At 67.3% G+C, this 174250-nt stretch carries 146 protein-coding genes, 2 tRNA genes and 5 pseudogenes; 79 read left to right on the top strand and 74 right to left on the bottom strand.

The window, feature by feature from the left end:
• The first annotated feature begins 188 nt into the window (after positions 1-188).
• On the top strand, positions 189-590 hold the full coding sequence (rplS, locus tag MFF40_RS12180; protein ID WP_147857177.1) for a 50S ribosomal protein L19: 402 nt from the start codon (positions 189-191) through the stop codon (positions 588-590).
• 88 nt (positions 591-678) lie between these two features.
• On the opposite strand, the gene MFF40_RS12175 is transcribed toward rplS, so the two are convergent.
• Together MFF40_RS12175 and MFF40_RS12170 are read right to left on the bottom strand one after the other, a co-directional pair.
• A complete protein-coding gene (locus MFF40_RS12175; protein ID WP_238260592.1) occupies positions 679-2250 on the bottom strand; it encodes a methyl-accepting chemotaxis protein in 1572 nt (523 codons plus the stop codon).
• A 709-nt stretch (positions 2251-2959) separates the two neighbouring features.
• A complete protein-coding gene (locus MFF40_RS12170; protein WP_147857200.1) occupies positions 2960-4159 on the bottom strand; it encodes a lytic murein transglycosylase in 1200 nt (399 codons plus the stop codon).
• A gap of 396 nt (positions 4160-4555) precedes the next feature.
• On the opposite strand from MFF40_RS12170, the gene MFF40_RS12165 reads away from it, so the two are divergent.
• Entirely contained in the window at positions 4556-6238 is a 1683-nt protein-coding gene (locus MFF40_RS12165; RefSeq protein ID WP_283206101.1) for a methyl-accepting chemotaxis protein, read from the top strand.
• Positions 6239-6262: 24 nt separating this feature from the next.
• Here MFF40_RS12165 and leuD read toward each other — a convergent pair whose 3' ends face one another.
• Positions 6263-6865: a 3-isopropylmalate dehydratase small subunit gene (gene leuD, locus MFF40_RS12160; RefSeq protein ID WP_147857829.1), complete on the bottom strand. Its 603-nt coding sequence runs from the start codon at positions 6863-6865 to the stop codon at positions 6263-6265.
• A 69-nt stretch (positions 6866-6934) separates the two neighbouring features.
• Positions 6935-7669: a HisA/HisF-related TIM barrel protein gene (locus MFF40_RS12155; RefSeq protein WP_147897249.1), complete on the bottom strand. Its 735-nt coding sequence runs from the start codon at positions 7667-7669 to the stop codon at positions 6935-6937.
• A 6-nt stretch (positions 7670-7675) separates the two neighbouring features.
• Here MFF40_RS12155 and MFF40_RS12150 point away from each other — a divergent pair, with 6 nt between their 5' ends.
• From MFF40_RS12150 to MFF40_RS12140, 3 genes are read left to right on the top strand one after another with little or no spacing between them, the layout of a single operon-like run.
• Positions 7676-8719, top strand: a complete 1044-nt coding sequence (locus MFF40_RS12150) for a hydantoinase/oxoprolinase family protein (protein WP_147897248.1) — start codon at positions 7676-7678, stop codon at positions 8717-8719.
• A complete protein-coding gene (locus tag MFF40_RS12145) occupies positions 8716-8916 on the top strand; it encodes a hypothetical protein (protein WP_147854309.1) in 201 nt (66 codons plus the stop codon). The genes MFF40_RS12150 and MFF40_RS12145 overlap by 4 nt, the downstream gene beginning before the upstream one ends.
• Positions 8917-8938: 22 nt before the next feature.
• Positions 8939-9745 carry a hypothetical protein gene (locus MFF40_RS12140; protein ID WP_147854310.1) on the top strand — a complete coding sequence of 269 codons (807 nt, stop codon included), beginning with the start codon at positions 8939-8941 and terminating at the stop codon, positions 9743-9745.
• Between the two features lie 16 nt (positions 9746-9761).
• On the opposite strand, the gene MFF40_RS12135 is transcribed toward MFF40_RS12140, so the two are convergent.
• Positions 9762-11384, bottom strand: a complete 1623-nt coding sequence (locus tag MFF40_RS12135) for an FAD-dependent oxidoreductase (RefSeq protein WP_147854311.1) — start codon at positions 11382-11384, stop codon at positions 9762-9764.
• 311 nt (positions 11385-11695) lie between these two features.
• Positions 11696-12859: an adenosyl-hopene transferase HpnH gene (gene hpnH, locus MFF40_RS12130; protein ID WP_147854312.1), complete on the bottom strand. Its 1164-nt coding sequence runs from the start codon at positions 12857-12859 to the stop codon at positions 11696-11698.
• A 629-nt stretch (positions 12860-13488) separates the two neighbouring features.
• Between hpnH and MFF40_RS12125 the strand changes: the two genes are divergently transcribed.
• Positions 13489-16155, top strand: a complete 2667-nt coding sequence (locus MFF40_RS12125) for an MMPL family transporter (protein ID WP_147854318.1) — start codon at positions 13489-13491, stop codon at positions 16153-16155.
• 15 nt (positions 16156-16170) lie between these two features.
• Here the strand turns inward: MFF40_RS12125 and MFF40_RS12120 are convergent, their stop codons facing one another.
• The 6 genes from MFF40_RS12120 to MFF40_RS12095 all read right to left on the bottom strand — a co-directional run bounded on the left by MFF40_RS12120 (position 16171) and on the right by MFF40_RS12095 (position 22626).
• Positions 16171-17046 carry a bifunctional helix-turn-helix transcriptional regulator/GNAT family N-acetyltransferase gene (locus MFF40_RS12120; protein ID WP_147854313.1) on the bottom strand — a complete coding sequence of 292 codons (876 nt, stop codon included), beginning with the start codon at positions 17044-17046 and terminating at the stop codon, positions 16171-16173.
• Between the two features lie 62 nt (positions 17047-17108).
• Positions 17109-17951 (bottom strand): hopanoid biosynthesis-associated protein HpnK, encoded by an 843-nt coding sequence (hpnK, locus tag MFF40_RS12115; RefSeq protein WP_147854314.1) that lies wholly within the window; start codon positions 17949-17951, stop codon positions 17109-17111.
• A 120-nt stretch (positions 17952-18071) separates the two neighbouring features.
• A complete protein-coding gene (gene hpnJ, locus MFF40_RS12110; RefSeq protein ID WP_147854315.1) occupies positions 18072-19505 on the bottom strand; it encodes a hopanoid biosynthesis associated radical SAM protein HpnJ in 1434 nt (477 codons plus the stop codon).
• 56 nt (positions 19506-19561) lie between these two features.
• A complete protein-coding gene (gene hpnI, locus MFF40_RS12105) occupies positions 19562-20770 on the bottom strand; it encodes a bacteriohopanetetrol glucosamine biosynthesis glycosyltransferase HpnI (RefSeq protein WP_147897247.1) in 1209 nt (402 codons plus the stop codon).
• A gap of 102 nt (positions 20771-20872) precedes the next feature.
• Positions 20873-21499 (bottom strand): MlaC/ttg2D family ABC transporter substrate-binding protein, encoded by a 627-nt coding sequence (locus MFF40_RS12100; RefSeq protein WP_147854317.1) that lies wholly within the window; start codon positions 21497-21499, stop codon positions 20873-20875.
• The gene (locus tag MFF40_RS12095; RefSeq protein ID WP_147897246.1) at positions 21490-22626 is read right to left on the bottom strand and encodes a flippase-like domain-containing protein; all 1137 of its coding nucleotides are present in this window, start codon (positions 22624-22626) and stop codon (positions 21490-21492) included. Before MFF40_RS12095 ends, MFF40_RS12100 begins: the two co-directional genes overlap by 10 nt.
• Before the next feature lie 210 nt (positions 22627-22836).
• On the opposite strand from MFF40_RS12095, the gene MFF40_RS12090 reads away from it, so the two are divergent.
• Positions 22837-24012, top strand: coding sequence for an amidinotransferase (locus MFF40_RS12090; protein WP_147855762.1), 1176 nt, complete (start codon positions 22837-22839; stop codon positions 24010-24012).
• A gap of 262 nt (positions 24013-24274) precedes the next feature.
• Here the strand turns inward: MFF40_RS12090 and MFF40_RS12085 are convergent, their stop codons facing one another.
• Positions 24275-25288, bottom strand: coding sequence for an alpha/beta fold hydrolase (locus MFF40_RS12085; protein WP_147855763.1), 1014 nt, complete (start codon positions 25286-25288; stop codon positions 24275-24277).
• A gap of 189 nt (positions 25289-25477) precedes the next feature.
• On the opposite strand from MFF40_RS12085, the gene MFF40_RS12080 reads away from it, so the two are divergent.
• Both MFF40_RS12080 and kdsA read left to right on the top strand, forming a co-directional pair.
• Entirely contained in the window at positions 25478-25963 is a 486-nt protein-coding gene (locus MFF40_RS12080) for a hypothetical protein (RefSeq protein ID WP_147855764.1), read from the top strand.
• A 10-nt stretch (positions 25964-25973) separates the two neighbouring features.
• The gene (gene kdsA / locus MFF40_RS12075) at positions 25974-26828 is read left to right on the top strand and encodes a 3-deoxy-8-phosphooctulonate synthase (protein ID WP_147855765.1); all 855 of its coding nucleotides are present in this window, start codon (positions 25974-25976) and stop codon (positions 26826-26828) included.
• Between the two features lie 6 nt (positions 26829-26834).
• Here the strand turns inward: kdsA and MFF40_RS12070 are convergent, their stop codons facing one another.
• A complete protein-coding gene (locus MFF40_RS12070) occupies positions 26835-27503 on the bottom strand; it encodes a class I SAM-dependent methyltransferase (protein WP_147855766.1) in 669 nt (222 codons plus the stop codon).
• Between the two features lie 536 nt (positions 27504-28039).
• Here MFF40_RS12070 and MFF40_RS12065 point away from each other — a divergent pair.
• Entirely contained in the window at positions 28040-28366 is a 327-nt protein-coding gene (locus tag MFF40_RS12065; protein WP_147897244.1) for a hypothetical protein, read from the top strand.
• Between the two features lie 64 nt (positions 28367-28430).
• Here the strand turns inward: MFF40_RS12065 and queF are convergent, their stop codons facing one another.
• Entirely contained in the window at positions 28431-28883 is a 453-nt protein-coding gene (gene queF / locus MFF40_RS12060) for a preQ(1) synthase (RefSeq protein WP_147897243.1), read from the bottom strand.
• Between the two features lie 125 nt (positions 28884-29008).
• Between queF and MFF40_RS12055 the strand changes: the two genes are divergently transcribed.
• Positions 29009-29215, top strand: a complete 207-nt coding sequence (locus tag MFF40_RS12055; protein WP_147855424.1) for a hypothetical protein — start codon at positions 29009-29011, stop codon at positions 29213-29215.
• A 166-nt stretch (positions 29216-29381) separates the two neighbouring features.
• On the top strand, positions 29382-30671 hold the full coding sequence (gene eno / locus MFF40_RS12050) for a phosphopyruvate hydratase (protein WP_238260588.1): 1290 nt from the start codon (positions 29382-29384) through the stop codon (positions 30669-30671).
• 130 nt (positions 30672-30801) lie between these two features.
• On the opposite strand, the gene MFF40_RS12045 is transcribed toward eno, so the two are convergent.
• Positions 30802-31983: an adenylate/guanylate cyclase domain-containing protein gene (locus MFF40_RS12045; protein ID WP_147855426.1), complete on the bottom strand. Its 1182-nt coding sequence runs from the start codon at positions 31981-31983 to the stop codon at positions 30802-30804.
• Between the two features lie 102 nt (positions 31984-32085).
• Between MFF40_RS12045 and MFF40_RS12040 the strand changes: the two genes are divergently transcribed.
• The 7 genes from MFF40_RS12040 (at position 32086) to lpdA (ending at position 39031) form a co-directional block, all read left to right on the top strand.
• The gene (locus MFF40_RS12040; RefSeq protein WP_147855427.1) at positions 32086-32397 is read left to right on the top strand and encodes an FtsB family cell division protein; all 312 of its coding nucleotides are present in this window, start codon (positions 32086-32088) and stop codon (positions 32395-32397) included.
• A gap of 196 nt (positions 32398-32593) precedes the next feature.
• The gene (gene pdhA, locus MFF40_RS12035; protein WP_187277766.1) at positions 32594-33682 is read left to right on the top strand and encodes a pyruvate dehydrogenase (acetyl-transferring) E1 component subunit alpha; all 1089 of its coding nucleotides are present in this window, start codon (positions 32594-32596) and stop codon (positions 33680-33682) included.
• Positions 33683-33736: 54 nt separating this feature from the next.
• Positions 33737-35182, top strand: a complete 1446-nt coding sequence (locus MFF40_RS12030; protein ID WP_147855428.1) for a pyruvate dehydrogenase complex E1 component subunit beta — start codon at positions 33737-33739, stop codon at positions 35180-35182.
• A 70-nt stretch (positions 35183-35252) separates the two neighbouring features.
• Positions 35253-35540: a DUF5076 domain-containing protein gene (locus tag MFF40_RS12025; RefSeq protein WP_147855429.1), complete on the top strand. Its 288-nt coding sequence runs from the start codon at positions 35253-35255 to the stop codon at positions 35538-35540.
• An 18-nt stretch (positions 35541-35558) separates the two neighbouring features.
• The gene (locus MFF40_RS12020) at positions 35559-36152 is read left to right on the top strand and encodes a Uma2 family endonuclease (RefSeq protein ID WP_147855430.1); all 594 of its coding nucleotides are present in this window, start codon (positions 35559-35561) and stop codon (positions 36150-36152) included.
• A gap of 4 nt (positions 36153-36156) precedes the next feature.
• Positions 36157-37578 (top strand): pyruvate dehydrogenase complex dihydrolipoamide acetyltransferase, encoded by a 1422-nt coding sequence (locus MFF40_RS12015; protein ID WP_238260586.1) that lies wholly within the window; start codon positions 36157-36159, stop codon positions 37576-37578.
• A 13-nt stretch (positions 37579-37591) separates the two neighbouring features.
• The gene (lpdA, locus tag MFF40_RS12010; RefSeq protein ID WP_147855711.1) at positions 37592-39031 is read left to right on the top strand and encodes a dihydrolipoyl dehydrogenase; all 1440 of its coding nucleotides are present in this window, start codon (positions 37592-37594) and stop codon (positions 39029-39031) included.
• 448 nt (positions 39032-39479) lie between these two features.
• On the opposite strand, the gene MFF40_RS12005 is transcribed toward lpdA, so the two are convergent.
• Positions 39480-39695 carry a hypothetical protein gene (locus tag MFF40_RS12005; RefSeq protein WP_147855710.1) on the bottom strand — a complete coding sequence of 72 codons (216 nt, stop codon included), beginning with the start codon at positions 39693-39695 and terminating at the stop codon, positions 39480-39482.
• 254 nt (positions 39696-39949) lie between these two features.
• The gene (locus MFF40_RS12000) at positions 39950-40174 is read right to left on the bottom strand and encodes a hypothetical protein (protein ID WP_147855709.1); all 225 of its coding nucleotides are present in this window, start codon (positions 40172-40174) and stop codon (positions 39950-39952) included.
• A gap of 312 nt (positions 40175-40486) precedes the next feature.
• Between MFF40_RS12000 and MFF40_RS11995 the strand changes: the two genes are divergently transcribed.
• Positions 40487-41485, top strand: coding sequence for a threo-3-hydroxy-L-aspartate ammonia-lyase (locus MFF40_RS11995; RefSeq protein WP_147855708.1), 999 nt, complete (start codon positions 40487-40489; stop codon positions 41483-41485).
• Positions 41486-41607: 122 nt separating this feature from the next.
• The gene (locus tag MFF40_RS11990; protein WP_147855707.1) at positions 41608-41985 is read left to right on the top strand and encodes a HesB/IscA family protein; all 378 of its coding nucleotides are present in this window, start codon (positions 41608-41610) and stop codon (positions 41983-41985) included.
• A gap of 71 nt (positions 41986-42056) precedes the next feature.
• Here the strand turns inward: MFF40_RS11990 and MFF40_RS11985 are convergent, their stop codons facing one another.
• The 3 genes from MFF40_RS11985 to MFF40_RS11975 form a co-directional block, all read right to left on the bottom strand.
• The gene (locus MFF40_RS11985; RefSeq protein WP_147897237.1) at positions 42057-43118 is read right to left on the bottom strand and encodes a GGDEF domain-containing protein; all 1062 of its coding nucleotides are present in this window, start codon (positions 43116-43118) and stop codon (positions 42057-42059) included.
• 93 nt (positions 43119-43211) lie between these two features.
• On the bottom strand, positions 43212-44858 hold the full coding sequence (locus MFF40_RS11980; RefSeq protein WP_147897236.1) for a DEAD/DEAH box helicase: 1647 nt from the start codon (positions 44856-44858) through the stop codon (positions 43212-43214).
• 185 nt (positions 44859-45043) lie between these two features.
• Positions 45044-45397: a hypothetical protein gene (locus MFF40_RS11975; RefSeq protein WP_147897235.1), complete on the bottom strand. Its 354-nt coding sequence runs from the start codon at positions 45395-45397 to the stop codon at positions 45044-45046.
• 417 nt (positions 45398-45814) lie between these two features.
• Here MFF40_RS11975 and MFF40_RS11970 point away from each other — a divergent pair, with 417 nt between their 5' ends.
• Together MFF40_RS11970 and MFF40_RS11965 are read left to right on the top strand one after the other, a co-directional pair.
• Positions 45815-46681 carry an outer membrane protein gene (locus tag MFF40_RS11970; RefSeq protein ID WP_147897234.1) on the top strand — a complete coding sequence of 289 codons (867 nt, stop codon included), beginning with the start codon at positions 45815-45817 and terminating at the stop codon, positions 46679-46681.
• A 175-nt stretch (positions 46682-46856) separates the two neighbouring features.
• Positions 46857-47348: a PRC-barrel domain-containing protein gene (locus MFF40_RS11965; RefSeq protein WP_238260583.1), complete on the top strand. Its 492-nt coding sequence runs from the start codon at positions 46857-46859 to the stop codon at positions 47346-47348.
• A gap of 174 nt (positions 47349-47522) precedes the next feature.
• On the opposite strand, the gene parE is transcribed toward MFF40_RS11965, so the two are convergent.
• On the bottom strand, positions 47523-49583 hold the full coding sequence (gene parE / locus MFF40_RS11960) for a DNA topoisomerase IV subunit B (protein WP_238260581.1): 2061 nt from the start codon (positions 49581-49583) through the stop codon (positions 47523-47525).
• A 342-nt stretch (positions 49584-49925) separates the two neighbouring features.
• On the opposite strand from parE, the gene MFF40_RS11955 reads away from it, so the two are divergent.
• Positions 49926-50117, top strand: a complete 192-nt coding sequence (locus tag MFF40_RS11955; RefSeq protein ID WP_147897231.1) for a hypothetical protein — start codon at positions 49926-49928, stop codon at positions 50115-50117.
• 46 nt (positions 50118-50163) lie between these two features.
• Here MFF40_RS11955 and topA read toward each other — a convergent pair whose 3' ends face one another.
• From topA to MFF40_RS11940, 3 genes are all read right to left on the bottom strand, one after another.
• A complete protein-coding gene (gene topA, locus MFF40_RS11950) occupies positions 50164-52851 on the bottom strand; it encodes a type I DNA topoisomerase (protein WP_238260579.1) in 2688 nt (895 codons plus the stop codon).
• Positions 52852-53206: 355 nt separating this feature from the next.
• Positions 53207-54172: a molybdopterin-dependent oxidoreductase gene (locus tag MFF40_RS11945; RefSeq protein WP_238260575.1), complete on the bottom strand. Its 966-nt coding sequence runs from the start codon at positions 54170-54172 to the stop codon at positions 53207-53209.
• The gene (locus tag MFF40_RS11940; protein WP_238260600.1) at positions 54169-55032 is read right to left on the bottom strand and encodes a cytochrome b/b6 domain-containing protein; all 864 of its coding nucleotides are present in this window, start codon (positions 55030-55032) and stop codon (positions 54169-54171) included. Before MFF40_RS11940 ends, MFF40_RS11945 begins: the two co-directional genes overlap by 4 nt.
• A gap of 193 nt (positions 55033-55225) precedes the next feature.
• Between MFF40_RS11940 and MFF40_RS11935 the strand changes: the two genes are divergently transcribed.
• The 3 genes from MFF40_RS11935 (at position 55226) to coaA (ending at position 57739) form a co-directional block, all read left to right on the top strand.
• Positions 55226-56173, top strand: coding sequence for an aspartate carbamoyltransferase catalytic subunit (locus tag MFF40_RS11935; RefSeq protein ID WP_147897228.1), 948 nt, complete (start codon positions 55226-55228; stop codon positions 56171-56173).
• A gap of 256 nt (positions 56174-56429) precedes the next feature.
• Complete coding sequence (locus MFF40_RS11930; protein WP_147897227.1) at positions 56430-56753, top strand: phosphoribosyl-ATP diphosphatase; 324 nt, start codon at positions 56430-56432, stop codon at positions 56751-56753.
• On the top strand, positions 56750-57739 hold the full coding sequence (gene coaA, locus MFF40_RS11925) for a type I pantothenate kinase (RefSeq protein ID WP_147854351.1): 990 nt from the start codon (positions 56750-56752) through the stop codon (positions 57737-57739). Before MFF40_RS11930 ends, coaA begins: the two co-directional genes overlap by 4 nt.
• Positions 57740-57784: 45 nt before the next feature.
• Here coaA and thpR read toward each other — a convergent pair whose 3' ends face one another.
• Both thpR and MFF40_RS11915 read right to left on the bottom strand, forming a co-directional pair.
• Positions 57785-58324 carry an RNA 2',3'-cyclic phosphodiesterase gene (thpR, locus tag MFF40_RS11920; protein WP_147854352.1) on the bottom strand — a complete coding sequence of 180 codons (540 nt, stop codon included), beginning with the start codon at positions 58322-58324 and terminating at the stop codon, positions 57785-57787.
• Positions 58324-58923 carry an arylesterase gene (locus tag MFF40_RS11915; protein WP_147854353.1) on the bottom strand — a complete coding sequence of 200 codons (600 nt, stop codon included), beginning with the start codon at positions 58921-58923 and terminating at the stop codon, positions 58324-58326. The genes thpR and MFF40_RS11915 overlap by 1 nt, the downstream gene beginning before the upstream one ends.
• Before the next feature lie 189 nt (positions 58924-59112).
• On the opposite strand from MFF40_RS11915, the gene MFF40_RS11910 reads away from it, so the two are divergent.
• From MFF40_RS11910 to MFF40_RS11895, 4 genes are all read left to right on the top strand, one after another.
• Positions 59113-59814: an ABC transporter ATP-binding protein gene (locus MFF40_RS11910; protein WP_378996180.1), complete on the top strand. Its 702-nt coding sequence runs from the start codon at positions 59113-59115 to the stop codon at positions 59812-59814.
• Complete coding sequence (locus MFF40_RS11905; protein WP_238260571.1) at positions 59814-62393, top strand: ABC transporter permease; 2580 nt, start codon at positions 59814-59816, stop codon at positions 62391-62393. Before MFF40_RS11910 ends, MFF40_RS11905 begins: the two co-directional genes overlap by 1 nt.
• Positions 62394-62774: 381 nt before the next feature.
• A complete protein-coding gene (locus tag MFF40_RS11900; RefSeq protein ID WP_058191972.1) occupies positions 62775-63545 on the top strand; it encodes a Bax inhibitor-1/YccA family protein in 771 nt (256 codons plus the stop codon).
• 98 nt (positions 63546-63643) lie between these two features.
• The gene (locus MFF40_RS11895; RefSeq protein WP_147897036.1) at positions 63644-64540 is read left to right on the top strand and encodes a dihydrodipicolinate synthase family protein; all 897 of its coding nucleotides are present in this window, start codon (positions 63644-63646) and stop codon (positions 64538-64540) included.
• Positions 64541-64557: 17 nt separating this feature from the next.
• Here the strand turns inward: MFF40_RS11895 and MFF40_RS11890 are convergent, their stop codons facing one another.
• A complete protein-coding gene (locus MFF40_RS11890) occupies positions 64558-64932 on the bottom strand; it encodes a DUF2794 domain-containing protein (protein WP_147857607.1) in 375 nt (124 codons plus the stop codon).
• 493 nt (positions 64933-65425) lie between these two features.
• Between MFF40_RS11890 and bluB the strand changes: the two genes are divergently transcribed.
• Complete coding sequence (bluB, locus tag MFF40_RS11885) at positions 65426-66064, top strand: 5,6-dimethylbenzimidazole synthase (RefSeq protein WP_147897035.1); 639 nt, start codon at positions 65426-65428, stop codon at positions 66062-66064.
• A gap of 150 nt (positions 66065-66214) precedes the next feature.
• The gene (locus MFF40_RS11880; RefSeq protein ID WP_147856877.1) at positions 66215-66724 is read left to right on the top strand and encodes a L,D-transpeptidase; all 510 of its coding nucleotides are present in this window, start codon (positions 66215-66217) and stop codon (positions 66722-66724) included.
• A gap of 20 nt (positions 66725-66744) precedes the next feature.
• On the opposite strand, the gene MFF40_RS11875 is transcribed toward MFF40_RS11880, so the two are convergent.
• The 3 genes from MFF40_RS11875 to MFF40_RS11865 form a co-directional block, all read right to left on the bottom strand.
• Positions 66745-67158 (bottom strand): HEPN domain-containing protein, encoded by a 414-nt coding sequence (locus MFF40_RS11875; protein ID WP_238260569.1) that lies wholly within the window; start codon positions 67156-67158, stop codon positions 66745-66747.
• A complete protein-coding gene (locus MFF40_RS11870; RefSeq protein WP_147856881.1) occupies positions 67155-67511 on the bottom strand; it encodes a nucleotidyltransferase domain-containing protein in 357 nt (118 codons plus the stop codon). Before MFF40_RS11870 ends, MFF40_RS11875 begins: the two co-directional genes overlap by 4 nt.
• 101 nt (positions 67512-67612) lie before the next feature.
• Positions 67613-67921, bottom strand: a complete 309-nt coding sequence (locus MFF40_RS11865; RefSeq protein WP_147856879.1) for a cupin domain-containing protein — start codon at positions 67919-67921, stop codon at positions 67613-67615.
• Between the two features lie 219 nt (positions 67922-68140).
• Between MFF40_RS11865 and MFF40_RS11860 the strand changes: the two genes are divergently transcribed.
• Positions 68141-69151, top strand: coding sequence for a 2-keto-3-deoxygluconate permease (locus MFF40_RS11860; RefSeq protein WP_238260567.1), 1011 nt, complete (start codon positions 68141-68143; stop codon positions 69149-69151).
• A 14-nt stretch (positions 69152-69165) separates the two neighbouring features.
• Here MFF40_RS11860 and MFF40_RS11855 read toward each other — a convergent pair whose 3' ends face one another.
• Positions 69166-69390, bottom strand: a complete 225-nt coding sequence (locus MFF40_RS11855) for a DUF1674 domain-containing protein (RefSeq protein ID WP_147897031.1) — start codon at positions 69388-69390, stop codon at positions 69166-69168.
• A gap of 57 nt (positions 69391-69447) precedes the next feature.
• On the opposite strand from MFF40_RS11855, the gene MFF40_RS11850 reads away from it, so the two are divergent.
• From MFF40_RS11850 to MFF40_RS11830, 5 genes are all read left to right on the top strand, one after another.
• A complete protein-coding gene (locus MFF40_RS11850; protein WP_238260566.1) occupies positions 69448-70821 on the top strand; it encodes an RsmB/NOP family class I SAM-dependent RNA methyltransferase in 1374 nt (457 codons plus the stop codon).
• A 593-nt stretch (positions 70822-71414) separates the two neighbouring features.
• Positions 71415-72797 carry a dicarboxylate/amino acid:cation symporter gene (locus tag MFF40_RS11845; protein ID WP_147857033.1) on the top strand — a complete coding sequence of 461 codons (1383 nt, stop codon included), beginning with the start codon at positions 71415-71417 and terminating at the stop codon, positions 72795-72797.
• Entirely contained in the window at positions 72797-73729 is a 933-nt protein-coding gene (locus MFF40_RS11840) for an ROK family protein (protein WP_147897030.1), read from the top strand. Before MFF40_RS11845 ends, MFF40_RS11840 begins: the two co-directional genes overlap by 1 nt.
• A gap of 337 nt (positions 73730-74066) precedes the next feature.
• Complete coding sequence (locus MFF40_RS11835) at positions 74067-75812, top strand: enoyl-CoA hydratase-related protein (protein WP_238260565.1); 1746 nt, start codon at positions 74067-74069, stop codon at positions 75810-75812.
• Positions 75813-76049: 237 nt separating this feature from the next.
• Positions 76050-76946, top strand: a complete 897-nt coding sequence (locus MFF40_RS11830) for a bestrophin family protein (RefSeq protein ID WP_147897028.1) — start codon at positions 76050-76052, stop codon at positions 76944-76946.
• An 8-nt stretch (positions 76947-76954) separates the two neighbouring features.
• Here the strand turns inward: MFF40_RS11830 and MFF40_RS11825 are convergent, their stop codons facing one another.
• Positions 76955-77536, bottom strand: a complete 582-nt coding sequence (locus tag MFF40_RS11825; RefSeq protein WP_147897027.1) for a histidine phosphatase family protein — start codon at positions 77534-77536, stop codon at positions 76955-76957.
• Positions 77537-77659: 123 nt separating this feature from the next.
• On the opposite strand from MFF40_RS11825, the gene MFF40_RS11820 reads away from it, so the two are divergent.
• The 4 genes from MFF40_RS11820 (at position 77660) to metH (ending at position 83899) form a co-directional block, all read left to right on the top strand.
• A complete protein-coding gene (locus tag MFF40_RS11820) occupies positions 77660-78685 on the top strand; it encodes an ArsR/SmtB family transcription factor (RefSeq protein WP_147897026.1) in 1026 nt (341 codons plus the stop codon).
• Between the two features lie 75 nt (positions 78686-78760).
• Positions 78761-79681 (top strand): methylenetetrahydrofolate reductase [NAD(P)H], encoded by a 921-nt coding sequence (gene metF, locus MFF40_RS11815; RefSeq protein WP_238260564.1) that lies wholly within the window; start codon positions 78761-78763, stop codon positions 79679-79681.
• 39 nt (positions 79682-79720) lie between these two features.
• Complete coding sequence (locus MFF40_RS11810; protein ID WP_147897025.1) at positions 79721-79972, top strand: hypothetical protein; 252 nt, start codon at positions 79721-79723, stop codon at positions 79970-79972.
• 174 nt (positions 79973-80146) lie between these two features.
• Positions 80147-83899 (top strand): methionine synthase, encoded by a 3753-nt coding sequence (gene metH / locus MFF40_RS11805; protein WP_238260563.1) that lies wholly within the window; start codon positions 80147-80149, stop codon positions 83897-83899.
• Positions 83900-84137: 238 nt separating this feature from the next.
• Here the strand turns inward: metH and MFF40_RS11800 are convergent, their stop codons facing one another.
• The 3 genes from MFF40_RS11800 to MFF40_RS11790 all read right to left on the bottom strand — a co-directional run bounded on the left by MFF40_RS11800 (position 84138) and on the right by MFF40_RS11790 (position 87998).
• Positions 84138-85142 carry an SMP-30/gluconolactonase/LRE family protein gene (locus tag MFF40_RS11800; protein ID WP_238260562.1) on the bottom strand — a complete coding sequence of 335 codons (1005 nt, stop codon included), beginning with the start codon at positions 85140-85142 and terminating at the stop codon, positions 84138-84140.
• Positions 85143-85242: 100 nt separating this feature from the next.
• The gene (gene araD, locus MFF40_RS11795; protein WP_238260561.1) at positions 85243-86973 is read right to left on the bottom strand and encodes an L-arabinonate dehydratase; all 1731 of its coding nucleotides are present in this window, start codon (positions 86971-86973) and stop codon (positions 85243-85245) included.
• A gap of 305 nt (positions 86974-87278) precedes the next feature.
• The gene (locus tag MFF40_RS11790) at positions 87279-87998 is read right to left on the bottom strand and encodes a ribonuclease activity regulator RraA (protein WP_147856414.1); all 720 of its coding nucleotides are present in this window, start codon (positions 87996-87998) and stop codon (positions 87279-87281) included.
• Between the two features lie 182 nt (positions 87999-88180).
• Between MFF40_RS11790 and MFF40_RS11785 the strand changes: the two genes are divergently transcribed.
• The 4 genes from MFF40_RS11785 (at position 88181) to MFF40_RS11770 (ending at position 92536) form a co-directional block, all read left to right on the top strand.
• The gene (locus MFF40_RS11785; protein WP_238260560.1) at positions 88181-88873 is read left to right on the top strand and encodes a GntR family transcriptional regulator; all 693 of its coding nucleotides are present in this window, start codon (positions 88181-88183) and stop codon (positions 88871-88873) included.
• A gap of 148 nt (positions 88874-89021) precedes the next feature.
• On the top strand, positions 89022-90692 hold the full coding sequence (locus MFF40_RS11780; protein ID WP_238260559.1) for a thiamine pyrophosphate-binding protein: 1671 nt from the start codon (positions 89022-89024) through the stop codon (positions 90690-90692).
• 61 nt (positions 90693-90753) lie between these two features.
• A complete protein-coding gene (locus MFF40_RS11775; protein WP_238260558.1) occupies positions 90754-92331 on the top strand; it encodes an aldehyde dehydrogenase (NADP(+)) in 1578 nt (525 codons plus the stop codon).
• Between the two features lie 130 nt (positions 92332-92461).
• Positions 92462-92536 (top strand) — tRNA-Gln (locus MFF40_RS11770).
• Positions 92537-92710: 174 nt separating this feature from the next.
• Here MFF40_RS11770 and MFF40_RS11765 read toward each other — a convergent pair.
• Positions 92711-95014, bottom strand: coding sequence for a TonB-dependent receptor family protein (locus MFF40_RS11765; RefSeq protein ID WP_238260557.1), 2304 nt, complete (start codon positions 95012-95014; stop codon positions 92711-92713).
• 519 nt (positions 95015-95533) lie between these two features.
• On the opposite strand from MFF40_RS11765, the gene MFF40_RS11760 reads away from it, so the two are divergent.
• The 7 genes from MFF40_RS11760 to MFF40_RS11730 all read left to right on the top strand — a co-directional run bounded on the left by MFF40_RS11760 (position 95534) and on the right by MFF40_RS11730 (position 104904).
• Positions 95534-96664 (top strand): helix-turn-helix domain-containing protein, encoded by a 1131-nt coding sequence (locus MFF40_RS11760; RefSeq protein ID WP_238260556.1) that lies wholly within the window; start codon positions 95534-95536, stop codon positions 96662-96664.
• Entirely contained in the window at positions 96664-97980 is a 1317-nt protein-coding gene (locus MFF40_RS11755) for an MFS transporter (RefSeq protein ID WP_147897016.1), read from the top strand. Before MFF40_RS11760 ends, MFF40_RS11755 begins: the two co-directional genes overlap by 1 nt.
• 1125 nt (positions 97981-99105) lie before the next feature.
• On the top strand, positions 99106-99816 hold the full coding sequence (locus tag MFF40_RS11750; protein WP_147897015.1) for a sugar transferase: 711 nt from the start codon (positions 99106-99108) through the stop codon (positions 99814-99816).
• A 28-nt stretch (positions 99817-99844) separates the two neighbouring features.
• Positions 99845-100051, top strand: coding sequence for a hypothetical protein (locus MFF40_RS11745; RefSeq protein ID WP_147854466.1), 207 nt, complete (start codon positions 99845-99847; stop codon positions 100049-100051).
• A 468-nt stretch (positions 100052-100519) separates the two neighbouring features.
• Complete coding sequence (locus MFF40_RS11740; RefSeq protein WP_147897014.1) at positions 100520-103393, top strand: response regulator; 2874 nt, start codon at positions 100520-100522, stop codon at positions 103391-103393.
• 70 nt (positions 103394-103463) lie between these two features.
• Positions 103464-103823: a response regulator gene (locus MFF40_RS11735; RefSeq protein ID WP_147854468.1), complete on the top strand. Its 360-nt coding sequence runs from the start codon at positions 103464-103466 to the stop codon at positions 103821-103823.
• A gap of 46 nt (positions 103824-103869) precedes the next feature.
• Positions 103870-104904, top strand: a complete 1035-nt coding sequence (locus MFF40_RS11730) for an adenylate/guanylate cyclase domain-containing protein (RefSeq protein ID WP_147897013.1) — start codon at positions 103870-103872, stop codon at positions 104902-104904.
• A gap of 100 nt (positions 104905-105004) precedes the next feature.
• Here the strand turns inward: MFF40_RS11730 and MFF40_RS11725 are convergent, their stop codons facing one another.
• The 5 genes from MFF40_RS11725 to MFF40_RS11705 all read right to left on the bottom strand — a co-directional run bounded on the left by MFF40_RS11725 (position 105005) and on the right by MFF40_RS11705 (position 114425).
• Positions 105005-108178, bottom strand: coding sequence for an efflux RND transporter permease subunit (locus MFF40_RS11725; protein WP_147897012.1), 3174 nt, complete (start codon positions 108176-108178; stop codon positions 105005-105007).
• 85 nt (positions 108179-108263) lie between these two features.
• Positions 108264-109442 (bottom strand): efflux RND transporter periplasmic adaptor subunit, encoded by a 1179-nt coding sequence (locus MFF40_RS11720; protein ID WP_147897011.1) that lies wholly within the window; start codon positions 109440-109442, stop codon positions 108264-108266.
• Between the two features lie 58 nt (positions 109443-109500).
• On the bottom strand, positions 109501-109815 hold the full coding sequence (locus tag MFF40_RS11715; protein WP_147897038.1) for a hypothetical protein: 315 nt from the start codon (positions 109813-109815) through the stop codon (positions 109501-109503).
• A gap of 993 nt (positions 109816-110808) precedes the next feature.
• On the bottom strand, positions 110809-113262 hold the full coding sequence (locus tag MFF40_RS11710) for a glycoside hydrolase family 16 protein (protein WP_238260555.1): 2454 nt from the start codon (positions 113260-113262) through the stop codon (positions 110809-110811).
• Positions 113263-114188: 926 nt separating this feature from the next.
• The gene (locus MFF40_RS11705) at positions 114189-114425 is read right to left on the bottom strand and encodes a hypothetical protein (protein ID WP_147897010.1); all 237 of its coding nucleotides are present in this window, start codon (positions 114423-114425) and stop codon (positions 114189-114191) included.
• A gap of 236 nt (positions 114426-114661) precedes the next feature.
• Here MFF40_RS11705 and MFF40_RS11700 point away from each other — a divergent pair, with 236 nt between their 5' ends.
• The 3 genes from MFF40_RS11700 (at position 114662) to MFF40_RS11690 (ending at position 116652) form a co-directional block, all read left to right on the top strand.
• A complete protein-coding gene (locus MFF40_RS11700; protein WP_147897009.1) occupies positions 114662-115303 on the top strand; it encodes a DUF47 domain-containing protein in 642 nt (213 codons plus the stop codon).
• A gap of 9 nt (positions 115304-115312) precedes the next feature.
• Positions 115313-116302 (top strand): inorganic phosphate transporter, encoded by a 990-nt coding sequence (locus tag MFF40_RS11695; protein ID WP_147854706.1) that lies wholly within the window; start codon positions 115313-115315, stop codon positions 116300-116302.
• Positions 116303-116454: 152 nt separating this feature from the next.
• Positions 116455-116652 (top strand): hypothetical protein, encoded by a 198-nt coding sequence (locus MFF40_RS11690; RefSeq protein WP_238260554.1) that lies wholly within the window; start codon positions 116455-116457, stop codon positions 116650-116652.
• A 6-nt stretch (positions 116653-116658) separates the two neighbouring features.
• On the opposite strand, the gene MFF40_RS11685 is transcribed toward MFF40_RS11690, so the two are convergent.
• Entirely contained in the window at positions 116659-116799 is a 141-nt protein-coding gene (locus MFF40_RS11685; protein WP_238260553.1) for a hypothetical protein, read from the bottom strand.
• A gap of 150 nt (positions 116800-116949) precedes the next feature.
• Positions 116950-117333, bottom strand: a complete 384-nt coding sequence (locus MFF40_RS11680) for an energy transducer TonB family protein (protein WP_238260552.1) — start codon at positions 117331-117333, stop codon at positions 116950-116952.
• Between the two features lie 385 nt (positions 117334-117718).
• On the opposite strand from MFF40_RS11680, the gene MFF40_RS11675 reads away from it, so the two are divergent.
• A complete protein-coding gene (locus tag MFF40_RS11675; RefSeq protein ID WP_147854703.1) occupies positions 117719-117964 on the top strand; it encodes a hypothetical protein in 246 nt (81 codons plus the stop codon).
• A 136-nt stretch (positions 117965-118100) separates the two neighbouring features.
• Here MFF40_RS11675 and MFF40_RS11670 read toward each other — a convergent pair whose 3' ends face one another.
• Positions 118101-118358: a hypothetical protein gene (locus MFF40_RS11670; RefSeq protein WP_238260551.1), complete on the bottom strand. Its 258-nt coding sequence runs from the start codon at positions 118356-118358 to the stop codon at positions 118101-118103.
• Between MFF40_RS11670 and MFF40_RS11665 the strand changes: the two genes are divergently transcribed.
• From MFF40_RS11665 to MFF40_RS11660, 3 genes and pseudogenes are all read left to right on the top strand, one after another.
• Positions 118357-118626: a hypothetical protein gene (locus tag MFF40_RS11665; RefSeq protein ID WP_238260550.1), complete on the top strand. Its 270-nt coding sequence runs from the start codon at positions 118357-118359 to the stop codon at positions 118624-118626. The two genes, MFF40_RS11670 and MFF40_RS11665, sit on opposite strands and share 2 nt — an antisense overlap.
• Before the next feature lie 129 nt (positions 118627-118755).
• Positions 118756-119049: pseudogene (locus MFF40_RS28965) on the top strand (Arm DNA-binding domain-containing protein); the annotation flags it as partial.
• 33 nt (positions 119050-119082) lie between these two features.
• On the top strand, positions 119083-119997 hold the full coding sequence (locus MFF40_RS11660; protein ID WP_238260549.1) for a tyrosine-type recombinase/integrase: 915 nt from the start codon (positions 119083-119085) through the stop codon (positions 119995-119997).
• Here MFF40_RS11660 and MFF40_RS11655 read toward each other — a convergent pair.
• Positions 119905-120123: a helix-turn-helix transcriptional regulator gene (locus tag MFF40_RS11655; protein WP_238260548.1), complete on the bottom strand. Its 219-nt coding sequence runs from the start codon at positions 120121-120123 to the stop codon at positions 119905-119907. The genes MFF40_RS11660 and MFF40_RS11655 overlap by 93 nt on opposite strands.
• Positions 120124-120211: 88 nt before the next feature.
• Positions 120212-120994 (bottom strand): Crp/Fnr family transcriptional regulator, encoded by a 783-nt coding sequence (locus MFF40_RS11650; RefSeq protein WP_238260547.1) that lies wholly within the window; start codon positions 120992-120994, stop codon positions 120212-120214.
• 315 nt (positions 120995-121309) lie between these two features.
• Here MFF40_RS11650 and MFF40_RS11645 point away from each other — a divergent pair, with 315 nt between their 5' ends.
• Together MFF40_RS11645 and MFF40_RS11640 are read left to right on the top strand one after the other, a co-directional pair.
• The gene (locus tag MFF40_RS11645; RefSeq protein WP_238260546.1) at positions 121310-121960 is read left to right on the top strand and encodes an Arm DNA-binding domain-containing protein; all 651 of its coding nucleotides are present in this window, start codon (positions 121310-121312) and stop codon (positions 121958-121960) included.
• Between the two features lie 959 nt (positions 121961-122919).
• Positions 122920-125298: a bifunctional DNA primase/polymerase gene (locus MFF40_RS11640; RefSeq protein WP_238260545.1), complete on the top strand. Its 2379-nt coding sequence runs from the start codon at positions 122920-122922 to the stop codon at positions 125296-125298.
• 960 nt (positions 125299-126258) lie between these two features.
• Here the strand turns inward: MFF40_RS11640 and MFF40_RS11635 are convergent.
• Together MFF40_RS11635 and MFF40_RS11630 are read right to left on the bottom strand one after the other, a co-directional pair.
• On the bottom strand, positions 126259-126783 hold the full coding sequence (locus tag MFF40_RS11635; protein ID WP_238260544.1) for a hypothetical protein: 525 nt from the start codon (positions 126781-126783) through the stop codon (positions 126259-126261).
• 404 nt (positions 126784-127187) lie between these two features.
• Positions 127188-127469: pseudogene (locus tag MFF40_RS11630) on the bottom strand (integrase core domain-containing protein); the annotation flags it as partial.
• Positions 127470-127581: 112 nt separating this feature from the next.
• On the opposite strand from MFF40_RS11630, the pseudogene istA reads away from it, so the two are divergent.
• From istA to MFF40_RS11615, 3 genes and pseudogenes are all read left to right on the top strand, one after another.
• Positions 127582-129079 (top strand): annotated as a pseudogene (gene istA / locus MFF40_RS11625) (IS21 family transposase).
• Positions 129076-129945 (top strand): IS21-like element helper ATPase IstB, encoded by an 870-nt coding sequence (gene istB, locus MFF40_RS11620; RefSeq protein ID WP_238260543.1) that lies wholly within the window; start codon positions 129076-129078, stop codon positions 129943-129945. The pseudogene istA and the gene istB overlap by 4 nt, the downstream one beginning before the upstream one ends.
• A gap of 909 nt (positions 129946-130854) precedes the next feature.
• A complete protein-coding gene (locus tag MFF40_RS11615) occupies positions 130855-131208 on the top strand; it encodes a hypothetical protein (RefSeq protein ID WP_238260542.1) in 354 nt (117 codons plus the stop codon).
• A 231-nt stretch (positions 131209-131439) separates the two neighbouring features.
• Here MFF40_RS11615 and MFF40_RS11610 read toward each other — a convergent pair whose 3' ends face one another.
• Complete coding sequence (locus MFF40_RS11610) at positions 131440-131715, bottom strand: hypothetical protein (protein WP_238260541.1); 276 nt, start codon at positions 131713-131715, stop codon at positions 131440-131442.
• Positions 131716-132210: 495 nt separating this feature from the next.
• Between MFF40_RS11610 and MFF40_RS11605 the strand changes: the two genes are divergently transcribed.
• Both MFF40_RS11605 and MFF40_RS11600 read left to right on the top strand, forming a co-directional pair.
• Positions 132211-133809 (top strand): porin, encoded by a 1599-nt coding sequence (locus tag MFF40_RS11605; protein ID WP_238260539.1) that lies wholly within the window; start codon positions 132211-132213, stop codon positions 133807-133809.
• 675 nt (positions 133810-134484) lie between these two features.
• Entirely contained in the window at positions 134485-134781 is a 297-nt protein-coding gene (locus tag MFF40_RS11600) for a hypothetical protein (RefSeq protein ID WP_058193917.1), read from the top strand.
• Positions 134782-134864: 83 nt separating this feature from the next.
• On the opposite strand, the gene MFF40_RS11595 is transcribed toward MFF40_RS11600, so the two are convergent.
• The 5 genes from MFF40_RS11595 to MFF40_RS11570 form a co-directional block, all read right to left on the bottom strand.
• The gene (locus MFF40_RS11595) at positions 134865-136250 is read right to left on the bottom strand and encodes a sensor histidine kinase (protein ID WP_238260537.1); all 1386 of its coding nucleotides are present in this window, start codon (positions 136248-136250) and stop codon (positions 134865-134867) included.
• Positions 136237-136917 (bottom strand): response regulator transcription factor, encoded by a 681-nt coding sequence (locus tag MFF40_RS11590; protein WP_058193915.1) that lies wholly within the window; start codon positions 136915-136917, stop codon positions 136237-136239. The genes MFF40_RS11595 and MFF40_RS11590 overlap by 14 nt, the downstream gene beginning before the upstream one ends.
• Positions 136918-137093: 176 nt before the next feature.
• Positions 137094-138482: an efflux RND transporter periplasmic adaptor subunit gene (locus tag MFF40_RS11585; RefSeq protein WP_238260534.1), complete on the bottom strand. Its 1389-nt coding sequence runs from the start codon at positions 138480-138482 to the stop codon at positions 137094-137096.
• Positions 138482-141751, bottom strand: a complete 3270-nt coding sequence (locus MFF40_RS11580; protein ID WP_238260598.1) for an efflux RND transporter permease subunit — start codon at positions 141749-141751, stop codon at positions 138482-138484. Before MFF40_RS11580 ends, MFF40_RS11585 begins: the two co-directional genes overlap by 1 nt.
• Before the next feature lie 1283 nt (positions 141752-143034).
• Positions 143035-143955: a LysR family transcriptional regulator gene (locus MFF40_RS11570; protein ID WP_238260532.1), complete on the bottom strand. Its 921-nt coding sequence runs from the start codon at positions 143953-143955 to the stop codon at positions 143035-143037.
• Positions 143956-144057: 102 nt separating this feature from the next.
• Between MFF40_RS11570 and MFF40_RS11565 the strand changes: the two genes are divergently transcribed.
• Positions 144058-144504 (top strand): cupin domain-containing protein, encoded by a 447-nt coding sequence (locus MFF40_RS11565; RefSeq protein WP_238260530.1) that lies wholly within the window; start codon positions 144058-144060, stop codon positions 144502-144504.
• Between the two features lie 127 nt (positions 144505-144631).
• Here MFF40_RS11565 and MFF40_RS11560 read toward each other — a convergent pair whose 3' ends face one another.
• Together MFF40_RS11560 and MFF40_RS11555 are read right to left on the bottom strand one after the other, a co-directional pair.
• A complete protein-coding gene (locus MFF40_RS11560) occupies positions 144632-145300 on the bottom strand; it encodes a hypothetical protein (RefSeq protein WP_238260528.1) in 669 nt (222 codons plus the stop codon).
• A 636-nt stretch (positions 145301-145936) separates the two neighbouring features.
• Complete coding sequence (locus MFF40_RS11555) at positions 145937-146611, bottom strand: Crp/Fnr family transcriptional regulator (RefSeq protein ID WP_238260526.1); 675 nt, start codon at positions 146609-146611, stop codon at positions 145937-145939.
• A gap of 185 nt (positions 146612-146796) precedes the next feature.
• Here MFF40_RS11555 and MFF40_RS11550 point away from each other — a divergent pair, with 185 nt between their 5' ends.
• The 5 genes from MFF40_RS11550 to MFF40_RS11530 all read left to right on the top strand — a co-directional run bounded on the left by MFF40_RS11550 (position 146797) and on the right by MFF40_RS11530 (position 150304).
• Positions 146797-147597, top strand: a complete 801-nt coding sequence (locus MFF40_RS11550; protein ID WP_238260524.1) for a pentapeptide repeat-containing protein — start codon at positions 146797-146799, stop codon at positions 147595-147597.
• 45 nt (positions 147598-147642) lie between these two features.
• The gene (locus MFF40_RS11545; RefSeq protein ID WP_238260522.1) at positions 147643-148032 is read left to right on the top strand and encodes a thioredoxin family protein; all 390 of its coding nucleotides are present in this window, start codon (positions 147643-147645) and stop codon (positions 148030-148032) included.
• A 6-nt stretch (positions 148033-148038) separates the two neighbouring features.
• On the top strand, positions 148039-148758 hold the full coding sequence (locus MFF40_RS11540; RefSeq protein WP_238260520.1) for a cytochrome c biogenesis CcdA family protein: 720 nt from the start codon (positions 148039-148041) through the stop codon (positions 148756-148758).
• 123 nt (positions 148759-148881) lie between these two features.
• Positions 148882-149778 (top strand): MBL fold metallo-hydrolase, encoded by an 897-nt coding sequence (locus MFF40_RS11535; RefSeq protein WP_238260518.1) that lies wholly within the window; start codon positions 148882-148884, stop codon positions 149776-149778.
• A 67-nt stretch (positions 149779-149845) separates the two neighbouring features.
• On the top strand, positions 149846-150304 hold the full coding sequence (locus MFF40_RS11530) for a DsrE family protein (protein WP_238260516.1): 459 nt from the start codon (positions 149846-149848) through the stop codon (positions 150302-150304).
• A gap of 94 nt (positions 150305-150398) precedes the next feature.
• Here MFF40_RS11530 and MFF40_RS11525 read toward each other — a convergent pair.
• Positions 150399-151284, bottom strand: a pseudogene (locus MFF40_RS11525) (IS5 family transposase).
• Positions 151285-151437: 153 nt separating this feature from the next.
• A complete protein-coding gene (locus MFF40_RS11520) occupies positions 151438-151677 on the bottom strand; it encodes a hypothetical protein (protein WP_238260514.1) in 240 nt (79 codons plus the stop codon).
• 821 nt (positions 151678-152498) lie between these two features.
• Between MFF40_RS11520 and MFF40_RS11515 the strand changes: the two genes are divergently transcribed.
• A complete protein-coding gene (locus tag MFF40_RS11515) occupies positions 152499-152768 on the top strand; it encodes a hypothetical protein (protein ID WP_238260512.1) in 270 nt (89 codons plus the stop codon).
• Positions 152769-152828: 60 nt separating this feature from the next.
• A complete protein-coding gene (locus MFF40_RS11510; protein WP_238260510.1) occupies positions 152829-153290 on the top strand; it encodes a Ros/MucR family transcriptional regulator in 462 nt (153 codons plus the stop codon).
• A 449-nt stretch (positions 153291-153739) separates the two neighbouring features.
• Here MFF40_RS11510 and MFF40_RS11505 read toward each other — a convergent pair.
• The 13 genes and pseudogenes from MFF40_RS11505 to MFF40_RS11445 all read right to left on the bottom strand — a co-directional run.
• A pseudogene (locus MFF40_RS11505) lies at positions 153740-154539 on the bottom strand (ABC transporter substrate-binding protein); the annotation flags it as partial.
• Between the two features lie 260 nt (positions 154540-154799).
• Positions 154800-156707, bottom strand: a complete 1908-nt coding sequence (locus MFF40_RS11500; RefSeq protein ID WP_238260508.1) for a hypothetical protein — start codon at positions 156705-156707, stop codon at positions 154800-154802.
• Positions 156708-156728: 21 nt separating this feature from the next.
• Positions 156729-158660, bottom strand: a complete 1932-nt coding sequence (locus tag MFF40_RS11495) for a hypothetical protein (RefSeq protein ID WP_238260506.1) — start codon at positions 158658-158660, stop codon at positions 156729-156731.
• Positions 158657-159268: a hypothetical protein gene (locus tag MFF40_RS11490; RefSeq protein ID WP_238260504.1), complete on the bottom strand. Its 612-nt coding sequence runs from the start codon at positions 159266-159268 to the stop codon at positions 158657-158659. Before MFF40_RS11490 ends, MFF40_RS11495 begins: the two co-directional genes overlap by 4 nt.
• 286 nt (positions 159269-159554) lie before the next feature.
• Positions 159555-159629: transfer RNA gene (locus MFF40_RS11485), tRNA-Thr, on the bottom strand.
• Positions 159630-159714: 85 nt separating this feature from the next.
• Positions 159715-160170: an NUDIX hydrolase gene (locus MFF40_RS11480; RefSeq protein WP_147852963.1), complete on the bottom strand. Its 456-nt coding sequence runs from the start codon at positions 160168-160170 to the stop codon at positions 159715-159717.
• 240 nt (positions 160171-160410) lie between these two features.
• Complete coding sequence (locus MFF40_RS11475) at positions 160411-161907, bottom strand: heme biosynthesis protein HemY (protein ID WP_238260502.1); 1497 nt, start codon at positions 161905-161907, stop codon at positions 160411-160413.
• A gap of 124 nt (positions 161908-162031) precedes the next feature.
• Positions 162032-164332, bottom strand: a complete 2301-nt coding sequence (locus MFF40_RS11470; protein WP_238260500.1) for a COG4223 family protein — start codon at positions 164330-164332, stop codon at positions 162032-162034.
• Entirely contained in the window at positions 164295-165014 is a 720-nt protein-coding gene (locus tag MFF40_RS11465; RefSeq protein WP_238260498.1) for a uroporphyrinogen-III synthase, read from the bottom strand. The genes MFF40_RS11470 and MFF40_RS11465 overlap by 38 nt, the downstream gene beginning before the upstream one ends.
• A gap of 3 nt (positions 165015-165017) precedes the next feature.
• Positions 165018-165893 (bottom strand): aldose 1-epimerase family protein, encoded by an 876-nt coding sequence (locus MFF40_RS11460; protein WP_147857761.1) that lies wholly within the window; start codon positions 165891-165893, stop codon positions 165018-165020.
• A 73-nt stretch (positions 165894-165966) separates the two neighbouring features.
• Positions 165967-167718, bottom strand: coding sequence for an ABC transporter ATP-binding protein (locus MFF40_RS11455; protein WP_238260496.1), 1752 nt, complete (start codon positions 167716-167718; stop codon positions 165967-165969).
• A 389-nt stretch (positions 167719-168107) separates the two neighbouring features.
• Positions 168108-168407 carry a hypothetical protein gene (locus MFF40_RS11450; RefSeq protein ID WP_238260594.1) on the bottom strand — a complete coding sequence of 100 codons (300 nt, stop codon included), beginning with the start codon at positions 168405-168407 and terminating at the stop codon, positions 168108-168110.
• A gap of 130 nt (positions 168408-168537) precedes the next feature.
• The gene (locus MFF40_RS11445; RefSeq protein ID WP_238260493.1) at positions 168538-169239 is read right to left on the bottom strand and encodes a DNA-binding protein; all 702 of its coding nucleotides are present in this window, start codon (positions 169237-169239) and stop codon (positions 168538-168540) included.
• Between the two features lie 325 nt (positions 169240-169564).
• Here MFF40_RS11445 and MFF40_RS11440 point away from each other — a divergent pair, with 325 nt between their 5' ends.
• Both MFF40_RS11440 and MFF40_RS11435 read left to right on the top strand, forming a co-directional pair.
• Positions 169565-170230: a response regulator gene (locus MFF40_RS11440; protein WP_147907004.1), complete on the top strand. Its 666-nt coding sequence runs from the start codon at positions 169565-169567 to the stop codon at positions 170228-170230.
• On the top strand, positions 170230-171567 hold the full coding sequence (locus MFF40_RS11435) for a sensor histidine kinase (RefSeq protein ID WP_238260491.1): 1338 nt from the start codon (positions 170230-170232) through the stop codon (positions 171565-171567). The genes MFF40_RS11440 and MFF40_RS11435 overlap by 1 nt, the downstream gene beginning before the upstream one ends.
• A 299-nt stretch (positions 171568-171866) precedes the next feature.
• Here MFF40_RS11435 and MFF40_RS11430 read toward each other — a convergent pair whose 3' ends face one another.
• Together MFF40_RS11430 and MFF40_RS11425 are read right to left on the bottom strand one after the other, a co-directional pair.
• Positions 171867-172859, bottom strand: coding sequence for a zinc-dependent alcohol dehydrogenase family protein (locus MFF40_RS11430; RefSeq protein ID WP_147856829.1), 993 nt, complete (start codon positions 172857-172859; stop codon positions 171867-171869).
• 36 nt (positions 172860-172895) lie between these two features.
• The gene (locus tag MFF40_RS11425) at positions 172896-173642 is read right to left on the bottom strand and encodes an NADPH-dependent F420 reductase (protein WP_147856828.1); all 747 of its coding nucleotides are present in this window, start codon (positions 173640-173642) and stop codon (positions 172896-172898) included.
• A gap of 105 nt (positions 173643-173747) precedes the next feature.
• Here MFF40_RS11425 and MFF40_RS11420 point away from each other — a divergent pair, with 105 nt between their 5' ends.
• Positions 173748-174134, top strand: coding sequence for a winged helix-turn-helix transcriptional regulator (locus MFF40_RS11420; protein WP_147856827.1), 387 nt, complete (start codon positions 173748-173750; stop codon positions 174132-174134).
• The last annotated feature ends 116 nt before the right edge of the window (positions 174135-174250 follow it).

Raw genomic sequence — 174250 nt, 5'->3', positions numbered from 1 at the left:
TGTGAATCACGCAAAAGGCAACACCGAAATCCATTCCTTTCAAGCGATCGCCCTGCGGCGACCGGCATCGGCAATCGACAAGCCGGCGGCGATCCTGTAGTGGGCAGCCCAACTCACAACAGGATCGCCGAAATCCTGGTGCCGGACGCCCATGAGGGGCGGCACGGCGCAACGGCTGGAGCTATGCCATGAACATCATCGAGCAGCTGGAGCGCGAGGAAGTCGCGCGCCTCGCGAAGACCATTCCCGATTTCGAGCCGGGCGATACGCTCATCGTCAACGTCCGCGTCAAGGAAGGCGAGCGCACCCGCGTCCAGGCCTACGAGGGCGTCTGCATCGGCCGCCAGGGCGGCGGCCTCAACGAGAGCTTCACGGTTCGCAAGATTTCCTACGGCGAGGGCGTCGAGCGCGTCTTCCCGGTGCATTCGCCGATGATCGATTCGATCAAGGTCGTCCGCCGGGGCAAGGTGCGCCGGGCCAAGCTGTACTACCTGCGCGACCGCCGCGGGAAGTCGGCCCGCATCGTCGAGCGCACCGATCGCTACAAGTCCAAGGATGCCCCGAAGGCGGCCCCCGCCGCCGCCGAGTAAGGTCATCGGACGCCCCGGCTCGCAGCCGGGGACCCCGAGGTTTTCAACCGGTCCGGCTCAGCCGGGCCGGTTTTTTCATGCCCGCGGCTCAGGCGGCCCGGACCCGATCGAGGAAGTGGGTGATCTCCGCGGAGAGCAGCCCGGACTTCTGCGACAGTTCGGCGGCGGCGCCGAGCACCTGCTCGGCCGCGGTGCCGGATTCCTGGGCGGCGGTCGAAACCTCAGCGATGTTGCCGGTCACCGTGCTGGTGCCGTCCGCCGCCTGCGCCACGCTGCGCACGATCTCGCCGGTCGTCGCCTCCTGCTCCTCGATCGCGGCCGCGACGCTGGTGGCCAGCGTGTTGACCTCGGTGACCGTACGGCCGATCTCCTGGATCGCCTCCACGGCTTGCCGGGTCGAGACCTGCACGGCGCCGACCCGGGTCGCGATCTCCGCCGTCGCCTGCGCGGTCTGGTTGGCGAGTTCCTTCACCTCGCTCGCCACCACGGCAAAGCCCCGGCCAGCCTCGCCGGCGCGGGCCGCCTCGATCGTGGCGTTGAGCGCGAGCAGGTTCGTCTGGCTGGCGATCGCCGCGATCATGCTGGCCACGGCGCCGATCTTCTCGGCGCCCTCGGCGAGGTCGCGCACGATCGCGTCGGTGCGCTGGGCCTCCGTGGCCGCCTGGCCGATCATGGCCGACGAGCGCGCCATCTGGCCGGAGATCTCCCGGATGGTCGTCGACATCTCCTCGGTCGCCGCGGCCACGGTCTGCACGCTGGCGGAGGTCTCCTGCGCCGCCTCGGCGACCTGGGCCGAGCGCGCGCTCGTCTGCGTCGCGCTCTGCGCCATCGTGGCGGCGTTGGCCTGCATCGCCGTGGCGGCGGAGGTCAGGCCCCGCATCAGGGTCCCGGCGCTGCCCTCGAACTGTCGGGTCAGGGCATCCAGCGCCTGGGCGCGCTCGATCTTGGCCTCGGCGTCCCGGGCGGCCGCGACGTCCATCTCGCCCTTGGCGACCAGGGCCTGGCGGAACACCTCGACGGTGGCGGACATCCGGCCGATCTCGTCGCGCCGCTCGGTATCGGAGACCGGGCTCGTGATGTCGCCCTCCGCCAGGGCCTGCATCCTCCGGTGCAGGCGGCCGAGCGGCCGGGTGATGCTGCGCCCGATCAGCAGGGAGCCGAGCACCGATACGCCGACGATGCCCAGGAGCAGGACCAGCACCGTGATCGCCAGCGACCGGAACGACGCCGCGATGTCGTCGGTATAGGCGCCGGTGACGATGAAGATGTCCCAGGGCGCGAAGCGGGTCGCCACGGACACCTTCGGGAAGACGCCCTCCCGTCCGGGCCGGAGGTATTCGTATTCAAGCATCGCCGGGTCGGAGGATGTCAGGCGAGCGATGAAGGCGCGAATGATCGGTATGCCGTTGACCGTGAGATCCAGCTGGTTCTTGCCGACATCCTTCCGGTTCGGCACGGCGACGGCAACGCCGTCCATCGTGTAGATCGAGATGTAGTTGGTTCCGCCGCTGTAGCGCATCGCCATGGTCGATTCGGCCAGCTCGGACAGGGCCGCCTGCTTGGTCAGCGTCCCGGCCTTCACCCGCTCGTCGAGAGCCTGGGCGTGCGACTGGATCAGCTCGACCATGGCGCGCAGCGACTGGACGCGCTCGTCCAGCATTTCGCGATGGAATAGCTTGAGGCCCAGGCCACCGATCGTAGCAATAATCAGACACGTCAGTATCGTTAGAAGCGAAAGCTTACGTGACAGCGTCAAATTTGCCAGCGAAATGCTCATATCAATGGTTATCCTATATGTTTAAGGATCAATATGCTCACCGCAGCGCATAACTCAAGATTAGATATCCAAAAAATTTCCCCATTTAGTAAAATAATTTCTATATTGATCGCTGCCATGTAGATAAGAACTGTTGATCCTTATTTTTGATCCAGCCATCATTCTGCCGAACGCGGAACGTGCCGAGTATTTGTATTAGAGATTACGACAGTTCGGATACAGTGCAGCCGATCTCTCTCATCGGCGCATGGCAGATCCGCAATGAGGCATCCGGGCGCGCGGATCGGGCCGGCGGGATGCGCCGGGCCCGGCGCGGACAGGCCGAGCGGAGGCCGAACACCCGGGCGCAGGACAAGGGGCGGGCCCCTTCGCCCGGGCGGGCTACGACGCTGACATGTCGTTGCCGAATGGACGCGACGGCCGGACCCAAGTGCGTCTCCCTCCCCCTCTGCGGGGGAAGGGGGCCTCGCGTCAGCGAGGGTCGAGAGGGGGGCAGGGCGTCAGTCCCGCCCCGGAATCGCGAGCCGGAATGGACGGTTCGGGACGCACCGCGTCGTCCGTCGCGCGTGACGGCCGGACGACTCACACCCTCTCAGCTTCCGCGCAGGGCTTCCAGCACCTTGCCGCCGGGGCGGCCCGTCGGGGTCATGCCGAGCTTGCGCTCGACGTCCTTGATCGCGTCGCGGGTCTTCTGGCCGACCTTGCCGTCCGGCTCGCCGACATCGTAGCCACGGGCGGCGAGGCGAGTCTGGAGGTCGCGCCGCTCGGCCCGGGACAGGGGTGGGTCGTCGGTCGGCCAGGCCGCCTGGACGCCGGCCTTGCCGCGCAGCCGGTCCGACAGGACCGCGATGGCGAGACCGTACGATTCGGCCGCGTTGTAGGAGTAGATCGCGTCGAAGTTCCGGGTGACCAGGAAGGCCGGTCCGTCGATGCCGGCGGGTGCGATGATGCCGGCCGCGCCCTCGCCCGAGAGCGGGCGCCCGTCCACCCGGGTCACGCCGAGGGAGGCCCAATGGGCGATCGGCTTCTTGTTCTTGCGCCCGGCGGCGCCGACGCTGAAGCTGCGGGGCAGCTTGACCTCGTAGCCCCAGACCTGGCCGTTCTGCCACTTGGCCACGTGCAGGAAGTTCGCCGTGGAGCCGACCGCGTCGGCCACCGAATCGACCACGTCCCGCCGGCCGTCGCCGTCACCGTCCACCGCGAGCCGTTGATAGGTGGTCGGCATGAACTGGGTCTGGCCGAAGGCGCCGGCCCAGGAGCCGGTGAGCCGCTCCGGCGCGATGTCGCCGCGCTCGATGATCCGCAGGGTAGCGATCAACTCGCCGCGGAAGAAGTCCCGGCGGCGGTTGTTCGAGCAGGCGAGCGTCGCCAGCGACTGCACCAGCGGCATCTTGCCGAGGTTCTTGCCGAAATTGGACTCGACGCCCCAGACCGCCGCGATGGTGTAGCGGTCGACCCCGTAGCGCGACTCGGCCTGGGCCAGGGCGGACGCGTTCTGGCGCATGGCCGCGCGTCCGTCCTCGACCCGCTCGTCGTCCACGAGCGCCGCCATGTAGTCCCAGATCGGCGTCTTGAACTCGGGCTGCGCCTGCGAGAGCTCGATCACCTTGTCGTCGAAGCTGATGCCGCGGGTGGCCGCCTGGAAAGCCTGGGCCGACACCCCGGCTGCCGCCGCCTGACCCTGGATGCCGGCGAGACACGAATCGAAGTCGGCGCGCGCCGGCAACGCGGCGAGACCCGCGAGGAGCCCGACCCCGAGCGCGACGCCCGATCCGAGGGAGTGAATCCGCATCCTGGCGTTCCCGTTCGACGTCCGTTGCATGAACGCCGAATCAGGCAACACCAGGGTTAAGGAGCGGTTAGGCCGCACCGAATCCACCGGCCTGGCTGACTGACCGGACGCCGCCGCGCGGCACCCGGAGTCCATGCGGTGAAACTCAGTCGTCCGGTCGCAGCCTCGCGACGGAATGAGATTTGACGGCAGATTTAGTTTGCGAATGATCGATACATTGATTGTTGTAAATTTCTCCCACCGAATACTTTTCCAATCTTTCAATAAAGTAAAATATCGACCATTGTGCAATCAGCGATCCGCTGGGATTGCGTTGATTCTTGACGGCAACTTATTAATCCACGACTGTCTATATGAAAGAGAATCAATTTCGGACACCGGGAGGAAATCTGGACCATGCGCCTTGCAGATCTATCGATTGCGAAGAAAGTCGTTGGCGCATTCGCGATATTGATCGTCATCGCTCTTGGAGGTGGGATTATCAACCACCGAAAACTATCCTTCATCCAATCCTCGATCGGATGGTCGGAGCATACTTACGACGTCCTGAACGTGAACGCGTCGCTGATCACCACGATGGTCGATCGGGAGACCGGCCTGCGGGGCTATCTGGTGACCGCCGACCCGGCGTTCCTCGCGCCGTATCGCAGCGGCACGCAGGCCTTCGACGCGAATCTACAGCGGCTTCGGACGCTGACATCGGACAATCCGGCGCAGCAGGCCCGCATCGCCGAGGTCGAGACCCTGGCGAAGCGCTGGCAGTCCGACATCGCCGAGCCGGAGATCGCCCTGATGGGTCAGCCGAGTACCCAGGCGGAGGCCCGCGCACGCGTGGGGGGCGGTGCCGGCCGGGCGCTCATGGACGCCATTCGCGCCAAGGGTGGGGAGATCGAGGCGACCGAGCGCACCCTGCTGACGGCCCAGCAGGCCGACGAGGCCGACGCCTTCTCGACATCCTATGCGGCGACGCTGCTGTCCCTCGTCGCCCTCCTGGCGACCGCCATCGCGGGCGCTCTCCTGCTGACCCGGCTCATCGCTATCCCGACGCGCGCGATGACGCGGGTGATGGGGGAGCTGGCCCGGGACAATCTCGACGTCACCGTCCCCAGCGGCGACCGGCGCGACGAGATCGGCCGCATGGCGGCGGCGGTCGAGGTGTTCAAGGGCGCGCTGATCGCCAAGCGGGCCGGCGACGCCGCGACCGCCCGGGAAGCCGACGCCAAGGCCCGCCGCGCCGCCCATCTCGACGCCGTGGTGACGCGGTTCGAGACCGAGGTGTCCGGCCTTACCCAGGCCATGGCCGGGGCCGCCACCGAACTCGAGGCGACGGCGCAGTCGATGACCGGCATCGCCGAGGAGACCGACGCGCAGGCGCAGACGGTGGCGGGCGCCGCCGAGCAGGCCTCCTCGAACGTGCAAACGGTGGCTGCCGCCACCGAGGAGCTGTCGATCTCGATTCGGGAGATCAACAGCCAGGTCACCCGGGCGGCCCAGGCGGCGAGCGCGGCCTCCGACGAGGCGATCCAGACCGACGGGGCCGTGCAGGTGCTCGCCGAGAGCGCGGAGAAGATCGGCAGCGTCATCGCGCTGATCTCGCAGATCGCCGGGCAGACCAACCTGCTGGCGCTCAACGCCACCATCGAGGCGGCCCGGGCCGGCGATGCCGGCCGTGGCTTCGCGGTGGTCGCCAGCGAGGTCAAGGAGTTGGCCGGCCAGACCACCCGGGCCACCGAGGAGATCGGCGCGCAGATCGGCGCAATCCAGACGGCGACCGGCCACGCCGTCTCGGCGATCCGGTCGATCGCCCGCATCGTCGGCGAGATCGCCACCAGCTCCACCGCGATCGCGGCCGCGATCGAGGAGCAGGGGGCGGCCACCCAAGAAATCGCCCGCAACGTGCAGCAGGCCGCCTCCGGCACCGAGCAGGTCACCGGGAACATCGTCGACGTCAAGCGCGCCGCCGGCGAGACCGGCTCCGCGGCGACCCAGGTGCTGGGCGCCGCACGCGGCCTCTCCCAGAACTCGAACGCCCTCAACCGCGCGGTCGCGACGTTCCTGGCGGATGTGAAGGCGGCCTAAAAAGAGGTTTAAGCGAAAGCCCGCTCAGGCCCATTCCCGAGCAGCGAGCTTCTGCTCGTAGGCGTCGATCGCGCCGGCGCGCTGCAGGGTCAGGCCGATCTCGTCGAGGCCGTTGAGCAGGCTGTGCTTGAGGCCGCCGTCGATGTCGAAATGCAGGGTGCCGCCGTCCGGCCCCTTGATGGTCTGGGCGTCGAGATCGACCGACAGGGTCGCGTTCGAGCCGCGCTCGGCGTCCTCGAACAGCTTCTCCAGGTCGTCCGGAGAGACCGTGATCGCCAGGATGCCGTTCTTCGCGCAGTTGTTGAAGAAGATGTCGGCAAAGCTCGTGGAGATCACGCAGCGGATGCCGAAATCACTGAGCGCCCAGGGCGCGTGCTCCCGGGACGAGCCGCAGCCGAAATTGTCGCCGCACACCAGGATCTTGGCGTTCCGGTAGGCAGGCTTGTTGAGTACGAAATCCGGGTTCTCCGAGCCGTCGTCCTTGTAGCGCATCTCGGCGAACAGGCCCTTGCCCAGGCCGGTGCGCTTGATGGTCTTCAGGTATTGCTTCGGGATGATCCGGTCGGTGTCGACGTTGATGATCCGCATGGGCGCCGCGACGCCCTCCAGCGTGGTGAATTTTTCCATCGTCTGCAGGCTCTTGGTGAAGGCACGGTCTGGCGCCGGTTTAGCAGCCTCGGCGGCGGGCCGGAAGCGTCAGGCCAGATCCCCGGCCTCGGCGCCCCGCAGGGCGCCGTCGTGGAGCGCCGAGGCCACCAGCGCCCCGGCGATCCCGGCTTCACGCAGCGCCCGCAGGTCGTCCGGCCCGCGCACCCCGCCGGCGGCGTAGACCCGGCGGCCCGGGGCCCGCACGGCCCGGAGCGCGTCGAGGTCCGGCCCGGCCCCGGCGCCGACCCGGGCCAGGGTCATGGCGATCACGTCCGGCGGCCAGAGCGCGGGATCGTCGTGGAGCGCGGCCGGGCCGAGGCGCTCGGATCCGCGCGTGTCGAGGGACAGCACGGCGCGTTCGCCGAGATCAGTGACGAGCCCGGCATCCCGCTGGCTCTCGCTGCCGATCACGGGCCGCCCGAGGCCTGCGGCGAGGAACGCCGCGACACCCGCCGATTCGGAGAAGCCCGCATCGACCCACAGGCCGAGTCCCGGGCAGGCCCGGGCGATCGCCTCCAGAGCCCGGAGGTCCGGCCCGGTCCCGTCGATGATCGCATCGAGATCGGCGACGTAGAGACTGCGCGCGGGCCACGCATCGAGAAGCCCACGCGCGATCGCATCGGGCGCGGAGCCCTTTGCCAAGGGCGTCTCGATCGGGGCATAGGAGGAGCGCTCGCCGCGGCGCGCCCGCACCACGCGGCCGCCGCGCAGGTCGAGCACCGGGATCACCGCGAAGCCGGGGCGCCCGAGTCCGTCATCCGTCGAGGCGCGCGTCGCGGTCATATGCCCATGCCAGTCTCAAAGCAGATCGGGTGGGACCTCGGTGGGGTCCACGTCAAGGCCGCGCTGGTCGAGCACGGCCGGGTCGTGGCGGCGGCCCAGGTCCCGTGCCCGCTCTGGCAGGGCGTCGCGGCCCTGGACGGGTCCCTGGCGGCCTTGCCCGACTGGGCGCGCGACGAGGCCCGGCACGCCGTCACCATGACGGGCGAGCTGACCGACTGCTTCGCGGGCCGCCGGGAAGGCGTGGCGGCGCTCTCGGGCTGGGCCGAGCGGCACCTCGCCGGCCCGGTGCGAATCTATGCCGGCCGCTCAGGCCTCGTCGCCCCGGAGGCGGCGGAAGAGGTTTTCGCGGACGTCGCCTCGGCCAATTGGCACGCCACGGCGGCGCTCGCCGGGCAGCATGCGCCGGACGCGCTCCTGATCGATGTCGGCTCGACCACAGCCGACCTGATCCCGATCGCCGCCGGCCGCCCGGCCGCCACCGGCTACAGCGACGCCGAGCGCCTGGAGACCGGGGAACTCGTCTATACCGGGATCGTCCGCACTCCGGTGATCGCGCTCACCGACCACGCTCCCTTCGGCGGTCGCCGCACCCGGCTGATGACCGAGACGTTCGCCCACATGGCCGACGTGTACCGGATCCTGGGGCTGCTGCCCGAGGGGGTCGACCAGCAGGCCAGCGGCGACCGCAAGGGCAAGTCCGTCGCCGAGAGCGAGACCCGGCTCGCCCGGATCGTCGGCCGGGATCGCGAAGAGGGCACCCCCGAGGCCTGGGCGCTGCTGGCAGGTCACTTCGCCGAGGTGCAACTGCGGCTGCTGCACGACGCCGCCGCCGCCCTGCTGAGCCGGGCCGACCTCGCCCCGGGAGCGCCCCTCATCGCGTGCGGCGCCGGCGCCTTCCTCGGCCCGCGCCTCGCCGCGCGGCTCGGGCGGCCGGCCATCCCGCTGGTGAGCCTGCTGCGCGGCCGGATCGCCGGAGAGCCCGACTGGATCTCGACCTGCGGGCCGGCGGTCGCCGTCGGCCTCATCGCCTCGGAGGACGCATTCGCATGAGCGCCATCAAGATCCTGGCCCGGGTTCTGACCAGCCGGGTCGGGCCGCATATCGAGCTGGCCGTGGAGACCGAGACCGGTGAGGTCCTGAAGGTGCTCGCCACCGAGGACCAGATCGACCGTCTGGTGGACGAGTTGGAGGACATGCTGAACTCGCCCGCTGAGCCGGAGGATGGCGAGCCGCCGGAGGCGGCCTAAGGGTCGGCGGGCCGAGACCGGCATGAGCCTGATCGCCGCCAAGATAGCCATCACCCCGGCCCTGATGTGGGCCGTGTCGGCGGCGGCCCGCCAGTGGGGCAGCCTGGTCGGCGGCCTGCTGTCGGGCATGCCGCTCACCTCGGCGCCGATCTCGATCTATCTCGCGCTCGAGCAGGGGGAGACCTTCGCGGCCGATGCCGCCGTCGGCTCGGCGGAAGGGCTGGGGGCGGTCACGCTCTGCTATCTCGCCTACGTGGTCTGCGCCCCGAGGATGGGCCCGGTCGCGGCCCTCTGCGCCGCCCTGTCGGCCTTCGTCCTCGGCGGCCTCGTGCTGCACGGGCTGATCCGGCCCGGGCTATGGCTCGCGGCGGCGATCGACCTGCCGGCCATGGCCCTGGTCGTGGCACTCTGCCCGCCGCCGGCCGGACCCGCGTCTGCCGAGGAGCGCCCGATCCCGCCGCGGTGGGATATGCCGGCGCGCCTCGCGGCCGCGACCGCGCTGGTCCTGCTGGTCTCCAACCTCGCGCCGTATCTCGGCTCCGGCCTAAGCGGCCTGCTGGCGCCGATCCCGATCATCTCCTGGCCGCTGATCGCCTTCGCCCGGTTCCAGGACGGCGTCCGCGCCGCCCTCGACGTGGTGCGCGGCAGCGCCCAGGGCGCGTTCGGCGTGCTGGCCTTCTATGGGTGCGTGCACCTGTTACTCGGGCAGACCGGGCTGGTCACGGCCTACGCGGTCTCGATCGCGGTCTCGGCGGCCTGCGTGCTGCCGTGGCTGTTCGTGGAGCGCCGCGGACGCGCCAAGCGTTCCGCCGCGGCCCGGCCGGCATGATCGTGACGGGTCGGCCTCACCCGCGTTCCTGGACGTAGTCCCAGACCTTCGAGATGACGACCGATCCCTCGCCGACCGACGATGCGACGCGCTTCACGGACGCGGCGCGCACGTCGCCGACCGCGAAGATGCCCGGTTGCGACGTGGCATAGGGTGAGCCGGCGCCGACGGCTTCCCCGGTCAGGACGAAGCCGTTGCGATCGAGTTCGACGAGGCCGGACAACCAGCCGGTATTGGGGGCCGCCCCCACCATGACGAACACCGCGCAGGTCGGGATCGTCCGGACCGTCCCGTCGGCGATGGTGCGGATCGACACCGCGTCGAGGGCGTCCTCCCCATGCAGCGCATTGAGCTCGGCGCCGTACTCGATGGTGATCGCCGGATCCGCCTCCAGCCGGCTCGACAGGTAGCGCGACATCGAGGTCGCCAGCGACGGGCCGCGGACCAGAAGCCGGACGTGCCGGGCGGATCGGCTGAGGAACATCGCCGCCTGCCCGGCGGAATTGCCGCCGCCGACGATGACGGTCTCGGTGTTCTTGCAATAGCGGGCCTCGATTTCGGTGGCCGCATAATAGACGCCCGCCCCCTCAAACGCCTCCAGGCGATCGATCGGCAGGCGCCGATACTGGACGCCGGTCGCCACGACCACGGCCTGGCCCCGCACCCGCTGGCCGTTGTCGAAGGTCGCGCAGTACGCGCCGTCTTCGAGGCGCTCCAGCTTCGCCACCCGCCGGGGCATCGCGAACCGCGTGCCGAACTTCATCGCCTGGACCTCGCCGCGCCAGACCAGGTCGGCCCCGGAGATCCCGGTCGGAAACCCCATGTAGTTCTCGATCCGGCTCGACGTGCCGGCCTGCCCGCCGATCGCGACGTCTTCGACCACCAGGGCGCGCAGCCCCTCGGCGCCCGCATAGACGCCCGCCGCCACGCCGGCCGGACCGCCGCCGACGATCAGCACGTCGAAAGCCTCGTCGTCGATCAGGTTGTAGTTGAGGCCGAACAGCTGCGCGACCTTGTCGGGCGTCGGGTCCGCGACGACGTTGTTCCGGCCGAAGATCACGGCCGGCCGGTCGGCGGGAACCGAACAGGTCGTGGCGACCGCCGAGGCCTCCGGACTGCCGAGCGCGTAGGACCGGTAAGGCAGGCGGTTGCGACTGGCGAACTCCGCGATCCGCCGGACGGCCCGGTCGTCGTCCTCGCCGATCAGGACGAGCGTGCCGTCACGCGAATCGAGCTGCCGCCGCCGCCGTGCCGCCAGGACCGTGATGACGATGTCAGACATCTCGGGGATTTCGGCCATCAAACGGAGCATCGCCGCCCGCGGCACCTCGATCACATCCGTGTCCATGACCGTCCGCATCGGCATCGACCAACTGCCGCCGTTGAGGAAGGAGATCTCGCCCATGAACTGCGTCGGCCCCAGGGTCGAGGGCAGGTGGCGCTCGTCCGTGAACGGATTCACCACCTCGATCTCGCCGTCCTCGACATAGATGAAGCGGTCCGCCGGCTCGCCGGCACGAACCAGGACAGTCCCGGCCGGGTAGTGCTGCGGGACTCCCACGGCTCTGATCGCGGCGACATGCGAGGCCGCGAGGGGGACGCGCTGCATCACGCGCAGATCCGGGCCGATCGTTTCCATGGCCTGCCCCCTTCGCACCTCTGCCGCCGCGACGCCCGGTCGGCCACGGTGGACGAGGACCCGTTCCAGGGATGGGCTCGTCTGCGCGACCTCTGCGGGCGATTATCTACCCGAGGTGCAACGAAGGATTGTCCAAGGTCAAGCTTGGCCGGCCTGATCCATCCGATCCGAGGGTCTTCGCCTAGGCGCGCGACGGGCTCGGCCCGCCTCGTCATGCCCAGTCACGGCGTACCGGTGACCGCAGCCTCGAAAACGGGAAAACCCGCGGCCGTGGGGCCGCGGGTCTTCTACGACACTCGGATACCGGTGGATCAGGCGGCCGTGCGCTTGCGGGCTTCCTGCTTGGTATCGACGCCGGCCGCTTTGATCTCGGACAGCTTCTGGGCGACGTTGCGCGAGAACACGAACTCGGCCGGGCGCTGGTTCTCCAGGCTGACCTCGGGGGCCATCGCACCGTCGGTCTTGATGCCGCGGATCGCGTGAACGAGCGGCTTCCAGGGCTTGCGGACCGAATCGACCACCGAGGAGGCCTCGTAGCCCGAGTGGACCATGCAGTCGGCGCACTTCTCGTAGTTGCCGGTGCCGTAGGAATCCCAGTCGGTCTCTTCCATCAACTCCTTGAAGGTCGCCGCGTAGCCCTCACCGAGCAGGTAGCAGGGCTTCTGCCAGCCGAACACGGTGCGGGTCGGGTTGCCCCAAGGCGTGCAATGGTAGGTCTGGTTGCCGGCCAGGAAGTCGAGGAACAGGCCCGACTGCTGGAAGGTCCACTTCTCGCGGCCCTTCTCCTTGCCGTGACGGAAAACGCCGCGGAACAGCTCCTTGGTCGCCTTCCGGTTCAGGAAGTGCTTCTGGTCGGGGGCGCGCTCATAGGCGTAGCCGGGGGAGACGGTGATGCCGTCGATGCCCATCCGGGTCACGCTGTCGAAGAAGTCGGCGATCTTCTCGGGCGAGGAATTGTTGAAGAAGGTGCAGTTGATGGTGACCCGGAAGCCCATCTCCTTGGCCTTGGCGATGGCCGCGACCGCCTTGTCGTAGACGCCGCGCTGGCACACCGACTGGTCGTGCATCGACTGGTCGCCGTCCAGGTGGATCGACCAGGTGAAGTACGGGCTGGGCTTGTAGTCCTTGATCTTCTTCTCGAGCAGAAGCGCGTTCGTGCAGACGATCGCGAACTTCTTCTGATCGATGATGCCCTGGACGATCTGCGGCAGATCCTTGTGCAGCAGCGGCTCGCCGCCGGCGATCACAACCACGGGTGCACCGCACTCGCGGACCGACTCGAGCGCATCGGCGACCGGGAGACGCTTGTTGAGGATCTCGTCCGGGTAATCGATCTTGCCGCAGCCGGCGCATGCGAGATTGCAGCGGAACAGAGGTTCCATCATCATCACAAGCGGGTAGCGCTTGCGGCCCGTGAGGTGCTGCTTGAGGATGTAGCCGCCGATCTTCGCGACGTACCGGAGGGGGATACCCAAGATTGCGGCTCCTTGACTGCGTCGGCCCCGGGGCGATCGGGGTGCTTACCGCGAAAAAAACACGAATTCCAGCGCTCTAGCTTGGAACTAATCTGAAATGATCCCGTTTCGGCGGGGCCATGACGACTTATTCTGTTCCTGACGCAACCGCGCCACATGGGCGGCGCGCGGCAGGGGTGGCGGTTCGGATCGCCTGACGGTTGAGGACAGCACGTGCATTGCGTCCGCAATGCGACCGAAATCCCAAGATTTTGGTCCCGATCCCACGATTGCAGTGCGGTAACGCACATCCGCCTAGGCGATGACCGAGCCCCGGCCTTCGCGTTGCAATCTGGGATCGCCCTCTTTACTGAGCCCTGTGGCCGCGATGCAAGGGGTGGCCCGTATCGAGCGCCTGCGCACGGGCCCGCATCGGACCGGTTCGACTTGCGCGCGCTCGCCGCGCGACCAGATTGGGCGGTGCGGCGTTCCCCGGAGCCGAAGGCCGCTCGCTCGGACCTGTGGGCCGGCCTTCCCGCGGTCCGGCGAGCCCGTTGGGTCTTCGAAGAAGGTCGGGCCGATCCGGCCGGGACGTTTGGGATGAGCCGGTCGCGCATGGGGCGCGTCCGGGGCGAACAGGCAGGGTGCTCGTGATCGAAGGTCTCGTCGCGTTCTCGGTGCGGTATCGGTGGATCGTGATCGCCCTGATGGCGTTCGTCACGGTCGCGAGCGCCGGGGTCGCGGCGCATCTGTTCCGCATCAACACTGATGTCGAGCGGCTGATCGATCCCAAGGAGCCCTGGCGCCAGGACGAGATCAACTTCGAGAAGGCGTTCCCTCAGCGCGGCAACACCCTGGTGGCGGTGATCAACGGCGAGACGCCCGAGGAGACCGAGGAGGCGGCCGCCAACCTGGCCAAGGCGCTGACCGCCCACAAGAACCTGATCGAGACCGTCTACCGGCCCGATGGCGGCCCGTTCTTCGACAAGAACGGCCTGCTGCTGATGCCCCAGGCCCAGCTCGACAAGACGCTGGAGGAGCTGACCCAGCAGCAGGGCCTGCTCGGCCCGCTCGCGGCCGACCCGTCCCTGCGCGGCGTGATGCGGGTGCTGTCCCTAGGCGCGCGGGGCGTGAAGACCGGCGACGCCAAGCTCGAAGACCTCGACAAGCCCATGGGGCAGATCGATTCCACCCTGAAGCAGGTGCTGGACGGCAAGCCCGCCCGGATGTCCTGGCAGGAGCTGCTAGCCAACGGCGAGAGCAGCGTCACGGACAAGATGAAGTTCGTGATGATCCAGCCGGTGCTGGACTTCAACGCCCTGGAGCCCGGCTACCAGGCGACCAAGCTGATCCGCAACGTCGCGCAGGACCTCAAGATCAACGCCCAGCATGGCCTGCGTATGCGGCTCACCGGTACGGTGGCGGTGGCGGACGAGGAGTTCGCGACGCTCTCGGAGGACGCGGCCCTCAACAACAGCATCATCGTCGGCGCGATCGTGCTGTTCCTGTGGCTGGCCCTCCGCTCCGGCAAGCTCGTCGGCGCCGTGCTGATCACGACCTTCGCGGGCCTCATCGTCACCGCCGCCCTGGGCCTGGTCATGGTCCAGGAACTGAACCCGATCTCGGTGGCGTTCGCGGCCCTGTTCGTCGGGCTCGGCATCGATTTCGGCATCCAGTTTTCGGTGCGCTACCGGGCCGACCGCTACGAGCAGCCGACGCTCCAGAGCGCGATCCGGGCCGCCGCCCGCGGGGTCGGCTGGTCGCTGACGCTGGCCGCCGTATCGCTGGTGGCGGGCTTCTTCGCGTTCCTGCCCACCGCCTTCCGGGGCGTCTCGGAGCTGGGCCTGATCGCCGGCGTCGGCATGGTCGTGGCCTTCCTGTTCTCCCTGACCCTGCTGCCGGCGCTGATCGCGGTGTTCAAGCCCAAGGGCGAGAAGGCCGCGGTGCAGACCGAATGGCTGGTCGGCGTCGATCCGTGGATCATCCGCAAGCGCAAGCCGATCCTGATCGCGGTGGGCCTCGTGACCCTGGCCGGGGCGCCGCTGCTCTGGCACCTGCCGTTCGATTCGAACCCGATGCACTTGCGCAGCACAAAGACCGAGTCGATCGCCACCTATCTCGACCTGATCAAGAACCCCGAGACCAGCCCGAACCTCATCGACGTACTCGCCCCCAGCGTGGAGGCGGTTCCGGCCCTGACGAAGACGCTGGCGGCGCTGCCGGTGACCGCCTCGATCAACAGCATCGACACCTTCGTTCCGCGGGACCAGGACAAGAAGCTCGCATCCATCGCCGACACGGCGCAGCTGCTGGATCCGGTGCTCAATCCTGGTCGAAAGCCGCCGCCGCCGACCGATGCCGAGAACGTCAAGGCGCTCAAGGATGCCGCCACCGCGTTGAACGGCGTGGCGGGCGACGGAAAGGGCGGGGCCGCGGGTGTGCAGACCGCCAAGCAGCTCGCCGGCACCCTCGACAAGCTCGCGGCCGGGCCGGTGCAGATGCGCGAGGCGGCCTCGGTCGCCCTCACGAAGGACCTCGTCCCGCTGCTCCAGCGCCTGCGCGACCTGCTCCATCCGGAGAAGATCACGCTCGACAACCTGCCGCCCCAGCTCAAGGCCGACTGGGTCGCCGCGGACGGGCGCGCCCGCATCGAGGTGCATCCCAAGGGCGATTCGAACGACGACGAGGTGCTGCGCACCTTCTCGGACGAGGTGCTGAAGGTCGCCCCCCACGCCACCGGCGCGCCCGTGGCGACGACGCGGTCGACCTACACGATCCTGGGCGCCTTCGTTCAGGCGGCCATCACGGCGTTCGTGCTGATCTTCGTCATCCTGTCGGTGGCCCTGCGCAAGCCATGGGACGTGGCGATGACCCTGGGCCCGCTGGTGATCGCGACCCTGTGGACCCTGATGGCCCTGCGCATCATCGGCATGCCGCTGAACTTCGCCAACATCATCGCCCTGCCGCTGATGCTTGCGGTCGGCGTCGCGTTCCACATCTACTACGTGATCGCGTGGCGGGCGGGGGTGACCGACATGCTGGCCTCAAGCCTGACGCGGGCGATCTTCTTCTCGGCGCTGACCACCGGCAGCGCCTTCGGGTCCCTGGTGCTGTCGAGCCATCCGGGCACGGCCAGCATGGGCAAGCTGCTGGCGTTGTCGCTGTTCTTCACGCTGATCGCGGCGTTCTTCGTGGTGCCGGCGACCCTGGGCGAGCCGCCCACGCAGGGCGACGACGACCGCCCGGAGGGCGAGAAGGCCGCCGCGGCCGCGCTGCGCAAGAGCATCGCCGCGAAGGATCCGGTGCCGGCGAAGTAAGCCGGCCCGGGTCCCTCAAAGAACCTTCTCGAAGAAGCGGTCGGGGTAGGGGTCGTCGTTGAAGCGTTCGATCTCGACCCAGCCCGTCTTGCGGTAGAGCGCCAGGGCCTCCGGCAGGGCGCTGTTGGTGTCGAGGCGCAGCACCGCGACCGACAGCGCGCGGGCCCTGTCCTCGACAGCCTGCATCATCCGTCCGGCCAAGCCGAGGCCCCGGGCGACGGGGTCGATCCAAAGTCGCTTGACCTCGGCGACAGGGCCGCCGCTCCCCTTCAGGGCGACGCAGCCGACCGGCAGGCCGTCGGCCATCGCGAGCAGGAACGCGCCGCGCGGCCGAACCATCGCGGCCGCCTCCGGGTCGCGCGACAGGGTGACGTCGAACCCGGTCCGCAATCGGGACGCGAGTTCGGCGTAGTACGCCTCCAGGCACGTACGGGCGGCCTCGCCCCGGGGATCGACCTCCGCGATCGCGATCCGGTCGCGTGCGAGCATCAAGGCGACGAGATCCATCGCGCGCAGAAGCTCTTCCGCCCGGGGCGCACCCGCCAGCAACGCCGAGGCACGGGCGTCGGACAGGCCCTCGTAGGCCGCGAATTCCCGCCGCCCGGCCTCGGTCAGGCGTGCGACCCGTCGGCGGGCGTCATCCGGATGGGGCTCGGTGGCGACAAGACCCTCCTCTTCCAGGCTCCGCAGCAGGCGGCTCATCAGACCTGAATCGAGGTCGAGATAGGCGCGGATCTCGGCGACATCGGTCCGGCCTGCGCCGATCGCGTTGACCACGCGGGCCGCCCCGAGGGGCCGGCCCCGCCCGAGGAACGAGCTGTCGAGGGCGCCGACCTCCGCGGTGACGGCACGGGCAAAGCGGCGGAAGCGGGCGATGGAGTCGGACATCATGATACCTGACTTTAGTCAGGCATCATGATGGGTCAATCAGGGCGATTGGTCAGGTCCAGCAGCTATGCGGCGAAATCCGAAAACCCGCCCCTGAGTGCCCCTGACGCATCGGCGGCCGCCCGGGAGGCGGGGGCGATCAGCGCGTCGCGCTCGGCGGCGTAGAAGTAGCCCGGCGCCTCGCCGGCAAAGCCGCCTTCCGTGGCCGGATGCGTGTAGAGTTCGGTGAGGCCGTCCGGGAGGTGGGCCAGGAGTGCGGCGACCCGGGCCGGAATCATCGCACCGGACCATGCCAGGCCGAGGGTCCGGTCGGGGATCAGCAGGCCGGCTTGGCGCGCGCGCACCGCGAGCAGGGCCGCCCAAGGGGCGATGTCGAGGGCCGGCCGGGGCCGGGCGCTGGCCTCGGCCCAGCGGAGCAACGCGCGGGGCTCCCGGGGAACACGGATCGCCCGCATGCCGTAGCCGCGGCCGATGCGCAGCACCGCGCCTGCAATCAGCGGGTGGACGTGGAAGTGCTTGTGGGCGTTGACGTGGTCGAGGGGCAGGCCGGTCGCCCGATAGGCTTCGAACTGCGCCTCGATCTCGGCAGCGAGCTGGCGCCGGGCGGCGGGCTTCCGGGCAAGGTCGAGGCCGACGCGGGCCATGTCGGCGCGCATCAGGCCGGTCGAATCGGTGAGGTCGGGGAGTTGCGCCGCCGGCAGGGTCGGCCAAGCTTCCACCAGGACAAGGTGGAGGCCGACCCGCAAGGACGGCATCCGCTTGGCCCGGGCCACGGCATCGGCGGCGGCCGGCGCCGAGACCATCAGGCTCGCCGCGGTGAGGATCCCCCCGCGGTGAGCCTGCTCGACGGCCTCGTTGACTTCGAGGCTCAGCCCGAAATCGTCGGCCGTAACGACAAGACGCTTCACGACGACCTCGTAAGGGGTGTCGAGAGGGCGAGCCCTCTCGCGGGTCCAGGGCGGAGCCCTGGGGAGGGTGCGGGGCGCTGCCCCGCCCCCGCCGGGGCCGCAGGCCCCGGACCCCGGTTCTTAAGCCGCCTTGGCGGTGCCCTGACGCTCCTTGAGGAAGCGGTAGAACTCCACGCCTTCGCGCAGGCGGCGCTTCATCATGTCGGGGGAGCGCACCATCTCGCTGACGATGGAGGCGATCTTCGGGGCGCGGAAGTAGAACTTCCGGTAGAACTCTTCCACCGCCGCGAAGATTTCGGAATGCGACAGGTGCGGGTAGTGCAGCGGAGCGATCTGCACGCCGTTCTCGTCGACCAGTTCGGCGTTCTCGATATCGAGCCAGCCGTTCTCCACCGCCTGCTTGTACAGGAACGTGCCCGGATACGGCGCGGCCAGCGACGCCTGGATCGTGTGCGGGTTGATCCGCTTGGCGAAGGCGATCGTCTCCTGGATCGTCTCCTTGGTCTCGCCCGGCAGGCCGACGATGAAGGTGCCGTGGATGGCGATGCCGAGGTCGTGGCAATCCTTGGTGAACCGCTCGGCCACCTCGACGCGCATGCCCTTCTTGATGTTGTTCAGGATCTGCTGGTTGCCGGACTCGTAGCCGACCAACAGCAGGCGCAGGCCGTTCTCCTTGAGCACCTTCAGGGTCTCGCGCGGCACGTTCGCCTTGGCGTTGCACGACCAGGTCACGCCGAGCTTGCCCAGCTCGCGGGCGATCTCTTCCGCACGCGGGAGGTTATCGGTGAAGGTGTCGTCGTCGAAGAAGAACTCCTTGGTCTGCGGGAACTCCTTCAGGCAGTACTTGATCTCCTCGATCACGTGGGCGACCGAGCGGGTGCGGTAGGTGTGCCCGCCGACCGTCTGCGGCCACAGGCAGAAGGTGCAGCGGCTCTTGCAGCCCCGGCCGGAATAGAACGAGATGTAGGGGTGCTTCAGGTAGCCGATGAAGTACTTCTCCATCTGCAGGTCGCGCTTGTAGACGCTGGTGACGAACGGCAGTTGGTCCATGTCCGTCATGATCTCGCGGTCCTCGTTATGGACCACGACGCCGCTCTCGTCGCGATAGGACAGGCCCTTGATCTCGGACATCGGCGTGCCGTCGGCGACTTCCTTGACGGTGAAGTCGAACTCGTTGCGGGCGCAGAAATCGATGCAGGGCGCCTGGGCCATGGCGCCGGCGGCGTCCACCGCCACCTTGGCGCCGATCAGGCCGGCCTTGAGCTTCGGGTTGGCAGCCTTGAGCGCCTCGACGGTCTTCACGTCCGACTTGAACGACGGCACCGAGGTGTGAAGCACCACGAGGTCGAAATCGTTGGCCTGGGCCACGATCTCGGCGAGCTTGATGTTGTGCGGGGGCGCGTCGATCAGCTTCGAGTTCGGCACCAGGGCGGCCGGCTGGGCCAGCCAGGTCGGGTACCAGAACGACTTGATCTCGCGCTTGGCTTGATAACGGGAGCCGGCACCGCCGTCGAAACCGTCGAAGGTGGGGGCCTGGAGGAAGAGCGTGCGCATGGGGTTCAAGGCCTCAGGGCGTTGCCGGGGGAGGGGTGAGGAAGCGGGAGCCGGGTTCAACGTGTAGGAGCGCCGGCGTCACGGCCGAGGTCGGCGTCCGGGATCAGGGTACCGTCCGCAACCACGTGATAATCATGACCTTTCCATGTCACCGCCCCCGACACGAAGGCCCAGGAGAAGTTCAGGAACGAGAGGATGTCGCGGATCGGCAACAGTCCGTAGGGGTGCGGGGCGAGGCCGAAGGCCCGCTCGAGCTGCCGGCACAGGACGATCCGGCCGGCGAGCGCCAGGCCCGCCACCACCAGCGCGCCGGTTCCGGCGCTGGGCAGCAGCGCGCCCACCAGGGCCAGCGGGAAGGCATGGGTGACGATCGAGCCGGCATAGCCGGCCGGGTCGACGTTGCGGATGGTGCGATTCCAGCGCAGTTCGTGCCGCCACAGGCCCGAGAGGTCCGTGTCGACGCTGGTATGGCCGATGGTGAAGCTCGGGATCACCACCCGGCCGCCGAGGCCGCGCAGGGCCGCGCCGATGGCGTAGTCGTCGGCCAGGTCGTTGCGGAATCGGCGGAAGCCACCGACCGCGTCGAGGTTCGCCCGGGTGAACGCGATGGTGGAGCCGAAGCACGGCTTGGCGAGCCCGAGACTGAGGCCCATCACCACGTTGGGCAGGAACTGCACGTCGATCGCCAGCGCCGAGAGCTGGTCGTAGAGGCCCCGGAAGGCGGGGACGCCGTGGTACAGGCAGGTGACGCCCGAGACGCCGTCCTGCGACAGCTCGGCGACGAGACGCTCCAGGTAATCCGGCCGGACCACCATGTCGCTGTCGGCCAGCACGATCACGTCGTGGGCGATCCGCTCGGCCATGTTGATCAGGTTCGAGACCTTACGGTTCGAGCCGTGCTGGCGGCCGTCTATCACAAGGTCGATGCGGGCGGCCGGGTAGGCCTGCTTCAGCTGCTCGACCACGCCGATGGCCGGGTCGGCCGCCTTCTGGACGCCGAACACCACCTGGACCGGGCCGGCGTAATCCTGGCGCAGCACGGTCTCGAGATTCTCGTACAGGTTGGGCTCGAGGCCGCAGAGCGGCTTCAGCACCGTCACGGACGGGCGGGGCGCATCCGGCCCCAGTCCCGGCACGGGACGCGCGGCGAACCGGCCGGCGTAGTAGGCGGCCGCCAGCGCATAGAGGCAGCCCGCAGCCGCCAGCAGTAGGCAGAACAGCGAGAGCCACGACAATGCGTTGAGCGCCAGCGAGGTGAGATCCATCCGGTCGGGTCCGTGCGGTCGTCCGGCCGCCTCAGGCGGCGTTCGCCGCGTGCGACCCGTTCGGGACGGCACGCATAGCGGCTGTATGTACGACGTCGGCAGTCACGGTGTCGGTTTTGCGGCGAGCATGCCGTCGGCGCGCTGCCGGAGGAACTTCACCGCCCCGTCGGCACCGCCGGACTTCAGCGGGGCGGACAGTGCGTTGCGCTGGGCGGCGATCTCGCTGACGTCGCCGTTGAGCAGCACGTCCTGGATCCGGTTGTCGGCGTTGACCACGAAGTCGACCGCGGAATCGTCGCCGTCGGCCGCGGTGACCCGGGTGGGCACCACGCGCTGGCTGCCGCGTTCCTCGACCTTCGGGGTCACGTCGAACTTGCCGCCGGCCGCCCGGGCCAGGCGGTTGGCGTAGGTCACGGTCAGGCTCCGCTTGAACGCGTCGGTGACCGCCGCCTGCTGCTCCGGGGTGAAGCCCGACCATTTCGAGCCGACCGCGATGCGGGTCATGGCCGGGAAGTCGAACGCCTTCTCCAAGGCCGGCCCCACGGCCGCGACCCGGGCGGGCAGGGGACTCGGGCCGTCCTTCAGGGCGTCGGTGAACGCGGCGTAGAGGTCGCGCACGGTCTGCACCGCGGGATCGTCCGCGGCCCGGGCCGAGACCGGGGCCAGCAGGGGCGCGAAGAGGGGGGCAGCCAGCAGGGCAGCGGCCGCGAGCCGACGGGTCAGGCGCACTTCTTCAACTCCTCGCCGTCGCCGATCCGCGAACCCATGCGGGGCGGGGCGTAGCTGTAGAACGGGCCGAGCGTGGCCGGTTGCGGCACCAGCTTGGCGGTGCGGCCGACGCCGACGCCCGGCTCGGCGGCGGACTCGGCGGCGGATTCGGCAGCGACCTCGGCGGCGGTCTCGGCCGCGAGCTTGGCCTCGATCCGGTGCCACAGCAGCAGGCCCGGCACGCCGACGCCGAGATCGGCGAAGCGCTTGACCAGCGACAGGGCCAGGGCCGCCTCGGCCGGAATGTTGAACAGGCCGCAGAGCGCGATCAGGCCGCCCTCCTGGGCGCCGAGCGCGCCCGGCACCGCGAAGGCCGCACCGCGGACCGCCTGGGCCAGGCTCTCGATCACCAGCGCCTGGGCGAAGTCGACCGGGTAGCCCATGAAATGCAGGCAGATGTAGACTTCGAGGGTCCCGATGACCCAGCCCACGAGGTGGATCGCCAGCGCCGCGACGAAGCGGCCATGGTTGCCGTACATCCGGCGCAGGCTGTCGTAGAGCTGGTCGATGGCACCGAACGCGCGCCATTCACGGCCGGAGGCGAAGCGGGTCATCAGGCCCTGGATGATCCGGTGCCCGGCACGCCGCTGGATGAGGTAGAAGGCGCCCAGCGCCGGCACAGCGACGGCCAGGCCACCCGCCACTGTCCGGGCGATCGGCCCGTCGCCCGCGATCAGGACCAGCAGGCCGAGGCCGATCACCGTGAACAGGAGCTGGGTCAGCGCCTGCGTCATCAGGTCCACGAACATGCTGGCACCGGCCATGGCGCCGGGGACGCCGCGCTTGGACATCAGCCGCGCGCCGACGAAGTCGCCGCCCACCGTCGCCACCGGCAGCAGCGTGTTAATTCCCTCACGCACGAACCGCAGCGCCACGCAGTCGCCGAGCCGGGCCACGCTCGCGGGGAACACGACGTGCCAGCCGAGCCCCGCCCAGGCGACGGCCGCCAGGCGGGCCACCACCACCAGGGCGGCACCCCAGCCGGCACTCATGACGGCGGCCGACACGTCCTCCAGGCCGGAGGACATGAACAGGCCGACGACCGTGCAGAGACCGGCGATCGAGGCCAAGGTCGTCAGGCGCTTCATAATGGTCTTTCAAGCTCGCAAATGGCTTGATGCGGGAAATCGGTCACGGTCGCGGCAGAAATAGGTCCGGGCGGCCAAGAACGTTTCTGCCACGTTGCAGCACGGATTACCGGTGTCTATCACCCGTTTGACACACCGGGGGCCAAAGCGGTGGCCGGGCCGAGGAGCCCGCGCAGAAGACCGCGGCACGTCGCAGAAGGGGCACACGTCATGGAGCGCGAATCACCGATCACGGCCGTAGAGGCCGTGAGCGACGACACGCATGCCGGCGGCCTCCGGGGCGGAATGGAGCCCGGCGTCCCGGCGCCTCACTCCCCGGTCATGGCCTGGAACGAGTGGGACCCGCTGGAGGAGGTGATCGTCGGATCCCTCGACGGCGCCACCATCCCGACCCATCACCTCACGGTGATCTTCAACCTGCCGCGGGCGGCCCAGCCGTTCTACCGCTTCGCCAGCGGCTGGAAATACCCCAAGTTCATGAAGAAGCTGGCGCAGCAGGAGCTCGACAACTTCATCAAGATCCTCGCCGGAGAGGGCGTCAAGATCCGCCGCCCGGACGCTGTGGACTTCTCCCGCAAATTCAAGGCGCCGCGCTGGACCTCCCGGGGCTTCTGCGTCGCCTGCCCGCGCGACCCGTACCTGGTCATCGGCGACGAGATCATCGAGAGCCCGATGTGCTGGCGCTCGCGCTACTTCGAGGGCGACGCCTACCGGTCGCTGTTCAAGGAGTATTTCCGCGCCGGCGCCCGTTGGACCTCGGCCCCGCGCCCGCAGCTGACCGACGACCTCTACAACTACGATTACCGGGTGCCGAACCTGAAGGCCGGCGAGCCCATGCAATTCACGGTCAACGAGTTCGAGCCGGTCTTCGACGCCGCCGACTTCGTCCGCTGCGGCCGCGACCTGTTCGTGACCCGCTCGAACGTCACCAACCTGATGGGCATCGAGTGGCTGCGCCGCCATCTCGGCCCGGGCTTCCGCATCCACGAGATCGAGAGCCGCTGCCCGCAGCCGATGCACATCGACTCGTCGTTCATGCCGCTCGCACCCGGCAAGGTGCTGGTGAACCCGGACTACATCGACGTCGAGAAGCTGCCGGCCGTGCTCAAGAAGTGGGACGTGCTGATCGCCCCGCGCCCCGACCCGGTCGAGGGCTTCATGAGCAAGATCTCGATGTGCTCGCCCTGGACCTCGATCAACGTCCTGGCGATCACCGAGAAGAAGATCGTCGTGGACCAGAGCCAGCCGACCCTGATCAAGGCGCTCAAGGATTGGGGCTTCGACCCGATCCCGGCGCCGTTCCTCAGCTATGGCCCGTTCGGCGGCTCGTTCCACTGCGCCACCCTCGACGTCCGCCGCCGCGGCGTGCTGAAGTCGTACTTTTAGGCTTCTAGGACCTGCGTGACGGCGCCCAAGTCCGCCCGCAGAGTTATACCACCTCGTCATTCCGGGGCGCCGCAGGCGAGCCCGGAATCCAGATCCGCCGATGGCACAAGATCTTGATCCGTCGGCGTTTATGGATCCCGGGCTCCGCTTCGCAGCCCCGGGATGACAAGGTGGGTGCTCAAGCGACGGTGCAACACTGAAAGTCTCGCAAGAACAACACGACCCGAATTGTTCGCGCGGCTTTACGGTGTCGCCCGCGCAGTCACGGCGCCGAGATCCCCGCGATCAATGCCGTGTTGAACCCCTCGGGATCCGACATCTGCGGCGCGTGGCCCAGCACCGGAAATTCCACGAGCTTGGCCCCCGGGATCGCCTTGGCGGCCGCCTTGCCCAGCTCCGGGTAGTTCCCGAGCGAAGCCCGCAGCTCCGGCGGGGCGAGGTCCTTGCCGATCGCCGTGTTGTCCTTCTGGCCGATCATCAACAAGGTCGGCACCGCGATCTGCGGCAGGCGGTAGACCACCGGCTGGGTCAGGATCATGTCGTAGAGGAGCGCCGAGTCCCAGGCGACCGCCTCCTTGCCCGGGCCGGCGTTCAGCCCAGCCAGCATCGTCACCCAGGGCTCGTAGCGCGGCTCCCACTGGCCGGCGTAGTAGGTCGCGGTCTCGTACGCGCGGATCGACGCCGCCGAGACCTTCAGTTCGCGCTGGTACCATTGCTCCACCGAGACCGGGGGGACGCCCTTGGCGCTCCAATCCTCCAGCCCGATCGGGTTGACCAGCACCAGCTGCGCCACGTCCTTCGGGTAGAGCAGGGCGTAATGCGCGGCCAGCATGCCGCCGGTGGAATGGCCGACCAGGATCGGTCGCGCGACCCCGAGCTTGTCGAGGAGGGCGTGGGTGTTCTCGGCGAGCTGTCGGAAGGTGAACTGGTAGGCGGCCGGCTTGCTCGACTTGCAGAACCCGATCTGGTCCGGGGCGATCACCCGGTAGCCGGCCTCGGTCAGAGCCCGGATCTGGCTCTCCCAAGTCGCCGCGCAGAAGTTCTTGCCGTGGAGCAGCACCGCGGTGCGCCCGTTCGGCGTCGCGGGCCGCACGTCGAGATAGGCCATCTGCACGGGCTGGCGCTGCGACGTGAGGGTGAAGCGCTCGACCGGGAAGGGGTACTCGAACCCTTCGAGTTCGGGCCCGTAGGCCGGCTCGGCCGCAGCAGCGCTCGGAAGCGGGAGGGCCGGGATAGCCACGACCAGGAGGGTGAGGGCGAGGACGGATCTGAGCATGGGCTGCCGGAAGCTTGAGCGGCGAGGGGCGTTGCGCCGTCCGCTCAGATCGGGCGGGCAGGACGCCCTGTCTACAGGATACCCTGTCCGACTGGCGGGGACGCGCATCTTCGCCGCCGCGCCGACCCGCGCTATCTGTCTCGCGTCCCGCCGGTCCGTGGCCCGGAGCCCCACAAGGAATTTCCGACGATGCGCTTCCCCGCCGTGGCCGTCCTCATCGGCGCCCTGGTCCTCGCCGCGGTGCCGGCCCGGGCCGCGGATGCCTGCGACGCGCTCGCCGCCAAGGTGATCCGGATCACGGGCGCCTCGCTCGCCGGCCGGGAGGGACCCTACGCGGTGTTCCGGGCCCAGGATGCCGAGCGGATGAGCCTCGATTGCCGGGCGCCGGCCCGGATCACGATCGCCTCCCGCGAGCGGGAGCCCGCAATCGCGTACTTCGTCCTGGTCGGGCTGGCCGCCCGGGCGCTCACCGGCGCGGAGCCGCAGGCGGTCGAGGTGCTGGCGCTCAACCTGCACCAGGACAGCCTGCTGGCCGACGCGCCGCGACGGGGGGGCACCGGCCAGGCGCTGATGCTGTGCGAGACCGGCCCCCGGACGGATGGGCTCCGGGACGACCTCACGGTCTGCCGGGTCGCACCCCGGGCCGGGGTTTCGCGAATCCGCCGCGCGGGGTAGAGCGCAGCCCATGTCGACACACGCAACACCCGGTCCCGTCGTCCAGGTCGGCGCGGCGCGCTTCGGAAACCACCTGCCGCTGACCCTGATCGCCGGCCCCTGCCAGCTCGAAGGGCGCAATCACGCCCTGGAAATCGCCGCAGCGCTCAAGGAGATGGCCGCGGACCTAGGGATCGGCCTCGTGTTCAAGACCTCGTTCGACAAGGCCAACCGGACCTCCGGGAGCGCCGCGCGGGGCATCGGCCTCGAAGGCGCCCTGCCGGTCTTCGCCGAGATCCGCGAATCCTTGAGCCTGCCGGTTCTGACCGACGTGCACGCCGCCGAGCATTGCGCGCCGGCCGCCGAGGCGGTGGACGTGCTCCAGATCCCGGCCTTCCTGTGTCGCCAGACCGACCTCCTCTTGGCGGCCGCCGCCACCGGCCGGGCGGTCAACATCAAGAAGGGGCAGTTCCTGGCCCCCTGGGACATGAAGCACGTCGCCGCCAAGGTGACGGAGGCCGGCAACCCCAACGTCATCGTCACCGAGCGCGGCGCCTCGTTCGGCTACAACACCCTCGTCTCGGATATGCGCAGCCTGCCGATCATGGCGCAGGTGACCCACGGCGCGCCAGTGGTGTTCGACGCCACCCATTCGGTGCAGCAGCCGGGCGGGCAGGGCGCCAGCTCCGGTGGCCAGCGCGAATTCGTCGCCGTGCTGGCCCGGGCCGCCGTGGCGGTCGGCGTCGCGGGGGTGTTCATCGAGACCCACCCGGATCCGGACCGGGCCCCCTCGGACGGCCCCAACATGGTCGCCCTGCGCGACCTGCCGGCTTTGCTCGAAGAGCTGATCGCCTTCGATCGGCTGGCCAAGCGCCGCTACGCCTGATCCCGGTCAGGCCGGCTGGAGCACGTGGATGCGCAGGGGCTGGACCAGGGAGTAGCGCCCGTCGGCCTCGCGCTCGGCCGCGCCCCGGAACGCCGCCTCCACGATCGGCCGCCGGGCTCGGATCGTTGCCTCCCGGGCGGGATCGACCGCGCTGACCCGCGCCAGGAAACCGTCCAGGTCGGCGAAGCTCTCGCGCCGTGCCAGGGTCACGTCCTGACGGCACAGGAAGGCACCACCCGACAGGGCCACCGCGATGGCCTCCTGCGCGGCGGCGCGGACCGCCGTCTCGTCCTCGATCGGCCGCAGGGCGTCGAAGAAGCTGCCCTCGGCCAGGGGCTCCACCACCACCAGGGTCCCGCCCGGCACCACGATCCGGGCCGCCTCGCGCAGGGCGGCGGCGGGGTCGGGCACGTGGTGCAGGGCGTTGAACATCACGGCGCCGTCGAAATGCGCGTCAGGGAACGGCAGGGCCTCGGCCGAGGCGGCCTCGAACCGCGCGGCCGGCACGGCCTCCCGGGCCTTGCCCAGGGCCGCCTCGCCCGGGTCGACGCCCGTCACCGAGGCGCCGTCCTCCGTGAGCCGTTTCGCCAGGGTCCCGGGCCCACACCCGATGTCGAGGATGCGCTTGCCGGCGAGCGGCGCGAAGGTATCGCGGATCAGCGTGAGGGCATCCATGGGGTCGGCTCTCCGGAACCGCGCCGGTCGCGGCGCAAGCGTAGGTAAGCAGTTTCCACCTGGAACGGGATGCACGAGCCGGCGTCATACCGGCTGAGATTGCGTTGGACTGGTCTTTCCCGTCCGCGCCGTCATTTTGAGACGAGGGCGCGCAGCGGAGACCTCTAGGGAGCCCTCCGGCCAGCCATGCGATCGCTGAGGGCTCGCTCGGTCACGCCTCAGGACGAGGGTGAGATCGGGATCTCCGTCCGCCTGAGCCGGCGTAAGACGGGAACCGGGCGGTCGGACAGCGCCGCCCCCACCCTCGGCGCAACAGCCGCAGGTTTAGACCCACTGCGATGCGGAAAGTATTCACAAGACCAGCGGCGGGCGTTTGCGAATGCCCGGGCGACCGGCAGTGATTCTATCGTATGGGTCGGAGATGAACCGTCGTTCAGGCGATCATGGTTATCAAAATCCGCATACGAAAACTCGGAACCGTTCGTTGTGCAGCCACGTTAGTGGGCATGTTCGATCACGGATCGAGAAGGAACGTCATGCGCAAGATCGGTATCATCGCCACCGCCGCCGCCCTGGCCCTCGGCAGCGTCGCCGCCACGACCGGCGCCGAGGCCCGTCCGTACGGTTTCCACGGCGGATACGGGCATGGCTATGGTCACGGCTACGGTTACCGCGGCGGACGTCGCGGCATCGGAACCGGCGCCGCCATCGGCCTCGGCATTGCCGGCCTGGCCGCCGGCGCCGTCGCTGCCGGCGCAGCCAACAACTACTACAACCGCGGCGGCTACGGGCCGGCCTACGGCGCTCCGGCTTACGGCTACGGCGCCCCGGCCTACGGCGGCTATTACGGCGCCCCCTATTAAGGGCGACGATCCCAACGGATCTGAAGGGCGACCGGCGCGAGCCGGTCGCCTTTTTCATGCCGGATCAGCGGCCGCGATAGGGGGCGACCCCGGTCTCGGGCAGCCAGATCGTCTTCGGCGGCTCGCCGGTCTGCCAGAACACGTCGATCGGGATGCCGCCGCGCGGATACCAGTACCCGCCGATCCGCAGGTAGCGCGGCTCCAGCAGATCGCGCAGGCGCTTGCCGATCGCCACGGTGCAATCCTCGTGGAACGCCCCATGATTGCGGAACGCGCCGAGATAAAGCTTGAGCGACTTCGATTCCACGAGCCAGTCGCCAGGCACGTAGTCGATCACCAGGATGGCGAAATCCGGCTGGCCGGTGACCGGGCAGATCGAGGTGAACTCGGGCGCGGTGAACCGGGCTACGTAATCGGTGTCGGCATGCGGGTTCGGCACCCGGTCGAGGCGGGCATCCGCGGGGGAGGACGGCAGCGGGGTGGGCTGGCCGAGCTGCAGGGTCTCAGGCGTGGTCATGGCGTCTTTATAAGCCCGCGTGCGGTCCGGCGCACCCATGCGCGCCGCGACCAATTCTTTACCGGTTTCCGTCACGATCCGCGGAGCGGGTGGCCGTCGACGCTGTCCGAAGCCGGTACGATACGATGCGTCTCATTGCCTTCGGGTTGATTGCGATGGTCGCGGCTGCAGCCGCTCCCGCCCGCGCTAGGGAAGACGACGCGGTCCAGCGCATGCTCGATGCCATGACCAGCTACGACCTCTGTGCCCGCAACGATGTCCAGTTACGTAGGCTGAACCGATCCCTGGCCGCGACCCCGGTCCGGCACCCGGCCCCGCTGCGCGTGCGGTAGGCCCGCACGTCAGCGTTGCGATTCATCGCTGTCACGACACGTGCACAGGCGCCACCTAACCGGATGCTTGCCGCCGGACGCGGCTTGACGGATAAGCCGCCGCGATGCGCCGCACCCCGGATCGGGGCCGCCGCTGCCGACAAGCGGCCCCGCGAGAGGACCTGTAATGACCGCGATCACCAATATCAGCGCCCGCGAGATCCTCGACAGCCGCGGCAACCCCACGGTCGAGGTCGACGTCCTTCTGGAGGACGGCTCGTTCGGCCGCGCCGCCGTCCCGTCGGGGGCGTCCACGGGCGCCCACGAGGCGGTCGAGCTGCGCGACGGCGATCAGAGCCGCTTCCTGGGCAAGGGCGTGCTGAAGGCGGTCGAGGCCGCGCAGACCGAGATCCTCGACGCGATCGGCGGCATGGAGGCCGAGGATCAGGTCGCCGTCGACGAGGCGATGATCGAGCTCGACGGCACCCCCAACAAGGCGCGCCTCGGGGCGAACGCGATTCTGGGCGTGTCGCTCGCGGTCGCCAAGGCGGCGGCCGAGGCCTCGGGCCTGCCACTCTACCGTTACGTCGGCGGCGTGCAGGGGCGGGTCCTGCCGGTGCCGATGATGAACATCATCAACGGCGGGGCGCACGCCGACAACCCGATCGACTTCCAGGAATTCATGATCCTGCCGGTGGGCGCGGAGTCGCTCGCCGACGCCGTGCGCATGGGCTCCGAGGTGTTCCACACCCTCAAGGGCAAGCTGAAGAAGGCCGGCCACAACACCAATGTCGGCGACGAGGGCGGCTTCGCCCCGAACCTGCCGTCGGCTGAGGCCGCCATCGACTTCGTGATGGACGCGATCACGGCCGCCGGCTTCAAGCCCGGCACCGAGATCGCCCTGGGCCTCGACTGCGCCGCCACCGAGTTCTTCAAGGACGGCGCCTACGCCTACGAGGGCGAGGGCACGAACCGCTCGATCGAGGCTCAGGTCGATTACTTGGCCCAGCTGGTTGCCAACTACCCGATCCTCTCGATCGAGGACGGCATGTCCGAGGACGACTGGGCCGGCTGGAAGCTCCTGACCGAGAAGATCGGCGATCGCTGCCAGCTCGTGGGCGACGACCTGTTCGTGACCAATGTCGAGCGCCTGTCCCGCGGCATCGCCGAGGGCACGGCCAACTCGATCCTGATCAAGGTCAACCAGATCGGTACGCTGACCGAGACCCTGGCGGCCGTCGATATGGCCCAGCGCGCCGGCTACACCGCGGTGATGTCCCACCGCTCCGGCGAGACCGAGGATTCGACCATCGCGGACCTCGCGGTCGCCACCAATTGCGGGCAGATCAAGACCGGCTCGCTGGCCCGCTCCGACAGACTGGCGAAGTACAACCAGCTGATCCGTATCGAGGAGGGCCTCGGTCCGCAGGCGCTCTACGCCGGCGCTTCGGCGATCAAGCATCTGGCGCGGGGCTGAATTCGCATACGTCTTCCCTCCCGGCTTGCGGGGAGGGAAGACGGGGGCCGTCTTTCAAATTGCACCGTCATTGCGAGCGCAGCGAAGCAATGACCGGGAACGGCGCTCCACGTCCTTCGGCCGACGAACTTCAGTCACCCGGCAGCGTCCAGACCTTCTGCGGCCGCGCCAGCCCCCGCAGCTCGATGGTTCCCACCGTTTTCAGAGGCCGGGCGCACCGTTCCGCGAAGGAATCCGAAACCAGCAGCGTGTGGCCGAGGGCCTCGCACTGGCTCTCGATACGGCTCGCCTCGTTCACCGCCCGCCCGATCACCGTGAAGTCGAGGCGGCGCTCGGTGCCGACATTGCCGTAGACCACCGTCCCGAAATGCACGACGCAGTCGGCAGTCAGCTCCGGTAGCCCCGCGGCCCGGCGGTGATCGTTGAGCGCGGCGTTGGCCGCGAGTCCGTCCGCGGCGGCGTCGAGGGCGCTGTTGCAGACGGGGCAGGGCAGGATGCCGGCATCGGCCACCGGGAAGATCGCCAGGAAGCCGTCGCCGAGGAATTTGAGGATCTCGCCGCCGTGCCGGGCCACGGGATCGCCCAGCGCGTCGAAATGCTCGTTGAGCCAGGTGACCATGTCGTAGGGGTCGGCCCGGTCGGACAGGGCCGTGAAGCCGCGCAGGTCCGTCAGTAGGATCGCGGCCGGGACGGCCCGGCCCTGGCCGCGCTGGATCTGCCCGTCGAGGACCCGCTCCGCGGTGGAGCGCCCGAGATAGGTCGCCGTGACCTCGCGTAGGGTATGTCCGAGGCCGAGCTTGGCCACCGCCAGCGCGAAGGTCGGCATCACCGCCGCGACCGCCGCGAGGTCGGCCTGCGTGAAGCCGTCGCGGGCCTGGGTGCAGAACGAGATCGCGACGCCGCGCAACGCCGTGCCGGGCGCGAAGCCGACGATCTGGACCGCGTACTCGGTGCCGCCCTCGGCGCGCAGGCCGTGCAGGATCGGGTAATCCGTTTCCGGACCGGGGCTGTCGAGGCGCCAGCGTCCGAAGGTCTGGCCCCGCTCCAGCATCGCGAAGATCGGGCTGCGGAGCCAGTCGGCCTCCTGTTCGGCGCCGTGCGGGTTCGGCACGAAGGTCAGGCCCTGGCCGAGGAGCCAGTTCAGGCTGACGCCCCGCACGGTCGGGTCGATGGCCGGCGACATGACGCTGACCCGCCAGAGCGGGACGCCGGCCGCGCACAGGGCCTCGCAGACCCGCGCCAGCATCGTGTCGTGGTCGTCGGTCGCGGTCGCGTGCTCCGCGATCCAGCGCGTCAGCTCCGTCATGTCCATCGGTGCGCCGGGGCTCCCTCTGTCCGGCCCGGATCATACCCGACGGGTACGAACCGGCAGCACCGAAAAACTCCGTTAACCTTTCCGCGCGAGGCTGGCGCCATGGTCGTCCGTCGCCGCGTCAGAATGGTCGTGTTGCCCCTGGGTCTCTGGACCCTGTCGGCGCTCGTCGTCGGTTTCTTCGTGTGGCAGGCCGAGAGCGGCAACCGCGGCCTCGAGGCCAAGAAGGTGCTGAAGATCCGCGCCTACGGCCTCACCCGGGAGCTCGCCGCCGTGCGGGCGGAGCGGGCGACCTGGGAGCACCGGGTGACCCTGCTCAAGAGCGACCAGATCGACCGCGACCTCCTGGAAGAGCGGGCCCGGATCGTGCTGGGCCGCGTCCACGCCAACGACGTGGTCGTCATCACGCCCTGACATCACGCTCCGGCCCTACGCGCCGCCACTTAAGGTCGGCCTCTTCCATGCACGAAAGCCGGCGGCTGCCGTTCGGGACGATGCTTTAGATCGCCTCTGACAAGAGGGGCGACCTGTCAGAGCGTCCACCCTCGCTTTCCAAACGGTGCTGTCCTACACCCCGTTCCAGTCGCGTGGAATCACGGGGAGAGCGCCGATGGACGCCGCCAAGGAGCCTGCGAAGGACGCTTCGTCCTCGCAACCGCAGGTCGGAAGCTCAGAGGCCGGAAGCGCTCAGGTTATCGAGGCGCACAAGCCCGCGCCCAACATGCCGCAATTCACCCGCGAGGAAGACCTTCACGCCTATCACGAGATGCTGCTGATCCGGCGTTTCGAGGAGAAGGCCGGCCAGCTCTACGGCATGGGCCTGATCGGCGGGTTCTGCCACCTCTATATCGGCCAGGAAGCCGTGGTGATCGGCATGCAGATGGCCTCGGTCGACGGCGACCAGGTCATCACCGGCTACCGCGACCACGGCCACATGCTGGCCTGCGGCATGGACCCCAAGGGTGTCATGGCCGAGCTGACCGGCCGCCGGGGCGGCTACAGCCGCGGCAAGGGCGGCTCCATGCACATGTTCAGCCGCGAGAAGCAGTTCTTCGGCGGCCACGGCATCGTGGGCGCCCAGGTCTCGCTGGGCACTGGCCTCGCCTTCGCGGATCATTACCGGGAGAACGGCAAGGTCAGCCTCACCTATATGGGCGATGGCGCGGCCAACCAGGGCCAGGTCTACGAGAGCTTCAACATGGCGGCGCTGTGGAAGCTGCCCGTGGTCTACGTGATCGAGAACAACCGCTACGCCATGGGCACCTCGGTGGCCCGGGCCTCGGCGCAGACCGACTTCTCCAAGCGCGGCCTCTCCTTCGGCATCCCGGGCGAGCAGGTCGACGGCATGGACGTGCGCACGGTGCGCGAGGCGGCGGCGCGGGCGGTCGAGCACGCCCGCACGGGCAAGGGCCCCTACATCCTGGAGATGCAGACCTACCGCTACCGCGGCCATTCCATGTCCGATCCGGCCAAGTACCGGACCAAGGACGAGGTCTCGAAGATGCGCGACGAGCACGACCCGATCGAGATGGTGCGCAAGCGCCTGCTTGAGCTGCACGGGGTGCCGGAGGCGGAGATCAAGGCGACCGACGCCAAGGTCCGCGAGACCGTGAACGCGGCGGCCGAGTTCGCCACCAACGATCCCGAGCCGGATCCCGCCGAGCTGTGGACCGACATCCTGCTGGATGCGCACGCCTAGCGCGTCCGCGAAACCCTGGCCGCCCCGACCGAAAAGACGACCGCAGAGCTGAGCATGGCGACCGACATCCTGATGCCCGCCCTCTCCCCCACCATGGAGGAGGGCAAGCTCGCCAAGTGGCTGAAGAAAGAGGGTGACCCGGTCAAGTCCGGCGACGTGCTGGCCGAGATCGAGACCGACAAGGCGACCATGGAGGTCGAGGCCATCGACGAGGGCGTGCTCGCCAAGATCCTGATCGCGGAGGGCACCGAGGGCGTCGCGGTCAACACGCCGATCGCCATCATCGCGGGTGAGGGCGAGGATGTGGCCGAGGCGGCCGCCAGCGGTGGTAAGCCGAAGCCTAACGGCGCCGGCGGCCACCCGGCCCCGACGCCGGACATGCAGGCCGAGGGGATGGCCGAGAAACCCGCCCCGGCGGCCAAGACCGGCTCCGACGCCCCGAACGCGCCGGCGGCGCCGGCCATCATCACCAACAAGGCCGACGAGCCGGTGATGGAGGAGTTCCCGGCCAACACCCCGATGGTCACCACCACGGTCCGCGAGGCCCTGCGCGACGCCATGGCCGAGGAGATGCGCCGCGACGGCGACGTCTTCGTCATGGGCGAGGAGGTCGCCGAGTATCAGGGCGCCTACAAGATCACCCAGGGGCTGCTGCAGGAGTTCGGCGCCCGGCGCGTGGTCGACACCCCGATCACCGAGCACGGCTTCGCCGGCATCGGCGTCGGCGCGGCGTTGTCCGGCCTGAAGCCGATCGTGGAGTTCATGACCTTCAACTTCGCCATGCAGGCGATCGACCACATCATCAACTCGGCGGCCAAGACCCTGTACATGTCCGGTGGCCAGCTCGGCTGTCCGATCGTGTTCCGCGGCCCCAACGGCGCGGCCGCCCGGGTCGGCGCCCAGCACAGCCACGATTATTCCGCGTGGTACTCCAACGTGCCGGGCCTCAAGGTGATCGCCCCCTACACGGCCTCTGACGCCAAGGGCCTGCTCAAGGCCGCGATCCGCGACCCGAACCCGATCATCTTCCTCGAGAACGAGATCCTGTACGGCCAGTCCTTCCCGGTGCCGCAGCTTGACGACTTCGTGCTGCCGATCGGCAAGGCACGGGTCCACCGCACCGGCAAGGACGTGACCATCGTGTCCTTCGCGATCGGCATGACCTACGCGCTCAAGGCCGCGCAGATCCTCGCCGAGGAGGGCATCGAGGCCGAGGTGATCGACCTGCGCACGATCCGGCCCATGGATTCCGAGACCGTGGTGCGCTCGGTCAAGAAGACCGGCCGCTGCATCACGGTGGAGGAGGGGTTCCCGCAATCCGGCATCGGCGCCGAGATCGTGGCCCGCCTGATGGTCGACGCCTTCGACTATCTCGACGCCCCGGTCCTGCGCATCACCGGCAAGGACGTGCCGATGCCCTACGCGGCGAACCTGGAAAAGCTCGCCCTGCCGACCGTGGCCGAGGTCGTCGAGGCGGCCAAGAGCGTCTGCTACAAGTGACGGGATTTGCGGGTGGCGCCGCAGCCCCGTCCGTCTGCCCCGAACGGGTTCGGAAACCAGCCGGCGCGCCATGAGCCAGGATCCCACACAGGACTTCGTCGAACTGGCCATCCCGCCGGACGCCCGCGCGCAGGGCGGCATCGAGGTGCTGCGCGCGGCCGTGGTGGACGGGGCCGTGAGCGTGGCGCTCCGCCGCTCGTTCGACGATCCTGCGACCTGGGGCCGGCTGCTGCTCGACCTCGGTCGGCAGGCGGCCCGCGCCTACGCGCTGGAGACCGACATGTCGGAGGAGGAGGCGTTCGAGCGCATCCGCGCCGGCTGGGAGGCCGAGGGGCTCGACCCCGGCGGCTTCAACTAGCGATGGCGGCATCCGACCATGGCTGAGGCGGCTGTCCGGCAGGCGACCTACGCGGATCTCGTGGCCGTGCCGGAGCATCTCGTCGCCGAGATCATCGATGGCACCCTGGAGACACACCCGCGTCCGCGGCCTGGGCACGCCAGCGCGGCAGTACGGCTCTCCGGCGAGCTCGATTTTACCTTCAGCCGTGGGCGTGAGGGTCCCGGGGGTTGGATCTTCATGATCGAGCCGGAGCTTCATCTCGACCCTCACGTGGTCGTGCCCGATCTCGCTGCCTGGCGCCGCGAGCGGATGCCGACCGAACCCGCGGATGCCTTCATCACGACCGCGCCGGATTGGGTCTGCGAGATCCTGTCGCCGCCCACCATGCGCCTCGACCGCGGTCCCAAGCGCCGCATCTACGCCGAGGCAGGGATCGGCCACCTCTGGCTGCTCGATCCGGGCGAAGGGTTTCTGGAAGGCTTTGCCCTCGCGGATGGGCGCTGGGTGGTCTTGGCCACGATCCAGCGCGGCGAGACCGTAGCGCTCGCGCCGTTCGACGCCGTCCCGTTCCCCCTCGACGACCTGTTTCCCTTCGACGATCCGGCCGCCCCGGCCTTGCCCGAGACCTGATGCCATGCCGATCAACGTGCTCATGCCCGCCCTGTCGCCGACCATGGAGAAGGGCAACCTCGCCAAGTGGTTGAAGAAAGAGGGCGACGCCGTGAAATCCGGCGACATCCTCGCCGAGATCGAGACCGACAAGGCGACCATGGAGGTCGAGGCCATCGACGAGGGCGTCCTCGCCAAGATCGTCGTCCCAGAGGGCACCGCCGACGTGGCGGTCAACGACCTGATCGCGGTGATCGCCGTCGAGGGCGAGGATCCGGCGAGCGTGCAGGCCGCGGGCGGCAATGCCGAGCCGAAGGCCAAAGCCGAGCCGAAGTCCGAGCCGCAATCCGCGGCGCCGGCGCCGGCCGACCAGAACACCACGCCCGGCGGCGGCCACATGTCCTACGAGCGGGTGAACGAGGCGCCGGAGGGCGCCCAGCCCGGCGGGACCGCGCCGCAGCAGCAGGGCGGTTCGGGAGGCCGGGTCTTCGCCTCGCCGCTCGCACGCCGGATCGCCAAGCAGGAGGGCGTCGAGCTCGCCGCCGTGGCGGGCAGCGGCCCGCACGGGCGGATCATCGCCCGGGACGTCCAGGCCGCCAAGGCCTCGGGCGGCACCAAGGCGCCGACGCCGCAGGCCGCCGCCGAGGCGCCCAAGGCGGCAGCACCCGCGCCGAAGGCCGCCCCCGCCGCCGGAGCGCCGGCCGGCCTCACCCTCGATCAGGTCCGGGGCTTCTACGCCAAGGGCTCCTACGAGGAGGTGCCGCTGGACGGCATGCGCAAGACCATCGCCAAGCGCCTCACCGAGGCGATGCAGGTGGCCCCGCACTTCTACCTCACCGTGGATTGCGAACTCGACGCGCTGATGAAGCTGCGCGAGACGCTCAACGGCTCCGCCGGCAAGGACAAGGACGGCAAGCCGGCCTTCAAGCTCTCGGTGAACGACTTCGTCATCAAGGCGATGGGCCTGGCGCTCACCCGCGTGCCCGCCGCCAACGCGGTCTGGGCCGAGGACCGGGTGCTGCGCTTCAAGCAGGCCGAAGTCGGCGTGGCGGTGGCGATCGACGGCGGGCTGTTCACCCCGGTGATCCGGCGGGCCGACGAGAAGACCCTGTCCACCATCTCGAAGGAGATGAAGGACTTCGCCGCCCGGGCGCGCGCGAAGAAGCTCAAGCCCGAAGAATACCAAGGCGGCGTCACCTCGGTGTCGAACCTCGGCATGTTCGGGATCAAGCACTTCACCGCGGTGATCAACCCGCCGCAATCGAGCATCCTGGCGGTGGGCGCCGGCGAGAAGCGCGTCGTCGTCAAGGACGGCGCTCCGGCGGTGGTCCAGGTGATGACCGCCACCCTGTCCTGCGACCACCGCGTCCTCGACGGCGCGCTCGGCGCGGAACTGGTCGCGGCCTTCAAGGGGCTGATCGAAAACCCGATGGGCATGTTGGTCTGAGCCGGAGCACGCAATGTCCGACACCTACGACATCCTCATCATCGGCGCCGGCCCCGGCGGCTACGTCACCGCGATCCGCGCGGCGCAGCTCGGCTACAAGACCGCGGTGATCGACCGGGAGCACCTGGGCGGCATCTGCCTGAACTGGGGCTGCATCCCCACCAAGGCGCTGCTGCGCTCGGCCGAGATCTACCACTACATGCAGCACGCCTCCGATTATGGCCTGTCGGCCAAGGAGGTGTCGTTCGACACCGCGGCCATCGTGAAGCGCTCGCGGGGCGTCTCAGGCCGGCTCAACGGCGGCGTCGGCATGCTGCTCAAGAAGAACAAGGTCGACGTCATCTGGGGCGAGGCCTCGGTCGACAGCGTCGCCACGGGCAACCAGCCCGGCCAGGTCACCGTCAAGGAATCGAAGCGCGCCGAGGCTCCGAAGGGCGCCAAGGGAGCGGGCAGCTACCAGGCCAAGCACATCATCGTGGCCACCGGAGCCCGGCCGCGGGCGATCCCCGGGATCGAGCCCGACAAGAAGCAGATCTGGACCTATTACGAGGCCATGGTCCCGGAGACGATGCCCAAGAGCCTGCTCGTCATGGGCTCGGGCGCGATCGGCATCGAGTTCGCCTCATTCTACCGGACCATGGGCGCCGAGGTGACCGTGGTGGAGCTGCTGCCGCAGATCCTGCCGGTGGAGGATGCCGAGATTGCGGGCCTGGCGCGCAAGCGCTTCGAGAAGCAGGGCATCAAGATCCTCACCGGCGCCAAGGTGACCAAAGTCGAGAAGGGCGCCGATTCCGTCACGGCGACCATCGAGGGCGGCGACGGCAAGACCCAGCAAATCACGGCCGAAAAGCTGATCTCGGCGGTGGGAGTGGTCGGCAACATCGAGAATATCGGTCTCGAAAAGCTCGGGGTGAAGATCGACCGCGGCATCGTCGTGACCGACGGGCTGGGCCGGACCAACGTCCCCGGTCTCTACGCCATCGGCGACGTCGCCGGCCCGCCGATGCTCGCACACAAGGCCGAGCACGAGGGCGTCATCTGCGTCGAGACCATCAAGGGCCTGCACACCCACCCGATGGACAAGGCCAAGATCCCGGGCTGCACCTATTGCCAGCCGCAGATCGCCAGCGTCGGCCTCACTGAGGCCAAGGCCAAGGAGCTGGGCTTCACCGTCAAGGTCGGCCGCTTCCCGTTCGCGGGCAACGGCAAGGCGATCGCGCTGGGCGAGCCGGACGGCCTGGTCAAGACGGTGTTCGACGCCAAGACCGGCCAGCTGCTTGGCGCCCACATGGTCGGCGCCGAGGTGACCGAGCTGATCCAGGGTTACGTCGTGGCGATGAACTTGGAGAGCACCGAGGAAGAGCTGATGCACACGGTGTTCCCGCACCCGACGCTCAGCGAGATGATGCACGAAAGCGTACTCGACGCGTATGGCAAGGTGATCCATAGCTGACGGTCGATACCGGGCGCGGAGGCGGCTCGCTCGCCCCGCGCCCTGGTTACGCGCACAGCAGCCCGGAGACACATCGTGCTCCGGGATCGCTCAGTTCCACTCGCAAAGACGATGGCTGTGGCGAAGGCTTCGGAGATTCCAATCTCTCCCCTCATCCTGCTACCGGATTCACGCATCGGTGTCGGCAGTACGGGTGCAGGATGGAGCGCGGGTCCCCTCTCCCGCACGGGAGAGGGGGCCGGTCGCGCTCTATCGCGAGCGGCGGTGTCCGATGCAGATGTGTAAACATCGTAGCCTCATCCTGAGGTGCCCGGCGATCGAAGATCGCTGGGCCTCGAAGGAGGGCTTCAGGGATCGCGGAGACTTCTGGAGGGCTCCTTCGAGGCCTCCGCTTCGCTGCGGCACCTCAGGATGAGGGTTAGGGTGGGAAGGTCCGCTCAATCCGCCGCTAGGTTGCAGACTCGGTGTTCTGGCGCGACGAAGCCATCAGGGCGAGGCTGATGGCCTGGAACAGGGCGATTACGAACACGGTCGCCAGACTTCCCCCAAGAGGAATCAGCGCCAGGGCCCACGGGTCGAAACCACGGACCAACAGCAATGTGACAGCGCTTCCGATCACGGACGCGAGGATCATGCGAAAAATACAGCATTCCGACGGTTGCATGATCCCTCCCGGTCGGCAGCCCCCCAACCTATAATTGTAATTTTAACCAAAACTTGCAATCGAAAATAGTACGCAGCGCACAGCCACGTCGCGTGATCGACGTTCCCCTTTCCGCCGCCGAGGCGGATTCGCGGTCTGCGGCCTCGACCCGTTCGGCGATCGCGCGACGAGACTGCGGGACCGTCTGCAGTGGAGTTGGGTTTACCGAAAACTCCAAGCGGCCCGGTTCGGCGGCGGCATGAGGGCGGAAGCGGTCACCCGTTCCCGCGCTCCACCGGCTCCGCCTGATCCTGCGAGGGCACGTAGGCGCACCATTCGCAGATGCCCCGCTCGGCACCGCGGCTGGCGTTGCGCTGCGAACAGAGCGGGCAGACGAGCAGGATCAGCCGTCCGCCCGACCGGAGCGCAAGGCCCCGCCCGCGGAACGTGACCTCCGTCGCCTCGTCGCCCGCCCGCCGATCGCGCATCCTGTCGCTCATCGGGCCTCCGCGGCACCGCGCTGCGGGTCGGCGGGAGAGGGGATCCGAACCTTCGATTCCAACGGCATGGCGACGCGACCCTCGAACGAATCCAGGGATACAAGCTCCGGGCCAACGAATGGCTCCGCTTGGCCTGCAAATCCCACGGATGCGCCGGGCGCAAATCCTGCCTAAGAGTTTCCGCGGCCGGGAGCGGTCCGCCGGGGTGATTCCGGTCCGGAGCGGGCGCGCGCAGGCGGTCGAGGTCACGCAGCCGTGCCCGATCGCAGCGCGATCGAGCACGGTTCTCAGGCAGGAGCTTTGTGGGATACGATGCCGGAGCAAGCACAGACGACGACGGCCGAGAGCGGCGTGCCGACCTTCGCGGACGTCGCCCGGGCCGCGGAGCGGATCGCCGGGATCGCCCACCGGACCCCCGTGCTGACCTCGCGCACCGCCGATGCGCGGACCGGCGCAAAACTATTCTTCAAGGCCGAGAACCTGCAGCGGGGCGGCGCCTTCAAATTCCGGGGCGCCTACAACGCGATCAGCGCCCTCCCGGAGGCGGTCCGTGCCCGCGGGGTGCTGTCGTTCTCCTCCGGCAACCACGCCCAGGCGATCGCCCTGGCGAGCCAGCTGCTCGGCATCCCGGCGACGATCGTGATGCCGGGCGACGCCCCCGCGGCCAAGATCGCGGCGACCCGGGGCTACGGCGCCGAGGTCGTGCTGTACGACCGCTACACCCAGGATAGGGAGGCGCTCGGCCGGGAACTCGCCGAGCCCCGGGGCATGACGGTGATCCCGCCGTTCAACAACCGCGATGTGATTGCCGGGCAGGGGACGCTGGCGCAGGAGCTGATCGCGGAGGCCGGGCCCCTCGACGTGCTGGTGGCCTGCCTCGGAGGCGGCGGCCAGCTCGCCGGCTGCGCGCTCGCCGCCACGGAATTGTCGCCGGGCTGCCGGGTGATCGGCGTGGAACCGGAGGCCGGCAATGACGGGCAGCAATCGTTCCGCGGGGGCGCGATCGTCACCATCCCGGTACCCCGGACCATCGCGGACGGGGCGCAATCGACGGCGCTCGGCGACCTCACCTTCGCGATCATCCGCCGGGATGTCGCCGACATCCTGACCGTCTCGGACGCCCAGCTCGTCGAGACCATGCGGTTCTTCGCCGAACGGATGAAGATCCTGGTCGAGCCGACCGGCTGCCTGGCGGCGGCGGCGGTCCTGCACGGGCTGGTCGACATCACGAACAAGCGCGTCGGCGTGGTGATCAGCGGCGGCAACGTCGATCTCGCCACCTTCGCGCGGCTCACGGGCGAAACGGCCTGACGCGCCGAATGCCGCGGCCCTGTGGCCCGACCGTAGTGGACCGGGCGGGGACGGATGCTTATCTTGTGTCTGTCAGAATGCGCGCTCCCGGGCCTTGAACCCGGATGGGCGGGAGGGTGACGATGTTTGCAGGCTTCAAGGTTCTTTCGCTGACCGATCGCGCGGCCGAGCGGATCAAGGCGATCATGGCGGATGCCGACCGGCCGATCGCGGGCCTGCGGGTCGGCGTCCGCAACGGCGGCTGCGCCGGCATGTCCTACACGATGGAATATGCCGAGGCGGCCAATCCCGGCGAGGACGTGGTCGAGGATCGCGGCGTCCGGGTGTTCGTCGATCCCAAGGCGGTGCTGTTCCTGCTCGGTACCGAGATGGACTTCACCACCACAAAGCTCGCCTCGCAATTCGTGTTCAACAACCCGAACCAGACCTCGGCCTGCGGCTGCGGCGAATCGGTAGCGATCACGCCGGTCTCGGAAGACCGGATCCCGGCCCGGGTCTAAAGCATCATCCCGAAAGGTGGTTTCCGGCTTTCGGAAACGGATGATGCGAGATCAAACGTCTCGGCCTCGCGTCAGGCCACCTGCGGGAGCGTCTCGGCCGCGTCGTCCACGACGCGGTTCCGGCCGGCGCGCTTGGCCGCGAACATGCACAGGTCGGCGCGCTCCAGGAGTGAGGCCGGGCTGTCGCTGGCGTGCAGAACTGCGATGCCGAGCGAGATCGTGACCTTGCCAAGCGACTCGCCGGTCGAGCGCTTCACGAGTTCCCGTCCCATCACGCTGGTCCGGACCTTCTCGGCCACCTGTCGGGCGAGGACCCGGTCGGCGCCGGGCAGCACGATGCCGAACTCCTCGCCGCCGAACCGGGCGAGCAGCGCCTGCGTGCCGGCATTCTCCCGCATCACGATCGCCACGAGCCGCAACACCTGATCGCCCGTGAGATGGCCGTACAGGTCGTTGAAGCGCTTGAAGAAGTCGATGTCGAGCACGACCAGGCTCATCGGCACGTCCCCGAGGCGGGACGCCTCCAGGGTCGCCTTCAGCATCTCCTCGAAATGCTTGCGGTTCGCCAGCCCGGTCAGCGCATCGGTCAGGCTCTCGAGCCGGCTCGCCTCCAGCTTCTCGCGCAGGGTCTCGATCTCGGTGCGGGTCTCGCGCATCCGTGCCTCGAGGACACGGTTGTTCACCGCGACCTCGCGGGTGGTGGAGACCAGGGTCGAGACGATCTCGCCGAGGCGCGCCCGGGTCGGCATGCCCTCCTGGGCGAGATCCTGGGCCAGGCCGCGCAGGGCTTCGCCGTATTGCGTGGTCGAACCGAGCGACAAATCGAGGATCTCGGTCACCGCTTCGATCTCGTCGAGCACGCTGCGGCTGACGTCGCCGGCGGCACTCGTGAGCTGGCGCCCGTCGAGATAGGTCTCGTGCAGGTCGTCGATGTCGGACTCGGTCAGGCAGCCGTTCTGGGTGGTCCGACGCTTGACCGCGTCGCCCAGCAGCGGCAGTTCGCCCGACACGTAGGCGTACCAGACCGCGTAGGCGCGGGGGGTGGCCGAGGGACCGTAATCGTGGATCAGATCGTGCGCCCGCTTCGCAAGCGCGAAGCTGCGGTCGCGATCCGAATAGGTCTCCTGGCTCATCCGTAACCCGCGGTCCGAGGCCGCCGGTGGATCACTAAACACGGCCCAAAACCAGTCTAGTGCCGGTTCGTAGCTGGAACGTTAAGCCGGGCGTTACTTCTCTTTCTTTGCCAAAACTGGTCGAAGCAAGAAGGCCGGGACGTGTGAGCCGAGTCCGATCGGGGTATCCCCGTCGGGCTCGTTGCGGCGGCCGCGCTCCTCGCGCATCCGCTCCTCGCGGACGGGCTCGGGACGCGGGGCCGGACGGGTCTCGCCACGCGCGGCGGCCGACCCGCCGCGGGAGCGCTGGCGTCCGCTGCCCTCGCGACCGTTCGGCTTGGCCTCGGCACGGGGCTCCGACCTGGCCTCGGACGTACGCGGCTCCGGTGCCCTGGCCTCCACCGGACTGGTCTCCGACGACCTGCTCTCCGAAGTCCTGCTCTCGGAAGATCTGCCCTCCGAGGTGCGCCGCTCGGAGCGCCCAGCCGACGACCGCCCCTCGGGCGAGCGGTCGACCGACGACCGGGCCTCGGACGACCGCCCCTCGGACTTGCCCGAGCGCCCGCCGCGGCGGCCCTCGCCCGATCGGCCGCGGTGCCGCGTGCCGGTGTCGGCGGACGGATCGGCCACCGTGGACAGGTCACCGTCGAACCAGGGAATCGGCTGCCCGATCAGCGCCTCGATGGCGCCCAGCGAGCGGTCGTCCCCGGGGGCGACCAGGGTGTAGGCGGCGCCACTCCGGCCAGCCCGGCCGGTTCGGCCGATCCGGTGAACGTAATCCTCGGGGTGGTGCGGGATGTCGAAATTGAACACGTGGCTGACCGCCGGGATGTCGAGACCACGGGCCGCCACGTCGCTGGCGACCAGCAGGGCGGTCTCGCCAGCGCGGAACGCGTCCAGCGCGGTGGTGCGCGCCCGCTGGTCCATGTCGCCGTGGAGGGCGGCGGCGTCGAACCCGTGGCTGACCAGCGACTTCTGCAGCAGCGCGACGTCGCGCTTGCGGTTGCAGAAGATGATGGCGTTGTTCAGCTCGGACTCGCCGCGGATCAGGGTACGCAGGCGCTCGCGCTTGGCGTGCCCCTCGGAGCCGACCGCCACCAGCCGTTGCGTGATGGTCGAGGCCGTGGAAGCCGGCCGCGCCACCTCGATCCGCTGCGGGTTGTGCAGGAACATGTCCGCCAGCCGCTCGATCTCCGGCGGCATGGTCGCCGAGAAGAACAGCGTCTGCCGGGTGAACGGGACCATCTTCACGATCCGCTCGATGTCGGGGATGAACCCCATGTCGAGCATACGGTCGGCCTCGTCGATGACCAGCAGCTCGACCCCGGTGAGAAGCAGCTTGCCGCGCTCGAAATGGTCCAGCAGCCGGCCCGGCGTGGCGATCAGCACGTCGGTGCCGCGCGTCAGCTTGGCGTCTTGGTCCGCGAAGGACACGCCGCCGATGATGAGCGCGACATTGAGCTTGTGGTTGGTGCCGTAGCGGTCGAAATTCTCGACCACCTGCGCCGCGAGTTCCCGGGTCGGCTCCAGGATCAGCGTGCGGGGCATCCGGGCGCGGGCGCGGCCGTTCTCCAGCAGCGTCAGCATCGGCAGCGTGAACGCCGCGGTCTTGCCGGTGCCGGTCTGGGCGATGCCGAGGACGTCCCGGCGCGCGAGCACGTGAGGAATCGCCTGAGCCTGGATCGGAGTCGGCTCGGTGTAACCCGCCGTCTCGACGGCGTTGAGGACTTTCTCGCTCAGTCCCAGGTCGGAAAAAGGCATCTGCGTTCAGGAACCGTTGCGCGCCCGGCCGGCGCGGTGGACACCGTCGCGGCAACGGCTCGGGAGGGCTCACGTAAGGCGCACGAACGCACCCGTGGCCGCGGGGCGCATGGGGCAGTCAGTTAGGGGCTTGGCGCAGCTTGTCAATCTCGCAATGCGCGCATCCGGGTCCCACGCACAGCCGATCAGGGCTGGTGACGGTCCAGGGCGGGCAGCAGGCAGGGGTCGAGGCGGGTCACCCGGGCGGCGCCGGCCGGCGCGAGCGAGCCGGTCGTCTCCGGATCGGCGGTGAGCCCCTGTCCGACCAGGGCGAGCTGGACCGATGCCGGGCCGGCTTGGCTCAACCGGGCGAGCTGGTGGGTCGCGACCAGGGCGAGCAGACCCACGACGGCCGAAATGCGCAGCGCCCAGGCCAGGGATCCCGCGGGCCGGGTCTGGGCAATGCTCGTAGCTGGATGCGTGCGCGTGGACCTGTCCGGCTCGACGGCGGGTCGGCGAGTCCCGAAGGGCTTCTGACTCCGCTCGGCGGGCGGGAGCATGGTCTGTCCTTCTCGGTCGGGCGTGCGGCGGGCAACGGTCGATCCGGGACGGTTACCACACCATGGTTAACCGCCGACTTACGCAGGACGGGACGAGCAAGCGCTCACCGTACCAGAATAAAACGCCGTCCCCGGCGCCGACGCGGAAGAGCCCGACTGGCGACGGACCCGAATCGGACAGATCCCGGCATCCCCGGATAAAGGAGCCCGACTAATCTTCAGACTTTGTTCAAACGCCGATGCAGCTTCTGATACACACTCATGCGCCGACGACAGGGTTGTGCGCGCGTAACCTTCACCTTTCGTTGACGAGATCGGGCTAGTCTGGCCGAGCTTGTTGCAGGAAAGCGACAGACCCGCCGACCGAGAGCGCCTAGAAGGCAGCCGGCTCAAGCCAACCCCAGGACCCATGGCACCATGAAAAAAGTTCTTCTTGCATCGACCGTTCTCGCCGGCATGACCGCCGCCGCCTCCGCGGCCGACCTGCCGCGTCGCGCTGCGCCGCCGCCGGTGTTCACGCCGGTGCCGGTGTTCACCTGGACCGGCGCCTACTTCGGCGTGAACGCCGGCTACGGCTTCGATGCCAGCAGCCGCAATACCGCCAACTACGCCCTGCCGGCCGGCTCGCTGATCAACTCGCCGAACACCAATGCCGTCGTCAGCGTCGGCAACCGCGGCGCCAACGATGGTTTCACCGGCGGCGCCCAGATCGGCTACAACTATCAGTTCACCCCGGGCTCCGGCATCGTGGTCGGCTTCGAGGCTGACGCCCAGTACGTCGACTTCGCCCGCCGCGCTAACGGCACCCTGAACTACGGCGTGACCGGCGCTCCGGGCGCCGCGTTCTCGAACCCGCGCGCCTTCGTCGCCACCAGCGGCAACGGCCTCGACTACTTCGGCACCGCCCGCGGCCGCCTCGGCTACGCCTTCGACCGGACCCTCGTGTACGCCACCGGCGGTTACGCCTACGGCTCGGGTCAGGACGACCAGAACTTCGCTGGCCGGAACTTCCGCAGCAGCTTCCGCACCGGCTACGCCGTCGGCGGCGGCATCGAGTACGCCCTGCCCACCGACTCGTTCCTGAACTTCTTCAAGTCCTCGGCCGTGACACTCAAGGTCGAAGGCCTGTACGTGAACCTGGACCGTCAGAAGAACACCGCCGGTGGCGTGTTCTACGGCAACCTGCTGGCCCCGAACGGCACCGCCTACCTCAACGGCGCCGCCGCCAACACCGAGTTCGCCGTCGTCCGCGCCGGCGTGAACTACAAGTTCGGCTCGTACTAAGATCGAACCTCGGCGCCGGCCCAGCCGGCGCCGCAGCGAGGGAGGGTCCGGCCGCAAGGCCGGGCCCTTCGTCGTTTTCGGAGGCCCGGTGCGACAGGGACGACAGGAACGGCCCCTCCGGCGTGGAATTATGGCCGTAGCGCCCGGATTGCTCGGATGCTCCGGAGCCATCCCTATGCGAACGTCACTCGTTTTTCTGCCGCTGGCCGTCATCGCCCTGGCCGGGCCTCCGGCCCACGCCCAAGACGCCAGCGTCATCGGCAACAAGACGGTGCTGCCCGGCACCGGGCCGGGTACGTCAACAGGCGGCGCGGGTGGCGGGCGGCTGATGACGGCGGCCAGCGCCGACGCCGCGACCAAGCGGCAGGGTCTCAAGCCCGCCGCGTTCCTGGCCACGCAGATGATCGGCGTCACGGTCCGCAACGCGGCCGGCGACAACGTCGGCAAGATCGACGACCTGCTGATCGCCGATGGCGGGACCCTCAAGGCGGTGGTGCTGGATGTCGGCGGCCTCCTGGGCCTCGGCAGCAAGCGCATCGCCGTGGAGCCGGATGCCCTCGTGCTGCGACCGGGCGGGGATCGCTTTTCCGCCGTGCTCAACATGAGCAAGGACACGGTCGCGGCCGCCCAGCCCTTCGACCCGACCAAGGCGATGGCGACGGATTAGACTGGCCCGGGTCGGCGTCAGGGCATCCAGACCCAAGACGCCGCCAGATCTAGAGTGATGAAAAATCGTGGTTTCAAAAGGTCGCGAACCTTTTGTGGGTGCAGGGTGAAACCCTGCTGCCGGGGCTGCGCCCGAGACATCAGGGCTCTGCCCTGAGGGCAGCGACCACCCGTCTCAGATATCCAGATCCACCCCCTCGGCGAAGGCCGCGCGCTCGCTGATGAAGGCGAAGCGGGCCTCGGGCTTGTTGCCCATCAGGCGCTCCACCGTGTCGCCGGTGGATTCCCGGGCCTCGTCGAGGATCGCGACCCGCAGGAGCGTGCGCTTCTTCGGGTCCATGGTGGTCTCCTTGAGCTGGGCCGGCATCATTTCGCCTAGGCCCTTGAAGCGCCCGATCTCGACCTTGCCGCCCTTGAACACCGTCTTGGTGATCCGCTCCCGGTCGGCGTCGTCCCGCGCATACACGACCTTCGAGCCCTGCTGCAGCCGGTAGAGCGGCGGGATCGCGAGGTAGAGATGGCCGCGGTCGATCAGCTTCGGCATCTGCCGGTAGAAGAACGTGATCAGCAGCGACGCGATGTGGGCGCCGTCCACGTCGGCGTCCGTCATGATGATCACCTTGTCGTAGCGCAGATCCGCCTCGCGGAAGGCCGCACCGGTTCCGCAGCCGAGCGCCAGGGTGAGGTCCGAGATCAGCTGGTTGGCGCCGAGCTTGTCCCGGGACGCCGACGCGACATTCAGGATCTTGCCGCGCAAGGGCAGGATCGCCTGGGTGGTCCGGTCCCGGGCCTGCTTGGCCGAGCCGCCGGCGGAATCGCCCTCGACGATGAAGATCTCCGAGCCGGCCGTTCCGGCGGCCGAGCAATCGGCCAGCTTGCCGGGCAGGCGCAGCTTGCGGGTCGCGCTCTTGCGGGCGACCTCCTTCTCCTGGCGCCGGCGCAGCCGCTCCTCGGCCCGGTCGATCACCCAGTCCAGCAGCTTGTTGGCCTGGGCCGGGGAGGCGGCCAGCCAATGGTCGAAGGCGTCCCGCACCGCCGTCTCAACGATGCGCTGCGCCTCCACGGTGGCGAGCTTGTCCTTGGTCTGGCCCTGGAATTCCGGCTCGCGGATGAATACCGACATCATCGACGCGCAGGTCGCCATGACGTCGTCGGTGGTCACGGCCGTCATGCGCTTGGCCTGGTTCACACGCTCGGCATGCTCGCGCAGGCCCCGCAGCAGCGCCACCCGCAGGCCGGCCTCGTGGGTGCCGCCCTCCGGCGTCGGGATGGTGTTGCAGTAGGAATGCGAGAAGCCGTCCTCGGCCACCATCCAGGCCACCGCCCATTCGAGCGAGCCGTGCGAGCCGGGCTTGGTCACCTTGCCGGTGAACATCGCCTCGGTGACCAGGTCCTTGCCCTCGATGTCCCGGGCCAGGTAGTCGCGCAGCCCGTCCGGGAACCGGTGCACCGCCTCGGCCGGCACGCCCTCCAGCCCTTCGAGCAGGGCGGGGGCGCAGCGCCAGCGGATCTCGACGCCGCCGAACAGGTAGGCCTTGGAGCGCGCCATCTTGAACAGGCGGCGCGGGTCGAACTTCAGGGAGCCGAAGATCTCGGCATCGGGGTGGAACCGCACCCGGGTGCCGCGCCGGTTCTGGACCCGTCCGACGAGTTCGAGGGCCCCCTGCGCATGGCCGCGCGAAAAGGTCTGGCGGTAGAGGGTCTGGTTCCGGGCGACCTCGACTTCGAGGAGGTCGGACAGGGCGTTCACCACCGAGATGCCGACGCCGTGCAGGCCGCCGGAGGTCTCGTAGACCTTCGAGTCGAACTTACCCCCCGCGTGCAGCGTCGTCATAATGACTTCGAGCGCCGACTTGCCGGGGAATTTCGGGTGCGGGTCCACCGGGATGCCGCGACCGTTGTCGCTGATCACCAGGGAACCGGATTCCTCCAGCTCGACCTCGATGAAGCTGGCATGGCCGGCCACCGCCTCGTCCATGGAATTGTCGATCACCTCGGCGAAGAGGTGGTGCAGCGCCCGTTCGTCGGTGCCGCCGATATACATGCCGGGCCGGCGCCGGACCGGCTCCAGGCCCTCCAGCACCTCGATGTCGGAGGCCGTGTAGCCAGCCTCGGGCTCAGCCGCCGCGATGGCCGGGACCGAGGCCGATTCCGCCAGCCGCCGCCGCGGCTCCGCAGGACGCGGGGCAGGGGGCTTAGCTCCCGGCCCGAACAGGTCGCGCGCCGGATCGCTCACGCGCGGCCTCCGCGCACGCGGCGCATCGGCCGGCTCGGCGTCGGGCAGACGGGCCTTTGGCGATCGGACCTGGGATCGTGCAGCATGCGCCTTCATCCCCGCTTCATAGCGGAACAAAACAGAAACATCCAGAGGGTCCGGTGCGTCGCCGAACCACCCCACCATCGCATGCTGCGCCGCCGCGAGCGAGGGGCGCGGCCGGCGCGGCGCGACGGCGCCGTCATCGCCACGTTGCACAATCGTGGGTTAACGGTTTCTCAGCCGCCACCCGGATCGGAACCGGGTGGCTCCGACCGCGTTCTGTCGGAAAAGAATTTGACCGTGGTCCGGGAGCCGCCGTCGATGAGCAACGCCGCGATCGAGGCCCGCCGCCTCACCCTGATCCGTTTCGAGCAGGCCGCAGGCACCGCGTTCGGGTGCGAGGACGATGCGCCCTCGGTCGTACCGCAGGCCTGGGTGCTGGTGAACGGCCTGACCATCACGCTGGCGACCGTCGCCACGGCGTTGGCGGCGACGATCGGCTACCTGGCCTAGGCGCGACGAAATCCGAGCGTTCCTTCGCGCGTAGCGGGTCCGGCGTTCAGCCGGCTCCGGATTTCTTCGCGGCCGGCTTCTTGGCCGCTGGCTTCTTCGCGGCCGTCTTCTTCACCGCAGGCTTCTTCTCGCCGGCAGCCGCCCGCGCCGGCGCCTTCCGGGCCGAGCTGCGCTTGGCCGGCTTGCCGCCGCCCGACGCCCGCTTGGCGTTCACCAGCGCGATCCCTTCGTCGAGGGTCAGCGCCTCGGCATTCATGGTCTTCGGCAGCGTCGCGTTGACTTCGCCATCGGTGACGTAGGGGCCGTACTTGCCGGCCTTGACCACGAGGTCCCGCCCGCTCGTCTCGTCCTTGCCGAGCGGGCGGCCCGGATCGGCGGCAGCCCGGCCGCGGCCGCCGCCCTGTTCCTTGGCGACGATCAGGTCGATGGCGCGGTTGGCGCCGATCTCCAGCACGTCGTCGTCCTTGCCGAGATTGGCGTACATCTTCCCGTGCTGCACGTACGGACCGAACCGGCCGAGATTGGCCAGGATCGGCTCCCCCGTCTCGGGGTGGCGCGCCACCTCACGGGGCAACGCCAGCAGCGCCAGCGCCTTGTCGAGGCCGACCTCGGACGGCGAGAGGCCCTTGGGCAGCGACGAGCGCTTCGGCTTCGCGGCGTCCTTCTCGGTGGAGGCTTCGCCGAGCTGGACGAACGGCCCGAAACGCCCGTCGCGGATCGTCACCGGCATCCCGGTCACCGGATCGTTGCCCAGCACCCGGACGCCCGGCTGGCCGCCTTCACCCGAGGAGCCATCGCCGTCGCCGTCGACGCCCGAGGCCGAGAGCTGGCGGGTGTACTTGCACTCCGGGTAGTTCGAACAGCCGATGAAGGCGCCGAACTTGCCGAGCTTCAGCGAGAGCTGGCCGGTGCCGCAGACCGTGCAGGTGCGCGGGTTCGCGCCATCGCCCCGGTCGGGAAAGATGTGCGGACCGAGCAGGCCGTTGAGCGCCTCCAGCACGTCGGTGACGCGCAGTTCCTTGGTCTCCCCGATCGCCGCGGAGAAGTCCTTCCAGAAGTCGCGCAGCACCGCCCGCCAGTCGATCTCAGCGTTGGAGACCCGGTCGAGCTGGCCTTCGAGGTCGGCCGTGAAATCGTACTCGACGTAGCGCCGGAAGAAGCTCTCCAGGAAGCCGGTGACGAGGCGCCCCTTGTCCTCCGGCTGCAGCCGCTTCTTTTCGATTTTGACGTACTCACGATCCCGAAGGGTCTGGAGAACGGCGGCGTAGGTCGAGGGCCGGCCGATGCCGAGTTCCTCCATGCGCTTGACCAGGCTCGCCTCGGAATAGCGCGGCGGCGGCTCGGTGAAGTGCTGGGTCGAGGTGATGCGCTCGCGGGTGAGCGGTTCGCCGGCCTTCATCGGCGGCAGGCGCTTGCTCTCCTCGTCCTCCTCGTCGTCCTTGCCCTCCTGGTAGAGGGCCAGGAAGCCGTCGAACTTCACGACCTGGCCGGTGGCGCGCAGGTCGATCCGGCGCGGGCCGACGCTCGCCGCCACCTCCACGGTGGTGCGCTCCAGCTCGGCCGATTCCATCTGGCTCGCCATCGTGCGGGTCCAGATCAGGTCGTAGAGCTTGGCCTGCTCCGGCTCGAGGTGGCGCGCCACCATCTTGGGCAGGCGGCTCATGTCGGTCGGGCGCACGGCCTCGTGGGCCTCCTGCGCGTTCTTGGCCTTGACGCTGTACTTGCGCGGGACGTCCGGCACGTAGCGGTCGCCGAACTCGGTGCCGATGACCTTGCGGGTGTCCTGGATCGCCTCGGGCGCCATGTCGACGCCGTCGGTCCGCATGTAGGTGATGATGCCGACCGTCTCGCCGCCGACATCCACGCCCTCGTAGAGGCGCTGCGCGACCCGCATGGTCTGCGCCGGCGCCATCCCGAGCTTTCGCGATGCTTCCTGCTGCAACGTCGAGGTAGTGAAGGGCGGCTGCGGGTGGCGCTTGGCGGGCTTCGCCTCGACGCTCGCCACCTGGAAGCTCGCGAGTTCGAGGTCACGCTTGAACGCGGCGGCGTCCGCGCCGGTGCCGACATCGAGCCGCTGGATCCGCTTGCCGTCGGCCCCGACCAGGCGGGCCTCGAAGGTCGCGCCGTCCTTGGTGGTCAGGGTCGCGACGATCGACCAATACTCGCGCGGCTTGAAGCTCTCGATCTCCATCTCGCGCTCGACCACGAGCCGCAAAGCCACCGATTGCACGCGGCCGGCCGAGCGGGCGCCGGGGAGCTTGCGCCACAGGACGGGCGAGAGGTTGAAGCCGACGAGGTAATCGAGCGCCCGGCGCGCCAGGTAGGCGTCCACCAACGCCTGGTCGATCTCCCGCGGCTTGCGCATCGCCGCCTCGACCGAGGCCTTGGTGATGGCGTTGAAGGTGACGCGCTCGACCGGGATGCCCTTGAGCGCCTTGCGGGCGTTCAGCGCCTCCAGGACGTGCCAGGAGATCGCCTCTCCCTCGCGATCCGGGTCGGTCGCCAGGATCAGCTTGTCCGCGCCCTTGCACGCCTTGGCGATCTCGCTGACCCGGCTGGCGCCGCGGTCCGCGAGTTCCCAGACCATGTGGAAATCCTGCTCGGGATCGACCGAGCCGTCCTTGGCCGGCAGGTCGCGGATGTGCCCGAAGGAGGCGATCACCTCATAGTCGCGGCCAAGATACTTATTGATCGTCTTGGCTTTGGCCGGCGACTCGACGACGACGACTTTCATTCAGACCTCTGCCCCTCGACGGAGCCTGGGCGCGACGGACGAATTCTGTTCGAAATTCGCGTGGGACAAATGCCCGCCGTCGGGCCGGGGCCTCGCGCCGGGGACAAGTGGGTTACGGGGCACGGGTTGTCAAATGGCGACGGTCGCCGAGCGGCTCGCCGGGGGCTGTCATGCGCGGGGCGCGAATCCGACAGGATTGCGGATCGCGGGCGATCACCGTCGACCTGGCCGGCTTGCCTCATGCCGTCGTGGGACGCCCAGCCAAGCGACCCGCCCAGCGCTACACGCGGGGATCGCGCGCCAGACCGGGTTGCCCCGCCGCGCGCGCACTGACGGCGGGGCGGGCTCGACCTGTTCAGATCCCCGCGTACCACTCGTAGCCGCGGTCCTCCCAGTAGCCGCCCTTACCCTGGCCGAAGCCCGCCACCGATTCCACCAATTCGACCCGCATCACGTACTTGGCCTGCTTGTAGCCGAGCTGGCGTTCCACCCTGAGCCGCAGGGGCGCGCCGTTCGAGACCGGCAGCGGCTTGCCGTTGAGGTCGTAGGCCAGGATCGTCTGCGGGTTCACGGCGTCGAACAGGTCGATGCTCTCGTAGTAGCGGATCGGGGTCCGCTGATCTTCCGGCGCCTCCGGCTCCGGCGCGCCCTGGCCCCAATCGTCCGTGCCTTTGTCGTCCTTGCCTTTATCGTCCTTGTGCGGGGCACCGCCCCAATCCTCGGCGGCGGCGAGTTGGATATAGCCGTCGCGGACCGAGCCCGGATGCTCGGGGCGCCACAGGGAGGCGCCGTCGCCGCCTTCGAGACCGCCGCCGGCATATTCCAGCGTGTCGGCGCAGTGGAACACCGCGTAGCGCGCCTGCGGCTTCAGACCGGCCCGGGTGAGCAGCTCGGCCAGCGGCACGCCCGACCATTGGCCGATGCAGCTCCAGCCCTCGACGCAATCGTGGCGGGTGATCTGGGTGCGCGCCGGCAGCCCGCGCAGGTCCGCCAGGCTGAGCGACAGCGGCGTCTGCACCAGCCCGTCGACGGTCAGCTTGAAGTCGGAAAACTTCTTGGCCGCCAGCGCGCGAAAATTCCGATCCGGCGGGTCGATGGTGCCGTTCGGCTTGAACCAGGGCGAGATCATCGCGGCCGGGTATTCCCGGGCCAGGGTGGCGGGGGACATCAGCAGCCGCTGGACGAACAGGTTGGCGTCCTCGCCGACCTTGAGGGTGCGGCGCCCGGTCTCGGTCCCGGCGAAGCGGTCGCAGCCGCCGAGCAGGGCGGTCCCCGCCAATCCGGCGCCGGCGGTGAGCAGCTTTCGGCGGTGCAGGATCATCGCGCGGTCTCCTTCTCGGGACGGCCCAGGCTGAACCAGCCGGTGAGCATGCCGCGCATGTTGTTGACGAGGCCGGAGACCAGAACGAGCAGCACGTGGACCACGACGAACAGCACCAGCAGCCCGGCGGCGATGAAGTGGATGCTGCGCGCCGACTGCCGGCCGCCGAACAGCTCCGGCAGCCAGGGCCAGGCGGCATCGACGCCCGGCGACATGGCGAGCCCCGCCAGCACCATGGCGGGCAGGAGGCCCAGCACCACGACGAGGTAGGTGAGCTTCTGGATCACGTTGTAGCGCTTGGCCTCCTCGCCTTCGGGGAAGCGTAACAGCAGGTGCTCCTTCGCGGATCCGGCGAAGTCGCGGATCTGGTCGCCGTCTGGGATCAGGCGGCGGCGGAGCTGGCCGCTGAACAGCCCGTAGAGGAGGTAGACCGCGCCGTTGATCACCAGGAGCCAAGCGAACAGAAAATGCCAGCGCCGCCCGGTGGCGAGATCCTGGTCGGCCGGAAGGGTCGCCCAGGCCGGGAAGGCCCGGTCCACCGCGGTGTCGCCCTCCCGGGACAGGCCGAGCACCCCGGTCGTGTCGACGCTGTGCGACCCGATCGTCACGACGCCGCGATTCGTGCCGTCGCGTCCCTGCTCGCTGGTGATCGCCAGGGCCGGATCGTCGAAGGTCGAGACCGCCCCCCAGTACAGCGCCGGGTGGGCGTTGAAGATCTGCAGGCCGCTCATCAGCAGCACCAGCAGCACCGCGGCGTTGACCCAGTGCGCCACCCGGATCACTGCGGGGTGCCGGTAGAACCAGCGCCGCCCGGAGGCGTCGACGGTCTCCGGGGCTTCGAGCGCCGGGGCGGCGGCCAGAGTATCGGTTCTCAAGCGTACATCTCGCGAGGCGATGGCGGCGCGGATGCCGCGGGATCCGGCTGATACGTGGCGCGGGCGCCGAAGTTACCAACCATAGAGATAAAGGCCGCAGGCACAGGCCATGAAAAGGGCCGCAGGCGCCTGCCCACCTTGCCGGAACGACCAGCCGGACCTACACCCCGGTCTCATCATGACGAGTCCCGCGCCTCCGGCCTTCCCGCACCGGCACCTCCTCGGCATCGAGGGCCTGAACCGGCCCGACATCGAGGTGCTGCTCGACGCGGCCGACGCCGCCGTCGACATCTCGCGGCAGGTGGAGAAGAAGCGCACGACCCTGCGGGGCCGGACGCAGATCAACCTGTTCTTCGAGCCCTCGACCCGGACGCAATCCTCGTTCGAACTTGCCGGCAAGCGACTCGGCGCCGACGTGATGAACATGTCGGTCGCCTCCTCCTCGGTGAAGAAGGGCGAGACCCTGATCGACACCGCGGCGACGCTGAACGCCATGCGGCCGGACATCATCGTGGTGCGCCACGAATCGGCCGGCGCGGTGCACCTGCTCGCCCGCAAGGTCGATTGCGCCGTGGTGAATGCCGGCGACGGCGCCCACGAGCACCCGACCCAGGCGCTGCTCGACGCGCTGACGATCCGCCGCAACAAGGGCCGGATCGCGGGGCTTCAGGTCGCGATCTGCGGCGACGTCCTGCACTCGCGGGTGGCGCGCTCGAACATCATCCTGCTGCAGGCGATGGGCGCCCGGGTCCGCCTGATCGCGCCCTCGACGCTGCTGCCCGCCGGGATCGCGCGGTTCGGCGTCGAGACCTTCACGGACATGCGCAAGGGCCTGGACGGCTGCGACATCGTGATGATGCTGCGCCTCCAGCGCGAGCGCATGAACGGCTCGTTCGTGCCCTCCGTGAAAGAGTATTTCCGATATTTCGGCCTGGACGCCGAGAAGCTGGCGCTCGCCAAACCGGACGCCCTGGTGATGCATCCGGGACCGATGAACCGCGGGGTCGAGATCTCCTCGGAGATCGCCGACGGCGCGCAGTCGCTGATCCGCGAGCAGGTCGAGATGGGGGTGGCGGTGCGCATGGCCGTGCTGGAATCGCTGGCCCGGCACCTGCCGAACGGCTGAGCACCTTCGCCGAATCGATTTCGACACCGCATAAGCCCGACAAAGACGGGCCGCCTTCACCCGCGCTGCTTGCCCGCGGGGCGACTGAAGCGCAGTTTCCTGCCGAATACGGCCTCGGCTGGACCTTCGAGCATCATCCCGAACGGTGGTTGCCGGCTTTCGGGGAACGATGATGCACCATCAAACGCTGGCGCATCGTGCCGGATCGGATATCCGGGACGTTGCACAAAAGACGACCTCACATGCAGATCACGTCATGACCGCCTACACGCTCGCCGACCTCGCCAAGCTCGTCGCGAGCCGCGCCGGGACCGACCCGGAGACCTCCTACACGGCCAAGCTCCTGTCCGAGGGGCCGGCCAAGGCGGCGAAGAAGCTCGGCGAGGAGGCCGTGGAGGCGGCCATCGCGGCCGTACAGGGGGACAAGACCGGCCTGCGGAACGAGGCCGCGGACGTGCTCTACCACCTGGTGGTTCTGCTCCGCGCCGGCGGCGTCGAGCTCGACGCCGTGATGGAGGAGCTGGAACGCCGCACCGCCCAGAGCGGAATCGCCGAGAAGGCCGCGAGGCGCCCCGCGTGAACGCGGCCGCACTGCCGGGCTCGGTCGAGGCGATCCTCGACGAATCGGATCGGCTCTCGCCGTATCGCCGGTTTAGCCGCGAGGAATGGGCGCAGCTGCGCGCCGACACGCCGCTGACGCTGAAGGCCGAGGACATCGAGCGGCTGCAGTCGATCAACGACCCGATCTCGGTCGAGGAAGTGGTGGCGATCTACCTGCCGCTGTCGCGGCTGCTCTCGCTCTACGTCGCGGCGACGCAGGGGCTGTTCAAGGCGACGCAGCGCTTCCTGCTGGCCGAGCGCGAGACCAAGGCCCCCTACATCATCGGGCTGGCCGGATCGGTGGCGGTGGGCAAGTCGACCACCGCGCGTATCCTGGCCGCCCTGCTGGCCCGCTGGCCCAACACCCCGAAGGTCGACCTCGTCACCACCGATGGCTTCCTGCTCCCGAATGCCGAACTCGCTGAGCACGGCCTGATGGAGCGCAAGGGCTTCCCGGAGAGCTACGACACCGCCTCGCTGCTGCGCTTCCTCCACGACGTGAAGGCCGGGCACAAGCGCGTGACCGCGCCGCTCTATTCCCACCTGGTCTACGACCGGGTACCCGGGGAGGAGCGGGTGGTCGAGAGCCCCGACATCCTGATCGTCGAGGGCCTGAACGTGCTCCAGCCCGCCCGCCTGCCGCGGGACGGCACCGCGATCCCGTTCGTCTCCGACTTCTTCGACTTCTCGATCTATCTCGACGGCCACGAGGACGACCTGCACCGCTGGTACGTCACCCGGTTCATGAAGCTGCGCCAGACCGCGTTCCGGGACCCGCGCTCGTACTTCCGAAAATACGCCGAGGTGCCGGAGACCGAAGCGCTGGACATCGCCGACCGGCTCTGGACCACGATCAACCTGCCGAACCTGCGCGAGAATATCTTACCGACCCGCCAGCGGGCGAGCCTGATCCTCACCAAGGGCGCGAGCCACCGGATCGAGAGCGTGGCTTTGCGGAGGTTGTAGCGGCCGGTCAGGATCCGGTGGCGCGTGCGGTTCGGATCTGACACCTCACACGAACGAAAGCTCAGCCTCCGCGAGGTACGGACCACCGCCGGTCGATTCCTTGGCCGAGAACACCGTCACCCGGTCGGCGGCAAAAGAAAGCGGCGCGAAGGCCGGCCCTTGCGAGAGATACATCGCCACCGCCTCCGGGCTGGCGTCGCGTTTGAGGCGGGCCAGGGTGACGTGCGGGGTGAACTTCCTGCGTTCGGGCTCGATGCCCGCCCGACGGACCAGCCGCTCCTGCTCGGCCTGGATGTCGATCAGCTCCGGGCTCGGCACCACCGACGCGTAGAGCGCCCGCGGCCTGTCGCCCCCGAAGATGCCGAGCCCATCGAGGGTCACCGTGAGGGCAGGGCGCACCCGCATCTCGGCCATCGCCTCCAGCACGTCCTCCGCCATCGGCACCTCGACATCGCCGAGGAACCGTAGGGTGATGTGGTAGTCGGCTGGCTCGATCCAGCGCGCGCCGGGCAGGCCGCCCCGATAGATCCGCAGCGCCTCGGCAATCTCCGTCGGGATCGCGAGCCCGGTGAACAGGCGCGGCATCAGCGCGACGCCCCCTGCCGGAGGCCCCCCAAAAAAGTCTCGACCGTGGGGAGGATCCGGGTCGCGATGGTCTCCACGCCCTGCCGGTTCGGGTGCAGCCCGTCATCGAGGTGCTGGGCCCGGTCGCCGACGATCCCGTCGAGGAAGAACGGGTAGAGGATCAGGTCGTAGCGCTTGGCCAACGTCGGGAAGATCGCGTCGAACCGCGCCTTGTAGTCCGGGCCGAGATTGGGGGCGGCCTGCATGCCGGCGAGCAGCACCGGGATCCCCCGGGTCTGCAACCGCTCGATGATCGCCGCGAGCGCCCCCTCGGTGACCTTGGGGTCGGTGCCGCGCAGCATGTCGTTGGCGCCGAGTTCCAGGATCACCCCGGCGGTCCCATCCGGCACCGACCAGTCGACCCGGTCGAGCCCGCCCGTGGCGGTGTCGCCGGAGACGCCGGCGTTGGCGACCGTCACGTCCGCGCCCTTGGCCTTGAGCAGGCGCTCCAACACGGTCGGGAAGGCCGCGTCGGACGGCAGGCGGTAGCCGGCGGTGAGGCTGTCCCCGAGGGCGACGAGCTTGACCGGGCCGGTGGTCGCCGCGTGGGTCGCTGTCATGAAAGGGAACACCAGACCCGCTAGCGCTGCGACAAACAGGGCGGCCCGTCGGGCTGGGCGAACGCCGTCATGGCGCGGCCCCAATGCGCGCCCCATATCGCGCTGCATCAACGGCCCGTGCAGCCAAGTTTGAAACCAAGACAGGACCTCGCGCGCCATGCTCGTCATCGCCCACAGATCGTCCGCCCCGTGAGCCACGACAAGGTGCTGCGCGAGCCGGCGATCGCGTTGTCCGCCATCGATCTGAGCCTCGGCCGCGGGGCAGCGCGGGTGCACGTCCTGCGCGGCATCTCGCTCAGCGTCGATCGCGGCGAGGCGGTCGGGCTGGTCGGCCCCTCGGGCTCGGGCAAGTCGACCCTGCTGATGGTGATGGCCGGGCTGGAGCGGCCGGATTCCGGCGGCGTGGTGATCGAGGACACCGACCTCGCCCGCCTCGACGAGGACGCGCTGGCCCGGTTCCGGGGCCGGCGGATCGGAATCGTGTTCCAGGCCTTCCACCTCGTGCCGACCATGACGGCGCTGGAGAACGTCGCGCTGCCGCTGGAGCTGGCCGACCGGCCCGGCGCCCTAGAGCGCGCCCGCGCCGAGCTGGAGGCGGTCGGCCTCGGGCACCGGCTGCACCATTACCCGGCCCAGCTCTCTGGGGGCGAGCAGCAGCGCGTCGCCATCGCCCGGGCGGTCGCCCCCGATCCGGCGATCCTGGTGGCCGACGAGCCCACCGGTAACCTCGACGAGGCCACCGGCCGGCAGATCGTCGACCTGTTGTTCCGGCTCAAGCGCGACCGCGGCGCCACCCTGGTGCTGGTCACCCACGACAACGGCCTCGCCCGCCTGTGCGACCGCACCGTGCGCCTGCGCTCCGGCCGGATCGAGGAGGCGGTGAGCGCCTGATGCACGGCACGGTCACCCGCCCCGACCCTTCCCCCCGGCGCCTCCCGCTCACCCTGCGCCTGGCCGTGCGCGAGTTGCGCGCCGGCCTGTCCGGCTTCGGGGTGTTCCTCGCCTGCATCGCGCTCGGCGTCGCCGCGATCGCCGGCGTGGCGTCGATCTCGCGCTCGCTCTCCGACGGCCTCGGCCGGGAGGGGCGACGGATCCTCGGGGGCGACCTCGCCTACAACCTGATCAACCGCGAGGCGACCGACACGGAGCGGCAGGCCCTGTCGCGGGAGGGCACGGTCGACGCCGTGGCATCCCTGCGCGCCATGGCGGTGGCGGGCGGCGGAGACGCCGCGCTCGTCGAGCTGAAGGCCGTCGATCCCGCGACCTACCCGGCAGCCGGCGAACTCGTCACCGATCCGCCGGGCCGGCTCGCCGACCTGCTGGCCGAGCGCGACGGGGCGCCGGGCGCGCTAGCGGATCCGGCCCTGCTCACCCGCCTCGACGTCAAGGTCGGCGACCGGATCGCGCTCGCCGGGCACCCGGTCGCGATCCGCGGCACGCTCACGTCGGAGCCCGACAAGATCGCCGGCGGCATCGGCTTCGGCCCGAGGCTGATGATCTCGGAGCCGACGCTGCGCGCCACCGGCCTCGTCCAGCCGGGCAGCCTCAACCGCTGGAGCTACCGGATCGTCCTGCCGAAAGACGCCGCCCGGGACCCGGACCTCGACGCCGCGCAGGTGCGGATCCGAACCGCGTCTCCGGAGGCCGGCTGGGAGATCCGGTCTCGCGGCAACGCCGACCCGCGCTTTTCCAAGAGCATCGAGCGCTTCACCCAGTTCCTGACCCTGGTGGGGCTGACGGCGCTGATCGTCGGGGGCGTGGGCGTCGGCAACGCGGTCCACGCCTTCGTGGAGCGCAAGCGTCCCTCGATCGCGACGCTCAAGAGCGTCGGCGCCCCGGGCTCGCAGGTGGTCGCCCTCTACCTGACTCAGGTGATGCTGATCGCGGGCATCGGCACGGCGATCGGCCTCGCGGTCGGCGCAAGCCTGCCGTTCGTCCTGGATGCGCTGTTCTCCGCCGACCTGCCGTTGCCCTTGAATCCGACTTTGGCGCCGGGGGAATTGCTACTCGCCGCCGCCTACGGGCTGCTGACCGCCTTCGCGTTCGCGATCACGCCGCTCGGCCGTGCCCACGACGTGCCGGTCTCGGGCTTGTTCCGCGACACGGTCGATCCCGCCCGGGTCAGCCCGCGTTGGCGCTACCGGATCTGGCTTGCCCTCAGCCTCGCCGCCCTGGTCGGCCTGGCGGTCGGCACGGCGTTCGACCGGCGTGTGGCCCTGATCTTCATCGCGGCCGCCGCCATCGCGTTCGCGCTGCTGCACGGGGTGGCGCTCGGCCTGATGGCGCTCGCCCGCCGCCTGCCGCATCCGCGCGGGCCGGCGCCCCGGATGGCGCTGGCGAACCTCCACCGGCCGGGCGCGCTGACCCCCGCCATCGTGCTGTCCCTCGGGCTCGGCGTGACCCTGCTGGTCACCCTCAGCCTGATCGACGCCAACGTCCGCCGGACGATCAGCGCGACCCTGCCGGCGCGTGCGCCGAACCTGTTCTTCCTCGATATCCCGTCCCGCGACGCCGCCGAGTTCCGCGCGTTCCTGGCGCGCTCGGCCCCCAACGGCAAGATCGAGGACGTGCCGATGATGCGCGGCCGGATCGTCGCCCTGAACGGCGTGCCGGCCAGCAAGATCCGCCCCCCGGAGGACGCCGCTTGGGTCCTCGACGGCGACCGGGGCATCACCTACGGCGACACGGTGCCGGAGGGCTCGACCCTCACGGAGGGGGCGTGGTGGAGCGCGGAGCAGGACGCCAAGCCGCTGGTCTCGTTCGAAGCGGACCTCGCGCGCCAGCTCGGATTGAAGGTCGGCGACACCGTCACCGTCAACGTGCTCGGGCGCGACCTGACCGCGACGATCTTCAACCTGCGCCGGGTGGAGTGGCGCAACCTCGGCATCAACTTCGTCATGGTGTTCTCACCCGGCACCTTCCGGGGCGCGCCGCATTCGGACCTCGCCACCCTGTCGCTGCCCGGCGGCACCGATGCGGGCGCCGAGAACCGCATCCTGCGCGACGTCGCCAAGACGTTCCCGTCGGTGAGCGCCGTGCGTGTGAAGGACGCGCTCGACGCGATCGGTGACCTCGTCGGCCGTCTGGTCCTGGCGATCCGCGGGGCGAGCGCCGTGGCGGTGCTGGCGAGCCTGTTCGTGCTGGCCGGGGCCATCGCGGCCGGCCACCGGGCCCGCCTCTACGACGCCGTAGTGCTGAAGGTCCTGGGCGCCAGCCGGGCGCGACTGCTCAGCGCCTACGCCATCGAGTACGCGGCCCTGGGGCTCGCCACGGCCGTGTTCGGCCTCGCCGCCGGCAGCCTCGCCGGCTGGGTGATCGTCGCGAAGGTCATGCACCTCGACTTCCGCCTCGACCTGTCCGGGGCGCTGGTGGCGGCCACCGCCGCCGTGGCTCTGGCGATCCTGCTCGGGCTGGCCGGCACGTGGCGCATCCTCGGCCAGAAGCCGGCGCCGTATCTCCGGCAGATCTAGAGCCTTGATTAGTCGCACTCGCTGACGCCGGACCGGTACCCATTTCGGCGGTGCGCGCTCTGACCGCTGGTCTTCGCGGCCCCGCTTCCGGTCTCCGCACATGGTTAAGACTTGGGCGGAGAGACATCGACCCGATGCGATCCGGGCAACCGCCAGTCGAACCCGGGGCCGTGAGCGCGGGAATCCGTTTTAATCCCTGACTTCATGGACAAAAATACATCCTCCGACACCGGAAAAGCGCCCCCGCAACCGTGGCTGGGGACTTGTGCGGGCGGCGGCCGCGCAACATATTCCTGTGCGAGGTGCCAGCCTGGCGCCAGAGGTCCTGCGTGGGCCTCGCCCGAAACACCACGCTGAGAGAGCCTCCGCAAGGAAACTCCCATGGCATTCGAGAACTCTCCCTTCCGGTACGGCGCCCAGCAGCCGTCCGGGTACGCCGGCACCCAGGTCGATGTCGATCAGGGCCTGCGCACCTTCATGCTCGGCGTCTACAACAACATGGTCGTCGGGCTCGGCATCTCCGGCCTCGTCGCCCTCGGTCTGAACATGGCGTCGGTCGCGGCCTACCAGGGCACGCGCCCGATCCTGACCCCCTTCGGTCAGACCCTCTACACGAGCCCGCTCAAGTGGGTTCTGATGCTGGCCCCGCTCGCGTTCATCTTCGTCTTCTCGATGCGGATGGACCGGATGTCGGCCTCGTCGGCCCGGACGATGTTCTGGGCCTTTGCGGCGGTGATGGGCGCCTCGATGTCCTCTCTCCTCCTGGTCTTCACCGGGGCGAGCGTGGTTCGGGTGTTCTTTATCACGGCGGCGGCGTTCGGTTCGCTGAGCCTCTACGGCTACACGACCAAGCGCAGCCTGTCGGGCATGGGCTCGTTCCTGATGATGGGCCTGATCGGCATCATCCTGGCGTCGCTGGTGAACATCTTCTTCGCCTCGTCGGCGCTGCAGTTCGCCATCTCGGTGCTCGGCGTGCTGATCTTCGCGGGCCTGACCGCCTACGACACCCAGAAGCTCAAGGAGATGTATCTCTCCAGCAGCTTCGACGGTGAGATGGCGGCCAAGATGTCGGTGAACGGCGCCCTGACGCTCTATCTCGACTTCATCAACATGTTCCAGTTCCTGCTCAGCCTGGTCGGCGACCGCCGCTAAGCCCAGCATGAACCCCGAATGAGCAAGCCCCGGCGGGACACCGCCGGGGCTTCTTTTTTGGCCTGCCTGGATCGGGCGAGGGCGGTTATCATGCCGCCATGCCCAACCGCATCTCCGGCCTTTCCGCCTTCCCGATCACTCCGAGCGACGCGGACGGCCGCGTGGATGCGGCCGCCCTGCGCCGGCTGCTGGACCGCCTCGTGGAGGCCCGGGTCGATTCGATCGGCCTGCTCGGCAGCACCGGGACCTACGCCTACCTGTCCCCGGACGAGCGGCGCCGCGCCGTCGAGATCGCCGCCGAGGCGGTGGCCGGCCGGGTGCCGCTTCTGGTGGGGATCGGGGCGCTGCGCACCGACGACGCGATCCGGCACGCTCAGGCGGCCCGCACAGCGGGGGCCGACGTGGGCCTGCTTGCCCCGGTCTCCTACACGCCGCTCACCGACGATGAGGTGTACCGGCATTTCGCGGCCGTGGCGGGGGAGGGCGGCCTGCCGCTCGTGATCTACGACAACCCGGCGACCACGCATTTCCTGTTCTCGCCGGCGCTGATCGGCCGGATCGCCCGCCTGCCGGGCGTCGTGGCGGCCAAGTGCCCCGCACCGGAGCCGTCGGCGGCCGAGGCCGGACTTGCCAGCCTGACGGAAGCGGTCCCGGCGGAGTTTCCGGTCGGGTTCAGCGGCGACTGGAACGTGACCGAGGCGCTGCTCGCCGGCGGCACGGTCTGGTTCAGCGTGGCCGGCGGCCTGTTTCCGAAAACCTGCCTGGCGATCGTGCGTGCCATCGAGTCCGGCGACGCCGCGCGGGCCCGGGCGCTGAACGAAGCGCTCGCGCCACTCTGGACGCTGTTCAAGGCGCATTCGAGCCTGCGGGTGGTCTACGCCCTCGCCGACCATCTCGGCCTTTGTCACGCCGAACCGCCACGGCCGATCCTGCCGCTGCCGCCGGAGGTCCGGGCGGACATCGTCAGCACCGTCGAGCGCTTGAACCTCGCCTGACGCGATCTCGGAAAAGATCACACCGCCCGGGGCGGGGGCTCCAGCACGGCGAGCACCCGGGCCAGCTCGGTCCCGCGCTTCATCACCAGCCCGCTGGCGGCGATCACCGCGTAGGCGCCCTGGCGGCGGGCGAGCTTCGGGTCCTTCTCGATCCGGTAGAGCGGCATCTCGGAGGCGCGGCGGTAGATCGAGAACACCGCCTTGTCCCGGCGGAAATCCATGGCGTAGTCGCGCCACTCGCCTGCTGCGACCTGCCGGCCGTAGAGGTTGAAGATCGTGCGCAGCTCGTCCCGGTTGAAGGCGATCTGCGGGGGTTCCGCACGGGCGGGGAACGGAATGACATGGCCCGCCGCTTCCTCGGGCCTCGACTCCGCGCTCGTCCGCTCCGTCATCGTCACTCCGTAGTGCCCATGCTGTGCCGGATGATGGCCCCCGCGCCCGCGACCCGCAAGGGTGACCCCTCCGGGACCCCGTGTCGCCCACGACACATCCAAGCGACAAAAAACACGGTTCTGCCCGAATGCCGCCTTTCCCGGGCCGCGTTGCCCTGGCACAACACTGTCTGAACCTCGCCGGCTCCTGCCGGACCAGCGGCCGAAACCCAGCTCCCCAGCCTTCGGTCGCCGGTCGGGATTCCAGAATTCGGCACTCCGAGGTTTCGAGACCCAATGACTTCAGGCCGCCCCTCCGGGCGGCCTTTTTTCGTGGCGTGTCCTGCACCTCGCCAGGTGGATCGTCCCCGAACGTGGCTGCCGGCGTTCGGAAAAAGACGATCCCAGTCAGAGCCCAGCGCATCGTGCCGGCTGCGATATCCAGCCCGATGCGCAGGCCGAGCGGTTTTCGTCCTCCCGTTTATCGCCGGATGCAGGTAAGGCGGGCCGCATCATGGGTCCGCCCACCTTCGACGACAGCTTCATCCAGGCCCTCGACACGCTGTTCGCGTGGCGCCGCGACGTGCGCCGGTTCCGGCCGGACGCCGTGGACCCGGACGCCCTGCGCGCCTGCCTGGATGCGGCGCACCGGGCGCCGTCGGTGGGGAACAGCCGGCCCTGGCGGTTCGTGCGCGTCTCCGACCCGACCCGGCGCGCCGCCGTGGCGAACGACTTCTCCCGCTGCAACGCGGCCGCAGCCGAGGGCTACGACGCGGCACGCGCCGCCCGCTACCGGGCGCTGAAGCTCGCCGGCCTCAACGAGGCGCCAGAGCACCTCGCGGTGTTCTGCGACGACGCCACCGAGACCGGCCTCGGCCTCGGCCGAGCCAGCATGCCGGAGACCCTGGCCTATTCGGTGGTCGGGGCGGTGCAGTGCTTCTGGCTGGCGGCGCGGGCGCGCGGACTCGGGGTCGGCTGGGTCTCGATCCTGGAGCCGGCCCGCGTCACCGGGATCCTGGCTGTGCCGGAGACCTGGCGGCTCGTCGCCTATCTGTGCGTCGGCCATCCGGTCGAGGAGCATCGCGACCCGGAACTGGAGCGCCACGGCTGGCAGGCGGAAGACCCCCGCGGCACCGAGTTGTTCGAGCGCTGAGCCGTCCGACCTCAGGATTGAGGCTACTTCTTTACCCTCCCCAAGACTTCCCGGGAGAAGCAGAGCGTCAACCATAGCTTTCAAGGGAACGGCAAGCGCGGCCGTGGATTACTGGCCGGCATACGCTCACGCTTGTCGAGGAAGTCCAGGATGTCGGGTCGGGTGGCGGCTTTATTCGGTTTGGCCGGCGCGCTGCTGGCGGGTTGCTTCGGGACGGCCCAGGCGCGGGAGCTGGTGCCGTTCCAGAACGGCGTCGCGCCGGGCTCGGTGGTGATCAGCGTGTCCCAGCGCAAGCTCTATCTGGTGAACGGCGACGGCACCGCGATCCGCTATCCCGTGGCGGTGGGCAAGCCCGGCAAGCAATGGTTCGGCACGGCCGCGATCGACGGCAAGTACGTCGCCCCGGCCTGGTCGCCGCCGGCCGAGGTCAAGCGCGACAACCCCCGGCTGCCGAACGTCATCGCGGGCGGCTCACCCAGCAACCCGATGGGCGCGGCCGCGATGACGCTGGCCGGGGGCGAATACGCGATCCACGGCACCAACCGGCCGAACTCGGTCGGCACCTACGCATCCTATGGCTGCATCCGGATGTACAACCAGGATGTGGTCGATCTCTACGCCCGGGTCGATGTCGGCGCGCAGGTCTACATGACCCGGTGAGGGCCAGCACATCGGTGTGATCAGGACATCTCACTGACGTGGCGTGCCACCGCTTCCACGAACGCCTCCGCCGTGTCGCAATGACGTTCGAGGTCTTCCTTCGACGGCATGGGCTCGGCGGTGTGCGGATCCTCCGCCGGGTAACGGAAAGTGGTGGCCCAGGGCGTCAATCCCGCCAGTTGCCGGGCCTGTACGAGGAGAGGACTGGTGCTCGGAATGAGCGCGGTGAGCGCATCGAGGTCATGTCCGGCTCCCCGGCCGCGCGGATACCGGATGCCCTCCGCCACGAGGATCGCCTTCGCAGCCTTCTCGACGGCCTGATGCACGTGGAAGGCGGCGTCCTCCAGTTCCGGCGGATCCAGGAGCAGCCGGGGCGCGGATCGCGTGTCCTGTTGCGCCTTCCGAACCCACGCGCCGGGATCCGACGCGCTCAAAGCGGGGCCTCCGCCGCCTTGTCGTAGAGGACGATACCCTCCTCGGCGACGTCATGCGCGAGTGCGTTGATGTCGAGACGGCGGGCCTCGAAGACGCTTCTGCGCATCGGGACTAGCTGGATCGACGTGCCGAGATCGCGAACGGCCGCCCACAGGGACGCCGGCGTATAGCGGCCTGACGGAATATCGTCGTCCAGCAGAACACACAGGTCCCAGTCACTGTGGTCGTCGTGGTCTCCCCGGGCACGGCTGCCGAACAGGATCACGCGCTCGACGGGTGCGACCCTACGCAGACGCGCGACGATTGCAGCGAGCGAGGGCGACAGACGGTCCGGAGCAAGCGCATGGCTCATTCCGCAAGTATACAGCACGCGGGCTCAGCCCGCATGCATCCGTGATCATGGATCCCTGGAACAAGCCACAGGGATCCGGGCCCGCCCTTATGTGATCGCCCTCACTTCGCCGGCGGCGCCGTCGCCTCGACCGACGTGAAGGTCTCGAGGATCCGGTAGGTGTGCTCGGCGCCGGCCGGCACGCAGTAGGAATCCCCCGGCGCGAGCGCGACCGTCTCGCCGCCGACGACCAGCTCGGCCCGGCCGCTGATGACGTAGCCCACGGTCTCGTGGGGCGAGGACGTCATCGGCTTGTCGGCGTTCGGCTCCTCGGCCCGCCACATGCGCATGCCGAGCCGCTCGCCCCGGGCCAGGGTGATCTCGCCGTGCGGTCCAGCGGCCGCACCGTGGGCCGATACCTTCGTCGCCATCATCGTCTCCTGTCGGTGAACCAGCCCAACGGCGCCCGGCCCGCGACGTTCCGCGCCCGGTGTCGCGGCCTCGGCCCGGGTCGCCGCTTGACGGCCCCCGGGGGCGACAACAGGATGTGGAACCGGTTCGACAAGGCGCCCGACAGAGGCGTGGGCCGGCGCGACGCCGCGGATCCGCCCGGGTCCGGCGCGTCGACGAATCGACCGGAGGGACGCGCCATGCAGATCAAGGCGGCGATCGACAGGATTCCCGGTGGCCTCATGCTGGTCCCGCTCCTGCTGGGCGCCCTGTGCAAGACGTTCGCGCCGGGAGCGCCGGCCTATTTCAAGGGCTTCACGCAAGGGATCATGACCGGGGTGATCCCGATCCTGGCGGTCTGGTTCTTCTGCATGGGCGCGTCGGTCAGCCTGAAGGCGACCGGCACCGTCCTGCGCAAGTCCGGCACCCTGGTGCTGACCAAGCTGCTGTCGGCCTGGGCGATCGTGCTGGTCGCCGCGCTGTTCATCCCGCCCGAGGGCATCCAGACCGGCTTCTTCGCGGGGCTGTCGATCCTCGCGATCGTCTGCGCGATGGATATGACCAATGGCGGCCTCTACGCCTCCCTGATGCAGACCTACGGCAGCCGGGAGGAGGCGGGCGCGTTCATCCTGACCTCGATCGAGTCCGGCCCGCTGATGAGCATGATCATCCTGGGCGCCTCCGGGGCGGCCCATTTCGAGCCGCAGATCTTCGCCGGCGCAGTGCTGCCGTTCCTGGTCGGCTTCCTGCTCGGCAACCTCGATCCGAAGCTGCGCGCCCTGTTCGCCCCGGGCGGCCAGCTGATGATCCCGTTCTTCGCCTTCGCGCTCGGCAACACGGTGGATCTCAACAACCTGCTCTCGCCCCTCGCCGGGCTCGGGATCGTCCTCGCGCTGGCGGTCATCGTGCTCACCGGCATCCCGCTGATCCTGGCCGACAGGGCCATCGGGGGCGGAACCGGGACGGCGGGGCTCGCGGCCTCGTCCACCGCCGGGGCGGCCGCCGCCAACCCGCTGGCGATCGCGGCGGTGGCGCCGCAATTCGCCCCGGCGGCGCAGACCGCCACGGTGCTGGTGACGATCTGCATCATCGTCACGTCGATCCTGGTGCCGATCCTCACCGGGCTCTGGTACCGCCGGTTCGGAGCCGGCGCGGCGGAGGCCCGGGCCGAGCCGCCGCCGACGGTCTTCGACGGCGTGCCCGCGGAGTAGGGTCGGGGGGCGGCTCAGAAATCGACCGCGAGACCCTTCACCTCCCAATCCTGGTAGCGCACCGGCTCAAGGCCGCCGCGGCCGAGATGCTCCGGAGCGGCACGGATCGCGGCCGCGCGGGCGTCGATCGCGGCCCGGCGCTCGGCCGCCTCGGCCAGGGCACGCTCGGCCGCAGGGCTGAGTTTGCGCGGGGCCGCGGCGGCGCCATCGGTCGCATCCTGTCCGTTCGGGTCTTGCATCGCGGTCGCTCGGGTGTGAGGGCGTGTGTCAGCGGATCATCGGGTTCAGGAGTAGAAGTGGCATCGCGGGACACAGGCCGCAACATTCCGGTCGAGACATCGACGGGTACGCCCGACACCGCGGGGCTCGGCGCCCGGCGGGCCGCCCTGAATGCGGTGGCCGAGATCATCGGCCAGGAGCGCCCCCCGGCCCTCGAGGAGACCCTGGCCCAGGCGATCCGGACGGAGACCTTGAGCCCCGCCGACGCGGGCCTGGCCCGGGCGATCGCGGTGGCGACCTTCCGGCGCTACGGCCTGATCCGGGCGGCCCTGGCCGCCCGGCTCGAGCGCGGGCTGCCGGTCGACAAGCCCCGGCTGACCGCGCTGCTCGCCACCGCGACCGCCCAGATCCTCGACCTTGCGGTCCCCGACCACGCCGCGGTCGATTGCGCGGTGCGACTCGCCAAGGGAGACAACCGCACCGCGCATCTCGCAGGCCTGGTCAACGCGGTGCTGCGCCGGGTCGTGCGGGAGCGCGACGCGATCCTGGCCGCCTCCGCCGACGCGCTGGCGGTCAACACGCCGGACTGGCTGGCGAGCCGCTGGGTCTCGGCCTACGGACCGCAGCGGGCGGCCGCCATCGCGCAGGCCCATCTCGCCGGGGCGGCGATCGACCTGACCCCGCGCGGCGACGCGGCCGCATGGGTCGAGCCGCTCGGTGCGGTGCGCCTGCCGACCGGCTCCCTCCGGCTGCCGGAAAACGGGCCGGCGATCCCCGACCTGCCCGGCTTCCAAGAGGGTGCCTGGTGGGTGCAGGACGCCGCCGCGGCGATCCCTGCGCGGCTGCTTGCCCCGCAGGCGGGCGCCCGGGTGCTCGATCTCTGTGCCGCGCCGGGCGGCAAGACGATGCAGCTCGCCGCCACCGGTGCGCGGGTGACGGCGGTCGACCGCTCGGCGCCGCGGCTGGAGCGCCTCCGCGAGAACGTCGCCAGGCTCGGCCTCGACGTCGAGATCGCGGTCTCCGACGCCCTGGCCTTCCAGGCCCAGGACCACGACGCGGTGCTGCTCGACGCCCCGTGCTCGGCCACCGGCACGATCCGGCGCCACCCCGACGTGGCCTGGACCAAGTCGAAGTCCGACATCATCCGGCTGTCGCTGCTCCAGGTCAGGCTCCTCCAGAGCGCGGCCGAGTTGGTGCGCCCGGGCGGCCGGCTGGTCTACTGCACCTGTTCGCTGGAGCCCGAGGAGGGCGAGGCGCAGATCGCCGCCTTCCTGGCCCGGGACACCCGCTTCGCGCGCGTGCCGGTGCGGGCGGAGGAGATCGGCGGCGCGACCGAGATGATCGATGGCAACGGCGACCTGCGCACCCTGCCGTGCCACCTGCCCGAGGTCCCGGGCGCCCGCGGCGGCCTGGACGGCTTCTTCGCGAGCCGGCTCGAGCGCGTGGGGTGAGGAGCGCTCCCCGGTCTCCGCCGCCATCGCGGGCGCAGCGCGGCAACCGAGCGGAGCGTTCGCGGATGCAGACCCATCGACTGGCACGCCGCTCTTAACAAAATTCCTGTCTTGTTCTCACTAGCCGTCACCCGTCCGTCGTCGCTGCGGGAGTGATCCCGCGGTGCTCCTCGGCGGTCCGTCCGGTGGCTGACCGGCGGACCGGGAGGATGGGGCGGTGACCGCCAACACGGAGTCGCGGTGATCGGCGGGGATCGGATCCCGCGCGTATCTGGCCGACACCTGGGTTCCCGCGGCATCCCGCGTCCGGCGCGATTGGGTTTTCTTGAGCCATGCCCCCGGCGCCGCAGGCGCGTGGGGACGAGGAAGCATATCCGGCGGTCGCGTTCGCAACCTTGATTCGATCCGGTTGGCCTGGATCGACTAGGTTGGCGGATGAATATCCGCAGCAGTCATCTTTCGGCCGGGGATCGACAGGTTTTTGTCACACTTCGTTCGCGGAGTGAGGCGGAGCCGCCGTTGAGGCGGGGAACGATTATCGCTAGCGTGCCGGCAAATCGGGAGGCTGCACGGCAACCGTGCACGGGATGGATATGGCACACGCAACCCACGCGACCACTGCGCCCGGCGCTCCCCGCGAGCCCTGGTACAAGGTCCTCTATATCCAGGTCCTGATCGCCATCGTGCTCGGCGTCCTGCTCGGCTGGTACGACCCGGCCACCGGCAAGGCGATGAAGTGGCTCGGCGACGCCTTCATCGGCCTGATCAAGATGATGATCGCGCCGATCATCTTCTGCACCATCGTGCACGGCATCGCGTCGGTCGGCGATCTCAAGAAGGTCGGCCGGGTCGGCGTGAAGGCGCTGGTCTATTTCGAGGTCGTCTCCACCCTGGCCCTGTTGATCGGCGTGCTGGTCGGCGAGGTGATCCGGCCCGGCGCCGGCTTCAACGCCGACCCGACGAAGCTCGATGCCAGCAAGGTCGCGAGCTACGCCAACAAGGCGGCGGCCGATTCCACCGTCGCCCACATCCTGGCGATCATCCCCAAAAGCTTCTTCGATCCCTTCGCCACCGGCGACCTACTGCAGGTGCTGCTGATCTCGATCCTCACCGGCGTCGTCGTCACCAGCCTCGGCGCGCGCGCCGCCGCGGTGAACAGCGCGATCGACACCGCCGGGCAGATCTTCTTCAAGATCATCGGCATCGTGGTGAAGCTCGCCCCCGTGGGCGCCTTCGGCGCCATGGCGTTCACGATCGGCGAGTACGGCATCCAGAAGGTCTACGACCTCGCCTGGCTGGTCGGCACCTTCTACGTCACCGCGATCCTGTTCGTGGTCGTGGTGCTGGGCAGCATCGCCAAGGTCGCGGGCTTCTCGATCTTCCGCTTCCTCGCCTACATCAAGGACGAGTTGCTGATCGTGGTCGGCACGTCCTCATCGGAGACCGTGCTGCCGCAGCTGATGACCAAGATGCGCCGGCTCGGCGCCTCGGATTCGGTGGTCGGCCTCGTGGTCCCGACCGGCTACTCGTTCAACCTCGACGGCACCAACATCTACATGACGCTCGCCACGCTGTTCCTCGCGCAGGCGGTGGGTGCGGACCTGACCTTCGCGCAATACGCGACGATCATCCTGGTGGCGATGCTGACCTCGAAGGGCGCCTCCGGCGTCACGGGTGCCGGCTTCATCACCCTGGCGGCCACGCTCTCGGCGATCCCGAACAGCCCGGTCCCGGTCGCCGCCATGACCCTGGTGCTCGGTATCGACAAGTTCATGTCCGAGTGCCGCGCGCTCACCAACCTCGTCGGCAACGGCGTCGCCTGCGTGGTGGTCAGCCGCTGGGAGGGCGAGCTCGACATGGCCAAGCTCAACGAGGTCATGGCCCACCCGGTCGCGATCGGCACCGACATCTCCGACCACGCGCCGCAGCCGATGGGGACCGACACCAAGGTCACCAAGGTCGCCGCGGCGGAGTGATGCCGGCGCCCAGCGGGCGGGCGCGCCTCGGCATCGATCTCGGCGGCACCAAGATCGCCGGGATCGTGCTGGATTCCCGCGGCGCGACCCTGGCCGAGGCCCGGGTCCCGGCCCCGCGCGGCGATTACCGGGGCACCCTCGAGGCCCTAGCCGCCCTGGTGGAGCGCCTGGAATCCGAAGCCGGCACCCCGTCCCGCGCGCCTTGCAGCGTCGGCGTCGGCATGCCCGGCAGCCTGTCGCCGGCGACCGGCCTCGTGCGCAACGCCAACTCCCACTGGCTCAACGGTCATCCGTTCGGGATCGACCTCGCGCGGCGGCTCGACCGCCCGGTCCGGATCGAGAACGACGCCAATTGCCTCGCGGTCTCGGAGGCGGTCGACGGCGCCGGGTCCGGCGCCCGGGTGGTCTGGGCGGTGATCCTGGGCACAGGGGTCGGATCGGGCATCGCCATCGACGGCCGCGTGCTCACCGGCCGCAACGGCATCGCGGGCGAGTGGGGCCACGGCCCCCTGCCGGCACCCACCCCCGACGAGCGGCCCGGACCGGATTGCTATTGCGGTCGCCGGGGCTGCGTCGAGACCTGGCTGTCCGGGCCCGGCCTCGCCGCCGACCATGCCCGGCGTCACGGCCGCCATGGCACCGCCGAGGCCGTCGTCTCCGCCGCCCGCGACGGTGACGGCGACGCGCGGAAAACCCTCGCGACGCATCTCGACCGGCTCGGGCGCGCCGCGGCCCAGGTGGTCAACCTGCTCGATCCGGACGTGATCGTGATCGGCGGCGGCCTGTCGCGCATCCCCGAGCTGATCGCCGGTTTGCCCGGTGCGATCGCCCCGCACGTCTTCTCCGACGCCTTCGACACCCCCGTGCGCGCCAGCCTTCACGGCGACGCCTCCGGGGTGCGCGGGGCGGCCTGGCTGTGGGAAGCCGACTGAGGGCGCCAGCTCGAACGGTCACCGCCGGCTCTCAGGACATCGGTGGCTTTCGGCACCGCGGACAAGCAAACCCCGTTGCGCGGCCGTCCTTCTATTCGGATCGGTGAAGACACCGTACCATCGGCCGTGTGAAACGCATGCCGGGCAAGCGGATTTACGGCTTGCCCCATGTCTTCCCGCAGACTAGTTCTTGATCGCTGCAGGGAATCGCTTCGTTTTTACGGTTATTCTCAAAAAATTCACCTTTTCGGCAATCACAATCGATAACCAGAGGTCATAAGGGCGGGAAAATCCGGGACGGGACTCGAACTCACTGTCGATGTCTTGGATACCTGCGATGCGCGCCCTCTTAGTCTCGTCTGCGTTCAACAGCATGACGCAGCGCTTCTTCGTCGATCTGTCCGATGCCGGATACGAGGTCGCCGTCGAGATCTACGGTGGCGACGAGCAGCGCCTGGACGAGGCGTTCGCCGCGTTCCGGCCGGATCTGACCATCGCCCCCTTCCTCACCCGCGCGATCCCGGACCGGATCTGGCGCCAGCACCTGACGCTGATCGTGCATCCCGGCATCGAGGGCGACCGCGGCGCCTCGGCGCTCGACTGGGCCATCCAGGAACGATGGGACCGGTGGGGCGTGACCCTGCTTCAGGCGGAAGCCGAGATGGATGCCGGCCCGATCTGGGCGACGCGCACCTTCCCGCTGCGCCAGGCGCCCAAGAGCAGCGTCTACCGGCGCGAGGCGATCGACGCCGCAATCGCCTGCCTGTGGGAGGCGCTCGCCAACCTCCAGACGCCGGGATTCCGGCCGAGGCCGCTCGATTACGCCGCCCCGACCGCGCTCGGCCGGCTGCGTCCGTCGATGAAGCAGGCCGATCGGTGCATTGACTGGAACCGGTGCGGGACCGCCGAAATCCTGGCGCGGATCCACGCGGCCGACGGGATGCCGGGCGTGCTCGACGCGATCTACGGCCTCCCTGTCTTCCTCCACGCCGCCTGCGCGGAGCCGGACCTGCGCGGCGCGCCGGGCCAGGTGATCGCCCAATCCGAGAGCGGCGCGATCTGCCGCGCGACGGTCGACGGCGCGGTCTGGATCGGCCGCCTGAAGCCGAAGCTGGAGGGCGGCGGCGGGATCAAGCGCAGCGCCGTGGACGTGCTGGGTGACCGGATCCCGGCCGACCTGCCCGTCGCCGCCCCGGCCGGGCTAGCGCATCCCAACCCGGTCGAAGAGGTGCGCGTCGAGCGGGCCGGCACTGTCGCCACCCTGCATTTCGACTTCCACAACGGCGCGATGAGCACGGTACAATGCCGCCGGCTCCAAGCGGCGTTCCGGCAGGCGGCGGAGAGTTCCGCCAAGGTCATCGTGCTGGCGGGCGGCGACCACTGGTCGAACGGCATCCATCTCAACGCGATCGAGGCGAGCGCCGACCCGGCCGCGGAATCCTGGGCGAACATCGTCGCGATGGACGACCTGGTGCGCGAGATCATCACCGCGACCGACATGATCGTCGTCGCGGCGCTCGGCCGCAATGCCGGCGCGGGCGGCGCGATCCTGCCGCTGGCCGCGGATTTCGTGCTGGTCCGGGACAGCATCGTGCTCAATCCGCATTACCGCACGATGGGCTGGCTCTACGGCTCGGAATACTGGACCTATCTCCTGCCCCGCCGGGTCGGCTGGGAGCGCGCCGTCCATTTGACCGAGGGATGCCTGCCGATCAGCGGCCGGCGGGCCGCGGAGATCGGCTTAGCGGACGAGGCGATCCGGGGTGATGCCGAGCACTTCGCCAGAACCGTCCAGGCCTTCGCCGCAGGGCAGGCGGAACGCCACGCCGCGCTCACGGACCGCAAGCGCCTGCAGCGAGCCGAGGACGAGGATCGCCGGCCGCTCGATGCCTATCGCCGGCACGAGCTGACGCAGATGGATCGGAACTTCCATCAGCCGGACGCGCCCTATCACCGCGCCCGCAGCGCCTTCGTCCACAAGCGCCCCGCCTGCTGGTCGCCCGTCTCGGTGCGCATGCTGGCCGCGCTGGATCGCCTGGAGACGATCGCCCCGCCGGAGGCTTTGCGCGGATCGGCGTTCTAGGAGGCCACCCCGACGGCCCCGCCGAACCACGACTTCCATCCCAGATCCCGTCTTGAGGCGCGGGAGTTACAGGAGAGGTCAGGCCGATCGCGGCAACCCCGGCGTCACCTTCGGGGCTGACGCGCGCGGGGCAGCCCAGCCCCGGGCGGCGGGAGACCACGGGGTCGTGTCCGGCCGGCCCCTTGCCGCAGCCGGGAGGGCAGGGCAGGAGGGCCGGCCCTTCGCCGCGAAGCCCCGATGATCGTCCGCACCCGGCCCAACCTGTTCACCCTGTTGTTCACGATGCAGGGCTCGATCCTGCCGCGGGTGGCCCAAAAACTCGTCGGGATCGTCGCGGTCTCCTGCCTGGTGGTCTGGGCGGAGGCGCGCTGGCCAGCCTTCTTCCCGGTGACCGCCGGGGTCGCGCCGTTCACGCTGGTCGGCCTCGCCCTGTCGATCTTCCTGAGTTTTCGCAACAACGCCTGCTACGAGCGCTGGTGGGAGGCCCGCAAAGCCTGGGGCAGCCTGATCGGCGAGGTGCGCAACCTCGCCCGCCTGCTGCCGGCCCTGTTGCCGGCCGCCGAGGCGGCGCCCCAGCTGCGGCGCCTGTCGGCCTTCGCGCACGGCCTGCATGCCCGCCTGCGCGGTCTCGACGAAGCCAAGGCCGTGGATGGAAAGGCGCCGGGCTCGGACCTCTGCGGCCCGAACCCGACCGACTCGGTCCTGGCCGCCCTGACCCGCGACCTCGCCGGGCTGATGCGGGCCGGGCGCCTGACCGACATCCAGTTCGGCCTTCTGGAGGCGCGGATCGAGGCTTTGTCCGGGGTGCACACCGCCTGCGAGCGGATCGCCAACACGCCGCTGCCCTTCGCGTACACGCTGCTCGTCTACCGCACCGCCTGGCTGTACTGCCTGCTGCTGCCGGTGGGCCTCACCGGCTCACTCGGCTGGGCGACGCCGGTCGTGGTGGCGCTCGTCGGCTACACGTTCTTCGGCCTCGACGCCCTGGGCGACGAGTTGGAGGAGCCCTTCGGCACCGAGCCGAACGACCTGCCCCTCGACGCGATGGTCCGGGCCGTCGACCGCATCGTCCACCACGCGCTGGACGAGCCGATGCCGGCGCCGCTGGCACCGGACGGGTATTGGCTGCGGTAGCGTCGGGATCAGCCGTTCCAGGCCCGCAGGACCGGTTCGCTCCGGTCGTGCTCATAGCCAAGGACGCTGACGCTGGCGGTGCCGAGCACCAGCAGCGCGCCGCCCTCCGTCGGCAGGCCGATCCAGCGGGCGGCGAGCACGCGCAGACAATGGGCGCTGGAAAAGAGGATCAGATCCGCATCCAGGGCGCGGATCCGGGCGATGACCCGATCGGCCCGGGCGCCGACATCGGCTGCCGTTTCGCCGCCGGGGCATCCGTCGCGGAACAACCGCCAGCCCGGGCGCTCGGCCAGGATCTCTTTCGTGGTCCGGCCCTCGTAGGCGCCGTAATCCCACTCGGCGAGGTCCGGATCGATCGTGCGGTCCGCGCCGAACCCCGCAAGCGCGCAGGTGGTCGCCGCGCGGCTCGACGGGCTCGACCAGACGGCCGCATAGGCTCCGGCTGCCAGGCGCGGCGCGAGGGTGCGGGCCGCCGCCTCACCCGCCGGCGTCAACGGGATGTCGCTGCGCCCGGTATGTTGCCCGGACAAGCTCCAGGCGGTCTCGCCGTGGCGGACCAGGGTGATCTGCGGAAGCTTGGTCTGGGACATGCGCGCCTCCGAGTACGCGCGGTCAACGCGCCTGCGCCGATCCGGCACCCGGCGCCGAGACAATGCGTCGACGCCGCAACATCACCCTTGCGCCTCCGATAAAACGGACATAAACATATCTTTATGTCTAGCGCTGAGAGTCGAACGGCGGGATCGATCCCTTTTCCGGAAGCCCTGGGCGTCCTGCGCGCCGCGGCCGAGGAGACCCGCCTGCGCATCCTGGCGCTGCTCACCGACGGTGAATTGTCGGTCTCCGACCTCACCGACATCCTGGGCCAGTCGCAGCCGCGCATCTCGCGCCATCTCAAGCTCCTGGTGGAGGCCGGCCTCGTCGAGCGTCATCGCGAAGGAGCCTGGGCGTTCTTCCGCCTGTCCGAGTCCCGGGCCGGCCTGGCCGACCCGCTCCTGTCCGGGCTGGACCGGAGCACGCCGCCTCTCTCGGAAGATCGTGCCCGGCTCGACGCGGTCCGCACCCAGCGGGCCGAGACGGCCCAGACCTTCTTTGCCCGGCTCGCGCCCAAATGGGACGAGCTACGCTCCCTGCATGTCCCCGAGGCCACGGTCGAGGCGGCGGTCCTCGACGCGCTGGGTGAGCGCCCCCTCGGCAGCCTGATCGATCTCGGCACCGGCACCGGCAAGATGCTCGGCCTGCTCGCCCCGCGGGCCGCCCGGGCCACGGGCCTCGATTCGAGCCACGCCATGCTGTCGGTCGCCCGGGCCAACCTGGAGCGGCGGGGCCTGTCGCGGGTGGACCTACGCCAGGGCGACATCCATGCGCCGCCCTTCGCCCGGGCGAGCTTCGATCTGGTGGTGGTGCATCAGGTGCTTCATTATCTCGACGATCCGGCCCGCGCCCTGCGGGGCGCCGTGCGTCTCGTGGCGCCGGGCGGACGGCTCCTGGTGGTGGATTTCGCGCCGCACGATCTCGAATTCCTGCGGACGAGCCAGGCCCATCGCCGGCTCGGCTTCTCCGCGGATCAAGTCTCCGGCTGGCTGGCCGAGGCCGGGCTCGCCACGGTCGCGACCCGCGATCTGGTGCCCCGGGAGGCCGGCCAGCTGACCGTCACGCTCTGGCTCGCGCAGGAAGCCAGCCATCGGCAGGCAGGCCTCGACCGCGCCGCCGAACCGCTCCAGCGCGCGGTCGCCTGACCCCGAAATCCGGCGACCTCCGCACAACCCATCACCCTTATCGTCTGAACCGACCGACATAGAGGACGAGACCCGATGCGCCGACCCGCCCACCGCGCCAGCCGAGACGGCTACCACCCGATCCGCGTCTCGATCGAGTTCTTCCCGCCCAAGACCGACGAGATGGAGAAGGTCCTGTGGTCGTCGATCGAGCGGCTGGCACCGCTTCAGCCGAAATTCGTCTCCGTGACCTACGGGGCCGGCGGCTCGACCCGGGAGCGGACCCACAACACGGTCGCCCGGATGATCCGCGAGACGACCCTCAAGCCCGCCGCGCACCTGACCTGCGTGGATGCCAGCCGCGAGGAGATCGACGCGGTGGTGCAGTCCTACTGGGATGTCGGCGTCCGCCACATCGTGGCCCTGCGCGGCGATCCGGCCGACGGCGTCGGCCACGCCTACCGGCCGCATCCTGAAGGCTACGCCACGACCGCCGAGCTGGTAGCGGGGATCAAGCGCATCGGCGACTTCAAGGTCTCGGTCTCGGCCTATCCCGAGAAGCACCCGGAGGCCGCCACCCTCGATGCCGACATCTATGCCCTGAAGGCCAAGGTCGATGCCGGGGCCGACCAGGCGATCACGCAGTTCTTCTTCGAGAACGAGGTCTACCTGCGTTACCTCGAGAAGGTCCGTGCCGCCGGGATCACGATCCCGATCATCCCGGGCATCCTGACGGTGCAGAACTTCAAGCAGTCGGCCAACTTCGCCCGCCGCACCGGCGCCTCGGTGCCCTACTGGCTGGCCGCCCGCTTCGAGGGTCTCGACAACGACGTGGAGACCCGCCGGCTCGTCGCCGCCGCCGTGGCGGCCGAGCAGGTGCTCGACCTGGTGGACGAGGGGGTCCAGGACTTCCACTTCTACTCGATGAACCGCTCCGACCTCGTCTACGCGATCTGCCATCTGCTGGGCCTGCGCGCGCAGGCGCCGAAGCTGGCAGCGGAGAAGGCGGCGGCCTAAATTCAGCTGCGCCCGCACGGCGCAGCAGGGGGCGGGATTATGGCTGAACCGCAAGATATGATTCTTCCGCTTCTTCGGGAGATGCGGACCGAGATCCACTCTGGATTCGAGCGCATCGATCGCAAGCTTGAGGAGCATGATACCCGCTTCGACAAGCTGGAACGTCGGTTCGACAATCTGCGGGAAGCCGTTAACGGCGAATCGGTCCTCGGACGCTACGCGGCTGCCCAGGTCGAAGAGCGCCTCGACGCCCTCGAAAAGCGGCTCGCCGCCCTGGAGAAAGCGGGCTGACCCGGACCATTTCCGGGCTGGTCCGAAACGAGAACTCCACCCTCTGCCTCATCCTGGGTGCCGCGCAACGGCATCGCAGGTAGGCTCCAGGGACCCACAAAAATCTCGACGCCTCCTTCGAGGCTTCCGCTTCGCTCCGGCACCTCAGGATGAGGTGGTCTGTTGGGACCGATCATGACTGACTTTCCGCCCGTCGACGGCACCGAGATCGCAAGCGCGCTGCGTCAGCGCGCGTCGGAAAAGATCCTCGTCCTCGACGGGGCGATGGGCACCGTGATCCAGCGGCTCGGGCTGACCGAGGCGGATTTCCGCGGCGACCGCTTCAAGGATCATCCGAACGATCAGAAGGGCAACAACGACCTCCTGATCCTGACGCAGCCGGACGCGATCCGGCAGATCCACCTCGACTACTTCCTGGCCGGCGCCGACGTCTGCGAGACCAACACGTTTTCCGGCACCACGATCGCGCAAGGCGATTACGGCCTCGAATCGATCATCCACGACCTGAACCGGGAGGGCGCGCGCCTCGCCCGCGAGGCCGCGCGGCTCGCCGAGAAACAGGATGGCCGCCGCCGCTTCGTCGCCGGCGCCATCGGCCCGACGAACCGCACGCTGTCGATCTCGCCGGACGTGAACAATCCCGGCTACCGCGCGGTGACCTTCGATCAGGTCAAGACCGCCTACATGGAGCAGGTCCGCGGCCTGATCGCCGGCGGGGCCGAGTTGATCCTGATCGAGACGATCTTCGACACGCTCAACGCCAAGGCGGCGGTGGCCGCCTGCTGGGCGGTGTTCGAGGAGACCGGGATCCGCCTGCCGATCCAGATCTCCGGCACGATCACCGACCTGTCGGGCCGGACGCTGTCGGGCCAGACCCCGGCGGCGTTCTGGAACGCGCTGCGCCACTCCGATCCGCTGACCTTCGGCCTGAATTGCGCGCTGGGCGCCCGCGAGATGCGCGGCCACATCGCCGAGCTGTCGCGGATCTGCGACACCCTGGTCTGCGCCTACCCGAATGCCGGCCTGCCCAACGAGTTCGGTCTCTACGACGAGAGCCCGGAAGCCATGGGGGCGCTGGTCGGAGAGTTCGCGCAAGCCGGCCTCGTCAACATGGTCGGCGGCTGCTGCGGCACCACGCCGGACCATATCCGGGCGATCAGCGAGGCGGTCGCCGGCAAGGCGCCCCGGCAGATCCCCGAGATCCCGCGCCTGATGCGGCTCTCGGGCCTGGAGCCCTTCGTGCTGACGAAGGAAATCCCGTTCGTGAACGTCGGTGAGCGCACCAACGTCACCGGGTCGGCCAAGTTCAGGAAGCTCATCACCAACGGCGACTACGCCGCCGCCCTGGACGTCGCCCGCGATCAGGTCGCCGCCGGCGCCCAGATCATCGACGTCAACATGGACGAAGGCCTGCTCGACTCGCAGAAGGCGATGGTCGAGTTCCTGAACCTCGTCGCCGCCGAGCCCGACATCGCCCGGGTCCCGGTGATGGTCGATTCCTCGAAGTTCGAGGTGATCGAGGCCGGCCTGAAATGCATCCAGGGCAAGGCGATCGTGAACTCGATCTCCATGAAGGAGGGCGAGGAGAAGTTCATCGAGGCGGCCCGCGTCTGCCGTTCCTACGGCGCCGCCGTGGTGGTGATGGCCTTCGACGAGCAGGGCCAGGCGGACACCTACGAGCGCAAGGTCGAGATCTGCACCAAGGCCTACCGGATCCTGACCGAGCAGGTCGGCTACCCGCCGGAAGACATCATCTTCGATCCGAACATCTTCGCGGTCGCCACGGGCATCGAGGAGCATAACGGCTACGGCGTCGCCTTCATCGAGGCGACCCGGACGATCCGCGAGACCCTGCCGCACGCCCACATCTCGGGCGGCGTCTCGAACCTGAGCTTCGCGTTCCGCGGCAACGAGCCGGTGCGCGAGGCGATGCACGCGGTGTTCCTGTACCACTGCATCCAGGCCGGGATGGATATGGGCATCGTCAACGCCGGCCAGCTGGCCGTCTACGACGAGATCCCGGCGGAGCTGCGCGCGCTGTGCGAGGACGTCGTCCTCAACCGCCGCGACGATTCCACCGAGCGCCTGCTGGAATCGGCCGAGCGCTTCAAGACCGGCGCCTCGGCCCAGGCCAAGACCGCCGACCTGACCTGGCGCGAGGCCCCGGTGGCCAAGCGCATCGAGCACGCGCTGGTCAACGGCATCACCGAGTACATCATCGCCGACACCGAAGAGGCGCGGCAGGGCGTCGAGCGCCCGCTCCACGTCATCGAGGGGCCGCTGATGGCCGGCATGAACGTGGTCGGCGACCTGTTCGGCGCCGGCAAGATGTTCCTGCCCCAGGTGGTGAAGTCCGCCCGGGTGATGAAGCAGGCGGTCGCCTATCTCGAGCCCTACATGGAGGAGGAGAAGCGCGCCAATGGCGGCGACGGCAGGCGCCAGGCCGCCGGCAAGGTGCTGATGGCCACCGTGAAGGGCGACGTCCACGACATCGGCAAGAACATCGTCGGCGTCGTGCTGGCCTGCAACAACTATGAGATCATCGATCTCGGCGTGATGGTCCCGGCCGCCAAGATCCTCGACGTGGCCCGCAAGGAGAACGTCGACATCGTCGGCCTGTCCGGCCTGATCACGCCGTCGCTCGACGAGATGGTCCATGTCGCGGGCGAGATGGAGCGCGAGGGTTTTTCCGTGCCGCTGCTGATTGGCGGCGCCACGACCAGCCGCGTCCACACCGCGGTGAAGATCCATCCGGCCTACGCCAAGGGCCAGGCAGTCTACGTCACGGACGCGAGTCGTGCGGTCGGCGTGGTGTCGAGCCTGCTGTCCAAGGAGACCCGCGACACGACGATCGAGAAGGTGCGCGCCGAGTACGCCAAGGTCTCGGCCGCCCATGCCCGCTCGGAACTCGACAAGCAGCGCCTGCCCCTGGCCAAGGCCCGGGCCAACGCGTTCAAGGTCGACTGGTCGGGCTACGCGCCGAAGAAGCCGGCCTTCACGGATGCCCGGGTGTTCGGGTCCTACGAGGTCGCCGACCTCGTGCCTTACATCGACTGGACGCCGTTCCTGCAGACCTACGAATTCAAGGGTCGCTTCCCGGCGATCCTGGACGACCCGGACCAGGGTCCCGCGGCACGCGCCCTCTACGAGGACGCGCAGGAGATGCTCCAGCAGATCGTGGCGGAGCGCTGGTTCAACCCGAAGGGTGTGATCGGCTTCTGGCCGGCCAACAGCGTCGGCGACGACATCGTGCTCTACACCGGCGAGAGCCGCAGCGACCGGCTGGCGACCTTCCACGGCCTGCGCCAGCAGCTCTCGAAGCGCGACGGCCGGCCCAACACCTGCCTGTCGGACTTCGTCGCCCCCGCGGAGACCGGCATCGCCGATTACGTCGGCGGCTTCGTGGTCACGGCCGGCCTGGAGGAGGTGCGGATCGCCGAGCGGTTCGAGCGGGCCAACGACGATTACCGGGCGATCCTGGTGAAGGCGCTGGCCGACCGGATCGCCGAGGCCTTCGCCGAGCGCATGCACGAGCGCGTCCGCCGGGAGTTCTGGGGTTACGCGGCGGACGAGACCTACACGCCCGCCGAACTGACGAGCGAGCCCTATGCCGGCATCCGTCCGGCCCCGGGCTACCCGTCCCAGCCCGACCACACCGAGAAGACGCAGCTGTTCGATCTCCTGAAGGCCGAGCGTCGGATCGGGGTGAAGCTGACCGAGTCCTACGCCATGTGGCCGGGCTCCTCGGTCTCGGGCCTCTACCTGGCGCACCCGCAGGCGCATTACTTCGGCGTCGCCAAGGTCGAGCGCGACCAGGTCGAGGACTACGCCCTGCGCAAGGGCATGGACATCCGCGAGGTCGAACGCTGGCTCGGGCCGATCCTGAACTACGACCCGACGCGGTACCTGGCGGAAGCCGCGGAGTAGGAGGCTCGGCAGGCATCACCTTTAAGGGACGCCTTGCGGCGCCAGAACACCCGCGTCGTCATTCCGGGGCTCGCCGCAGGCGAGAGCCCGGAATCCAGAACCACAGGCGAGCCCGAACAATGCGAGGCGGGTTGCTCAAAGCCGGCAAGCTCGGCGGCTCTGGATTCCGGGCTCCGCTGCGCGGCCCCGGAATGACGATGCGTTTCGGCTCTTTCGGAGGAACGCCGCGCGGCTGGGCTCAGCAGGTCCCGGCGCCGCGGGTGTTGACGTAGAGCGCGTAGACGGAGTGCGAGGCGGTCATCAGCAGCAGGTTGCGGTTGAGGCCGCCGAAGCAGAGGTTGGCGCAGCGTTCGGGCAGACGGATCCGGCCGATCGGCTTGGCCTGCGGCGACAGGACGAGCACGCCGTCCTCGGCCTCGCTCATGCCCCAGCCGCACCAGAGGTTGCCGTCGACATCGACCCGGAACCCGTCCGGCGTGCCGGTGCCGGCGTCGAAGAACACCCGTCCGTTGGCGGTCTTGGTGCCGTTCTCGACCACGTCGTAGACGCGGATCAGGCGGTTCGGCTTGGCGCGCGCCTCGATGACGTAGAGCTTGGACTCGTCCGGTGAGAAGGCCAGCCCGTTCGGTCCCGCGAGCCCGGCCACCGCCAGGCTCGCCTGCCCGGTGGCCGGGTCGATGCGGTAGACGTTGCCCGGAAGCTCCGGAGCCGCCATCGACTCGTGCGGGTTCGGCCCGAAGGCCGGGTCCGTGAACCAGACGGCGCCGTCGGAATGGCAGACCACGTCGTTGGGCGAATTGAGCGGCTTGCCGTCGAACCGATCGAGCAGCGTGGTGATCGCGCCGTCATGCTCGGTCCGGGTGACGCTCCGGGTCTTGTGCTGGCAGGTGACGAGGCGCCCTTGCCGGTCCCGGGTGTTGCCGTTGGCATAGGCGGACGGCTTGCGGAACACCGTGAGCGCGCCGGAGGCCTCGTCCCAGCGCATGATGCGGTCGTTGACCACGTCGCTGAACAGCAGCGCCCCCATGTCGCCGAACCAGACCGGCCCCTCGGCCCAGCGCAGGCCGGTGGCGACCCGCTCCACGGTGGCGGAGGCGAGGCGGTACTTGGCGAAGGCCGGGTCGAGCACTTCCACGGCCGGGTCGGGCACGCGCAGCGACGGCTCCCATCCGGCCCCGGCCGCCCGCGCGGCCCCGAGCAGGGCCGCGCCCGCGAGCAGGCCCCTGCGTGCGATCGTGGCCATGTATCCTCCCGGTTCTTATCAGCCGCCGGCCATCGCCGACGGACCGCTCTTTCGACGGGCTTCCTTGCGCCGGGCTGGGACCGCGTCCGGCGGGCTGGTGTCAGTGGATCTCGGGTTCGGGAATGCCGCCGGCGCCCTCCAGGAAATCGAAGTCGCAGCCCTCGTGCGCCTGTCGGACGTGCTGAGCGAACAGGCGGTTGTAGCCCCGCGGATAGGCCCGGTTCGGCGGTACGAACGCGGCCACGCGGGCGGCGATCTCGACCTCGTCGAGGTGCAGGTGGATGCGCCGCTCGGCCACGTCGACCGTGATGCGGTCGCCGTTGCGCACCGCGGCCAGCGGCCCGCCGGCCGCCGATTCCGGCGAGACGTGCAGGATGCAGGCGCCGTAGCTGGTGCCGCTCATGCGCGCGTCCGAGATCCGCAGCATGTCGCGCACGCCCTGCCGGAGCAGCACCTTCGGGATCGGCAGCATGCCCCATTCCGGCATGCCCGGGCCGCCGATCGGGCCGGCGTTGCGCAGGACCATGATGTGGTCCGGGGTGACGTCGAGGTCGAGGTCGTTCACCGCCGCGCTCATGGCGTCGTAATCGTCGAACACCAGGGCCGGGCCGGTATGCTTGAGGAAGCGCGGATCCGCGGCCGGCGGCTTGATCACGCAGCCATGCGGCGCAAGGTTGCCGTACAGGATCGCGGTGCCGCCGGTCGTCACGATCGGCTTGTCCAGCGGGCGGATCACGTCGTCGTTATAGACGCTCATGCCGGCGAGCCCGTCGCCGACCGTACCGCCCGTGACCGAGCGGGCGTCGAGGTGGAGGAGGGGGGACAGCCGTACCATCAGCGCCCGGATGCCGCCGGCGATGTGGAAATCCTCCATCAGCCACTGGCCCGAGGGCCGCAGGTTGGCGATCACCGGCACCTTCTGGGCGAACTCGTCGAACTCCGCGAGCTTGATCGGGATCCCGGCCCGCCCGGCCATCGCCACCAGATGGATCATCGCGTTGGTCGAGCCGGCGAGCGCGTTGTGGACCACCAGGGCGTTGTCGATCGAGCGCCGGTCGAGGATGTCGGACGGCTTCAGGTCCTCCCAGATCATCTCGACGATGCGCCGGCCGCAGGCGCTGGCCATGCGCGGATGGTCGGCGTCGGCAGCGGGAATCGAGGCCGAGCCCGGCAGCGACAGGCCCAGAGCCTCGGTGATCGACGTCATCGTCGAGGCCGTGCCCATGGTCATGCAGGTTCCGGCCGAGCGGGCGATGCCCGCCTCCATGTCGTTCCACTGCTGCGTGGTGATGGCGCCGGCTTCCTTCTCGGCCCAGTACTTCCAGACGTCGGAGCCCGAGCCGAGGATCGTCCCGCCGGAATGCCCCCGCATCATCGGCCCGGCCGGCAGGAAGATCATCGGCAGGTTCATGGAGATGCCGCCCATCACCGTGCCGGGCGTGGTCTTGTCGCAACCGCCCATCAGCACCGCCCCGTCGACCGGGTGCTGACGCAGCAGCTCCTCCACCTCCATGGCCAGGAGGTTGCGGTAGAGCATCGTGGTCGGCTTGACGAAGTTTTCGGACAAGGAGAGCGCCGGGAGTTCGATCGGAAACCCGCCCGCTTGCCAGACGCCGCGCTTCACGTGCTCGACCCGCGCTTTGAAATGCTGGTGGCAGGGATTGATGTCGCTCCAGGTATTGATGATCCCGACAATCGGCTTGCCGGTGAAGTCGGCGCGCTCGTAGCCCATCTGAAGCATACGCGAGCGGTGGCCGAAGCTGCGCAGGTCGGTGGCGCCGAACCAGCGCTGACTGCGCAGATCACCGAGGGTCTTCTTGTGTGCGGTCATCAAGCGGTCTCCGGTCTCACGCGTTCGGTCGGGCTGAGTGGATCGGTTCGGCTTCGGCGACGCCTTGGCCACCACAGCGGAGCGGGCCGCAAAGAAGGCGACATGCTGGAGCTGACCGCGCAGGCCGCCGAGAAATACAGTCTGGCCTCGCAGGTGCCAGTGGCCTCCGTCGGGATGGTATCGTTGTCTTCGCCGGCGCACTGGTGTTGCACGCCGGTCGACCCGAACCGCCCACAGTCGATCCCGAGCGTCTCACGGACGTCCTGCTAGAGCTGCACGCGTCACCGTACCGGGGCCAGCCTTTGTCAGCGCCCGGTCTGCTTCCGCCACGCGGCGAAGTCGGCGAGACTCTGCTCGTCGGTGGCTGGGTAGAGGCCGAGGATCGAGCGCCCCTTGCGGACCTCTTCGGTGACGAAATCTTCGTAGGCGGTCATCTCCACCGCCTCGTCGGCGACCTCGTCGGCGAGATGGGCCGGAATCACCGCCACGCCGTCGCCGTCGCCCACGATCACGTCGCCCGGGAAGACCGGGGCGTCGCCGCAGCCGATCGGCACGTTGATGTCGATGGCCTGATGATGGGTGAGGTTCGTCGGCGCCGAGGGGCGCACGTGGTAGCTCGGCATGTCGAGCTGGGCGATCTCGTCGGCGTCGCGGAAGCCGCCGTCGGTGACGAGCCCGGCGCAGCCCCGCACCATCAGCCGGGTCGCCAGGATCGAGCCGGCCGAGGCCGCCCGGGCGTCCTTGCGGCTGTCGATCACGAACACGGCGCCGGGCGGGCACTCCTCCACCGCCTTGCGCTGCGGATGCGCGCGGTCGCGGAACACCGTGATCGGGTTCAGGTCCTCGCGGGCGGGCATGTAGCGCAGGGTGAACGCCTCGCCGACCATCGTGCCGCCGCCGGCCTTCAGCGGGCGCACGCCCTGGATCATCTGGTTGCGCAGGCCGCGCTTGAACAGCGCGGTCATCAGCGTCGCCGTGCTGACGGTCTTGAGCTTGTCGCGCGTCGCAGGGGACAGCCCGGCCATCCGCATCTCCTCCCATGAAGGCGGTCGCCATCGAGCCCGGATCGTCGAGGATCCGGTCGGCGCAGTTGCGCCCTGGGCGACCCCTGATATCTCAGCGCTTGAGTAGTGCGCCGACTGGAGCCATTGTCAACTGAAGCAAGCCAAGGCTTCGGGAGGGGATCGGGTTGGGGGATGCGAGGAGCTTGACGGCGAGCCCCGACGCGCGCGCGATCGCGACCGACGCGGGACGGCCTCGTTCCCTCGCCGAGACCGCCTACGACGCCATCGAGCAGATGATCATCAGCCGCCGCCTCGCGCCGGGTGCGATGGTGTCCGAGGGCGAACTCGGCGCGGAACTGGCGCTCGGGCGCACCCCGGTCCGCGAGGCGCTGGCGCGGCTCAAGACGATCGGCTTCGTCGAGGTCCATCCGCGCCGCGGCGTGCTCGTCACCCCGGTCGACGTCATCCGCCACCTCGAATTGCTGGAGGTCCGGCGCCCGCTGGACGAGACGATGGCCCGCTGCATCATCGCCCGCGCCTCGGACCACGACCTCGACGCCCTGCAGCGGCATACCCAGGGCTTGCTGGTGGCCGCGGGGGCCCGGGACCGCGAGGTCTACTTCCGGCTCAAGCGCGCCCTGCACGAGGCGATGGTCGCAGCGGCCTACAACCAGACGCTGACCGGCACGATGGGCCCGCTCCACGCCCAGTCCCGGCGCTTCTGGTACAGCCACGAGCCCACCGCCAGCTTCCGAGACTGCGCCGGGATCCACGCCACGATCGTGGCCGGCATCGCCGCCCGGGACGCCGAGACGGCCCTTGCCGGAATCGCGACGCTGTTCGACCTCCTCGATCAGATGACGCGCCGGGCCCTCGACCGACGGCCTCTGGTCTGACAGGTTGACCGGGCCACCCGCAGCCCTACCCTGAGGCTGACATATCAGTCGCATCCCAGGACACGGCATCGGTAAGGCTCAGGGCCGCGACAGGCCGGCCGCCCCTGGAGACCTCCTCCGGGCGGCATCATCGCCAGGGAGAAACGGCTTGAGCGGATTGCCCACACGCACCGGTGCGCAGGTGCTCGTCGATCAGTTGCTCGTCCAGGGCGTCGAGCGGGTGACCTGCGTCCCCGGCGAGAGCTACCTCGCGGTGCTCGACGCCCTGCGCGACAGCGGCATCGACGTGCTTGTGTGCCGGCAGGAGGGCGGCGCCGCGATCATGGCGGAGGCCGCCGGCAAGCTCACCGGCCGGCCGGGCATCTGCTTCGTCACCCGCGGGCCCGGCGCCACCAACGCCTCGGCGGGCGTCCACATCGCGCGCCAGGATTCGACGCCGATGATCCTGTTCGTCGGGCAGATCGGCCGGGCGATGCGGGGCCGGGAGGCGTTCCAGGAGGTTGATTACCGTCAGATGTTCGGCGGCCTGGCCAAGTGGGCGGTGGAGATCGACGACGCGGCCCGCATCCCGGAGATCCTCGCGCGGGCCTTCCGGGTCGCGCTGCAGGGCCGCCCCGGGCCGGTGGTGATCGCCCTGCCGGAGGACATGCTCGACGATGTCGCGGCGGTCGCCGACGCGCCGCGTGTGGTCCCGGCCGAGCCCGCCCCGTCGCCGGAGGATGTGGAGCGGCTGCGCACGATGCTGGCCGCGGCGCGGCGGCCGGTCGTCCTGCTCGGCGGCGCGCGCTGGACGGAATCCGCCCGCGCCGCCCTGGCGGCTTGGGCCGAGCGCCACGACGTGCCGGTGGCGGTCTCGTTCCGGCGGGCCAACCTGTTCGATGCCGACCACCCGAATTTTGCGGGCGAACTCGGGATCGGGCCGAACCCGGATCTTCTGGCCCGGATCAAGGGCTCCGATCTGCTGCTCATGGTCGGCGGCCGCCTCTCCGAAATGCCGGCGCAATCCTACGGCCTGCTCGGCATCCCCGATCCCGGCCTGCCGCTGGTCCACATCCATCCCGATCCGGAGGAACTCGGCCGGGTCTATCAGCCGGCGCTGGCGATCCAGGCGAGCCCGGGGGCGTTCTGCGCCGCCCTGCCGGGCTACGACGCGCCGGCGGCGGGGCGCGCCGCCGAGGCCCACGCATCCTACCGCGCCTGGTCCGAAACTCCGGCCCCCAAGCCCGGGGCGTTCCAGTACGGCCAGGCGATCACCTGGCTGCGGGAGCGGCTGCCGCGCGATGCGGTGATCTGCAACGGCGCCGGCAACTTCGCCACCTGGATCCATCGCTACTACAGGTTCCGAGCCTTCGGGACGCAACTTGCCCCGACATCGGGGTCGATGGGCTACGGGCTGCCGGCGGCCGTGATGGCCAAGCGCAGCCTACCGGATCGGATCGTCGTGGCGCTCGCGGGCGACGGCGACGTGATGATGACCGTGCAGGAATTCGCCACCGCCGTGCAGTACGGCATCGCCATCGTGATCGTGGTCCTCGACAACGGCATGTACGGCACGATCCGGATGCACCAGGAGCGCGAGTATCCCGGGCGGGTCTCCGCGACCGAGCTGCGCAATCCGGATTTCGCCGCCCTGGCCCGCTCCTGCGGCGGCCATGGCGAGCGCGTCGAGCGCACCGAGGAGTTCGCCCCCGCCTTCGAGCGCAGCCTCGCCGCCGGCCTGCCGGCGATGATCCACTGCCTCGTCGACCCGGAGGCGCTGACACCGACCATGACCCTCGCGGCGATCCGCGCGAAGGCCCTGGCGGCACGCGAGGGCTGAGAGGCCCCGTTTCACCGACCCGGTGCGGAGCATCCGCACCCGTTTCGAACAGGAGTCGATTATGACCGTGCGTGGCGAGAACCTGATCGGCGCTCAGGCCCGGCGAGGCACGCAGGCCGCGTTCCGGGCCGTGGAGGCGGCCACCGGCAACACCCTGGAACCCGAGTTCCCGGGCGCGAGCCTCGACGATCTGGACCGGGCCTGCGCCCTGGCGGATTCGGCCTTCGACACCTACCGCGAGACCGCGCCGGAGGCCCGGGCGGCCTTCCTGGAGGCGATCGCGGCCAACATCCTCGACATCGGCGACGACCTCGTCACCCGCTGCATGGAGGAGACCGGCCTGCCCCGGCCGCGGATCGAGGGCGAGCGTGGCCGCACCGTGGGTCAGCTGCGCCTGTTCGCCGGCGTCTTGCGCGAGGGCAGCGCCTTCCAGATCCGGATCGATCCGGCGCTGCCGGACCGCAAGCCGCTGCCGCGGCCGGACCTGCGCCTGCGGATGCTCGCCGTGGGACCGGTGGCGGTGTTCGGCGCGAGCAACTTCCCGCTCGCCTTCTCGGTGGCCGGCGGCGACACCGCCTCGGCGCTGGCGGCCGGCTGCCCGGTGATCGTCAAGGCGCACCCGGCCCATCCCGGCACTTCGGAATTGGTCGGCCGGGCGATCCAGAAGGCGGTCGCCGCGAGCGGCCTGCCGGAGGGCGTCTTCTCGCTGCTGTTCGATGCCGGCCAGTCGATCGGGCAGGGGCTGGTGGCCGATCCCCGGATCGCCGCGGTCGGCTTCACCGGATCGCGCCGGGGCGGCACCGCCCTGATGGAGATCGCGGCCAAGCGTCCCCGCCCGATCCCGGTCTATGCCGAGATGAGCAGCATCAACCCGGTCCTGCTGTTCCCGGGCGCCCTGGCGGCGCGGGGCGAGGCGATCGGGCGAGCCTTCGCGGCCTCGCTGACCCTCGGAGCCGGGCAGTTCTGCACCAATCCGGGCCTGATCCTGGCGGTGCCCGGCCCCGGCCTCGACGCCTTCCTGGCCTCGGCCACGGCCGCCCTGCGGGAGAGCCCGGCCGCGACCATGCTGACCCCTGGCATCCACCGGGCCTATTGCGAGGGCGTCGCGCGGCTGAGCCGGCACGCCGCCGTGACGCAGCTCGCCGAAGGGCCGGAGGGCACGGCCACCCAGGGCCGGGCAGCCCTGTTCGCCACCGATTCGGACGCTTTCCTGGCCGAGCCGGCGTTGCAGGAGGAGATGTTCGGCGCGGCGGCCCTGGTGGTGCGCTGCCCCGACCTCGCCGCGATGCGGGCGGTGCTGGAGCGACTCGAGGGACAGCTCACGGCGTCCCTGCACATCGCCCAAGAGGATCATGCGGCCGTGCGCGGGCTGCTCCCGCTGCTGGAGCGTCGGGTCGGGCGCATCCTGATCGACGGTTTCGGCACCGGGGTCGAGGTGGCCCACGCCATGGTCCATGGCGGCCCGTATCCGGCGACCTCGGACGGGCGCACGACCTCGGTGGGGAGCCTCGCGATCGACCGGTTCCTCCGGCCCGTGAGCTACCAGGACCTCCCCGACGCCCTGCTGCCTGCAGCGCTCCAGGAGGCCAACCCGCTCAACCTCCCGCGCCGGCTCGACGGCACCCTCGAGCGCCGCTGAAAGCCCCAGGGCCGCGGGGCCAGGCGCGAGCCGTCCATCCCCGCGCGCCGCAGGCTCGAACCCCGCCGTCCGCGCCCGAACGACCGCTTGCCAGGCCGGGGCTGCCCGTCTAGACAGCCCCGGCCCACGGTGGGGCGTCGCCAAGTGGTAAGGCAGCGGTTTTTGGTACCGCCATTCCCAGGTTCGAATCCTGGCGCCCCAGCCAAAGTCCTGTGATTCTCAGCCGGCCGTTGACTCTCCGGCTGTTATCGAACCCGCCCGGGCCGACCGCGCCGTCCAGGTTCACTCGGGAGGACCGTTGTCCGAAACGGTCAGGGACGCATGTCTTGCCCCGCTCCCAGACCAGCCGGAGCGAACAAGTTCTCGATCCGCCGAGTCTTCAAAACGCGAGCTTCATACCGCCGATCAGCGTGCGTGGGGCGCCGGCGAAGATCGAGCCTGTCGTCTGGGCGAGGATGCCCGCTCCGTTCTGAACGCCGGTGTTGGCGTTGATGGTATCGGCGAGGTTCTGTGCCGAGTTGGTGTAGACCCGATCGAGCAGGTTGCGCAGCTCGAGGTAGAGGCTCAGCCGCCGGGCGAAGCCTGTGTCCGCGGCGCTCGTCAAGGCCCGGTCATAGTGCAGGTTGAGGTTGACGACGGCAAAACCGGCCGCTTTCAGCAGGTTCGCGTTGTCGATGAAGAAGCTGCTCTGGGAGACCGCCTCGACGAACAGGCCCACGCCCGCCCACGGCCCATCCGTCTGCTCGTAGCCGAGCCGGATCAAGGCTGCGTCCGTGGGCACGCCGGGGATGTGGTTGCCCGCACGGTCGAAGCGGGCGGCCCGTGTTCCGGCGCTGAGTCGCTCCACGAAGTTCGTGTAGACTTGGTCGTCGTGGGTGTAGGCCAATGTAGCCCGCCAGCCGTCCCGTGAAATCCAGCGGCCACCGATCTCGATACCCCGGTGTTCCGAGGCTGGAGCATTGAAGACATACGGCAACAGGCCCGCCCCGGGTGACTGCGAGAGCAGTTCGTTGCGGAACAGTTCGTAGAAGCCCGTCACGGACAGCTGCAAGTCCGGTGCGGGCGACCAGTTCACCGCGAGGTCAAACCCCAGGTTCCTCTGGGCTTGAAGCTGCACGTTGTCGCCCGGTTGCCCCGCTGGTGTGATGAACAGGTTGGTCGCCGCAGGCGTCCCGTAGCCGACGGCCGCCCGGCCGCGAACCTGCCATTCGCGAGCGGGGCTGAAGACCAGCGCCAGCTCCGGCGCGACGTTCAGGAAGCTGCGATCCACGCGCACGACCGTGCCGACCGTGCCGGCGGCGCTGGTCGAGAACGTGTCGTTCCGCCCGGTGATGGCCGTACGCTCGACACCGAAACCCGCCACGGCCGTCCAGTGCTCTCCGAGCGTCAGCTCGATCCGAGCCCGCCCGCCGAGATTGTCCTGCACGGTGCGCTGATCGCCGATGAGGGCCCCCAGGCGCGGGCCGCCGTACGGCACCCTGTTGAAGATGGCGGCGTGGCCGTCGATCGTGTTGTAGGTAAGCGCCGCGTAGCCGACCGCCGGGAGCCCGAACAGCGTATCCTGTCGCCTCAGGTCGGTGAGGACATTCCAGGCGGGGTACGATCCGCGCGGTGCCGCCGTCGTGAACGGCTGGTTGAAGGCTCGCTCATCGAAACCGAGCTGCGTGCGCATGGTCGTGGACGCGTCGAGGTCGTGCTCCCAGCGCGCGGCCACCACCGAACGCTGGTCGGCGCGCAACAGGGCCGCCTCGCTCGCCGTGACCGCCGCCGTCGGTCCGAAGGCGCCGTTGACGAAATACGCGACCGTCGTGCAGCCCGGCGCAGCGGTCGCGGCGGCCGCGCAGCCGCGCTGGTAGGGGTTGATCCGGTACTGCGCCAGGGAGGAGCGGGCCGCGAGGTTCGCGTCGAGCGTGTTGTCGATGACCTTCAAAGTAAAGCGATTGTCCGGGGTCGGGGTATAGTTCGCCAAGAGGTTGATCGTCTGCGTGTCGTAGCTCGAATGATCCTGATAGCCGTTGGCGCGGACATCGCTGGCGAACAGGCTGATCTCAAACGGCCCGCTGGCGCCGCCCACGGTGAAATAGGTGTTGAGGTATCCGAAGCTGCCGGCGTCGGTGCCGATCTCGTAGCCGTCGATCTTGCGGCCGGTCCGGGTCTGGAACGCGATGGCGCCCCCCGTGGCGTAATTGCCGAACAACGCCGATTGCGGTCCGCGGAACACGTCGATGCGGCTGTAGGCGTGCGGGTCGGTCAGATCGAAGCGGGAAACACCGTCCGGTTGTGTCAGGGAGAAGCCGTCTTCCACGACGACGATGTTCCTGTTCGTGCCTGTCGACCGGGCATTGCTGCCGCGGATCGACACGATCACATCGCGGCCACCCGTCCCCTGACGGATCGTGACGCCGGGACTGTCGATCAGGACCTGGCCGATGTCGGCCGCGGGCCGATTCGCAATCGCGCCCAGCCGGGTCGTCGGCGCTCCCGCCGGTTCTCGGATTGGCCGGTCTCGGTCGTCCATCAGGGGGCTGGCTGCGGGCTGTCCAGTGGGCGGGTGCGCGTCGCCCACGACGGACAACTCCTCCAGGACAAGGGGGCGTGTTGCCGGAGCAGCGCCAGCGCCGGTGCACAGCGGGGAGGCCGCGAGAAGTGCGATGACGCCGCAAGCGGCACGGTGGCGGATCATGGCTCCGGAGGGCCGTCGGTCACGCACATGGTCGTGTGAGCCTACCCGACGTTTCGGATGAATGCCGGATGGCGAAAGGCGCTGCGCGTGCGTCGAGACGCAATCGATGACACGCGCGTAACATGCGAAAGTGGTACGCACTACGGTCAGAGATTGAGATCGGCCCTATATCGACGTTCCCGTCGAGCAGTGACGTTCCGGATCGTACGGTCGTTGCGAGCAGCGTTCCGCGCTGGCGCAGCCGGCTCGCGGTTGTCGGCGCGGATCCCGCTGCAGTGCGGTCGACGCTCGCTACCCGGACAGGGGACGGACCGCGGCTCGCCAATCGCTCGCGCCCCGCTGCTGCGAGGTCACCGGATTGTGACCGTGGGTGGCTCAAGGCCTGTTACGGCCGGATATGGCAGGTCGGCCGTTCGGGAGGCCCTGAATCAAGGTTGCGCGAGGACGCCGCCGATACCCTTGCGTCGGTTTAAGCCGGTTGGCATCCCGGGAACCATTCGAACCGTCGCTCGTATCGCAGTGCGGTCGCCGCACCTGAGCGGGGATCGATGGGGCCGCTGCAAACGCGTGCTTGGCCGCGCGCGCAGTCGTGATCCGACGAAGATCCTTCCCTCGACCGTCCGGGAGATATGCCGATTCATGCCTGTCGAAGCGCTGACCTTTGACGCGCGCGCCGCCGCAGATTGCGGCAGCTTCGATGCGTATCGGCGACTCTACAGCTCGGGCACCGACGTCACGCGCACCGACGGCTGTTTCCACGCCACCGTCCGGATCGTGCGGGAGCCCAGGATGGTCGTGTTCGATCGTCGGATCAGCGGCCTTCGGCACAGCCGGGACGCCGCGCGCGTTCGACGCGACGGCTTCGACCATTTCGTTCTGCACCTCCTCCTCTCCGGTGAGCTGGTGTCGGGTCCGATCGAGGACGAGCGGCGGCTCAGTCCCGGGGAGATCATGATCGTCGACACCTCGCGGCCGCACCGGTCGCAGATGGAGCGCGCCCGGCTCATCTCCGTGCAGTTGGCGCGTGAGCACGTGCGCAGCGTGCTCGGGACCATCGATCACATCCACGGGGCGATCCTCCCGGCGGCGGCGGCCGGATTGCTCTCCGACTTTCTGTCCTCGTTCGTCCGGCGGGTGGCGACGTTGCCGCCGGACGGCACCGGCCACGCGGCGCGCGCCGTGACGGAGCTCCTGGGCCTCGGCCTCGCCAACCTGCCGATCACGGATCGGGCGCTGTCGCACGAGGCGGCCGACCCCGTGCGTCGAGCGCGGGCCGAAGCGTTCATCGCGGCACACCTGATGGACGCGGGGCTCGACGTACAGGCCGTCGCATCCGGGATCGGGATGTCGCGCTCGGCCCTCTACAAGGTTTTCGGCGTGGACGGCGGCATCGCGCGCTACATCCAGCAGCGCCGGCTGGAGGCGGTGCGGAAGGCCTTGCTGCGGCCCGGCGAGGATCGCCCCCTGGCTAGCCTGGCGCATGAGCACGGGTTCGCCAACGAAAGCCATTTCAGCCGCGTCTTCGCGGGCGCCTACGGGGCGCCGCCGGGCCGGTTCCGCACGGAGATCCGGCAGGCCCGCTCGACCGGAGCCAGGGACGGGGTTGCCCCCGACCCGGTCCTCGCGCGCTGGGTTGCCGAGTTGTATTGATGCGGGGCGCCGAGGGCGGGGGCACTCGGCCCGGTCGCGCCTGGCGCGACCGGGATGGGCTGCCTCTGGTCCTGCTGCTCGCGGCGGTCCAGCTGGTCGCCTTCGGCGATCGCTTTCTGATCACCCTCGTGGCGCAGCCCCTAAAGGTGGATCTCGGCCTCAGCGATGCGCAACTCGGGCTGGTTCAAGGGTCGGCGTTCGCGCTGGTGAATGCGCTCGCCATGCCCGGCATGGGTGTCCTGGCGGATCGCGGCCATCGGCGTGCGCTGCTGGTCGCCAGCATCGTCGTGTGGGGCGCGGCGACCTTCGCGTGCGGCCTGTCAGACACCTTCGTGCTGCTCCTGGGTGCCCGCGCGCTCCTCGGCCTCGGGCAGGCGGCGATCACGCCCGTCGCGCTCTCGCTCTTGTCCGATCGTTTGCCGAGGCATCGGCTCGGACGGGGCATCTCGTGGTTTACGGCCGGTGGAAGCGTCGGGCGCAGTTCCGCCCTCCTGCTGGGCGGAACGGTGCTGGCTTGGATGACGGGGATCGGCGGCTTCCGGCTTCCCGGGATGGAGGCCGCCCTGCCGCCATGGCGCGCCCTGTTCATCCTGGCCTGCCTCCCCAACGTCCTGCTGCTCGTCGGCGCCCTCCGCATCGTTGAACCGTCACCCGCGCCGCCAACGCGCGAGACGCGGCTCCGGGCGTGGCTGTGTCGGCGGCGCGCGCAGTATCTGCCGCTCTTCGGGACCGCCGTCGCAGCCGTCCTGATCGGACAGACGCTGACGGCCTGGATCCCGACCTTCTACGTGCGGGTCCATCATCTCACGCCCGCCGAGAGCGGCATACGGATCGGCCTGCTGGTTCTCGTCGCGGCACCGGCCGGACATCTCACGGCCGGGCGGTTGCTCGATCGTTGGCGCGCGCGCGGACGACGCAGACCCGGATCTCTCATCCTCGCGGCCGCCCTCGCGCTGACGGGTCCCGCGGTCGCCGCGACCGCGCTCGCCTCCGACCTCAATGTGTCCTTGACGGCGTTGACCGTCCTGGTGGCGCTTCTCGGCATGACCAGCGCACCCATATTGGCCAGCCTTCAGGTCCTGACACCCAGAGCCTTCCGCGGACGCGTCAACGCGCTTTTCGTGTCCGGCGTCACGCTGATCGCCTTCGGTCTCGGTCCATTCCTCGTCGGTATCCTCAACGATCGGATCTTCGGCGCCGAGGGCGTCGGACTGGCGATGCTGACCGTGTTCGTCCCCGTCTCGGCGCTGGGGTCTGTCCTCGCCCTGGTCGGCGGCGCCGTTCGTACGCCGTCGAGGCCGGACCGTTCGCGATAGCGGTATCCCGGCGATCGGACCGGCGACGCTGTCGCGGGCTGGCCCGCATCCGGCGCCGACGCGTCCGCGTTTGTCTCGGCGTCCCGTTCTTTTGTCCTGCCGTTTTTCCCGCCTCAATTGGTTAGCTTGGCGGGTTACAGTGTCTGTAAGGGCACTGCGGACCTGTTCATAACCGCCTATGCGGTCATTGCATCGTCTTTGCTTTTATGTGCGGCCAGACATCGTGTTTAAATTGCAGATCAAGTCCTCGAGCACAAAGATCCGGTGCGCCCCCTTCGTGCTGGAGACGCAAGTCTTCGACGAGGCGATGGGCGTCGCCGACCGGGTGGCTGCAGCGTGCCGTAGGACCGGGGCCGCCCGTTGCGATTCCACATGGGACTGGGTTGTGGAGATCATCGGGGAGACCGGCGGCATTTTCTATTGTGCACCGGTGGCGCAAGCATGATCGCGCCCAGCATACGGCCGACCATCGTCGACGTTCACCAGGGCGTATCTTCGATCCCGTCGGCGGATGTCTCAGTGCGCGCGACGAACCGTGTGCCGAACCTCGCCTGCATCGGGCTTCACGCCACCCGTAGCCCAAGCGATCAGGGCTATGGCTGTCGCCGACATGAGCGGCACCGCGGGTCCGCTCGCGATCGACGGATCGCCATCGATGACTTGGTTCTGGTGTTGGGAGGCCAGGTCTTCCTGCCGGCGTGCCCGTAGAGAGCCCGACCGATGGGGCTCGCTTGAAGTGGGTGCTGCCGTCCGACGCATCCGTATCTGTGTCGCGTACGATCGATCCGGGCAGACGGGGCTCTCCGATCCGAAACTACGTAGGCTTCAGCGGCCGAACACTGCGGCAGGCGGGCGGGGACCTGTTTTCCTTCGACGGCATCGCCCAACTACGTACGCCGCCATAGACCAGTTAACTAAGTGCATTTGAATTAAATATCGCCTCTAGTCTCATATCGGCATCCGTGATTTACCCGCTTTTAGACGTAATGATTGATTAACCATCCAGCCAATACCCAAGGCAACCGTCGCTACCCAGAGGCCGGAACTATGCTGCACAGTGTATTACATCGACGTGATACGGCCGATTTCGCGGCTCGTCGGGCTGCGCCTGTCGGCGGCTGTGCCGTGACGGTTGACCTCACGGTCGGTCAGGTGAGCGAGGCGGCCGAGGCTGTTGCGGAGGCTGTGCTGCCGGAGACGCCGTTCGTGGCGCGGGGGCTTCGGCTCGACTGGGCGGCCAAGCGCGGGCTCGACATCGGGGTGGCGGCGACCGCGCTGTTCCTGCTGCTGCCGCTGATGCTGCTGATCGCCGTGCTGGTCTGGGCCGGCGACCGCAAGGCGCCGATCTTCCGGCACATGCGGCTCGGCCGGGACGGACGCAGCTTCGGCTGCCTGAAGTTCCGCTCGATGGTCACGGACGGCGAGGGCGTGCTGGCCGCGCACCTGGCCGCCAGCCCGCGCGCCCGGGCCGAGTGGGCCGCCACGCACAAGCTGTCCGACGACCCGCGCATCACCGCCATCGGCCAGGTGCTGCGCAAGACCTCGCTCGACGAGCTGCCGCAGCTGTGGAACGTCCTGCGCGGCGAGATGAGCCTGGTCGGGCCGCGCCCGATCGTGCAGGCCGAGGTCGCCCGCTACGGCCGGGCGTTCGCGACCTGCTTTGCCGTGCCGCCCGGCGTCACCGGCCTGTGGCAGGTCTCGGGCCGCTCCGACACCAGCTACGCCGAGCGCGTGGCGCTGGACCTGGACTACGCCAGCCGCTGGAGCCTGCGCCGGGACATCGCGATCATGCTGCGCACCGTCCCGGCCGTGCTCGCCCAGCGCGGCAGCAAGTAGCGTGGCCGCGCTTCCGAGGGACCGAGCCATGCAGGACGACAACCCGCTCTGGTACGATTACGCCGAGGCCGAGACGGCACCCTCCCGACCATTGCTGCTCCTGGCGAGCGTGCTGAGCCTGTCGGTGGGTGTGATGCTGCGTGCGGCCCGTGCGTACAAGGCGTCGCACCGGCTCTGGTCGCGGGCGGCTGCCCGAATGAGCCGTCGCCCGAAGATCGACGTGCAGCACCTCTGAATCTCCGGGCCGGCGATCCAGTCCGATGGCGCGGAAGGTCGGCGACTTCGGTAGCCCTGCGCGTCCCATGGCGTCACGGTGGTCAACCTCGACCGAGCGTCGGCAGCGGGTGGCAGGGGCGGGCGAGTCCCCATCCTAAGCGTCTCGACAATTCCACGACCCAGCGGCCCGAACCCGCGCACCCCGGCCGCCCGCAGCGGCGCCAGACGCGGCATGATCGGCGCCCGTCCCCGGTCGGATACGGCGGCCGATCCGGGATCATACCGATCAACCCAGAAAACAGATCAGTAGACGCACAACAGACTCGCGATAGCCCCTGTGGGGAAACCGTTCGGTATTGTGATTTCCGGATCCCCGCTCCAAAGTGACTTGATATCGCGCGTCGATCTCATGGATCGATGACGCTGGTTCATGTCCGAGGAAGGCCCGAGAACCCAGCGTCGGAAGCTCGAGGCGGCAGGGCACAGAATGATGGCCTTCGACACGGAAACGGCGTCGCGTGACGGCGAGCGGCAACGTCTGATCGAGGCGATCGAGAGCAGTTCTGACGGCTTCGCCCTGTTCGATGCCGAAGACCGCCTCCGCCTCTGCAACGGTCATTTCCGCGACTTTCATCCGGGCCTCGACGCCGTGATCGCCCCGGGGGCCGCGTTCTCCGCGATAGCGCGCGCCGCCGCGGAGAACTGCGTCGTGCGGGAGGAGGGCGTCACCGGCGACGCGTGGCTCGAAAGCCGGCTCGCGCTCTTCCGCGATCCGCGCGGGCCGATCCTCCAGCAGCAGCGCGATGGGCGCTGGATACAGATCAACGAGCGCCGGACCCGGGACGGCGGGACGGTCGCGGTCTACACCGACGTCACCGAGATCAAGCGCACCGAGCAGGCCCTGCTCACGACGCAGGGGCGGCTGACCTACCTCCTGACCGCGTCGCCCTCGATGATCTGCAGCTTCGAGGTGGGCGGCCGCAACGCGCCCACCTTCATCAGCGAGAACGTGCGCGACCTCCTCGGCTACGAGCCGAGCGATTACCTCGCCGGCCCCGAATTCTGGCTGGACCGGCTGCACCCCGAGGACCGGGACCGGGTCCTGGCCGAGTTCCCGCATCTGCTGGAGACCGGCCACAACGTCATCGAGTACCGATTCCTGCGCAAGGACGGCGCCTATCGCTGGGTCCGGGACGAGCAGCGCCTCGTCCGGGGTCCGGACGGCGAGCCCGTCGAGGTCGTCGAGTCGTGGAGCGACATCACCGAGCGCAAGGCGGCCGAGTTCTCGCTCCGGGAGCAGACGGCCTTCGTCGAGTTGCTGCAGGTCACCGCGGCCGCGGCCAACGAAGCCGCCACCGTCGAGGACGCCGTGCGGTTCTGCCTGGATCGGGTCGCGGCCCATACCGGATGGCCCCTCGGGCACGCCTATCGGTTGGCCGAAGACGGGAGCGGGACCCTGGTGCCGACCGGCCTCTGGCACTGCGACGCGCCGGAGCGCTTCGCGCGGTTCCGAGACGTCACGGCGCGGACGCCGCTCTTGGCCGCCGTCGGGTTGCCGGGGCGGGTGCTGGCCTCCGGCGAGGCGGCCTGGGTCCTCGATGCCGAGCCGGAGCCCGGCCTCCCCCGCGCCGCCGCCGCGGCAGCGGACGGGATCCGGGCCGCCTTCGCCTTCCCGGTCACGATCGGGCGCGAGGTCGTGGCGGTGCTGGAGTTCTTCGCCTGCGAGGCCCGGACGCCGGATCCGGCGCTGCTGAAGGTCATGGGCAACATCGGCGCCCAGCTCGGGCGGGTGATCGAGCGCAAGCGCGCGGAGGAGCACCTGCGTCAGGCCAAGGACGCCGCGGAGAACGCGAGCCGGGCCAAGAGCAGCTTCCTCGCCAACATGAGCCACGAGCTGCGCACGCCGCTCAACGCGATCATCGGCTTCACGCGGCTGGTGATGCGCCGGGCCAAGGACGTGTTGCCCCTGAAGCAGTTCGAAAACCTGGAAAAGATCCTGACGAGTTCCGAACACCTGCTGTCGCTCATCAACACCATCCTCGACCTCGCCAAGGTCGAGGCCGGGCGGATGGAGGTGAAGGCGGCACAGTTCGCGCTGGAGCCCACCCTCGACCTCTGCCTCCGAACGGTCGAGCCCCTGGTCAAGAGCGAGCGGGTGCGGCTGGTCAAGGACGTGGAGGGCTTGCCGGAGACGGTCTTCACCGACCAGGAGAAGCTCAAGCAGATCCTGATCAACCTCCTCAGCAACGCCATCAAGTTCACCGAGACCGGCTCGGTGACGCTGCGGGCCCGCGCGGTCGGAGACCGGATCGCGCTCGCGGTCTCGGATACCGGCATCGGCATCCCGGACGCGGCGCTGACCGTGATCTTCGAGGAGTTCCAGCAGGTCGACAACTCCGCGAGCCGCGCCCACAGCGGCACCGGGCTCGGCCTCGCCATCAGCCACCGGCTGGCGCGGATGCTCGGCGGGGACGTGGCGGTGGAGAGCCGGGAAGGCGTGGGCTCGACCTTCACCCTCACCATCCCGCAGCGGGTCGAGGGCGCCCTCGAACTTCAGCCGAGCCCGAAGCCGACGGCGCCCGCGACGGATGCCGCGCCCCGGACCGGATCCAGGCTCGTGCTCGCGATCGATGACGACCCGAACGTCGTCTACCTGCTGCAGGAGAACCTGTCGGACGCCGGCTACGAGGTGGTCGGCGCCCCCAACGGCGAGGACGGCCTGCGCAAGGCGCGCGAGCTTCAGCCGCGCGCGATCACCCTCGACATCATGATGCCGGGCACGGACGGGTGGCAGGTTCTGCACGCGCTCAAGACCGACCCGCTGACGCGCGAGATCCCGGTCATCCTGATCTCCATCGTCGATCAGAAGGAACTCGGCTTCCACCTCGGCGCCAGCGACTACATCGTGAAGCCGTTCGAGCGCGAGTCGCTGATCGGCGCCCTCGGCCGCGCCGCCCCCAACAGCGAGCGCATCCTCGTGGTCGACGACGACCCGAACGTGGTCGACCTCGTCCGCCAGCTACTGGACACCGAGGGCTGCACGATCGACTGGGCCCCGGACGGCGCCGCGGGCCTCGAGCGCATCGCGCAGGCGCGCCCGAGCGTGATCCTCCTCGACCTGCTGATGCCGGGCATGGACGGCCTCACTTTCCTCGACCATCTCCAGGCCGATCCCGTCGGCCGGACGATCCCCGTCGTCGTCCTGACGGCGGCATCGTTGAACGCGGCCGATCAGGGCATGCTGCGGGAGCGCGTGCGCGGACTGATCGACAAGCAGGGCCTCGACCGCGACGCCCTGGTCCGGGAGGTCAGGCGGGCCTTGCCGCTGGCGGACAACCCGGCGGCCGAGGTCACGCAATGAGCGCTGCTGGCGAAACGGCCGCGGAAGAACCGATGCATCACCCGCACGCAGCCCGCGAGGATGTCGGCGGATGAAGACCATCCTCATCGTCGAAGACGTCGCGCTCAACCGCGATCTGCTGATGCAGCTCCTGGAGGACGACTACGCGCTGGTGATGGCGGTCGACGGCGCCGCCGGCGTCGCGATGGCGGCGAGCCACACCCCGGACCTGATCCTGATGGACCTCTCCCTGCCGGTCATCGACGGCTGGGAGGCGACGCGGCGGATCAAGGCCGACCCGGCGACGGCCGGCATCCCCGTCATCGCGATTACCGCCAACGCGATGAGCGGCGACGCCGACAAGGCCAGGGCCGCGGGCTGCGACGACTTCATGACGAAGCCCGTCGACGAGGACCTGCTGTTCGCCAAGCTGCATCACTGGCTCGACTGAGCGCGGGCGGCCCCAGAGAGGCTTCGGCCCGGAGAGAGCGAGACCCGTGGACCCAGCGCGCATCCTCATCGTCGACGACGAAGCCTTCAACCTCGACCTGCTGGAGCAGGAACTGGAGATTCTCGGCCATGCGAGCGTCCGGGCCTCCAACGGGCGCGTGGCCCTCGATCTGCTGGACGCGGAGCCGTTCGATCTGGTCCTGCTCGACGTGATGATGCCGATCCTCGACGGCTACGCCGTGCTCGACCGCATCAAGGCGCACGAGCGGCTGCGCCATACCCCGGTGGTCATGATCTCGGCGCTGACCGAGATCGGCAGCATCGTGCGCTGCATCGAGATGGGGGCCGAGGATTACCTGCCAAAACCCTTCGAGCCGGTGCTGCTCGAAGCCCGGATCCGCGCGTGCCTCGACCGGAAGCGGCTCCACGACCGGGAGATGGCGCATCTCGAGACCATCGAGCGGCAGCGCAAGCGCGCCGACGACCTGCTCCACGCGATCCTGCCCGTGGCGGCGGTGAGCGAGTTGATGACGACCGGGCAGGTCAAGCCCCGGCTCTTCGACGACGTCGCGGTGCTGTTCATCGATCTCGTCGGCTTCACGGCCTGGTGCCACACCCAAGGCCCCGAAGCCGTCGTCGCCGAGGTTCAGCGCCTCGCCGAGGCGTTCGAGGTGGTCGCCCACACGCACGGCATGGAGAAGATCAAGACGATCGGCGACGCGTTCATGGCCACCGCCAACCTCCTGTCGCCCCATGCCGACCCGGTGACCGCGGCGGTGCGCTGCGCCCGGGACATGGTCGCCATCGCGGGCGACGGGCCGACCGGCTGGCGGATCCGGGCCGGCATCCACATCGGTTCGGTCGTCGGCGGCATCGTCGGCCGGTCCAAGTTCACCTTCGATCTCTGGGGCGACACCGTGAACGTGGCCGCGCGCCTCTGTGCGCTCGGCGACGGATGCGCCGTCCACCTGTCGGAGGAGGCCTCGACCCGGGTGCGGGACGGCGGCGCGATCCGTCCCGTCGGGAAGGTCGCCCTCAAGGGGAAGGGCGAATGCGAGGTCTATTGTTGCACGCTGAGGTAGGCGTTTCCACCGCGGGACGAACCACGCGCATTGCTGCGTCGGCGGCCAGGCTTCACCGGATCCGCTTGGCTTCTGAGATCCGGGCCGGGCGTCGTCGCGGTCAGAGGCTCTCCGAGGCCGCCGATACCGTCCCGGCCGGTGCGGGGCGCGGGCCCCGCGCGCGGCGCTCCTCGAGGCGCTGCAGGATGACGTAGAAGGACGGCACGAACAGCACGGCCAGGCAGGTCGAGGCGAGCATGCCGCTGAATACCGCGATGCCGATCGACTTGCGCGCCGCCGCCCCCGCCCCGGAGGCGGTGACCAGCGGCAGCACGCCGAGGATGAAGGCGAACGAGGTCATCAGGATCGGGCGGAAGCGCAGCCGCGCCGCCTCCACGGCCGCCACCGCGATGTCGAGCCCGGCCTGCCGCTTCTCGCGGGCGACCTCGACGATCAGGATGGCGTTCTTGCTCGCCAGCGCGATCAGCAGGATCAGGCCGATCTGCGTGTAGAGGTTGTTGGCGACCCCGAGCGTCAGCAGGGCCCCGACCGTGCCCAGGAGCGCCAGCGGCACCCCGAGCAGGACCGCCAGCGGCAGGATCCAGCTCTCGTACTGCCCGGCCAGCACGAGGTAGACGAGCACGATGGCCAGCGCGAACACCCAGTAGATCTGGGAGCCCACGGCCTTCTCCTGATACGACATCGCCGTCCAGTCGTAGCCCGTGCCCGGCGGCAGCACCTTGGCGGCGATCTGCTGCATCAGGTCCAGCGACTGCCCGGAGCTGAAGCCCGGGGCCGCCCCGCCCACGATCGTGGCCGTCGGGTAGAGGTTGTAGAGGCTGATCAGGGATGGGCCCTGGACCGACTTGATCTCGACGACGGTGCCGAGCGGCACCATCACGCCGTTGCCGGCGCGCACCTTCAGGTTCTGGATGTCCTCCGGGCGCAGCCGGTAATCGGGCGCGGCCTGCACGTAGACCTGGAAGGTCCGGCCGAACTTGTTGAACTGCGTGACGTAGGACGACCCGACGTAGCTCGACAGCGTCGAAAACACCTGTCCGACCGTCACGCCCAGGGCCTCGGCCTTGACCCGGTCCACCGCGATCGCGATCTGCGGCACGCCGGCCCGGAACGAGGTGTTGAGCTTCTGCAGCCCGGATTGCGCGGTCCCGTCGGCGACGATCGTCCGGGCGAGGCTTTCCAGCAGCGGGTAGTCGAAGTCGCCGTTGCGCAACTCCACCTGCATGGTGAAGCCGCTGGCATTGCCGATGCCCTGGATCGGCGGGGGGATGAGCACGAAGGTCGAGGCGCCCTCCACCTCCTCCAGCATCGCGTTGAAGCGCTCGTAGAGGCTGCGCAGGTCCTGGCCCTTCGCCTTGCCCCGGGCGTCCCAATCCTTGAGCACGACGTAGGCGACGCCGGCATTGGGGAGGGTGGCGTTGGCGTCGAGGACCGAGATGCCGCTGATGGTGAGGACGTTGTCCACGCCGGGCGTCGCCTTCGCCTGCGCGCTGATACGCTGCATCACCGCGTCGGTGCGCTCCTTCGAGGCGCCGTCCGGCAGTTGCGCCCCGATCAGGACGTAGCCCTGGTCCTCGGTCGGCAGGAAGGCGGTCGGCAGGCGGGTCAGCCCCCATCCGGCCAGGCCGATCAGCAGGAGCGCGACGGCGACCATGACGCCGCTTCGCCGGACCATGTGGCCGATCAGCCTTGCGTACCAATCCTCGGCGACGCCGTAGACGCGGTTGAAGCCGCGGTAGAACACGTTGCGCTTCTCCGGGGGCACCGGCTTGCGCAGCCACAGGGCGCACTGGGTCGGCTTCAGCGTGGCGGCGTTGACCGCGCTGATCAGGGCGGTGGCGGCGATGACCAGGGCGAACTGCTTGTAGAGCTGGCCGGTCAGGCCGGGCAGGAACGCGGCCGGAACGAAGACCGACATCAGCACCAGGGTGATGCCGATGATCGGGCCGAACAGCTCCTCCATCGCCTTCTCGGCCGCCGCCCGGGGCGAGAGGCCCTCGTCGATGTGGTGCGCCACCCCCTCGACGATCACGATCGCGTCGTCCACCACGATGCCGATGGCCAGCACGATGGCGAACAGCGTCGAGAGGTTCACGCTGAAGCCCATCGCCGCCATGGCCGCGAAGGCGCCGATGATGGTCACCGGGACCGTGGTCGCCGGTACCAGCATGGCGCGCCAGTCCTGGACGAAGACCAGGATGACGATCAGGACCAGGACGGCGGCCTCGAACAGCGTCGTGTAGACCTCGTGGATCGAGGCCTGCACGAACCCGGTGGTGTCGAACGGGATGCTGTAGACGAGGCCCGGCGGGAAGCTCTTGGCCAGCTCGCCCATCCGGGTCCGGACCGCCTCCGCCACCGTGAGCGCGTTCGCCTCCGGCAGCTGGAAGATGCCGAGGCCGGCGGCGGGCTGGCCGTTCAGGGTGAAGGACTGGCTGTAGGTCTGCGCGCCGAGTTCGACGCGGCCGACGTCGCGCAGGCGGGTGATGCGGCCGCCGTCCTGCGCATCCGCCTTGATGACGATGTTCTCGAAGTCCGGGGCGTCGTTCAGCCGCCCGTTGACGTTGAGGGTGTATTGGAAGTCCTGACCGGCCGGGACCGGCGGCATGCCCACGGCCCCGGCGGTGACCTCCTGGCTCTGCTGCTGGACGATGGTGATGATGGCGTCGGGGGTGAGACCCCGGGCCTGCACGAGGTCGGGATCCAGCCAGATCCGCATCGCGTACTGGCCGGCGCCGAACACCGTGACGTTGCCGACGCCCGGAAGCCGGGCCAGCTCGTTCTGAACGTTGATGACGCCGTAATTCGACAGGAACAGGCTGTCGAACTGTCCGTCGGGGGACGACAGCGTCACGAATTGCAGGACCGCGGTGGACTTCTTCTGGGTCGTGACCCCCTGGACCTGCACCGCCTGCGGCAGCGACGACATCGCGATGGCCACGCGGTTCTGCACCAGCACCTGGGCCTGGTCGCCGTCCGTCCCGATCGCGAAGGTGACCGTGAGGGTGTAGGTGCCGTCGCTGGCGCTGGTCGACTGCATGTAGAGCATGCCCTCGACGCCGTTGACCTGCTGCTCGATCGGCAGCGCCACCGTGTCGATCACCGTGCGGGCGCTGGCCCCCGGATAGCGCGTGGTGACCTGGACCGTCGGCGGGACGACGTTGGGGTATTGCGACACGGGCAGGTTGAACAGCGAGACCGCCCCGACCAGCACCATCACCAGGGCGAGCACGTTGGCCAGGACCGGCCGCTCGATGAAGAAGCGCGAGATCATGCCGTTGGCCCTCGGTGCCGACGTCTCAGGGGCGGCCCGCCGGACGGGCGGGAGCGCGGATCGACGGGTGCCGACGGCCGGCGTCTCACCGCTGAACCGGCGCCGGATCGGCGGAAGCGTCGGCCGGCGCCACCTTCCGGGGCGCGACCTTGGCCCCCGGGATGGCCCGCTGGATGCCGTCCGTGACGACCCACGCGTCGGGTTTGAGCCCCGTCAGGATCACCCGGTCGCGCCCGTCGCGCGGACCGAGCGTCACCACCCGCTGCGCGACCGTGTCGTCGGCCCCGACCGTGAGCAGGTAGCTGCCCTGCTGGTTCGTCCCGATGGCGTCGTCGCGGACCAGCAGGGCCTTGTCGTCGCGTCCGACCGGGATCCGGACCCGCACGAACAGGCCCGGCAGGAGCGCGTGATCCGCGTTGTCGATGAGCGCCCGCGCCAGCAGCGTGCCGGTGGACGGGTCCACCTGGGGCGCGAGGTAGTCCAGCTTGCCGGTATGCGGATAGCCGGCCTCGTCCTGCAGGCCGATCTCCACCGGGATCTTGGACAGGTCGCCCAACGTCCGCTGCGTCGCGAGGAGGTGCTGCTTGACCAGCAGGACCTGCTGCTCGCTGACGTTGAAGTAGATGTAGAGCGGGTCGATGCGCACGAGCTGCGCCAGCTTGGTCGGCCCGCTGATGCCGACGAGCGCCCCGACATCCACGAGGTGATTGGTGACCACCCCGTCGAAGGGCGCGGAGACCTGCGTGTAGCCGAGGTTGATCGCGGCGATATCCAGGTTGGCCTGCGCCTCCAACACGGCGGCGGTGGCCTGGTCCAGCTTGGTCTTGGCATCCTCCACCCGCGCCTGCGAGGCGAACTCCTGCCGTCCCAGGGTGGACTGGCGCTGGTACTCCGACTGGGCGTTGGCCAGGGCGGCCTGCTGCGCGGCCAGGGCGCCCTGCGCCTGCTTGAGCTGCGCCTCGTAGGTGTTGCGCTGGATGGAGAAGAGCGGCGCGCCCTTCTTCACCACGGCCCCGTCCGTATAGCTGATCCCCTCCAGAAACCCCTGGACGCGGGCCTCGAGATCGACGGCCGCGAACGCCTTGGTGTTGCCGGTGAGCTCGAAGTAGCGCGTCACCGTGCGCGCGACCGGCTGCGCCACCGAGACGCTCGGGGGCGGCGGCGGAACGTACTGGTTGGTGTCGTGGCACCCGGCCGCCAGCGCCGCGAGGGTCGCGACGACCAGGAGGCGGGCAGGGCCGGGAAACTGTAGCGCGATCGGCACGGGCGGCCCCTCGACTGGGATCGTTACGGGACGGTCGTGGGCGGAGATCCTGCCGGGGCTACCACTTGTCTTCCGCCTTGGCCTCGCGGGCGAGGGTCAGGCACTCGAGCAGATCGACGTAGCTCGGCAGGCCGTCCAGCTGGGCCTCCGCGGTGCAGCGCGTCCGGTCGCCGGCCGGATAGCGCGCCCATTGCTGGGCGACCTGCGCGCGGGCCGACGCCTCGTCGTCGAGGCAGAGTTTCTGCCGCTTGGGATCGAGGGTCATCAGCGTGGTGGCCGCCCGGCACCCCGGCCCGACATCGAAGGCCGGCATGCGGTCCGCGACCGGCACCGCCAGGGTCGCTCCCATCAGCAAGGCGGGAATAGCGATCATCATCGTCGATACGCCTCCGGTCACTGCGCCGACCGGGCCAACCGATCGATCCAAGCCGCGGCCATCCTCCTCAGGTGTCGCGCCCCGCGATGCCGCGGTGTCTCTGCGCAGGACAAACCCGATTCGGCCGCCGGTTCGCAAGGGATACCACAGGCTACACGCGCGCCGACCTCGAAAGGCGAGCCATCAGAGTGGATTTCTACTGATAATTGTCATTCGCGCCGCGGAAACGATCGGCTTTCTCTGAATTGATTACCGAATGTGAAATGCCACTCTTGAAGCCCAGGCGCTGGGCTGGTCACCAGGCACCGTTTTCCGGATGGCAGAACGACCGCCGTACTGAGCCGGCAGGTCGACGTTATTGCATTCGAGGCACCGCATCCCGTCGTAGACGCATGCCCCTGTCGGATCCGCCGGCACGAGCGTATCGAGCACCGCGACTGCGAGGGGGCGCTTCCGGATGCGGCGCGCTGCCGATGCTGGCGAGGCAGGCCGCGTCGCGAGACAGCCCGTGCAGCCCGACGGATCGGAACGGTGGCCGACCCGCTGCCGGGAGGCGGCTGGCGTCTCCGCGTCACCGATCGAGCCCGGCGCATGAGGGCCCGAGTCGGGGCGTCCCATCGGGGCGGACCCGCTCCGACCCCAGCCGCTCGCCGGCAACGTGGATGCCGGTTCGGCGCGGGCGAGCGCGATGCGTAGAGGACGTGGAACTGCGCCCGGCCGCCGTCTTGCGGTTTGCCGCGCGGCACCATCGGGCGGCGGTCGCCCCGGTGGCCAAGCCGCCGGCGACCTTCTCATACTGGGAAACGGCGGGCACCGGCCCGTTGCGGACCGGGTCGGTCAGCAACGGGCCGGACTGCGCTGGCGGGTGCCAAGCGCAAACCGCAAGGTCACACCACGCACCATCCCACCGGCCGCGGAGATCCACAGGCCCCGGCGCGGGAAGCGGCCTGCGCTCGCAGGCGCCTCCGAAACCGCGTTCGGAAGCCGCGCCTACCAGAGATGCATCAGGATGTTGGACAGCTTGGTGAACCAGTCGGTGGTCGCAGGTGGGCTGGCTTCGCCTTTATTGATCTTCGCCATCATGGCGATCGCGGCTTTCCGCTGGCTCTCGGGGACGGAGAACGTCTCATACGCGGGCGCCTTGCTCACCGCCGCCGGGACGGCTGAACCCTGCGGATTCGTGGCGCCCGCGGATGCGGCCGGGGAAGCGCTCGTTGCGCTGCCGGAATTGATAGGGGCTGTCGGCGCGGGGGCGATCGGGTTGCCGTTCGGCGGATACGGGTTCTGAGTGCCCGCGGGAGGCCGGGTGGCGCTGCCGAGCGCCGGCCGCGCCGCACCGCCGGAGGCGGAGGCCACGGTCGAGGCTGGGTTGGTCGGAGCGGTGGCCATGGCCGGCTGCGCGGTGGCGCTGGTCGTCACCGAGGCCACGCTCGCCGGGCTCGCGGCGGGGATGGCGACACCGTTTGCGCTGGTCCCGCCGGGTGGGGTCGTCACCGCCGTCGTGCCGAGGTTCGCCGGGGCCGCGGCGCCCGGTCCCGTGGTCGGCGTATGGGCCATGCCGTTTGCCGGCGTGGTCGAGGCCGAGCCGGCCGCGGATTGAGCCGAGACGGGGGACGCGGACAGGTTCGACGTCCCCGCAGAGCCCGTCGTCGGGGCAGGAGCCTGGGGTGCTGCGCTGACGGTGGTCGGAGGCGGCGCCGAACCCGTGGCCGCAACGGTCGCGCCGCCCGAATGGGTCGTCTCCGCGGCGGTCTGCGACGACGCGCCCGCGCTCGTGTGCGATCCGCCGTTCGCGCTGCTCACCGAGCTGGGAGCGGCACGGGTCGGCGCGCTGGAGGTCACCGTCGCGGTTGTCGTGCCGGCGGCATTCGGCGTCGGCGCGGCAGGCGCTGCGCTGACGGTGGTCGGTTGGACCCCCGTCGTCGCATGGCCGCCTGCCGTGCCGGTCCCGCTTCCGGTGGCGGGAGCGGTGCTGGCCGGCGGAGACGAGACGGCGGAACCCGCAGCCGGAGTCGTTGAGCCACCCGCATTCGTCGTGGAGGTTGCAGCCGGCGCCGTCGCGCCCGTGGTCGGCGCATGCGTTCCACCGTTCGCGCTGCCGGTTGCGCTCGAAGCAGTGCCGTTCGGCGCGGCCGCGGCGCTGGTTTGCGCCGTCGTGTGGGTGGTGCTCGCGCCAGGGGCCGTAGACGGTGCCGCCGATGGTGCTGTCGTGGGCGCCGCGCTGGCGGTGGGCGCGCTCGTTCCCGGCGTGGCACTGGTCGAGCCCGAAGACGCGCCGACCGGTGGGTTCTGAACGGCCGACGGCGTGGAGGTACCGGACCCCGTCGTCGGGGCGGTCGAGACGCTGGGCTTGGGGGTCGCGGCAATCGTGGCCGTGGAGCCCGTCGTCGGCGGGGTGGCCGAGCCGGTCGTCGGGTTGGTCGTTCCCGATGCCGTGGTTGTGGCCGAACCCGTCGCCGGCTTGGTGGCCGTCGTCGCGGTAGCCCCCGACGAAGCGGAGCTCGTGGTCGCGCCGGAGGGCGCGGCCGAGCCGGTGGCGCTCGTGGCCGTGCTCGTCGTGCCCTTCGCTGCGCTCGACGTGGTTGCGGCGGCTGTCGTCGAAGTGGCCGAGGCGGCGCCGTACAGGCCGGGGTCCCGGCCGTCCGGGCTCGACACGGTGTCGAGCTTCACGGCGACCGCGGTCGGATCCTTCGAATAGGCGCGGACGTAATCGATCTTCGAGCTGATCGGCACGCCGGCGAGATCGGCGTTGTTGCTGCCGCCCCCCTGCCTGGCCAGATTGACCAGCATGTACATCGGGCTGTGCAGGTCCGACGGGGTCGCCTGCGAGCCGGCCATTTGGCCGTCGACGTAGAAGCTGATCCGGTCGGCCTGCCAGTTCATGCCGTAGGTATGGTAGCCGTTCTGGTCCGGCATCACGCTGGTGACCTGGCGGTTCTGCTGCCAGGGGATGTTCGGCGTCTGGTCCGTCGTGTGGATCGTGCTGTAGACGGTGCTCGGCCCGTCGCCGTAGCGCTCGACGACGTCCAGCTCTTGGTGCTGGCCCGCGTTATAGGGGTCGGGCTTCTGCTGGTTGGGCAGCAGCCAGAACGCGTCCCAGGCGCCGACCTGCTCGGAGAAGTCGGCCCGGACCTCGAAATACCCGTAGGTCTGCGAGAAGTTGCCCTGGGTCGTCAGCAGGCCGGATTCCCAGCTGCCGGGCACGCCGGACGGGGTCCTGTCCGGGACCGCCGTGATCGACAGGGCACCGTTCTGGAGCTGGAACGGGTCGTAGCCAGACCCCTTGTCCACGAAGGACGAGTGGCCGAACCCGACATCGGCGTTCGCGTCACCGCGGTCTTGCGCGCGGATATCGGCCCAGGTGGTCCCCGCACCGGTCTGTGAAATGCTGCGGGTGTTGAATTCTTCGTCGAAGGTTAGTTTATAACCGGTCAAGTCGACCATGAATGTTTCCCCAGACTTGCAGCAGGGCGCGATTGATCCATCGCAGCACAAGAGAACTTGCCTACGTCGCGTCAGCCACCCGAGTGGACGGGCAACCTACTCAGCTATTTTTCCTAAATTTAACACTGTGGAAACATTACGTACGTGGTTGCGCTGCTGTCAAGATTTGTATTTGTGCAGCATTCAAGATCCCGATTTCGACGTATGCAGATCAGGCTCGTTCGATGCTGCATTCGGGATTGACAGTTGCTGTCGAGCCATACCGCGCGTAAGCCTATTTTCCTAACGCCGGTCCGTCCGAGACCTGTCGCGATGGAGACCGGTCTCGTCGGCGATCGCCGATCCGGCAGCCAGGCTCGGCGGATGAAAACCTGCGCCGAGAGCGGGTTATCCCGCGGGTCGGTCCGCGCGCGGTCACGGGCATGCGGTCGCGGCGCGGCGTCGATTCGTATCGGGTGGGGCGGATTCTGCCCAACTCGGATCCAGCCGGGCTCAGGTCGAGCGGATCGGATTCGAGGAGGATCGTGGGGTCTCGATACGAAGCCGCAGGTGCGACGATCCGGGCCCGCCCGTGCCTGTGCCGGGAGCCGTTGGTGGCCGGCCTTCGGACGCCCGTTGGCTGAAGCCGGAGCAGGCCCGAGGATCGATTGCCTACCGATCGAGCCGTCCCCGTTCAGAGAGCCCGGCCCGGAAAGGCGAGCCCGTCGCCGTGGCTGATCGGGCAGATCCGCGAGTCCGACGGAGTCTTATGCGGTCACGCGCTCACGCGGCCTCGGGGTCTCGCATCCGGGACTGCCGGTCCGGCACCCGCCGGGCGCTCGGGTGATGCTGCGGTCGGTCGGCGGCATCCCGGAGCGGGTCTGCGTGCTCCGGGATGCGTTTCAGCGATGTGCCATGGGGAGGCGCCGTGAGGCGTCCGGCCCGCATCAGCGGGTCGGCATCGCGGTCGCGGTGATGACCCGGGTGGTGGTCGGAGCCGCCGGGACGAGGCGCGGCGTGGTCGCCAGCTCGGTCGCGGGACGGGTGGTCGAGATCACCCGGGCCTGCTCCCGATAGAGCGGCGGCGTCAGGTTGATGGCCTCGTCCGCCAGGGCGGAGCCGATCGTCGGCACGGAGGCCAGGACGGAGGCCAGGGCGGCCAGGATCAGGGAACGCGTGGTCATGGTGGGATACCTCTTGCTGTCCGGGTCCGACGCCCGGTGTCGAGGCACTATTTACGTTGCACCGCGTCATGATCCAAACAGATCGGATCGATAACGGAAATCGATATCGTCAATGACTGACACGGCCCGAATGTATGACCTGACCGGTCCCGGCTGATGCGGACCGCGGATCGTCATGCTAGGCGTCTCTGGCAGTCGAGCTTGCACGGATACTGATCCTCGAACCGGGACGTCACATGCTGGGCTGGTTTCGTGCGTTGATGCCGAGGGAAGACCGGTTCTTCGATCTGTTCGAGCGCCATGCCGCCACCCTGGTCGGCGGCGCGGCCGCACTCCGGGCCCTGCTCGACGGCACCCAGGACGTGCCGGTGGCCTGCCAGGCGATCGCCGACCACGAGGACGAGGCCGACACGATCACCCGGGACGCCCTGCTGGCCGTGCGGCGGACCTTCATCACCCCGTTCGACCGGGGCGACATCCAGGCCCTGGTCGGCTCCCTGGACGACGCCATCGACCAGATGCTCAAGACCGCCAAGACGGTGCAGCTGTTCGAGGTCACCGCCTTCGAGCCGTCGATGCGCGAGATGGGGGCGGTGATCCAGGAGGCCGCCGCCGCCACCGCGGAGGCGATGCCGAAGCTGCGGGCGCTGGGCGAGAACGCGACCGTCCTGAACACCCTGACCGAGCGGGTCATCCAACTCGAAGGCCGGGCCGACGACCTGCACAATGCCGGGCTCAAGGCCCTGTTCAAGGCCTCCCGGCAGGATCCCATGGCCTTCGTGGTCGGGTCCGAACTGTACGACCACCTGGAGAAGGTCATGGACCGGTTCGAGGATGTCGCCAACCAGATCAGCAGCATCGTGGTCGAGCATGTCTGAGCCCACCGCGTGACCCTCCTGATCGTCCTCATCGCCGTCGCCCTGGTCTTCGATTTCCTGAACGGGCTGCACGACGCCGCGAACTCGATCGCCACCATCGTGTCGACCCGGGTGCTCGCACCCCGCTACGCCGTCATCTGGGCGGCGTTCTTCAACTTCGTGGCGTTCCTGATCTTCGGCCTGCACGTCGCCGGCACGGTCGGGTCGGGCATCGTCGATGTCGACGTGGTGACCGACCGGGTGATCCTGGGGGCGCTGGGCGGCGCGATCAGCTGGAACCTGATCACGTGGTACGCCGGCATCCCATCCTCGAGCTCGCACGCACTGATCGGCGGCCTGCTCGGAGCCGGCATCGCCAAGGCGGGCCTCGGCGCGATCGTCTGGCCCGGCGTGATCGCCACCAGCGCCGCCATCGTGCTCTCGCCTGCCCTGGGCTTCGGCCTCGGTCTGCTTCTGATGCTGGCGGTGTCGTGGATCTTCGTGCGCTCGACCCCTCACGCCGTGGACCGGCTGTTCCGGGGGATGCAGTTCGTCTCGGCCTCGCTCTACTCGCTCGGCCATGGCGGCAACGACGCGCAGAAGACCATGGGCATCATCGCGGTGCTGCTCTACGCCCACGGGGAGGAGGGCGGGGCGTTCCACGTACCGCTCTGGGTGGTGCTGTCCTGCCAGACCGCCATGGCGCTCGGCACGCTGCTCGGCGGCTGGCGCATCGTCCACACGATGGGCTCGAAGATCACCCGGCTGTCGCCGATGCAGGGCTTCTGCGCCGAGACCGGCGGGGCAATCACCCTGTTCGCCGCCACCGCGTTCGGGATCCCGGTCTCGACCACCCACACGATCACCGGGGCGATCATCGGGGTCGGCGCGGCCAAGCGGGTCTCGGCGGTGCGCTGGAACATCGCCCAGGGCATCGTGATCGCCTGGGTGGTCACGATGCCGGCCGCGGCACTGGTCGCGGCGCTGATCTACGGCGTCTCCGGCTTCGTGCTGCCGTGACCCGCCGGGAAAAATATACGTCCCGCGGGCAAAATCGAATTTAAGAAGCTTAATATAGCAATATGCGTAGGATTGAGCTATAAATCTCACTATTACGCCGAACAAGGTGCTGCTTGTTGCTTATCGCGGCCCTTTTATGCACGGCGGGAATCGTGGAAGGCTGGCTCTATCGGGCCCCGGCCGTCGTGGCGAGTTCGGTGCTGATCGCCCTGGTCTGCCTGCCCCTCTGGGCGTTGACGTCCACGATCGATGCCGTGAAAGTCCTGGTTCTGCTCGCCTATCTGGCGGCCCACCAATCCGGATACCTGATCGGAGCCTTCATCGGCGCGCGCGGTCACGACGACCGCTGAACCCGGTCACCAGGTCCAGATCACGCGGCCGGAATAGGCGTAGATCACGACCCACATCTCCACCGACACCGCCAGCCACGAGACCACGAGGGGCAGGGGCGGCCGCTTCGTCTCGTCGCGGCGCAGCCGCGCGAATGTGTCTCTCACCATCAACCTCCCGGACGCGCCTTCTGATTGCAGACGCGAACGGGGGCGATTCGAAAAAAGTTTCAGGCCGGCGCCGCGCGTTTCCGAGGCCGAGGCTCGCGCATCGTCTTGTTTGCGAAAGCCGCGGCGGCCGGCGTTCGGAACGATGCTTTAGCGCCCGAACTGCACCGGAACGCTGAGGTCGGCGACCCCGTCCTCGGCCAGCAGCTCGGCCGGGGGCGCCTTGAACGGGCTCGCGCCCTGCACCGCCCGGAGCGCCCGCCGGTCGAGGCCGCGGGAGCCCGAACTGCGCTCGATCTCGGCCTGACGGACCGTACCGTCGGCGGCGATCTCGATCCGAACCAGCACGGTGCCGGCCGCCCTGCGGGTGTTCGCGTGCCGATCGGTGCGATCGACCGCGTCAATCCGGGTGACGAGGCCGGACAGCCAGATGCGCACTGCGGGCGAGACCCCCGTCCGCGCCGCCGCCGGCCAGGGCAGCAGCAGAACGCCGAGGAGCGCGGCGGTCCCGTAACTCAACACGCGTGACGACATGCTGGAACAACGATCCTGTGCCTGAATGGTGGCCCGGCTATCCTCACGCGGAAGGGTTTACCGGCCGTGACCCCGGGCCGGGCGTCCGGGGGGCGAGGCCTGCGCTGCCGCCGGCCGGATCCGACGTCCCTGCGCCACGATCTTGACGGTCCCGATCCGTTGCGGATCGTCAGACGGCCCGATGGAAACCTTGATCCATGATGTGAAACCCGCCTAGCGTGACGCTTATGATGGTCGATCATCCGGTTTCGAGACAGACCAGAGCCGCCGGCATGGTCCCGGTTCCGGGATGCAGGCGCGGCACCGCTTGAGCCATTCGCGCCCGTGGTCCACAGGCTCCGGCGAAGCCGCAGACATCACACCGTGATCCAGGAGAAAGCCTCAGATGACTCGATTGGCGGAGCTGCAGAACGACCCCGCGTTCCAGCAGGCCGTGCTCGCCGTGCGCGGGGCGGCCAGCACGCTGAGCGGTCGGGCGGTCACCGCCGAGGAAGCCAGCTTTCTGGTCGGCATCGCGTTGGCCACCTTCGCCAATGCCGGCGGCCTGAACGAGCCGAGCCTCAGCCGCCTCGGACGGTTCTCGGACACGCTCGGGCAGAACGAGACCCTCGACAGCCTGACGAAGCACTGAGCCCCGCGGACGCCGGCTCGGTTCGGCGTTCGGCATCGCTGCACGTCCTGCAGGAGGCGCCGGGACTCCGATGCCGCTGACGGGAGGATGAAGCAGCGCGAGACATCGTCCGGCGGTGCTCGCGGCGAGCCTCCGGCTACAAGTACCCCATCCGCCGGGCCAGCATCACCGCGAAGGCGAGGCCGGCCGCGAGGCTGACCACCAGCATCGCGACATTCGTCCAGAACCGGACCGGCCGGCTCGAGCCCTCGATCCCGCTGGCGCGCAGCCTGACCCAGGGCACGTAGAGGAACAGCGCCACCACCGTCAGGACCATGAACGCGAAGGTGGCGATCCGGCCCGACAGCAGCGCGGCCCCGGCAAGGACGACCCAGCCGAGGACGATACCCAGCATGGTGAAGAGGGCCGTCGTGTTCAATTCCGCATCATCCCCAAACGGATGGAACGGCGCGCCATCCGAGGCACCGCGAGACGCCGACAGGCTCGACGACGCCTTTCCGGCGATCCGTGCCCCGAGCCCGAAGATCGGCGCAAGGCTTCGCGTGAAAGCCCATCGCACCCTTGAAACGATTAGTCAGTCAGGAGAAATTCTGGTGCTGCGAGACAGGATTGAACTGTCGACCTCTTCATTACCAATGACGTACGAAACGTACCGCCATTGACCTGGGGTGAAAAAGGGTGTTGGGTGGCGCTCTGAGAGATAGCCGATAGCACCTCACGGATGCTCGTCGGCAATCGGTTCGAAACGAACGCAACGCTCCCATATTCACCCCAAGATCGCCCCGACCGAAATGCCCCGCAAAGCAGACCCGTCCAACGTTCTGGCATTCACACGCTCCACTGCGACGACGGTTCAGCTGGCTGCTGGCCAGCAGGAACGCACGGTGTGGGATTTGGAAACACCCGGCTTCGGTCTTCGGATCCGGGCAGGGGGAAGTCGGGTGTGGGTAATTCGGCCGGCGCCCTCATCAGGTAAGTACAGTTTGGTCACCCTTGGGCCTACGAGTCGAGTCAGCTACGCTCAAGCACGCGATGCCGCGCGTGAGCAGTTAGCGAAGGCTCATTTGGGGGAGGGGCCTCGCGAGGCCCGAGCTGCGGCCAGAGCCCCTATTACGGTCGTGGCGCTCAGCACGTATTTTGAGCAGTACCTCGAGCGTGCAAAAACCCGGCTGAAGGCTGCGAACCAAAAAACCCTTGAACGGCACCTGCGACACGATTTCGCAACGCTGGCCTCTTTTCCGATTGCGGACATCCGGCGCGCTCACGTCGCACAATGTCTAGACGAGATCACAGTCCGTGCACCCGCAACTGCGAACCGTGCCCGCTCGCAGCTGTCGACCTTTTTTGCCTGGGCAATCGGCCAAGGCCTTACCGAAACCAACCCCGTCATCGGAACAAATAAACCGGCCAAGGATGTGCGACGCAGCCGCGTCCTCTCGGCGTCCGAATTGGCGACGGTCTGGCGAGTAGTCGGAGACGACGATTTCGGTCGCATCATCCGGCTTTTGATCCTTACAGGCCAGCGGCGCAACGAAGTCGCCCGTATGGTCTGGGACGAATTGGACCTCGAAGCCGGCGTGTGGACGATCCCTGCGGAGCGGGCCAAAAACGGCCGCGTACATGAGGTGCCGCTTTCCGAGCCCGCAGTCGCAATCCTAAGGACATGCAGTATGCGGGAGGGCGTGCCTTATCTTTTTGGACGCAATCGGACTGGGCCCTTCTCTGGCTTTAGCGCGGCAAAAGATCGTCTCGACGCCGCCGTTCAGCTTCGGACCCCCTGGGTGATCCACGACCTGCGACGCACGCTGGCGACAGGCATGAACGACCTGAAAGTCCCACCCCACATCGTTGAGGCGGTCATAAATCACGTTTCTGGCGCGAAAGGTGGTGTGGCTGGCACCTACAACTGGGCGCTCTACCGCGAAGAAAAGCGAGAAGCCTTAGACTTTTGGGCCGCGCACGTCCTCAAGCTCGGCCAGCCACTTCTCCAGGTCGTGACGACGGATACCGAGACGACGTTCGCTGAGGCGTAGCGTTCTTGGCCCTCTCCCCCGCGCAATCATCTCACGAAGGGTGGTACGCGAAAGTCCCACCTCCTTGCAGACTTCTGCGAAAGGGATGACGCGATTTGCCGGAGCGGTGGGATCTGAGCCAATCATGCGTCGTATGTACGAAACGTACCGCAGCTTTCAAGATGGTTGGCATCAGGTGAATTCCATCAATCACGCGACACGGCACCAAAGAAACTCAACTGGCAATCGCAACAGATATCATTCTGCTCCGAAAAACTTCCCTGGTATTTTGCATAGCGGGCCAAGCTCGCTTTACGATTTTTCCTATTTCGTCAAATGATTTGATCAATATTCGACCTCGGTCAATTTGCTCGATGATACCCAGTTTCACAAGAGCATTAATGCTCTCTGTTACAGACGGGCGTCGGGCGCCTAATCTTTTTGAGATATGAGCATGGGTAATAGTAATTACGTTCTCTCCAGAGGCTTGAACCATGCGCCATAGGTAGGCCGCGACACGATCCGACACATCCAATCGTTGTTCTGCGGCTGCTTGTTGGCCCAACTCCTCTAGAAGAAGGGCTACGTAGGAATGAATAACTTCTCTCGAGCCCGGGTCCCGCTCCATGATACGCCGAGCAGCGCTGACTTGGCATCGAAGTGCGTGACCGCCAAATTCTACAACCGATCGTCGCCCACTAATTCCAACTGAAAGCAAACCTGGAAGGCCCACCACATCTTCAGGACCATAAATTCCTACTTGAATGCTATCATCTGTGCGTTGATCAGTTTCCTGTACAGCAGCCGCAAACCAGGATGTTGGGCTTACTAAATCAGCCACAACACAATTGATTGGAAAATACAATATGGTTGCACGGGCGTCTTCATAAGACAAAACTTGCCCAGGCTTAATAACAACGGGTTCCAAAACAGAACCCCATTCCTCATTCATTCGGACCAAGCACGACGAAAATATATTACTTCGGCTTTTATCGGTCGAATTCTCAACGAAGGTCATATTGAAAAATCAACCCGTCACAGCGAAAAGCCGAATTTGGTTAGAAAGCTTCGCGTCAACATAGTGAACGAACAAGTAGCGCCATGATAATTAACGACAGCAGCACTCATCTTAAATCTCATGCTCCTAAGCCATTAGTGAGTAAGGTTGCAGCACCGATCATATCTCGGTCCGGTTCGTACCAGAAAAGCACTTTTGTGGGCACGTGTCCATCGAGCGTCGGAAGGCGTCGGCCAAATGAGCTGAGTTCAATATTTCTGCCCGTCGCAGTGAAGTCTAGATGGGTCATTCCTCGGAATTAAATGGACGACGACCATGAAACTCACAGATATCAACGCCTCCGAAGTATCCATACCGGAGGGAAAATCTCAAAAACTCTTTTTTGACGAAGAACTGGCTGGATTTGGTCTGAGGGTAAATTCTGGTGGCTCACGAACCTGGTTCGTTCAATACCGTGATAAGTTTGGGCGCTCGAAACGAGTTACGATTGGCAAAATTAGGGTCCTGTCCGAGAGCGAGGCACGTAAAACAGCACTAATAGTGCTAAAACGAGAGACATTAGACCGGCTTGGCATTGAGTCTCTTGCGACAATCCGAAAGCCTGCCCTTGAGATGGATAGGCAGCCCGACATAAGCAGGGAACCGGACGCAGCTCGCGAATACGAAAACGCATCGCCTCCAGTTACGTTAGGCGACCTCATTGAGCCTTATCTGGAATATTGGCAGGGACAAGTTGATCCGGGCTACCTGTCGGATATCAGAGTATATTTTGTATCGAAGCTGGCGTCACTTCACCAAGTTGACATCAATAGTTTAGATGCAGGTGGCATTATGGAATGCATGCGAGGATCACACCGCGCGTCTTCTCGTGTTGAGATGCGCAGAGCTCTTTCGATTTTCTACGATTGGGCCGTCAAAAATGGTTTTGCTAGCGGCAACCCGTTTAAAAAACGGAAAAAGAAATAATCACTTACTTTATGGCATATCCAGTATCGAACATATTGAGTTTAGATTTTCATCTATGGATAATGCCTTTGCTATTTGCTCCCTCTCCGCTTAGCAGGAGAGCATCAAGCTAGACATTCCCCGAAAGCAGCACAAACCGCAACATCTTTTCCCACACCTTTTATCTCGGCGCGACGCGGAGGACCCCGCCGAAGCTTCGAGTGCCCCGCTGCCGGGGCAAGCCGAGGCATTCAAAAAAGCGCTCCCAGAGCTATTGTACGAAACGTACCTACACACTAAGTGCCTTTGGTGCACGGCACTACCATAGGGGTGACCAGAGCAACGCTCTGAGCAGTCCGGAGGTGAACCACGGTCTTGCCGTGCCCTGGATCGTACAGCCCTCACGGAGGCACTTGATGTCAGACCGTTCTCTTGCTCGTCGTATGGTCAGCGTCGGCGACGCTGCAAAGATCCTCGGCGTATGTCCGGCCACGGTACGCCGAAACCTTCCTCTCCAACGGTTAGGTAACCGCACGCTGATCCGTCTCGCAGATGTTCGAGAAATTACCGGAGAGGGGGTCAGCCGTGATGTCGCGTGATCGCTTCTACTTCGGTGATTTTATTACCTACACTGATGACGGCCCCGTCGTAGATCGGATAGCCATGATCATTCAGCGTCGATTGTCAAAAAACCGGAAGTACACATTTCTCGTTATCGGGTGCCCATACTGTGGAGAACTTCATGAACACAGCGATGGGCTTGGTTACCGCGTCCCTCACTGCCCAAATCGCAGCCCATATTCTGGAGAATACTTTATCATGGACAATGGACAAGCTGCTGTTCCACCCAACACACCGTATCCAAAGCTGAAACCAATTCGAGAACAATATCCCTAACTCACGAAAGGCAAAGGCTCGGGCCGTTTGCGGCGACCCGAGCCTTCAGAAACCGATTGGCAACTTTAAGGAATGCGTCCACCATGAATATGGCATCTCAAATCTTATCTGACAACACTTTGCCGGCTGAAGCAGCACAAGTTTATTTGTCGTTCGGCATGGAATTGTTGTCACTCCACCCCCTGACCAAAAAGCCGGTTGGAAAGGGATGGCAGTTGCGCCCGGGCATCACCCGCCCGAATGAGGTTTCCCTCACATACCTGGATCCGGCCCAGAATATTGGTTTCAAGCCTGGCAGTACGTTCGCCGTGATCGATATCGACACCAAGCATGGCGGCAAAGGGGTTGAAAGCTGGGCCACCGTGAATGAGCGCTTTGGGCCGCTCCCGCCAACGGTTGAGGCTGTAACGGCAAGTGGTGGCGGCTTGCTCATCTATCGTCTGCCGACTGGAGCGGACTTGGAGTTCCAGAAGGCGATGCTCGGCTTGCCGAATTTGGAGTTTCGCATTGGCGCTGTGAACTGCGTCCTCCCCCCTTCGCGTGTTCAGTACAAGCCTGGCGAACTGGGCCCGGAGGCGGTGATCGGGCAACATCGTTGGAAGGAGGGGCGTGCGCCGGGGGAGATCGCATTCGCTGAATTGCCCGCGGTCGTGATTGAAGCCCTGCGGGCTTTTGAACCTGAGAGGCCGGCCGTCAGCGGGGATGGCGCTGTCGCCGAGTACCTATCAGCTGAATTCAAAGCGCAGCTACCGACGACATCGCGACCGGCGGAGTTCGCGCCGATCCGCGAGGCCTGCGCCTTTATTGCGGGAGCAGATGAGCATCCCGCTGAACTTTCAGAGGCGGACTGGTACGCTGTTCTCTCGATCACGTCCCGGTGTCGTGACGGTGAGAACATCTCGCAGCTTATCAGCAAGGGCCATCCCACCTACGACAGAAACGATACTGCTCGGAAGATGGTCCAAGCGCACCGCGCTAGTGGCCCGCGCTCATGCGCCAACATCAAGAACAAGCTCGGTTGCAAGGCTTGCGAGCGCTGCCCGTTCTGGGGCCGGATTAAGGGTCCGTACAACCTCGGCCAGCTGCCGCCCAAGCCTCGCGACCCTCGCAGCAAGGAAGTGACTGCTTATGATCTGCTAAAGCGGGTCAAGCTCCAGATCGGCATGGTCTTCGACGGCGAGACCGACCGCGTGTTCCGGCCCGCGAGTGGTGACACACTGAAAGCGAAGACGTTTGCTGCCATGGTGCGGGACAAGGTTGGGAAAAACCCTGTCGATACCATGCTGGGCTGGGCCGCGACGCCCCGCACGGCACACCTCGACTATCTCCCGGGTGATAACCGCCTGATGCTGGATCGCGGTGCTGCGGATCCTTGGTGCAACACATGGCTCCCCGGTGGGGCTTCGGCGCGCGATGATGCTGACGCGGCCGAACGCATCATGCGCCACTTTGTAATGCTGTTTCCCGATGAGCTGACCCGAAGGCATGTTCTCGACTATATCGCGCACTTAATTCAGAAGCCGGCCATTAAGATCAAGAGCGCCCTCATCATCACTGGGGATGAGGGATACGGCAAGTCAACGATTGGGGAGCTGCTCGAGGCACTGTTTGGCGAACGGAACGCAAGGAAGGTGGGTGGGAAACACCTGTCCAGCCGCTTTAAAGATAGCCTCATCAACTGCCAGGTCATTGTGGTGGAAGAGGCCAACCATGGTGAGCGGTTCGAGGTAACGGAAGACCTGAAGGACTGGTTCACTGCGGAGCGGTTTGGCGTGGAGGGCAAGGGTATTCCGTTCCACGACGGTCGGACGCCCCGGGGCATCATCATCTATAGCAATCACGATGCCCCCCTCGTTATCGGCCCGACGAGCCGACGGTTCTTCGTGGGGGCAACCACGCGGGAGAAGCAGCCGGCCAGCTACTTCCGGGAAATTTACGCCGCCATCGCGGACGAGCTTGTGGTGGGTGCATTCAAGCACTTGCTCCTCACCCGAGATATCAGCGGCTTCAACGCTGAAGCAGAACCTCCGCGGACGGGTGCACGTGACGCGGCAGAGGAAGCCAGCCGAACCCCGCTGGGGCGAGTGATCGCGGGGATGATCGAGGAGAGAAGCGGTCCCTTCTACCGAGACATCGTGCTGATGCGCGAAGTGGAGGGGGCGCTGCGGCTCCCGCACATGGCTGGAATGGTTGGCCCCGTCGAGGCTGGAAAGGTGGTTGCGGCTATGAAGCAGATCGGGGCGCGCAAGGTAGGCGTTTCTCCGGGCGGCGATCACCGTTTGATCACCCTTCCGAACGGTTTGAAGGTGCGGCTGTGGGCGGTGCGTAACGTCCCGGAATATCTCAACGCGCCGGACAGTGTGCTGAAAGCGGAAGTGCTTCGTGCAGCACCCGACAGATCCAACGTTCAACCCATGCGGCCGACCGCCCAGGAGGAGGTCGGCGAGGCCCGGACCGCCTGAAGAGTAACAGGGTAACAGGTAACACACTGATTGAAACTCAGACGCTGGCTGTACAAGGCCAGTCGTGGAGGCGGAGGGCAGTAAGCCCTCCGCCTCGCACCTGACTAGTATGTACACTTAGAAACCCAATTTAAAATGAGGTGTTACGTGTTACCTGTTACTGATCCGATGCCTCCTCCGCTCGCTATTATTAGGAAGTCAGGCACCACTCTGAGGACGCTACCACGGGCCTCCGAAGTCCACCTTCCAGGCCATTTTGCGTGGTCGCCGATCTCCACCACCGCCTTAACGGCCGCGCTGGGAGTAGACCCTGGCGCATGGAACACGTGGCGCAACCGGCGGCTCACACCGGATCCGCTCCCCAGCGCTTGGTTTAAACGCGCCTCCGGCTCCCCCCTGGTCTACCGGGTAGATCATATCTTGGTATGGCTCGCAGAACGGCGTGCAGAACAGCTCGACACGATTGCCGCTTGGCGGCACAGTCTGTGTACCCGACTTGAGACTGAGGCTAGCGCTCCCGCCGAAGTGCGCAAGATTGCCGTCTTTTATGCCCGAGGCACAGGTCCGGTGTTCGAGGACATTCGCTTCACACCGGCCGGCTTCCGAGCTTACCTTCTTAGTCTAGCTGGCTGATGATCTGCCCAAGCCCTTGTAAGTTCATACAGATCGTTTGTTGTGATGAAAACAAAAATTGAAAATTTTTCAAGCTTGAAGGACAGATAGTGCTTCTGAATGCAACGTGTCTTCCGACAAAAAACACCCACCACTCCACATGAAGAACTCATAAGTAGGGCGAAGCTCACCTACTTGACCATGTTCTTGCGTCTATCACGATGCAAAATCCATCCTTTAACCGGACTCCTCCGCAAATCCCGGACGAGGTTGGCATAAGGCCCAATGAGGCACAGGCCAACCCAAAGATTGTCAAAACCTCTCTTTGGGTTGACGTCCGTGCCGTGATCAGAGCCCACGCTTATGGCGATAAGCCAGCGCCTGCAGGGCACAACTCAGGATCGCGTAGCATTCTCGGTGAGGACCATCACCGGGAGCGAGATCCTCGGTCCACTCGTCAGGGCAGTCGCCGTAAGGCCACTCAACAGCGAGACGCGGCCCTTCAGATCCGGCGTAGTCAGGGCCGAGACTGCAGAACCCAGTCAACTCGCTAAAACCCGACCTAACCCAGAACCCGGGCAGCGCCTCTGCAACGAAGCTGCGCGCCGCGTCGAGAGAGGCCGTATAGGGCATTGCCGGGGCCGGTCTATGGCCGTCGACGAGCACGGCAATCATACGATCGAGCTGAGCATCGGGGTTGTCTGCATGTCGGACACGCAAACTCAGCAGAGCTAGATTGCTCCCTTTGACGACGCGCATCGAGCGGACTTGATTGTCCTTCGCGGCATCGCATTCGTCCACGAGTTGCGTGCCGATGCGCCCGATGGCGTCCTCGTAGCTTTCTTGCTTGTGAGCAGAACTAAAATTCGACATAGCTTTACCCTGCGCCAGATGCTTCTCTGTTTGACTAGCAAGTTAGAACAGCACCATGCATATGAGTATCCTAGTCTATGAATTCAATATCAATCTGCTATTTTTGAAATGATGTCGGAGAAATATCTGTAATGGTTTCAATATTATAGTCTTATAGAAATGCACTCCGAATCAAGAGTGCGATTTAATTAATGACTAAATTAGATTAGCTTGCGGGCAAGCTGGCATAGGCCTGTGATCGCATCTGGCCGAAAGCTGCCGGTCCGCTTTGGAGAAGGCGAGCGGGAAAAGCGGACGTGCTCTTCTCGGCCAGCTCCTCTAGGCCGATATGCGCCCAATCTAGCCACTTCAAGGGGCTTCGGCAGCTCCTGAAAGCGGATGTCGACGGATTTGACGCGCCGCAACTAGATGTTTGGTCCCGCGGTGTGGTGTGACGGGTCGAGCCTGAACCGCTCCGGCTGTTTCTTCCAGGCCTGACAGACGAACTCGTAGGGGGTGAGACCGCGCAGGGTCTTTAGGCGACGGCCGTAGTTGTAGGCATCGACGAACAGCTGGAGGTGCTGGCGCAGCTCGTCGTGGCTGCCGTAGTGGTAGCGTTTGGCCATGACGTCCTTGATGGTGCGGTTCCTCCGCTCGACTTGACCGTCCGTCCATGGGCAGCGCGGCTTGGTCAGGCAGTGCTCGACCTTGGTGTGTAGGACGGTGACAAAATCATCCACTGGAGCGTCGGCGTTGAGCTGATGCGGGCGGGGTAAAAGCCGGCCGGTGGAGAGGCTTCTCTTTCGGGAGGGCCCCAGGATGTTTGCCGTGGAGGTCTACGCGGCCGTTCGGCAGTTCGTTTTCATCGACGGCCACTCTCGTCGCGAGGCAGCAAGGGTATTTGGGCTCAATCGCGAGGCGATCGCCAAGATGTGCCGGTTCTGACTGCCGCCGGGTTGCACCCGTTCCAAGCCGATCGGGAAGCCGAAGCTGGGGCCGCTACTTCCGGTGATCGACGCGATCTTGAAGGCGGACCGGATCGCCCCCGTCAAGCAACGCCACACGGTCAAGCGGATCTTCGAACGTTTGCGCGACGAGCAGGGCCATGCTGGCGGCTATACGGTTGTGAAGGATCACGTCCGGATCGCACGCGCGAGCGGGCTGGAGACCTTCGTTCCGTTGGCGCATGCCCGGCCACGCGCAGGTCGACTTCGGCGAGACGGTCGCCACCATCGGCGGCGTGCGTCGGAAGATCCATTTCTTTTGCATGGACCTGCTGCATTCCGACGCCTGCTTCGTGAAGGCGTATCCGCGAGAGACCACCGAGGCGGCCTTGGACGGGCATGTCGCCGCCGTCAGGTTTTTCGCCGGCGTGCCGCTGTTTATCCTCTACAACAACACCAGGATCGCGGTGGCCAAGATCTGCGGCGGCGGGCAGCGCGAGCGCACCCGCGCCTTCACCGAGCTGGTGAGCCACTACCTGTTCCGAGACCGCTTCGGGCGTCCGGGCAAGGGCAACGACAAGGGCAAGGTTGAAGGACTGGTCAAGTACGCCCGGTCCAACCTCATGACCCCGGCTCCGGTGTCGGCCTTCTTCGAGGCGTTGAACGCGGATCTGGAGCGACGCTGCCGGACCCGGCAGGATGAGCGGGCCGGACAGCATGCCGAGAGCATCGGCACGCGACTGGTCACTGATCGTGCCGTCCTGCGTGCCTTGCCGGCGGTCCCGCTAGAGCCGTGCGAGAAGCGGGCTGGGCGCGTCTCCTCGACCGCGCTGGTTCGCTACCGTTGCAACGACTACTCGGTGCCGACCGCCTACGGCTTCCGAGACGTGCTGGTGAAGGGCTTCGTCGAGGAGGTCGTGATCCTGTGCGCGGGGATCGAGATCGCCCGGCATGAGCGCAGCTACGGCACGGGCGTGTTCGTGTCCGATCCGCTGGATTACCTCGCGCTGATCGAGATCAAACCGAACGCTCTCGACCAGGCGGCCGCGCTCCAGGGCTGGGATCTGCTCGAGGCGTTCCAGCACCTGCGCCACCTCCTGGAGGCGCACATGGGCAACCGCGGCAAGCGCGAGTTCATCCAGGTGCTGCGCCTGATGGAGGCGATGCCCAAGGACGTCTTGGCCTCGGCCGTCACCGACGCAATCCGGCTCGGGGCGATCGGCTTCGACGCGGTCAAGCTGATCGCGCTGGCCCAGCTCGAACGACGACCACACCGGCTCGGCCTGGCGGCCTATCTGCATCTGCCCAGGACCATGGTGAGGACGACCGTGGCCGCCGACTACGCCGTGCTGGTGCTGGAGGTGGCGGCATGAGCGCGGCGCGTGACGAGACGATGCCGGGCGGCACCGCCGGCGGCACGCCGGGGATTCTGCTCGCCCACCACCTCAAACAGCTGAAGCTGCCCACGGTGTTGCGCGAGTACAACAAGGTCGCCCGGGAGTGCGCCCAGGGCGGCGTCGATCATCCGCGCTACCTGCTCCGGCTCGTCGAGCTGGAACTCATCGATCGGGAGCGGCGCATGGTCGAACGCCGGATCCGGTCGGCACGCTTCTCGGCGGTGAAGAACCTCGACACCTTCGACTTCACCGCGATCCCGAGCTTGAACAAAATGCTCGTGCTGGAGCTGGCGCGATGCGGTTACATCCTTAGCCGAGAGAACGTCATCGCACTCGGCAACTCCGGCACGGGTAAGACCCACATCGCCTTGGCCCTCGGCCTGGCGGCCTGCCAGAAGGGCTTCTCGGTCGCGTTCACCACCGCGGCCTCTCTGGTCAACCAGCGCCTGGAGGCACGCGACGAGCGCCGTCTGCTCCGGCTGCAGCGCGAACTGGCTTCGGTGAAGCTCACGATCGTCGACGAGCTCGGCTACGTGCCGCTCTCACCGACGGGGGCCGAGTTGCTGTTCGAGGTCTTCTCCCAGCGCTACGAGCGGAGGTCGATCGTGGTGACCTCGAACCTGCCATTCGAGGATTGGACCTTGGTCCTGGGCTCGGAGCGGCTCACCGGCGCATTGCTCGATCGCCTGACCCACCACGTCAGCATCCTGAGCCTGAACGGCGACAGCTACCGCCTCAAATCCTCCCGCAGCCGACGAGGCCGCGGCGATGGCAGGGCGGAGCAAAACCAGGCCACCGCCGATCCCCAGGATCCCGAGACCGGCGAGATCCTACCGGCTTGAGCCTCAGGATCGGCGATAAACGATAAAGGGACCCGATCGGGCCCCTTCATCGTTCAAGCTGCCGGCCGCCACTGGCCTGGTTTTACTACGCCGCAGCAGCCTGGAATTGGTCCGCCCTTTACACGCATCGAAGGCTGCCGGCCGGCCCAGGCACAGTGCCCGGCCTTGGACACGCCGAGAGCGCGCGCCCTTATTGTGTTGGGGAAGTCGGCCTGGTTGGCCTTCATGAACCGCAAAACTTCGTTGTCAGAAGCCTGGTCTCCCGTGCGAACTACGCCGTAGCGCGAGACCAAACATCCTGCAACGCCAGTGACGTATCGACCGCGCTTGCGGTGCTGGCCGAAGACCCGGCCGGATACACCGCAGGCCCAGTTGACAACGGCCACGATGCCGACTGGCTGCGCGTCAAACTGCGGGCCGCGGGCATCATCCCAATTACGTCAGGCAAGAGCGGCCGCAAGTGACGGTTCCGCGATGACAGGTGTCGCTACCGTGGGCGATGGCGCGGCAAGGCAAGGCAAGGCAAGGCAAGGCAAGGCGAGACCCAACCGCCCCAAAGATTACCGTCGCATTATTACTTGCTTCAGAGTTCTTCAGCATGTATAACTCATAACACACAATGTATTATTCATGATATTTTTGCACTGACTAAATCCGACCCTAACGTTATCCCGATCGCCGCCGGCTATAATTTCAATCGATTTTGTGGCCGGCGAGCTGAAAGCATCATTCCCAATCAAAAAATCGACGTCAGAAACATATTCCATAAAACAGATTAATTTCCTGTCGAACAAAATAATTTATTAGAATTCAAATAACACGACACCGCGGCAACTTGCTTATTTGTAGCCAAATGACATAATTCAACCTTGTTTGAACAAGCACTTTCAGCGAAAGGATGATCTCTTAATGAGCAATGAAAAACATAGCAACACCACTACCTATATTAAGCAGTCATTCGACAAAACTGGCTCGAAAATATATGAAGCCGAAGGGTGTCGTATTGAAGAAGATAATCTTGGTTGTGTTTCAGGTTCACTCACTGGCGTGAAAACAATCTCAATCGGTAATATTACATCGATAAAATTGCATCAAATTGAGCGCAGCAATGACTTAGTAAGCCATTTCATAACATTCACAAATGGAGGATCGTGCGCGCTGACATACAATACCAACGGTGAAGTAATCGATTTCAGCGTTGGCAAAGTTAAATTGACCCGTACGGACGATGGTGTCTTGATCATTGACACCTTGCCTATCTAAATTATTTGCGGCCGGCACCCGAAAGGTGTTAGTCCGGTCGGGAAGCAGGCGCTTAATTAGCTCGAACGCGTCGATTATTGATCGTTCGACGCAGGCGTGACGTCATTTCAAATATTTCAAGATATACAATCTTCCCAAAATACATATTATTTGATATAGAAAATAAAATCCGCCCTGCGGCAGGGCCCCCACCACTCCGCGCGCGCTTTGTTGATTCTAAATGGCGCAGCGTCACGCCGGCGGGGTCGCCGTGCTGGCAACGCGCAGGACCCTAACCAGCCAAGTCCGGATCGCCCAAACGGTCCGAATGAGAACGGCTGCAACGTAGGCAGAGCTGACCGCGAACAAGGCCGCCCCAATCAGAGTATTACCCGCGTCGTCGTACTTCAGCGATTCCATAAGCGGTAGAAACATCACGTAGGAATGCGAGAACGCGAACAGGCCGTACAACGACCAAGCCAAGATGATCATGAATGCGGAAGCAGTCCAGAAATCCAGCTCGCGCATAGTTCATTCCCTCGGACGCCAATTTCATACTCACAACGATCTTTAAAAGCCACCCCGGTTCCCAGTTTGTAATTTGAAATCGACACACAAATCAAAAACCGGACGATAAAGACAAGATAAGATTTCAAAAATTGAACCGTCAAAACGCGGCCTGCGGACGGACGTATGGCCGATATCCAAATCGAGCTCGGACACGCGCTGCATGGGCATGCGTCCCGGACCGCTTCGTCTCGGGAGGCACAGCATCTGCCCTAAGAAGGCGATTTGAAAACTAAAAACCAATTTACAAATGGAATTTCAATTGTCAAATCAAAGCCTAATTTATTTGTCAAACAAAAAACGTTTGGATACGGTCAAGCTGCCGATATCGTGAACGGCCAAATTTCTTAAATACTGCGACAGGCTGCACGAAACGGGACCATTCTGTAGCCTCAACGCGGAGTTCTGGATTTACGCTTGCACACTCGTGCTCGCGGCGCCGTATGCGGGGACATTATGACTGATCTAAAGACGCTTTTGTTGTGCAGTTCGGCCGTGTTAGTTTCGGGCTCCGTGGCACATGCGGCCGACCTTCCAACCACGAAGGCTGCGCCGATCGAGTATGTGCGCGTCTGCAACGCCTACGGCGCGGGATTTTTCTATATTCCTGGAAGCGATACCTGCCTCCGCATTTCAGGTCGTGCGCGGTATGATTTCCTGTACCAGACCAGCAAGGTCCGCACCGGAACTGGCGGCGACCAGACCGGCTATCTCGGCCTTATGCGCATCAACCTTGATGCCCGCACACAAACCGACTACGGGACGCTCCGCGCCTTCCTGCGTCTTGATCTCGCCGACCGCAGCGGCCCCTTCCTCACCTCCGGATCCCGCCAGCGGGAGGGTTTGGCCTTCCCGGGCCTCGGTGCTGACGCTTTCAACCGGACGCAGACCTACATTAATGCCGACAAGGCCTTCATCCAGTTCGCTGGGCTGACGGCTGGCCGGGCATCATCGTTCTTCGATTTCTACGCGCACGACTTCGAACTTATCGGCGGCACAGCCGGATCGGACACATTCAGCACGAACGTGCTGGCCTACACGGCCACTCTCAGCAACGGCGTCACCGTGAGCGCCTCCATGGAGGATCCGACCTATCGCCGCTTCCCGATCTTCGGAACCGGGTCCGCGGTCGGCGCCTTCACGGGCGCAGGGGGGTTTGCCGGTTACAGCAATGCCTTCAATCCCTTCACCCCCTCGACTTTCCTGGCTCCCATCGTCGTAGGGCCCGGCAACGTCGCCTTCGTCGACGTGACCCAAAAGACCCGCATGCCTGACTTCATCGGCGTCGCGCGCATCGACCAGGCGTGGGGATCAGCACAATTGTCGGCGGCCGTCCACGAGATAAATGCTGGCGACGCCGGCAGCGCGGTAGCCGGTGTCACGACAGCGACGAGCGCCCTCGGTATTTCGCCCACCGGCCGCGCCTCGAGCGCCTACGGCTGGGCGGTGCAGGGCGGCCTGAAGGTCAACCTGCCGTTCATAGCGACGGGCGATACACTTTACCTCCAGAGCGCTTACGGCCAGGGCGCACTCAGCTATACAGGTATCTCGAACTACACGGCTCCGTACGACGCCCTCGCGGCGGCGCCGGTGGGCGGTGGCGCCTTCGCCCAATATTACGCCGACGCCGTCCTAAACCCGACCACGGGACGGCTTGAGCTATCGACCACTTTTTCGGCAGTCGCTTCGCTGCTCCATTACTGGGGCCCCGCCTGGCGCTCGGCGTTCTTTGGAAGCTACGCCGAGATCGACTACAACACGAAGGGTCGTAACGCACTCGGCCTCCTGGGCTTCGGTTTCGCGCCTGCGGGCGCCAGTGCGACCAATGCTCTGGCCTTCGCGACGAGCCCGGTGCTACGCGGCAACAACCAGATCGTCACCGGCGCGAGCCTGATATGGACGCCGGTGAAGGACCTCGATATCGGCGTCGAGGGTGAGTACATCCGCACTGCTCTCAATAGCGGTGTAACTCCGGATATCTCAAAAAACTCGCTGCGCTATGTGAATGCACAGGACGCGGCACAATTTCGGTTCCGCGTGCAGCGGGATTTTTAGCTAAGCCGCTCCACGTCTCGTCCCCCATCCAATTAATCAGGGCTCGGCCGAGAGGCTGAGCCCTTAGTTTTTTCAACCTCGACTGTCTCGTTCTAGATTTAATCATTTAAAATCTATTTTTATTGCTCACCATGAAGGGTCATGTACAAGTAAATCAGCTCCTCGGAGGCCCTTCTTGCCGCTGAGCGGGCGTTGGCTGCGGTTTCGAATCGGCGCGCTCAGGTACCGGAGCAGATCGAATCGAACCCAAAGCTTCAGACCCATACGACTTCGCCGACCGGGAAACCGGTCGGCATTTTCGTGTTGTAGCCTCGGTCTCAAGCACCTGATCGCCGACGCTGGAGCCTACATGAGACCGCCCTGGCGGGATGGACTCGTCTCGGCTTCGTGGTACCTCACGAGAGATCACAGACTCCGCAACAATCCCTCCGGCATGAGCACGGGGGAGACGTTCATAGCCGGGCACCGTGATCTGAACCCACCAGACCATCGATAAGAGCGTCGAACGTTGCGGCAGCAACCGGGAGTGGAACCGCTTAAAGCAGATTTTATAAATTTAAACTCGTTCAAAGACTGAAAGATTTATTCTGCAAGAAAATATGGAATTTAAATCGGGACTATCTCACAGTGTACTCCCGTCGCCGATACGCGACAGCTTAAGTAAGAGATTGCGTCATGAAGAATCTTATCCTGGCTTGCTCGTTCGGCGCCATGCTGATCTCTGGCTCCGCCTTCGCTCACGAGTCCAGCGCGCAGATCGACCCCAGCCTAATCATCCGGACGAACGGAAGCGGTCTCGACCCATGGTCTTCCGCTGAGGGGAACGATAAGTCGGGTGGCATGTGGGAGGGCGCGACCGGCTACAGCGCGTCCGTGCCGCAACAGCCGGCCTATACTGGGTCCGTTCCGTCGAACCGGCAGTGGAGCCACCTGAGCACCCGCGCACGTCATCACAGCGAACCGTCGTACTGACCGATCCCGTCGGCTCGTCGCCTGTCGCTGCCGCGGCAGGCGACGCCAGCCCCGGTACGGCACCACGGGGGACCGCGCGGGCCTCAGACGGCTTCTATCGAGGCCGCGCCGAGGGCAATGGAACCGTGGCCCTGATCGGGCCAAAGCAGCGTCACGCGACAACCAGTCCCGTCGCTTGCGATGTCAAAGACCGCGCTGTGCAGCCGGGCGATCGAATCGACCAAGCTCAGTCCGATGCCGAACCCGCTCTTGTCGGTTCGGAACGCGCCGCGGCGGTACCGGGCACGGACGGTGGTCAGCTCTTCGCCAGGAATGCCGCAGCCGTTATCCGTGACGCGGATGGTCGTGGGATTCTGCAGAAGCGCGACTTCGACCCAGCCCCCGGATGGGGTGAATTTCAGGGCGTTGTCGATCAGGTTGCTCGCAGCCTCGAAGATCAAGCTGCGGTCACCCTCTACATCAAGGGCGCTTTCAGGCCGTGCCCATCGGAGCTGGATGCCCCGCTCAGCCGCGAGAGGCTCGTAATACTCCACGGCATCCTCGAGTAGTCGGCTTAGGTCAACCTGCGAGAAGCCCGATCGGCGCAGACGATCTTCCATCTCGGAGATGCGCAGCAACGCCGAGAACCGGATGACGATCGACTTGACTTCGGCGAGCACGTCTTCGTTGCAAGCGCGGAACGCTTCGATGCTGTCAGCCTTGCGCAGGGACCGCTCCAGTGTCCCGACGACCCGGGTAAGCGGCGTTCGCAGATCATGGGCGATGTTCTCGTTGACGCCCTTGATCTCCAGCATCAGTCGCTCGAGCTGGTCGAGCATGTCGTTCACCACTCGCGTAAGGTGGGCGAGGTCGGCAGAGACGCCGCGCGTGGGCAGCCGTTCGCTCAGGTCGCCACGCATGATGCGGACCACCGCTGAGGTGATCGCGTCGTTCTGACGGAGCGACCCGACACCGAAGATTACGGCACCGATCAGGCCGATGATGATGGTGGCTGCCATGCCCCAGGAAAAGGTCTCGACAAGGGCGTTCTCAAGGGACTGGAGATCCTTGGCCGAACGGCTGACCAGAACGTACTCGCCGCTCGGCAACTTCGTCAGTTCGCTGAACAGCGTGCGCGTCCCATGCTCCGTCTGCTGGGTCAGGACGAAGGGGCGCCCGATCGGCGCCGTCGCCGGGTAGGTGATCGGGGCACCGGCGCGGCGTGCGTGATCCGGTCCAAACAGCACGAGCGGGCGCCCGCCTTCCGCAAAGTCCTCCGACGCCTCGATGCGCTCGCGTAGAGCATGGGGGGGCAGGTTCAGGAGATGCTTCGACTCCCACTCCACCCACTCAAAGGCGGCCTTTCGGCCGTAGCTGCGCGTATCGACGTACAGGAAGCCGCACAGGGCTAGCGACGCGCAGCCGAAGGTCGCGAAGAACAGGCTCGCTACCCGGAAGCCGCTGGTGCGGCGAACCTCAAGAAGGCGCACGGAGGATGAAGCCCGTGTTGCGCACCGTGTGGATCCGGGGGTTCAGCCCGTCGGGATCAAGCTTCTTACGGATCTTGCCGATGTGCACGTCGATGACGCTCGATTGATGATTGAAGCTGTAGCCCCAGACCGACTCGAAAATCATCTTACGGCTCACCAGCACACCGGCGTTCTGCATTAGGAACTCGATGATGGCGAACTCCTTGGGCAGCAGTTCGATTTCGCGGCCGGCGCAGCGCAGGACCCGCTCGATCAGGTCAAGGCGCAATTCGCCGACGACCAATTCGTTAACAGTCTCGGCAGCCATCTTGCGCCGGGCCAGCGCATCGACCCGAGCGGTCAGTTCGATGAACTCGAAGGGCTTGGCGAGATAGTCGTCACCGCCAGCTCGCAGGCCGTCGACACGCTCGTTGACGGCCGAGAGCGCGCTTAGGATCAGCACGGGCGTCGAGACCTTGGCGGCGCGCAGCTTGGTGAGCAGCGACAGGCCGTCAATCTCCGGCAGCATGCGATCCAGGACGATCACGTCGAAGTTACCTTCCAGCGCCTTCCGAAGGCCGGTAGTTCCGCTCGGCGCCTCGTCGACCTGAAACCCGTATTCCGCGAGCGCCGAACCGATCTCAGCGGCGACGCGACGATCATCCTCGACCACCAATACACTGGGCATTCTTTTTTCCTTCTTATTCTGTATTCGGCTGTTCGGCTTGGTCTCCTGCAGCTTTGCAGCGGACCCGGAATTATCCTCTTCAGGCTCGCTGTCAAATGGCGGTTGATCTGCGCTAGCGGAATGCGTCATTTGGCCGGCAAAGCTTACGAGATCGTGAACGGATCGGGCCATGCGCCTCACTGCACACTGGCCTGCTCGGTGAGCTTGGCGGTCGCTGCCTTCGCAGCGGAATCGCCCTTCGGAACAACCCGGGCACCGTCCATGAGGCTCGCGGGAGGATTGAGGACAATCGTTTCGCCGCTCTCGAGTCCGGTACGCAGCTCCAGCCGTGTGCCCAGATCACGCGCAATCGTGATTGGGCGGAGCTGCACCGTGTCATCGGGCTGAACGACCGCGACCCGCGTACCCGTCGCATCGAAGATCAGCGCCTCGGACGGTACGGTCACGCGGGGATGCGTACGCGGCACCGCAAAAGTTACGGCGACGTAGAGGCCGGGACGCAGGATTCCATCGGGGTTCTTAACGTCAACCTCGGTATCGAGGGTCCGCACGGAGGAGCGCAGGGCGACCGAGCTGCGTGAGACCGTTCCGTCAAGCACGTTATCCGGCATCTGAGCGACGCGCACGTGGGCCTGGACGCCGTCATGGATGCCCACCGCCGCCGATTGCGGCACTTGGACCGTTACGCGCAGGACCTCCGTGCTATCGATGGAGAACAGGGGTGTTCCGCCGCCGGAATCGGCGTGAACGAGGTCGCCGACATCGACCATGCGGGCGGTCACTACGCCGTCGAAGGGCGCGACCACGTTCTCGAACGTGGTCAGCGTCCGCAGCCGGTCCACTTTGGCCTGCTGTGCCGTGATGTTCGCCTCGGCGACCTTCACATTCGCGTCGGCGGCGGTCAGGGCCGCTGTGGCCGTCAGCATGCTGGCTCGGGTTTGATCGGCGTTCTGCTTCGAGGCCCAGCCCTGGCCCGCCAGCGTCGACGTCCGGGCATCGGTGGCATTGGCCAGCGTGACGTTGGCCTTGGCCTGCTCGACATTCGCGTGGGCGACGGCGAGCTGGGCCTGGAACTGGCCGAGTTGTGCCTCGGCTTGGCGCGCCTGCTGGTCTAGATCGGGGGCGGTGATGCGGACGAGCAAGTCACCCTTCTTCACCCGCGAGCCGATGTCCACCCGGCGCTCGGCGATGTAGCCTGTGGCGCGGGCGAAGATGTCGGCATGGTCAAAAGGCTCGGTTTGGCCCGGCAAGGTGAGCATCATTGGCTGATCGTCTTCGGTGGCCGACAGGGTGCGCACCGTGGGGACAAAATCGGCCGTCTCGGCCTGCGTCACCAGCGAAGCCTGGTAGGTTTGCCAATGGTGCCAGCCACCAAGGCCGAGGGCGCTTCCGAGCGCCAGGGCAGCCACCAGGAAGGGCCGCTTGCGTGGGGGCGGCAGATCGGCATGTGCCAGCGTCTCCCCGGCCCCATCCTGCCGCAGAGGATCGATTTCGACTGCGTGGCGATGCGCCCGCTCTGCAACCTCGTGGGCGTCGAACGCGTGAGCGTCGGGATCTGCGCGCATCAATAATCCTCGAGGGGTTTGATCGGGTTGTGCCGGAGCAGGGTGTAGAGGAGCGGGACAAAGAGCAGCGTCGAAAGCGTGCCCATGCCGATCCCGCCCATGACCGCACGGGCGAGAGCAGCGTTCTGTTCGGAGCCCTCGCCTGATCCGATCGCCATTGGGATCAGGCCGAGGAACATCGCCGAGGCGGTCATTAGCACCGGCCGCAGCCGTGTATGGCCGGCCATCAGGGCGGCCTCGCCTGCCGAGCAGCCGGTGGCCTCCCGGTGCTCCTTGGCGAAGGTGACGAGGAGGATCGAGTTCGCGCTCGCCACGCCCACCGACATGATCGCCCCGAATAGGGCTGGGATCGAGAAGGCCGTGCCGGTGATGAATAGGCTCATTACGATGCCGCAGAAGGCAAGCGGCAGCGCGGCGATCACCACGAAGGGATCGACCCAGGTCTGATAGTTTAGGACGAGAAGCAGGTAGACCGCCACCAGCGCGATCCCGAGCCCGATCTCGATCCGCGCGAAGGCGCTCTCCATGCTTTCGATCTGCCCGCGAACCAAGATCTTGTCCGGAGCCGGCAGGCGGGCCTGCGCGTCGGCGACGATCCCATCCACGGCATTGCGGACGCTGCCGAGATCGGCGTTTTGGACGTTGGCGAGGATGTCGAAGGTCGGCTGCTGGTTGACGTGATTGATCACCGTCTGCTCCGGCTGTCGCTGCATCGTGGCGACGTTCGACAGCAGGATCGGAATACCCGGCTTGTCATGGCCAGCCGCGTGGACCGAGACCGGCGTATTCATCAGCTGATCGATGTCGGCATTGCGCCATTCCGGCGTCTGGACCCAGAGCTGATAGGGCATCCCGGACTTCGGATCGGCCCAGAAGTTTGGGCTTACCTGAAAGGAGCCCGACAGCGAGATATTCATGTTCTGCGCGATGGACTGTTCGCTAACGCCCATCTCCGAAGCGAGCCTGCGGTCGACGTTCACGGACATCTGCGGCGCGTCGACGATCTGATGAAGGTGGACGTCGACCGCCCCGCGGACCGCCGAGATCCGGCGTACGAGATCGCGTGCCACGGCGAGATCTTCGACGTCGTGGCGTCCTGAAACCTGCACATCGATCTGCGCGATCGTGCCGAAATTCAGTATCTGCGTGATTATGTCGGAGGGTTGAAAATAGAAGACATCATCCGGGAAAGCGCCGCGCAGCACCTTGCGCAGGCGCGCCTCGTAGAACGAGATCGGCCTGTGCTCACCTTTCAGATTGATGAGCATCTGTCCGTCATTGTAGGCGACAAATGATGCGTCCATGAAGGCAAAATTATAGTTCGAGGCTGGCAGGCCGATGTTGTCTAGGATGAGTCCAAGTTCATCTTTCGGGACAATCTGCCGGACGACATCCTCGACCTGCGCAAACCGCTTCTCCGCCTGCTCGATCCGCTGACCCGGGTGGGTGCGGATATGCAGCGTCATCTGGCTCGATTCGATTTGCGGGAAATAATCCTGCCCAACGAAGGGAAAGATCGCCGCGGTAAGCGCGAAGACGGAGAGCACGCCGCACAGGGTCCGGCCAGGGTGGCGGAGCACGGCGGAGAGGAGGCCGACATAGCCCGCGTGGAACCGCGTGAAGCCCCGCTCGAAGGCTCCGCGGAAGGCGACGGCGCCACGCAACGGATACCGGAATCCCCAGCGGAGCGGGCGTAGCGCGAAGCCGAACAGCCGGCCGAGGACCGATCGCCGTCGCTGCGGCGCCTTCCCGTCGACTACAGGCTCCGCGCCGCGGTGATGCCGGGCGTATTCCGGGGCGACGAGAACGTCGATCAGGATGGCGACAAGCGTCCGCGAGAGGAGGTAGGAGGTCAGCATCGCGAACACCACCGCCTCGGCCTGCGGGACGAACAGGTAGCGGGGCGCGTCGGTGAGGAAGAACACCGCCGAGAAGGCCGAGCAGATCGCCAGTGTCGAGATCAGCGCAGGCTTGGCGATGCCCGCGACGCCCTCGACCACCGAGCGCCGAAACGGGAAGCCCTCCTCGAACATCCGGTAAGTGTTCTCGATCGCCACCGTGGCGTCGTCCACCAGGATGCCGACTGCGAGCGCAAGGCCGCCCAGGGTCATCACGTTGATGGTCTGCCCGATGGCGACCAGGATCGATAGCGAAGTCAGGATGCAGAGCGGGATCGAAACGAGCACCACGAGGGTCGAGCGCCACGAGCCCAGAAACAGCAAGATCGCGAGGCCGGTGAGGCCGGCTGCGATCACCGCCTCGCGCACCACGTCGGAGATGGCGTCCGAGACGAAGACCGATTGATCGAACAGTGGCGTGATCGTCATGCCCTTTGGCGCGGCAGCGTGGATGTCGGGAAGGGCAGCCTTGACGGCGTTCACGACGTCCAGGGTCGAGGCCGCACCGTTCTTCAGCACCTGCAAAAGGACGGAGTGGTGACCGTCGGCGCGGACGATGTTGATCTGCGGCGGCGAACCGTCCCGTACCTGGGCGACGTCCCGCAGTAGGACCGGCTGGTTGTTCTCGACCTTGATCGGGATGCGGTTGAGCTGATCGACCAGAAGTGGGCTCGAATTAAGCCGAACCGTGTATTGCTGCGTCCCGACCTTCGCGAGCCCAGAGGGCACAACGAGGTTCTGCTTGAGCACCGCATTCAGGACATCGAGCGGCGTCATGCCAATCGCGCGCAGCTTAGCGGGGTCGAGGTCGACCATCACCTGACGCGGCGCGCCGCCATACGGGGACGGCAGGGTCGAGCCCGGCACCTCGGCCAGCCGCCGGCGGGTCCGGTACTGGGCGTAATCGAAGACCTTGGTGAGGGGCAGCTTTGACGACGATAGGGCCATCTGGATGACCGGGACCGATGACGCAGAGAACCGCATGATCACCGGCGGCTGCACGCCGGGCGGCATACGCGAGCGGATGGCGTTCATGGCGGAATCAACCTGCGTCATCGCGAGATCGATGCTGACTGTGGAATCGAAGTAGATCCGCTCGGTCACGGTACCCTGGATCGACGTCGACTCGATCCGCCGGATGTTGTTGACGTTGCTCGACAGCGAGAACTCGCTGTAATTCGTGATGCGCTGAACCATGTCGTTGGCGTCGAGACCGTTATATGTCCAGACCACCACGACGACTGGTATATCAACGGACGGCAGCACGTCCTTCGGCGCCACCGCGATCGATCCGATGCCCGCGAGGAACATGAGGACGGCAAGAACATAGAAGCTCTTGCGGAACTTCAGGGCAAATCGAACGAGATCCATGCGGCCAATCGCGCTTTTCGCCCGAATCCTGCGGATCTCCGGGCCCCGGCTTTGGCCTCGGTTCGAGAACGCAGAATGAGGCTTGCGTTGTGGAGAGTAAGCGAGGCTCCTGCCCGGCTCCACGACGATATAAGTCACTCCCGACAGTGCTTCGAATGAATTCGCTCTTACATCTTGAAACAAGTTTTAGTTTGGAAAAAAACAAGGCCGCTCTTTCAAAATTTGCGCCTCGGGTGCAGCCTGCATCCCGACGTCTGAGCTGCCCACAGGCGAGGTTTTTAGCAATGAAAATAACTTTTAAGAGATGAATTTTCTTTGATACTTTAGCGCTTTATTTGTTTGTGCTCCACCAGGCGGAAGTGCTAGATTGCCGATGGTCAAAGAATTTTCCTGTTATCAGTCTTCGGCACAAGAAATCGATGTGAACTAAATCATTCAAGTATAAATATAGTTCAGCACCTCCAAAGCAGGCACCTCGCGATTGCTTGGCCAATATTTTGGTATCGGCTTTTGCGGTCCAACGGCTGCTGATGGGTGCCGCCTGGTCCAGAGATGCCGATCGGCGATGTCTCCGAAACAGATCGTCCCAGCATCTCAAGGATTCACAGACCTGGCCTGCTTGAGACAAATCGATGATCAACCAGCGAACAATAAAAATCATGATTTTTGTTGCCTCGGCCGGCCTAGTCACGCCAGCCTGGTCCGAGAGCGAGATGCCTGCCGGCGGCGCATTCATGAGTAGCTACACATCGGACCCCTACTTCGATCCGCGATCGCAATATTCCCAGCGTCATGCGCTCGGCGATATTGGCGGACAACCCATGTTGGCAGAACCGTTGGGCGCTCAGCCACCGTGCGCGCTTTTCGATAAGCCTTGTGCCGACAGGTTCGAGCGGACACGGCACCACGCTTATCCGTAGGGATGTTCGGTTGCCGGCCGAGCTCCGACCACCCTCTCTGCGCGGCCCAACACTGGCTGCTTCGAGATCCTGTCGCCAAGTTCGGTGCAAAGAAGCCGCCCGGACACAGGGTGCCGCGGCGCCGGACATATCCGCTTTCAAAGTCTTGAGAAAGGCCGCTAAGCAGCTGGATCGGTCATAAAACCGAATGGCTGGTTTTGCGAAGGTTGGCAATCTGGCATGACGTAGTCTGGCCGAAAGCTGCACGTCCGCCTCGGAGACGGTTCAACGCAAAAGCAGACAATTCGCTTACAACCCCTTACGGTCTTTCCACGGAGCAAGTCGCCGGTTGGAAGCCGGCGCTCTCCGACTGAGTCTGCTCCTTCACCCCGGTGTGCCGCCAAGGTCGGGGTGACCTGCGAAAGCGGTTGCCAACAAGGTCACAAAGCTGCGCACCTTGCTGGCGATATTGCGGTTGGCGGGGTAGGCGGCGTGCACTGGTATGACCGGCAGACGCCAGCCTGTCAGTATCGGTACGAGCGTACCCGCGCGGATAGCTGGACCGACCACGAAAGCGGGCTCAAGCGCTATGCCCGCCCCTGCGATGGCAGCGGCCAGCAGCGTCGGTCCATTGTTGCATTCGAGCCGGGGCAGGACCGGAACGTCTGCAACTTGGCTATCCCGTTCGAACCGCCACTTGCGGCCCCAGCGCAGCTCGGAGAAATGAAGGCAGGCATGCGTCGCCAGTTCCTGTGGGGCCGCCGGTACGCCGCGTTGGTCGAGGTAGGAAGGTGATGCGCACGCGATCAGCGGGGACGCCCCGATCTGCCGCGTGACAAGCGTGGGCTCGACAGCGAGCGCACCGCGGATCGCCAGATCGAAGCTGTCTCCGATCAGATCCACCGCATCGGTGGAAAGCTGAAGATCGATCGAGACGGCCGGGTTCTCGGCGAGGAAGCGCGCGACCACCGGTGCGACGTGATCAGGTCCCAGGTCTGGAGGCGCTGAGATCCGCAGACGGCCGACCGCCTCGGTCTGGAAGGCCGTTGCCGTTCGCCCGGCATCCCGCACACGATCCTGAATGTCGGCGAGAGCCTCCCGGTAGACCGTGCCGGCCTCCGTCAGCCGCACGGAGCGCGTGGAGCGATGCAGCAGTCGAACGCCCAGTCGCGCCTCCAACGCACGAATCTGCGCATCGACAGCGGTACGCCCCATTTCGAGGTCTTCGGCTGCCGCCGTGCAGCTTGCCCGGTCGGCAACAGCAAGGAACGCCATGATGCCGGCTAGCGGATCGGTCGTCTTCATGCGTCGGCTCATGCACCAAGCGATGTACGATCATAGATCTTATCGCGGCGGATCGCAATTTGTAGCTCTTGGGAGCTACAGCCATACCGACAGGACGTTCACATGGCCGATACCCTTTGGTTTACCACCGCCCGCCTCACCATCCACCTGTCACAGAAAGACAATGCCGATGGGCTCACGCTGATCGAGCACCACATGGCGGAAGGTTTTTCCGTGCCGCTTCACGTCCATCGCGACGAGGATGAAAGCTTCTACATACTGCAGGGTGAAGTCCGCATGCAGATCGAACATGAGGTTCGCCGGCTGACACTGGGCGACGCGTTGACGGTCTCAGGTGGGACGCCGCACTCGTTACGTGTCGTCTCGTCTGAAGCCCGGTTCCTTTCGATGACGACAGGTCGGTTCGAGGGAATGATCCGCAGCCTAGCTCGACCGGCAAAAAACGAAGGCCTGCCGCCCCAAGCCGAGCCGACCGCCGAGGAGGTAGCGGCGCTGATTGCAGTCTGCGCTGCGCACGGCATCGAGTTCCCGGAACCTGCGGTCGCTTGAGGCACGGCGTGGCAGATTTCGGAAATCGCCCTTCCAAAAGCTGCCAGCCGGGAGCCACCCTAACTGGCCATTCGGCTCCCAACCCACACCGGTTGTTCGGACAGCCATTGGCACTTCTAGAATGCGGTCATTCGTCGGTTATCCGGCAACTTCGGCTTGGGGTGGAGCGCCGACCCTGACCCTTCGCTCTCAAGCCGACGTTCAGCGTACGATCCAACCCGGTTGCGTGGATTGCCATGAGCGCTTCCTGAAAGCCACTACTGGGCTGCCGTCGCGCAATTTCAGCTTGGGGTGGCGAGCTGCCACAACTCAGGGTCATCGCGCCCAGCTTATAATTAGCGCATAAGGGACCATCACTGGCTTCGGTCCCGGCCGCCTGTGCCTGAGAGCAGCGTGCGCTCCCGCCCTGATCGCGCGGAGCAGGTTTGTGTCGGAGAGCATGCCTTTCGCTATCCTCATTGCGGAGGCTGACGAGCTCGTCCGTATGGTTACAGCCGACATGCTGGCAGATGTCGGTTTTCATACCATCGCGGTGTGCACTGCCGCCGAGGCGGTGGCGGCGCTCCAAGAACCAGCCGCCGTGCGGATGTTGATCACGGGGCGGGCCATCGTGGGCGATGGTGTTGCCCTTGCCCACCTCGTTCACCACCGTTGGCCCGGTGTCGGCATCATCGTCACCTCGGGAGCCGGGGTAGATCTTCAGCACGACTTGCCGCCAGGTACACGCCTGCTCAGCAAGCCGTACGCTTTCGCAGACCTCATCCGAGAGGTGGAGGCTGGCCTTGTTCAGGCGCAAAAGGAGCCCTCATCCGCTCCCATGCTGCCGAGCGGAGTGCCGCCTCACAGGGGAGTTGATCTAGGCAACGGCGTGGGGGGCACTGCCGCTCCGTCAACCGAGCCGGATAAGACCTAAACCCTGTATACATGACGGCCAATCCGGATCGGTCGCCTGAGCGAGGCCGGCCAAGGTCCGTCGAGGAGGCCCTAGGGGGCGCTCTGGATGTCGGTTATCGAGGACGGTGCACACGGCCATACGGTAGTTATGGATTGAGGCTATGTAAATACACGGAGGCGGCAGAAGGATCTCCCGTCGAATGCACTGTGCAGCACCTGGTTAGGCGCCCCAATGGCATCGATGCTCTATATCGGGCACCCGGTTAGCTGCCACATATGAAATTGTTCCACGATTTCGGAAAGTTTCTGCGTTTTCACACAGTCTCGGTAGGATGCGGAATGGTCGCTTGGGGTTGAAAACCGGCCTCTAGCCTTTGCCCCCGAAGCGGACAGGCTCCTACCGATCCAACCCAGCCGCATGAACTGCCGTCAGCGTTTCTCCAAAGCAGCCGTTCGCTAGCCCTCTGGAAACTTCGGCTCGGTATGGGGAGCGGACTTTAGCCCTTTGCCTCAAGGCGGACGCTGCGCGTGCCGCAGTTCACCGCTTACCAGCGGTAGCCAAGCTCGCCCGTTCTACGATCTCAACCGCGCCGCGACGCAGCTCGATCAAGCCTGCCTCGGCCCATTGCGCGAGAATGCGGCTCACCACCTCGCGCACGCTGCCGACGTCGTCGGCGAGCTTCTGATGGGTCACGGCAACGACACCCCGCGGATCGGCTTCAGCCAGGAGCCGTTGGGCGAGGCGCTGCTTCAGTGGCGCGAACGCGACCTCGTCGATTAGCGTGAAAAGGCCCGACATCAGCCGGGTGTAGTCGTCCATGACGAAGCTGCGGAACGCGGCGCTGTCGCCCATCAGGTGTTGGAACGTGCCTACCGGCAAGGCGGCAAGTTCGGTCCGTTCTTCAGCGATGCTTTGGGCTGGGAAAGTGCCGCCGGACAGGAGGCATTGCGTGGTCAGGGCGCAGGTGCCGCCCGGGCCAACCTTGTAGATCAGCACCTCGCGCCCGCCCTCGGACATGCGGAAGATGCGCGTGCGCCCCTCCAGACACATCAGGTAGTTGGCGCACTCACCATCGAGTTCGTAGGCCGTGGCGCCGGCTTCCAGCACCGGGAACTGCACGGTGCCCCGGGCGAGCTGCAGGTGCGACGGGCTGAGCGCCTGTAGGAGTGGAAACCGGTCGATCCAGTGCTCGACCTTATGCGCGTCCGTCATGGCTGGCGTCACCCTTCGGCCGTGACGACAGGCTGATCATCCGGCTTGCGTTGCGTTTTTCTCCCGCCGCGCCGGACTTGTGTGACCTAGGTCACCGACCGCGTGCAGCGGCTCGGCATAGCATCGCGACATTATGAAAACGATACGGGCGCCGGCCCTGACCGGCACCCGATGGGAGTGACCCGATGCGCCGCCTCGCCCTGAGCTTCATGCTGGCTACACTCGCTGCCGGCCCGGCCGCCGCCGAACAGGATCTGCTGCTGGGCGCCAACATGTCCTCGCCTGCGATGACCCAGGCTGAGATGAGCCGCGCCGACGTCGAAGCGATGATCAAGGCCGCGGACGGCAAGCCGATCGACCTGCACGACAAGGCGCTGTCCGGTCTCGACCTCTCCGGCCTGAACCTCCGGGGCGCCAACCTACGGACGGCGCGCTTGAACAAGACCAACCTGCGCGGCGCCGACCTCAGCGGTGCCAACCTAGAACAGGCGTGGTTCCTGAAGGCCGACCTCTCCGGCGCCAAGCTCGCGGACACGAAGATGTTCGGCATCACCGCTCGGGATGCCAACCTCAGCGGTGCCGACCTCAGCCGGTCGATGCCGATCGGCGACTTCAAGGGCGCCAACATGAGCGGCGCGACGCTCGTGGACCTGAAAGGCGGCGCCGACATCAAGAACCAGTCCATGGGCCTGATGCGGGCAGTGTTCACTTCGGTGAACCTCGCGGGCGCGAACCTGAAGGGGGCCAACCTCGGGCGGTCGCGACTGGAATACGCCGACCTCAAGGATGCCGACCTTACCGACGTGGTGCTGATGGGCTCGGACTTGTCCGGGGCGAACCTGACCGGCGCCACGGTTGCGGGCGCGGACTTCAAGAACGTCGACGTCAGCGGCGCCCGGCTGATCGACCTCAAGGGTCAGGACAGCGCCAAGGATTGGTCTGCCCGCGTGAACGTCGACCGCGCCATCACTCAGGTGTCGAACTAACCCCCGTTCCCCTCGTCCTGCATCCGCTCACGGAGATCCGCGCTCATGACCACCCGCCGCATCCTGCTCGCTGCCTTCGCCATCGCCCCCATGCTGTTCGGCACCGCCGCCATCGCCGCCGAGATGACCTACACGCCCGCCGCGTTCGAGGCTGCCCAGAAGGCTGGCAAGCCGATCCTCGTGCACATCACCGCCCCGTGGTGCACCACCTGCGCGGCCCAGAAGCCGATCCTCGCCAAGCTGGAAGCCGATCCGAAGTTCAAGGACCTACAAGTGTTCGACGTCGACTTCGACAGCCGCAAGGACGTGGTGAAGCAGTTCGGCGCGACGATGCAGAGCACGCTCATCACCTACAAGGGCGACAAGGAGACCGGGCGCTCTGCCGGGGAGACCAAGCCCGAGGCGATCTCTTCGCTCCTCGACAAGGCGATCTGAGCCATCATGGTCACGAGCCTGGGCCTTGCCTTCCTTGCCGGCATCCTCTCGGTGCTGTCCCCCTGCGTGCTGCCGCTGCTGCCGCTGGTGCTCGGCGCGGCGGCCTCAGAGCATAAGTTCGGTCCGGCGGCGCTCGCTGCCGGGCTCGCCCTGTCCTTCGTGGTCATCGGCCTGTTCGTCGCCACCGTGGGGTTCGCCATCGGTCTCGATGCTGGCATCTTCCGGACCGGCGCGGCCATCATGCTCATCCTGATCGGGCTGGTCCTGATGGTCCCAGCGGCCCAGACGCGGCTGGCCGTGACCGCGGGTCCAATGAGCAACTGGACGGAGAACAGGTTCGGCGGTTTCTCGACAGCCGGCCTGCTCGGCCAATTCGGGGTGGGCGTGCTGCTCGGGGCGGTGTGGAGCCCCTGCGTCGGTCCGACCCTCGGGGCGGCTTCGCTGCTCGCCTCCCAAGGACGCGACCTCGGCACCGTCGCGTTGACCATGCTGCTGTTCGGCCTCGGCGCGGCCCTGCCTCTGCTACTGCTCGGCACGCTCTCACGCGAGGTGTTGATGCGCTGGCGCGACCGGATGATGGGTCTGGGCAAGGGGCTGAAGACGGCCCTCGGCCTGATCCTCGTGGCCACCGGGCTGATGATCGCCACCGGCTACGATAAGGCAGCGGAAACCGCCTTGGTCAACGCTTCACCGTCCTGGCTGACCAACTTGACCACCCGCCTCTGACGTTCCCAAGCCAAAGGAGCCTGGAGGTAGATGAGAGTTCCAGAGGCGAGCTGCCGTGTAGATTTTTGTTCTAGCTGAGGCGCTCTATATGGGACGATCTCCTTCGAGCGGGATACCTGTGCCATGTCCTATCGAACTTCAATCATTCCGATCGTGACGGCGTTCCACGAATTTGTGACCGGCAGCGTGCAGTACGTGGTCGCCTGTCCCAGCACTCTGCGGTGCGCCCTCATCGATCCTGTGCTCGACTACGATGAAAAATCAGGGGCTGTGGCAACGCGCTCGGCCGACAAGCTCCTCGCCTATGTCGAGCAACACGGGCTCACCGTGGAATGGGTGCTCGACACCCATCCACACGCCGACCACTTCTCGGCCGCAGCATACCTTAAGGCACAGACGGGGGCGCCGATGGCGATCGGTGACCGGATCGTTCAGGTGCAGGCGCTCTGGAAAGATCTCTACAACCTGCCCGAGGACTTCCCTTGCGACGGCTCACAGTGGGATCGCCTGTTCACAGACGGAGAGCGCTTCCAGATAGGCGACATCGAGGTGACGGTGCTGTTCTCGCCGGGCCACACGCTCGCGTCTGTCACGTACCTCGTAGGGGACGCAGCCTTCATCCACGATACGCTGTTCATGCCGGACGGCGGCACAGCGCGAACCGACTTTCCCGGAGGTAGCGCCTGTGCGCTCTGGCACTCGATACAGCGCATCCTGGCGCTACCCACGGATACGCGCCTGTTCACCGGCCACGACTACCGTCCGGGTGGCCGCGAGGCCCGTTGGCAAAGCTCGATCACCGAGCAGCAATCACAGAACCGGCATCTGCTCGACGGCCACGACGAGGCGCATTTTGTGGCGCTGCGTCAGGGAAGGGATAGCTCCCTGTCGATGCCACGCCTCATCCTCCACGCCCTACAGGTCAACATCCGGGGTGGCCGAATGCCGGAGCCAGAGCGCAATGGCCGTCGGTATCTCAAGATCCCGCTGGAGGCGCTGTCCGGCGCCGCTTGGCAGTGAACATGATCATTGATGATCTTGCGGTCGCTTTGACGGCCACCGCAACAAGCGGAGCGAATAGGAAGCCATGACGAGATTAGCTGCTGCCTGCACCCTCTTCCTAGGGTTGTTCCTGGGACCAGCGCTTGCTCTCGAAGCAGTGTCGCCCGGCTACTATGCGGATCAGAAAGTCGTCTATCAGAATGACGGTGGGATGCCGGACAACGCGACCTACTTCAAGCACATCCTCGGCAACATGAAGAACCACGTCGAGGCGGTAGGTAAGGACCACATCCAAATCCGTGTGGTCGACTTCGGTGACGGCGTTGATCTGTTCCAGATGGCAGCCAAGGACCCCAAGCTTGCCCAGCAAATCGACGGCCTCAAAGCGGAGGGAGTCAAGTTTTTGATCTGCAAAAACACCTTGACGATGCGTAAGATCGATTGGCACGAACTCTACGGAGTAACTGAGGCTGACATCGTTCCGAGCGGGGTCGCAGAGATCATCCGGCTTCAAGGCATGGGGTTCGCTTACGTCCACCCCTGATCAATACCCTCTCGGGCTCGGGCGGGCGCTGATTGCCTTGGCGCCTGTGTGGGACCCCTACCTTGAGGCCATGCTGCTTAGAGTCTGTCCGAGATCATTGTGTTGTTTGGCAGAGCTTTCGTGTCATTAGGCGGATTGAGGCGAGCAAGAGGAAGGCGCGGGCTGTGCGTGAGCGGCATTCCCAGTCCTTGGCCAAGCGCCGACACCGGTTGAGCCAAGCAAACGTTCCCTCATCCTGAGCCTGTCTAAGGATCGACGATCCAGCGCTTGGGCAGCACGACGAAGCCCTTGGCCTGATCGGAGCGCTTGACGATCGTCAGCCTGAGCCGACGGCATGCCCAGCGCAGTCCGGCCTTAAACGCCGGCCCCTGATAGCCGCCGTCCGCATACAGCCGCAGCAGGGACGGGTAGAGGCCAAACAGCGTCGCCATCACCCAGACGCCGCCGTCGCGGTCCTGTACGCTGGCGGGATGCACCAAGGCGTGCATCAGCAGGCCCTGCGTGTCGACGAGGATATGGCGCTTCCGGCCCTTGATCTTCTTGCCCGCGTCGTAGCCCGGCGGGTCGATCGTGCGCCCCCTTTTTTCCGCCCCTTGACGCCCTCATCCTGAGCTTGTCGAAGGATGGCTGTCGAGGATCGCCGCGGTCAGGCTGGCTTCGCGCCCGGCCTGCTCGCGGCAGGCCATGACCAGGATGTGGTGGATCCGCTCCAGGGTACCGTCATAGTCCCACAGATCGAGATAGCCATGCACGGTCGAGCGCGCGGGCATATCCTTCAGCAGCGCCCGCCACTGGCAGCCCGTGCTGAGCACCTACAACAGCCCGTCCACCACCGCGCGCAGATCGACCGAACGCTTGCCGCCGCCGCGTTTGGCCGGCGGGATCAGCCGCTCTATCAGCCCCCACTCGGCGTCGGTCAGATCACTGGGATAGCGCAGGCTAATGCGATCGTAGCGAGCCCGGTTCTCCTGCGTCCACATCGGAAGCCTCCGCCACAAAACCTGCAGACCAGCACAAACCGCTCCAAAATCTCAAAATGTCTCCGGACAGACCCTTAGCGGACGGTACCGAGCGTCTGATTTCGACCGCAAGGGCTCGACCCCACTGGATTCGGTTCGTCCAATCAGCTGAAATCACTCCTGGTCGGGATACCTCGCACTCTGGGGCGGGTAGCTGGCGAGGTACCGGGCTCGCTCCCAAAGGTCGATACAATGACCGTTGAGCAGCATGGCCGCGATGGCCTTCGCCTCATCGTCGGCATCAGCGTTCAGGTAGTTGGCATTGCCGACAGTACCGTCATGGCCAATGCGGAAAACGTAGTACATCCGCGGTCCCGGCAGCGGTTCGTCGATGCTGGTCGGCGACCCGGTCACGTGCGCATCCACTTGTCGAAGAGGGAAGCGTGAAGGTTACCCCGCTCCCGAGGGGAGCGCCCGTTCCAGCTGATTGAAGAGGTTGGAGAGACAGTGGCGTGGCCATCACCAGCTGGACGCGGGAATATCCACTTTGCACAATCTACCTGTTAATGTACTGCTTAAAACCAGGTAAAGAAGCGCTTTGGTTAAATATTCTTTCAATCTTTCGTCAAATTAACTTCAGTTCGGAATATAAAAGCGCCCACTTCCCTGTAATTTGCGTCAAATCAATGAATATCGATGTAACGATGTGCAATTTACGGCACACACAGATCTAGTAACATGCAGCCGCACATGTAAAATGGGGATAACCGGCAGGACCACGATGGCCGCAAAAACAATTGAGTGGATTAAAATTGAAGACCCATGCTCACCAACTCCGCAGAGATGACTGAGTTGGACAACGGAAAATGTCATGTTGCACTAAGGCTGTTGTTGTCGGAGGATAACTATGGGCCAGTAACATGGCCGCTGCACCAGTTCGATGTCCTAAATTATACTAAACGGATTGGGGCGCAAGCCTGGTTCGAAATGCTGAAGCGGCCGCTGCGAGGAATGTAAATGCCCGATAGACAGTTCTCGATTGGACGTTGCTACAGCGTACCAGACTCGGTCACAGCCTCATGAGAGAATTTCATCCTGTCGAATAAAATAGTTTATGTGTTCTAATTCAGGCTGTAGCGGATCACCCTTCAGCCATCACAAAATCCTTGTACGGTCGATGTCAGTTATCGGTTTCGGCGCGAGGGGCAGCCGCTTCGCCCCTTGGGAGCCTTCCCATGTTGGCTCAATCGCAAGTCCGGGGCGAAACCAAGCGACACCGTTGCTACCGGGTCTACTGGTTGCGAAGAGATGGTCGGATCGACGGTGCGGAGATCATTCGCTACGAAGACGACGATGAAGCGATGACCATCGCTCGCGGCATGACCGATGGACGCATTGAACTCACTCCCCACGAAGCAACCCGCTGGTCCAACGACTTGCGAGTTTCTGTTAACCATTTTCGAATCCCCGGCGGGCGGGGGTTGAATCCAGCCTCTAATTACTGATCTTAGATACGCGGCCAGGGTGCACGCACGCACTCAAGCTTATAACTGAGCAGCATTAAGATGACACAAGAAGATAACGGACCTCAGGTTGATTCTGTGAGAATGGCGGGTGAGGTTGTCGCCGCGTACATCTCGAACAATTCCGTGCCGATCGCTGAACTGCCAGGTTTGATTCGGGCCATGCACGACACCATCGCTTCACTTGCTTCAGGTTCGGCCGCCATTGCCGCCGAATCCCAGCCAGAAGTTGTACGGCCGTCCCCCGCCCAGATCCGCAAGTCGGTTCAGCAGGACGGTCTGACCAGCTTCGTCGATGGAAAGATGTACAAGACGCTCAAGCGGCACCTGACCGCCAATGGGCTGACCCCGCAGACCTACTGCGAGCGCTACGGGCTTCCGGCCGACTACCCGATGGTCGCTCCCAGCTATGCCGAACAGCGATCAGCGCTGGCCAAGGCGATCGGACTGGGGCAACCCGGCTCACACACCAAGCCTCGTGGGAAGGCTCGCAAGGCAGCTTGAGCCGCACGGTTCTTGCCACTGGAATCGTGAGAGCCCGCTGGCCCCAGGACCGGCGGGTTTCCTATATCGACGGGTAGTTTCTACGGTCACCGAGTTTGCCTCAGGACGGGCGCAGATCGTTTTTTGCTACAGAACCGAGATGAGAGCAGGAGCCCCTGTGCGGCGCCAGATCCGCACCTTTTGACGATTGGCCCGATTCCGCCGCTTGTTACTCACAGCTTGGGGATGCTTCTAACCCCAAACCGAAGTTGCGCGATGGCACATCAATGGCTGCTTTCGGGAAGCAGCCACCGCTACCTGAACGGCCAAGGTGGATCGGAAGCCTAATGGCCACTCAAGGGGAATTTCTGGCGAGTGGCATCCGAGCGACAAAAGCGCAGCTGGCGCCCTATTGTGCACGGTTTTTATCGATCTGCAGCAAACATAGAGATCGACGAGAAATTTTGGTGCTAGGTCTGCGCCTGGACGAAACCCTTGACATTCGAACTCATCGTCAGCGAGTTCACATCTTGGTCGATCATCACGAATAGCGCGTCATCGACGATCTCCTCGTGGATCGTCTCCAATACGTGCTGCTGATCCCCCTTGTCGAACGTGGTGCGCGCACGTCCGAACAGCGCTCCCATTGCGAGGTCGCAGTAGTAGCCCCAGTTGGTCCCACCCGGCGCCGTCAGGTTGCATTGTAGGTGCCGGATAAAGGCGCTGTAGGGGTCCTGCCGGGCATATGAGTACTTGATCGCCGAGACGATACGCGAGATGTCCGCCTTGGCGCCGACCCGCCGGATGTAGCTCAGCGCGTTCCACTCGACCACCTCGCAGTCGACCTGGATGCCAACTTCAGCGAGACTCTGCTGGACAAACTCGTTCATCAGCAGCGGCTGCATCTGACCGGACACGGATGGCGAGATCGCGATTTTCAGCTTTAGGGGCTTGTTCGGACCATAGCCGGCCTCAGCGAGTAGCTTCCTGGCGGCGTCTGGATCGTACTTCACGTCGAACGTTAGATGACCGAACCACTGGTGCCGGGTGGCATGAAGCCTTTGGCCAGGATCGCGAGGCCGCCGAGGAACTCCTTTAAACCGTCGCGGTCGATTGCGAGGTTCGCCGCCTTGCGAAACCGGATGTCGTTTTAGGACAAGCCTTCGACCCGGGACAGGTGCCAAGTCCAATTGTGCGGTTAGGCGTTGGTCACGATCCGGACGCCTGCGTCCGTCAGTGATGCGACTTCATCCGGCGACGGAGCCTCTAATCAAACTCGCAGCCATCACCATCTTTCCGTGCTGCTAAATGGAGGACGCGGCCGACATCGACGCCCGTTTTGAGCGCGAGATGCCCGATGAGGCGGCTGCACCGCTGTTTGCATACGGCCGCAAATTAAGAGTGCGATCAGCTTTAGCTATGCTGAGATGACGCTGGACGGCCGCCGCTTCATTGCTTCGATCTGGCGCGATTCTACAGGCACAGTCGGCGGCAAATATCGCAGGCTGTATGGATCGAGAAGATATCGACTCAACGCGAAAGTTCGCTCGGACGCTTCATACGGCCGGGGATCTTGAACACGACGAGGTGCCGAACCGTCGTATCTCCATCAGGGATCAAGCTGTCAAACCAGATGCAGTCCTCTAGACCCGGCGGCGGTCCTGTCCGGTTAACAAGTTCGAGGATCCCGAGCATACCGAGCTTGACGTTTGTTCCTTGATAACTGGCCGCTTGCCCGACGTAGCTTCTGGCCACCTGCTTTGTCACTTGGCCTTCGTGCTTCTTTAGCTCGATTAGGAAGCGCCAACCGCCATGCCCCACGTAGATGTCACACCGTCCTTTTGCGATTCCCTCCAACTCGGTGTGCAGCGCGCTACCGATGAGGTTGCCCACAAGGAATCCACGAAGATCCTTTTGAAGATCACCTTCCACCGGATTTTTGGTAAAGAGGTAATCTCCACGCTCGCCCAGCTCTTTCTTTGCTGCATCCTGCCGATCCATACAAAAAAGTATTATCTGCAACAAAAGTCGATCAAATGTCTTACGTACCTCGCCTTTATAATAAATTCCTCCCCGAAGCTGCGAGCGAATGTCAGCATAGACGCGCTGAATTACTGGATTTGCAAGCTCATCGTAGAGGTATAACTTGCCTTCCGCTGCGGTTATGAGCCGTTCAATGAGCTGTTTTGGTGCTCCGATATCCTCGAGGGCGCCCCGGAGCTTCTCGGTATACGCGCCCTCTCGCGATTTTCCCGGCGGGTTCGGCTCCGCCGCCATTTCCTCGATTCTTTCACGTAGCGCAGCCGCCGCGGTGCGATCTTCGCCAACAAATTCGTCGTCGCGTAGTCGATCGTCGAGGTGCGCAAGAAGGCCACGTTCGCGGATAAAGCTGGCTTCGATGCGAGGCCGAATAAGAACGCCGAACGCGGCTCCATCAGCAATTGTGCGGTCCGCATCGTAAACCCTAAGCAGGCGGTCGAGCACTTCACATGCGTGCAACCAGCTCGGGCGCTCCAGATCGGTAGCGAGACGTGGGATGGCGTCCAACAGCTCAAGCCACTGAACATCTTTATCACGCCGAGGTGCCAACCAGTCTGGAAGTCGCCCTGCCGACAGAAGGAATGTGCGGTCAGCGGCCGCAGCTTCGAGTGAATTTACGGCCAGTCTGAGGTCCGTCTCGTCGGCTCCACGAGAGAAGCCTCTCGCAACCTCAATGACAGCTGCATAGACCTGCGCATCGGATCGGTCGGGATCGCTACGAACAGCTTCGGCAAACAGCGTACCTGCGGCTTCTAAGCCGCCCATGACCTCTTCTTGGTCGTTGCCTTCCAGTGCAATCACCAGCAAGGCATTGCCATATTCAAACGTAGCCTCTCCGCTTGCAGTTTGATTTTTGCGGAGCCGCTCGAGAACGGGGAGAAGGTCCGTTTCTCTCCAAGCGTGGAAGGCCGCGCCCACAATCTTTGCGGCGTGTTCCAGAAATAGGCCGTTTTCGTCTGGCTGAACCTCGACGAGCACTGAGATGAGTCGATGCCGTTGAACGACCTCGTTGAGGGCAAGTCGCAGCCAAGTTTCAAGCGCGTAAGCTGCGATAAGACCGTTGCGGCTGTCATTGCGCAAGCCTGCGCGAGCTTCGAGGGCCTTTGTAAGTTTCGCTCCGACGCGGGATCGGATTGCCTCTGAGGCTATCAACGCATCTGAGGCGGACCGAAACGCGGTGGCATAACCTGCATGCTCAAACCCTTTTATCACGAGGTCGTCTGCGAAGGCCTCTTCGCTGGGCGCAGCATTGATTGCCCAGCTTACTAGGACATCGACATGAGGCGACCGCACGATTGCGTCGAGCTCCGCTTCAACAGCGGATCGCCCTCCGACGGCCTCCATAGTCACCGGCGCTCCGCGGGTTAGCAGGTCCTCAATGGCCGCTACGGTCGACATGTCGGCCTTCCTCGATCTCCGTCACCAAAGGTAATCCTCTTTGGCGGCCACGCGACAGTTGTTGGGGTCAAGGAACGCTATGATCTCGCTTGATTTAGCGCTAGATACAAAGACCTGCAGGCCAACTTCGTTATCTGCGATCGCACGAAGTTCCTTGAGGAAGGCTTCCAGATTGATGTCGGCGGTTTCCTGCGCCCCTGGTGAGTCTATGATCAACAGACCAGGGTGGCGGCCAACACCAAGCCTTTCTCCTATTCGTAAGAGTGCAATCGCAGTGGCGATGCGTAATCGAAGCCGCTCGCCCAACGTAACGTTATTGAAAGCGGTGGTCTCCCCACCCTTACCCAACGTCATGTGGGCTTGCGCATCAATTTTAACCCATTCAAGGGAGGCGAGGCCGAAGCGCCGGGCGAGCAGCAACACCTCGTTCGCCAAATCTGAGAATAGCTGGCCAGCAGCCTTATCCATCTCCATTTTTGCGATTGTATACGCCGCGTTTACTACCGCGCGGTCAGCTGTCTCATCCGGCTCTTCTTCATTCTCGGCGTGAGCCTTGAGTTGCCCCTCTAGACTTGAGATCTCGAGCTCGACATCTCGACGGCTTCGCAGGTTACTGGAGGCGGGAGCCGCACCAAGATCGGCCCGCGCCTTCAACATACGCTCGCGCTCCGTCTTCACGCCTTGCCGCAGTTCCATGACAACTGCCGACGCACGTTTAGAGGCAACACTCGTTGCGGCTGCGCTCTCTTCAGCTGCCAAGAGTCGCTCGTTAACGTCTTCCATCTTTACGGCCGAAATCGGCTCACTGCACACAGAGCAACTAAATTCGATCTCCTCACGTCTGATCCGGTCTTTTGTCACCGCGGCTTCGCAACGGGGGCAGCAAGTCGGTTGTAGCCCGTTGAAAAAATTGGTGGCGACGAAAGTTTCACGAATGCCCCTGGCCTCACGCTCGTCGCCGTCGGCTGCTTCTTGGAGATGCCTAGCTTCGTTCTCTGCGTCCGAAAGCCTAAGCTCAAGCTCGCTATAAACGGTAGATACCTTCACGACGGTCGCCGCGAGGTCCTCGATCTGCTGCGCAAAATCAGCATAGCTGGCAAGTTGTGAAAGTCGCTTCTGAGCTTTGCTGAGATCTTCAATAATTTTAGTTCGCGCCTTTGTCGCGCTCACAGTTGCAGCGCGTTGGACCGCTTTAGTGCGCAAATTCTCAGCGTTTAAATCTTTTTGCGCCGTAGAGGCCTGCATAACTGTCGAGGCCCAGGGTAGGCCCACGTAGAGCTGAAGGATGCGGGCGGGAAGTCCGCCCCATTGGGAGTCGCCCAGGAGAAACTCATGCTCACCCCAGAAATAGAGGCCAGAGGATAAGGCCTTCCAACCGTGGTGCACGATTTGAGCGGCTTCGTCCTTGCCCTGTTGGTACGGGATCGGATCGAGGTCTAACGCTTCCATCATGAAACGTGACATTGCCGCCGCGAACCCTTGATGGGTCTCGAAGCTATCGAGTTGCTCCACACTTCCATCCGGCCGTTCCCGGGAAAGCGTGCCGCTTGGTACCTTTTTGGTAACATCAAAATCAACGGCATAAGGTCCGTCGTCGAGCTTGAACTCGACGCGGACATGGTCAAGCCACTTCTGAACATCTTGCTGGAGACCTTTTGGATCGCCGCGTAGCGCCCAAAGCATAATTTCCAGCACGGTCGATTTGCCGACAAAATTGGTGCCATCGCTTGCGACGGCCCAGACCCCATCATCGAGCTGCGACCATGAGAAATTGATGCGACCCGTCGCCTTCCCGTATTTCTCACCTGTGAATGCCACAGATGTCACCCGGAGCTTACGAGCTGCACGGGCACCGACCCTGCTGCGAATGCGCCTCCTCGCGAGGATCGCTTCCACCTCGGCAACCTTCACTCCTGCTTCAGTTGCTACCCGCTCGTGCCAGCCCTCGCTCATTCAGACGCTCCCTCGGAAAGCTCCTTCAGCCTCGCTCGCACACGATCTGCAATGGACGGGATCATCCCCTTAAGCGGGGTCGCGGCATACTCTTCCTGAAGGTACTGGCGATCCTTGAGGGCGGAGCCTCCGGCTGCGCCCGCAATTCGTGCGGCGATCATGGCGCGGTCACGGTACCAAGCCAGCTCAACGGCGGCATCAGCGAGTTGGTTCATTGCTTCTCGCCCAGTTGTCGTTAGCAGGTACCAGGTCTCCGTCACGTGCCCTGGCTCCCCATGACGGTGCTGGCGGACGAGGTCTCGAGAGCGAAGGATCGAAAGCGGATTGTGCAACGGCTCGAAGGCACCGAAATGATATCGGATCATCGGCAGCCGCCGGAGATCAGGCTCGCGGTCGTCGAAAATACGCCGCGCTAGATCGAGATTGTCGTCCACCCCAGTCTTCTCGAACTCGTTCACGAGTTCGTTAGCGAGGTAATCGGGGTAGCGGATCCAGAAGTCGAGCGCTTGGAGGCGCGACTGAGCCCGTAGGACGCCAACCACGTCCGCGCCGAGTTCGTCATCACTGACTGGTTGAGCTGCGGCGCAGATGACGGCCAGCAGCCGCACGGCCGATTGCTGGTCGGAGTGGAAATCGCAGGCAGGCCGCATCACGAGTCCTGAACGCAGAACCTGCCGCTAGTGTTCTTCGTAGTCGGCTTTTTTGAACGGTTCGAAAGCGCCCGGTCGAATGCCCCTTCACGAGGGCAGGAGCGCGAAAGAAACCCCTATATGGATTGTGGACGACATTTACGCACATAAAAAGGGCGCTCACGGCCTGGGGTAGAGCATTCGCCCCGAGTTCACCCCACAAAAAAACCTTGGGGTGAACGACGCCGTTAAGTGGTTGAATTTATGGTGCTGCGAGACAGGATTGAACTGTCGACCTCTTCATTACCAATGAAGTGCTCTACCACTGAGCTACCGCAGCAAGCGCCGTGGCGACCCCGCTTGGGGGCGTGTCCGTCCGGCTGAGAGGGGCAATAACGGATCATCGCCGGCTTGGCAACGGTGGGTTACGCGTCCGTCGCCTTAACTTGCCGGCATGTCGCGCGAATGATCGCCGCGAGGCCCGGTTCGGACACGGCCTCGGCGGCCTCGGCGGGCGTGAACCAGCGCAGCTCGCGCTGGTTCACCTCGGGGAAGTTCTTGAGCTGCTTGCGAACCTTGAGCGGGAACACCTTGACCTGGCACAGGACCGCGTCGAGGTTCTTCAGGCGCTTCTGGTAGACGTAGTAGCCGAGCGGACGCTTGCCGACATCGCCGCGCAGGCCGGCTTCCTCGTAGGCTTCGCGCGCCGCCGCCTCGAACGGCTTGCGGCCCTTCATCGGCCACCCCTTCGGGATGACCCACCGCCGGCTTTCCCGGGAGGTCACCAGGAGAATCCGGTTCTCGCCGTCGCGCCCCTGCTGGAACGGCAGGACACCCACCTGCCGGCGCGGTTCAGTCGTATCCTCGACCGCGGCCGTCACGACAGGACCGGCCGGGTCGGAACCCGCATTGTGCCCCGCCGGATCGACGGCGCGACAGGGATTTGAAGCGGAGAGCAGATCGTCTGATCCTCGGTCGGCGCGGGCATGCATCAGCAACAAGGTACGCAGTATCAGCAAGTGACGTCAACGTAAGCGCGCGAGCGAGGGAAAAGTTCAGCACAAGACTGATATCTCCGATTCCTCTCTAGTTACCTGGCTAAGGCTGGACCGACCGATCCGTCACGCCGTCCGCCGCGCCGCCCGCTCCCCCGAGGCCGGGACCGCTGCGGACGCCATGCCGGCAGAGACCGCGTCGGCTCCCGGACCAGCCGGCGGGCTGGCTGCGGGGATGATGGTCGGAAGCGGGGCCGACGGCGTCGGCTCGGCCGGGACGAGGACGGGCTTCGGCATCTCGGGCTCCTCCGGCTCCACCGCGGGCGCGGAGGGCGCGAGCGTGTTCGGCGGCTCGCGCCACGCGAAGGCGTCGAGCCGGCCGCTGACCGGCGAGACCGGCGCCCAGGTGTCGGACGCGATGCCGTCGGCGATCCAGACCGGGTCGCGCGGCGCCCGCGCCGCCCGGGACAGCCACTCGCGGGCCTGGCCGGACGCCGCGCCGTGCTCGGCCTCCTCGATCGCCGCCATCATCAGGCTGGAGCGGACGGTCGGGCGGTCGGCGAGCAGCGGCTTCAGGGCCTCCCGGGCCCGGCCGTATTCGCGCGCGTCGAGGGATGCCTGTGCCACGGCGAGGCGGGATTCCGGATCCCAGGACGAGAGTTTGGCCAGGGTTTCGGCCCGGGCCAGGCGGTCGCGGACCGAATCGCCGGGGCGCAAGCCGAGATAGACCTTGGCGAGGTCGGGGTGCGGATTGGTCTTCCAGGCCGTCTCGACCACCTTGGCGGCCTTGCGCAGGTCGCCCCGGCGCGACAGCAGGCGCCCTGCGATGCAGGCCGCCGGAACCAGGTCGGGGGCGAGCTTGACCGCCTGCAGGGCGCGCTCGGCGGCGAGTTCCGGCTCGCCGGCCTCGCGCTCGCCGGCGATCGCCGTCAGGAGGACGGCCCGCTGGCGCCGGGCGGTCGGCTTGTCGATCAGGCCGAGGGAGGAGCGCCGCTCGATGGTCTCCAGGGCCGAGCCCCAATCGCCGTCGGCGGATTGCGCCTCCAGCATCGCCTCGTTGGCCCAGGTCACGCTCGGGGCGAGGCGGGCTGCCTCCACCGCGTAGGCGCGGGCGGCTGTCTCGTCCTCGCGGCGGCGCGCCTCCACGAACAGGCCGCGCAGGCCGAGCACCCGGGTCTCGGGGTCGTCGACCATGCGCTGGAAGGCGCTCTCGGCGGCGTCGCGGTCACCGGAGATCTGTGCCGCCTGGGCCTTGAGCAGGAGGGTCAGCGGCTCGGGGCCGAGCAGGCGCTCGGCGTCCCCGGCGTAGCGCCGGGCGGCGAGCGGATCGCCCGAGCCCACCGCCACCATCCCGCGCGAGAGGGCGGAGAAGCCCTTCGCCCGGCGGCGCTCGGCCGAGCCGCGCACCAGCGCCTCGGGCAGGCCGATCACGCCGCGCACGATCGCCCAGAGCAGGCCCAGGACGATGGCCGCGGCGATCACGCCGACCAGGGCGACCGCGAGGCTGGTGCCGATCTGGTAGCCGTTCCAGACGACGGTGACGGTGCCGGGCCGGTCGGCGATCCAGACCGCCCCGAAGGCGGCGAGTGCGAGCAGGGCCAGGAAGGCGAGGGCGCGCCACATGGGGTCAGTGTCTCCTGTCGGCGGCCGCCGGGCGGCCACCGCTGGGTGCGGGAGAGGCGGGGCGCCTGGGCGCCCGACCGGAGAAGATGCGGCCGCGCGACGCGCGGGTCGACGCCGTCACTGTCTAGCGGCCGGACGCCGCCGGGGCGGCACCGGAGGCCGCATCCGTCGGCAGGGCCTTGAAGGCGCCGGCGAGCAGGGCCCGAACGGACTCCTCGGCGGCGGCCCGGGCCTTGAGCTTGGCGGCGAAGTCGCCGGCCTGGTCGCGCATCTCGGGCGGCAGGGCCGCGAAGGCTGCCGACGCCGCCGGCAGGTCGCCGCGGTCCAGCGCCGCCTGGACCTTCGCCTCGGGTTCGTCGGACGCCTCCGGGGCGGCGGCCGGCGCATCGACCTTGCGCACCTGCACGAGGCCGTCGGCCATGCTCAGGAGCTTGGTGCGGAAATCGCCGGTCTCGGCCGCGCTCCTGGCCAGCTGCGACCGGCGCTTGGCGGCGACCTGCTCGGCGACCGGCCGGAACGCGTTGGCGAGCTGGGCCGTGGTCGGCGCGCCGGTCTCGGCGAAGGGCGCGAGCGCCGTGGCCTGGGCTTCCGCACCCGGATCCAGCTTGCGCAGGGTCGCGAGCGGCTCCGCGTAGGGCATGCCGGCCGCGAGCGCCGAGGCGACGCGGTCGGCCACCACCACCCGCAGCGCCGCCTGAACGGTGGAGATCTCGGCCCGCTGGGACACGCTCTTGTCGAGCGCGGCGATCTTGTCGGCCTGCTCCTGCAGACGGCGATCGACCGCCTTCGCGGCCTCGGCGGCCTGGGTCTGGCCGGCCTCGGCGGCGGTACGGCTCGCCTGCGTGGCCGCCTGAACCGCCTCGGTGGCGGCCTTCACGCGGGCGTCGAGGGCCTGCTGAAGGCCGTCGAGGCGCTGGCCCAGCGCGGCGTCGGCCTCGGCATTGGCCTTGGTTCGCTGCTCGACCTCGCCCTGCAGGGCGGCGATCGTCTTCGACGCCTCGGCCGCGGCCCCCTTGTCGGGCTGGTCGGCCTCGAGCGCCTTCACGCGCGCATCCAGATCGGCGACCTGCTTGGGATCGGCGGCCTGGGCCGCGCCGAGCTTCGCATCGCCCCCCTGATCCCGGCCGGGCTCCTCCTGAAGCGCGGCGACCCGCTGATCGAGGCTGTCGAGGCGCGCGGCGAAATCGGCCGGCACGGCGGCATTCGCCGCAGGCGCCTGCCCGTCCGCGGCAGCGCCGCCGGCGGCCGGGGCCTTCTCCAGAGCCTGCCGGGCCGCGGCCTCTGCGGCGGCGACCCGCTTGTCGAGGTCGGCGACGGCATCGCGCGGGGCGAGCCCGTCCACCCGCTTGTCGAGGGACGCGACCTGGCCGGACAGGGTCGGATCGGAGGCGTTCGGACGCAGATTGCCGAGGCCGGCACGCTCGGCCCCGAACAGCGCACCCGCGCCGATCAGGCCGCCGATGAGGCCGGCCGCCGCCAGGGAGCCGAAACCGGCCCGCGCCCGCCCAGCCGGCGGGGTTACGGGGGTCAGGGCCGTCGTACCGGAGCCCTTCGGAGGCTCCTTCACTGAATCCTTGGCAGCGTCCTTCGACCCGTCCCTGGGCGCATCCTTCGGCGCGTCCTTGCCGGGCGGCGGCGGATCGGGAATGCGCTTGGCCTTCAGGTCAAGGATCGGCCCGGCCGTGACCGCTGCGGCCGCGGCACCCGTGGCCGTGGCGCCGGGGCGGGGACCGCCGCCACCCTGCGCGCCCGCTCCCGGCTGGGCCGACTTCGTAGGATCGAGCTTCGCGGGATCAGGCTTGGCGGGATCAGGCTTGGCCGCCTCGGATTTGCCGGGTTCGGGCTTGCCGGGTTCGGATTTCGGCCCGGCGATGCCGGAAGCCAGCTTGGCGGCCTCTGAGCCCGACGAGGCCGTGGCGCCCGGCTGCGACGCCGCAGGCTTGGCCTCGCCGGGGCGATCCGTTGCGGCGGCGCCCGGCTTGGCGCCGTCGCCAAGTGGTTTGCCGGCTTCTGGCTTGCCGTCGGCCGCGCCGGGGCTGCCCGGCTTGGCGGCCGAGACCGGGTCGGTCGCCGGCTTGGGCGGGGCGGCCGCCGGAGATCCCGTGCCGGGTGTACCCGGCTGATACGGTGCGACCTGCGCGGGCTTGGCCCCGCCCACCGCGGGGGCGGGGGACTTCGCACCGGGTCGGGACTCGGTCCGGCCCGGATCGGGTTGCGCAGGCGTGGACGGAGCGCCGCCCGGCTTCGGACCGCCGGCTCCGGGCTTGTCGGCGTCGCTGGGTGGTGGCGTCACGGGCAAGTCCTCCAACTCTTCGGCGTCGCCGCGCCCCCGTAGCACCGCGGCGGCACCGGGCGCGAGGGCGAGATACGGCGGCTCTGTCCCGCTGTCACCGCGCGCCGCCACCGAAGCGTGGCGCGAGGGCATCGAGCAGGTCCGTTTCCCGCGGCCGTGCCGCGACGAAATGGACCGCGATGCCGGCGGCTTCCAGGGGGAACGCGACATCAACAGACAGGCAGTAATGCCTCAGGCGGCGGAAAGCTCCGCCGTGCCCCGATCCATCCGCGAGCGCGAGCGCGACGGCCGCGCTGCGGCGGGAATAATGCAGTGCAGCATCGAGCCCCCCGGCGGCGAGTGCGTCGCCCACGGCAGGGGGCAGGGTGGGGACGGGATCCGCCGTGTAGGCCTCGAGGATCACGATCGTGAATCCGGCGGCCGTCAGGGCCGCCTCGGGCTCGGGCTTGCGCGCGGTCCCGGTGGCGTGGAGCAGGCGCGCTCCGGCCGGCAGCCCCTCGGCCACCAGGGCGGCGAGCCCGGCCGCGTCGCCCGGTCCCTCCCGCACGGGCCCGAGCCCCGCCGCGCGCGCCCGCTCGGCGGTCCGGGGCCCGACCGCGAAGACCGGCAGGCCGCGCAAGCGGTGCGTGTCCCGGAGGGCCGGCACCGCGTGGGCGCTGGTGAACAGCAACGCGTCGAACGCACCGGCGGGCGGTTCGGCGCCGGTCGGCCCGATGGCCAGCACAGGGGCGACGAGGGCGGCGTGCCCGCGCGCGGCCAGGGCCGCGCCGGTGCGGGCGGCCCCCGGCTCGGGACGGGCGACCCAGACGCGCAACCGCTAGGCTTCCAGGGTCAGGCGGACGCCGTGGCGCGCTTCCTCCCCCGGCGGCAGCAGGCGCTGCGCGTCGCGCTCCTGAAGCGGACCGGAGAAATCCGCCCAGTCGGCGTAGCCGGTCCAGCATTCGAGCGACAGGAACGGCGCGGTCGGCTTCGTCCAGACGGCGAGGTGCGGGAAATCCTCCATCTCCATCCGGATCGCTGTCCCGGGCCCGGTGAAGCGCATCCGGCGGCTCTTCGCGTTCCGGAACACGAACGCCTCGGTGAAGATCGCCGGGTCGAGGGGCAGGGTGTCGCCGGCCAGGGGGATCGGCTGCTCGTCGCGCAGCAGCAGCCCGCCGGGGCCGACCTGCGGGGCGAACGGGCGCTCGGCCCGCTCGAATTCCACCGCGTAGCCGCCGTCCCGGGCCCGCGCACCGCCCGCGAAGGGCCACGGGAAGGCCGGGTGGAACCCGAGCGCGTAGGGCAGGGGGACGTCGCCGGGATTGGCCACGGTGACGGTGAGGTCGAGCCCGGCCGGCCGCACCCGGGCCGCGATGTCGAGCCGGAAGGCGAACGGGTAATGCGCCTTTGTCTCCGGCCCGTCGGTCAGCCGTAGAAGCACCGCGTCGGCGCTGCGCTCCACCACAACGAAGGGCAGGTCCCGGGCGAAGCCGTGCTGGGCCATCGGGTAGGTCTCGGACCCGACCCGCACCCGCCCGCCGGACGAGGCGCCGACCACCGGGAAGAGCCAGGGGGCGTGCCGGTTCCAATGCACCGGATCGCCGCTCCATAGGTACTCGGTGCCGCCGACCCGCCAGGATACCGGCTCGGCCCCGTGGGTCGAGAGCACGGCCGTGGTGCCGTCCGGAGCGGTCAGGTCGATGCGCGTGCTCAAGCGGGCCTCCCGGGCGATCCTCGAACCGCCGAGGTAACGGACGCGGGCCGGGACGCAAGGGGAGGCCGCCGCCTCACGCCACATTCCCCAACCCCGGGAGGATCGTTTCCGGCGGCCCGGAGGCGACGAGCCGGCCGGCCTCCAGCACGTGGACCGCGTCGGCCCCCTCCAGGGTCGAGAGCCGGTGGGCGATCAGGATCAGGGTGCGTCGGCCCGAGAGCGCCCGAAGGGCGCGCATCACGGCCCCTTGCGTCTCGTCGTCCAGCGCCGAGGTCGCCTCGTCGAACACGATCACGTCCGGGTCGTGGTAGAGCGCCCGGGCGATGCCGAGGCGCTGGCGCTGGCCGCCGGAGAGCCGGGCCCCGCGCTCGCCGACGCGCGCGCCGTAGCCGTGGGGCAGGGCGGCCACGAAATCGTGGGCGCCGGCGAGCCGGGCCGCGCGCTCGACGGCGGGCAGATCCGGCGCGTCGAGGCCGAGCGCGATGTTCTCGGCCACGGTGCCGTCCACGAGGAAGACGTCCTGCGGGACGTAGCCGATCCGGTTCTGCCAGGCGGGGAGGGCGCTGGCGTCGAGCACCCGCCCGTCCACGGTGATCCGGCCCGTGCCCGGGGTGAGCACCCCCAGCAGCAGGCCCGCCAGGGTCGACTTGCCCGAGCCGGTGCGGCCGGCGAGCCCAATCGTGGTGTTGACCGGGATCGTCAGGTCGATGCCGACCAGCGCCGGCCGGCCGGTGCCGTAATCGAAGCCGATCCCCTCCAGACGGATGCCTTTCGTGAAGGGAAGACGCTCTGCGGTGCGGGGGACCGGGCCACGCTCGTCGGCCAGCGCGTCGACCATCACCCGCACCACCGGGCTGTAGAAGCGCATCAGGGAGACGGATGTAAAAATGTTCTGGAAGGCCGGGAGCATCCGGTAGCCCGCGAAGGCGAACAGGCCCAGCAGCGGCAGGATCCCGGCCACATCCAGCCCCTGGGCCAGGGCGAACAGCACCACCACGATCACCCCGCCGAAGGCCAGGGCCTCGATCACGAAGCGGGGCATCTGGCCGGTGAGCAGGCTCTCCGCGGTGGCGATCGCGTAGGCCCGCGCCGGGGCGTCGAACCGGCCCGCGAAGGCCTCGGCCCGGCCGTAGAGCTTGAGTTCCGTGAGCGCCCCGAAGGTCTCCTGCACGATCCGGAACCGGGCCTCGTTATCGGCCACCGAGCGGCCGCCGAGCCGGGCGAGCCGCGCCCGCATGATCAGGTAGATCCCGACATAGAGGCCGCCGAAGCCGCCCCCGAGGATCAGGGCGAGCTGCGGCGCGTAGGCCACCAGGAACGCGATCACCGCGAGCGCCGAGGTCGCCCGGGAGGCGAGCACGGTGGCCGGCGTCAGCACGCCGACCACCAGCCGGTCGGTCTCGGACAGGACGTTCTTGGCGAGTTCCGCGCTGTTGGCCTGGGCGAAGAACAGCCGCTCCCGGTCGAGATAGCGGAACAGCATCCGCCGGCTGAAGCCGTAGCCGGCCAGATGCGTGAACCGGAGCTGCGCGTAGGTCAGCCCGGCATTGACCACCGCCGTGGTCAGGATCGCCAGCAATGCCGCCCCGCCGGTGACCAGCAGGAAGCTGCGCTCGTCGGCAAGGCCCAGGATTTCACGGGCCTGGGCCAGGTACGGCACGCGGGTCGCCGCCGAGGGGTCGCCGACCAGGGTCAGGAACGGGATCACCGAGGCGACGCCGACCACCTCCAGCAGCGCCGCGACCGCCAGGCCCAGCGCGATCAGGGCGAGCCGCCGCCGGTCGCGCGCGCGCATGATGCGAACGAGATCGATCAGCGCGCGCATGGTTCGGGACGGATCGGCGGGAGGGCTCGCATGGCCGGGCCGGGCTTAGAGGGCCCGGCGCCGGAGGGGAAGGCGGTCGGGCCTCGCGACCTCAGGTCGAACACCCGCAGACATCGTCCCAAACCCGAAACGCCCTGTTTCCGAAGGGCCCGAACCCAGCCCTCCCGGGGTGTTGCAGCCGCATTCTGTGCCGCTCGCCCCTCGAGGCTGCCTCCCTGCGCGGGCCGTTCTGAACCCAACCCCGTCATCCCGGTGCCGCGCGGCGGAGCCCGGGATGACCGAGCGGTTGATGGAGCGGACTCTGTAACGACCGGCCAACTAGGCTGACCGGAGCTGTTCGGGCCAACACTTCAAAGGGTTGGGTGCCGGGCCTTATGGAGCCTGGACCGTCAGTCGAGCTTCTTGAGCGAGCCCAGATCCACGTCGCCGTTCTGGCTGGAGAAGGTCAGCGACTGGGTGCTGCCGTCCGCCTGCGAGACGCCGCCGATGCGGTGGTCGCCGCTATCGTAGGTCGAGACCTGGCCGTCGCGCTCAATCAGGAGCCGGTGCTTGTCCGGGAAGAACGCGTATTTCATGCCGTTCTGGGAGCCGCTGGTCGCGGGATCGCCCAGGTCCTTCGGCCAGAAGGGCTCCATGCCCTTCATCGGTTCCATGGGCTTCATTGGCTTCATCGGTTCCATCGGCTTCATGGGTTCCAAGGGGTGCCTCCTGTTCAGCTGGGTGACAGGAGGACGCGGCAGGGGGGAAACGGTTGCATCGTGCCCTGACCGCCGGGCCGGAGATCGGTCCGGCGGCACGCGCATCCAGGCGAGCGAGGGCTCAGAGCCGGGCGCCCGGGACCGGCCGCTCGCGGACCTGGCCGTCGAAGCCGACATGGAGCTGGTGCTCGCGCCCGTCGCGGTCTTTCGCCGCCACCTCGAGGTGGCGCGGCCCGCGGCCGGTCACCCGCACGTCGCCGTAGCCGGCGGCCTGGACGGCGGCGGTCAGCGCCGGCACGTCCGGGTTCGGCCCGAGGCCGAGCTTGTCCCTGGCCCAGTCGAGGCTGCCCCGCGGAGGTCCGCCGGCCGGCCCGATCACCACCGTGCGGCCGTCGCCGTGGGTCAGCACGCTGGCATGCAGGAACCCGGTCTCGAACCGGCCCTGCACGGTCACGGCCTCGCCCTTGGCGACGAGGTTGCCGCCCTCGCCGGCGGGGCCGGTCTCGACCAGCGCCCGGCCCGTCGGGTCCTGGACCACGAACTTGTTGCCGTAGATCTCGGCGACCTCGCCCTTGATGGCGGTGGCGCTCGACGGGGCCAGCGCCTGGATCGCCACCGGATCCACCGGCGTCGGCTGGAACGCGGTGCCCTGCGCCAGGGACAGGCCGGCGGCGCCCAAAGCCAGGGGTGCGGCGATCGCGGCCACCACCCAGGTCCGGCCCGGGATTTTCCAGGTCCGCCCCGGGATTTTTTTGGTTGTCGTGGTGGGGGCCGGCTCGCGGATCTCGCGGGCGGTGCCGTCGATGGTGTTGTCGTCGCTCATCCGTGTCGTCCTCTTGAGAAGGTTCGGGACCCGATCGGTCCGTGGCTCCTTCGTAAGACGCCCCCTCGAATCCGGCCTGAACCGTCCGGTTCAGGCCCGGTTAAATCCGCCCGCCTATGGCCGAGACGCGCGGGCGATCAAGGACTTCGCGGCGCCGGCCGATCCGGGAGGATCAATCGATGGGCAGCGTGAGAAGGCGGCCCTAACTTCCCGTCGCAGCGCGCTTTCCGGCACGAGAGCGGTCGCCGCCGAAGCGGAGACCGGTTCGGCGTCAGCGAGCGCGTCAAATCAAGGCCGTAGAGCCGGGGTTGGGGGGACCAAACTCTTGAAAATCCTGCTGGTGGAGGACGACGCGGCCCTGGCTGCCGAACTGGCCAAGGTCCTGCGCGCTGAGAACTTCGTCCTCGACCGGGCCGCCACCGGCGAGGACGCGCAGCATCTCGGCGAGACCGAGGGCTACGACGCGGTGGTGCTCGATCTCGGCCTGCCCAAGGGCGACGGGGTCTCGGTGCTGCGCGCCTGGCGCGCCGCCGGGCGGACGCTGCCGGTGCTGGTGCTCACCGCCCGGGACGGATGGAGCGACAAGGTCGCGGCCTTCAAGGCGGGGGCGGACGATTACCTGGTCAAGCCGGTCCGGGTGGAGGAGCTGGTGATCCGCCTGCGCGCCCTGGTGCGCCGGTCGCAGGGCGGCGGGGCGAGCCGGATCGCCTGCGGCCCTCTCAGCTTCGACACGGGGCTCGGCGCCTTCGAGCACGAGGGCCTGCCGCTCAAGCTCACGGGCCTCGAATGGCGGGTCCTGTCCTGCCTGATGCTCAACCGCGACGCGGTGGTGCCGCGTCCGCACCTGATCGAGCGGGTCTACGAGGGCGATGCGGATGTCGATTCGAACTCCGTGGAGGTGATCATCACCCGCCTGCGCCGGAAGATCGCCCCCGCGCGGATCGAGAGCGTGCGGGGCCACGGCTACCGCCTGCACGCGGATCCGGCCTGATGCCGCCGCCGAAGAAGAGACCGCCGCCGCACCGCTCCCTGCGGACCCGCCTGCTGGTGGCCGCCCTGGCGCTGGTGCTGGCGGCGCTCGTGGTGGCCGGGCTCGCCATCGGGGTGATCCTGCACCGCTTCGTCCGGGGGCAGATCGAAGGGCATCTCGACGCCCAGATCGTCGCGCTGCGGACCGGCCTGGAGGCGGGCCTTCTGCCCCGGGATCGCGATGCGCCGCCCTTCGACCGGGACGGGCCCGGCTGGGCCTGGGAGGTGCGCCGGGGGGGCGAGACCTTCGGCTCGGGTTCCCTGCGGGGCGGCCACATCACCGTCACCGAGCCGGGCCCCGACGACGAGCCCGACCGCCCGCATCCCGCGGACGGCACCGGGCCGCGGGGGGAGCGGCTGATCCTGCGAATCCTCGACGTGCCGGGTACGCCCCCCGCCACGATCGTCGCGGCGGCGCCCCGGGCGGCCCTGTACGGGCCCCTGCGCGAGGCGCTGACCAGCCTGGCCCTGGCGCTCGGGGTGCTCGGCCTCTGCCTGATCGCCGGGCTGGCCCTGCAGGTGCGCCTCGGCCTGGCGCCGCTGCGACGCCTGCGGGCCGACCTCGCCGCCGTGCGCACCGGGCGCCGGGAGCGGGTGCCGGAGGAGCAGCCCGCCGAGATCAAGCCGCTGGTCGCCGAACTCAACGCGCTGCTCGACCAGAACGCCCAGAACCTGGAGCGCGCCCGCGGCCACGTCGCCAATCTCGCCCACGCCCTCAAGACGCCGCTGGCGACCCTGTCGATGGCGCTGGCCGAGCCCGCCCGCGATCCCGGGGGCGCCCTGCGCCTGCAGGTGGACGACATGGACCGGCGGGTCCGCCACCACCTGCGCCGGGCCCGGGCGGCGGCGCTCGCCGGCTCGGCCCGGGGGCGCACGCCCCTGGCGCCCCGGGTCTCGGACCTGCGCGATGCCCTGGTGCGCCTCTACGCCGAGAAGGGCGTGGCGATCGAGCTGGCGGTGCCGGGCGACCTCACGGTGCCCTGCGAGGGGCAGGACCTCGACGAGATGCTGGGCAACCTCGTGGACAACGCCTGCCGCTGGTGCCGCAGCCGGGTGCGGGTGACGGCACTCCCGCAGGCGAGCGGCGTCCGGGTCGCCGTGGAGGATGACGGGGCCGGCCTCGAAGCCGAGGCCGCCGAGGCGGTCATGGCCCGCGGACGGCGCCTCGACGAGGGCGTGCCGGGCCACGGCTTCGGGCTGCCGATCACCCTCGAACTCGCCGAGCTCTACGGCGGCGGGCTCACCCTCGGGCGCTCGGATCTCGGCGGGCTGAAGGCGGAGCTGACCTTGCCGGCGTGAGACCGACCGCAATCTGTTCGTTGCGCCTCTCACCGTTATAACGCGCGGTTGGGACTTGACTGTGGGTTTGGACGTGATCCGTTTGGCCCTGGTGATGTCTGAGAAGGGTGGTTTCCTGCCCGTCCGCTTCCGGACCGCGGATGCGTGGAGCGGACATAGCCGTGGGGGCCACTCACGACCCGTTGCAGAAGTCGGGAACGTCCGCTGCTGGGCAGATTGTCCCGCAAGTAGACGCTGCGTCAGCCGATCGCCGTCAGGTGATGCGATGCCGAACTCTGGAGAGCCCGGCATCGTCGTCGTCAATCGAGCGTGAGGACGATCTTGCCGATCTGCTCGTTGGACTCAAGAAATTGGGTCGCCTCCTGGATCTGGTCGAACGGGAAGGTCCGCGACACCAGCGGATTGAGCTTGCCGCTTTCCAGTCCCTCGATGATGAAGGCCTTCGCACGGGCAAGCGCCTGATCATCGCTGACGATCTCGGTGTAGAGGTATCCCTTCAGGGTCAGGCTCTTGCCGAGCACGGCAAACTGCGGGAATGGCCCTTCGTCCGGGCTGAGGGCGCCATACTCCAGGAGGATGCCGCCCACGGCCATGACTTCGGCAAATTGCGCGATAGCAGGACCACCGATCGGATCGAACACCACGCGGGCTCCCTTACCGCTGGTGATCTCCTTCACGCGCGCCGCCAAGTCGCCCTCGTCCGTGGCGATCACATGATGTGCGCCGGCATCGAGCAGCGCCTGCGCCTTGGTGTTCGTGCGGGTGGTCGCTATCACCGTCGCCCCGACGCTGCGGGCGATCTGGAACGCCGCGATGCCGACGCTGCTCGACGCAGCCGACACGATGACGAAATCGCCAGCGGTGAGTTTCGCCTGATCGATCAGAGCACCCCAGGCGGTGACATACTGCATCCAAGATGCGGCTGCCTTCTCGAACGAAAGGGCGGCCGGATGCTTCACGACGTAGCGGGCGGGAATGTTGATGACCTCGCCGTAGGTGGGCCAACGCGACATGTCGAGCGTCGGGATGACACTGACGGCGTCGCCTTCGGCGAAAGCGGACACGTCGCGGCCCGTCGCTTTGACCGTTCCTGCGGCTTCGTAGCCGAGCTGCGAGGGGAAGTTCGCTTCCTGCAAGTAAGCGCCCTTGCGGAACATCACCTCCGCCCGATTGAGGCCGATGGCTCGAACCGCAATCTGCACGTCATCGGCGGCAGGCCCGGGAACCTCGATGTCCTCGATGCGCAGCACGTCTGCGGAGCCGTATTCATGAAAGCGTACAACGCGGGTCATAGGTCATTTCCTTCTCTTGAGTGCGCTGGTCAGATGTCAGAGGCAGATCGCACGCGCGACGCGAACGCCGAACTCGGCATCCGGATTGGTCTTGCTGTCGCCGACGCGCTCCTGGACCACCGCGACCACGAGGTCGCGCCGCCTGGGTAGGCGGGCCCTGTCGGCTGCCGCGAGTGCGCCCGGCATCTCCTCCCGCGTCAGATCCGTGCAGTAGCCCGGCGCACCGGGTTGTTGGCGCCACGACTCCGCCAGGGACCCCGCGTCGAAGGCGTCAAAGCCGGTCTCCTCCACGAGACGCATGCCCACACGACGATCATCCTCGCGGTCGGCCGCGACGGGGATGGCGATGCGTTCCGGCGTACCGGATGGTGAGCCCTTCTCGGCCAGCGAGCCCGAACCGATGGCGTTCCAGGCCTTGACGATGGGCCGGCCCAGTTGCTCGGAGACCCACAGGCTCTCGACCTGGCCGGCCTCGATGGCGTCGATGGTCCCATCGCGCATCGGGTAATAGTTCGAGGTGTCGATGACGACGTTCATCTCGGGTATCGCCCGGATCAAAGGGGCGATCTTCTGAATGCCGGTCGGCGGGATGGAGAGGATGACGACGTCGACATTCGAGACCGCATCCTGTGCCGTGACGGCGCGGGCGCCCGACGACAGCACGTCGGTCCCGATGGTCTCAGGGCCGCGTGAGTTGGCCACCTTCACATCGTGTCCGGCCGCACTGAGCTTCGTGGCCAGGGACTTGCCGATGTGTCCGATGCCGACGATGCCGATCTTCATGCCGTGTTCCCTGACCTCGTCAGTTGCGATGCAGCGGGAACTATGGGTAGGTAGAGGTATCAGCAAGAACCTACCAAAAGGTGGGTAGCCCACCTGGAGGTAAGTATGGGTTCGGGGCGCGATTGGTTCTGCGAAGACCCAAAGCAGCAGCTCGTGTGGGCGGCGGCGACCAGCGAAACCCTGCGGGTGCTGGAGGGTAAGTGGAAGATCGTCATCATCGTCCAGCTCTTTGCCGCGAAGGTGCCGCTACGGTTCTCGGAGCTGGAGAAGCGGATCGAGGGCGTGAACCAGAAGATGCTGATCCAGCAGCTCAAGGAGCTGGAGAAGGACGGCATCGTCACCCGGACGGTCTACCCCCAGGTGCCGCCAAAGGTTGAGTATGCGCTCAGCGAGATGGGCGTTGCGCTCGGGCCGTCCATCGAGGCTCTGATCGACTGGGCTCTCGCACGCCGGGAGGTGATGGGCGTCGCGTCCGCAGACGTCGCCGGCTGATGCATTTGGGTCGGAGCCGGAACGTCCGCTTCAGGGCGAAGGGTCAGGGTCCGGTTCCCACCGAGGCTGTGTGAGAACGCGTTTGCGGACTGGACGGACCTGACAGCGCAAGGCCC

The organism is Methylobacterium mesophilicum, assembly GCF_022179445.1.
Lineage (GTDB): Bacteria > Pseudomonadota > Alphaproteobacteria > Rhizobiales > Beijerinckiaceae > Methylobacterium > Methylobacterium mesophilicum.
Note: the sequence above shows the minus strand (reverse complement) of the source record. Positions and strands in the feature narration are given on the sequence as shown.

Coding starts and splice junctions, on each gene's coding strand:
- rplS (WP_147857177.1), top strand. CDS start 189: ATGAACATCATCGAGCAGCTGGAGCGCGAGGAAGTCGCGCGCCTCGCG.
- MFF40_RS12175 (WP_238260592.1), bottom strand. CDS start 2,250: ATGCTGGACGAGCGCGTCCAGTCGCTGCGCGCCATGGTCGAGCTGATC.
- MFF40_RS12170 (WP_147857200.1), bottom strand. CDS start 4,159: ATGCGGATTCACTCCCTCGGATCGGGCGTCGCGCTCGGGGTCGGGCTC.
- MFF40_RS12165 (WP_283206101.1), top strand. CDS start 4,556: ATGCGCCTTGCAGATCTATCGATTGCGAAGAAAGTCGTTGGCGCATTC.
- leuD (WP_147857829.1), bottom strand. CDS start 6,865: ATGGAAAAATTCACCACGCTGGAGGGCGTCGCGGCGCCCATGCGGATC.
- MFF40_RS12155 (WP_147897249.1), bottom strand. CDS start 7,669: ATGACCGCGACGCGCGCCTCGACGGATGACGGACTCGGGCGCCCCGGC.
- MFF40_RS12150 (WP_147897248.1), top strand. CDS start 7,676: ATGCCAGTCTCAAAGCAGATCGGGTGGGACCTCGGTGGGGTCCACGTC.
- MFF40_RS12145 (WP_147854309.1), top strand. CDS start 8,716: ATGAGCGCCATCAAGATCCTGGCCCGGGTTCTGACCAGCCGGGTCGGG.
- MFF40_RS12140 (WP_147854310.1), top strand. CDS start 8,939: ATGAGCCTGATCGCCGCCAAGATAGCCATCACCCCGGCCCTGATGTGG.
- MFF40_RS12135 (WP_147854311.1), bottom strand. CDS start 11,384: ATGGAAACGATCGGCCCGGATCTGCGCGTGATGCAGCGCGTCCCCCTC.
- MFF40_RS12120 (WP_147854313.1), bottom strand. CDS start 17,046: ATGATGTCCGACTCCATCGCCCGCTTCCGCCGCTTTGCCCGTGCCGTC.
- hpnJ (WP_147854315.1), bottom strand. CDS start 19,505: ATGCGCACGCTCTTCCTCCAGGCCCCCACCTTCGACGGTTTCGACGGC.
- hpnI (WP_147897247.1), bottom strand. CDS start 20,770: ATGGATCTCACCTCGCTGGCGCTCAACGCATTGTCGTGGCTCTCGCTG.
- MFF40_RS12095 (WP_147897246.1), bottom strand. CDS start 22,626: ATGAAGCGCCTGACGACCTTGGCCTCGATCGCCGGTCTCTGCACGGTC.
- MFF40_RS12090 (WP_147855762.1), top strand. CDS start 22,837: ATGGAGCGCGAATCACCGATCACGGCCGTAGAGGCCGTGAGCGACGAC.
- MFF40_RS12085 (WP_147855763.1), bottom strand. CDS start 25,288: ATGCTCAGATCCGTCCTCGCCCTCACCCTCCTGGTCGTGGCTATCCCG.
- MFF40_RS12080 (WP_147855764.1), top strand. CDS start 25,478: ATGCGCTTCCCCGCCGTGGCCGTCCTCATCGGCGCCCTGGTCCTCGCC.
- kdsA (WP_147855765.1), top strand. CDS start 25,974: ATGTCGACACACGCAACACCCGGTCCCGTCGTCCAGGTCGGCGCGGCG.
- MFF40_RS12070 (WP_147855766.1), bottom strand. CDS start 27,503: ATGGATGCCCTCACGCTGATCCGCGATACCTTCGCGCCGCTCGCCGGC.
- MFF40_RS12065 (WP_147897244.1), top strand. CDS start 28,040: ATGCGCAAGATCGGTATCATCGCCACCGCCGCCGCCCTGGCCCTCGGC.
- queF (WP_147897243.1), bottom strand. CDS start 28,883: ATGACCACGCCTGAGACCCTGCAGCTCGGCCAGCCCACCCCGCTGCCG.
- MFF40_RS12055 (WP_147855424.1), top strand. CDS start 29,009: ATGCGTCTCATTGCCTTCGGGTTGATTGCGATGGTCGCGGCTGCAGCC.
- eno (WP_238260588.1), top strand. CDS start 29,382: ATGACCGCGATCACCAATATCAGCGCCCGCGAGATCCTCGACAGCCGC.
- MFF40_RS12045 (WP_147855426.1), bottom strand. CDS start 31,983: ATGGACATGACGGAGCTGACGCGCTGGATCGCGGAGCACGCGACCGCG.
- MFF40_RS12040 (WP_147855427.1), top strand. CDS start 32,086: ATGGTCGTCCGTCGCCGCGTCAGAATGGTCGTGTTGCCCCTGGGTCTC.
- pdhA (WP_187277766.1), top strand. CDS start 32,594: ATGGACGCCGCCAAGGAGCCTGCGAAGGACGCTTCGTCCTCGCAACCG.
- MFF40_RS12030 (WP_147855428.1), top strand. CDS start 33,737: ATGGCGACCGACATCCTGATGCCCGCCCTCTCCCCCACCATGGAGGAG.
- MFF40_RS12025 (WP_147855429.1), top strand. CDS start 35,253: ATGAGCCAGGATCCCACACAGGACTTCGTCGAACTGGCCATCCCGCCG.
- MFF40_RS12020 (WP_147855430.1), top strand. CDS start 35,559: ATGGCTGAGGCGGCTGTCCGGCAGGCGACCTACGCGGATCTCGTGGCC.
- MFF40_RS12015 (WP_238260586.1), top strand. CDS start 36,157: ATGCCGATCAACGTGCTCATGCCCGCCCTGTCGCCGACCATGGAGAAG.
- lpdA (WP_147855711.1), top strand. CDS start 37,592: ATGTCCGACACCTACGACATCCTCATCATCGGCGCCGGCCCCGGCGGC.
- MFF40_RS12005 (WP_147855710.1), bottom strand. CDS start 39,695: ATGCAACCGTCGGAATGCTGTATTTTTCGCATGATCCTCGCGTCCGTG.
- MFF40_RS12000 (WP_147855709.1), bottom strand. CDS start 40,174: ATGAGCGACAGGATGCGCGATCGGCGGGCGGGCGACGAGGCGACGGAG.
- MFF40_RS11995 (WP_147855708.1), top strand. CDS start 40,487: ATGCCGGAGCAAGCACAGACGACGACGGCCGAGAGCGGCGTGCCGACC.
- MFF40_RS11990 (WP_147855707.1), top strand. CDS start 41,608: ATGTTTGCAGGCTTCAAGGTTCTTTCGCTGACCGATCGCGCGGCCGAG.
- MFF40_RS11985 (WP_147897237.1), bottom strand. CDS start 43,118: ATGAGCCAGGAGACCTATTCGGATCGCGACCGCAGCTTCGCGCTTGCG.
- MFF40_RS11980 (WP_147897236.1), bottom strand. CDS start 44,858: ATGCCTTTTTCCGACCTGGGACTGAGCGAGAAAGTCCTCAACGCCGTC.
- MFF40_RS11975 (WP_147897235.1), bottom strand. CDS start 45,397: ATGCTCCCGCCCGCCGAGCGGAGTCAGAAGCCCTTCGGGACTCGCCGA.
- MFF40_RS11970 (WP_147897234.1), top strand. CDS start 45,815: ATGAAAAAAGTTCTTCTTGCATCGACCGTTCTCGCCGGCATGACCGCC.
- MFF40_RS11965 (WP_238260583.1), top strand. CDS start 46,857: ATGCGAACGTCACTCGTTTTTCTGCCGCTGGCCGTCATCGCCCTGGCC.
- MFF40_RS11955 (WP_147897231.1), top strand. CDS start 49,926: ATGAGCAACGCCGCGATCGAGGCCCGCCGCCTCACCCTGATCCGTTTC.
- topA (WP_238260579.1), bottom strand. CDS start 52,851: ATGAAAGTCGTCGTCGTCGAGTCGCCGGCCAAAGCCAAGACGATCAAT.
- MFF40_RS11945 (WP_238260575.1), bottom strand. CDS start 54,172: ATGATCCTGCACCGCCGAAAGCTGCTCACCGCCGGCGCCGGATTGGCG.
- MFF40_RS11935 (WP_147897228.1), top strand. CDS start 55,226: ATGACGAGTCCCGCGCCTCCGGCCTTCCCGCACCGGCACCTCCTCGGC.
- MFF40_RS11930 (WP_147897227.1), top strand. CDS start 56,430: ATGACCGCCTACACGCTCGCCGACCTCGCCAAGCTCGTCGCGAGCCGC.
- thpR (WP_147854352.1), bottom strand. CDS start 58,324: ATGCCGCGCCTGTTCACCGGGCTCGCGATCCCGACGGAGATTGCCGAG.
- MFF40_RS11915 (WP_147854353.1), bottom strand. CDS start 58,923: ATGACAGCGACCCACGCGGCGACCACCGGCCCGGTCAAGCTCGTCGCC.
- MFF40_RS11905 (WP_238260571.1), top strand. CDS start 59,814: ATGCACGGCACGGTCACCCGCCCCGACCCTTCCCCCCGGCGCCTCCCG.
- MFF40_RS11900 (WP_058191972.1), top strand. CDS start 62,775: ATGGCATTCGAGAACTCTCCCTTCCGGTACGGCGCCCAGCAGCCGTCC.
- MFF40_RS11895 (WP_147897036.1), top strand. CDS start 63,644: ATGCCCAACCGCATCTCCGGCCTTTCCGCCTTCCCGATCACTCCGAGC.
- MFF40_RS11890 (WP_147857607.1), bottom strand. CDS start 64,932: ATGACGGAGCGGACGAGCGCGGAGTCGAGGCCCGAGGAAGCGGCGGGC.
- bluB (WP_147897035.1), top strand. CDS start 65,426: ATGGGTCCGCCCACCTTCGACGACAGCTTCATCCAGGCCCTCGACACG.
- MFF40_RS11880 (WP_147856877.1), top strand. CDS start 66,215: ATGTCGGGTCGGGTGGCGGCTTTATTCGGTTTGGCCGGCGCGCTGCTG.
- MFF40_RS11870 (WP_147856881.1), bottom strand. CDS start 67,511: ATGAGCCATGCGCTTGCTCCGGACCGTCTGTCGCCCTCGCTCGCTGCA.
- MFF40_RS11865 (WP_147856879.1), bottom strand. CDS start 67,921: ATGGCGACGAAGGTATCGGCCCACGGTGCGGCCGCTGGACCGCACGGC.
- MFF40_RS11860 (WP_238260567.1), top strand. CDS start 68,141: ATGCAGATCAAGGCGGCGATCGACAGGATTCCCGGTGGCCTCATGCTG.
- MFF40_RS11855 (WP_147897031.1), bottom strand. CDS start 69,390: ATGCAAGACCCGAACGGACAGGATGCGACCGATGGCGCCGCCGCGGCC.
- MFF40_RS11845 (WP_147857033.1), top strand. CDS start 71,415: ATGGCACACGCAACCCACGCGACCACTGCGCCCGGCGCTCCCCGCGAG.
- MFF40_RS11840 (WP_147897030.1), top strand. CDS start 72,797: ATGCCGGCGCCCAGCGGGCGGGCGCGCCTCGGCATCGATCTCGGCGGC.
- MFF40_RS11835 (WP_238260565.1), top strand. CDS start 74,067: ATGCGCGCCCTCTTAGTCTCGTCTGCGTTCAACAGCATGACGCAGCGC.
- MFF40_RS11830 (WP_147897028.1), top strand. CDS start 76,050: ATGATCGTCCGCACCCGGCCCAACCTGTTCACCCTGTTGTTCACGATG.
- MFF40_RS11825 (WP_147897027.1), bottom strand. CDS start 77,536: ATGTCCCAGACCAAGCTTCCGCAGATCACCCTGGTCCGCCACGGCGAG.
- MFF40_RS11820 (WP_147897026.1), top strand. CDS start 77,660: ATGTCTAGCGCTGAGAGTCGAACGGCGGGATCGATCCCTTTTCCGGAA.
- metF (WP_238260564.1), top strand. CDS start 78,761: ATGCGCCGACCCGCCCACCGCGCCAGCCGAGACGGCTACCACCCGATC.
- MFF40_RS11810 (WP_147897025.1), top strand. CDS start 79,721: ATGGCTGAACCGCAAGATATGATTCTTCCGCTTCTTCGGGAGATGCGG.
- metH (WP_238260563.1), top strand. CDS start 80,147: ATGACTGACTTTCCGCCCGTCGACGGCACCGAGATCGCAAGCGCGCTG.
- MFF40_RS11800 (WP_238260562.1), bottom strand. CDS start 85,142: ATGGCCACGATCGCACGCAGGGGCCTGCTCGCGGGCGCGGCCCTGCTC.
- araD (WP_238260561.1), bottom strand. CDS start 86,973: ATGACCGCACACAAGAAGACCCTCGGTGATCTGCGCAGTCAGCGCTGG.
- MFF40_RS11790 (WP_147856414.1), bottom strand. CDS start 87,998: ATGGCCGGGCTGTCCCCTGCGACGCGCGACAAGCTCAAGACCGTCAGC.
- MFF40_RS11775 (WP_238260558.1), top strand. CDS start 90,754: ATGACCGTGCGTGGCGAGAACCTGATCGGCGCTCAGGCCCGGCGAGGC.
- MFF40_RS11765 (WP_238260557.1), bottom strand. CDS start 95,014: ATGATCCGCCACCGTGCCGCTTGCGGCGTCATCGCACTTCTCGCGGCC.
- MFF40_RS11755 (WP_147897016.1), top strand. CDS start 96,664: ATGCGGGGCGCCGAGGGCGGGGGCACTCGGCCCGGTCGCGCCTGGCGC.
- MFF40_RS11745 (WP_147854466.1), top strand. CDS start 99,845: ATGCAGGACGACAACCCGCTCTGGTACGATTACGCCGAGGCCGAGACG.
- MFF40_RS11740 (WP_147897014.1), top strand. CDS start 100,520: ATGATGGCCTTCGACACGGAAACGGCGTCGCGTGACGGCGAGCGGCAA.
- MFF40_RS11735 (WP_147854468.1), top strand. CDS start 103,464: ATGAAGACCATCCTCATCGTCGAAGACGTCGCGCTCAACCGCGATCTG.
- MFF40_RS11725 (WP_147897012.1), bottom strand. CDS start 108,178: ATGATCTCGCGCTTCTTCATCGAGCGGCCGGTCCTGGCCAACGTGCTC.
- MFF40_RS11715 (WP_147897038.1), bottom strand. CDS start 109,815: ATGATCGCTATTCCCGCCTTGCTGATGGGAGCGACCCTGGCGGTGCCG.
- MFF40_RS11710 (WP_238260555.1), bottom strand. CDS start 113,262: ATGGTCGACTTGACCGGTTATAAACTAACCTTCGACGAAGAATTCAAC.
- MFF40_RS11705 (WP_147897010.1), bottom strand. CDS start 114,425: ATGACCACGCGTTCCCTGATCCTGGCCGCCCTGGCCTCCGTCCTGGCC.
- MFF40_RS11700 (WP_147897009.1), top strand. CDS start 114,662: ATGCTGGGCTGGTTTCGTGCGTTGATGCCGAGGGAAGACCGGTTCTTC.
- MFF40_RS11680 (WP_238260552.1), bottom strand. CDS start 117,333: ATGTCGTCACGCGTGTTGAGTTACGGGACCGCCGCGCTCCTCGGCGTT.
- MFF40_RS11675 (WP_147854703.1), top strand. CDS start 117,719: ATGACTCGATTGGCGGAGCTGCAGAACGACCCCGCGTTCCAGCAGGCC.
- MFF40_RS11665 (WP_238260550.1), top strand. CDS start 118,357: ATGGTGAAGAGGGCCGTCGTGTTCAATTCCGCATCATCCCCAAACGGA.
- MFF40_RS11670 (WP_238260551.1), bottom strand. CDS start 118,358: ATGCTGGGTATCGTCCTCGGCTGGGTCGTCCTTGCCGGGGCCGCGCTG.
- MFF40_RS11655 (WP_238260548.1), bottom strand. CDS start 120,123: ATGATTGGCTCAGATCCCACCGCTCCGGCAAATCGCGTCATCCCTTTC.
- MFF40_RS11650 (WP_238260547.1), bottom strand. CDS start 120,994: ATGACCTTCGTTGAGAATTCGACCGATAAAAGCCGAAGTAATATATTT.
- MFF40_RS11645 (WP_238260546.1), top strand. CDS start 121,310: ATGAAACTCACAGATATCAACGCCTCCGAAGTATCCATACCGGAGGGA.
- MFF40_RS11640 (WP_238260545.1), top strand. CDS start 122,920: ATGAATATGGCATCTCAAATCTTATCTGACAACACTTTGCCGGCTGAA.
- MFF40_RS11635 (WP_238260544.1), bottom strand. CDS start 126,783: ATGTCGAATTTTAGTTCTGCTCACAAGCAAGAAAGCTACGAGGACGCC.
- istB (WP_238260543.1), top strand. CDS start 129,076: ATGAGCGCGGCGCGTGACGAGACGATGCCGGGCGGCACCGCCGGCGGC.
- MFF40_RS11615 (WP_238260542.1), top strand. CDS start 130,855: ATGAGCAATGAAAAACATAGCAACACCACTACCTATATTAAGCAGTCA.
- MFF40_RS11610 (WP_238260541.1), bottom strand. CDS start 131,715: ATGCGCGAGCTGGATTTCTGGACTGCTTCCGCATTCATGATCATCTTG.
- MFF40_RS11605 (WP_238260539.1), top strand. CDS start 132,211: ATGACTGATCTAAAGACGCTTTTGTTGTGCAGTTCGGCCGTGTTAGTT.
- MFF40_RS11600 (WP_058193917.1), top strand. CDS start 134,485: ATGAAGAATCTTATCCTGGCTTGCTCGTTCGGCGCCATGCTGATCTCT.
- MFF40_RS11590 (WP_058193915.1), bottom strand. CDS start 136,917: ATGCCCAGTGTATTGGTGGTCGAGGATGATCGTCGCGTCGCCGCTGAG.
- MFF40_RS11585 (WP_238260534.1), bottom strand. CDS start 138,482: ATGCGCGCAGATCCCGACGCTCACGCGTTCGACGCCCACGAGGTTGCA.
- MFF40_RS11580 (WP_238260598.1), bottom strand. CDS start 141,751: ATGGATCTCGTTCGATTTGCCCTGAAGTTCCGCAAGAGCTTCTATGTT.
- MFF40_RS11570 (WP_238260532.1), bottom strand. CDS start 143,955: ATGAAGACGACCGATCCGCTAGCCGGCATCATGGCGTTCCTTGCTGTT.
- MFF40_RS11565 (WP_238260530.1), top strand. CDS start 144,058: ATGGCCGATACCCTTTGGTTTACCACCGCCCGCCTCACCATCCACCTG.
- MFF40_RS11555 (WP_238260526.1), bottom strand. CDS start 146,611: ATGACGGACGCGCATAAGGTCGAGCACTGGATCGACCGGTTTCCACTC.
- MFF40_RS11550 (WP_238260524.1), top strand. CDS start 146,797: ATGCGCCGCCTCGCCCTGAGCTTCATGCTGGCTACACTCGCTGCCGGC.
- MFF40_RS11545 (WP_238260522.1), top strand. CDS start 147,643: ATGACCACCCGCCGCATCCTGCTCGCTGCCTTCGCCATCGCCCCCATG.
- MFF40_RS11540 (WP_238260520.1), top strand. CDS start 148,039: ATGGTCACGAGCCTGGGCCTTGCCTTCCTTGCCGGCATCCTCTCGGTG.
- MFF40_RS11535 (WP_238260518.1), top strand. CDS start 148,882: ATGTCCTATCGAACTTCAATCATTCCGATCGTGACGGCGTTCCACGAA.
- MFF40_RS11530 (WP_238260516.1), top strand. CDS start 149,846: ATGACGAGATTAGCTGCTGCCTGCACCCTCTTCCTAGGGTTGTTCCTG.
- MFF40_RS11515 (WP_238260512.1), top strand. CDS start 152,499: ATGTTGGCTCAATCGCAAGTCCGGGGCGAAACCAAGCGACACCGTTGC.
- MFF40_RS11510 (WP_238260510.1), top strand. CDS start 152,829: ATGACACAAGAAGATAACGGACCTCAGGTTGATTCTGTGAGAATGGCG.
- MFF40_RS11500 (WP_238260508.1), bottom strand. CDS start 156,707: ATGTCGACCGTAGCGGCCATTGAGGACCTGCTAACCCGCGGAGCGCCG.
- MFF40_RS11495 (WP_238260506.1), bottom strand. CDS start 158,660: ATGAGCGAGGGCTGGCACGAGCGGGTAGCAACTGAAGCAGGAGTGAAG.
- MFF40_RS11475 (WP_238260502.1), bottom strand. CDS start 161,907: ATGTGGCGCGCCCTCGCCTTCCTGGCCCTGCTCGCACTCGCCGCCTTC.
- MFF40_RS11470 (WP_238260500.1), bottom strand. CDS start 164,332: ATGCCCTCGCGCCACGCTTCGGTGGCGGCGCGCGGTGACAGCGGGACA.
- MFF40_RS11455 (WP_238260496.1), bottom strand. CDS start 167,718: ATGCGCGCGCTGATCGATCTCGTTCGCATCATGCGCGCGCGCGACCGG.
- MFF40_RS11450 (WP_238260594.1), bottom strand. CDS start 168,407: ATGAAGCCGATGGAACCGATGAAGCCAATGAAGCCCATGGAACCGATG.
- MFF40_RS11445 (WP_238260493.1), bottom strand. CDS start 169,239: ATGAGCGACGACAACACCATCGACGGCACCGCCCGCGAGATCCGCGAG.
- MFF40_RS11435 (WP_238260491.1), top strand. CDS start 170,230: ATGCCGCCGCCGAAGAAGAGACCGCCGCCGCACCGCTCCCTGCGGACC.
- MFF40_RS11430 (WP_147856829.1), bottom strand. CDS start 172,859: ATGACCCGCGTTGTACGCTTTCATGAATACGGCTCCGCAGACGTGCTG.
- MFF40_RS11425 (WP_147856828.1), bottom strand. CDS start 173,642: ATGAAGATCGGCATCGTCGGCATCGGACACATCGGCAAGTCCCTGGCC.
- MFF40_RS11420 (WP_147856827.1), top strand. CDS start 173,748: ATGGGTTCGGGGCGCGATTGGTTCTGCGAAGACCCAAAGCAGCAGCTC.